Here is a 230686-nt window from a genome sequence, read left to right as displayed (position 1 = left end):
AGCTCCTACTTTTGGAATACGAATTTCAGGAACAGTGAACACTTCACGGAAGCGTTTGTTGAAACGCTCTGCTAGGTCGCGTGTTAATTCCATATGTTGTTTTTGATCATCACCAACAGGTACGATTTCAGTGTTGTAAAGTAAAATATCAGCAGCCATTAATGGTGGATACGTTAGTAATCCAGCTGGAACTGAATCTCTACCAGAAGATTTATCTTTATATTGCGTCATACGCTCTAATTCTCCAACGTAAGCAACTGATTGCATAATCCATCCTAGTTGAGCGTGTGCTGGTACTTCTGATTGTACAAATAAAGTAGCTTTTTCAGGATCGATGCCGCATGCTACATAAAGTGCAGCAAGACTGCGAATGTTTTTACGAAGTTGTACGGGATCTTGAGGTACTGTAATCGCATGTTGGTTTACAATACAGAAATAACAGTCGTGTTCATTTTGAAGCTCTGTAAATTGCTTCATAGCTCCTAAATAGTTTCCAAGTGTAATCGTTCCACTCGGCTGAATACCAGAAAAGATAACTGACATAAGTAATTCCTCCTAAATTTGAATGCGTGATGGGGAAGAGAAGGCAAACAAAAAAGCCCATTCATCCCAAAAAACTATAGGGACGAATGGACCGCGGTACCACCCTAATTATTTCACTACTGTGAAATCTCTCTAATCCATAATAACGTTTGGATATAACGCCAAAGCCTACTACTTTCGGTTCGGTTTGGTGCTCAAAAGCCCATTCCATACTGCGCAATTACTTGTTCACACCAGCCACAAGCTCTCTGAAATTGCCTCAATATGTACTCTTCTTTATCATCGCATACATGTAAAATTATTTATTGTTACCTAAGCTCTTTTAATATGAAAGAACTAAAGTTTTATAACAAAATGTTTTGCTGATTATTATATCATATGGGATAGTGTTTGCAAACTACATCAAAATAGTAAAGCTAATGAGGATCGAGAACAACCCAAGTACGATACCGGTAATACAAATCGGATACGTCCATTTGAATGAATATGTTTTATAAATACGTTCTTTCTTATCGATAGGTTCCTCTGCTTCTTCAATTAAAGAGTCAATTTTTTTATTCGTACCAAATACTCTTTGGAATGCGTAAATTGTTACGTTAAAAAATCCGTTTTGAAATATGAATAAAAAACCACCTATAAGAATAAAAAACAATGCAATATAGAATGAGATGTTGACAAAATTCAACAAAAAATGAGATGAAACGAGGAATGCGCCCACACTAGAAGCGATTATCGCAACCAAAAATAGTATACAAGTATGAAAAAAAACTTTATTCAAAATATTCCCCTCCGTCAAAATATTACTAGAATTATTATACTATAAAAGTTATAATAAGTAATATAAATAATTTTTTGAAAATTATACGCAATTGAGGTTCTAATTTCAAGATGATGGTAGCAATGTTAATGTATCCCTTTACAAAAAATTAAAAATATAAACATTTTATTAAAAATTTTAACAAAAAAACAAAAAACTATATTCACAATCGTCATATTATATGTATAATGAAAATTGTAGAAACTTGGAGATTATTCTTTCAATTCTGTTTTTCTACAAGTGAGGGTACAGGAAGTGCAATTAGGGGAGGCAACACAGCATGAAGAAAAAGATACCGCTATTGCTTGCATCGACGTTGACAGTAAGTGTGCTAGGAGCCTGTAGTTATCAAAAAGATGATAATAAGGCAAGCGTGAAAGGATCCAGTACTTCAAATAAGCAAGTATTGAATCTAACAGAAACTGCTGAAATACCAACAATGGATACGACGCTATCAACGGATGCAGCATCTTCTAACATCATGAATAACACAATGGAAGGATTGTATCGTCTGGGGAAAGACGATAACCTCGTTCCAGGAGTCGCTAAATCTTATGAGAAATCAGAAGATGGTAAAAAGTATGTATTTAAATTACGTGAAGATGCGAAATGGTCGAATGGTGAACCTGTAACAGCGAAAGACTTCGTTTATTCTTGGAGAAGAGCTGTTGATTCAAATACGGGTGCCAAATTTGCTTACATACTATTTGATGTGAAAAATGCAGAGAAAATTAATAAAAAAGAATTACCAGTTGAGGAACTTGGTGTAAAAGCAATTGATGATCACACACTTGAAGTGGAATTAGATAATCCTGTTCCTTATTTTGTAAGTCTAACAGTCTATCCAACATTTTATCCTTTGAATGAGAAGTTTGTAAAAGAACAAGGAACAAAATTTGGATTAGAATCCAATACGACACTTTATAATGGGCCATTCGTTTTAAATGAATGGAAACATGAACAAAGTTTCCACCTTAAGAAAAATCCAACGTATTGGGAAAATAAAGAAGTGAAGCTTGAGGAGATAAACTTCAATATTGTTAAGGATCGTTCAACTGCTATAAACTTATATGAAACGAAAGCGATTGATCGTGTAGTATTAACATCAGAATTTGTAGATAAATACAAATCAGATGCTGATTTTAAAACAATTAAGAGACCATCTACACAATTCATTCGTTTAAATGAAAAAAATAAATTTTTAGCAAATAAAAATATCCGAAAAGCAATTGCGATGTCCTTTGAACGTGAAAATATCGGGAAAGTTATCTTAAACGATGGTTCAGAAGGAATGTATGGTTTTGTTCCGAAAGGTTTGGCAAAAGGACCTAACGGAAAAGACTTCCGTGAAGAGAACGGAAAGCTTATAAAAGAGGATGTTAAAGAAGCTCAAAAATATTGGGAAGCTGGTAAAAGAGAACTTGGTGTAGACAAAGTAGAGTTAGAGTTATTAAACTTTGATACTGATGATGCCAAAAAAATCGGAGAGTATTTAAAGGGACAATTCGAAAAGAACTTACCAGGCTTAACAGTTTCAACAAAAATGCAGCCATTTGCACAAAAGTTAAAACTTGAAGCAAGTGGAGATTATGCGATGTCATATGCGGGATGGAGTCCAGATTATATGGATCCAATGTCATTCCTTGAAATGTATACAACAGGTAATTCGCAAAATAAAGTGAATTACGCAAACCCAGCTTATGATGAACTAATTAAGAAAGCCAAAACAGAAGTAGATGTACAAGCTCGTTGGGATGCTCTATTAAAAGCAGAACAACAACTGCTTGAAGATGCAGCGATTGCTCCAGTATATCAACCTGGAAAGGCATATTTACAACGTAGTTCAATTACAGGCCTATTAGAACATAAATATGGCGGAGAATTTAGCTATAAGTGGGTTGAACTCAAAAACTAAAAATGGTTTCCATCATGAATAAGGGTATATGCCTATGATGGGCATGTGCTCTTATTTTAAAAAAATAAAAGTAAGAATATTTCAAACTATCTTATTGCTTTTGAGAAAAACGGGGAGGTGCTTGACTATGGGACGTTATGTATTAAAACGTTTCGTGTACATGGCTTTGACATTATTTTTAATTACTACACTGACTTTCTTCTTGATGAAATTACTACCGGGTTCTCCGCTTAAAAACCAGGAGAAGCTATCACCGGCACAAAAAGAAATCATTCTTGAAAAATATGGATTAAATGATCCAGTACCAGTTCAATATGCACGTTACTTAGGTAACTTAGCAAAAGGTGATTTAGGGGTATCATTCCAATATGATAACCGCCCAGTAACAGATATGATTGTGGATCGTATTGGACCATCAGCACAACTTGGTTTACAAGCGATTATATTAGGAACATTTATCGGTTTAATTTTAGGAATCGTTGCGGCGCTTCGTAACAATACGTGGGTCGATTATGGGGCGACAATTATTTCCGTACTCGGGATGTCGGTACCCTCATTCGTATTCGCCGCATTACTACAATATTTCGTAGGGGTAAAACTTGGTTGGTTCCCAGTAGCATTCTGGAAAGGACCGGAGTTTACAGTAATGCCTACAATTGCCTTATCGATGGCAGTTATCGCAACAATCGCACGTTTCGCTCGTGCAGAGTTAATTGAGGTTATGCAAGCAGACTACATTTTAACAGCGAAAGCGAAAGGAATTAGCCAAGGCGTTATCATTATCAAGCACGCACTGCGTAACGCATTAATTCCAGTTGTAACAATTTTAGGACCAATGGTTGCAGGATTAATTACAGGGACACTAGTTATTGAGCAAATTTACGCTGTACCTGGACTTGGGGAACAATTCGTTAAATCGATTACAGTAAATGACTATACAGTTATTATGGGAACTACAATTTTCTATAGTGCGATCTTCATCTTAGTTATTTTCATTGTCGATATTTTATACGGAATTATTGATCCTCGTATTCGTTTAGCGGGAGGGAAAAAATGATGAAAGATGTACAAAAATTATCTCCAGATTTATTTCAACCAGCCAATCAGAGTAATGTTGATAATGAAGTCATTGCCCGTCCAAGCTTAACGTTTTGGCAAGATGTAAGAAGACGTTTGTTCCAACATAAAGGTGCAATGTTTGGTTTCGTATTATTAATGCTTATTGTACTATTAGCAATTTTAGGACCGATGGTAAGTAAGCATTCTTATAAAGAGCAGGATTTAGGTCGTGCGAAAATGCCACCGAAAATTCCAGTGATTGAAAATGTTCATTGGCTACCATTTGACGGTACAGATCAATATGGTGTTGACCAATATGAAAAACGTGATATTAAAGAGTACTTCTGGTTTGGTACAGATGATCTTGGCCGTGATTTATGGACAAGAACATGGGAAGGTACACGAGTATCATTATATATCGCTCTTTTAGCAGCAGCGATTGACTTAGTAATTGGGGTTGCATACGGAGGTATTTCAGCCTTCTATGGCGGCAGAGTAGATAATATTATGCAACGTATTATGGAGATCATTAACGGTATTCCATACTTAATCATCGTTATTTTAATGGTAATCATTATGGGATCAGGTATTTGGTCAATTACACTTGCGATGGCAATTACAGGTTGGATAGGGATGTCGCGTATCGTTCGTGGACAGATCCTAAAATTAAAAAACCAAGAATATGTATTAGCATCTCGTACATTAGGGGCAACGAATACACAGTTAATTGTGAAGCACTTAATTCCGAACGTAATGGGACCAATTATCGTAATGACAATGTTTACAATTCCAACAGCGGTATTTGGTGAAGCATTCTTAAGCTTCATCGGACTAGGTATTCAGCCACCATTCGCATCACTTGGTTCTCTTGTAAATGATGGTTATAAATCAATTCAAACGTATCCACATATGATGTTCATCCCAGCGGTTGTCATCAGTATGTTAATCTTAGCATTCAACTTAATTGCAGACGGATTACGCGACGCGTTAGATCCAAAAATGCGTAAGTAAAAGAGGGGAGAAGTAAAAATGAAAACATTGCTAGAGGTAAAAGATTTGCAAGTCTCCTTTGATACACATGCAGGTGAAGTACAAGCTGTACGCGGTGTTACTTTTGATTTGAAAAAAGGAGAAACATTAGCGATTGTAGGAGAATCTGGTTCTGGTAAATCAGTTACTTCTAAAGCGTTAATGGGATTAATTCCGAATCCTCCAGGACGTATTAAAAACGGTGAAATCGTATTTGAAGGTCGTGACTTAACGAAACTAACAGAAAAAGAAATGCAGCAAGTACGCGGTAAAGATATTGCGATGATTTTCCAAGATCCAATGACATCATTAAATCCAACGATGACTATTGGTAATCAGATTATGGAAGGTCTTATTAAGCACCAAGGGATGAGTAAAGCAGATGCACGTAAAGTTGCGTTAGAATTAATCGACCTTGTAGGTATTCCGAATCCAGAAGCGCGCTTAAAACAATATCCTCACCAATTCTCAGGTGGTATGAGACAGCGTGTAGTTATTGCGATGGCGTTAGCTTGTAACCCGAAATTATTAATTGCCGATGAGCCGACAACAGCGCTAGACGTTACAATTCAGGCGCAAATTTTAGAACTTATGAAGGACATTCAGCAAAAAACAGAAGCAGCAATCATTTTCATTACGCATGACTTAGGTGTAGTGGCAAACGTTGCAGACCGAGTTGCGGTTATGTACGCTGGTAAAGTTGTTGAAATTGGAACTGTTGATGAAATTTTCTACAATCCAAAACATCCATACACATGGGGCTTAATCGCATCTATGCCAAGCTTAGATGGTGCAGAGGACGAGCTATATGCGATTCCAGGAACGCCTCCAGACTTATTAAAACCGCCAAAGGGTGATGCTTTTGCACCACGTAACCCGCAGGCATTGAAAATTGATTTTGAAATGGACCCACCTTTATTTAAAGTAAGTGATACACACTATGCGGCAACTTGGTTACTTCACGAGCAAGCTCCAGAAGTCAAACCACCGGCAGTCGTTGAAAAACGCATTCTTCAAATGAAAGCAGGTGAACAACATGACTAAACAACGTGAGAAATTAATTGAAGTAAAAAATGTAAAGCAGCACTTCGACGTGAGTGGTGGTGTTGTCAAAGCGGTTAATGATATTTCATTTGATATTTACCGCGGAGAAACATTTGGTCTTGTAGGAGAATCAGGTTGTGGTAAATCGACAACTGGAAGAACGATTATTCGTTTATATGATGCAACTGCTGGTGAAGTGTTGTTCGATGGTGAAAATGTACATGGTAAAAAATCACGTGCAGAGCTGAAGAAGTTCAACCGTAAAATGCAAATGATTTTCCAAGATCCATATGCATCATTAAATCCTCGTATGACAGTAGGGGATATTATCGCAGAAGGTATTGATATTCACGGACTAGCAAAAGGCAAAAAAGAGCGTATGGACCGTGTTCATGAATTATTAAATACAGTTGGTTTAAATAAAGAGCATGCAAACCGTTTCCCGCATGAATTCTCAGGCGGACAACGTCAACGTATCGGTATCGCTCGTGCACTAGCTGTAGAACCTGAATTTATCATTGCTGATGAACCAATCTCAGCACTTGACGTATCGATTCAGGCGCAAGTTGTAAACCTACTGAAACAGTTACAAAGAGAAAAAGGTTTAACATACTTATTCATCGCCCATGATTTATCAATGGTAAAATACATTAGTGATCGCATTGGTGTAATGTACCGTGGTCAAATCGTTGAGTTGACAACAAGTGAAGAGTTATATGCGAATCCAATGCATCCATATACAAAATCACTACTATCTGCAATTCCGCTTCCAGATCCAGATTATGAGCGCAATCGTAAACGTATCGTATACGATCCAACTCAGCATGATTATGGTAGCGAAGCACCAACAATGCGTGAAATTCGCCCAGGACATTTTGTATTATGTTCTGAAGCAGAGTATAAGAAATATAAAGAAATCTATCAATAATAAAGTAGAGCCATTCTTCTATTACAGAAGGATGGCTCTATTTTTTTATACTAATTAAACTTAATTTAGTATAAAGAGATTTTATCCAAGTTCTTTTTCTGTTTAAAGACAGCAAATTAAGAGTTTCCAAGAATGAAGAAAAGGCGACTGAAATCCAGCCGCCTTTTTCTTCATTTAGAAACACTTTTATTTTACTGCGCTTGAACAGAAACACTCTCATCTTGCTCATTTGGTTTAACAAGTGCATAATTTTCCCACGATCTACTTCTCCAGCGGAAGAACATAATAATTGCTCGTGTCCATTCGTCGATAGCAATCGCTAGCCAAATACCAACGAGCCCCATGTCTAAATGGAAGGCGAAAAAGTAACCGAGTGGTAAGCTCATTAACACCATGGAGAATGCGCCGATTAAAACAGGATATTTTGCATCGCCAGCTGCACGAAGTGAATTAATGATGACGATGTTCATCTTCCGTCCTGTTTCAAGTAGTACACTTAGTAAAAGAACGCTTGCCCCTAGAGCGATAATATGAGGATTATCCGTAAATAGTCCCATTAATTGTGTGCGGAATGTAACAACGAGCATGACCATAAATAGAGTTACACCAATCGCCCATTGTACACTTTTCCATACGCGTGTGTAAGCTTCATCCTTTTCATTTCCGCCAACTAGGCGTCCAACGATAATAGCTGTTCCCATACCGATAGCAATGGCGAATAAATAAGTGAACATGGAAATGTTAGTAGCGTATTGTCTTGCAGCTAACGATTCCGTACCTAAGTATGTTGCGTAATATAAGAAGACAATTTGACAAGCTTGATACATGACTTGCTCGAATGCCGATGGAATGCCGATCTTTAAAATTTTGCCAACGTATTCTTTTGATAAAGCGAAGTAATATTGTAATTTCACACGGTATTCCATAACGCGGTACAGTAACCAGAAGAAAACGATAAGTGCGATTAACCGGCTGACAGCAGAAGAAATAGCAGCCCCTTGCACACCAAGTTCAGGAAAACCGAATTTCCCGAAAATAAGTACGTAGTTTCCGGCGATATGAATGATATTCATTCCAAGCGAAACAAACATTGCTTGCTTTGTAAAGCCGTGAACGCGGATAATTGCGGCTAATGAGTTAATAATAGCTTGAAGGAAAATAGCTCCTCCGACGATGGATAGATAGCTTTGTGCATACGTTAGTACATCGCCTTGTAAATTCATTGCCATCATCATATGTTTTGAAAATAAAAGAAAACCAGCGCTTATAATGAGTCCGACCACTAAATTTAATGTGACGGCTAATGCTGATATTTTTGATGCTTCCATAAAGCGTTTAGAACCGAGGTATTGGGATACAACGATAGCTGCACCATTCCCGATGACTTCTAGTACTAAAATCGCGATATGAAGGTATTGATTTGCTGCACCAACCCCAGATACAGCATCGTCTGATAATGCACTTAACATGAAAGTATCAGCGATCCCCATCAGCATAAAAAGAAAAACTTCTAGAAAAATAGGCCATGTTAATAAGAATAAACTTAATTTCTCTGTTGGCCCGTTTTTTGAGCGAATTGCTGTCATGTCCGTCCCCTCTTTACCGATATCTATTTTTAGCAAAGTGTATCGTAACACACTTTCATATCCTTTGCACTTATTTTAGTCTACATATTTTCAATATGAATAAACCTTCATTTTATGACGGAAAAGGAGGAATAATTATGCGTAAGATATTATAGAATATAAAATTTGTTTTTCTCTGATAGTTTAGAAGAGTGTAAAAATCGTCATTTTTAACACTTTAATTCAATAAAAACGCAGTATGAAACGTTTACAAATACACAAAGTGTTAACAGGAAATTTTAATAAAATAGAAATATAAATATACAAAGAATATATTTGTGTGTATAATATGAATTATTAGAACATATATATATTTCTTTCTGTTTGAAAATGAAAGGGCTAACATTTTTTTGGAGGGTGGAAGTATGAAAAAAAAGATACCAGTTTTTGTAGCATCAACAGTAGCAATGAGCATGATTTTAGGGGCATGTGGCTACCAAAAAGATGAACCGCAAGCGAACGCAAAAGGGGATAGCGGGAAAAGCGGTGCGAAGCAAGTTATAAACTTAATTGAAACGCAAGAAATTCCAACGATGGACCCAGCGTTATCAGCTGATGCAGTTTCTTCAAAAGTAATGAACAATACGATGGAAGGTCTATACCGCCTTGGGAAAGATGATAAATTAGTTCCAGGTGTAGCGAAAGAATTCCAAAAGTCAGAAGACGGTAAAAAGTATACATTTAAATTACGTGAAGATGCAAAATGGTCAAATGGTGAACCTGTAACGGCGAAAGATTTCGTGTATGCATGGCAAAGAGCAATTAATCCAGATACAGCTGCGAAATCGGCGTACATTATGTACGATATAAAAAATGCTGAGAAAATTAATAAAAAAGAGATGAGTCCAGACCAATTAGGCGTGAAAGCGATTGATGATCATACATTAGAAGTAGAATTAGATAATTCTATCCCATATCTTATTGATTTAATGGTCTATCCGATCTTCTATCCTGTTAATGAAAAGTATGTGAAAGAGCAAGGGACGAAGTTTGGTTTAGAAGCAAATACAACACTTTACAACGGTCCATTTACATTAAGTGATTGGCAACATGAACGTAGTTTCAAAATGACAAAGAGCCCATCGTATTGGGACAATAAAGAAGTGAAACTTGAGGAAGTAAACTTTAATATTGTAAAAGATACGTCTACGCCAATTAATTTATATGAAACAAACGCAGTCGATCGAGCGACGTTATTAGCAGAGTTCATCGATAAATATAAAGGAAAACCAGATTTCAAAACAGTAGAAGAGACATCTGTATTCTTCCTTCGTTTAAATCAAAAAGACCCATCTTTAGCAAATAAAAATATTCGTAAAGCAATTTCACTTGGCTTTGATCGTAAACCATTCGTTGATACATTATTAAATAACGGTTCTAGGCCAGCGACAGGATTAATTCCTGATAATTTCATTAAAGGTCCGGATAAAAAAGATTTCCGTGCTGAAAATGGAGATATTATAAAACCAAATGTAAAAGAAGCGAAAAAGTATTGGGAAGCTGGTAAAAAAGAGCTTGGTAAAAATGAAATTGAATTAGAGATGTTAAATGAAGACGTTGAATTATCGAAGAAAACTGGTGAATATTTAAAAGGTGAGTTAGAAAAGAATTTACCAGGCTTAACAGTGAAAATTAAACAACAACCATTCGCACAAAAACTAAAATTAGAAGATGCAGGCGATTATGTAATGTCATTCTCTGGATGGGGGGCAGACTTCCCAGATCCAGTTACATATCTTGATATGTTCGTAACTGACGGAGCGCAAAACAAAATGAAGTATTCTAATCCGAAGTACGATGAGATTATTATGAAAGCGAAAAAAGATGGAAGCGATGTAAATGCTCGCTGGAAAAACTTACTTGAAGCAGAAAAAATGCTACTTGATGACGCTGCGATTGTTCCGGTATATCAACGTGGTAGAGCATATTTACAAAGAGAAACAATTAAAGATATGTACAACCATAAATATGGCCCCGATGTAAGCTTTAAATGGGCATCAGTAGGAAAATAAGAAAAAAGCAGGTGATTACCTGCTTTTTTTAGTACGTACGTTTTTTATAAATGCCTTTTCCGCCAACTTGGTTCCAGCCAGATTGTACATCTAAACTTTTGTTAACAAACTTCATTTTTTCTTTCCCACCAAAGAGTTTTTCACCGATGCTATTTGTAATGACACCAATCAATGCTGTTATTCCGATGATGAGGGTAGCAACAATGATAAAATCAGTAAAAAAAGCGATCATATGCAAATTCCCCCTTTGTCTGTCTGTATTTTTATTGTATGAGATAAATGGTAAAAAAGAAAGAAATGTCAGAAAAATATTCGATTTACTTTAGAAAGCATATAGACATGAGCGGAGAGATTTGTTAAAATGAGAACAAATGTTCCTTTTGTTTCTAACCTTTAGAGTCTTACATTTCTCAATTGTTTTGTCGGGAAAAGGTAAGAAAACGCTCTCTTTTTAATGGGGAAGATTATGAAACTGTAATTGTATATCAAGTGAAGATTATTGTAGAAAGTAAGTATCAAAAGGGTTGAAGACCGTTGTTAAAGGACAGTTTTACTCAGTATAATCATGTTGCATAGCAGTGGAGTACACGGAGAAATTTTCTCAACTAGCAGTAAATTCACTGTATATTTCTTGCAAAAACTATTGTATAATGATTATAGAAGTTACTTATTAAAAGTAATTATTGTTGCTTACATGAATTGCGATTTTTTACTTTGCTATAAGACAAGTTATCGCGAAAAATTGCGGAAGTTAGAAATTTAAACTGTAATTAGTACAGAATTTGTACTCTTTAAGGAGAGTGAGCTTTGTATGGTAACATTATATAGTTCTCCAAGCTGTACGTCTTGTAGAAAGGCGAAATTATGGCTAGAGGAAAATCATATTCCTTATACAGAACGTAATATTTTCTCAGATCCATTAACGATTGATGAGATTAAAGAGATTTTACGTATGACAGAAAGCGGAACGGATGAGATTATTTCTACTCGTTCAAAAGTTTTCCAAGAATTGAATGTGAACTTAGAGTCTTTACCACTTCAAGATTTATATAAGATGATTCGTGATTATCCAGGTATTTTACGTCGTCCAATTATGATTGACGAAAAACGCCTTCAAGTAGGTTACAACGAAGATGAAATCCGTCGTTTCTTACCACGTACAGTAAGAACGTTCCAATTACGTGAAGCACAGCGTCTTGTAAATTAATTATAATAATATGAAAACCTTCTACCTATTATAGAGTAGAAGGTTTTTTTTTACTGTTTAACATTACGTAATCGCACTTGTTGAACGATAAAGCCTATGCATAAAATGGTGAAAATGAACAAATAAGGGATACTTGTGGCAAAACTAGGATTATGATGAAAAAACGTTGCAAGTCTGTCTTCGTGTGTAATCATTTTTCCTGCTGTATAGGCGAGAACTGCTGCTCCGCAATAAATGAGAAATGGAAAGCGTTCCATGAGTATTAAAATAAGTTTGCTTCCCCAAATGATAATCGGGATAGAAATGAATAAACCGATAATTACGAGTGAAAGTCTTCCGTGAGCTGCTCCTGCAATGGCAATAACATTGTCAAACCCCATAACGAGATCCGCGAATACAATTGTACGCACAGCTTGGAATAAAGTCGTTTTTCCTTTGATAGAAGAAAGGTCGTTGTTATTATCAGTGAGTAAATTGACCGCAATTAATGTGAGTAAAATTCCGCCGGTGAGTTGTAAAAATGGGATATCAAGTAAATAGACAGCTAGTATCGTGAGGAGAATTCGTAGCACAATTGCTAACATAGTACCAATCAAAATGGCTTTATTTCGTTTTGCTTCAGGTAAATTTCGGCTAGCTAGTGCGATGACAATTGCGTTATCGCCACCTAGTACAACATCGATACCGACAATCATTAGTACAGATGTTAAAAACTCTAAGTCCATTCGTCTGCCTCCATTTATGATGTTTTAATAAGCGAAATATATGTATGTGGTGAAGAAAGTTTGTCTAGTTTTGATCCCGCGCGCCTGGGGAAAAAATAATCACCTCTAATAGAAGTTTCACTTTATTACAGTGTACGAGGGAATATGGGAATGTATGTCCAAATTTTTTGCGAGCAGTGAATTGGTATAATGGTATATTTATTCCGATTGGTGCGAGCTAATAATCAGTGGAGGATGAAAAAAATACTGATTATTGTTTCACTTTATGTAAAAAGTCGAATACAGATAGGTATATAACTATTTTTGTAAAATAAATCGATTTTATTTCCCTTCTGGAGAATCTTATCATAAAATGAGAGTACAAGAATCTATTGTTTTGTCATATGAGTGGGGAATCCCTTCATAACAATTCTAAGCAGGAAGGGAGCGTTGTATTTTGGATATTGAAAGAATTAATGACCATACGATGAAATTTTTTATTACGTACATTGATATAGAGGACAGAGGGTTTAATCGTGAAGAAATTTGGTATGATCGCGAACGAAGTGAAGAGCTCTTTTGGGAGATGATGGACGAAGCTCGTGATCATGATGATTTCTTTATCGATGGGCCGTTATGGATCCAAGTGCAAGCAGTCGATAAAGGGATTGAAGTACTTGTAACGAAAGCGGAGCTTTCAAAGGATGGACAAAAGCTGGAATTACCAATAGGTGTAGACAAAATTATAGACATTCCTCTAGATGAAGGCATCGAATCATTATTCCAGCAAGAATTAGTGGAAGAGGTAGAAGAACAAGTAGGAACAAACTTTAATGAAGATGGTACGTTTGGCTTTTTAATTAAGTTTAATGATTTTGAAGATGTTATTTCATTAAGTCATCGTCTTATCTTTGAAGATATAAAAGATGAATTACATTCATTTGAGGACCGCTATTATGTATATGTGGAATTCGATGAAGTGCTACATGATGAAGAAGAGATTGATCGTATTTTAAGTATTGTTTTAGAATATGGAGAAGAATCTACTTTAACGATTCACCGTGTAAGTGAGTATGGGAAACAGGTTGTGAAAGAGCGTGCGCTTGAGACAATTCGCAACAATTTCCCTCCTAAAACGTAGGCCGATTTCTATAGTATGAAATCGGCTTTTTTTATGAAGAATAGGAAGGCTTTCTTATTAGGGGGGAAGAGATGAAAAATACACTAAAACTACTTTTCTTTTTTCTACTACTGTTCGCATTATTTGTTTCATTACGCATGTTTATTGATGTAGCATTTTATTCGGATGTCATGGGGATAAAGGATGTTTCGATTTTAGGTATTATTAGTATTTTATTTACGGTTTCCGCATTTTTAATTGGATGTGTTATTTTCTTAGAAAATCGCCATCCGTCAAAAACACTTACGTGGTTAATCGTACTAGGTATTTTTCCAGTGTTCGGTTTCTTTGCTTATCTTTTATTTGGACAAAACTTTCGCAGAAAAAGAATGTTCCAAAAGAAGGCATTACTCGATGAACAGGCGTTTTTACAATATAAGGGACACGAAGATTACGAAGAACGGATTTTACGAAATCATAAGCATCAAGAATTGTTATTTCGTTTAGCAGATCGATTGGGTGCTTTAAATATTTCATTTCAAACTGAAACGAGGACATTAACAAATGGAGACGAAACGTTTCAGGCAATTTTAGATGGGTTAAATCGAGCGAAACACCACATTCATATGGAGTATTACATTGTACGTGATGACAAGCTCGGTACAGAAATTAAAGATATTTTAATAAAAAAATCAAAAGAAGGCGTTGTCGTTCGTTTTTTATACGACGCGGTTGGAAGCTTTAAATTATCAAATTCGTATATTGCAGAATTGAATGATGCAGGAGTAGAAATGATTCCATTTTTCCCTGTGCGCTTTCCAATTTTAAACGATAAAATTAATTATCGAAACCACCGAAAAATCGTTATTATAGATGGAAATGAGGGGTTTGTAGGTGGATTAAATATTGGTGATGAGTATTTAGGGAAGGATAAATATTTCGGTTTTTGGCGAGACACGCATTTATATTTACGCGGTGAAGCAGTTCAAAGTTTACAGCTAATTTTCCTTCAAGACTGGTTTTATATGACTGGTGAGGCGGTATTAGCACCTGAATATTTACAAGCGGAAGCAGTTGAGGGTGATCATTGGGGCGGAGTCCAACTTGTTGGAGGTGGACCGGATAATAAATGGGAAACAATTAAACATTTATATTTTGCAATGATTGCTTCAGCTAGGAAATCGATTTGGATTGCAACACCATACTTTATTCCAGATGATGATATTTTATCTGCATTAAAAGTAGCTGCACTTGCTGGTATCGATGTTCGTTTGTTAATGCCAAGTAAGCCAGATAAGCGGACTGTCTTTTATGCATCAAGATCGTACTTTCCGGAGTTATTAGATGCAGGAGTAAAAATATATGAATATGAAAAAGGGTTTCTTCATAGTAAAGTTGTCATCGTGGATTCTGATCTCGCATCAATTGGGACAGCTAATATGGATATGAGAAGTTTTCATTTAAACTTTGAAGTAAATGCCTTTTTATATGATACAGGTAGCATTAGAAAGCTCGTTCAAGATTTTAAAGACGATTTAGAAGAATCCAGTGAAATTCATGTTGACCGATTTCATAAGAGACGTCTTCATAGGCGGATTGTTGAATCGACGTACCGGTTATTATCACCTTTATTATAGAAAGAGATGTCCTAATTTAGGACATCTCTTTTTTTGAGAGGAATTTGTAGTAAATTGTAGAATACAAGAAGTTGAAAGGGTGTGATGGTGATGTTTATTGCAAGGAGAGAAAACGGAGAGAAAATTCATCTATTATATAACCGGAATGAAGAACGTTTACGCGAAATGCGTAAACGAGAAAAATTCTTTTGTACAGCTTGCGGAAAAGAAGTGCAAATGAAATTAGGAAAACAAAAGAGCTGGCATTTTGCTCATAAGAAAGTGGATTCATGTCTTACCTTTTATGAAGCAGAATCTATGTATCATATGCACGGTAAAGAATTGTTATATAGATGGTTGAAACGTCAAAATTTTCATGTGGATATAGAGCATTACCTTCCAAAAATCCAGCAAAGACCAGATGTTTTCGTAGAGAGAGCAGGTAGGGAAATTGCGATTGAATATCAATGCGCCAATCTCTCCATAGAACAGCTTTCTAAACGAACATACTCGTATTGGCAAGCTGGTATACAGGTCATCTGGATCATTGGTGGAAATCAATTAAAAAAGCAATCTGCATATTGGATGAAATTTTCCTCACTTCTGGCTTTCTCCTTACAATCTTATCCTCAGCCATTTCTTATTTTCTTCTGTCCGAAACAAAAATCATTTATGAAATGCGCCTTTATCACTCCGTTTTCTACAAACGTCTCTTTCTCACATACTATTTATTTACCAACTGATACGACTACTGTTGACATGCTCTTTTCCCCCGTTCCTTTCCAAAAAGAGGTATTAGGACAAGAATGGAAGAGAAAAAAGAACCATTTTCGGCAAAACGCTCTATCTATCTGGAATTATAATCATAAGTCACTACTCCGCCTCTTATATCAATATAAATGTACCCCAGCGAGTTTTCCTTCTGAAATCGGTGTTCCGCTCCCATCCGCGTTTGCTTTTCAAACAAATCCATTTATATGGCAAGCTTCTCTTTATATGAAGTGTATAGGTATGCTTAAGGTAGGGGAGTATATTTCTCTGCAATACGCATGTAACTATGTAGCAAAATATACGAAGAGGCGTCTACTTCCGTATTTTGCACAACATATATGGAAGGTAGCAGTTGCGGAGTATATGGCATTTTTATGTTATGCAGGTGTATTAATAAAAATAGGTATTAATAAGTATCGAAAAATAAGAGATGTTGTGTTGGTAAAAACAGAGGGAGAAATTATGAAATATGATGAAATTGGCTTAGCGCACGCACTATCTCTATTTGAGACAAAGTTCAACATGAGAGAAGAAAAAGGGGATATAATAAAGAATGAACGTGAAGGAATTACATAAGAAAAACAGAATTGTACTTAAGTAGAGATATTTAAAGGAGGGCTTACAGAATGTCTGAACAAAATAAAGCAAAAACATTACCAGATCGCAATGAGATTGAAGAAGCAAGCACATGGCGATTAGAAGATATTTTCCAAACAGATGCAGAATGGGAAAAAGAATTCCAAGCTATTAAAGAGCTATTGCCAAAGTTAACTGAATTTAAAGGGAAGCTTGGCGACTCTGCAGACAATTTGCTTGAGGCATTGCAATATGAAGATGAAATTTCAATGCGATTAGGTAAGCTATATACATATGCGCATATGCGTTACGATCAAGATACAACAAACTCTGTGTATCAAGCACTGAATGATCGCGCAACAAATTTATACTCACAAGTATCTAGTAGTACAGCGTATATCGTACCTGAAATTTTATCTATTTCAGAAGATACATTGCGAACATTCTTACAAGAAAATCGAGAACTAAGTGTATATGAGCATGCATTAGAAGAAATTACCCGTCAACGCCCGCACGTATTATCTGAGGCAGAGGAAGCGTTATTAGCAGAAGCATCTGAAGTGATGAGTGCATCAAGTAATACATTCGGTATGTTGAATAATGCGGATTTGAAATTCCCATCTATTAAAGGTGAGGATGGAGAAGAGGTAGAAATAACACATGGCCGTTACATTCAGTTTTTAGAAAGTGATGATCGTCGTGTTCGCGAAGATGCATTCAAAGCTGTATTTGAAACGTATGGGAAATTTAAGAACACATTTGCAAGTACGTTAAGCGGGGCAGTGAAACGTAATAATTTCAATGCACGTATTCGTAAATATGACTCTGCTCGCCAAGCAGCATTAAGTAATAATAATATTCCTGAAGCAGTATACGATCAACTCGTTGAAACGGTAAATGACAACTTACATTTATTACACCGTTACATTGATATTCGTAAGCGTGCACTAGGACTTGATGAGCTTCATATGTACGATTTATATACACCACTTGTACAAGAAGTGAAAATGAATGTGAAGTATGAAGAAGCGCAAGACCTGTTATTAAAATCTTTAAACGTACTTGGTGATGAATATGTTGAAATTTTAAAAGAAGCATATGAAAATCGCTGGGTAGATGTGTACGAGAATAAAGGCAAACGAAGCGGAGCGTATTCATCTGGTGCATACGGAACAAATCCGTATATTTTAATGAACTGGCATGATAATGTAAATAATTTATATACACTTGCTCATGAGTTTGGTCATTCGGTGCATAGTTATTACACAAGAAAGACACAGCCACACGTATACGGTGATTATTCAATCTTCGTTGCAGAGGTAGCATCAACTTGTAATGAAGCGCTTCTAAATGATTATTTATTAAAAACGACAGAAGATAAAAAAGAGCGTCTATATTTATTAAATCATTATTTAGAAGGATTCCGTGGTACTGTATTCCGTCAAACAATGTTTGCAGAGTTCGAGCATATCATTCATAAGAAAGTACAAGAAGGACATGCTGTTACGCCAGATATGTTAACGGAGATCTACTACGATTTAAATAAGAAATATTTCGGGGACGCTTTAGTAATCGATAAAGAAATCGGTTTAGAATGGTCTCGTATTCCGCACTTCTATTACAACTATTACGTATATCAATACGCAACAGGATTTAGTGCAGCGACAGCTTTGTCAAAACAAATTTTAGAAGAGGGACAACCAGCAGTAGAACGTTACATTAACGAATTCTTAAAAGCTGGAAGCTCTGATTACCCAATTGAAGTGTTGAAAAAAGCAGGAGTAGATATGGCATCACCAGAACCTGTAAAAGAAGCATTACAAGTATTTGAAGAGAAGTTAAATGAATTAGAAGCGCTATTGTTTGAAGAGAAGTAATGAGAAAAGACGAGGGATTTTATCCTCGTCTTTTTTGTTTGAAAATGTATTTTGTCGATATTTGTCGATAAAATAAGGAGGATTTCCTTACTTTTTCTAAATTAGAAGGCAGTTTTACAGTTGATTTTTGTAATTAAAATCCTTTAAATCGTTTTCTATAGTTGAAATAAGAGACAGCGATGACGATAACTCCGAATAAAAGAGGGAAGGCAATAATTTTAGGAAAAGCTTGTAGTAGAGAAAGGATGTACAAGAAAAAAGAAACAATGAAAGCTAGAAAAATTAGAGCGATATGAGACTTTTTCATTAATAAAACCTCCTAAATGTTCTTTTTTATAGCTTATTCAAAAATGAAAACGTTTAGAATGTGACAAAAATGTGAAATTCGACAAAAGGGGTTGTCATCTGACGTCGAATCTTGTAATATAATAAGCGTGAACGAATTCACATACAAACATATACCCCTTTGTTTGAACGTGAAAATTTCTCCCATCCCCTTTAATATTTTTATAAGCCGTAAAGAAAAAGACCTGGTGTTTACACCGGGTCTTTTTCTTTTGCTATCCATTTCCAATAACGCTCGCACTTCACTTCAATCATTTGTACTTTTCGTTTTAGTTGTAATTTCTTTAGTTCACGCTCTATTTCTTGTTGAGGGCAGTCATATATAAATGAGATTTCCTTTGAAGAAATAAATTGTGTTGCTTCTAGTAATACTTCTAAAGGAGGTAATGGTTCTGGCTCAATCTCGCACTTTATAAGTTCTTTTAATAACTGTACGTATACATCATAGGAATAAATTCCCGCGATTTTAATACCTTCCTCATCTGAATTTGCATGAAAAAATAGGAGGGAAGGTATTTCTGTAATATGCATCTCATTTGTGAATTTTAGGTCGCATTGGAAAGCTTTTTTTGCGCTAACTGAGTGTAGGTCTTTTTTAAATTCCTCTACATCAATGCCACTATCTTTAGCGCATGTAAGCAATAATTCACAGTCAGGGTTTGATACATTTTCAAGAAGAATGTATTCTTGGAGTTTTCGCAAAAATTTCGAACCTGCTTTTCGGCCTTGCAATTCCGCCGCCTTAATTGCCATCGAAACTAAATATGGTGTTGACGATGCCTCTTGCATATGTACTTTTCCATCACATGAAAAACCTTGTAAACTTGTTGTTTTTTCCCACACAAATCGAATATTAGCAGGTTTATTCCATTTGTGTGAGGAAGCGTTTGCTCCGTCCACTTTTCCTGTTACGATATGACGAATAGAGAAGTATTTCCCATACTCAAGCCATAGTTTAATAATAAATGGCTCGATATCCCAGCAATCTTTACAAAGTGGATCAATAAATAAATATGCTTCTACAGATTTATGCTCGCATGTGGAAGGAGAAGGCATATTTATATGCTTTGCTTCCTGCTTATCCATTACACTTCACCTGTTTCATTTGGAGTATTGACCATATGTTGAGCAGTTAATGCTAAACGTTCAAAAACAAACTCTCTTATATGACCGTGCACTCCTGTATCATCCATTGCTTGCTCCATACATGACAGCCAAGCTTCTGCGCGTTTTGGAGTAATCTCAAACGGAAGATGGCGTGCTCTTAGCATAGGATGCCCATGTTCTTCAGTGTATAAATTAGGACCACCTAAATATTGCGTTAAAAATTGTTTCTGCTTCCTAGCAGTTTCTGTTAAATCATCCGGGAAGATCGGAGATAAGTCAGGGTGTTCACTGACATAGGAATAAAATGTATCCACTAATGTTGCAATGCATTGTTCACCGCCAATTGCTTCAAATGGTGTCATCGGTTGCTTGCTCATCCTTTATAAACTCCTTTTTCCATGAAATGTATATCTATTGTAGCAATGGAATGTTATGAAGAGCAACTAAACAGCCTTCATAACATTCTTTGCTTATTCTATATGTTGCTAATAAATCTTTTGCTTTTCAAAAAGGTGAAATGTAGCCGTAAGTACAGCTCTTCTTCACTGATGGAAATTTTACTTTAGCGCTCTTCGTTTTGTTTGGCAAGGAAAAAGCGTTTTACTTTGTTGTTTGTATGACGAACTGGTACGTTATGTTGCTTTAATAACCTTATAAATGCTGCTTTACCGATCTTTTCATCTTGCACTTCGTATTCAATTTCATAATCATCGTGATTGTAATAGAAACTATGATCAAAGACAAGCGTTCCGCCTTCAAATAATATTTCAGCTCTTTCTGTTGTTAAACTACCCATATAAGTTAAAGAGGAAACGGGAATTTGTAATTTGTGTAGCTGATCCATTACAGTTCCTTGAATGATTGTGTTTGTTTCCATCATAAGTTGTGCTTCTTTTTCTGTTACAGACTGATGAGTTTCTAATAAACCAATTTCAGCAGGTTGTTTTAATGTTAATGTATAAGTTCCATCTTTATGACGAATACGAAGTGCAGATCCCGTATCTTTTAAAGAGAAGTGAGGCGTTTCAAAGTAGTGATTTACTTGTTTTGTAAATGCTTCAATAGAAAAAGATTTGCATAATGTTTGGAATTCTTCCTCTGTAACCATATTTTTAAATTCAATTTCAATTTCTTGTGTCATTGTATGCGCTCCTTTTGAAAAATAATTCTTTCCACATTATCGCTTTTTCGCAAATTTGGTTCAATGTTTTATTTGTTTGCGTCCATGTTATGATACAATAATACTGTTAAGTAAGACAGGAAGTTGAGATGGAGGAGTTCGAGTATGCAAAATAAAATTCAAGTTAAGAGCGTAGAAACGAGAGAGAATGCGCTTATTTTTTGTGCGGAAAATACTGAAATAGAGGTAAAGGAGTTAAGTGCGCGTAATCACGTACTTGTAGACTCAGACAATTTATCATTTTTATATATCTTAGAAAATGAATCATCTTTCATTTATGTAAGTATTCCGCATACATGCTGGGAAGCAATGCATGAAGCGATGAATAAAGATACAGCGATGTTTATTCGCGTGAATGATGTTGAAATAGAATTAGAAGGATTAAAAGAAGAAGTAGAATATTTAGTTGAAAATATTGAAGGTAATGCAAATTACGGAGAAGAACTAGTAACTGCTGTAGAAAAAGTGTTTCTATAAGCAAATGGATTGATTTTGGTGGTGGTTGAAATGAATCGTAATTGGGAAGAATTTTTAGCACCGTATCACCAAGCGGTGGCGGAGCTGAAAGTGAAACTAAAAGGAATGCGTACTCAATTTGCAATGTTAACGGAGCATTCTCCAATTGAGTTTGTAACAGGAAGGGTAAAGTCGGTTGCAAGTATTATTGATAAAGCGGAGAAGAGAAATGTACCGCTAGACCGAATTAGAGAAGATATGCAGGACATCGCGGGCCTTCGAATGATGTGTCAATTCGTAGATGAGATTAAGCCTGTTGTAGAATATCTTCGAAAACGAAATGATTTTGACATTGTAGAAGAACGCGATTATGTAACGCAAAAGAAAGATAGCGGCTATCGCTCTTACCACGTTGTCATTAGTTATCCTGTTCAAACGATACAGGGGGAGAAAAAAGTGTTAGTTGAAATTCAAATTCGCACGTTAGCAATGAATTTTTGGGCAACGATTGAGCATTCTTTAAATTACAAATATAGTGGACGTTTTCCTGAAGATATTAAAATACGCTTACAACGTGCAGCGGAAGCGGCGTTTTTATTAGATGAAGAAATGTCTTCCATTCGTCTTGAAATTCAAGAAGCGCAAAAGGTCTTTTCACGAAAGCAGGAAACGAAAGATTCTGAATCATAAACTAAAGGGTGTTGGGCGATGAAATTTACAATTATGTCAAAGGGAGATCAATCATCAGATACACTAGCAAGTACGATGAAAGAATACTTGTTAGATTTTGGGTTTACAATGGATGAAAAGGAACCTGATATTGTAATTTCTGTTGGGGGAGATGGAACGCTTTTATATGCATTCCATCGTTACTATAATCGATTAGATGAAACCGCATTTGTTGGTGTACATACAGGGCATTTAGGTTTCTATGCAGATTGGTTACCCACGGAAGTAGAGAAGTTGGTGATTGCAATCGCTAAAACACCGTTCCAAGTGGTTGAATATCCACTTTTAGAAGTGATTATTCGCTATGTGAATGGTAGTAAAGAGTCGCAGTATTTGGCGATGAATGAAGCGACTGTAAAAAGTGCAGAAGGTACATTAGTAACAGAAGTGGAAATACGCGGAGAGTATTTCGAAACGTTTCGCGGAGATGGTCTTTGTATTTCTACTCCTTCAGGAAGTACCGCTTATAATAAGGCGCTTGGCGGAGCAATTATTCACCCTTCTATTGAAGCGATTCAAATTGCAGAAATGGCATCTATCAACAATCGTGTATTTCGTACGGTAGGTTCACCGCTCGTACTGCCGAAGCATCATACATGCGTTTTAAAGCCGGCTGCAGGAATGAACATGCAAATTACCGTGGATCATTTGACGATGGTTCATCAAGATGTGAAATCAATTCAGTATCGCGTTGCAAACGAGAAAGTACGATTTGTTCGTTTCCGTCCGTTCCCATTCTGGAAACGTGTTCGTGACTCGTTTGTTGCAGATAAATAGAGAGGGTTTATATATTTGAACAGATTTACATTGAAATGGGATATAGGGCTGGCTGAAGAGGGAACTTTAGTTAGAGAATTTTTGAAAACAAAAGGGATTTCGAAAGCTGCTTTAACGGATATAAAGTTCCGCGGGGGAGCAATTGAAGTAAACGGTCAACACACAAGTGTTCGTCACAAGTTACAAGCTGGTGAAGAGTTACAAATCTTTTTTCCAGTGGAGGAAAGAAGTGAAGGGATGGAAGTGGAAGAGATCCCTTTATGTATCGTATATGAAGATGATGCGGTTCTTGTTATAAATAAAGAAGCAAATATGTCGACGATTCCGTCTAGGGAGCACCCGTCAGGAAGTATTGCAAACGCTCTTTTATATCATTATGATAAACAAAATCTTGCAAGTACGGTGCACATTGTGACGAGGTTAGACCGTGATACTTCAGGGCTTATGTTAATTGCGAAAAATAGATTCGTTCACCACCTTTTATCGAAGCAGCATCAACAAAAAGGGGTGAAACGAACGTATGAGGCAATCGTTCATGGGACTATTTTAGAAGAAGTAGGAACGATTGACGCGCCAATCGGACGAAAATCGGATAGTATTATCGAGCGAACTGTCTGTGAAGATGGTCAAAGAGCTGTTACTCATTTTAGAGTGATGGAGAGTTCTTCCGATAAGACGCATGTAGCGCTTGAGCTCGAGACGGGAAGAACACATCAAATTCGTGTACATATGGCATATATAGGACATCCGCTACTTGGGGATGATCTATACGGTGGCCGAAGAGATGTGATAAAACGTCAAGCGCTGCATAGTACATCTTTGACGTTTTATCATCCTATTTTAGAAAAGGGAATGACTTTTACCGTAAGTATCCCAGAGGATATGCAATACGCTTTACATAACAATTAAAAGGGAACAAAATTCTTATCATAAAAAGAATTTTGTTCCCTTTTTTTAGCGAAATAATATTAAAATTTGATTTTCACCAGTACGTTTTATAACGAAAAAGCCACTTTCAGCTTTTGTGGCAATGCCGTCATCATTTGGACGACAATATCCGTGTGTTTCGCAAGTGCCGTCATCACGTACTAACATTTGTCCAATTAATCCGACAGGAAGCCACTCAGTACGGTCTCTTCTTGATATATACTTACAAGCTGGATCCCATTCTGTATTTAAAAGGGGTTGTATTTCTTGTTTGTTAGTACGTGTATATTGACGTTTTCCGAAGCTGTCTGTTTCATAGCGTTTTTGCCAACTTAAAGCACCGCTATTTCCTATGAGAGCAGGAGTAGCGCTGGATATGCCTAATATGAATGTATCATTTGAAGTAGCTTTTCGAATTTTTTCTTCGCTACTAAATGTAATGAAATAGCCGATATCAATAGGGCTATGATCTGCTGCCTCAAACATTTGTGCAAAATCAGTACCACCTGCATTGTAAGAAGCACCATCGATATACATTTCTCCGTTATGGGCAAGCCATTTGGCACCTATATTATAATCAGTGTCATTTGTCCCATTTGCGATAAACCAGGAATAAGCTTCTTCTGCTGTACCAAATTTCCCCATAATATGGCTGCCTGCAAAATTAGCTGTTGATGTATGATTTCCTTCCGCATGAGATGAGAATCCGTTAGCGATAGTTGCGGTTCCTTCTGCATGTGCTGCTTCTCCCAAAGCAATTGCATGTTTTCCTTCTGCATGAGAATAAGAGCCGCCTGCTGTCGTTTCACTTCCTTCGCTATGCGAACTATGTCCAGTTGCCTTTGTTTTTGTCCCTTCTGCATGAGAAAAGGGACCCGTTGCATGTGTAAGAAGCCCTTCTGCATGTGAAGCGATTCCATCAGCTTTAGAGTGAAGTCCTTCTTTATATGCGTGACGAGCTCCTTTGTTATTTTCTTTTTTTATAGGTGTAGGTACAGGAGCCTGAATAGGGGCGGATCCTTCTATTTGTACATCGTTGCCCGAGATTAATGCTTCTTTTATTTTTTTTACTTGATTTATAATAGTAGCTGGAATTTCTGGTTGTACTTTTTCCTTTATTGCTGCAGGAATGTTTTCTTCTATATTTTCTTGTATCTTTTCCGAATTAAGCACAGGTTCATCATTATTAGAAGCGAGCTTCTTTTTTTGTTTTGCTTTTATTTTCCTGCTATCTATAATTCGCCTCATAACAGCATTTTCTAAAGAGATATATTTTTCTCTCGGTTTGCTTTTTTTTGATGACTCTTGTTCTTCTATTTCTTCTATAGCTGCAGCTCGAATACTGCACCAGTTGTTAATTCCATACATGGGATGGTATAAAGGGTGGAATTTTCTTTTTTGTTTAGAAGATTTTTTCTTCATTCCGTCACCTCCTGCGACAGTATATGCCGTGCAATTAAAAAAAGATGCACTTTATTGCATCTTTTTTTAATTGCTTTATCTAGTTTTAGTGTGGAATATGTCTAGAAAACACCATGATCCTCTGCAAATTGTGAATTGTATTAAGTAGAGGTATTTATCCCGATTGGTGCGGGCTCATAATCAGTGGGGGATGAACAGAACCCCCACTGATTAAAGTTTCACTTTATGAAATTGGGCGGAACTTTTCAGGGACAAAAGGTAGGGAAGAAGGGACAGAAACGGTCTCCAACTCAGGGTAACGTAGTCCAGTTAGTTTACCACCAAATACAGCACCAGTATCAATATTGACTGTATGATTCACAAAGCGAGGTTCATTGACAGGTGTATGTCCATAAACAATCCATGTTTCACCCTTATACTCTTTCGCCCAATCTCGGCGGACAGGTGAGCCATCAGGGTGTTTTTCGCCTGTAATATCACCATATAGTACAAAGGTTTGTACTTTTTTATCTTGTCTTCCTATGTAATCTTGCCGAATACCAGCGTGACAGACGGTTAATTTTTTTTCATCCAGTATGTGATATAGCGGTGATTGTTCGTAAAGAGTAATGAATTTTTCTTTTATTATTTGTTGCTTATTAGAAGGCAATGCTTCATATTCTGCAACAGTTGTTTCGAGCCCATGAGCGATTGTAACATTACGTCCAAGGAAGAAACGATACAGTTTATTACAGTGATTCCCTGGAGCATAATAAGCATCTTTTCTATTTATTACGAGCTCCCATACAATTTCAATCATCCGTAATGAATGAGGACCTCGGTCTGTAATATCACCAACGAATGCAAGCCTTCGTTTTGCGTTATGAATTGGGATACCACTATCCCAGCTATACCCGAGTTTCGTTGTTAAATCTTGAAACTCTTGGAAGCATCCGTGAATATCACCTATAATGTCATATTTCATATTTAAACCTCCAGCTCATTTTTTCATTAGTATATCTAAAATGGACATAGAAAAAAACCATACCGTTTTTCGATATGGTTCATTTAAACATAAAGATTTTAGTTCTTGAGCGTACGTTTAAAATAAATCCAATAGCAACCATATATGTGAGCAGTGAACTCCCGCCGTAGCTCATAAGCGGTAACGTTATTCCTGTAATAGGGAGTAAACCAATTGTCATCCCAATATTTTGGAATACTTGGAACGTAAACATTCCAATTGTACCAGCACAAATATAACTACCGAAAGGTTCATTGCTTTCTAAAGCGATATGGATCATTCGGTAAATGAGTAAGAAAAAAAATGAAATAATAACACTTGCTCCTAAAAAACCGAATTGTTCAGCGATATTTGTAAAAATAAAATCTGTATGTGGCTCTGGAAAATATACTTGTCTATTTTCCCATCCTTTTCCTTGCATCTCTCCTGATCCAGTAGCTAAAAATGCTTGTCTTAATTGGTATCCTTGTGCGTCATATTCATAAGGTGCAAGCCAACCATAGAAGCGATTTAATTGATATTCTTTTAGAATGTGCTCTTTAAAGAACTCTGTATGCGTGAAATAAATATATGTTAAGGTAGAGCCTATGGCGAAAATACCGGAGGTTAATCCGAGGATAAAGCGCCAACGTATACCAGAAACTAAAACCATTGTTGCAAGCATCGCTGAAATGACCATTGTGTTTCCTAAATCAGGTTCTTTTGCGATTAGAAGTAGTGGAGGTAAACTAGCTGCAAATATTTTTAAAAGTAAAATGAAATCTTCACGAGTTGTCCGAAAAAGGTATTTTTCATTATGATTCGCTATAATTCGTCCAACGACGATAATCAAAAATAATTTCATAATTTCAGAAGGCTGAAAGTTTCCGATGCCTGGAAGTCTGTACCACGCGGTAGCCCCTTTAATTGTAACGGCGCCAGGAACTTGAAGTTCTAGGCCAATTAGAAGTATGAGTGCAAAGCTATATAAATACCAAGCAATTTGTTTATAGCGATCGAAATCAATAACCATAATAACACCAATGGCGATAAATCCAATGGCATACCATTGGATTTGTTTTAATACAAAATTTACGTTTTGTAAAAATGGTGGTAAAGAAGCTTGTGCACTTGCGATAGCAAAGCAGCTAACAATCCCAATGGCAAATAAAATGAATATTAATATGTAGTCTATTTGATATTGAGTGTTCGGATCTTTCACTGTATGAATTCCTTTCTACTGCTCTCTATATTAGTGGGTTTTAGTTGGTGCATCACATAGTTTAAAAAGAATGTATGAACTATACGCATTATTCACGTAAAGCTCACACATTTTATTTTCGCAGAATAGACTAATGATGTAGCTCTTTTATAATTATGTCCAAACAATGGGAAAGACGTACATGTGTATCTGGAATGAGGTTTGGTAGCTGGCTATAATATTCTAAGGAATTTTTACACCATTTATAAGCGCTAATTAGACCTAGTCTATAATCTGTATTATCTTGTAAAAATCCGTATTCTTTTGAAGTTATAACGAGGTGCGTAAAATCCTCAGATCCTTCAAGGAGCTTGCTGTGTATTTGTTGCCCAGTATGGTAGCGAAATTGGCTTAAAGGTTCGGATATGTATACTGCGTTTCCTTTAGAAAGTAAGGAAATCCATGATGCCATATCGACACTACAAGAATAGTGCCTTCCTTTTAGCGTGCCGAAAGGTTCAGTGAGTAACTGTTTTCTAAACAGAATAGTTGTAGGCTCACCGATAATGTTATGTCCACCTTTTAACATCCAGTCGCCTAAAAATATTCCGTTTAATTGAATGTCTTCGCTATATAATCTTTGTGTTGGATGAGCATCTCCAATTAAATTCCCGTGATCATCAATACGTACTCGATAAGAAGTTATAAGAGCGAGATTTTTATTTGTGTCTTGCTCAAAATAAGCCATCATTTTTTGTATTTTATGATTATAAAACACATCATCGTCCATTAAAAAATTTATATACTCCCCATTAGATTTCTCTAAGAGCATAAGATCGTTATGAAATTGTCCTAAAGTAGTGGTATTTCGAATGTATGTTATGTTTTTATAATTAGGTAAATACTGTTCATTTATTAAGATTTCTGTTTCATCATTTGTACTATCGTCTCCTATAATAATTTCAATGTTTGGATAAGTTTGTGCTAATGCACTTTCTAGAGCGATTTTGAAATAATGTGGTCGATTATAAGTGGGAATAAGGATGGAAACGAGAGGTGGCTTTTTTTCATTATTCATACGAAACTACCTTTCAGAAGCTTTTTTTGTAAGAACGATATCTTGATAACTTGTATACTCATTTCTGCCGCACCATAAACCATAATGCGGTTTATTAATTACCTCTAAGCCATATTTATTTAATAAGATGCGGATATCTTCTTCAGGATAGGCAACTGCAAAATTAGGAATATCTTTATTCACAACATAACAATTTTCAATTTGATGATAAAAACCTAATGTACTTAGCCCTGAATTTAAGTAATAGGATGATTCAGGGTTAATGAGAAAGAAGGTAATAAAACATCTCCCATCTTTTTTTAGAACACGTACAATCTCAGATACGTAATGTTCTAATTCTTTCGGAAGGAGATGGGTAAATACAGAAGTTAAAAAAACAAAATCGAATGAATCGTCTTCATATGGAAATTTGTATTGAGAAGCATCTTCTTTTCCTTCTGGGTTGTAGAATTGATTATATATATCAACGTGTTCAAAATGAAAATTGCTACGGGCAGCTGAAATATTATTTTTGCACCATGTAATGCCATCTTTAAATAAATCAAATCCATAATAAGCTCCATCATCACCTAAGTAATTCATTAATGGAACCGCCATTCGACCGACACCACAACCTACATCTAACACTGTTTCATTGGATTTTAAAATACCAATTTGAATAAAATGCTTTATGAATTCTTTTCCAACCTTTTGAAAGTCGCCACCTACATATTGGACGAGTTCGGGAGGTGGGATTAATGCGATTTTTTTTTCAAGCTCGCTCATAATTTCACTCCTTCCTTGTAGTAAATAGGGAACCAACATTTTTAATATGCAGCTAACATTTTATAGTGGGAGGGGAAACGATATTAGAACTGTTGTGATATGTAAAAAGCTCCCTAGAACAACTGGAAATAGTAATGGGAGCTTTTGTTTTTATTTATCATGCTATTGGCGAAGGCTAATAATTAGTGTGAGATGGAGAAACCCTAACTGAATAAAGTTTCGCCCTATTCTTTTCGCCAATAAACCCCGAATACATCAATTTTAGTAATAGGAGCTTTTAAGTTTCTTTGATTTCTAAAGTCTGTCACAGCCTCAGCACATGGTGGTAGCCCATAGTCATCGATAATTATATAGCCGCCCTTAGAAACTTTATCGTATAAGTTTACGAGACCATCCATCGTTGATTCATACATATCACCGTCAAGGCGAGCAATCGCAATTTTTTCTATCGGTGCTGACGGTAAAGTATCTTTAAACCAACCTTTTAAAAACTTTACCTGGTCATTTAATAAATCGTATTTTCTAAAGTTTTCTTGTACTTGTTCTAAAGAAACACGTAAATAATCAAAGCTGTGTAAGTAATCGTCGAAATCTCTCGGGTATTGTTCTATATTTGGTGTTGGGAGGCCCTCAAATGAATCGGCAACCCATACATTGCGATCAGTAATGTTGTTTGCTTGTAAAAAACCATTCATAAAAATGCACGATCCCCCGCGCCACACACCTGTTTCAATAAAATCACCTTCTATATTTTCACGGACAACTGTTTCTAATGCTTCATGTAATTGATTCATGCGTTCCCGGCCAATCATACTGTGTGCTGCTCTTGGCCAATCCATTCCATCTTGACGTTCACTTTTTGAAACGTTAGGTTTAACAATTTTTAAATTATGATTTTCTGCATATTGTTTAATAAATAAAGGGAGTGGAACTGTAACTGGTTCATAGGGAAGTTCCTTAGATATGTGTAACGAAGCGGGTAAATATGGCTCATACTCTAGCCATATTTCAAACAAAATTGTTTTCTTTAACAACTCGAGATAAAGCTGGACAGCAGATTTGTTTTCCATATAGGTGCCTCCTGCGAAATGTCATACAACAATATGATTATGTAGACAGTGAAAGCTTCATGATTGAATTCATAATTGAAAAAGCAGTAAAACTAATATCAGTTTTACTGCTAAGGAAAAAATTAAGCGATTTTTTCAATGATAATTGATGCACTCGTACCAAGAGCTAACGATAATCCAAGCCCTGTAACAACCGCTTCAACCATTGATGGAGTTATTGTAATTTGTGTAATTGCTTGGATAACGATAGGTGCTCCAAGTGAGATTAAACTTGTTCCAGATCCAGGAATATTAACACCATTCACTTGAATTGAAAGGCCACCTAATACACTTACTAATGCAGTATATGCGATAACAGTAATCTTATAGAATCCAGTTTCACTTATGATGAAAGTATCAGCATCTAATTGAGAAATTGCTGTACCAAACTGAGATCCAACAGTGTTAAATGGTACTGGGTCATTAAATCCAAGAGATATGCTAATTGCAGCAGAGTTAAATGCGTACAATCCTGCCGGAAGTCCTAATCCAGATGGTCCAGTCGGCCCGGTTGGTCCAGTAGCACCAGTCGGCCCAGTAGCACCAGTGGATCCAGTAGCACCAGTCGGCCCAGTAGCACCAGCTGATCCAGTGGCACCAGTCGGCCCAGTGGCACCACCTGTACCACCTGTACCAGCTGGCCCAGTCGGTCCAGTCGGCCCAGTCGGTCCAGTCGGCCCAGTGGCACCACCTGTACCACCTGTACCAGCTGGCCCAGTCGGTCCGGTCGGTCCAGTCGGCCCAGTGGCACCACCTGTACCAGTCGGTCCGGTCGGCCCGGTAGGAAGGGTAAACGGCGGTATTGGCGGTAAAGTCGGTCCTACAAGATTAGGATCAAATGCACTAGCTGATAAGGATTCATCGGGATTTAAGCCATCTGAATAATTATTATTTGACATAAATTCACCTCCATAAAGCTTTCATTATATAGTAGATGCAAAACCGTAAGAAAATGACACGGACATTTGAATTATTGAAAAGAAATCTTAAATAGCTTGAACAAGTTAAAAAAATGGAAAGTTTATTGTATGTATAACATATGATTGAGTTGGAAGAGGGTGATTATGTTGAACAAGCAAGGAATTACAATTAGTCTATGTATGATTGTTCGAGATGAGGAAAATACAATAGATCGATGTTTGGACGCGGTAGAAAAAATTGTTGATGAAATTATTGTAGTTGATACAGGATCCACTGATCGAACGAAGGAAATTGTAGCAAAATACACTTCTAACATACACGATTTTCCGTGGGTTGATGATTTTGCGGCAGCTAGAAATTTTGCTTTTTCAAAAGCAACGCAAGAATATATATTATGGCTAGATGCGGATGATGTTTTATTAGAGGATGCTCAAGAATTACTGAAAACATTAAAACGAGAGTTAGATGGTAAAGTTGACGCTGTTTCTATGCCTTATTATCTTGTAATGGATTCTAATGGGAAACCTTTATATTGCACAAGAAGATATCGACTTGTAAAGCGTGAAAAACAATTTCAATGGTTTGGAAAGGTACATGAGTATTTAGCTGTTTCTGGTGAGATTTACAATAGTAATGTCGCTATTACACATAAAAAGGAAAAAGAAGTAACGAATCGTAATTTAAAAATTTTTCAAAATGCTGTAGCAGCTGGAGAAGAATTAAGCCCGAGAGATTTATTTTATTACGGTAATGAATCTATGGATAATCAAAAATATGACGATGCGATTCTTCTGTATGAAACATTTCTTAATCAAGAGGAAGGCTGGCATGAAGAGAAAATTTATGCATGTGGTAAGTTAGGGGATTGTTATGCGAAGTTAGGAGACTGGGAGAAGGCAGTTGAATCTTGTACGAAGTCGTTTCGTTATGGTATTCCTAGAGGAGAGAATTGTACAAGAATAGGATATGTATATATGGAACAACAAAAGTATAATGAAGCGATATTTTGGTTTAAGCTAGCAACTGAAGTGCCGCTAGCAGAGGATAGTCCTTTTCACAGTCCGGCTAGTTATACGTGGATTCCATATTTGCAAATGTGTATTTGTTATAGCAGATTAGGAGATCAAGATAAAGCTTATTATTATAATGAATTAGCAGCTTCTTATGTTCCGAATAATGCTGCGATTGAATATAACCGTAAATATTTTAGAGGCGTCTATGATAAACAATATAAAATGTGATTTGTTCTATTTTTAGGAAATGACTTGTCGCTATTCTAACGATAGTAGATTGGCTATATATTAGAGTATCGGTAATGCAACCAATAGAGATGGCATCCTTTGTAGAATGTATTTTATTTATATTTCAAATTCAATTTGCATAAGGAGTGTGTGAAATGAATCGGGAGAAAAGTTCTTTATACGAAGAAAAAGCTGAACATTATTATAATGCGATAAATCCTAATTTATTAAAGCATATAAAAAAGGAATGGCAAGAAGTTCTTGATATTGGCTGCTCGAGCGGTGCATTAGGAGCTGCTATAAAAGAAAATGGAGCACGTGTATCAGGAATTGAGGCGTTCCCAGAGGCTGCCGAAAAAGCGAAAGAAAAACTAGATCATGTTATCTTAGGTGATATAGAAACAATGGATCTTCCTTATGAGAAGGAACAATTTGATTGTGTCATATTCGGGGATGTATTAGAGCATTTATTTGATCCGTGGGCTGTCATAGAAAAAGTAAAACCTTATATTAAACAAAATGGAGTTATTTTAGCTAGCATACCGAACGTTGCTCACATTTCAGTGTTAGCTCCTTTATTAGCTGGAAATTGGACGTATACAGAATATGGTTTGTTAGATAAAACACATATTCGTTTCTTTACATTTAATGAAATGCTAAGAATGTTTTTAAAAGCAGGATATTCTATTAGTAAAGTAGATCGTGTATATGTTGATCATAAAATATATGAGCCACTTATTGAAGAGTTATATGGAATTTGTAAAAAGTATCGTCTTGGAAGTGGCTTCATGGCTGAGACAGTTGTATTTCAATATATTATTGAAGCAGAAAAATCACAACTATGAATAATCCTGATAGAACGATTTTGATGGTGACATGTGTAAATGATTCGAAATTGTATGCACAATGCGTGAGACATATATTGAAATTGGCAGTACCTCCAGGATATAGTGTACAATTCATGCCGATTCGCGGTGCAAAAAGTATGACGAGCGGATACAATCAAGCACTTTCGAATCCAGCGAAATATAAAGTGTATTTACACCAAGATGTTTTTATTGTAAATGGGGCTTTTTTATTTGGATTAATTCAATTATTTACGGAACACGAGCATCTTGGGATGATTGGGATGGTTGGAGCCCAGTATGTTCCCCCGCACGGTGTATGGAACGAAGGAAGAGGGATAGTTGGGAAAGTAATTGGTTACATGAACGAGTTATTTTATATGGCTAGTTTAGAGCAACCATTTCATGAATCAAAAACGTTTATTCCTGTGGAATGTATTGACGGTTTATTGATGGCGACACAATATGATATTCCGTGGCGAGAGGACTTATTTGATGGGTTTGATTTTTATGATGTATCCCAATCTTTTGAATTTAAAAAAGCTGGGTATACAGTCGGTGTCCCTGTGCAGCGTGATGCTTGGTGTATTCATTATCATTTTGATGTGAATATGACGAACTATGAAAAGTATAGAAAAGTATTTGTAGAGAACTATATGTCAGATGTGAATAAGGAAGAATAGAGGGCTAGAAAATGAAAGATCATACAATATTAGTCGTTGTTTGTGTAAATAATGAAGAGCTTTTCGAGCAATGTGAGAGACAAATAAGAAACATTTTTGTTCCCCCTGGCTATGTAGTGCAAATTTTTCCGATACGAGATGCGAAAAGTATGGCAAGTGCGTACAATCGAGCACTTTCATATCCGGTGAAATATAAAGTATATATACATCAAGATACTTACCTTATTAATCGTGATATGTTTCATACACTTATTTCTCTTTTTAAAGAAAATGAAAAGCTTGGTTTAATTGGAGTAGCTGGTGCTCAGTTTTTACCGAGTAACGGGATATGGTGGGAAGGGAAAAATTTAGTAGGGAAAGTGATTGAATACAGAAGACAGAATTATCAATTATTAAATTTGGATCAGGGGTTTTATGGAAATCAATCTTTTATGTCAATGCAAGCAATCGATGGTTTATTCATGGCAACGCAGTATGATATTCCGTGGCGAGAGGATTTGTTTCAAGGATTCCATTTCTATGATGTGTCACAGTCTTTAGAATTTCAAAAGGCTGGATATTTAATTGGTATCCCTAATCAAGCAAATCTATGGTGTATTCATTACAACGGAGATGAGTTTGATGCGGATACATATGAGAAATACCGGGAAATTTTTGTGGAACATTATAAAGATGTGCTATCTCCATCATAAGGGAGAGATGAAGGATGAAAGGGATTATTTTAGCAGGCGGGACAGGGTCGAGATTGTATCCAATAACGAAAGTAACAAATAAACATTTACTTCCCGTTGGGCGGTATCCGATGATTTATCATGCGGTATATAAGCTGAAGCGATGTGAAATTACAGATATTATGATTATTACCGGTAAAGAGCATATGGGAGATGTTGTGAGCTTCCTAGGAAGTGGTCAAGAATTTGGTGTGTCCTTTACGTATCGTGTGCAAGACAAGGCGGGCGGGATTGCGCAGGCGCTAGGACTTTGTGAAGATTTCGTAGGAAATGATCGGATGGTAGTTATATTAGGAGATAATATCTTTTCAGATGATATTCGCCCGTATGTTAAAGAGTTTGCAAGTCAAAAAGAAGGGGCTAAAGTGCTACTTCAATCTGTAGAAGATCCCGAGCGATTTGGTGTAGCGCATATTCAAGGCGGAAAAATAATTGAAATTGAAGAAAAGCCGAATGAGCCGAAAAGTTCTTATGCTGTTACGGGAATTTATTTGTATGATTCGAAAGTCTTTTCTTATATAAAAGAATTAAAACCTTCCGCAAGAGGGGAACTTGAAATTACAGATATAAATAATTGGTATTTAAAACGAGGAGTACTTACTTATAATGAAATGAGCGGCTGGTGGACTGATGCGGGAACGCATGCTTCTCTTCAAAGAGCGAATACGTTAGCGCGGGATATAAACTTTGGGAAACAGTTTAATGGAGAATAGGTGAAAATATGAAAGTTGTAGAAACAAATTTTACCAATGCGAAATTGTTAGAACCGAGATTGTTTGAAGACGAGCGAGGTTTTTTTACTGAAAGTTATAATAAGAAGATGCTAGAAACGTTAGGAATTACGCATTCATTTGTGCAAGATAACGTATCTTATTCAGCGCATTCGGGGACGATTCGAGGGCTACACTTTCAAAAAAATCCGAAAGCACAAACGAAACTCATTCAAGTTATGCAAGGTGCAATATATGATGTTATCGTTGATTTGCGAAAAGATTCACCTACATTTAAAAAGTGGAGAGGTTATATTTTAAGCGCAGATAATCATAGGCAATTATTAGTGCCGAAAGGATTTGCTCATGGTTTTTGTACAATTGTACCTCATACAATTGTTATGTATAAAGTAGATGAGTATTATAGTGCTGATCACGATTCCGGTTTGCTTTGGGAAGATAAAGAATTATCAATTCCATGGCCGGTAACAAATCCTATCTTGTCCGATAAGGATCGAATATTACCATTACTTCAGGAATATGAAGATAGTTTTTAAGTAGGAGAGTTGTTTATGAAAATATTAGTTACAGGTGGAGCTGGATTTATTGGAAGTAATTTCATTCACTATATGTTAAAAAACTATGAAACATATAAAATCATTAATTACGATGCATTAACATATAGCGGGAATTTAAATAATGTAAAGTCTATTCAAGAAAATCCTAACTACTCATTTGTAAAAGGGAAAATCCAAAATGGAGAGCTGCTGGAACATGTTGTTAAGGAACGTGACGTGCAAGTAATTGTAAATTTCGCAGCTGAATCACATGTGGATCGTAGTATTGAAAACCCAATTCCTTTTTATGATACGAATGTAATAGGTACAGTCACGCTGTTGGAGTTAGTGAAAAAATATTCACATATTAAACTCGTGCAAGTATCAACAGATGAAGTATACGGTTCTTTAGGGAAAACCGGGAAATTTATAGAGGAAACCCCGCTAGCTCCTAATAGTCCATATTCTTCAAGTAAAGCGAGTAGCGACATGATAGCCTTATCTTATTATGAAACGTATCAATTACCAGTTATTATAACGCGTTGTTCTAATAACTACGGACCGTACCAATATCCTGAGAAATTAATTCCGTTAATGGTTACGAATGCGCTTGAAGGAAAGAAACTACCATTATATGGTGATGGATTGAATGTAAGGGATTGGCTGCATGTAACGGATCATTGTAGTGCAATTGACACCGTTTTGCATAAGGGATGTGTAGGAGAGGTGTATAATATCGGCGGAAATAACGAAAAAACAAATGTAGATGTTGTGGAACAAATTATAAAACTTTTAGGGAAAACGAAAACAGATATTGAATTTGTAACAGACCGTTTAGGTCACGACCGTCGTTATGCGATTGATGCACAAAAAATGAAGAATGAGTTTGAATGGGAACCGAAGTATACGTTCGAACAAGGATTAAAAGAAACGGTGGAATGGTATAAAAACAATGTGGACTGGTGGAAACCATTAAAAGAAAAGTAAGGGGCATGTAGATGAAAGAACGGATTATCATAACGGGAGCGAACGGTCAGCTAGGGAAGCAACTACAAGAAGAGTTGAATTCTGAGGAATATGACATATATCCATTTGATAAAAAGTTATTAGATGTAACAAATATATCCCGAATTAAGCAAGTGGTACAAGAAATAAAGCCACATACAATTGTTCATTGTGCAGCGTATACGAAGGTAGATGGTGCTGAGAAAGAACAGGATCTTGCTTACTTAATAAATGCGATTGGAGCTCGAAATATAGCGGTTGCTTCACAATTAGTAGGGGCTAAGTTAGTGTATGTCAGTACCGATTATGTATTTCCAGGTGACAAACCGGATGGCTATCATGAATTTCATAATCCAGCACCGATAAATATATATGGAGCTTCTAAATTTGCAGGAGAGCAGTTCGTAAAAGAGTTACATAATAAATATTTTATAGTTCGTACATCGTGGTTGTATGGTAAGTATGGAAATAATTTTGTGAAAACGATGCTACGATTAGGAAAAGAGAGAGAAAACATATCTGTTGTAGCGGATCAAATTGGCTCTCCTACGTACGTGGCAGATTTAAATATGATGATTAATAAGCTCATTCACACTTCTTTATACGGTACGTATCACGTATCCAATAGAGGATCATGTTCTTGGTTTGAATTTGCCCAAAAAATATTTTCGTATGCAAATATGAAAGTGAATGTATTACCTGTTTCAACTGAAGAATTCGGATCGGCGGCTGCGAGACCAAAATATTCTATCTTTCAACATAACATGCTACGATTAAATGGTTTTTTACAAATGCCTACTTGGGAAGAAGGATTAGAAAGGTTTTTTATAGAAACAAAAAGTCATTAACAAAAATTTATGTTAGTGACTTTTTTGTTTGCCTTTAAGAGGTTTTATGGTACTATAATTATAGTATCAGGTACTAATAACAAGTATAAGTATTTCTGGGAGGATATATCATGGAACTATTACAAGGGAAAACATTTGTTGTTATGGGCGTTGCGAACCAAAGAAGTATTGCATGGGGAATTGCTCGCTCTTTGCATAATGCAGGTGCAAAATTAATATTCACATATGCAGGAGAGCGTTTAGAAAGAAACGTTCGTGAACTAGCGGAAACATTAGAAGGACAAGAATCACTTGTATTACCTTGTGATGTAACGAATGATGAGGAACTTACAGCTTGCTTTGAAACTATTAAGCAAGAAGTTGGTACAATTCACGGTGTTGCACACTGTATTGCTTTTGCAAATCGTGATGATTTAAAAGGCGAATTTGTAGATACTTCTCGCGATGGATTTTTACTTGCACAAAATATTAGTGCATTCTCTTTAACAGCTGTAGCAAGAGAAGCGAAGAAAGTGATGACAGAAGGCGGAAATATTTTAACTTTAACATACCTTGGCGGCGAGCGCGTTGTGAAAAACTATAACGTTATGGGTGTTGCGAAAGCTTCATTAGAAGCTAGCGTGAAATATTTAGCGAACGATTTAGGACAACATGGCATTCGCGTTAATGCTATTTCTGCAGGACCAATTCGTACGTTATCTGCGAAAGGTGTAGGCGACTTTAACTCAATCTTAAAAGAAATTGAGGAGCGCGCACCACTTCGTCGTGCGACGACTCCAGAAGAAGTTGGAGATACAGCAGTATTCTTATTCAGTGATTTAGCACGCGGAGTAACAGGTGAAAACATTCATGTTGATTCAGGATATCATATTTTAGGATAAATATAATAGGAATTAAAGTTTAAAAAGGACAGTCTCTAAACGTTGAGACTGTCCTTTTTAATTGTTCCCAGAAAGAACGATTTTTAACGAAAGTTCTAGCCACGTTATGAATATAACTATAATAGTACACGATTTATCCAGCTACGTATGGAAGTGGGAGGGACGAGTGTGAAGAATAAAAATAAAAGTTCAACAGTTGGAAAACCGTTGTTATATATTGCACAAGTAAATTTAGAACTCGCTGCACCGAAAATAAAAAGAATTATTTTAACGAATTTTGAAGATGAGGATCAAAAAGAGCAAAGTAATAGAAATGAAAGTATTGTAAGTAGTGCTGTGGAAGAAGTGGTAGAACAAGAGAAACAAGAACCACGAGAGGAGCCTCAAGTGGAGGTGGAAGAAAAAGTAGAGGAAGAGCAAGTGAGAACGGTCCCTTACAATAAATCCTTTAAGGATATGAATAATGAAGAAAAAATTCATTTTTTATTAAATCGTCCTCATTACATTCCGAAAGTAAGATGTAGGATAAGAACGACTACCGTCTCATATATAGGATCGATTATATCTTATCGTAATGGCATTGTATCCATTATGCCACCAAATAGTATGAGAGATGTTCGGTTATCTATAGAAGACATCAAAACGATTGATATGGCCGGTTTTTAAATATGTAAAGGTGGTAGAAAGCTTCTACCACCCCAATAGTTTTTTAGTTTACTTAACTATAGAAACGTCGCGTAAGCACTGAATAGCACAGAAGCAGCTTAAATCAACAGTAATGCAAGTAGATGTCGAGATTAATCTTGCATTTGGTACAGCTAAAAACGTACAAATTGGATCGTCGCCAGGTGGTACAGGAGAACCATCACCTAATACTACAGTTAACACACGTAGGACAGCACAGCTATCGTCATCTACGCTTTCTACACGGAAAATTGGAGATTGGCAGCTAGTAAGGCTTGAAGATGGTGCAAATGCTTCAAATGGCGTTCCAGCTTTTGTGTATAAAATAAAAGGGCGTGTATTTGCTACTGCTGCAGTATTGTGTGCTCCTAAAAATGGAATTTCACAACCAGAACCACATGTTGAACTAGAGCAATCTTGTAATTCATTGATGAATTTTACGACGTCAACTACGCAGTGAGAAGAGCTATGGTGTTTATTTTCGTTACAACTCATTAATGTCACTCCTTATCTTCTTGTTTGTATTTACATTAATAAGATATTGGAGTGGGGGAGATTTGGTCACAATCTTAAGACCTTTTTTTTTAAATAGGCTAAAGAGGATAGGGAAGGTGGAATTATGTTATTTACAAGCTGGCTTTTATTTTTTATTTTTGCGCTAGCTGCATTTAGGTTAACTCGTCTTATTGTTTATGATAAAATTACAGCTTTTTTGCGAAGACCGTTTATTGATGAGTTAGAGATTACAGAGCCTGATGGAAGTGTATCGACTTTTACAAAGGTGAAAGGGAAAGGATTAAGAAAGTGGATTGGAGAATTATTAAGCTGCTATTGGTGTACAGGTGTGTGGGTTAGTGCTTTTTTATTAGTTTTATATAAATGGATTCCTATTGTTGCAGAGCCTGTACTAGCATTATTAGCCATTGCAGGTGCAGCAGCGATCATTGAAACAATTACAGGATATTTTATGGGAGAATAATAAAGTGAAACTTTAATCAGTGGGGGCATTGCCCGCTTGTTATTAGCCCGCACCAATCGTGATAAATCTTCATGATGTTAGAAAAAGCGGAGTTTAAGAGGATGCGGGAACGGAAATAAGGAGTTGTTCATATAGTAAATAGACAGAATTGACAGTAGAGGAGATGTTTGCTGTGAGCAATAATCCAAGGCAAAATTCATATGATCTACAGCAGTGGTATAACATACAGCAACAGCAACAAGCACACCAACAGGCATATCAAGAACAGTTACAGCAACAAGGGTTTGTGAAAAAAAAGGGGTGCAACTGTGGGAAAAAGAAAAATAAAATAAAACAATATGAAGAATGAAACACTCATGTTACTGTGAGTGTTTTTTATTGTAAAAATAAAAAGCGGTATTTCAATTAAGAAATACCGCTTTTTACTAGCTAATTTGTGCAACTGTTAATGCTGCAGCACGAATGTCTACAGTTCCAAGCAGTTCAACTGGTACAATTTGAATTAAGTCACCAGGGTTTAAGTTAATAAGAATAACACCACTGGATACGTCTACTTCACCAGTACCAATAACGTTAGAGCGAACCGCTGTACCTGATCCAGGAATAATGTTAGCTGGTGTACCTAATGATAAGAAGAAACGACCAGCTTCTGGTGCAGTAGGAACGTTATCAAGACTGATCGTTAATGTATAACTGATTTGATAAATACCAGCTACTTGAATTCGAATACCGTCTCCGACACTTACTGTATTATTTATTACAGGAACAGTAATATTTGGGTTTGGACTTACGCTAGGTAATAGTAATGGTGTGAATAGTGAAGCGAACTGAGGTGCAGAAGCGTTGAAAGCAAAACCGAAGGCAGGTAGTGTACTAGCTGGTTTCGCCTCACAATCAATGTTATTAAATTCGCAATCAGAAGAGAACATGTTTTTCACTCCTTTATCTGTTTCTACTTTTAGTTAATGAAAAGGACAGGTTCTATGTTCTAGACAAGTTCCCAATTTTATAAAAAATACATAATAATACCTTTTAAGCATGGATTGGGTGGCAGAATCATCTGCCACCCAATCCATGCTTAAATTAGTATTCAGTTTTATATAGAAACATCGCGTAAGCATTGAATAGCGCAGAAGCAACTTAAATCAACAGTAATACAAGAGGAGGTTGATACTAATCTTGCATTTGGTACAGCTAAAAATGTACAGATTGGATCGTCACCAGGTGGTACAGAGGTACCATCACCTAAAACTACAGTTAATACACGCAATACAGCACAGTCATCATCATCTATACTCTCTACACGGAAAATTGGAGATTGGCAGCTAGTAAGGCTTGAAGATGGTGCAAATGCTTCAAAAGGTGTTCCAGCTTTTGTGTATAAAATAAAAGGACGTGTATTCGCTACTGATGCAGTGTTATGTGCTCCTAAAAATGGAACTTCGCAACCAGATCCGCAGGTTGTGGTTGCACATTCTTGTAGTTCATGTATAAAACGAACGACATTTGATACACAGTTGAAATCACAATCATGGTGATGATGATCTTCATTACAATTGCAGCTCATTATGTTCACTCCTTATCGTGAGTTCTGACATACACTATTACAATATGAACGGGATATGGTTGATATTACGTTAATTCTCAGGATAGAAACAGGGAATTTATATAGAGGGGATGTACATATCGTGATATGGAAAAAAGACACCCATTATTTAATGGATGTCTTTTCAGGTAAATCTTTTTGCGTAGTATATAGAAAACGAGATATATCTAGTTTCTTTCCTCTGAAAAATTGCGGGGAGGAAATGTAAAGTTCTTCTTTTGCGCGTGTAATGGCGACATAGAGTAATCGTCGTTCTTCTTCTAATGCTTCAGAAGTCTCCGTCACACGGTCATTTGCATCTTTTAAAGAAGAAGTATGCGGCAATATACCATCGCTTGCTCCGAGTAAAAAGACGCATGGAAACTCAAGGCCTTTCGCGTTATGAATTGACATAAGCGATACAGCATCTTTTTGAGGCATTGTTTTTAATGCTTCCATTTCTTTTTGACCTTGAATGGCCTCGTTAATAAATTGTAAGTAAGCTGGAATATCCGTAAAGCGAGTTGCTGATTCCATTAATTCTTCTAACATTTCTTCTTGTATGTCCTTATGCATCGTAAAGGAAGAACGATCATTACTTTGTAAGTACTCTAAATACTTTCCTTTACCATGAATAATTTCTTTCAATGCTTTTTTCGGTTCAAGTTCTTTTATAAACTTAATAAAATCGATTCGCTCATTTACTTTTTTAACTTGAAAAGGTTTCAAGCTTGGGTTTAGTAATAGAAAATGAAGAAGAGAAGGGAAACGGCCCTCACCATATTTCCATTGTTCACGTTCAATAAATGAAATGCACTCATCACGGCCAATATACATTGTTGGTAATATATTTGAAAGTGATTCGAGGCGGAACGGTTCAAGCACGAGTCGTAAGTGATCTAATACGGGCCTAATTAAAGAATGTTCGTAGAACGATTGGCTCGCTCCATGTTTAATAAATGGAATCTTATGAATTGTAAGCTGATCAAGTAAAGAACGGCTTACAGAATGTGTACGATATAATAAACAAAAATCTTTATAATTTCGTTCACCACTATCTACTTTTTCCTGAATGAGTTGCAAAATTTGATTTGCTTCATCAAGAGTTGTAGCTGGTCGTGCGTAAAATGGTTGTACACCTTCTTCACGAACAGAATATAGCTCTTTATCAAAACGTTCTTGATTTAGCTTAATAACTTCATTTCCAAGTCCGACGATAAATGGATTAGATCGATAATTCGTATTAAGTGCGATAATCGTTGTATTATCAAATTCCTTTGGAAAAGATAAAATAATTTGGTGACTTGCCCCTCGCCAGCCGTAAATCGCTTGATCGTCATCACCTGCGATAAATAAATTATTTCTCGGCGTGGCTAACAATTTTACGATTTCATATTGTGCATACGACGTATCTTGAAACTCATCTACTTCAATGTAATGAAAACGCTCTTGTAATTGAGTAAGCAGGGGAGCGTTATTTTCTAACATATAATACATTTCTAATAAGATGTCGTCAAAATCGATATAATTGTGTCGTTGTTTTACCTCTTCGAAACGTTCGTATACTTCTTTGAACTCTTGTTCAACCGGTGTTTTCGCTTTTACATCTTTCGGACGATTCAATTTGTTTTTCTCAAGTGAAATCATAGCGAGTATCGTTTCGGCATCATAATCGTCTTTTAAGCGCAATTCTTTCAAAATTTTCTTTATCATAATTTGTTTATGTTTTTCATTTGCTAAAATTTGCTGATTATATCCTTGACTACGAAGCAATTTTAAAAAGACAGAGTGGAATGTACCAGCAACGACATAGCTACTTGCGGCATGATTCATACCAGGTAAATTCGCTACACGGCTTCGAATTTCTTCAGCTGCTTTTTGTGTAAACGTCAGCAGCAAAATATTTCGCGGATGGACATGTTTTACATTAACTAAATAACCAACGCGAGTTGTTAAAACAGATGTTTTACCACTTCCAGCACCAGCTAGTGTAAGGACAGGTCCTTCTGTCGTTTGCACTGCTTCTAACTGTTTTTCATTTAAATAAACACCTTGCTGTTCTAAAGCGCGGAAATACGCCGCATCTGCATCTTCTTCCATAATTAAATGGGTAGATGTTTTCGGAATATGATACGTCGCTTGCGGAATACCAGCGTGTGTTAACGATTTTTGTGAAAATTTTTCTTGTGTCATATATTCACCTTCAAAACTATAGCATCAACATTTAACTTTAGCGGAAGAAAAAGAAAATAGCAATGTAAAAAACAGGAGGGGCTACCTCCTGCTACAAAATTATAATTCTTTTATCATTACGACGTGCGGGATATTTGCTTCCATAAACACATCAGAAGCCGTCACGTATCCTAGCTTTTTATAGAAAAATTCAGCATGTGTTTGAGCATGGAGTTTCAATTTCGGTAGAGACTCTTCCTTCGCATACGCTTCAAGTGCATCCATAATGATTTTACCAATGCCTTTTTTACGATGTGAAGCTAGTACGCAAATGCGCTCCATTTTTCCTATTCCATCAACGATGCGGAAGCGACCAGCACCAACTGGAACATCATTATCATATATAACAACGTGTGTTGAAATCTCTTCAAACTCATCATACTCTTCTTCTGCAGAAACACGTTGCTCATTCACAAATACTTGCTTACGTACAGAGAATGCATCTCTTAGTTGTTCGTCCGTTTGTACGATTTGTGCGTGCAAATTAGTTGTTCTCCTTTCCAAGGTGGAATGTTTCATGTACAGTCCACGTTCCATTTTCTAATTGGTATAGAAGGTGGAAACGATCGATTGGTTGCTCATAATAGAAATCTTTCATACGTAATCGACCTAATACATCAGCGTGCTCTGCGTCTGATAAGTCTTGACCGATTGTTAAATGAGGTACGAAAGAGTACTCGCGCTCTTGTGTAAAGAAACCATTATGCATTTCTTCATTTAAGAAAGTAAGTTCAGGTGTTTTTTCTACTTTAAAATAAAGAACATTATTAACAGGTGCGAATGAACCGACTTTCCCAACATGAAGGGTGAAAGGGCTCGTTTTATTTGCGATTGTATGTAACTCATTCACAATCGATTCTAATTGTTCATCTTGCGTCTCAAAGGGTGTTTTCAATGTAATATGTGGCGGAACTAATGCGTAATGCGGATCATAACGTTTACGTAATCCGTTCGCTTTATCTTGAATCATTTTTGATGGGAAAATTACAATTCCTAATTTCATGTTCCAATTCCTCCCTTTGCAAGTCTAGTTAGATTTTGAGAATAAATCTCTTTATCTATTATATCAAATTATTCTGAATACCGCTCTCTATTATTTCATTGATAGAATATGAGAAAATGCTTTTGGTAAATCTGCTTGCCAATATTTCCATGTGTGATTCCCTTCAAACTCTTCATAATGCGTGATGAAATTTCTATCTGTAAGTAGTTTATTTAACTCGCGATTTGGTTCTACGAAATCAGATACTTGTCCGTCTGTACGCTTGACAGCTGTTTCTTCGGTCCCAATTACGTGATAAAGATCTAGCGCCCCCGGATTTTTGAAATCTTTTGCTAAGTTCATGACTGTTTCATCAACAAATGGTGATTGCATAACGACCTTACCAAATGTATGCGGATACATAAGTGCGGTCATGAGGGAAACTGTACCGCCGAGAGAATCTCCAATTAAAACGCGTCCTTTACCCATTTGATATGTTGGATAATTTGCATCAATATATGGAGCAAGCTCATGAGCAAGGAAACGAATGTAAGCAGCATTCTTTACATCATTTGGGAAATATTTTTCCTTACGATCGTGTACATTTTTATATGGAATACCGACAATAATTGTGCGGTCGATTTCTTCAGTTTCACGAAGACGCTCAATTACACGGTGCGCTTTACCAAGCTGAAAATAATCTCTACCATCTTGTGCAATAACAACGGTATGCTTATGGAGTGGTGTGTAATTTACTGGTAAATAAACAAGAAGTGTAAGCTCCTCTTGAAGTGATGTACTAAAAAATGAAATTTCTTCAATTCTCCCTATTGTTTGATTCATGTATATCCCCCTAAATAAAAATTTACTGTAATGATTGTAAGAGCGACGCTTGTAGTGAAAAGGAAAGAAATAATCACTAATAGGTGCCTTAATTTCTATTTTACCATAATGGTACGAAGAATCTAAAAAATTAGTATTTAAGTTGTGAAAGAAAACGGATATAATGAAGTGGGATTTTTTACAGGTGAGAGGGGAGACAGGATTTGAAACAAGAAAGATCAATCGCACTACCACTAGCAATTTCCATTATAGCAATTTCATTCGCAGCTGTTTTTGCAAAGATGTCCTCAGCACCATCTTCCATTTTAAGTATGTATCGATTATGGATTATCGTACTTATTATGCTGCCGATCGTTTGGAAAAAACGGGAAGAGTTTAGTTGGATTCAAATAAAAGATTGGGGATTTTTAATTGGATCTGGTTTCTTTTTAGCTCTTCATTTTCTTCTATGGTTTGAATCCTTAAAGCATACGACAGTTGCTAGTTCGACGATTATTTTAGCACTTCAACCGATCGTATCTTTAGTGGGAGGTTTTTTCTTATTTAAAGAAAGAACAACCTATTCAGCAATTGCGACGATGGGAATTGCGATACTAGGCGTAATGTGTATTGGCTGGGGAGATTTAGGGCTAAGTGAGCAAGCAATTTATGGGGATATATTATCCTTTTTAAGTGTAATAGCAGTTGTCGGTTATTTATTTATCGGACAAACGACAGTAAAGAAAGTATCTCATTGGATTTATAGTTTCACTGTATTTGCCTTCGCTGGTATATTTATAGCGATTTATAACGTTATACTTCAAGTGCCATTTACAGGCTATACGAAGTGGGATTGGAGTATTTTTCTTTTACTTGCGATTGTACCGACAGTGTCACACGTCATTAATAATTGGTTATTAAATTACGTAAATGCAACAACGATTTCAATGAGTATTTTAGGAGAACCAGTTGGGGCATCTATACTAGCGTTCTTCTTACTTGGAGAAAAATTAAATGCAATGCAAATTATCGGTAGCATGCTCGTATTGTTTGGTGTATCTGTTTTCTTACTACAGCAACAAAAGCGAACAGCAAAAAATGTGGTGAACGAACCGGCTTATACACAGGAATTATAACGAGTTTATTCTAATATACGAAAAGAGAAGTTATTGGTAACTTCTCTTTTTTTTGTTCCATGCAGAAAATAAAACAGATTAATAGGGGGAATTCCCGCCATGTAGCATGAAAAAAGATAATATATAGTGGAGTTACATCATACGTTTCGCATACAAATATAGAGGGGGAAGGAGAGACTAAATGAAAGAGATTTTAATGAAATACATGACAAATCTTACAACATTAAGTGAAGAACAGCAGCGCATGATCGTAGAAGAATTACAAATTGAAGAGTATAAAAAAGGAACAGTGCTCTTAAGACAAGGAGATGTTCCATCTAAATGTTATTTTGTATTAAAAGGATGCGTGAGGCAGCATTGTATAGATGAATCTGGAAAAGAAGTTACATCAAATTTTTATACAGAAGAACAAGCAATCGCGAATTTCAACCATCATAAACAAGATAAATTATCCCCACATACGTTAACGTGCCTAGAAGATTGTCTAGTTGTAGTTGGCGATCTGTATAGTGCAAAGGACATGTATAAGAAATATTCACAGTTAGAAGAAATGACGCGCCAAATGATTGAATACAATTTTGGTGAAGTACAAGAAGAACTTACATTATTTATTACATCGACACCAGAAGAGCGCTACAAATCATTATTACAAAAACGACCTCATTTAATCGATCGTGTTCCTCAATATCAATTGGCAAGTTATCTAGGTATTACGCCAGAATCATTAAGCAGAATTAAGAAACGACTCAAACAGTAGAGTTTTTTCCACCTCTAAGCAATAGCCATATACTAAATCCTAGTTCACCTGCGATCATCGGTAGTTGAAAGACAACGTTAAGAATGGAAATAATCGCATCATATTGTGAAAACATCGTATGCATTACGTTAATGATGATATAGCCGATTGCAGCAATGAGCAGTAATATACTAATAGCCTTCGGTATGTTTTTAGATTGAAAGGTTACGTACCCTAAGGTGAGAAGATGTAAGCCGAAAATGATTAATCCTACAGACCAAATATATTCAAAAGCTTCTAGAAATAACATTGTATATGCTTCTGAATTAGCAACTGTGTTTTTTGAAAGAAGTAATACAAATATTAAATTGAATATAGCAATCCCAAGTATAGCTGTATACATAAGACGAAGACAGGCAGCTAGTAATGAGAGGCTAGTATGGATAGGTTTTAGAAAGAAATAAAGAGCCCACGAGGCGATAATATCCATAATGAAAATGATAATCCATCCGAAAATTTCTGCTTTGAAAAGTGAACTTGAAGTTTGAATATTATGGAGTGTCGTGCTCGCATCTCCTTGTACAACGAGATTTCCGTGAACAAAACCGTAAGAAAAAAATGCAGTAAATGCCATAATAAGAAGAGAAGCACCAGTAAATAAGGCAAACTTTCGTTCATTCATATGTCGTCCTCCTATTTCAATATTACTTTTATTTTAATAAGGGAAGGAGGAGAAGTCATTGACTTAAATCAAGAGAGGAGAGAGCGTAATGGAATTTCCATCAAAAAAAGATGTATGGTTATATCCAATCTTTTTCATTGTTTTAGGCGCCTGTTTCGCTCCAATATTTGCAGGGAGAGAATATTTTCTCTTATTTTTTACAATTCCATTAGCTATACTGTTTAGTTGGAGTTGGTTTTTAACAAAATATATCGTTAAGGAAGAAATAATTATAATTACATCAGGTCCCGTTAAAAAACGTATATTTATACGAGACATAAAACGAATTTCCAATACAAAAAATCCAATCGCAGCTCATGCACTATCATTCGATCGATTAGAAATTGTTTACGGATCATATGAAACAGAACTTATTTCTCCAAGAAATAAAGAAGAATTTATTTTGTTGTTAAAAAGAAAAAATCCTGGGATTGAAATAAAGTAAGAGAGTGGATTCATATCTACTCTCTTTATGTCACTTTGGATTTATCATATAAGGTTGCACGTGAACGACACATAAGTCGCGGAATTTTCCTTCAGCAGTTGTGACAATTACGACTGCTCTTCCTGCACTTTTTCCAGTAATCGTTACTGTCTCACCTTTCGGATAGATGGTGATGACGTCGGAGTTCATATTTGTCCAAATAAGCTCTTGATTCTTTGCCTGCATTGGCAAAACGGAAGCTGATAAATCGGCACTTTGTCCGGTTTTTATTTTAAGCTTATTTTTCTGTATATGAATACCAATTACAGATATAACAGAAGGAGCAATTGAAATTTTGGATGGATTAGGTTGAATGTTTAAACGAGAAGCAGAAGTATTTGTAATAGGTGAAAATTTTCTTATGTGTTGTTGCTGGAAAGCTGCTAACATGTTGGAGTCCCCTTTCTGTATAAGTGCTGATACTAATACTATAAAGGAGCAGTGTTATATTAAATTTAACGAAACATAAAGAATTTGTTAAATTTGAGAAGAAGATTGTCGAACTGTAAAAAGAAAGCTCTGCTGTTGCGATAACAGCAGAGCTTTCTTTTTATAGATTATTACGGTGTTGTTTTTCAAAATCCTCAAATTTCTCTTCAACTTCTTTTGAAGGCTGTGTTAGTAAACTAACAATTACGATTACTAGTAAACTAATAGCGAAACCAGGAATCATTTCATATAAGAAATCTTTTAAGAATTTAAACTGTGTCCAAATAATTACTGTGGCTGCACCTGAAATCATGCCAGCAAGTGCGCCCCATTTCGTCATACGTTTCCAATATAAGCTTAATAAAATAGCGGGTCCAAATGAAGAACCAAATCCAGCCCAAGCATATCCAACAAGAGCTAAAATCGTATCATTTTGTTTAAACGCTAATGCGCACCCGACTAAGGCGATAACAAGTACAGCCATACGACCGACAAATACAAGCTCTTTATCAGAAGCAGAACGTTTAAAGAATGTACGATATAAATCTTCTGTTATAGCACTAGAAGTAACAAGAAGCTGAGATGAGATTGTACTCATAATCGCTGCTAAAATCGCTGCTAATAAAAATCCAGTAATAAGTGGATGGAATAAAATTTTTCCAAGTTCAAGGAAAATTGTCTCTGGATTAGATAATGTCAACCCTTGTTGTGAATAGTAAGCAATACCGATAAGACCAGTAAACATAGCTCCGACAACAGAGAAAATCATCCAGCTCATACCAATTCTTCGTGCGCTTTTAATTTCTTTTACAGACGAAATTGCCATAAAGCGTACGATAATATGAGGTTGTCCAACATAACCAAGGCCCCATGCGAATAAAGAAATCATTCCTAAAGTAGAGGCACCTTTAAAAATATCTAAACGTGTTGGATCTACAGATCGAATTGTGTCAAACGCAGGTCCAAGTCCGTTCGAATTCATAATTGTTACGATAGGAACAAGAATAAGAGCAATTACCATAATGATTCCTTGCACGAAGTCTGTCCAACTTACCGCTAAGAAACCACCAAATAATGTGTAAGCCACGACAACTGCTGCGACAATGAATAATCCAACATGATAGTTCATACCAAATGAATTTTCAAATAATACAGCACCTGAAACTAGTCCTGAAGCTACATAAAAAGTAAAGAAAATCATAATAACAAGTCCGGATACTAAGCGTAGCATATGAGATTTGTCGTGGAAACGGTGTTCCAAAAATTCTGGGATAGTAATAGAGTTGTTTGCCATTTCAGAGTAGGTACGTAAGCGAGGAGCGACATAAAGCCAGTTTGCGTATGCGCCTAGTGTTAGGCCGAGCGCAATCCAACTACTACTTAATCCAACGCTAAACATTGCACCGGGTAATCCCATTAAAAGCCAACCACTCATATCGGATGCTCCAGCACTTAATGCTGTTACTGCGGGGCCTAGTGTACGCCCGCCAAGCATATAATCTGTTAAGTTGGACGTTCGTTTGTAGGCGAAATAGCCGATTACTAACATCCCGAGCATGTAAATAGAGATAGAAGTTAAAGTTAACATCTGCGTACTCATGTAGTTCCCCTTCCTTTTGTCATGTCTTTTGATGCGTTATGCATATTTATAATCTATCATGATTATTCTGAAAAATCCATTCGAAAATACGAATTTTCTGAAATGTAAGCGTTTTTCGACAGTGTTTTTCTTTTGTAATATATAATTTTCTGACAAAAAACCTTAATTTTAATAGAGTATTTATTATATTTACATAAAAACAGGTTGTTTTGTCAATATAATATCGGATGAAGAAAAAATATTTTTTTTGGAAAAAGTATTGACTTATTAGAAACGTGAGGAATATAATGAGTGCAACTTAAAAAAATGCAAGCGTTGATGAAGAAGAGTACACATGATGAACATGTCAGAGAGCTGATGGTTGGTGCGAATCAGTATGGAATTGATGTGGAATGGGCTTCGGAGCTTCCAAACCGAAACGAAAGAAGTAGGCTTTGGCGACATGATCTCATCGATATAAGAGACACGTATTATTTTTGATACGGCAAAGTGCGTTACATTCGTAACGAATTAAGGTGGCACCACGGGAGTACCCGTCCTTTCTATAGGATGAGTACTCCCTTTTTGTGTATAAAAAATTAAATAAGCTAAATCGTTTAAGTAAGAAGAGTACGTATATTTGGAGACGTTACAGAGAGCCGGGAGCAGGTGGGAGCCCGGTACGGTGCCATATACCGAATGGGCTTACGAGAGGTATGCTGAACAATTTCTATTCAGTAGGCAACCCGGGTTCCGCCGTTAAAAGGATAAGGTATATATTTTGTACCTGAATAAAGCGGGATGCTTTTGCGTCCAACCTGAGGTGGTACCACGGTAAATTTATCGTCCTCTACATATTTCGATATGTAGGGGACTTTTTTATTTTTCAGAGTGAGGTGAAAGGCATGATGACAAAAGAGGAATTTATGAAGCAAAAAGAACAAAGAAACACATTTTTAGTAATCGCTGAAGAAGAAGGAGATAGCATTACGCCAATTTCTTTATATAGACGTATGAAGGGAAAGAAAAAGTTTTTATTAGAAAGTTCGCAGCTTCATCAAGATAAAGGGCGCTATTCTTACTTAGGATGTAATCCGTATGGTGAAGTGAAAAGCGTTGGTACGGAAGTGGAACGAACGATTTACGGCCAAACAGAAAAGTTGCAAGGTAACGTACTACAAGTGTTAGAGGAAGTAATCGCGTCAGCACAAGTAGACAGTCCATTTCCGTTTTGCGGGGGAGCAGTTGGATATATTGGCTATGAAGTCATTCGGCAGTATGAAAACATTGGAGCAGATTTACACGATCCATTAAATATTCCAGAAGTACACCTTTTACTATATCGTGAGTTTACCGTTTATGATCATTTACGCCAAAAGTTGTCATTTGTATATGTATGCAGGGAAGACGATTCAGCTTCTTATGAAGAAGTATACGAAAGATTGCAAGTATACAAAGAGGAAGTGCTAAAGGGAGAAAAAGCGGAAGTAAATGAAATACAATCAATATTATCATTCACTTCTTCAATAACTGAAAAAGAATTTTGTGAAATGGTAGAAACAGCGAAAGAATACATTCGGGCCGGAGATGTTTTTCAAGTTGTATTATCCCAGCGTTTGCAAAGTGAATGTATTGGAGATCCATTTGCATTATACCGGAAACTTCGAATTGCAAATCCATCGCCATATATGTTCTATATCGATTTTCAAGATTATGTTGTACTTGGCTCTTCGCCGGAAAGTTTGTTATCAGTAAGAGAGGATAAAGTGATGACAAATCCAATTGCTGGTACGAGGCCGAGAGGGAAAACGAAGCAGGAAGATGAGGAAATCGAAAAAGAACTGTTAGGAAATGAGAAAGAGCGAGCAGAGCATATGATGCTTGTGGACCTAGGACGAAATGATATTGGCAGAGTAAGTGAAATTGGCTCTGTGACGATAGATAAATATATGAAAGTAGAAAAATACTCTCACGTTATGCACATTGTATCTGAAGTTTACGGAACATTGCGAAAACAAACGAGTGGATTTGATGCATTAGCGTATTGTTTACCAGCTGGTACAGTATCAGGTGCTCCGAAAATTAGAGCGATGGAAATTATTAATACGTTAGAGCATGAAAAAAGAAATGTATACGCCGGAGCAGTTGGATATATTTCATTCTCAGGAAATCTTGATATGGCGCTAGCAATTCGAACGATGGTTGTGAAAGATGAGAAAGCGTACGTTCAGGCAGGAGCGGGTATCGTCTACGATTCAGACCCGGTTGCTGAATATGAAGAAACATTAAATAAAGCGAGAGCGCTTTTGGAGGTTATGAAATGATTGTACTTATCGATAATTATGATTCATTCACATATAACTTGTATCAACTGTTAGGCGAGTACGAGGCAGAAATTGTTGTCGTAAGAAATGATCAAATAACAATTGAACAATTAGAGGAGATGAAGCCGAAAGGAATTGTGCTATCACCAGGACCTGGGAAACCAGAAGATGCTGGAATTTGTATCGATGTTATTCGTCACTTTTATAAGAACGTTCCCATCTTAGGAATTTGCCTTGGCCATCAAGCAATCATATCCGCATTTGGAGGAGAAATTGTTAGAGCAGAGCGCATTAAACACGGAAAAACATCGCGTGTGAAACATAACGGAACGTCAATCTTTTCGTACGTAACGCAGCCGCTAACGGCAATGCGTTACCATTCACTCGTCGCAGCGCAAAATAGTTTACCACAATGCTTTGACATACTCGCGACGGCGATGGATGACGGAGAAATCATGGCAGTTCGTCACAACTATTATCCGCTCTTCGGATTACAGTTTCACCCAGAATCAATTGCAACAGAAGAAGGCGGAAAGTTAATACGTGCCTTTTTAGCACAAGTGAAAGAGGAGGAGAGAGTATGAACAGTTATCTTCGAAAATTAGTCGAGGGACAACATTTAACAGAAGAAGAAATGTATGAAGCGGGACTTCTTTTATTAAGTGACAACATATTGGAAAGTGAAGTTGCAGCTTTCTTAGTATTGCTGAAAGCGAAAGGCGAAACAGCAGAAGAAATATACGGTCTTGTGCGTGCTCTTCGAGAAAAGGCATTACCGTTTTCAAATCATATAAAAGGCGCGATGGACAATTGCGGAACGGGTGGTGACGGTGCACAAACATTCAATATTAGTACAACATCGGCATTTGTACTTGCCGGAGCTGGTGTAAAGGTTGCGAAACATGGAAACCGCGCTGTTTCTAGTAAAACAGGAAGTGCTGATTTATTAGAAGAACTTGGTGTAAACATAAGCTGTACGCCGGGTGAGATTGACTATTTATTAGAGAATGTAGGTATTGCCTTCTTATTCGCACCAGCGATGCATCCAGCATTAAGACGTATTATGAAAATAAGAAAAGAATTAAACGTTCCGACGATCTTTAACTTAATTGGCCCTTTAACGAATCCTGTTAACTTAGAAACACAATTTGTCGGTATTTATAAGCGAGATATGTTATTGCCAGTAGCGGAAGTGTTGCAGAAACTTGGCAGAAAACAAGCGCTCGTCGTAAACGGAAGTGGCTTTTTAGATGAAGCATCATTACAGGGAGAAAATCATGTCGTCGTTTTAAAAGATAATGAAATAGTAGAAATGAGTATTGATCCAGAAAAGTATGGTTTTTCAAGAGTGAAAAATGAAGAAATTAGAGGCGGGAATTCGAAAGAAAATGCAAAGATTACGCTCGGAGTATTAAGCGGAGAAAAAAGTGTCTATCGCGATACTGTTTTATTAAATGCAGGTCTAGCCCTTTTCGCAAATGGAAGAGCAGAAACGATTGAAGAAGGAATTACACTAGCGGCACATAGCATTGACTCTGGAAAAGCATTAGCCAAACTAAACTTATTAATTGCAGCAAGCCATGAAAAATTAGAAAGGGTGAATTAAAATGGGGACGATTTTAGACAAAATTGTAGAGCAAAAGAAAGTAGAAGTTGCGGAGTTATATGAAACATATTCACCAGTGAAAGAAAAAAGGAAAACACACTCACTTGTAAAAGTTTTAGAGCAGTTTACTGTAATAGCAGAGGTAAAGCGAGCGTCTCCATCAAAAGGCGATATTAATTTACACGTTGATGTGCCAAAACAAGTGAAAACATATGAAGAATGCGGTGCTGGAGCAGTTTCGGTTTTAACAGACGGTCAATTTTTTAAAGGGTCGTTTCACGACTTACAAACGGCAAGAGCAGAAAGTAACATTCCGCTTTTATGTAAAGATTTTATAATCGATAAAATCCAAATTGATAGAGCGTATGAAGCTGGTGCAGATCTTATTTTATTAATTGTTGCAGCATTGTCAAAAGAGAAATTAAACGAGCTTTATAACTACGTGCTAGAAAAAGGATTAGAAGCGATTGTTGAAGTTCATGATGAACAGGAATTAGAAATTGCAATCCGATTAAATCCGCACGTTATCGGTATTAACAACCGTAATTTAAAAACATTTGAAGTAGATTTAAGCCAAACTGAAAAGCTCGGAAAACGACTGAATGAGGAAAACCTACTTTGGATTAGTGAAAGTGGTATTCATTCAAAAGAAGATATCATCAGAGTCAAACGAGCTGGTGCAAAAGGCGTATTAGTCGGAGAAGCGCTTATGACATCATCTTCTATCAGTACCTTTTTTGAAGACTGTAAGGTGAGCATATGAAAGTGAAGATTTGCGGCATCACTGATATGGAAACAGCGAAAAGTGCGTGTGAATATGGCGCAGATGCAATCGGATTTGTTTTTGCAGAAAGTAAACGCCAAATTACTCCAGGGCAAGCGAAAGAAATTATTGGGGAAATTCCAGCCCACGTTTTCAAGGTCGGTGTTTTCGTAAATGAATCAGTAGAAGTGATCCAGAAAATTGCAGAGGAGTGCGGGTTAACGCATGTGCAACTACATGGGGATGAAGACAATGATCAAATCATAAGATTGAATATTCCGTCTATAAAAGCGGTAGGAGTAGCTTTAGAGAAAGATATTGAATGTGCGAAAAAATACGATACAGATTATCTGTTATTTGATAGCCCGAAAGAAAAGTTCCACGGAGGAAACGGAAAGACATTCTCATGGGAGTTACTTGCACATATGCCAAAAGCATTGCGAGAGAAAACGATATTAGCTGGCGGATTAAACATCCTTAATATAGAAGAAGCAATTCGAACTGTTCGGCCATATATGATCGATGTGAGCAGCGGAGTAGAGACAGAAGGAAAGAAAGATTTGGAGAAAATAAAACAATTTATTAAAAAAGCGAAGGAGTGTTCCAAATGAATTATGCATATCCAGATGAAAAAGGGCATTACGGTATATACGGAGGACGATACGTTCCAGAAACGTTAATGCAATCCGTATTAGAACTAGAAGAAGCATATAAAGAAGCGATGCAAGATGAAGCGTTTCAAAAGGAATTAGATCATTATTTACAAACGTACGTTGGAAGAGAAACACCGCTTTATTTCGCTGAAAATATGACGAAGTATTGCGGCGGAGCAAAGATTTATTTGAAACGTGAAGATTTGAACCATACGGGAGCTCATAAAATTAACAATACAATCGGTCAAGCACTTCTTGCGGTAAGAATGGGTAAGAAGAAAGTTGTCGCTGAAACAGGAGCAGGACAACACGGAGTTGCAACAGCTACTGTATGTGCACTTTTCGGTTTAGAATGCGTCATCTTCATGGGAGAAGAAGATGTGAGACGACAAAAATTAAACGTGTTTCGAATGGAATTACTCGGAGCAAAAGTAGAAAGCGTTGCGGCAGGTAGCGGCACGTTGAAAGATGCGGTAAACGAGGCGCTTCGTTACTGGGTTTCACATGTACACGATACGCACTACATTATGGGATCAGTTCTCGGGCCACATCCATTCCCGCAAATTGTTCGTGATTTCCAAAGTGTAATTGGGAAAGAAACGAAAAAGCAATACGAAGCGTTAGAAGGAAAATTACCAGAAGCAGTCGTTGCTTGTATTGGCGGTGGTAGTAATGCAATGGGAATGTTTTATCCGTTCGTACACGATGAAGAAGTTGCTCTTTACGGTGTTGAAGCAGCTGGAAAAGGTGTTCACACAGAAAAGCACGCAGCCACTTTAACGAAAGGAAGTGTCGGTGTTTTACACGGATCGATGATGTACCTTCTGCAAAATGAAGAAGGGCAAATTCAAGAAGCACACTCTATTTCGGCAGGGCTGGATTACCCAGGTGTTGGGCCAGAACATAGCTTGCTAAAAGATATTGGCCGCGTTTCTTATCATTCCATTACAGATGAAGAAGCGTTAGAAGCATTTCAATTATTAACGAAAAAAGAAGGGATTATCCCGGCATTAGAAAGTTCACATGCTGTTGCATACGCTTTAAAACTAGCGCCGCAAATGAAGAAAGACGAAGGACTTGTCATTTGTTTATCCGGCCGCGGTGATAAAGATGTAGAGAGTATAAAACGTTATATGGAAGAGGTGTAAAAAATGGGAGTAGAAAAAATTATAGCAGCGTTTGAAAATGGCAAGAAAGCATTTATTCCGTATGTAATGGGCGGAGATGGTGGACTTGAAAAGTTAAAAGAAAGAATTCGTTTTCTTGATGAAGCAGGAGCAAGCATCGTTGAAATTGGTATCCCATTTTCAGATCCAGTCGCAGACGGTCCAACTATTCAAAGGGCAGGAAAAAGAGCATTAGATAGCGGTGTAACATTGAAAGGTATTTTTCAAGCATTAATAGAGGTGAGGCAAGAAGTTCAAATTCCATTTGTACTTATGACATATTTAAATCCAGTACTCGCATTCGGAAAGGAACGTTTCATTGAGAGCTGTCTTGAAGCAGGGGTGGACGGTATTATCGTTCCAGACTTACCGTATGAAGAACAAGACATTATTGCACCGCTCCTTCGCGTGGCGAATATCGCTTTAATTCCACTCGTTACCGTAACGAGCCCTATTGAACGAATCGAAAAAATTACGAGTGAATCACAAGGATTCGTCTACGCCGTTACAGTAGCGGGTGTAACGGGAGTACGTCAAAATTTTAAAGATGAGATTCGTAGTTACTTAGAAAAAGTAAAAGCACACGTCCACTTACCAGTAGTCGCAGGATTCGGTATTTCAACACGAGAGCAAATTGAAGAAATGATTACAATATGTGACGGCGTTGTCGTTGGAAGTAAAGTCATTGAGCTGTTAGAAAATGAAAAGCGAGAAGAAATTTGTGAGTTAATACATGCAGTAAAAGAAACAGAAGAGGCTTAAGTCTCTTCTGTTTCTTTTGTGTAATAAATGTTAAAATATACAGAAAATACTTATAACTTAGAGGGTGAGAGGGCATGCTAAGACGTAAACTATTATATCTTTTTTTAACTGTACCATTATACGCTTGGCTCATTAGCATGACGAAAATAGAGTTGATGGCTCTGTTTTTAGGATATGTATTCATCTTTTCCCAATTAAATCGAATACAAGAGCAATCTATTTTAGAAGTATGTATATTTTCGGTTAGTATAGAACTATTTAGTATCGTTTCGATTGTATTATTAAGTGAATTATTCCAATGGATCCATTCATTTGAATTAATAAAACTTGGGAATATTGTATTGCAAGTAATATGTGCTTATATTGTGTTTGTTGTACTAGAAAAAATGATTGGACAGCAGACGGTTTTTCAGGATAAAAGATAAAATATTAGTTATTCAAAAAAGGAGCCAAGCGGCTCCTTTTTTAAATCTGTTATAAAAATAATTGAAAATCATAACATCTGTTATATAATAGTTAAAAATTGCACTTTTTACGAAAAGAGATGATAGCATGGCCATATTGTTGGCACTTATCCCGATTATGATGATTTTTATTTGTTTGTTTTTGTTTAAACAAACGTCATTAAGAGCCTCATTAATCTCTTATGCCGTTTCTGTCGGAATCGTTTTACTCTCGCCAACGTTTCAATTAGGGATAAGTGAAACTGTGCACGCAACAATTAAAGGGTGGTTAATTTGTTTCATTGTCGGATACGTTTTATTTTTCGGTATTTTTTTATTTCACCTCATGAACAAAATGGGATACATTGATCAAGTAGCACGGTTTCTAGAACAAGTCACGCGCGATCGATTATTGCAAATGCTTCTTATGTGTTTTGGTATTTGTCCACTTATTGAATCAGTGAGTGGATTCGGAATTGGTTTTATGGTTGCAACACCTATTTTTCTTTCGCTCGGTTATAAACCGTTTCAAGCTGTGCTACTATCGTTTATCGGTTTACTTGCAAGTTCATGGGGCGCGATGGCAACGGGTACGATTATCGGTTCTCAGCTTATTAACATGCCGCTCACAACTCTTGGTACAAATACAGCATTATTAAGCATCCCGATTTTCGCATACTTTATCTTCCTTTCTTTATACGTTGTCGGTGGCTGGCAGGCAGTTATAGAAAAGTGGAAGGAAGGAGTAGGATTCTTTCTATTATTTTCTCTCGGAATCTATCTTTCTAACGCATACGTAAGTGTTGAACTAGCAGGGATATTAAGTTCTATCGTTACCATTTCATTTGGTTTTTTAATCATTAAGTTAAAAGGAAAAGATGAGCAAAACCTTTTAACAGAACATGCGGCGGCTACGGAGAGAGAAGTATCCATTATAAAAATTATTAGCCCTTATATATTCTTAACAGTTTGTATTTTACTTTCTCGCCTCGTTCCAGCATTACATGATTTTCTTAGGTCATATGCAGTTCTCGATTTAAAATCATATTCTTACAAACTAGAGCTACTATATTCGCCAGGATTTTGGCTCGCCATGACTTGTTTATTTACAATTATTTTCTTCCGCATTCCATCTAATGTTATTAAACAATCACTCTCGCAAACGATAAAACAATGGATTCCTTTCGCTATTACAACGACGATGTTCATTGCAATTTCAGAACTAATGGGCGCATCTGGTATGCATTCATTACTCGCAAAAACAGCTGGTGAAACCTTTGGTACCTTTTTCGTTTTCGTTGCTCCATTCATAGGCGGAATTGGCGGTTTTTTAACTGGTAGTAACGCAGGATCAAATGCGATGTTTATAAAGCTACAAATGCAAACAGCCCAAAACGTAGCACTCCCGTGGCAATACGTCACGACGCTCCAAAACACCGCATCATCAGTAGCGACAATCGCTTGTCCATCACGGATTACACTAGGCGCGTATTTATGCAATATCCCGTATCGTGAAAATGAACTATTAAAGAAGACGACGTTAATGATTTTTGGTGCGGTGTTACTTGTAGTAGTGGAAGTTTTCTTTTGGTATATATTGAGAAATTAAAAATCCTCCTAACATAGGAGGATTTTCTTTATGACTGGATAATGTTTTAAATATGAAAAGCTTCTACTAAATGAATAGGAGATGAAAGGTATGCCCTTAAAAAACTACGGTGTATTAAAAGGTACAGTTATACAATCTAAGATTGGAAAAGGCAAAACACCTCATTATCAAGTTCATTTACAAGGTGAAGCAGGAGTAGATTATCGCATTGCAATTAACGTGAAATCGCAAAGTTATCCATCGGAAGTTTTATATTTTGCGAGCGACGATATTCGATCAGAGGCGATTCATATTTTACCGACATTACCGTTCGGTTTTACAGAAATAAAAAATAATGAACCGAAAGTAGCTTTAGATTATGTAAGAGGTAATTTATTTGATTCAAAGCAAATGATTCCTTTACCTGCTGAAAAAGCAGGAGTTGATAATGATTTAAATGAAAAGATAGAGCGTTATATAAAGCGAGCAATAGAAGAAAAGGCGATTATTTATGCGTTTGGTGAAAGGTGGGGACCAGAAGAAAAGGTTCCGGATTCGTATTTCCACTTTACACCTGGAAACGGTATACACGATATTCACATGAATCAAGGGAATGTAGAGAAATGGCAAGGGGATAATGGTATATGGCAAGATGGTGGTTTGCTCATTCATTTTGAAAAGAAAGAAGAGTGGGTAGGTATTTTCCTTGCTTTTCAGTCGCAATCATGGTGTACGGATGAAGAAGGGCATGCTCGTGTTCCGGTTGAGCATTGTGATTATAAGAGAAATAATTGATGGGAAGAGGGCGTTCACAATGAACGCCCTCCTCTTATTTTATAAAACACAAAACTCACAAGTGTAGAAATACAAGAGAAAAGAAGCGCCACACTAGAAAACGCAATGAGATACATATTATACTTCATCATTTTTCCGATGAGTTGGTTACTATCGTACTGAAAAAGTCCTGCAATTATATTGAATAAAAATAACATGATAAACATGACGATAACACCGTCTATTGATCCTTTAATGTCTGGTTTACTTAAAGCGATATGTGCAGAAATACAAATGGCGATAAATAAAAATAACCAAAATGAAGGATTCAATAAATTGTTAAATGTAAATAAGCTTTTCAATAATACAAACGTCGATAGTAGCATGTTTTGGATCATGTCTAAGTTAATAGAAGTCGATGTAACAGTTTTTTCCAGATTCGTATTAAATAAATAATATGACTCTGGTACGAAATAGCGCATTAAAAGTATTAAGGCAGTAATACCAGAAATAATAGGACCGATGCCGATAAAGAAATTACCGATCCGTTGATATACGCTTTTTTGATTGTATTGATGTTGGACGTAACCTAAAGCTCCTTGACTTGTATCTGTCGGGAAGAACTGAGTTGCTACAATTTTATGGCGGAATAATAGACACATAATTGCATGCCCAAGCTCATGAACGGGAACACCGATCCATGCAGTTAAAAGAAATCCCTTCCTACCAAAAGCTCTCGACCAATACGTTCGTGTGAGAGATTCTAAATAACCTAATATAAATCCAATTACAATGATGACACCAATTAAAGAAAATAATTGGATCACGCTTGTAAGGAGTGTTTGAAAAATCGAGTTTACAAATTCCACTGTCTTCATCCAATCTGTTTAAAGTTTCACTTTATTTGCTCTGTTTCATAATACCATTATTTTTCTATAATACTAGCACACATAGTTTCGTTTAAAAGAAGGATTTCATATTCTTTTTCTTGTAGTCATGTTTTATGTACAAAGTCATATATTGAATTTGTAACACCCTATAAGGTATATGCTTAAGGAGGGATGAGAGAATGAAATGTCCGGCATGTCATACTGAAAATGCAGCGGAAGCAAGGTTTTGCGGGAATTGTGGACATTCGTTAACGGAAGAAGTGGTAGCGAGTGGTGGGCAGGAAGAAGGGCAGCTATCGCGCCCGGCACGAGTAAAGGAAACTCGTCCGAATGAAACGGTAGAGCAAGCGAAACAATTTGCAAGTGGCTATTTTCAGTTCTTTAAAAATGCTTTTAAATCACCATCGGCCATTATGGAAAGTGGAAATATTGAAGTGCGAAATGGAATTGTAAGTCTTGTGCTTATTTGTTTTTTAGGAGCGTGTATTTTTTATAGAATGATGAGCGCAGCGGCGACTGTTACGAGGACATTAGTGCCAGATATAGCTACTCCTACTTTCTTTGGAGAATCTGTAATGGTCTTTTTCTTTTTATTAATTTTAACTTTATTTGTCGGATTTATTATTTTTGTAAGTGGTAAGATGATGAAATCATCTTTTTCTTTTCTTGAAGCATTCGGTATATGGGGGACAATAGCGACGCCAGCTATTGCTATATTAGTGCTTTCTTTTCTTTTTAGTTTTTTATTAATCTTCTTCTTACCAATCTTATTAGGGCTGGCTACAACGTATATGGGAATTAGTATAATTGTAGCTATATTAAAACTAGACAACGGCGGATTAGATCCTGTTTACACACTTATGATTGCAAGTGTTTTAATCGGAATTGCAACGTTTCTTGTATTTTGGTCTTACATTAACACGATAATTCAAACCTTTACTGGGGGATTAACAGGCTTCTAATGAAAAGGTGGTTGAATGGATGAATGTATGTACTAAGTGCGGAGTTCAGTATGAAGATGGAGTGCAATTTTGCCAAAACTGCGGGATGAAGAGGGAAAGTCTTGTAGTAAAGAAGAAAATGAGCGGTGGTACAAAAGTTGGCATTACACTCTTAACATTACTTGTTATAGTAATTGTTGGATTGTATTTGTATGGATCATCGTATTATAAGCAGACGGCACAAGTAGACCGAATGATTACTATTTTACAAGAGAGGGACGGGGAGAAATTAGCTGAGATCACCACGACAGATGATCCAGCCGTTATTGTAACGAGAGAGAGTTTAACGCCTCTATTTTCATATATAAAAGAAAATCCATCTTACGTGAATGAATTGAAAGAATATTTGAGGCAAGGTGAAAAACAAGGGGATGGAATAGAAAGAGCAGATTTTTCTTTAACGAAAGATGGGAAACATTTCTTTTTATTTGATCGGTATAAATTGAAAGCGAAGACGTATTATACGACTCTGCTTACAAATGAAAAAGGTACATCTTTAAAATTGAACGGAAAAGAAATTGATAAGACAAATGACAAAAAGCTTGAGAAGCAATATGGACCGTTTCTTCCTGGAACTCAAGTATTTCAATCTGAATATAAAAATGACTATGTAAAACTATCACGTGAGGAAAAGGTTGTACTTATGAAACAAATTCAAAATAATGTAACGATAGATTTAACGTTACAAGGGCAATATATTACAGTTCAAACGAATGCGCCTGGTGCAACATTATACGTGAATCAAAAGCCAGTTACAGCATTGACCGGAGAAGAAATTACGTGGGGACCGATAGCGACTGATGGAAGTGCGGCGATTTATTTAGAACGAAATGGAGAAAACGGAAGGGAAACGACAAAGGTAGAAACGGTAACGGCACTGTCGGCTTATAATCTTCCATTTCAAAAGAAAAGTGTAGAAAAAACAGTTGTTTACAATGTTACTCCGCCTACGACTGGGTATGTATATAATGGTTTCATCTTCCCTGATAGTGATATTCGAAAATTAACGAGTGCGGACTTAACATATTTATCGAAAGAACAGTTGAAAATTGCTAGAAATGAAATATACGCAAGGCATGGACATATGTTTCAAACGAAAGATATGCAAGCGTATTTTTTAAAACAGTCTTGGTACAGAGAAAATCCGTATTTTACAGGAACGTTAACGAGTGTGGAATCTTATAATGTTGAACTGATTAAATCAAGAGAATAGAGTGCATGAAAAAGGTACAGTGTATATTACTGTACCTTTTCTATGGTTGTTTAGCTGGACCAGGATCCCTTGAGAAAAAGATGTGAAAGAGGAATGTGACTTTACTTGCTCCTCCTGATGTACTTGCTTGCACATCAGATAAAGAACTAGACGTTAAAGCAGCTTCAGAACGAGGGGGAACGACTATTTTGAGTGCATCATCTGATTCTGATGATATAGTAACCGTTATTGTATCCTCAGAAAAGTTCACAATTTTAACAGTACCAACTGGGAAGATGGATTTGCGAGCGTGTGAGGCAGAAGCAAAGCGAGTCGATTTCCAAATAGTTTGTGAGAAAGTGTCATTATCAGATAACCAAGCACGTGCACTGTATAAAGTTACACTAACGGTAAACTCTTGTTCAAGCGGGAGGGCGGGTCTCGGTTCTATCGGTTCCTCTGGAAGCTGGACGAGAAGGCCGGCGCACATGTATATTTCACCTACTTTCAATAGTTGCTGTTATAGCATATTAAACATCTTGTTTATAAGACACGACGGATACCTATTCATGCATAGGTTTGTGCACCAAATTTGTAGATAGAATTCTCTTTCTTTACAATGGAAGTAGGTGTTATTTCTATAAAATATGGAAATCGTAAAGAGTATGTAAAAAAGAAGGAGTGGTAAAGTGAACTATGTCATTATTGGCGGAGATGCAGCAGGTATGAGTGCAGCAATGCAAATTGTTAGAAACGATGAAACGGCAAATGTTGTAACGTTAGAAAAAGGTGAAATCTATTCATACGCTCAGTGCGGATTACCGTATGTGATTAGTGGTGTTATTGCTTCTACTGAAAAGTTAATTGCACGCGATGTAAAGACGTTTCGTGATAAATATGGAATTGATGCGAAAGTACGTCATGAAGTAACGAAAATAGATACGGAAAAGAAAATGGTGTACGCAGAGCATACGGAGACGAAAGATGTTTTTGAATTTCCGTATGACCGTTTATTAATTGCGACTGGAGTGCGTCCTGTTATGCCAGAATGGGAAGGGCGAGAGCTACAAGGCGTTCATCTTTTAAAAACAATTCCGGATGCTGAGCGCATATTAAAAACGCTAGAAACGAATAAAGTTGAGGCTGTAACTATTATTGGCGGCGGTGCAATTGGACTAGAGATGGCAGAAACATTCGTCGAACTTGGTAAGAAAGTAAGAATGATTGAGCGAAACGATCATATTGGCACAATTTATGATGCCGATATGGCGGAACATATACATAAAGAAGCAGATAAACATAATATTGAAATTTTAACAAATGAAAATGTAAAAGCGTTTAAAGGAAAAGAGAGAGTGGAACAAATTGAAACAGATAAAGGTACGTATAAAACAGATCTCGTTTTAGTATCTGTCGGTGTACAGTCAAATACTGATTTTCTTGAGGGGACAAATATACGTAAAAACCATAAAGGTGCAATTGAAGTAAATGCTTATATGCAAACGAATGTGAAAGACGTATACGCTGCTGGTGATTGTGCAACGCATTACCATGTTATAAAGGAAATGCATGATCATATCCCGCTTGGAACGACTGCGAATAAACAAGGGCGACTTGCCGGACTCAATATGGTTGATAAACGAAGGGCATTTAAAGGTACGTTAGGTACGGGCATTATTAAATTTATGGATCTGACGCTCGCAAGAACAGGCTTAAATGAAAAAGAAGCGAAAGGGCTAAACATCCCGTATAAGACGGTCAATGTAGATTCAACAAATATGGCGGGCTATTACCCGAGTGCTTCGCCACTTCACTTGAAATTACTATATCACGCCGATACGAAACAATTGTTAGGCGGACAAGTAATTGGAGAAGAGGGCGTAGATAAACGTATTGATGTTATCGCAATGGCACTTTTCAATAAAATGAGTATTCACGATTTAGAAGATGTCGACTTAAGTTACGCACCACCATATAACAGCGTTTGGGATCCAATTCAACAAGCAGCAAGGAGAGCGGAATAGCACTTTTTAAGTGCTATTTTTTTGTTAAAGGGGAATAAATAAAGTTTCACTTTATTGTGAATATACCGTTCACCCTTGAAAACATAGTACGTATCGCTTATATTGTCATATAGTATTTATTTTTTAATAAAGCAATGAACGAACCAGGGGGCACAGTATGGCAATTAACATGAATACAATCGAAGAATGGATTGCTGAATCAAATGCAAGAAACGAAGAAGACTTAGGAAACGTTTTTGAAGAGATGAAAGAAGTATGTGTCGGACTTGATAACGCGACATTAATTTATACGAAAAACGTATTTTGTTTCGGTAAGAAAGTAGAAGTATTCTTCTTCTTCCAAGATCACGTCGTTATCGGAGAAGAGAAGGAAGAGTATATTGAGATTGAAAAATTAAAGTATGATGACATTACAAATAGCAACTTAAAAACAAATGACAAAAATACAACGTTAGAACTAAAGTTTTCTAACGGGAAAGCTATTAATTTAGATAGTCTAAATGATAACTACGGTACGAAAAACTGGTTATTTGCAAGACAAATTAAGAGTATTTTTAAAGTAATCTAGTAAAAAAGGCAGACCTTGAAAGGTCTGCTTTTTTACTTATTTCCTATTAAACAAAGGCATCCTCTTTCTTCGTAACATTTTACGTTTGTAAATCCCGTCTTATAAAAAAGGTTTACTAATTCTTCGGTCGTCTTAAATTTATCCATATGATATTGGATTTTGAAAGTTTCAGCAACTAGTAAAAAGGATCCATTCGGTTTTAAGACGCGAAATACTTCTTTCATATCGTGTTCAAAATCGGGCCAAAAGTAGTGGGTTTGAAAAGCGGTAATGAGATCAAAGAAGTCCGGATGATATGGAATAGAGGAGACGCTTGCTTGATGAATAATTACTTTCGCTGCTTTGACATCCTTCATATTTGCTTTCTTTGAGTTTTCAACAGCTTGATTGGAGTAGTCGATCCCGTATATTTTCCCAAGCGGAGTTCGTTTTGAAAGAGTCTGTATGGTTTTACCACCCCCACAACCAATATCTAAAATAACTGCATTTTCACGTATATGTATTTTTTGTAAAGCCCAATTTGTTAGTCCCGTATGCGCAGCATTCATAATGCAAAGCATAGAGGAACCAATTGTCCCGCGAGGATTTTTCGCTTGCTCGATTAATCTTTGTAAAATACTCAATTCAAACTCTCCTTTTATATAAGAATATGTATTTATTTCGCTTTTAATAATTTAACTCCTTTAAAAAAAGCACGCCATTAATCGGCGTGCTTCTAATTATGCAAGGACCCTTTTAGCCAATTTCGCGCTCGATACGCCCCAACCGGAATTTGAATGAGTGAAGTTTCATTTCCGGCATCAATCCCGTACAATTGATCGCATGAATTTGTATCAAAACTTAGTAACGGATGCCCGCCCATCCCCATAGCGGTCGCAGCTAAAACGAGTTTATGAACGAGCATGCCAGCTTCCATTTGATGAATGCGATATCCTCTATAACCTAATTTATTTTTATAGTAATCTTTATTTCCGATTACATGTAGACAAAGTGGTACTTGAAAAAGGTTTACGTTATCCATCGTCATACTAGATTGCAGAGAATAACGAAGGTCTCCGTACCGAAGTGGCTGTATGGAATGTGTCCTACTGTTATAAGCGTAAGCGCCGTTTTCTATGTCTTTTACGTTATAAAAACATCCATATAGTGAGACTCGTGCGTTTTCATTTACATACTTGCCATCAAGGTCGTTGTAATAAGGGAAGGAGAGGCTCGCTTCTTGTAGTAAAGTAGCGAGCTCGGCTGCATCCCATTTCGTTAAAATGAAGTCAGAATCAGGTGAATATCGTTTTTTACAAAGTTGTAAAAAATCATATGATAAACGTTCCACTTTAGGTAGCTGCATAGCGTGTGCACTATATTGTTGTCGTTCTTCACAGGTAAATGTTTGGAAGTGTTCTGTTGATTCAATCATAGATGCCGCGTTTATTTTTTTTATCATCGGATATTCATCTACATATTTTGAGCGAACGAAATGCTCATGTGTTAACGGCGGGATTTGTTGCAACAAGTCATGAGAAGTAATAGTTTTATTTTCGTGATGATTATCGTGAAACCAATCTGTATTCGGTTCTGTACTTAAAGGAATAACAGCATACACACTTTCTTCACCTTCTGACAGTCCAAGTAAATGATTCATTGCCCGGTCTAGAAATTGAAAATATACACCATTTGTATAACCGAATTGTTTTGCGCATTCAAGTAATTGACCGATTAGAACACCACTATCTAATCCTTGCAGACGATACGAAAAGTTATTGTATTTAAAGAAGTTTTTCCAAAACATAGTGGATACAAATGCAGCACCAAAACAAGAATGTATGTTACAACGATTGCCGAGTGCTTCTGTAAGATAAGAATCAAAATTTCCTTCACGAAGTAAGATAAGACGGTGGTGCGCGGCGTCGTAATGGTAAATGCCGTCTGGATAATGATCAATTTTTAAATACATATATAATTCATTTGGATATAAAGCACCCCCAGAAGGGATGAATCTTCGAAATAGAGTCGTTGTTTTATTATTTTCTAGGTTAGTAGTAGGCTGACATAATTGTGTTAAACCAAATGAGTACCAAAGATAATGACCGATTTCCTCTAAGGTAGGTTCAGTAGAAGAATTCCGCAAAGTTAATGGGATTTCTAAAGAGAGAGGGATTACTGGTAAATTTCGATATAATTTATAAGGAAGTGGTGCGTCTTCCCAGTCAATCTCTTTATCGGACGACATAATTTCATTAATAGAAAAATGGAGATGATGTAAAAAAGTATCAGGTTGCATCAAATTTCCCCCTCACTATGAATTATGGAAACGGATGCGGATGTGGATTTAAACTTTCATTCGTTAAAGGCTCAGCCCAATATCCAAGTGTCATCGGTACGGTATACACTCTATCCAGTCCTGTAACCCGAGTGAGATGGTGACCGAACGTCATCGGTAACATGCCTGGAATAATTACTTTTACACAATGTAAGCCGTTCTTTTCTATAAGGGGGACCGTTTGATCTACAACAATTACTTCAAGTCCAGATTGATGTAACCTGTTTAAAAGTTGATGAAGATCAGATGTTAAATCCATATCAAATGATTGTAATGCATTCATTTCTTGGAACGTTTGCACCGGAGCATCATCACGTAAAAGGAAGTGAAGACGTTCTTCCGCTTCTTTCAATCCATACAGCATACTATGGTCTTCCATTTGCGAAACAAGATATGGATCTTGTAAACAGTTTTCATATTTCTCTCTTTTTTGTTCAAGCTCTTCATCTGTTATAAGTAACATGCCCGCTATTTCATGAATTGCATTTTTTACAGCTCGAATTGGTTCCATATGTGCGCCGCCAGCACAGACGAGATTCATACCATCTTGCCTTGTATTTTTCGCAATGACCCATATGCTCGGAATACCATGTTCCATCGTCGCGTTGAAAACGTATAATTCATATCCAGTAATTGTGCGTAAGCGTTCAATCATTAATTGCAATTCAGTATCATTGGCTGAACTAAGATCGAGACGGGGAAGAGGTAATTCGGCATACCAAGTGAGCAAAAAGGCGTCACGCTCTACAATTTCTAAAATGCCGTGAAAAATTGCTTCTTCTAAACTACCACCAATGGCACATCCATTTGATGTTTCATACACGAAAGCATCTCTATGACCAAGGCTATAATAAGCGATTGATTCTGGAACTAGGAGGGGCCTGCTTTGTAATAAAGAATATCCCCATACCCAGTTTTGCTCATAATCAGGATCAAACGGCTTAAATGGAAAACTATCACGATTGTAATGTTCATTTGTATGTACACCAAGTGTGAGGGGATTCAGTGCAACATCTTCTAGCTCACGAAAACTGCCATGTACATTTGTTTTTTTTCCACGAGGCGACATACCGCAATAGCGTTCTAATCCTTCTAAAATAGCGGTTGCTTCACTAAGTGAAAATGAATGAGTCCGGCCCGCGACACCTTCATTTCCAAACAGTAACGGCATGTTTATAATGACATCAGCAAACGGTAATAAAGAATGTTGCATTTGGCCGTTTAAAATACCAGTCCGGTAATCTAAATAGTCTCTCGTTAAAAATGTGTTTAGCTCATGAATGGAACGACAGCGATACGTTGCAGTACTCGTTTTCAAACTTGGTTGTAAAGAAATTTGCGCTGCATCTGCTGTATCGTCAGACAAATTGCTGCATACCGGACAGAGAGGGTCTGGAAGAAACGAATTCCGGGTACATTGTAACGTTTGTAAGTCCAGTAAAATGAGTTCGTTTTCTAAAGAAGAATATCCATGAGCTAATATTTTCTCTGTTTCAGCATGAATGAGCTGGCACATTTGTAACATTCCATTTTGGGTGGCGCGTACATCACGCCTCGTCACGTTCTCTGCTTTTAATGCATATTTTCGTTGTAGTTCCCACATTTCTTTTTGATCAAAGCCAGCTATAAACCGGCGTCCATCAGCGCAGTGGGAACATCCAGTTGTAAGAGGCTTCACGTAAGGACCGATAATACCTTCACCAAACGAAGTAAACGCGCGAAGCCACGGAATATTATTTGAGCGAAAGATAAGCTCAGCATCGCGATGTACGGAAGAAGGAGACCCGTCATGTAAAACGAGAGCAAGATGAATGTTTTCAGGAAGAGCTTCTGTAATTGTATGCTGGCGGATGAGTGAATATTGCTTACACAATTGTTCATGTACATAGTCTGTGAGTAGGCCATCTCCTATAAGTAGTATGTTTTGAGTCATTGGTCATCCTCCTTTGCAATTAATACTCCATATACACCGTCTAAGCTGTCTCTTAAAAATGACTCAATAGCTAAATCAAAAACGAATGGATACAAGTTGTTTTCCGCTAAATTTTGCAAAGCAACTTGTAAAGACTGTACGCCTGGAATTTCTTCCTCTTCTTGTATTGCTACTCTAACAGAATCCGTGCTATATAAAACAATGGATGATTCCGGTAACATATTAGCTTTATAAGGAATCTCTTCATTTTGAATATGAAGGAGTGCTTGTTGCAGAGCATTTCTTAATGCGAGTGTTATATTAATATTTGCCGCACCATACCATCTATCATTAATACCGATCCAAACGACAGGAAAACCAAGTAACTCCTCACTCATGCCTACTTTAGGTATTTCATGAATTGTAGAGAGAGCATCGTAGTAAAACCTACAATGTTTATCATGAATTTCGGTTAAATCAAGCTCTATAATCTCTTCTAGCATATGTGATTGGCGTTCGTATAACTTATTATTTAAATGTTTTTGGAGTGCTCGGTATACACCTTCTGTCATCGTTTCCCCAGCACCAATACCGATATCAGTATGTTCGGGGATAAGACGATGAATCATTTCAGCTACATATGTTTCAACTCCTGTTAAACCAGCTTCGCGGCGTGCTTCATTATGAGTTAATCCACCGCAAGTTATAGTAGGAAGGGGAGAGGTAGGTCCGTCTGATAATGGATTTGCAACTTGAATATTGCACTGTGATAAAGGCAATTGGTGTAAATCTTGTTCATCCCACATGTGGAATATGCCAGCTTCTTTAGAAGTTAACGTATCAAAAAAACGAAAAAGTTCAGTTGAAGTATATTGTCCGGAACGTTGGGCAAGGTTTTCTTGAAGATTTTGCACCGTATCAATTGTAAAGATTTCATCGGTTGCGAGAAGATGTTTTATGAAAGGGTGCCACTTTCCTTCAAGTGTTTCCAAGTTTAATAAAAAGAATTGAGGATTATGCTGCCTATGTGAATCTTCAGCGACATGTTTAAATAACTCAAAAACGATAACATTTGCTAACAGTGCAGATGCAATTGGTGAGAAAGGTTCAGGTGGATTTTCACTTTGTAAAGTAGTTTCGTGTAGACGATGCCAAGCTGATTCCCAGCATTCTTCAAGGTCTGTGGTTACGACGGGTCCAGCTAAACCAATTCTTAATAAGCAAATAGCTGGTATGAAATTTTTCTTAAACTCTCTACAAATAGTATGGATTGCTCTTAAACTTTCAATATCTCCATTTTGGGAAACGTATAAAATCCAGTCGAAAGGCTCGAATACTTCATGTAAAGGGCGATCAATTGTAATATCTATTTCTTGAATAAGTACATTGTCATCATTTGCATATGCACGTTCGCTTAGTTCATGAATTCGATCGTAGTTTGTTTCAGCACGATCTGTAACAAGATAATGGAATGTAGGTAAACCAGATTCTAATAAAGAAGAAACTAGGGAAGTAAGCATATCGCCAGAACCAATTATAAGCACATTTGCTGCGCGGTACCTTTCGAATTTTAAAGCGCCTGAATGGGAATCAGCTTCTAAAAACTCAATTTGCGAAGCATATCTGTCGAGTAATGCACTGTTTAATTCGTGGGGAGCATCTTGGCTTACATCACGAATGAAACCATTTTCATATAAAATCTCTCCAATTTCAAATACACGATTTTGATAGGGGAGAGGGAGACCATCGGTTATTTCTGTCAAAGAATGATTACCGTTAAACATAGGCATTAATTTCTCAATCCAGTCATAAATTCCATCACCATCCATACGGAATGAACTGGAGTTATTTCGAAAGTAAACACCCCCGTTTGAATCGGGGAGGAAGAAAGTATCCTTATTTGCTTTAAGTTTTGCATGAACTGGAAGGTTATTCATGTTTATCCCCCTTACGTTTTAGGCATACATTGTTAGTCTATGTAGTGTGATTTGTCCCATATGAACATAATGAAAAAAGGCTGTAGAATGATTCATTCTACAGCCTTTAATAGATTAATAATCTATCAACCTTCTAATAATAATGATTTTGGATCTTCAAGCATATCTTTAACAGCAACAAGGAAGCTAACTGCTTCTTTACCATCAACAATACGGTGATCGTAAGATAGTGCAAGGTACATCATTGGACGGTTTTCCATACGCTCGTTATCGATCGCAACTGGACGTACTTGGATTTTATGCATCCCTAGAATACCTACTTGTGGACTATTTAGGATTGGTGTTGACATTAGAGAACCGAACACGCCACCATTTGTAATTGTAAATGTACCACCTTGTAGCTCTTTTAATGAAAGTTTATTATCGCGTGCTTTCAGACCTAAATTACGAATCTCGCTTTCAATTTCAGCGAAGTTCAATTGGTTAGCATCGCGTACAACTGGAACAACTAATCCATCTGGAGCTGCTACTGCAATACCGATATCATAGAATTTTTTAATGATAAGCTCATCGCCTTGAATTTCAGCATTTAATAATGGGAACTGTTTTAATGCTGCAACAACTGCTTTTGTGAAGAATGACATAAAGCCAAGACGTACATCATGTTTTTTCTCGAAAGCATCTTTGCGTTCTTTACGTAATTCCATGATTGCACTCATATCAACTTCGTTAAATGTAGTTAACATTGCAGATGTTTGTTGAACTTCTACAAGACGTTTTGCAATTGTTTGACGGCGGCGGGACATTTTCACACGCTCAACTGGTTTTTCGAATTCAGTTTTTGCAACTGGAGCAGGAGCTGGACTTTTTGGAGCAGCTGGTGCTTCTTTTGGCGCTGCAGCGTGAGCTTGTACGTCATGTGGTCTCACACGTCCAAGTGGATCTGTGCTGCGTACGTCGTTTAAGTCGATTCCTAATTCACGAGCCATTTTGCGAGCAGCTGGTGATGCGATAGGACGATTTGTATTTGGTAAACCTTGTAACGCTTTATTTTGTTCAGCACTTGGAGCTGCTGCTTTAGGTGCTTCAGTAGTTTCTTGTTTTGGTTGCTCAGCAGGTGGTGCTGGTGTACTTACTGCAACTCCTGCGCCGTTTGCATCTAAAATTGCGATAGTAGCGCCAACTTCAACTGTATCCCCAGGTTCGCCTAGTAACTTCGATACAATACCTGAATCCTCTGCAATGATTTCTACATTGACTTTGTCAGTCTCAAGCTCAACAACGCTGCCACCTTTCTCAACTTTGTCGCCTACGTTGATAAGCCATTGTGAAATAGTTCCTTCTGAAATAGATTCTGCAAGCTCAGGTACTTTAATTTCGATCATTTTAAATGTCCTCCCCTTATTTGCCTAACGGTGTGTTTTGTCTTCTTTAATCTTCGGTAATCTCCATTTGTTAGCCTGGCTGTGGCAGACTATCTGCCACAGCCAAGCCTGAAAAACTCATTGTTACTTTCAGTTGCTGAAAACTTCAATTTCTTGTTTATCTTGACGGAAGTTGTACTTCACATCTAAAGCGTGTGCAACGATTAATTCTTGCTCAGCTTTGTGAGCGAATGGATCGCCACCAGATGGGCTAGAACGATCCGGGCGTCCAATGTAACCTGTTTTCACTTTATCCCCAGCTAGTTCGAACAGAATTGGAGCCATGTAATGCCATGCGCCCATATTACGAGGTTCTTCTTGAACCCAAATGATTTCTTCTAAGTTTTTAAAGCGTTTAATCATAGATTGAACTTTTTCAGCAGGGAATGGGTACAACTGCTCGATACGAACCATATGAACTTCATCTAGGCTGTACTCATGCTTACCACTTTCGATTTCTGCTGCTAAGTCAATTGCCATTTTACCTGTACTTAAAACAAGACGTTTTACTTTATTTGGCTTTGTACCAAGGTTTTCTTGTTCTAAAGCAGGTTGGAAACGTCCTTCGCTTAACTGACTAGCAGTTGAAAGCGTAAGTGGATGACGTAATAAACTCTTTGGCGTCATAAGCACTAACGGTCGAACAGCTTCTGTTCCTAAGATAGATGCTTGACGACGTAAAATATGGAAGTATTGTGCCGCGCTCGTTAAGTTTGCAACTGTCCAGTTGTTCTCAGCAGCTAATTGTAAGAAACGCTCTGGACGTGCACTAGAGTGTTCTGGCCCTTGACCTTCATAACCGTGTGGTAATAGAAGAACTAAACCAGATTTTTGACCCCATTTTGCTCTTCCTGCTGAAACATATTGATCAAATAATGCTTGCGCAGTATTTGAGAAGTCACCGTATTGAGCTTCCCACATCACAAGAGTTTCTGGAGCAAATACGTTGTAACCATATTCGTAACCAACAACAGCAGCTTCTGATAACGGACTGTTATGAACAGAGAATGATGCGTTAATGTTCGGTAAACGGTGTAATGGTGAATATGTTTCGTTTGTATCAGTATCGTGTAATACGATATGACGGTGCGCGAATGTACCACGCTGTGAATCTTGACCAGTTAAACGAATTGGCGTACCTTCTTGCAAAATAGAAGCGAATGCTAACGATTCAGCAAGTGCCCATTCAATTTTACCGTTCTCTTCAAGAGCATCTTTACGGCGCTCAAGAATTTTCTTCACTTTTGGATATACGTTAAAGCCTTCAGGCCAAGATAATAGTCCTTCATTAATTGCACGAAGTGATTCAATTGAAACACCAGTGTCAATCGGCTGGATTCCTTTTGCAACAACCTCTGGAACTTTAACGTGAATTGTTGCAGCACTCGTATCAGCTGGTGGCACTTGTGCGTATTCAGCCTTTAATTCCTCTTGTATAAACTGAGTAATTGTTTCAACCTCATCTGCATTCAGAACGCCAGCAGATTGTAATTGATCTGCATAAATTGCTCTTACAGTTGGGTGATTTTTAATTTTTTTGTACACTTGTGGTTGTGTAACTGCTGGATCATCCATTTCGTTATGACCATATCGGCGGTAACCGATTAAATCGATTAAGAAGTCCTTTTTGAATAGCGTACGATATTGGATCGCAAGGTTTGCAGCAGCAAGACAAGCTTCCGGATCATCAGCATTTACGTGAACAATCGGAATATCGAAACCTTTTGCAAGGTCGCTTGAATATTTAGTAGAACGAGAATCATAGCTATCAGTCGTAAAGCCGACTGCATTATTTGCGATAACATGAATAGTTCCGCCAGTTTGGTACGCATTCAATCTACTTAAGTTGAGTGTCTCAGACACAACACCTTGACCAGGGAATGCAGCATCACCATGAACTAAAATTACGAATGATTTTGTAGTATCTTGTTCTGGAAGACCAGATTTTTTACGATTCTCTTGAGCTGCGCGTGCGAAACCTTCAACAACAGGGTTAACGAACTCAAGATGACTCGGATTATTTGCTAATGTAACACGAGTGCTAACTTCTTCATTACCAACGACTTGTTCTCTACCTAAATGGTATTTCACGTCGCCAGTCCAGCCAGCATTTGCCACTGCACCTTCTATTTTTGCATGTTTGAATTCTGCAAACATGTGATTATATGGCTTTTCTAATACGTGAGCGAGTACGCTTAGACGACCACGGTGAGCCATACCAATCATGACATCTTCAACGCCGCCTTTAGCACCTTCTGAAACAATTTCATCTAGTACAGGTACAAGCATATCAACGCCCTCTATTGAGAAACGTTTTTGACCAACGAATGTTTTATGCAAGAATTGCTCGAAACCTTCAACAGCAGTTAAACGTTTTAAAAGAGCAGTTCGTTTTTTATTTGATAATGGTTGACGCAATGAATTTGATTCCACCATTTGATGCAACCACGCGCGTTCTTCACTATCTTGTATATGTGAGAATTCATAAGCTAAAGATTTTGTATAAACGTCTTTTAATCTATGAATTACATCAAGTGCAGTGTGAATACCCTCTGGTGCATCTTGCCATACTGTTTTTGCTGGAATCGCTTTCAAGTCAGCATCGCTCAGTTCGTTCATTGTTTTCTCGATAAGAGATTGTCCGTTTGCAGCATCTTCCATCGGATTAATGTGAGCCAATGTATGCCCGAAAGAACGAATCTGTTCAACAAGTTGAACGACTTTAAGAATCTTTTCAATGTTCCCTGTGTTTTGAGGAGAAAAATGTGTTGCTGTGTTGTCCCCTGTTACGACATCATCTTGAAACGAAGGAGCTCCAAAAATTTCAAAAAGCTCTTGTAATTCCGGATCAACAGAACCTGCTCCAGTTACGTAAAGATCATACTGTTCAATAACATAACCAAGGTTCGGACCATGGAACTTGGCCCAAGGGTTTGTCGTTGTATTCTTCCTCGTCATTTGTTTAAACCTCCCAATGCATATAATCCTTTTTCCATACAAAAAGGTGCATTTTGCTCTTTTCAATAATTGATGAACCAATAATCAATGTAAATGTTTTTCTTTACTCTTATGTTATTACAATAATTTACATAATACCAAACACTATTACTTATCTGTTTTGTAAAAAAACATTCACAATAACTTATCACCCAAGTTAATCTTTCATGTTATAAAGTAATTTCACGGGAAAATGGGGTGGATATATTTGGTATACCTACATTAATAACTATAATTGTTGCATTTAAATATAAGTATAACTATCAGAATGTTTCGATAAAGTTTAGTTCGAATTATGTATATTGGAATAATAAGCGCTTTCATTGATATTATACAACAATACAACGGAATATAGTATAAAAAATAAAAAATTATGAATTTACCATAAACTTTATCTCGATAGTGTTAAATATCGAAAGGAAAATGAAGGATTTCTACAAAAAAAGTGGCTATACATAAAAAATGCTTCATAAACCGTTAGTTTCTATAAATATGGCGAAAAACAACGTAAAAACAATAGCGCATTTCACCCGATAAAGAGCAGAATGAAACATTTTAAAAGGATAAAACAAATATGGAGATATTAAATTTTCATAAAAACGGAGAGGAGATATAGTAACGGCTATATACATTGTTCCATGTTTCATTTCAAAATAGACGTGCTGAATTTGAAAAAGTTTCTTCTATATAAATAGAATGAAAAATAAACGAAATGAATGTAAAGGAACCTTGACGTAAAGTTTCCTTGACGTATATACTCGGTATAAGGAAGGAGGGAGAAATTTCCTTGGAAAATAAAATGGTCGAATATCGAAAAAAACTTGGACTATCTCAAGAAAAATTGGCTGAGAAACTTGGAGTTTCCAGACAAACCATTATCTCAATTGAAAAAGGGAAATACGATCCGTCACTTCCGTTAGCATTTGAAATTGCAAAAACATTTCAGACAACGATAGAACATGTATTTATTTATGAGGGAAAAGAAGAGGAGGAGAAAGGATGAATTATTCACAAAAGTACTTTGTAATTATGGGGATTATTTTTCTATTTATGAGTGGATTTATGATATTAACAGGTATAATGACGCATTCTGCACCGCCAGCTATAACTTATCCATTGCTTGGGATGATGATTATGAGTTTCTGCCTAAGTTACTTGCACCCACAATTTAAAGAAAAAGACGAGCGAATGAAGCTTATTCGTTATAAAGGGATGTTCGTGACCTTTTTTGCACTAACCGCATATTATCTTCTTTTCTCTATCGGCTTAAACTTAAAAATACTTACACTATCTGCTACTGAACTATTGAACATACTTATGGCACTCACGATGAGTACAGTTTTTATATCGTTTGTTGTTTTATCGAAAAGATATTAAGATGTAAAAGAGAAAGGAAGATTAACATATGCAAATGATGTACGCTTTTGGCATGGGGCTTGTATTATTTTTAGCGGTATTCTTATTTATTCGTAAAGACGTTCAAGGCGGAACGTTAACGAAACGAGGATTTTATAAAATGATCGGCTGCTTAGTTGTTATGTTTATAGCGATTATCGTAATGATCGTTTTAATAAATCAGTCACTATAGAATTTAAAAATGGAACCTTACTTTTGTAAGGTTTTTCTTTTTGAAAATAAAACTAAAAATCACCATAAAATCCATTTGCTATCTATATCTTGTATTATATAATCCAATAAAATGATAGATAAGGAGAATAGTATATGAATAAAAAAGCTATCTTCTTTTTATTAACATGTCTACTACTTATAGCTAGTATTACTTATATAATATGTAACAAATGAGAACAAGTTCCACCTATATTAGTATGGGAGGGCCAGGAATGCTACGTTACGAATGAACCTGCTAAAGTAGAAGAAATCGGGCAAAAACTTGGCGAAGTAACAAAGAAAATTGAAACAAGCAAAAAGCCTACTAAAGATAGTGAAGCCAACATATTACAAGAAAAAACAGAAGTATTTGAGATGATTTTAGAAGAAGAGGATGAAAGGCCACCTATACTCGTAAAAGAACCTAAGAGTGAAGAATATAGAGTAGCGAGGCCGATGTTAAAGTAAGTACTATAATAATGAAGAAACAAATTTTTAATAGAGAGTAGTGAGCGTTATGAGATGGAAAGCAGGAACTTTTGAAAAAATAGAAACGAATGATTTATCTATTGAGCAGCTTATAAATACATTTAAGAAACAAAACTTAAATGGTGGAGCAGTAATAAGCTGCTTTAAAGTACATAACGAAAATTTTTTCAAAGAAATACCTTATGAAATAGACAGATACGAGCACTTTTTCAAAAAAGTCTTCAACTCTTTAGATATAATCAATAACTTAGAGGAATTAAAAATACATACATCAGAAAAATATAAGTTTCAATTTGAATATAATAGCGCGGTAATGCTTGATGGGAGTATCGCATTTCAAATTATAAGAGGAGGAGCATATAAAGGCTTTTCGGAGAGACCAGTAATGGCGAAGCAATTAGCGAACAATGTATGCCAATACATGTTCCAAGATCGATATGAAGATATTACAGTGTTCGAAAACCACAGCCCTTGGACAGAATGGTTTTACGATGTTGCATGGGATAATACTTGGATGGTATTGGATAGTAAGGAGCATAAAATGTGGTTAATTTGTGCTACGGATACGGATTGAAAGATAAAGAGCTTTGTAGAAATACTACAAGGCTCTTTATCTTTTGGGAAAGAATAGAAAACAAATCATATAAATGCTATACTAAAAAATGTTTGTAATGTCAGTTTCATACTATTGTATAATGCTGACTTACTAGAAAAGATAAGAGGAGAATGAACGTGAAAAAGATACAGAAATTATTGCTGTTAATGATGGTAGTAGGATTAACAGTAGGTGTTTTAGCAGGGTGTGCAAATCCGAAAGATACTACAGAAGAATTTTTAACAGCGATACAAAAAGGTGATGTAGAAAAGGCTCGTACATTTGTTGAGAGTGACAAGGAATTTAATAAACTAAATGAAAAAACAGATGATGCTGAGGCAAAAGCAATGCTGAGTGCAATTACGAAAAACTTTAAATTTGAAAAGCCAGAAGAAGTATCGAAAAAGGATGACAAAGCAGAAGTGAAAGTGAAAATTACATCTGCTGATCTATCCGTTGCTGTAACAAAAGCAGTGGGAGAAGTTATGCCAATGGCCTTCGCTAGTGCTTTTAGCGAAGACAAAGAACAATCTGAAAAAGCAATCGAAAAAACAATGACATCAACTATCGTCAAAAACTTAGCGGATAAAGATGCAGCAATGGCAACTCGCGAAGTTACATTGAACTTAAAGAAAAACAAAGATGGCGACTATAAAATCGTTGCTGATGATAACTTGAAAGAAGTATTATTTGCCAATGCGAAGTCTTTGGAGAAGATGTTTGGTGGGAAGTAATTAACTGGTAAGATTTTTAGTTTTTATAAGAAGTGCCTTGGATAAAAAAAGACACGATATCACCTAGTAGGTTGATATCGTGTCTTTTTTTATGACCCCGGAGAGGCTCGAACTCACGACCTCCACCCTGTCAAGGTGGCGCTCTCCCTGCTGAGCTACGGGATCTTCAAAAATGCTTATCTAATAGCATCTTTAATAATTATGCTAAAGCAATTATATATAATTAACTGAAATTTTACAATATTTTTGTGGTAATCTTTTAAAGGTAAAGTATTTGGAATCAGGCTAGTAGTGTATTAAGGAATATATAAGAAGAGCATTTAATTGAAAGTGGATTTTGAATAAACCGGTTATATTATGATTTCCGATACCAATCCAAAGGACCTTTATCGCTTAAATCAACAAGAAAAGGGAATAAGAAGTGTAAAGGTAAGCTTATAAGTTCTGGCATAGCGTTCAATGTTTTCTTTGATAGATATTGTCTTCCGAAACAATACGGACAATCTTTTTCAAATGTCACGAGTATTGACCATACATCTTTTATTTTCCACTTCGTTTTACAATACGTACAACGCGCCATGGAGTTCCTCCTCATTTTAAGGTATTTTCTAATATATTCGATTTCATTGTACTAAAGTCAAGTGTGTTTGGTGTGATATAATGTAAGTTGGTTTGTTTTTTTATATGGATGTATTCCGTAATTTATGACTAAATGAATGTAGTGTGAGGGTTATATAATAAGAGATTTTCATTTTTAATATGCAAATTGGCCAATATATCCTTTTTACAATTTTCAAGAAATCATGTATAAAAGAAGTACAAGATATTTATAACTATTCAGGAGTAGAGGGAGAATAATTGTAATGGTAAGAAAAACGTTCAAGATGCGTGTGTCTAGAAATAGAACGATTTCGATTGATGGTTCGATTCTTGATGTGGATGTGACGCATGATGAGTTTTTGCAAGAGTTCGTTGAGTGGGTCGATTCTAAAGGGTGGTCATTTATGGGGATGACGGATGAGATTACGGCCGAGGAAGCTGGACAAAAGTTAATAGATTCGTTGATTGATGAGAAGGATAAGAAAGAGTAATTCCTTCTTATTTTTTATTGTATATTTATGTTATTCATCGTAAAAATATGATATAGTGAAAAACAGTGAATATTCTTCCAATTTAATACAAATTACATATAGATTGGTAGAGTCATTTTATAGAGTGTGAAAGTAAAGTGAAAAGGGAGAGTCATATGGTTAATTTTAAGGAAATTCCGGCTTTTATTATGGTTATTTGTTTATTTTTTTTGACACCTATGACGTTATATGCTGAGACGAATGTTGGAGTGAATCCGGAGCAAGTGGCACCACCACCAGCGGAAGGGCCGAATGTTTTTAGTCAGTTTGCAGCTACGATTGATGCGAAAACAGGGGATGTGTTGTATGACAAAAATGCACATCATCGTGCGTTTCCGGCTAGTATAACGAAAGTGTTAACGGCAATTTTACTTATGGAGCATACGAAGCCAGAGGATCAATTTACATTTTCGCAATTAGCATTAGATCAGGAGAAGAGTAATTATCAAATTGAGTTTCAACCTGGTGAGACGGTGAATAGAAATACTGCGCTTATGATTTTAATGGTGCTAAGTGCGAATGATGTGTCGTATGCGATTGCGGAGCGTATTGGAGGAAGTGTTGAAAATTTCGCTAATATGATGAATGAAAAGGCGAAGCAATTAGGGGCTAAAGATAGCCATTTTGTAACGCCAAATGGATTGCATGATCCAAATCATTATACGACGCCATATGATATGGCCATGATTACGAGAGGTGTGCAAAAGTATCCTGAAATTTTACAAGCGATGAATACGAAAAGAACGACGGTTATGACATCTTCGCAAACAGTTTCTATTTTTAATAAGTCTACTTATTTTGAAAATCCATATAGCATTGGTGGTAAGACAGGATTTACGAATGAAGCGCGCAATACGCTCGTTTTATTAAATGAGAAAGATGGAAATCGTATTATAAATGTAGTAATGGCTTCTCAAAGACCTGAAATCTATGAGGATTTAAAGCAGATGGCGGAATATTCTTTTGGGCAATTTACGAAACAAACGGTGCTAGATAAACATAGTTGGCATCAAAAGACAACATATTTAAATAAAGATGTTGATTCTGAGTTAGAAAAAAGTGCTGAGCTTATGCTTAAGAAAGATGAAGGGAAAAATGTGAAAACTATTTTTCGAGCCGCTTCATTAGATAAAGACTCTTTGTATCATAAGGGAATCCATCGTGGTGAGATAGTTGGTGCAGTTGATATTACGAAGAATAATCAAACAATTGCGACGATAAATGTTCTTTCAAAAGAAGATGTTACTTTTGCGATGCCTAAAAAAGATACAGTTGCACCTGAAGTAAAGGTATCGAATGTGAAAGTGATAAGTGTTGGGATCGGTGCGATTGTATTATTTGGAGCGATTTTATATGTAGTGCTGCGCCGAAATAACCAAGGGATGAAATCAGAAGAAAAATAAATTGCTAGTAGACCGTGATGAGATTTTGTCACGGTCTTTTTTGCATGCATTTCAAAAGTGATTTAACTAATAATTGTAAATTTTCACCTTGCATTTCTTATTTGTTCGTTATATTATTTGTTTATGTTCTTGTTAAAGAACAATTAGAGCGTTATTAATTTCAAAATGATATAAAACAACAGAGAGGGAGAGAGATGATGAAATTCGTTTGGAAGATTATTAGCAACGTTATCTCATTTGTTTTATTTGCATTGATGGTTTTTTTAGCTTTTGTGGTTATTTCGTCAAAAGCGAGTGGCGGGGATCCGACTGTTATGGGATATCAATTTAAGAGCGTTCTTTCAGGGTCGATGGAACCAACATTTTTAACAGGATCCATCATTGCGATAGAGCCTACGAAAGATGGATCTAAATATAAAAAAGGTGACGTTATTACGTTTAAAGAGAAAGATAACAAAATTATCACTCACCGTATTATCGGTGTGAAAGATACAAATGGAAAAGTAATGTATGAAACAAAAGGTGATAACAACAACGGACCAGATTTAGCACCAGTACTTGCAGAGAATGTAATCGGAAAATATGCAGATATTACAGTTCCATACCTTGGTTATGGACTGAATTATGCGAGTTCAAAAGCGGGAGCAGCATTACTTCTTATTATTCCAGGAGTCTTTTTACTTGGTTATTCCGCGATTTCTATTTTTGGCGCTATTCGTAGCATCGACGGAGAAAAGAAAGATAAAAAAGTAGAACAATCCGTATAGTTAGTTTGGTTATATCTTCCTATTAGGAAGTTAACAAATATATATTATGGGGGATTTGGACATGACTTTAAAGAAAAAATTAGGAATGGGTATCGCATCAGCAGTACTAGGAGCAGCATTAGTTGGTGGAGGAACATTTGCATTTTTTAGCGACAAAGAAGTGTCAAACAATACATTTGCGGCTGGTACACTTGATTTAGCGGCAAACCCATCGACAGTTGTTGATGTATCGAATTTAAAGCCTGGCGATACAATTAAAAGAGATTTTAAACTAGAAAATAAAGGCTCTTTAGACATTAAAAAAGTTTTACTAAAAACAGATTACAAAGTAAGCGATGCGAAGGGCGACAATAAAGATGATTTTGGTAAACATATTAAAGTAACATTCTTAAAGAATGTAGATAAGCATGAAACAATTGTAAAAGAAACAACGCTAGATAAATTGAAGGGTGACACACTTACAGCGGTAGACAATGATTTATCTGCTTGGTTCTGGGATGAAAAAGGTATTTCTGCAGGTAAGTCAGATAAATTTACAGTGAAATTCGAGTTTGTTGATAATAAAAAAGACCAAAATGAATTCCAAGGCGATAAACTAAATTTAACTTGGACGTTTGATGCACAACAAACAGATGGTACAGAAAGATAATATAATGTAAAAGGGGCTATCACCTTGATAGCCCCTTTTACATTTAAATAGCGTGGATTGGAATGTATTTTCTAGGATATGGCTATCATTTTGTACAGGTCTTTATTATAATGAAAGTAACGTTCTGTATAAAGAACACATTGTTCGATGGGAGAGATTAAGATGCTGAAAACACCTCGCAAATTAAAAAGGATGCTTATATTGCCGTGTATGTGCTCTATTACGTTTTATTTAGGCTCTCAAATGATGACGTATACAGAAGCTTCATTTATTCACGAAACGAAAGTAGAAGCCACTCTTTCTACAGCGATTATATTTCCGAAAACAGTTGATACGTTAAAAGAGCAAGCTGAGCAACATAAACAGCTTATTGGACATGAGTATGGAGAAATGAAAGCGAAATTGAAAGTTACTTCTATTGAAGAAATAGAACAAGCAATTGTTGTATGGCAGCAAGGGCGTGAGAAAATTGCTTCTGAGAAGGAGTCTTTACAAAAAGTATATACTTTAATAGAAACGCCTTACAATCAAATACAAGAAGAATTGAAAGTGAATAAAAGTGAATCAATTCAGCAAGTATCCTTGTATGTGAACGAAGGTTTTCATAGCATTAAAGAGAAGCGTGATTATGTTGATAAAGAGGCTAGTTTGCAAGCCATTGATGAACAAATTCAGGCGTTACAACAACTATTAAAAGATGAAACAGTAAAGAAGCAGAATGAAACAGAAGCACAGAAGAAGCTAGAAGAGCAGAAAAAAGTAGAAGAACAGAAGAAGCTAGAAGAGCAGAAAAAAGTAGAAGAACAGAAGAAGCTAGAAGAGCAGAAAAAAGTAGAAGAACAGAAGAAGCTAGAAGAACAAAAGAAAACAGAAGAGCAGAAGAAAGTAGAAGAACAGAAGAAAGCAGAAGAACAGAAGAAAGCAGAAGAACAAAAGAAAGTAGAAGAACAGAAGAAAGCAGAAGAACAAAAGAAAGTAGAAGAACAGAAGAAAGCAGAAGAACAAAAAAAGCTAGAAGAGTAGAAAAAATATAAATAGAAAAACAGTCTGATCAAATGGATCATGAAACGGCTGGAAAATAATAATGTGGTGCAAGAGAATGCGAATACATTAGCTGTAAATAGTTATAAAAAAATATTAATGTTTATATGAGTGTGAGGGAACGCCAGCCCTCACCTCTTTGTTTTACTTTCTTTTTCTTATAGTATTAAAAATGAATAATTGTTAAATTATTAAAGTATCTCTTTTGGATTTCTGAAAAGTCAAAATAATATTGAGAAATAAAAATAATCAAAAATATATTGTACTTATATAGATTTGTTCGTTATAATGAACTTAAGGTTTTTAAAAAAGAACAAATATTAGCTAAGCTAATATAGTTTTAGTTACACCTCTTATTTTGAAATAAGAGATAAAAATACAAAAAACAGCTAGGGGGAATTGATTGTGAGTCTGAAAAAGAAATTAGGTATGGGAGTTGCATCAGCAGCATTGGGGTTATCTTTAATTGGTGGAGGAACATTCGCTTACTTTAGCGATAAAGAAGTATCAAACAATACATTTGCAGCTGGGACGTTAGATCTTACATTAAACCCTAAAACGCTTGTAGATATTAAAGATTTAAAACCAGGGGATTCTGTTAAGAAAGAGTTCTTATTAAAGAACGACGGTACGTTAGCGATTAAAGACGTTAAATTAGCGACAAAGTATACTGTGAAAGATGCAAAAGGTGATAATGCTGGTGAAGACTTCGGTAAGCATATTAAAGTGAAATTCCTTTGGAACTGGGATAAACAAAGTGAGCCTGTATATGAAACAACTTTAGCAGATTTACAAAATGTGGATCCAGATGTTTTAGCTAAAGACATCTTTGCTCCAGAGTGGGCAGAGAATGGTGGTCTAGCACCAAATTCAGAAGACTATCTATGGGTACAATTTGTATTCGAAGATGATGGTAAAGATCAAAACAAATTCCAAGGCGATTCATTGAACTTAGAATGGACATTCAATGCTAACCAAACAGATGGAGAAGAAAAATAATAAATAAAAAAAGCGGGGGATTCCCCGCTTTTTTTTATAAAGAAAAAAAGAAGTGCCCGTTTTAAGCACTCTTTTATATGTATTATTGTTGATTTTTCTTCCATTGTGTAAATTCGAGAAATTCACGAAACTGTTCTTTTGAGACACCAGAGCTCATCGCATCTTTAACGAGCTGTGTCCATTCGGAGTCTAGATGACTTTCCGTTGTTGTTTCATCGTGAAGTAAAGTATCAACTGGAATTTGTAGAACAGCTGCAATTTTTTCAAGAAACTGAATAGAAGGGTTTTTTTGTAAATTCCGTTCTATAGAACTAATGTAAGATTTAGCGACACCAGCTTTTTCGGCGAGTTCTGTTAATGAAATGCCTTTTTGTAAACGAAGGCGTTTTATACGTTCTCCTATCATATTTGCGCACCTTTCTATCAATATGTAGTCGTCTTATGATGTGATTATTATAACATAAACTTCGTTAAAAAGAACGAGGCTATTGAGCCTGGCTCGTATGCTTCATACGTTGGAAAAAGTGTTCAATATCTTGCAGGGCAATGCCAGCATCTAGAGCCTCAAGTATTAAATCAATCCATTCTTGATCTAGTGAGTCAGCCTTATCTTTGTACAAATGTAATTCCTCCCTAATTATTGGTCATAATTGCTGCTACATAGTAGACGATAATTAACCGAATTTTATATTTTATGTGTCAAATTATCGAATATTGTGTAGATGAGACAAAGATAAAATCCCCATTAAATTCCCTCTATGGCGATTATAAAGTTTCTGACAAATATTTTCAATATTTTCTGAAAACATTGTTGAATTGTGATATATTCATATACTAACTATGAAATTTTTACAAATATATTAAAAAAATTACATAATATAACTAAATATTGAAAATATATCGAATTTTTAATAATATAAAATATGTAATACATATTTTATATTAGGGGAGGAAATAAGGGATGAAAAAGAAACCATTTAAAGTGTTATCATCAATTGCTTTGACAGCTGTTCTAGGCTTGTCACTTGGTGCTGGAAGTCAGCCTACATATGCTGAAACGCCGGAGAACAAGACAGCTACAAGTCCAGTTGATGATCATTTAATCCCAGAAGAGAGATTAGCAGATGCACTGAAAAAACGTGGGGTAATTGATTCATCTGCTTCAGGGACAGAAACAAAGAAAGCTGTCGAAAAGTATGTAGAGAAGAAGAAGGGTGAAAACCCTGGGAAAGAAGCGGCAAGTGGGGACCAACTTACGAAAGATGCATCTGACTTTTTAAAGAAAGTGAAAGATGCGAAAGCAGACACGAAAGAAAAAGCAGAGCAACCAGCAAACGGGACTGCAGCAGGAACAGGTCCAGTTAAAGGGGGCTTAAATGGTAAAGTACCAACTTCACCAGCAAAACAAAAAGAGTATAACGGTGAAGTTCGTAAAGACAAAGTACTCGTTTTACTTGTAGAGTACGCTGACTTTAAACATAACAATATTGATAAAGAGCCTGGTTACATGTATTCCAACGATTTTAATAAAGAGCACTATGAAAAAATGTTATTCGGTAATGAGCCGTTTACATTGGATGATGGAAGCAAAATTGAAACGTTTAAACAATACTATGAAGAGCAATCTGGTGGTAGCTACACAGTAGATGGAACGGTTACAAAATGGTTAACAGTTCCTGGTAAAGCTGCTGATTACGGTGCAGATGCTGCTACAGGTCATGATAATAAAGGACCAAAAGGACCACGTGATCTAGTGAAAGATGCATTAAAAGCAGCTGTAGATAGCGGTATTGATTTATCAGAGTTTGATCAATTTGATCAATATGATGTAAATGAAGATGGAAATAAAAATCAACCTGATGGTTTAATTGACCACTTAATGATTATTCATGCGGGTGTTGGACAAGAAGCTGGCGGTGGTAAATTAGGTGATGATGCAATTTGGTCACATCGTTGGACAGTTGGACCAAAGCCATTCCCGATTGAAGGAACAAAGTCTAAAGTTCCATATTGGGGCGGAAAGATGGCTGCGTATGACTACACAATTGAACCAGAAGATGGCGCAGTTGGTGTATTCGCACATGAATATGGTCATGATTTAGGTCTTCCGGATGAGTATGATACACAATATAGCGGTCAGGGTGAGCCGATTGAAGCTTGGTCTATTATGAGTGGAGGAAGCTGGGCTGGTAAAATCGCAGGCACAACGCCAACAAGTTTTTCACCGCAAAATAAAGAGTTTTTCCAAAAAACAATCGGTGGTAGCTGGGCGAATATCGCAGAAGTAGATTACGATAAGTTAAACAAAGGTATCGGTTTTGCAACGTATTTAGATCAAAGTGTTACGAAGTCGGATCGTCCAGGCTTGATTCGTGTTAACTTACCGGATAAAGATGTAAAAACGATTGCACCAGCATTCGGTAAACAATATTATTACAGCACAAAAGGTGATGACCTTCACACAAAAATGGAGACACCGCTGTTCGATTTAACGAATGCAACGACTGCGAAATTCGATTACAAATCATTGTATGAGATTGAAGCAGAGTATGATTTTCTTGAAGTACACGCTGTAACAGAAGATGGTCAACAAACGTTAATTGAAAGAATTGGTGAGAAAGCAAATAGTGGAAATGCAGCTACGACAAATGGAAAATGGATTGATAAATCATATGATTTAAGTCAGTTCAAAGGTAAGAAAGTGAAATTAACATTTGATTACATTACTGATGGTGGTTTAGCGTTAAACGGATTCGCTCTTGATAATGCGTCATTAACAGTAGACGGTAAAGTTGCATTCTCTGATGATGCAGAAGGTACACCACAATTTAAATTAAATGGTTTTGTTGTATCTAATGGAACGGAGAAGAAAAAACATAACTACTATGTAGAGTGGAGAAACTATGCTGGTGCAGATAAAGCATTGAAATTTGCGCGTGGTCCAGAATATAACACTGGTATGGTTGTATGGTATGCGGATTCAGCTTACACAGATAACTGGGTGGGTGTACATCCAGGACAAGGTTTCCTTGGTGTAGTTGATTCTCACCCAGAAGCAATTGTAGGAACTTTAAATGGTAAACCAACAGTTAAGAGTAGTACACGATTCCAAATCGCTGATGCGGCGTTCTCATTCGATAAAACGCCAGCTTGGAAAGTTGTATCTCCAACGCGTGGAACGTTTACGTACAATGGTTTAGCGGGCGTACCGAAGTTTGATGATTCTAAAGCGTATATTAATCAGCAGATTCCAGATGCAGGACGTATTTTACCGAATCTTGGCCTGAAGTTTGAAGTAGTAGGACAAGCTGATGATAATTCTGCAGGTGCTGTTCGTTTATATCGTTAATACAGTAAAACTACCGAAAGATTTTCTTTCGGTAGTTTTTTTGTGAGCAATGAATTTTATATAAAGGGAAAAGTTATATATAATGTAACTTTAAGAATAGAAATTTGTTACATATAAAGTCTATATAGATAATGAAAGAATTGTATAAAGTGAAACTTTAATCAGTGGGGGGGTTGTCCATCCCACTGATTATTAGCACGACCTCGCCTAACTTCCTTGAATTCGCTGGATTTTGAGGTGAGAGTCTTACTGCTCGTTAATAGCGGGATAAACATGGCGGGAGAAGGTGAGTGAATGAGTATTTCCTCTATTGTAAATAAACAAAAGGAATATTTTTATAAAGGACATACGAGAAGTGTAGAGACGAGAAAGAATAATTTGCAGAAGCTTTATGAAGGAATTCAGCGTTTTGAAGGTGAGATTTTTCAAGCGTTGAAATTAGATTTGAATAAATCAGTTCACGAATCATTTACAACAGAAATTGGATATGTACTAAAAGAGATTTCTTTTCAAATGAAGCATATTTCATCTTGGAGTAAACCAAAGCGTGTTCGCACAGCTCTTACTCATTTTGGATCGAAGGGGAAAGTAGTGCCAGAACCGTATGGTGTGACGCTTATTATCGCACCGTGGAACTATCCGTTCCAATTAGCAATTGCACCACTCGTAGGAGCATTGGCAGCTGGCAATACAGTCGTTTTAAAGCCGTCAGAGTTAACGCCAAACGTTTCAAAAGTGCTTACGAGAATGTTAGGTGAATTATTCCCAGAAGAGCTTGTATCGGTAGTAGAAGGCGGCGCTCAGGAAAGTACTGCACTTTTAAAGGAACCGTTTGACTATATTTTCTTTACAGGTAGTGTTGGTGTTGGAAAAGTTGTGATGGAAGCAGCGGCGAAAAAATTAACGCCTCTTACGTTAGAGCTTGGCGGGAAAAGCCCATGTATTGTACATAAAGATGCAAAGCTAGATGTAACCGCAAGACGTATCGTTTGGGGTAAGTTTTTGAATGCTGGGCAGACGTGTGTAGCGCCTGATTATATGTATGTTCATTCTTCAGTGAAAGAGCAGTTAATCGAGGCATTAAGACATGAAATCGCAGAGCAATATGGAAAAGATGCTTTGCAAAATGACAATTATGTGCGAATTGTAAGTGAGCGTCATTTTGAACGTCTATGTACATTTTTACAAGACGGTAAACCTGTGATTGGCGGGAATTATACGAAAGAAACATTACACATCGAGCCGACAGTGTTAACGAATGTTACATGGCAAAGTGCTGTTATGGAAGATGAAATTTTTGGGCCGATTTTACCAATTATAGAATATGACAAAGTAGAAGAGGTAATTGAAACGATTCAGCACCATCCAAAGCCGTTAGCACTATATGTATTTTCTGAAGATAGAAAAGTGCAAAAGAAAGTGACGAGTAATATTTCATATGGCGGAGGATGTATAAATGATGTCGTATATCATCTTGCAACGCCATATTTACCTTTTGGGGGCGTTGGAAGTAGTGGATTAGGCAGCTATCATGGTGAACAAAGTTTTCGGACTTTTTCCCATTATAAAAGCATTTTGTCCCAATCTACAGCATTCGACATGAAAATTCGTTACTCTTCTACAAAAAGTGCTTTAAAATTCATACGAAAGTTGTTAAAATGATGATGGTGTTTATCAGTAGGCGTAGCCGTATGATAAAAACCCCTTCGCAACTGAAGGGGTTTTTCTGTTCGACATATGTATCATGCGAAAATGAATCAAACATACTACATAAAGAATAGAAGAGAACGCTGCTAAACAACCATTTTTGTTTGGATCGAAACAAAAAATAGTCTATAGAACATAAATATTTATTCATGAATATAAAAATTAAAATTTAAGGTAGATAGGACGGGAAAATGAAAAAGATTATTAAAGTTGAAGCAGTAGAAAAACATTTTGGAAATCAAGTGATTATCCCCCCTCTTTCTTTAGATATTAAAGAAGGAGAATTTTTAACAATTTTAGGACCGAGTGGTTGCGGGAAAACGACTTTACTTCGTATGATCGCAGGATTTGAAACCCCAACTAAAGGGAATCTTTTATTAGATGATGAAAAGATTAACGATTTGCCGCCATACAAGCGTCATATGAATTTAGTGTTCCAACATTACGCACTATTCCCACATATGAATGTTGAAAAAAATATTTGTTTCGGTATGAAAATGCAAAAAGTATCAGCAGCAGAACAGAAAGAACGTGCGGAAGAGGCAATGCGTTTAACGCAGTTACTTGAGTTCCGTAATCGTAAACCTTCGAAGCTTTCTGGTGGACAGCAGCAGCGTGTAGCAATTGCAAGAGCAATTGTAAACAACCCACGTGTATTACTATTAGATGAGCCACTTGGAGCGCTTGACTTTAAGTTAAGAAAAGATTTGCAACGTGAATTGAAAAACTTACAACGTAATTTAGGAATTACATTCATATATGTAACGCACGATCAAGAAGAAGCGATGAGTATGAGTGATCGTATTGTCGTTATGAATAAAGGGCATATCGAACAAGTCGGCACGCCTAAAGAAATTTACAATAAGCCGAAAACATTGTTTGTTGCGACGTTCATCGGTGAAAATAATATCGTGAAAAATGGGGAAAACTACGTAGCAGTTCGCCCTGAACATGTAAAAGTTCGCTCGGTTGAAGAGCCAATTTTAAAAGAATACCATCTTGGACATATTGAAGATATTGAATTTGTTGGAAATATGGAAAAGCTATATGTACGTGAGGAGAAAACAGCGGAATTACTAATGGCATACCAAACTGCTGAAGAAGCAACGCAGTGGAGCATTGGAGATAATGTATATGTAGGCTGGGAGCAAGAGGACGAGGTGACCTTAAATTGAAGAAAGGGAAATTACTCGCATTACCTACAGTCGTATGGCTGTTACTCTTCTTCCTAATTCCACTTCTGTTCGTATTAGCATTTGCCTTCATGCAGCGCGGAGCATACGGGACAGTGGAAATGAAATTTACATTAGATAACATAGCACGTGTGTTTGATCCATTATATATGGGGACATTATGGGAAACAGTGAAGATAGCTGTTATTACGACAGTACTATGTTTATTAATCGGTTATCCATTCGCCTATACAATTACAATTGTTGATCGTAAATATCGTTCTATCCTTCTATTATTGGCAACGATTCCGTTCTGGATTAACTTTCTTGTTCGTTCATACGCATGGATTGTTATTTTACGTTCACAAGGACTTGTAAACACATTGCTATTGAAACTAGGTATTATTAGTGAACCTTTAAATCTGTTATACAATACACCTTCTGTAATACTCGGAATGGTATATTCTTTATTACCATTTATGATTTTACCAGTGTATGCAGCAATTGAGCAGCTTGATAAGCGTAAGCTAGAGGCAGCTTATGATTTAGGAGCAACACCAGTAAAGGCATTTTGGAATGTAACAGTACCGATGACGATGTCAGGGATTACTACGGGTTCTATTTTAGTATTCGTTTCGTCTATCGGAATGTTTGTTGTATCAGACGTTATGGGTGGATCGAAAGTAGCATTAATCGGAAACGTAATTCAAAACCAATTCTTAGGTTCACGTGACTGGCCGTTTGGTTCCGCGTTATCTATGATTGTTGTTCTATTCTCTGTTCTGTTAATTTACTTATATTATCGTGCAACGAAAGTATATAAATATGATGGAAACGGAGGGGAATAGGCAAAAATGAAGAAGTTTTTAGTTTCTTATTCTTGGTTAATCTTATTGTTTTTGTATTTTCCAATGATGGTTTTAATGGTATATTCCTTCAATGATTCTCGCATTAATGCGGAATGGGAGGGCTTTACACTCCATTGGTATACAGATTTATTTCAAAAACAAGATGTTATTGATGCGTTTGTAAATAGTATTACGATTGCTCTTATAACGACAATTGTGACGACAGTTTTGGGTGTGATTTTTGCTATTGCAATACACCGTTACAAATATCGTTTTGAAGGGGCCATTAACGGTCTTGTATATTTACCAATTTTAATTCCTGATATTTTAATGGGATTATCTTTACTTATCCTATTTAGTCAATTAGGTATAGAACTTGGAAAAACAACAATTATTATTGCACACATTACATTCAGTATTTCATTTGTTGTTGTTATTTTAGCGGCACGTCTTTCTGGTATGGGACGTGATTTAGAAGAGGCTGCAAACGATTTAGGAGCAACGCCGTGGCAAACGTTTCGTTATGTAACGTTTCCAGCAATTGCACCAGGAGTTATTTCAGCCGCATTATTAACATTCACATTATCGATTGATGATTTTGTAATTAGTTTCTTCGTATCAGGACCAGGATCAACAACATTGCCATTATACATTTATAGTATGGTTAAGCGCGGAGTATCACCTGAAATTAATGCTCTTTCTACAATATTAATTGTTGTAATTGTAGGATTAATGGTGCTATCGGAAATCTTCCGTAATAAAGGTGCAGACGGTGAAGAAAACTCTGGAGGACACCTTCCTTTATAATACGAATGATATAGAAAGAACGAGGAGGTAATAAACCGATGAAATTAGTGAAGAGATTAGCTGGTATAGCAATTAGCTTCAGTCTTGCTGCAGGTGTACTTGCTGGTTGTGGTGAGAAAAAAGAAGAATTAAACATTTATAGCTGGGCTGACAATTTTGATGAGCAAGTTTTAAAAGATTTTGAAAAGAAATATAACGTGAAAATTAACTATGATAAATATGCAAGTAATGAAGAAATGCTTGCGAAATTACAAGCTGGTGGCGCGACATATGATTTAATTCAGCCATCTGATTACATGGTGAAAACGATGGCGAAGATGGACTTATTAGCGCCTTTAGATAAGAAGAACATCCCGAATATCGAGAACCTTGTTTCTAACTTTAAAACACCTGCGTTTGATCCAGAGAATAAGTATTCTCTAGTATATACTTGGGGTGTAACAGGCATTGCATACAATAAAAAGTATGTGAAAGAAGCACCTACAAGCTGGAATGATTTATGGAACGATAAATATAAAGGACATGTTACTTTATTAAATGATTCTCGTGAAGTATTAGGAATGGGACTTAAGAAAAATGGTTTCTCTAATAGTACAAAAGAGGATGCACAGTTAAAGACAGCGTCTAATGATTTACAGAAGCTACTTCCAAACTTATTAGCATTTGATACAGATAATATTAAACAAAAATTCATTACAGAAGATGCGTGGATCGGGACTGTATGGTCTGGAGACGCAGCATTTATCGCGAAAGATAACAAAGATGTAGGATACGTTGTACCAAAAGAAGGCGGCACAATTTGGGCTGACACGTTAGCGATTCCAAAAGGTGCGAAACATAAAGAACTTGCAGAGAAGTTTATGAATTACTTATTAGATGAAAAAGTAAGTGTGAAAAACTATGAGTCAATTGGTTACAGTAATCCAAATGAAAAAGCTCGTCCTCTTCATAGTAAAGAATATCGTGAAAACCACATGATTTTCTTAACGAAAGAAGAATTAGATCGTACAGAATGGCTTGTTGATGTAGACGATAAGTTAAAAGATTACGATCGTTACTGGACAGAGCTGAAAACAAAAGGTAAATAAGTAAGAAAATGCGGTTTCTAAAGTAGAAATCGCATTTTTTCATAAGTAGGAGGAAATCGTTTGAAGAAAAAGTTACATCGATATGAGTTCATTTGTATGATTTTATTACTTGCTTTATTCGGCATTATCGCTTGGAGAGTACAAGCAAGCGGAGTTACAGCAGTGGATACATATGCCCGAGAGATGGTAAAAGGATTACAAACAGAAAGCTCAATTACATTCTTCACATATTTTACAAAGTTAGGATCTGCAATTGGAGTTATAACGACACTAATTATAAGTTTGCTCGTTTTTTGGAAAAAACGTTATTATGCTGCTATGATCGTGTATCCAATGGCTATATTAACGACACATCTTGTTAATAAAGGGATAAAAGAAATTGTAAAAAGAGACCGTCCATCATTAAACGAGGCACTTGATGCACTTGGATATAGCTTCCCAAGTGGACATGCAATGCTATCTATTATGACATTTGGTTTTCTTGCCTATATCATTGCTGCGAATTTGAAGAGTGTAGCTGGAAAATGTGGTATTACGATTTCAATGGGCATATTAATTATATTGATTGGATTAAGTAGAGTCATTTTAAATGTTCATTATCCGACTGATATTTTAGCTGGTTACTGCGCAAGTGGTATTTTGTTAATTATAGCAATTTATTGTCATCGTTTACTTACCGAGAGATTGGGACTTAATAACGAGAGATAGAAAAACGTCTAGAAAAACTAGTATTATAGTTTTTCTAGACGTTTTTTGTTTACGGGGAGATGTGATACAGTATAAATGACAAGTGAATTATATAAAGTAGGTGAAAATGTGTGAAGACAAATGTACATAAAATTGATAAGTGGGGGAAGTTAGGAACTTTTTTGTATCAATTTCGTTATACAGTAATTGTAGCATTACTACTACTTGCGATAGTGCTCGGTATTTTTGCTCCAAAACTTCCAGGAGTATTGGGCGGTGATGGTTTCCAAACAGAAGGGGATTATCAAAAGACGAAGGAAATTTTAGATAAAGATTTTAAGCAGTCTCAGGATACACTTTTACTCATTTTTGAGAAGAACAAGAATGCTTCACATGAGGAGTTTCAAAAAGGTATAGAGGGAATTATAAAACATATTCAAGAGAAAGAAACGTATGAGTCTTTCCATCATCCGATAGAAAATAAAGTGATGCTACAAGATGATATCGGTTATGCGACGATTTTATTTTCCGGGAAAACAAATAAAGAACGAATGGAAAAGACATTACAATTTGCCGGAAAAATCGAGAAGGAAAGTAATAGCGTATTAAAAGTAACACCGACAGGATATCCGAAAATTAATCAAGAGATTAATGAAAGAACGCAAAATGATTTAAAAGTAGCAGAGATGATTGGATTACCTATTGCTTTTCTCGTACTATTATTCTCATTTGGTAGTCTGATTGCTTCTATTTTACCGATTGTAAATGGTGCGCTTAGTGTAATTAGTACGATGGGGATTTTATATTTTATAGGTAGTGATAAAGAGCTATCTATTTTCGTGTTAAATGTTGCGCCGATGATTGGGCTCGCATTATCAATTGATTTTGCACTGTTATTTGTAAATCGTTTTCGAGAGGAAGTTGCGAGGAGAACAGTGAAAGAAGCGATAGCGATTACGTATCAAACGGCAGGGCGTGCTATCGTATTTTCAGGGTTATGTGTATTCGTCGGTTTATCAGGCTTATTTTTCTTTAAGATAGATTATATTCAGTCTGTTGCTATTAGCGGGATGATTGTCGTTATTATGAGCATTTTGTTTTCGCTCACACTTCTTCCAGCGTTATTATCTTTAATTGGTAAAAGGATATTAAAAAAGAATCAGGCGGCGCCTACCCCATCAAATGTATGGCGTAAATTTGCACAGTTTGTAATGAAACATCCAATCGTCATGATTATTGTTGTTACAACATTTATTGTTATTTGTTTATTACCGCTACGTACAGCTAACTTGCAGTTTCCTGGTGTTGAAGCGTTACCTGAAAAGAGTGATACGAGAGTTGCATTTGAGAAGTATGAAGAAGCCTTTAATAAAACTGTCCAAACACACGCTGATGTTACATTAGTAGTAGAGACGAAGAAAAACATAACAGAAAAAGAAAGTTTACAAAAGATAGAAGCTGTTGTTCAAAAGTTAAAAGATGATAAGCAAGTATATAAGGTGAAAAGTGTATATGACGGGCTAAATGGAATGAAAGCAGATCAAGTTGCTGGAATATTGCAGTCGCCAGAAGCTGCGAAAATAGCTCCTGTATTTGAAGCGTATACGAAAGGAAATAAAACAACAATGGAAGTCTTTTTGGATACGAAGCCAAGTACAGAAACTGCAAAACAATGGGTTCGTGATTTCAAAAAGAATTATAAAGAAAATGATGTTACTTATTATTTGGGCGGTATGACAACGTTCCAGCAAGAGTTAGAAGATGAAATTAAAGATAAAGTTGCAATTGGTATGTCTGTTATATTTGGATCAACCTTTGTCATTTTATTATTCGCATTCCGCTCTATACTCATTCCAATTAAAGCTATTATTATGAACGTACTTAGTTTAAGTGCAACAATTGGAATTGTTATTTGGTTATTTGAAGGTGGCCATTTCGGATTAGAAGAGAGTTCAGTTTTATTTGTATTACCAATCTTTATTTTCGGCCTCGTATTTGGGCTTAGCATGGATTATGAAGTATTTCTTATTTCACGTATTCATGAGCTTTATGAAGAAACAGGAGATAACGATCAAGCAACGTTAGAAGGGCTTGTATCGACAAGTAGAATTATTACGTCCGCTGCTTTAATTATGATTGTTGTTACCGGTGCGTTCGCCTTTACTGATATTTTACCAGTAAAGCAGATGGGGCTTGGGGTTGCATTAGCAATATTTCTTGATGCAACAATTATCCGTCTTATGCTCGTACCAAGTTTAATGAAATTGTTTGGGGATTGGAACTGGTGGCTACCATTTCGAAAGAAAAGAGAAAAATCATCATAAAAAAACTCATCTATAAGATGAGTTTTTTTATGAATAGCAAGGCCTATATTTTGCGCATAGTATGTGATAAGAAGATTACATACAAGTAGGTGAAGGCAATGTTTCGTTATTTTAAGTTTAAGCTAAATGATACAGTACAGTTTGCTGAAAACGATGGGCATATGTATCGCATTGTCGGTTATCGGTTAGAAAAAGGGTTTTACCCAAAAGATGAATGGACTCATATTATTTATGAACTACTTAGAGAATTTGACGGGTATACGATGGATGCGGAAGAAGAGGAAATTGTAAAAGTTATTCAAGTAGAGGATGAGTATTATAAAATACAAGAAGTATCGGGGTATCGTTATCCAGTAAAAATGAAGCAAAAGCAGCAAGTTATGAAAGGAGAGAAAATAGACGACTTATTAGATACGTACAACGACTATAAACGATTGGCGGATTTCTTTAAAGATTTGTTGTATGAACAAAAAGCTGAAGAAGTGTTGCAGGAGATGAAAAGGCTTAGAGCGTGAGGGGACAGTCGATTATAAGACTGTCCTCTATTTTTGACGGTGCATCAAAGTATGTTTTCCGTTACAATGAGAGAATCAATAGAAATAAGGTGATTATAGTATGGAAACAAAGAAAAAGGGCGAATGGTGCGAAATTACGGTTCCAGCGACGTGGAATGGTATAAGTATTGAGTCGTTGTTAAAAATGGAATGGGAAGTACCAAAAAAGTTATTACATCAACTTCGTATGGAAAAAGGTGTTACGGTTAACGGAGAACAAAGGAGATGGAATGAACTTTTAAAAGAAGGAGATAAGTTACAAGTTCATATGTTTATGGAGGAGGAGTACGGCGTAGAGCCGGAATATGGTGAATTAAATGTAGTGTTTGAAGACGATCACGTACTCATTGTAAATAAGCAGGGGCAAATGGATACACATCCTTCTGAAAAAAATGGGACGGGAACACTTGCCAATCTTGTTGCTTTTCATTTTCAAATGCAAGGTTTAGAGACGAAGGTTCGGCATATCCATAGATTAGATAAAGATACGACAGGTGGTGTTGTATTCGCAAAACATAGAATTGCGGGTGCAATTATGGATCGTTTATTAATGGAACGGAAAATCAAAAGAACGTATATGGCACTTGTTGAAGGAAAAGTAAAAAAGAAGCAGGGGACAATTGATGCAGCTATCGGAAGAGATCGACATCATGCTACAAGGCGTCGTGTTTCTCCAAAGGGAGACCAAGCTATAACGTATTATAAAGTAGAGAAATATTTTAAAAAACAAAATGCGACGCTCGTAACGTTACAGTTAGAAACCGGTAGAACGCATCAAATTCGCGTTCATATGAGCTATAATGGAAATCCATTAGTTGGGGATGTATTATATGGTGGGCAAACAACATATATGTCCGGGCAAGCGTTACATGCGATGAAGATTAATTTTTTGCATCCGATTACGAAAGAAGAGATCGTTGTTGACGTACCTTTCCCTACAAATTTAAACGATACAATGAAAAAATTTGAAAGAGAAAATGGGTAAAGTGTAAATTTAAAGTTGAAAAAGGTAGATTTTTGCAGGGATTTCTCTAAAAGAGGCGAAGCCGTTAAGAGAAAAGAGAGGTGAGAATTACTTGATCAAATATAAATATATGCTAGGGATATTTTTCGCTTGTCTTTTACTTACTCTATGTATTTATCCATATTTACCAACTCGTATGGCAGTGCATTGGAACGAGAATGGTGGAGCTAACGAGTTTATGAGTAAACAAGTTGTCGTATTATTTATCCCTGTCCTTATTATTATTTTACATGGATTAGTATATGTTATTTTACATAATATATATAAGTTTAATGAAGGGGAGTACTTCATTATAAATGGATTTATAAAGAGTATTACTTTATTTATGATGTTTGTCCATATACTAATTCTCTTTATTAATTTGGGAAGTATTATATCCTTTCAGACAGGACTAACGATAGGAATTAGTATGTTTCTTTTTATGTTTAGTAAAGTGTTTAAAAAGGTGAAGGATAGAGAGAAAGAACCGATCAAATTACAAAAAATCCGTTTAGTTAGTAGGCGAATCTTTCAAGTGATGGCATGTAGCATATTATTTTCGTTGCTTTTGAGCCTGAAGTGGGGATTTTACTTGTTAATTAGTGTAATAATTTGCGGGGCTATTTTGTTTATGTTCTATATTTTATACGCATACATATTAGAAAGCTATGAAACATAAAAAAAGAGTCTTCTAGGAGAAGACTCTTTTTCTATTTATTTCGTAATAAATTGTTGTGTCCAGTAGTTTCCGCTTTCTACATAGCCAACACCGATATGAGTGAAGCCACTATTTAAGATGTTTGCACGGTGTCCAGCACTGTTCATCCAAGCTTGTACAACTTCTTCTGGTGTACGTTGACCTTGGGCGATGTTTTCACCTGCAGATTTATAAGAAATACCAAATTTCTTCATCATGTCAAACGGAGACCCGTATGTAGGGCTGTTATGATCAAAGTAGTTGTTTTTTTGCATATCTTCAGACTTAATGCGTGCTACTTTGCTTAATTCAGTATCGATTTGTAATGCTGATAAGCCTTGTTTTGTACGCTCTGCGTTTGTTAATTCAACAACACGTTGTTCGAATTCGCTTAAAGATTTTGCTTCTTCAGCAGGCTTTTGTGTTTCAGTTTGAGTATTGTTATTTTCAGCAGGTTTTTGAGCTTCTGGTTTTTGAACTTCTTCAGCAGGCTTTTGTTCAGCTGGTTTTTGAGTTTCCTCAGCAGGCTTTTGAGCTTCTGGCTTAGCTGTTGGTTGTTCAGTAACAACATTTTCAGTAGGCTGTTGACCAGGAATGAAGCAATCTTGTTGGAATTGACCTTGATTCCATTGTGCTAATGATTCAACTCCCATAGATTGTAAGAATGCTTGTAATTCTTGTTGGCTCATTTGCTTCATCATCATTTTTGAATGCTGAATATTTTGAACCTTTATGTTAGATGGTTGTACTGTTGCAGCTTGTGCATCTAAAGAAGATACTCCTAAAGTAAGAGCTGTTGCAGCAGCTACAGATAATAAAACACGCTTTTTCATGATGTGTGTCCCCCTATATAAAGTTTTAATTTGTTTTCACACGATTTGTTTTTGACAGCCTGTCTGACTGACCAATTCATCGTAGCATACAATTTGCGAGAAAAAAGATGGAAAAAAATTCATAGACTTAAAATTTTCCTAATTTATCCTAAGAGGAGGAAAGGGATGAAATAAGAGAAACATAGAGTATAAAAGGAATTTTTAGCATTTTTATACTTGATTTTAAGAGGGGGTTTTTGGATAAATGTACCTATATTAAAAATGAAGAATCCTATTGTATCAATGATTTTAGCATTTTTTTGAGGAATATACTGGATGTATTTTTACAAAACTGTAATGTTTCTGTTGTTCTTTTTTATAATAAAGTAACATATTTTTAATGTTGTAGCAGACAAAAAAGCGGCTATCTCTTTACATAGACGAAGGAGATAGCTGTTTTCCTATTATTACGTATGTTACGAGTTGGTTTCAATTGCTTCTAATAATAGATCTACAATGTGAATTCCTCTCATTTTATGAGAAAGATCTTCTCGTTCAATACCTAGTTTCATTTGTAATAGACATCCAGGATTTGCAGTAACAATTGTCGCTGCCTCTGTTTCATGCACACGGTCCATTTTGTAATCTAGAAATTCCATTGATAACTCTGAATGAACAATATTGTAAATACCAGCAGAACCACAGCAACGGTCCGCATCTTTCATTTCGCGGTATGTTGCGCCTTGAATGGCTTCTAGTAATGTACGAGGTTCCGAAGATGTTCGCATAACATTGCGTAAATGACAAGAGTCTTGATACGTAATGATTTGCGGCGTGAGTCGTAAGTCATTACGTTTATGGAAATCTAGTTCTACTAGTATGGCAGTAATATCTTTAATTTTAGAAACAAATTGCTTTGCACGTTCAGCCCATTTGGGATCATCTTTTAACAGATAATCATAGTCTACGAGGTAAGCTCCGCAACCACCTGCATTCGTAATAATATAGTCGATGTTTAAATCTTCGAATGCTTCTATATTTCGCTTCGCTAATTCTTTTGCTCCACTTTTTTCACCAGCATGTCCGTGTAATGCTCCGCAACAACTTTGTGTTTTCGGAATAACGATATCACAACCAGCAAGTTGAAGAAGTTTCATCGTTGCGTTATTTGTTTCTAAAAACATCGTATCCATTAAACAGCCTGTGAAGAATGCAACTTGTTTCTTCTTTGCCACCTCAGCAGGTAAAAATTCAGGACGATCTTTCATTGCTTTCATTTTAGGGACTTTTGGCAAAACGAGGTCCATCGTTGCAAGTGTTTCAGGGAATAACTTCATAATACCTGTTTTATGTGTTAGCGTTTGTAAACCAGAACGCTGGTAAAATCCGATTAGTCCTGTTAATGTTCGCATTCGGTTTTGATGCGGGAATAGTCCTTCAAAAACAACTTTACGAACAGCTCTCACGGGCATGGAGAACTTTTTATTTTGATTAATAATATCACGAGCTTCTTCTAATAAATGTCCATAATTCACACCAGATGGACAAACAGGTTCACAAGCGCGGCAGCCAAGGCAAACATTTAATGTATCTTCAACATCTTCATCCGGCTCAATTAAACCATCAGCGACGGCTTTCATTAAGGCGATACGTCCGCGTGGGGAATGTGATTCTTTATACCCAGATTGAATGTAAGTAGGGCAAGTTGGTAAACAAAAGCCGCATCGCATACAGTTTAGTAGTTCATCTTCACTTAATCGTTCTTTAAATTCCTTTTGAATGTTTTCTTTATTTAATGTGGTCATCGCTCAACCACCACTCTTTTACGAGAGTCTTTCGCGAACATCTTTCCAGGATTCATAATGTTGTTTGGGTCGAAGGCTTGTTTAATCCCTTGCATAGCAGCAATACCTTCTTTACCTAATTTCATTTCTAAATACGGAGCTTTCATTGCGCCAACACCATGTTCACCAGTAATCGTACCACCAAGCTCAATCGCTTTCGCAAATATTTCAGCAAAAGCTTGTTCGGCACGATGCATTTCTTCTTCATTACGGGCATCTGTCATACAAGTTGGATGCAAATTGCCATCACCAGCATGACCAAAAGTACAAATAGGAATATTATATTTCTTTGCAATTGCATTAATTGCTTCAACCATTGGAGCGATTTGTGAACGTGGTACAGTTGCATCTTCTAATATTGTTGTCGGTTTTAGTCTTGCAAGTGCTGATAGTGCACTACGGCGTGCTGTACGAAGCGCATCTGCTTCGGCTTCATCTTTTGCAATGCGAACATCGACCGCATTCATAGCACGGCAAACGTTAGCCATTTTTTCAATATCTCGATTGACAACCTCGGGCGGGCCATCTTGTTCAATTAATAAAATTGCTTTGACATCAGTTGGTAAACCGATTTGTGCAAACTCTTCTACAACTTCAATTGTCGGTTGATCTAAAAACTCAAGTGTCGCAGGAATGATTTTATTTGCAATAATAGCAGAAACAGCTCGAGCAGCTTCGTTAATATCTTCATATAGCGCAAGCATCGTTTTCTTCGTTTCAGGCATAGGGACAAGTTTTAATATAGCTTCCGTAACAACACCAAGTGTTCCTTCAGAACCAATAAATAAACGAGTTAAATCATAACCAGCTACATCTTTTGCTAATTTACCGCCAGTGCGAATGATATCGCCGTTCGGTAAAACAATTTTAAGCCCCATTACATAATCACGTGTTACGCCATATTTTAAACCACGTAATCCGCCGGAGTTTTCATTAATGTTACCGCCGATTGTAGAAATTTTCATAGAGCTTGGATCTGGTGGATAAAATAAACCTTTTTCTTCTACTGCTTTAATAATATCAAGTGTAATGACACCAGCTTGTACGGTAATTGTTAAATTCTCTTCATCAATTTCTAAAATATTGTTCATATGGCGGAAAATAAGGACGATACCGCCTTCTAGTGGACAAGTTCCTGCACAAAGGTTTGTTCCAGAACCACGAACATACACAGGGATTTTGTGAGCGTTACATACTTTTAACACTTCAGCTACTTCATTTGTATTACGAGGAGCAATGACTGCATCAGGCATCGCTTGGAAGTTTGGAGTGGCATCATAACTATAAGTTAAACGCCCCATATTGGATGTATCTACATTATCTTCGCCAACAATAGATACGAATGAATCAATAATTTGCTTTTCTAACATTGGAATCCCCCTCAAACTGTTAACGTATTTCGTCATAATAAAAAACGTTGTAACAGTGCTTTCATTATAATGATAAAAAAGTTGGGAGATTCTTTCTATGTACAATCATCTAAAGATTAATCTATTTTATCGTTATTTTTTGTGTGATTATCTAATAAGAGGAGTGCGAAGTATAAAACATTTAAATCTTTGAATTGTTTCGGGTCAAGTCCTGTATGTTCTTCAATCTTTTTTAGCCTGTAATGCAATGTGTTAATGTGTATATGTAATTGCTCAGCTGTCTGCTTATAAGATTGGTTATAATCGATAAATAAACGTAAAGTGTGCATAAGCTCAGGAGATGATACTAAGTTTTCAATGGTACGCTCTAGAAACTGTTCTCGAGTTTCAGTAGAAATATCTTGTAAGCACATTTCTAAACGTAAATCTTCATTAAATACAATTTTTTTCGTTTCAAGTGATACTGAAAGGGCGCGTAATGCTTGTTCGTACGATAAGTTCATATTGCTTGGCGTAACTGTTTGTCCAATCCCGATATATAAAGTAATAGAAAATAAAGTTTCACAGTCTTGTTTTAACCGTTTTAAAAATTGAAAGGTTTGCTCTTTGGATTGGATTGTTGTAAACAAAATAAACCGATCATTTCCCCAGCGAACAAATAAATTTTCTTTTGCTAAAATGTTGCGCATATGTTGCCAAATTTTACGCTGGAGCATCGTATTATCTTGGGCGATTGATAATAAAATAAGTTGTTTCTTCTTATATAAATCAATGCCAAGCGTTTTTGCACGATCGAGAAAACTTGGAGACCAGTCTGTATTTTGAAGCCAATCAAAGACAAATGCTTCATAAGAACGGTGCTCAAGTTCTAGTTGTTCTAAAAAGTAGTTTTCATGAATTAATAATTCGGTCATCTTACGTAATATTTCTCCGTATTGTGAAATATTTTCAGGTTCTCCTGTAATTCCAATCACGCCGATTACTTCGTCATGGAATAGTAAAGGAAGATTCATCCCAGCTTTTACACCTTGTAGTCGTCGTTCATCATCTTTTGTAATAATGACAGTTTTTTTTTGTTTCGCACAGCGGAGTGCACCTTCATGAAATTGACCGATTCTTTCCGCATCTGTACTTGCGATAATAACGCCTTGTATATTAATAATAATAATGTTTTCAGTAATTAATCTGCGTACTTCACGTACAATTTTATTCGCTAAATCAGGAAAAAGCATAATTTGCACACCTCAAATTCTATTTGTTGTACATTATATATGTAAGTTTATTAATAAAGGAAGATTTCACATTTTCCACACATTTATTTGTTACTTTACAATTATAACGAAATCATCCGAAGATGGAGGGAATCTTTTGAGAAAGTATGTTTTTCTTCTCTGTTTTTTATTTCTATTAGTAGGGTGTCAAGGAAGTTCGTATACACCGATTGCTAAAGATAAAAGTGTTATTATAACAATGAATATAAAGGAAGGTAGTATTAGTTTTATTGATAAAAAAACAAAGAAGCTATTAACAACATGGGAATTAAATGAGCCGATTGCGGGGGGGACGCTACTTCCAAATGGCGAAGAAATACTTGTTTATGGTAAGCAATTAGAATATATGTATGTATATTCACTAGCAGAAGGAAGACAAGTGGACAAATATAAGACTGGAAAAGGAATTGCTAATGTTATCGCATCAGATGATGGAAAACAATTATTTGCTGCCGATCAAAATGAACAAAAGGTAAGGTTCTTTACGATAAAAGGAAAAGAGACAGGGAGTGTTTCAACAGGAAAAGGGCCGATAACGATGGTAGAGCATCATAACCAGTTATCAGTACTCAACTTTTATGATACGAAACTAACGACCATTGATACAAAGAAAAAAGAAGTGATACAGTCCTTTATGATTCCACCAGCATCAACAGGAGCAACGGTTAGCGCTGATGGGAAAGAAATATGGATTGGTGGACATGGTGATGGAAGTCAAGTGAATGAGAAAGTATTAGTGTATTCTTTACAAAGCGGAGAGATGATGCGTTCTTTACATGCTCCGTTTATGCCTGTGAATATAACAAAGGATGATAAGTATGTATATGCGCTAAGTCACGGTTCAAATACGCTTAGAAAGTTTGATGCAAGTACGTATCAAGAGGTAGGATTTGCAGAAGTAGGATCTAATCCATTTGCATTTTTGAAAAGCGGGGCAGAAGGATATGTAGCTAGTTATGATAGCGATGAAGTATGCGTAATGGATATGAAGAATATGAAAATAAAACAAACAATTAAAGTCGGAAAAGGACCGTTTCAACTCATAGAGAGAGAAGGGGAAGGACAATGAGTAAATATAACGTGCTAGTCGTAGATGACGAAAGTGATATGAGGCAACTTGTCGGAATGTACTTAGATAACTTCGGATACGAGTGGGGAGAAGCTGAAAATGGAAAAGAGGCACTTCGAAAATTAGAGACGGATCATTACGATTTCGTTGTACTAGATATTATGATGCCTGAGATGGATGGGCTTTCAGTTTGTAAAGAGATTCGAAAAACGTCGGATGTACCTATTATATTTTTAACAGCAAAAGGTGAAGAGTGGAATAGGGTGAACGGCTTACGTATGGGAGCAGATGATTATATTGTAAAGCCATTTAGTCCCGGGGAACTAATTGCTCGTATGGAAGCTGTTTTAAGACGATATACAAAGCAAGAACAGCAAGAAGAGATTCAATTTGGACCGATTCTTATTAATGAAAAAAGTAGGAGGGTCGAGACGAATGGTGAGACGATTCCTCTTACGGTAAAAGAGTTCGATTTACTATATTTTCTTTGCCAACATAATGGACAAGTATTTAGCCGGGAACAATTGCTTGAAAAGGTGTGGGGATATGATTATGCAGGAAGTACAAGAACGGTAGATACGCATGTGAAAACGATGCGTCTAAAGCTAGGAGAAAGTGGAAACTACATTCAAACCGTTTGGGGTGTAGGTTATAAATTTGAGGTGTAACGTATGTTTACGATGGTACAAAAGCTTTGGCTTACAGTAGTATGTGCAGTATGTGTAACAGTTTCCTTTCTTTATTTTGTATCTTTATACTCATATGAAAAGTTATACGTTGATAATTTAAAAGATTCATTAGTAATGGAAGGGAAACGTCTTGCCACGCAATATGATAAGAGCGAAGGAGTATCCACTTTTGAAGAGAAAGTAAGGGCATATGATCAAATATCTAGTTCAGATGTCCTTTTCGTATACAATCCGCGTGATTTAAGCGCATGTTTGCCTTTTGATGTTCACCATCATTCTCTTATAAGTGAAGGGGATAGACAGGCACTATTAGATGGGAAAACTGTGACAAAGATAGGGTATGAAGAACATTTTGATCGTAATATTATGGGTGTTGTCATCCCTGTTTTAGATAATAAAAAATTAGTTGGTATTGTATACTCTTATATTCCTTTAAAAAGTATAAAAGACTTAATATTTGATATGGGTCTTATTTTAGCGCCGTTAGCACTTGCAATGATTTTAATTACAATATGGATTGGTAGAAAAATTATTATCGCCATTACGAGACCGCTTTCGCAAATGGAACGAGTTGCAAATCATTTGGCTACTGGAGATTTCTCAGAGCGGATTACAATTTCTTCAGAAGATGAAATTGGACGATTGGGAAAAGCCTTTAATAAAATGGCAAATTCCTTAGAAACAGAAGATGTAAAGCGTAAGGAATTTTTAGCTAATGTTTCGCATGAACTTAGAACACCGCTTAGTTATATTAAAGGATATAGTGAAGCTATTTTAGACGGTGTAGCGAAGGGGCCGCAGCAGGAAAAAGTAACGCAACTTATTCATAAAGAAGCAGGTCGCATGCAGCGCCTCGTTCATGATTTATTAGATCTAGCGCAGCTAGAAGGTGAACACTTTCCCCTAAAGAAACAACCTATCGTTTTTTCACAGCTTATTGAAGATGTACTAAATACGTACGAGTTACAGTTTGTAGAAAAAACCCTTCGTATTTCAACGAATTTAAATCCTGAAATTATCGTAATGATTGATGAGGATCGTATGCAACAAGTACTTCATAATGTATTAGATAATGCGATACGTTATACAAATCAAAGCGGGGATATCATAATAACATTAAAGCAAATCGATGATTATTGTGAATTGCACATAAAAGATACAGGAATAGGTATTGATAGAGAGCATTTAGAAAATCTGGGGGAACGCTTTTACCGAGTAGATAAAGCGAGAAGTCGTCAACACGGTGGAACAGGTTTAGGTCTTGCAATTGTAAGGCAAATTGTTCATATACATGACGGTGAGTGGAGAATAGAAAGTGAAAAAGGTAAGGGCACGACAGTTAGTATTAAATTAAAAGCACAAGATGAGGAGAGCATATTCTAACTTTTGGAATATGCTCTTCATATTGAAGCTAAATAGTTACGCGTAAATGTATTAATTAATATCAAACAAATATCAAAAATTTGACTATTTTATGAACAAAACATTTGTACTTCTTACTAATTCGTTCTAAAATAGTTATGGATGCTAAGTTCTTATAAAACGTTACAATTGTTGTTTGGAAGATACTGAGGTGATTTAACTGGAGTACAAATCTATTAAACCGAAAAAAATTTACGAAGAAGTATCTGAAGCTATTTTAACAATGATTAAAAATGGTACGTTAAAACCTGGTGACAAACTACTTCCTGTTCATCAATTAGCTGAGCAGTTTCAAGTTGGCAGATCTGCTGTTCGTGAAGCGCTAAGTGCGCTAAGAGCAATGGGCTTAATTGAAATGAAACAAGGGGAAGGTACATATGTAAGGAATTTCGATCCTTCTTCATTAACAAAATCACTAAATAACAAGTTATTAATGAAGAAAGAGGATATTTTGAATTTATTAGAAGTACGGAAGGTGCTCGAAGTGGGGGCAGTTCGAGCGGCAGCAGCAAAACGTACGGAAGCTAATTTGCAAAATATGAAGCAGTGGTTAGATGAAATGGCAAAGAGCATTGGAGATGAGAAGGCTGGCGAAAAAGCAGACTTTCATTTTCATATGGGAATTGCAGAATCTTCGCATAATAACATCTTGCTTGAGCTCATGAATCATGTTTCAGAGATGATTGCTGAAACGATTGGTGAATCAAGACGCATTATTTTATATGGTGAACAAACAACATCAGAACGACTTTTAGAAGAGCATCAATCTATATATGATGCGGTGTTAAAGCAAGATGTGGAATTAGCGCAGCAAGCGATGCTAGATCATTTAACAAATGTAGAACATATTGTCACAGGTAAAAGCGATATAAATTCGTAATTTAATCTTTTAAAAATCTAATTTTCTGATAAAATAGAGAGATTAAGTAAGCGTTTTCTTTAGAAGGGGGAGAGGATAGGCCATGGTTGAGCCTACTTCTTCTAATCTTAGTCATCTGATGACCATATGATTTTTGGCGGAGTTGTAATGAGGGGGAATTATAGTTATGAGAGTTACTTTATTTGTTACTTGTTTAGTCGATATGTTTGAAACAAACGTCGGTAAAGCAACAGTTGAAGTATTGGAGCGTTTAGGTTGTGAAATTGAATTTCCAGAAGCACAAGTTTGTTGTGGTCAGCCTGCTTATAATAGCGGCCATGTAGAAGCAGCAAAAGAAGCGATGAAACATATGATTGAAACTTTCGAAGATGCAGAATATATCGTTACGCCATCTGGATCTTGTGCGACAATGTTTCATGAGTATCCGCATGTTTTTAAAGATGATCCGAAGTGGGCTAAACGTGCACAAAAGGTTGCTGATAAAACATATGAATTTACACAATTTATTGTAGATGTTTTAAAAGTTACAGATGTTGGTGCAAGTTTACCAGGGATAGCTACTATTCATAAATCTTGTCATATGACACGCCTGCTTGGAGTAAAAGAGGCACCAGGAATTTTATTATCAAGCGTAAAAGGATTAATTGTGAGAGAACTGCCGAACGTGCAAAATTGTTGTGGGTTTGGGGGAACGTTTTCAGTTAAGATGAYTCCAATTTCTGAGCAAATGGTAGATGAAAAAGTAGATAGTGTAATGGAAACAGGTGCTGATTATTTAATCGGTGCAGATTGTGGGTGTTTGTTAAACATTGGCGGACGTATTGAGCGTTTAGGAAAAGAAGTAAAAGTAATGCATATTGCTGAGGTCTTGAATAGTCGCTCATGAAGGGGGAACATAAGCTATGTCTATGAAAATCAGTGAGAAAAAATTTAATGATCGCGTTGGCGATGGAATTCAAGATTCGTTTATGCGCGGAGCGGTATCTTCTGCACAAACGCGTTTATATACAAATCGATTAAAAGCAGCTGACGAGTTGGGAAACTGGGAAGAGTGGCGTGAACTAGGTGAACAAATTCGTCAACATACGTTAGAAAATCTTGATTATTATTTAATGCAGCTAAGTGAAAATGTATCAAAAAGAGGCGGTCACGTTTACTTTGCGAAAACGAAAGAGGATGCAGCAAAGTATATTCAAGACGTTGCAAAAAAGAAACAAGCGAAGAAAGTTGTAAAATCAAAATCAATGGTAACTGAAGAAATTAGTATGAATCATGCCCTTGAAGAGATTGGTTGTGAAGTGTTAGAGAGTGACTTAGGAGAGTATATCTTGCAAGTAGATAACGATCCACCATCACATATTATTGCGCCTGCACTTCATAAAAACAGAACGCAAATTCGTGATGTATTTAAAGAAAAACTTGGATATGAAAATTCTGATGATCCATACGAAATGACAAAGTTTGTTCGTAAACAACTTCGTGAGAAATTTATGGATGCAGAAATTGGTGTGACAGGTTGTAACTTCGCTGTTGCAAATACTGGCTCTCTTTGTTTAGTGACGAACGAAGGTAATGCCGATCTTGTCATGTCGATTCCGAAAACACAAATTGCAGTAATGGGTATGGAACGTATGGTTCCGACAATGGAAGAATTAGATGTTTTAGTTGGTTTACTATGTCGTAGTGCGGTAGGTCAAAAATTAACAAGTTATGTAACAGTAGCAGGACCAATTCAAGAGGAAGAGGTAGATGGACCAGAAGAGTTTCATTTAGTCGTTGTTGATAATGGCCGCTCTCAAATTCTTGGATCGGAATTCCGTTCAATATTGCAATGTATTCGTTGTGCCGCTTGTGTTAACGTATGTCCCGTATATCGTCACGTTGGTGGACATTCGTATGGATCTATTTATTCAGGACCAATCGGTGCGGTATTAACACCACTTTTAGGTGGTTATGACGATTACAAAGAGCTTCCTTATGCATCTAGTTTATGCGGAGCATGTACAGAAGCTTGTCCAGTAAAAATTCCATTACATGATTTATTATTAAAACATCGTCAAGTCATCGTTGAGCAAGAAGGTCGTGCCCCACTTGCAGAAAAATTAGCAATGAAAATGTTTAGTATGGGTGCTTCTTCAGCAGCTTTATATAAAATGGGATCGAAAATGGCACCGGCAGCAATGAGTCCATTTACATCTGGTAACCGTGTATCAAAAGGTGTTGGACCACTTAAAAACTGGACGGATATTCGTGAATTCCCAGCTCCAAGTAAAGAACGATTCCGTGATTGGTATAAAGATCATAAGAAAGGCGGGGACAAATAATGACAGGATTAATTCAAAACCGTGAGTCCTTTCTAGATAATATCGCAAAAGAACTTGGGCGCGCGCGTAAAACAGAAGGCGTAGAACGTCCAGCATGGAAAAGTAATGTGAATGTAGAAACGTTAAAAGATTATTCACAAGAAGAATTGTTAGAAGTATTTAAAAAGCAATGTACAAACATTCATACAACTGTTGTGGAAACGACAAACGACCGCTTACGTGAAGATATTCAAAAAGTAATCGTTGAAAACGGCGGAGGACCTATTATATTATCAGCAGATGAACGTTTTGATTCCTATGGATTGACTTCTTTATTTAAAGAAGAGCTTCCAAAGCAAAATGTTGAGGTAAATGTATGGGATCCTGAGAAAAAAGAAGAGAATATGCGTATAGCGGAAAAAGCGAATATCGGTATTGCATTTAGTGATTATACTTTAGCTGAATCTGGTACGATTGTTGTACAAAGTCATAAAGGACAAGGGCGTTCTTTACACTTTTTACCGACTGTATACTTTGCTATTATTCCACGTGAAACACTTGTACCGCGTATTACACAAGCAGTTCAACATATGAACTCACGTGTGGAAAAAGGTGAAGCAGTCGCATCTTGTATTAACTTTATTACAGGACCAAGTAACTCTGCGGATATTGAAATGAATCTTGTTGTCGGAGTACACGGGCCATTAAAAGCAGTATATTTCATCGTATAAAATAGGGGAAAGCAGGCCGGAAAACGGCCTGCTTTTTTAATAGAATAAAGATAATATGAAGTAGAAGTTCTCTCCTTTTTTTGTTATGTTCTTTTGGAAAGGAGAGGAAGGGATGTTCACTTATTTATATGCATTGTTAATAGGTATGGTGTTTGGTTCTTTTTTTATGGTGATTGCGATGAGAGTCCCAGTAGGGGAATCTATTATTACACCGCGTTCGTACTGTCATTACTGCAAGTATACGTTACAGCCGAAAGAACTTATTCCAATCATTTCATTTTGTATACAAAAAGGGCGTTGTACGAATTGTAAAAGGAAAATCTCAAGTTTGTACATAGTATTTGAATTTGTTACAGGCAGTTTATTTTTTCTTACTGTATATGTAATTGGAATGGAACGAGAGCTCATCATCATTTTATCGCTTTTTTCGTTACTTCTAATTATTTCAGTTACAGATTTAGTATATATGCTAATACCTAATCGTATTTTAATTTGGTTTGCGCTTTTGCTTATTTTAGAATGTATTTTTGTACCGTTAGTTACTTGGATAGATAGTTTAGCTGGCAGTGGAACTATATTCATTTTGTTATATTGCATGCAAAAGATTTATCCAGATGGTCTTGGCGGAGGTGATGTAAAATTACTTTCGTTACTCGGATGTATAGTCGGAGTGAAAGGGGTTTTTATAACTTTATTTTTAGCATCCTGCTTTAGTCTTTGTTTTTTCGGAATAGGTATAGCGCTAAAGCGTATAAAAATAAGAACTCCAATTCCGTTTGGACCTTTTATTAGCCTTGGAGCAATATGTTATGTGTTGGTCACATATGCAAAATAGAGAGGAGATAGAAAATGAATGTATATATGGATGATCAAAGAAGTTGCCCATACGGATATGTTTTGGCAACTACAGTAGAATCTGCCTTGCAAATTGTTAGGGACAATGAGGTGAATATTATTTCCCTCGATTATAATATGGGATGGCGACAAAAAAGTGGGTTAGATTTCGTAGAAGCTTTCTGCAACGAAGGTTTATATGCTAATGAAATTCACCTTCATACAAATGATGTTATCGGTATGCATCAGATGAAAAAGAGCATAGAGAGAGGGAAGGAAAACGGGGAAATCAATCCTTATATTGCCTTGAAATATGTAGGGAGCTAAAAACTCCAAAGTGAAACTTTGGAGTTTTTAATGTTTCATATGTGCTTGTAAAGGAATAATTTCCTCTGTTTGAGCTCCAACTAATTGAGTTTTCTCTTGTTCAACAACAGGTGCTTTCTTTGTTAAGTAATGATATACCATACCGACAAATACGGATCCGCCAATAATGTTACCGATTGTAACTGGAATTAAGTTATGAATAGCGCCCGCAAAAGAAATTGTCTCAGGATGTGGTGATACTAAAGATAAAGCAAACAGTGATAAGTTAGCAATGCTATGCTCATAACCAGATAAAAAGAAAGTGAAAACGAGCATCATCATCATTAATATTTTGGCTGTGTCACCTTTCACTTGAGAAGGTAAGAAGCAGGCAAGACATACGAGCCAGTTACATAAAATCGCTTTAAAGAATAATTGCATTGTAGGTGTATTCATCTTTCCTTCAACAACTTTATTCATTAAATGACTGTGATCAATTGCTTCGAAAATTCCAGTTGCGTAAAATAGTAAGGCAAAGAATAAAGCGCCAGCTAAGTTACCTGCATAACAAGCAACCCAGTTGCGAAGTGTATCAGAAATCGTTGTTTCTTTTCTTAAAGTTGCCACTGTGAAGTACATCGTATTGCCAGTAAATAATTCAGCGCCGCCATATATAATAAGTACGAGAGCAATTCCGAAAAACATGGAGGAAGCTAAATATGTTGCTGGTGAATCTGCAATATGAAAAAAGTTACCTAATTTAAAACATAGTACAATAATAAAACCGATATAAATGCCCGCAAGTGCAGCACGAATGAAATATTGCATTGGATTTATATCTAGCATTTGTTTTTTGCTCTTAGCCAGTTTTACAACGTAATCTAATCCTTGTTCTAGCATGAGTAATACGCTCCTTTAATACATCGTCTATAAATACTCCTTATATGAATAAGGTACATGGATTTGCTCATAGTTTCAATAAGTTTGTGCAATGTTTCACAAAAAGGACATACATCTAGAAGGGAAGCGCTTACAAAAAGTAGTATAATGGAATTTTTTCTAAAAATAGAGAGGGGGATTGAAACGAGAAAAAAGAAAAAGCGCTGTAATTACAGCGCTTTTTCGTCTAAATTCTTTTCTACTTTTACTTCTACTTCTTTCGAGAAGAACCAACCGCCAACTGCGATTCCAACTAATACAATCCAGAAAGTAAGTTTCCACGGAGTAGATGTTGGGAATGAATGCGGAATTACATTTAATGCAGGGTGTGCTAATGTATAAACTGCTAATTTCACACCAACCCAACCTACAATTAAGAATGCTGCAGTTTCAAGTCCTGGTTTACGTTTTAAAATTTGTACGAAAGCAGTTGCTGCAAATCGCATAATGATTAATCCGATAAGTCCACCTACAAAGATAACAATGAATTGTCCAGTATCAAGACTACCGATTGTACCTAATCCTGTTTTCGGTAAAGTCATTGCTAATGCAACAGCAGCTAAAATTGAATCAACTGCGAAGGCGATATCAGCAACCTCGACTTTAAATACAGTCCACCAAAAGTTCTCTTGTTTTTTCTTTGCTTCTTTTTCTTCTGTTTCTTCATCTGAATTCTTTTTAACATACGTTTTAAATAAGTGATTACCAGCGATAAACATAAGGTAAATTGCACCGATTGCTTGCACTTGCCATACATCGACTAGGAACGAAATCATAAATAGTGATCCGAATCGGAAAACGAACGCTCCTGCTAATCCATAAAATAGTGCTTTCTTTCGTTTTTCTTCTGGTAAATGTTTTACCATAATTGCGAGAACGAGAGCGTTATCAGCCGCTAAAATCCCCTCTAGTGCAATTAGGATGAGTAATACCCAACCATACTCCAATAATAATGATACATCCATGTAAATTCTCCTCTCATTTCTATAAAGTCTAAACAAGTGAAGAAGTTCCCACTGTTTAGTTTCCCCATACTCCTGCGCATCAACGGTGGAGGAAATTTGAAAACAAAAAAGACCTCTGCCGTTGATAGGCAAAGGTCTTGCTAGACATATGTAATGAAAATGCCAACAAAGCCGGAAGAACTAAGTTCTACGTAATGACGACTTTGTTTCCAAGAAATAGTTCTTGGACGCTACTCCCCTTTGGAGATATGCTATTGTACTCTCATTATATGGATAATTTATACGGTTGTCAACCTGTTAAAATATCTTCGTTTGGATATTTTATTTTTCTTTGTTTTTTACGTGCAAATGAAAAGGCTAATGTTAAAGGCCCCATCTTTCCAAAAAACATCATAAAGATAATAATTGTTTTGCCGATGATTGTTAAGTGTGGTGTCAAATTCATGCTAAGGCCGACAGTTCCAAATGCTGAAAATACTTCAAAAGCACTCATTAATAAAGGAACCTTCTCAGTGATGCTTAAAATTAAAATGGAAAGAAAAATAAACGAAATTGAAATAATAGTAATCGTTAATGATTTGACAATGAGCGTATCTTTAATGGATTTTTTAAACACGACAATATCATCTTGTTCTTGCAAAAATTTAAATACGCCGAAAAACATAATTAAAAAAGTTGTTAATTTAATCCCACCACCAGTAGAAGCACTGCCAGCACCAATAAACATAAGAAGCATCATTAATAAAAGTGATGGTTTAGATAGAGCGGCAATATCCACTGTATTAAACCCAGCTGTACGAGTCGAGATTGCTTGAAAATAAGCAGCCATACCTTCTTCAAATGGTGTAAATCCTCTCATAGAAAGAGAATTATGGAACTCGAATATAAAAATAAAAGCTGTAGCAATAATATTGATGATTAGAGTAGAAGAGAGCATAAGCTTTGAGTGTAAAGTAAGGTTTTTAAAGTTTTTCTTTCTTTTTATATCTACGATAACCGTAAAACCAATCCCACCTAAAATAATGAGGGAAGAAATAACGAGATTGACGAGAATGCTATGGGAGTGCGGCATTAAATTATCGCTCCACACAGAAAACCCAGCATTGTTAAAGGCTGAGATAGAATGAAAAAAGCTATAATATATACCTTTGGCAACCCCGTATTTTGGTACCCATTCAAAAGAGAGAAGTAAAGTAGCGATACATTCTACAGTAAAAGAAAATAAAAATAACGCTTTTGCAAGACGAATGATTCCGCCGACATTTGTTTGGTTTAATGCTTGTTGTAATAAAATCCGGTTTTGAAGGCCGATTTTTCTGCCGAGCATAATTGCAATTAAAACAGCAAAGCTCATAATGCCAAGTCCGCCAACTTGTATAAGTGTTAAAATGACACATTGGCCAAATAAGGTAAATACTTTACCAGTGTCCACAACACCAAGCCCTGTAACCGTACAAGCAGAAACCGTTGTAAATAAAGCATCGAGCCATGAAATAGACGTTGTTGTAGCAATTGGCAATTTCAATAGGCATGTACCGATAATTGATAGCATAATAAAAGATACAGTAAGAACACGGGGAGGACTCATGCTAATGTTAATCCGTTTCATTTCACATATCGTTCCTTTCGATTTGCTCTTACTAGTATGTGAAGAAGCACTATTATGTATGTTAAAAAAGAAAGAGGCAGAGAATATCTGCCTCTAAGCCATAGGTTATATAGTTATCCGCGTAATTGTTGTTGAGCTAAAGCAACAAGACGTTTCGTTACTTCACCGCCAACTGATCCGTTAGAACGAGATGCTGTATTAGATCCTAAGCTTACACCGAATTCTTGTGCGATTTCATATTTGAATTGTTCAAGTGCTTGCTCTGCACCCGGAACTAGTAATTTGTTTGTTTTCACCATGTTGATACACATCCTTAAAGAGTAATCCAGTTTAGCTAAGTGCTATCTGGTAATGTTATTTTATGTGTAAACGACGTACTCATACACGGAAGTAAACGGTGTGATTAGAAGTTCTTGGATAGAAAAAAGAGTAGCAAATTTGCTACTCTTTTTTCAGTATTGTCGCTGTACCTTCTACGACAATATCATCAGATTGATTATATATGTTTGTTTGCAATGTGATAATTTTTTTATCGTCCCGTTTTTTAATAACTTCTGCCACAACGCGAAGTGTATCACCGATTTTGACAGGAGCACGGAATGAAACGTTTTGTGATAAATAAATCGTATTTTTGCCAGGAAGTTTCGTTCCAAGAATGGTAGAAATAAAACTTGAAACGAGCATGCCATGGGCAATACGTTCTTTAAACATTGTCGTTTTTGCAAAAGAGTCTAGAATGTGAATAGGATTTACATCTCCAGTCAATTTTGCAAAATTGATGACGTCCTCATCCGTAATTTTTTTTGTAAGTGATGCTTGATCACCGACTTGAATCTCATCGTAACGAAGCTCCGGAACAGTTTGTGCTTCTTGAAATGGATTCATTTTGTCCTCCTTCTTTTCCATATCGAAAAATGTAAGCCATCTTGATGTAGTAGGAGGAAGAAAGAGTTTTGTTTGTGCTGCAGTTAGTTGCCACATTTTTCTTACTTGATGGAAGTAAATAGATTTTTTGAGTTTTCCTCGAACTGCTTTGCGAGTTCTAGTTGTTTGGACTTGAACTCTCCCAAAAAAACTTCTAACTGTTTTTGAACCTCTTCACGTTGCGACTGTTGTTGTTCGATAAAGTGTTTTGTTGTTTCTTCAAATTGGCCGCTAGTTTGAGTAAGAATAGACAAAGATGTTTTCGTAGGCGAAACAGTAAGTTGGTGCATTTGATTAGAAAGCTCATTCCACTTTTCTTGCCACTCGTTAATTTGATCATTTAAGGAGTTTCCAGTTAATTGCTTCACATAGTCTGTATATTGGTTATTGAACTGAGCAGTGAATTGGTGTAGTTCTTTTTCTAGTTCATCTACTCCTGATGTTAATTTATGCAAAGCGTCTTGTTGTTGTTTTAACGTTTCTAAAGTAAGTTGCTCTAATTGTTTCCCAGCTGAAGAGAAGAGGGAAAGAGATTGAGACCAGTTTTTCCAAAATGCATCGACTAATTCGTATGGCTTAGTTTCCATTGTTTGACCTCCAAATGTTTTTTTGCATATTGTGAACGCAGATTACTCTGCTGTACCACCAGGTGAAGATGAAGAATCCTTTTCATCCTTTTCTGGAGAAGTAGAAAATGGAAAGAATGCATTGGTGTATAACGTGAAAAACGTCCGCAACATATTTTGATAATGTTCAAAAGAAGTCGCACATGTTGTTAAATATTGCTCTCCATATTCTGTTAAAGAATAAATTCGTTTCGCTGGCCCGCCTTCGCTTGTATCCCAAGTAGAAGAAATAAGATTTTCTTTTTCTAATTTGCGTAGTGTCCTATACACATTACCTTGGTCAACAGAAGAAAAGCCGATGTCCATTAGCATTTGAATAAGTTTGTAACCATGAAGACTCCAGTCTTTTAGACAGAGAAGTAAGAAAGGAACTAAGAAGTTTTTTGGCATGGAGTTTGGTTGTTTCGCTTGGTTTTTTTCCAAACTTTCTGGGTGTTCTGGTTCATTATGTAGCATGATTGTGCATCACCTCATGAATCAGTTAGATGGAATTTTTTGCTTATAAGTGCAATTTACACCTATCTGTTTTTAATGTCAATACATTTGTTAGAAAATAAAGAAAAATAAAATATATACTTGAAGTTTTATTCGGAATATTAGAAAATAGTGAATAGGTTGAATTGTTTCAAAAACGAAAAAGGGAGTGTAGTCGAAGTGATTGATCAAAAATTCGATCCATTGCAAGCATGGAAAAATGCTTATGAACAAACCGAAACATTTTGGGGAAAAGCGCTCAATGAAACAATTAAAACAGAAGAATATTCTGCTTGGATGGGCAGCGTTCTAGATTTGAATTTGTTTTATCAAAAAGCATTAAATGATACGACAAAAAATTATTTAGAACAGGTGAATGTGCCGACGAGAGAGGATATCGCTAGAGTAGCTACGCTTGTTATTAACTTAGAAAATAAAGTTGATAATATCGAGGAAATTCTAGAAGAGAAAGTGGATTCATTAGGACAAGCTCCTACATTAAAGCGTGATGTTACGAAAGTAAAACAAGATATGCGCACGTTAGAAACGAAAGTTGATCAAATTTTAGAATTGCTAGAAAAGCAAAATGCAGTACTAGCTAAACTACAAGTACCTGTAAAAGAAGAAGTAAAGCCTGTAGTAAATAAGCCAGAAAATAAAAAATGATAATCGCGTTTGTTTATAACGTGTAAAAGAGAGAGGGAGAATCTCTTTTCATGTATAAACAACGAAACATAATTAATATATGGACTCAATTAGTATGAGTACCAAAATGATTCATAACAATCGTTCACAAATTCATTTAAGGGGGAAAAGAAATGGTTCAATTAAATGGCAAAGTAGCAATCGTAACAGGTGGGGCAAAAGGAATTGGAAAAGCAATTACAGTAGCCTTAGCAGAAGAGGGAGCAAAAGTAGTTATTAACTATAACAGCAGTAAAGAAGCAGCTGAAAACTTAGTAAATGAATTAGGAAAAGAAGGACATGACGTTTATGCAGTTCAAGCGGATGTTTCTAAAGTAGAAGATGCAAACAGACTTGTAGAAGAAGCTGTGAATCATTTTGGTAAAGTTGATATTCTTGTTAATAATGCTGGTATTACAAGAGATCGTACATTCAAAAAATTAAATCGTGAAGATTGGGAGCGCGTAATTGACGTGAACTTAAGCAGTGTATTTAATACGACAAGTGCGGTACTTCCATACATATCGGAAGCAGAAGAAGGAAGAATCATTAGTATTTCTTCTATTATTGGCCAAGCTGGTGGATTTGGACAAACAAACTACTCAGCAGCAAAAGCAGGTATGCTAGGATTTACAAAATCATTAGCGTTAGAACTTGCAAGAACAAATGTAACTGTAAACGCAATTTGCCCAGGATTTATTGATACTGAAATGGTAGCAGAAGTACCAGAAGAAGTGCGTCAAAAAATCGTTGCGAAAATCCCGAAAAAACGTTTTGGTCAAGCTGATGAAATTGCAAAAGGTGTAGTATATCTATGCCGTGACGGTGCGTATATCACAGGTCAGCAATTAAACATTAACGGCGGATTATACATGTAATGAAGTAAGAAAAAAGTGCATATCCATAGCAGGAATGCACTTCTTTTTTTAGAAAGAAATTGACCAAAAAGGAGATAGAAAAAATGACTACATTCGTAACAGAATGGGAAAAGCAATTGGAGTTGTACCCAGAAGAATATCGTAAAGCATATCGCCGTGTGAAAAGAGCGAGCGAAGTTTTATTACGCGAACCAGAACCACAAGTTGGTTTAACACCGAAAGAGGTTATTTGGACGAAGAATAAAACGAAGCTTTATCGTTACATTCCAAAACAAGAAAAAACACAGAGAGTTCCAATCTTATTAATATACGCTCTTATTAATAAACCGTATATTATGGATTTAACTCCAGGTAATAGTTTAGTGGAATATTTAGTAGATCGTGGTTTTGATGTGTATATGCTTGATTGGGGCACATTTGGTTTAGAAGATAGTCATTTGAAATTTGATGATTTCGTGTTCGATTATATTGCAAAAGCAGTGAAAAAAGTAATGAGAACTGCAAAATCGGACGAGATTTCTTTACTTGGTTATTGCATGGGTGGAACGTTAACATCTATTTATGCAGCGCTTCATCCGGACATGCCAATTCGAAACTTGATTTTTATGACAAGTCCTTTTGATTTCTCTGAAACAGGGTTATACGGTCCTTTATTAGATGAGAAATATTTCAATTTAGATAAAGCAGTTGATACATTTGGAAATATTCCACCAGAAATGATTGATTTCGGAAATAAGATGTTAAAACCAATTACAAACTTTGTCGGTCCATATGTTGCTTTAGTCGATCGTTCAGAAAATGAGCGCTTCGTCGAAAGTTGGAAATTAGTTCAAAAGTGGGTAGGCGATGGTATTCCGTTCCCAGGTGAATCGTATAGACAATGGATTCGTGATTTTTATCAAAATAATAAATTAGTGAAGGGTGAACTCGTTATTCGCGGACAAAAGGTAGACCTTGCAAATATTAAGGCGAATGTCTTAAATATTTCTGCGAAGCGTGATCATATCGCTCTGCCATGTCAAGTAGAAGCTTTACTTGATCATATTTCTAGCACAGATAAAGAGTATGTATGTTTACCGACAGGACATATGTCTATTGTGTATGGTGGAACGGCTGTAAAGCAAACATATCCGACGGTTGGAAATTGGCTTGAAGAGCGTTCTAATTAAAGAGAAAAAATCCAACTAGCGTATGTTAGTTGGATTTTTTTATGGAAAATGACGAAACATAGAAAGGAGAAAATTACATGGTAGGAGTATAATTATGAAGCTTATGACTGGTAAGTTGTTTTGGAATTCTGGAGTTTCTGTACCTTGTTATCCAACGTTAGAAAATGATATGATATGTGATGTGCTCGTAATTGGAAGTGGAGAAGCGGGTGCTCATATAGCGTATTCGTTAGCTAAAATTGGAATGCGTGTTATGCTCATTGAAAAAAGAGCAATTGCATGTGGTAGCACAGCTGCAAATACAGGATTATTACAATTTGTTCATGATAAATCGTTAACCTCTCTTATTCATACATTTGGTGAAGAGAAAGGGGTACGAGCATATAGACTTTGTTATGAAGCGCTGCAAACAATGGAGAAGGTTGTGCCAACTCTCGATATTGATCCCCATTTTATTCCGCGAAATAGTTTGTATTATGCAAGTAGAGATGAGGATGTTTCATTTTTACAAGAAGAATATAATACGTTACGCCATTATGGATTTCCGGTTGAATATTTTACAGAGTCTGATATTAAGAAACGTTATTCATTTGCAAAACAAGCAGCGTTATATACAAGCGGTGATGCAGAAGTGAATCCGTATTTATTAGCGCATAGTCTTTTGCATAAAGCGAAACAAATGGGCGCTACTATATACGAACATACAGAGGCATTACATATTAAACAAATCCAAAATGATTTAATTTGTTACACGAATACAGGAAATAAAATAGTAGCAAAGAATATTATTATGGCGACAGGTTATGAAGCAATTTTTGGAAAGAAAGAAAAAAATACAACTGTAGAAACGTCTTATGCCGTTGTGACAAATAAGATAGATTATTTTGAAGGCTGGCATGAGCAATCGTTAATTTGGGAAACAGCACGTCCGTATTTGTATAGTCGAACGTATCAAAACCGCATTGTTATAGGCGGATTAGATGAGGCGCTGAAAATTCAAAAAATCGGCGATACGAAATTATTGCATAAGCGTGATCTTCTTATTAACATTGTAAAAGAAATGTTCCCGCAGTATAAAAATATACGGGCAGAGTACTATTGGGCAGCAGCATTTGGTGGCAGTCATGACGGTCTTCCTATTTTAAAAGAAGATAAAAAAATACATAATTTATATTACGCACTGCCGTATGGGGGAAATGGAACTGTATACGGAATGGTATTTGCGAAACTATTTCAGCAGTTATTTACAAATGAAGAAAGTGATGATTTTTCTTTATTTAATCGATAGAAAAAAGGTAGCGAAGTGATGGAATGAGAGATATAAAAAAGTTTTTACAAAAGTTACGTCCCGTACAACTTATCGTTGTATTTTATTTACTAGCAGTAGTCGTATCGGTAATTTTGCTTAGTTTACCATTTGTTACGAAGCCTGAAGTGAAATGGACATTTATCGATGCACTATTTACATCTGTTAGTGCGGTAAGTGTTACGGGACTGTCAGTTGTTACGATTTCAGATACGTTTACAACGGCAGGAATTATTTTTTTAGCCCTTATTTTACAATTAGGCGGATTAGGAATTATGGCGCTTGGTACATTCGTCTGGATTATAACGGGGAAAAAGATTGGTTTGCAAAGAAGAAGATTAATTATGGCAGACCATAACCAAGGGAATTTATCGGGCCTTGTAGAATTGATGCGTTCTATTTTAATTGTAATTATTTCGATAGAACTCATTGGAGCAATACTGTTAGGTACAAGATTCTTACTATATTTCCCGACTTGGCAAGAAGCTTATTTTCACGGTTTCTTTGCCGCTGTGAGCGCAACAACGAACGGAGGATTTGATTTAACAGGACAATCACTTATTCCGTACAAAAAAGATTATATTGTTCAAATGATTCATATGTTGCTTATTATTTTAGGAGCTATCGGTTTCCCAGTGTTAATGGAAGTAAAACAATTCCTTAGTAAAAGGCGACAACAACTATTTCGCTTTTCGTTATTTACAAAATTGACGACAACGACATTTTTTGTACTCGTTATTGTTGGAACAATTATGATTTTTCTATTAGAACGAAATCATTTTTTAGTAGGAAAGTCATGGCATGAAACTGTATTTTATACATTATTCCAATCCGTGACGACGCGAAGTGGAGGACTCGCTACAATGGACATACGTGAATTATCACAACCAACGCTTTTATTTATGAGTATATTAATGTTCATTGGGGCATCTCCAAGTTCAGTTGGGGGCGGAATACGTACAACAACATTTGCAGTTAGTATATTATCGTTATATACATTTGCAAGAGGCGGGAGAACAGTCCGAGTTTTCAAACGTCAGCTACATGAAGAGGACGTGTTGAAAGCATCTGTCGTTATGACGATGGGGATTTTATTATGTGCCTCAGCGCTATTCATTTTATCTATTACGGAAAATGTACCGCTTATGAGCTTAATCATTGAAGTTTGTTCTGCTTTCGGAACGACGGGACTATCAACAGGTGTTACTCCTGATTTAACAACTGTTGGTAAACTTGTACTTATTGTACTTATGTTTATCGGACGCGTCGGTATTTTGACATTTATTTTAGCTAGTGGTGGAAGAGAGCAACCAGCTCGCTATAAGTACCCGAAAGAGCGAATTATTATTGGATAGTATGAAACCATTCTACCTGCGTTAGGTAGAATGGTTTTTTTAGTCGTTAATTCCGAATTGGGGATGCATAAAAGCATCATTTTTATTATCAACTTCGTTTTTAAGTAATTCTTGATTTTCTTCTGCAATCCATCCGATATCATTTGTAGGATGGATCCATTCTTCCCCAGCCATAATGGCAGGATCTACCTCATCACTCCAATTATTAAGAGGACTGTTAGTGGAATCGTATTTACTGTCTCCAATTACAACATCATATTGATTTATAAAAGGTTGTTGCATCTTTTTGCCTGTGCCTTTAAAAGAAGGAAAGTTCATTTGATGAGGGAGCGTCTCGTCTAAAATTGGCGATTGTATCGTTTCTTTTTCTTTCAAAGTAATCGCTCCTTTTTGTAATGGCTTGTTCGTATGTAGTATTTCCATCTATAAGCTCTTATGTACTTGTTAACACTTCCCAGTAATAATTACTGTAAGTTGTTTCAAACTAGAATAGAAAGTTATTTCGTGAGAGCAGGTGAATATGTTGGTAAAAAGAAAAGTAAAACAAAATGCAGCAATTAATAATAATAAAACTCCGAAAGAAAGCTTACCAGATGCAGAATTTGCATTAGAGTATGAAGGAGAAAATAGTGCGAAGTATGCAAATCGTAATTCAAAAAAAGGTAAACAAAAATGAGGCGTTTTTTACAAACGCCTCATTTTTTTGTGGGATTATAAAGGTTTTTTTAATTATTTGTAAATTTCACGTTTGATATTAGCAGAAAAATGCGAAAAAACATAGAAGTAGCAACGTATTACACAAAAACAAACAACAAACAAAAGATTAATGTTGGTTTAATACTGCTTTTACACTAGTTGTTTATATTAGAGTTGTACATAAGATTTGTAAAAGGAGAGAGAGACAGTGAAAAAAACAATCTTTAAAGCTGTAGCAACTGGAATGGTATTTTCGTTATTAATGGGGTGTGGTGCAAAGAAAGAAGAAAGTGCTGGAGCAAAAGTAAAAGATGATAAATTATCTGGATCATTAACTGTCTACACAGCGATTGAAGAAGAGCTTGTACCGATTTATCTTGATTCTTTTAAACAGAAGTACCCAGACGTGAAGTTGAACATTGTTCGTGATTCAACAGGAGTTATTACAGCGAAATTGCTAGCTGAAGGAAAAAATACACAAGCAGATGTTGTATGGGGAACTGCAGCGTCTAGTCTATTAGCTTTAGAGAAAAAAGATATGTTAAAAGGATACTCTCCAAAAGGAGCAGATCGTGTCCTTCCGCAATTTAAAGACGATAAGAAACCAGAAAAATGGGTAGGAAATACTGCATTTATGACGGGGATTGCTGTAAATAAAGAAGAATTGAAGAAGAAAAATTTACCGATGCCAGAATCATATGAAGATTTAACGAAACCAGAATATAAAGGAACGCTAGTTATGCCGCATCCGGCTTCTTCTGGAACAGGATTTTTAACAGTTTCTGCATGGCTACAAATTATGGGAGAAGATAAGGGCTGGGATTACATGAAGAAACTTCATGATAATATGGCAACTTATACTCATTCAGGTTCAAAACCAGCGAAATTAGCAGGCGCAGGTGAATATCCAGTTGGTGTATCAATGGTTTATAGTGCTTTGAAAGAGAAACAAAAAGGTGCACCAGTTGAAGTTGTACTACCGAAAGAAGGATTAGGCTGGGAAGTAGAAGCGAACGCACTTATTAAAAAAGATAATGCTAAAAATGATAAATTAGCGCAAGCATTTTTAGATTGGGCAATTACAGATGATGTAATGAAGTTATACTTCGAGAAAAATGGATTTGCGACAATTAAAAATGATTATAAACTTCCAGATGGGTTCCCTAAAGATGTGACAGAAAAGTTATATAAAAAGAATGACTTTAAATGGGCAGCAGAAAATCGTGACAAAATTTTAGAAAAATGGGAAAAAGAGTTTGGCCAAAAAGCAGAACCGAAAAAGTAAGTGAGTGGGAGAGAGAAAAATGAGCGAATATTTATCAATTCAACACATTCAAAAACAGTTTGATGCATTTACAGCGTTAAAGGATATTTCTTTTACTGTGAAAAAAAATGAGTTTGTTTGTTTATTAGGCCCAAGTGGTTGTGGGAAAACGACATTGCTCCGAATTTTAGCGGGGCTAGAAGAGGCAACAACAGGTAGTATTGCTGTGAATGGAAAAGATATTACAGCATTACCACCTGGAAAGAGGAACTTCGGAATGGTTTTTCAATCGTATGCATTATTTCCGAATTTAACTGCACTTGAAAACATTGAATACGGCTTAAAAACAAAAAAATATGGAAAAGCAGAAGTAAAAGAAAAAGCGCTATCGGCGTTAGAACTTGTTGATTTGCTGAATGTAAAAGATAAATATCCTGCTCAAATGTCTGGTGGACAACAGCAGCGAGTAGCACTTGCACGTGCGCTCGCTCTGTCTCCCGATATTTTGTTACTTGATGAGCCATTATCTGCTTTAGATGCAAAAGTGCGTGAAAAGTTGCGCAGAGAAATGCGTGATTTGCAAGAAAAAGTGGGAGTAACAACTATTATGGTAACGCATGATCAAGAAGAGGCATTAACGATGGCTGATAAAATTGTTGTAATGAATCATGCGGAAATTATGCAGATTGGAACACCAGAGGAGATTTATCAAAGACCAGCCAATCCGTTTGTGGCAGATTTTATTGGTTCTATTAATTTCTTTTCGAAAAATAACGAAGAACATGCAATTCGTCCTGAACATGTAACAGTTGTACAAAATAATGGTATTAAAACAGTTGTAGAAAGCATGGAATTTCGCGGTTCTGTATACCGGACGGAAGTGCGGGTCATAGAAGAGAAAACACACCTTTATAATGAGAAAATTGTAGTGGATATATTGGCATCAGAAGTAGAGGAAACTGCTATTAGAAAAGGAAAGCCAATTCAAATCTCTTTCTCAGAAAATCATATGTTGTCATATGGAAAGAAGGTCATTGTATAGATGGAGATGTTAGAAAACTTTAAGGTAGAAAGTACAAAAAAAAAGATTAAGAGACGTATCGGTAAAGAAGAGTGGATACAAAGACTATTAATTATTGGTATGCTTCTTTCATTTTTTATCATGCTTGTATTGCCTTTATTACAACTGTTTACACAAGCCTTTTATGATAAAGATGGAGCTTTTGTTGGTGTTGCGAATTTCAGTAAATATTTCACAACACCAACGCTAGTTCAATCATTACAAAATACGATATGGATTTCGGGCGCTACAACAATTATTTCGGTTACACTCGCTTTCGCTTACGCATATGCGATCGCTCGTACAAATGTTTTTGGAAAGCGCGTATTTCAATACATAGCATTATTACCATTATTCGCACCAACGATGATGCACGGTATTGCGCTTACATATTTATTTGGTAATCAAGGGTTAATAACAAAAGGGATGTTTGGTTTATCTGAAGGAATACAAATACCGTTATACGGACCAGTAGGAATTGTAATGGCTGAAGTTATGTATACATTTCCGCAAGCATTCCTTATTTTATTAATTGCTCTCCAAGGTTCTGATTATCGTTTATATGAAGCTTCTAATATGTTGGGTGCAAGTAAAGTGAAACAGTTTCTTACGGTTACTTTACCTAGTGTGAAATACGGATTAATTAGTGCGATGTTCGTTGTATTTACACTTAGTTTCACTGATTTTGGGGCACCTAAAATTGTTGGAGGACAATATAACGTACTTGCTACTGACGTATATAAGCAAGTAATTGGACAGCAAAATATGTCCATGGGCGCAACTGTCGGAATGATTTTATTGATCCCAGCTATTTTCGCATTTGCAGTTGATCGTATTACGCAAAGAAAACAGGCGAATCTTTTATCTTCAAAAGCAGTACCTTACAGAATAATAAATAATAAGAAAAGAGATGTTATTTCATTCGTATATTGTAGCGTAGTCACGTCTATGATCATTCTTTTATTTGTGGCAGTTGGTATTGCTGCAAGTGTGAAAGTATGGCCCTATAATATGAGCTTTACACTTGAGCATTTTAATTTTTCAAGTTTGACAGGAGACGGACTTGAAGCGTTTAAAAATAGTGTAATTGTCTCAGCCGTTACGGCAGTTATCGGTGCGATTTTAACATTTGTGTTCGCTTATGCGATTGAAAAAATAGAACAGCTACATTTTTTCAGAAAAGTAGGCTACTTTTTTTCTATTGTACCGTTAGCGATTCCTGGATTAGTACTTGGATTAGGATATGTCTTTTTCTTCAGTCAACCAACAATTCAAATTCTAGGACTTTCAGTAACAAATCCGTTTCATTCCTTATATGGCACAATTGCTGTTTTAGTATTAGTAAATATCATACATTTTTACTCTGTAACGTTTGTTACCGCAACGACTGCTTTAAAGAAACTGGATCGAGAGTTTGAACTTGTTTCACAGTCGATGAGTGTACCATTCTATAAAACTTTCTTTCGAGTAACAGTACCGATGTGTTTACCAGCTATTTTAGAAATGGTTATGTACTATTTCGTAAATTCAATGGTAACTGTATCGGCAGTAGTGTTCTTATACGCAGCTGATTTTAAACTAGCTGCTGTATCAATTGTAAATATGGATGATGCAGGAAATGTAGCACCAGCAGCTGCAATGAGTGTACTTATTGTTGTTACAAATATTGTAGTGAGGGTTGTATATGAATGGGGAACGAAAGCACTTCGTAACCGAACGTCACAATGGCAAAAAAGATAAGTAAGAAGGGTGATGGATAGAATGAAAATTGAAGCAGTTATTTTTGATTGGGCAGGTACGACAGTTGATTACGGATGTTTTGCACCATTAGAAGTATTCATGAAGATTTTTCATAAACGCGGTGTTGAAATTACAGCAGAAGAAGCTCGTAAACCAATGGGGTTATTGAAGATTGATCATGTTAGGGTATTAACGGAAATGCCCCGTATTTCGAATGAGTGGAAGCGTGTCTTCGGACAATTACCAACAGAAGAAGACATTCATGAGATGTATGAAGAGTTTGAAGAAATTCTCTTTGCTATTTTACCGTACTATGCCACGCCAATTGATGGGGTAAAAGAAGTGGTTTCTTCACTACGTGAAAGAGGTATTAAAATTGGATCAACAACTGGTTATACGAGAGAAATGATGGACATTGTTGCAAAAGAAGCAGAAATACAAGGGTATAAACCTGATTTTCTTGTGACGCCAAATGATGTTCCAGCAGGTCGTCCATATCCGTGGATGTGTTATAAAAATGCGATGGAACTCTGTGTATACCCAATGAATCATATGATAAAAATTGGAGACACCGTGTCAGATATGAAAGAGGGCAGAAATGCTGGAATGTGGACAGTTGGTGTAATCCTCGGTAGTAGTGAGCTCGGTTTAACGGAAGAGGAAGTTGAGAATATGGATCCGTTAGAGCTTCGTGAAAAAATAGAAGTAGTTCGTAATCGTTTCATTGAAAATGGGGCTCATTTTACAATTGAAGCGATGCAGGAGCTCGAAAACGTAATTGAACATATCGAGAAACAAGAACTTATTATTTCATAAAGGGGGGCACACGATCATGAATGAAAATCACTATTTATTATTAACACCAGGACCATTAACGACAACAAAAACTGTAAAAGAAGTTATGTTATACGATTGGTGTACGTGGGATGTTGAATATAACACGATGGTGCAAGATGTAAGAAATAGGCTTGTATCATTAGCGACAAAGGAGGAAGAAAAGTACACAACAGTTTTAATGCAAGGAAGCGGTACGTTTTCGGTTGAAGCAGTAATTGGTTCTGTTATTCCTAGAAACGGAAAGCTGCTAGTTTGTACAAATGGTGCGTATGGTAAGCGGATTGTACAAATGGCAGAGATGTTACATATAGATGTGGTGGTCAGTCAAACAGAAGAGTGGGAGCCTACTAATATTGCAGAAGTAGAACAGTTATTACAACAAGATAAAGAGATTACGCATATTGTAGTTGTTCATTGTGAAACAACTACAGGTATTATTAATCCAATTGTAGACGTATGTAAATTGGGAAAACAATATGGAAAAGTTACACTGGTTGACGCAATGAGTAGTTTCGGTGGTATTGAAATAGATATCGCTGAGTTGCAAATTGACTTTCTAATTAGTAGTGCGAATAAATGTATTCAAGGTGTTCCCGGATTCGGTTTTGTCATCGCAAATCGTGATGAACTATTGAAATGTAAAGGACAAGCTCGTTCTTTATCATTAGATTTATATGATCAGTGGGAAACGATGGAAGAGCAAAATGGGAAATGGCGCTTTACTTCACCTACACATGTTGTACATGCATTTTATCAGGCATTGCTTGAATTAGAAGAAGAAGGCGGAGTAAGAGCCCGTTACAATCGATATTATAGCAATCAAAAACTACTAGTGCACAAAATGAAAGAAATAGGCTTTAAGCCATTAGTAGATGAAAAATATCAATCTCCTATTATTACATCTTTCATTTATCCAGAAGCAGGATTTGAATTTTTGCAGCTATATAATGAATTAAAGCGATATGGATTTGTTATTTATCCAGGTAAAATTTCGAAAGTAGATACGTTCCGCATTGGAAATATCGGTGATGTACATGAAGACGATATTAATCGCTTAGTTGATAGTATTGCTAAAGGGGTTGTTATAGGGTGAAAGTATTTTGCTTAGGTGGAGCAGGTAAAATTTGTCGTGAAGCAATTTTAGATTTAGTTCAATTTTCATCTTTTGAGACGATTACGGTAGCCGATTTTAATGAAGAGGAAGGCCGAAAAGTAGTAGAGTGGTTAAATGATCCTCGTGTTGATTTTGTGAAAGTCGATGTGACAAATCATGAGGATACGGTCGCAAAAATGAAGGGCTATAACATTGTAATGGATGGTACGACGATAAAGTTAAATGGATTGTCTACTCGCTGTATCGCAGAGGCCGGTTGTCACGGTGTGAACTTAAATGGATTCGGTGAAGAAAATGAATCCCATTCTAAATTTGTTCAACATGGAACAACATGTTTACCTGGGTTTGGTATGACACCAGGTGTAACGCAAATGATGGCCATGTATGCAGCAAATCAGCTAGATACTGTAGAGTCAGTTCGAGTAAGTCATGGCTCGTATCGTCCAATTGCTTTTTCTGCATCAATTACAGAGACAACGACATATGAATATGATCCACATTTGCCGACGCGTACAGTGTATGAGGAAGGTGAATTCAAGCAAGTACCTCCGTTTGCGTGCCCGAGAGAAATTGAATTACCAGCGCCTTACGGAAAAACAATGCAGTATATAATCCCGCATTCAGAAACGATTACGTTAGCGAAGGCACTGGAAGATAAAGGTGTACAGCTTATTGAAACAAGAGGAACTTGGCCAGAGCAAAATATGCAGCTCGTTCGTGCTTTATATGATTATGGTATATTGCGTAATGATCAAATTGAAATAAACGGTAAAGAAATTGGTATTATGGATTGTATTTCGAAGTATCTATTAAAATCGAAAGAAGGACAAGAAACAGAGCTTTATGGTTATGCACTTCATGTAGAAGTAGTAGGTATGAAAAATAATCAAAAACAAAGGCATGTGTTATACCATACACATCCGCTATCTGACGGTTCTGTAGTAGGTTGGGAGAAATTAAGGGCCTATACAAGAAATGTTGGTATCCCATTTGGAATCGCTACAGAGTTAATTGCAAAAGGAGTAGTTAATAAAGTCGGTGTTATTACTCCTGAAGAAGCTTTCGAAAATCCACAAATTATTTTTGACGAACTAGAAAAGCGCGGTATTTATATTCATGAAGAGATTTTCACTGAAAAAGAAAATTATAACTTTGTATAAGTAAGACAGTTTATGAGGTAGATATAAATGGGGTGAGGCTATGTCTGTAGTAGGTGAAGAGAGAAAGAGGACAATTCTTGAGAAGGTAGAGTTTAAAGGAAAAGTAAAAGTTTCAGAATTAGCGAGAGAGTTCGCAGTATCAACAGAGACGATTCGTCGGTATTTAGAAGAATTAGATCGTGAAAAAAAATTGAAGAAAGTGTACGGTGGAGCCGTTCAACTTCCGGGAGCTGGGATAGAGGCACCGATGTTAGAACGAGAGATGCTGCATATAGAAGAGAAGAAAAGAATTGGGTATAAAGCAGCAACGTTTGTGGAAGATGGAGATGTTATTGCGATTGATGATGGAAGTACACCACTTCAAATGGTGCCATATCTTGTTCATCGTAAAAATTTAACGATTGTAACAAGTTCATTTCCAGTAGCAACACAATTAATTTCTTCTATTAATAAAAAGATGTTTCACGGTGAAGTTTTATTTATAGGCGGGAAAGTATCCCCAAAACATTCACGTGTGTCGGGGTCTATTTCACAGCAAGTAATTCATCAATTTCATTTTCATAAAGCATTCGTTTCGATTGATGGGTTGTTGCAAGGTTTTGGGGTTTCTAGCTTTGAATTAGAAAAGGCGAAACTGTCAGAAGCGATGATGAAATTAGCTGAGAAAACGTATATTTTATGCGATCATACAAAGGTAGGCGTAAAAGGGAACTACCGAATAGCAGGATTTTCTCGTATTCAACATATTATTTGTGATAAGAAAATGCCCTATAGTTTTGAAGAAGAAGTCAAAAAGCATAATATTCAATGGACAGTTTGCTAAATGAATTGAATACGTTTAGACTCCCACCTAATTTTTAGGTGGGAGTTTTACTAGCAGCAAGTAAAAAAATAAAAGCTTTGTATTTATGCAAAAAGTGGACACATTTTCTCATCTCGTTCATATAATTTACCAATACAAAAAAAGTTGGTCGAAGGAAAGAAGGGAAAGTATGTCGGAACGGATATATAATAAACTTGTATTGTATGCAAACATTTTGCAAAAAATTGGTGTTATTAATGAAAAAGAAAAAAGTGAAATCCTTCATACGATAGGCAAAAAAGCCCTTTGAGTAAAGGGTTTTTTATTTTTTATCTATGGAAATATAAACTTAATGTAATATTCTTGTTGACAATGATAATGAGATTCATTATCATTTATTATGTTAGTAATTGATAGTAATTATCAATTGAAATATATATAAGATAAGGGGATATTATTTTGAAAAAAAGTTATATTAAAGCTCTAGTAGTAGCAACAACATTAGCTATTCCATTTGCTGCGTATTCTACTCCAGCGTTAGCAGCAATAAAAATTGAAGCAAACCAGTCGGTAGCAGCAGCCAGTGATCGCACGTATGATACTGAGATTAAAATATATAAGGATCAAAAAGATGAGCCATCTATGGTTTCTCAGTACATAAAAAATCCTAAAGTAGCAATTAAAGACGGGAAAAAAATCGTTACTGTAACAATACAAGATAGCGATTATTTTCAATATCTTAGAATAGAGGATAAAAACCAACCTGGTGTATTTCAAGATGTGAAAGTTTTATCAGAAGATAAGAGGAAAAATGGAACGAAAGTAGTCCAATTTGAAATTGGCGAATTTGAGAAGAAGCATAATATGCAAATGCATATACTTATTCCGGCCATCGGATATGATCACAAATATCAAGTTCAATTTGAAATTAAAGATCCAACTGTAGGTGACAAAGAAACAGAGAAACCAGATGATAACTCTAATTCAGGCAATACGGAAACGGATCATCCAGTTGATAGTCAAAATATGATAACAGATAACAAATTAAGAGAACTTGTTAATAAAAAAGTATTTAATCGAAAAGATTTAAATACACCAATTACGAAAGAGGAGTTATTACAAGTAAAGGACTTGTTTTTAAACACGAATGAGATTCTGGATTATAGTGCATTAAAATATATGCCAAATTTAAAATCTTTAACAGTTGCGAATGCGAAGATAACAGATCCGTCGTTCTTTGCGAATTTAAAGCAATTAAATCATTTAGCTTTGCGTGGTAATGAATTTTCAGATGTAACACCACTTGTTAAGATGGATAATTTAGAATCTCTTGATTTGAGTAATAATAAAATTACAAATATTGCACCACTAATTGAAATGAAAAATGTAAAAAGTTTATATCTATCAGGCAACCAAATAGAAGATGTAACAGCATTAGCGAAAATGGAACAACTAGATTACTTGAATTTAGCAAATAATAAAATTACGAATGTTGCTCCATTAAGCGCGTTGAAAAATGTAACATACTTAACTTTAGCAGGTAATCAAATTGAAGATATTAAACCGTTATATTCATTACCTTTAAAGGATTTAGTATTAACGCGTAATAAAGTTAAAGATTTATCGGGTATTGATCAAATGAATCAATTAAATAAATTATTTATCGGGAAAAATCAAATTGAAGATGTGACACCACTTGCTAAAATGACTCAGCTTACAGAATTAGATTTACCTAATAATGAGTTAAAGGATATTACTCCATTATCAAGTCTAGTAAACTTACAAAAGCTTGATTTAGAGGCAAATTATATTTCAGACTTAACACCAGTTAGCAATTTGAAAAAGTTAGTATTTCTAAGTTTTGTTGCAAATGAAATCCGCGATGTGAGACCAGTTGTGGAACTAAGTAAGACAGCTTACATTAATGTTCAAAATCAAAAAGTCTTTTTAGCGGACACAGAAGTAAATAAAGAAGTGAAAGTACCTGTATACGAAAAAGATGGTAAAATCTCTACAAAAATTCGTTTGAAGAGTGAAGATGGTACGTATAGTAACGATGTAGTTAAGTGGAGTACACCAGGTGAGAAAGTATATGAATTTGGTGTGAAAGACCCATTTGCAGATACAGGAATCTTCTTCACAGGATCTGTTATTCAAAATGTAGTAGAAAGTAAAGAGGACAATACTTCTAAAGAAGACGAGAAAATAGAAGCAGTAATAGAATTTAATGATGTGCCGAAAGGACATTGGTCAGAGACAGCAATTAACTATTTAGCGAAAGAAGATATTTTTAAAGGATATGGAAATGGTAAATTTGGATTTGGGGATAATATTACTCGTGGACAAGTTGCGTCTTTAGTACAAAGGTACTTGAAATTAGAAAGTAAAGTAGAGCAGAAAGAGATGTTTACTGATACGAAAGGGCATATGTTTGAGCAAGATATTGCTACAGTTGCACAAGCTGGAATTATGCAAGGAGATGGTACAGGTAAGTTTCGTCCAGAAGGAGTATTAACTAGGTACGAGATGTCAGTAGTATTACAAAAAGTATTTCAGTTAAATGAAAATAATTTGGAGAACTTTACAGACGTACCAACAGGTCATTGGGCAGAAGGATATGTGAAAGCATTAGTGGATAATAATATATCAAAAGGTGACGGGAATGGGAACTTTTTAGGGGATGATTTCGTAACACGTGAGCAATATGCGCAATTTCTGTATAAGGCAATAAAAAAATAATAAATGAGAAAAATACGTTATTCTTTAATAAGAAGAATAACGTATTTTTTATATGTACAAAATCAAGTGCTAAATAGACAGGAGTGTTTACATGTGATAGGCCTATTTTTCCGATAGGTGCTGAAACGATATTGACAAAAAGGCATTCTCGTGTGATAATTCAATTAAATTTTTAGAATAATCAAAAAACATTCCTTTTATATAGAAAGGATTTGAACATTATATTAATATTACGCCGGGGGTGACGAAATGTTATTTTTTCTGAAAAAATGGAACGAATTAAAAGATGTGAAAGCAGAATTGGCACTTCGCGATTGGTTTTATGGTACGAAAATTAGTTTATCGATGTGTACGTCAAAAGAGCCATTAACATTTTTAGTGAATGTAGAGGGAAGAGATAAAGGGGTATTTTCTGAAGAAGATTTTATTGTCGTAAATTGCATGTGTGAGCCAGTATTTGAAAACGAAGAAAAACCAGCTATAGAGTCATTTATGCATGCGGATATTTATAAAAAAAGTAGTGCAGAATGCATTTTACAAGTACAGACTGTAGATAGTCATTTAATGTCAGAGCTATATGGGAAAGAAGGAGAAGTAACATTCGAAAAACGTAGTGTGGAACGTGTTTTTGGAAAAGATGGTATTACAGAAATGACAATTCCAATTGTAGAAGATGAAAAGAAATTCGCTAATTTATTAGAAAATAATGTTCCGAATTTTATTGAAGGTGGAGGAGTAGTCCTTGTTCATAATTACGGAATGATCGTGTGGGGGAAAACTCCAGAAGAAGCGAAAAAATGGTTGGAAGGTATAGAGTATTTAATGAACTATCACGTAAAGCTTTTAATGATAAAAGGGGCAAAAAGTTCTGTTATATAAAGATGTATTCACAGAGATTACCATTCCATAAAAATGAAAGCGTTTTAAAAAGAAATTTCACTCATAAAATATAGGTCTCCTTATTATATATAGATTACATGTTGACATGTAAGGAGGAACATATTTTGCGAGTTAAATATCATTTTCTGCCAAAACAGCAGGTGACATTTTGTAAAACGAATGATTCTGGTGAAAAGGCGTTACAAATTATGAATGAAACGGGATTTCGCGCAATCCCTGTATTAGCAGAAAATGAGAAGGAATTCACGGGGATTATTTATAAAGTAGATCTTTTAGAAAAGAAGTGTAATAGCAGATTAGAGGATGTAAGTACAGAAGATGTACTGGAAAATCCAAATTCGTTTATTTTTGAAAAGGATTCTTTTTTTAGAGCTTTTTACGTTATTCGTCGTCTCCCGTTTTTAGCGGTTTTAAATGAGTATAATGAATTTGTCGGCATTTTAACACATTCTAATGTATTTGATGTTATTGAGGATTCGTTCGGTATGCGGACGGGTGGTTATATATTAACAATTGCAACACAAGATTGTAAGGGAACAATTAAAGAGCTTGGGACATTATTAAAAGCATATAATATCGGTGGGCTGTTTACGCTTGATAATGGTGATCAATATATTCGCCGTGTTATCGTAAATATATCGGATGAGTTAAATGAAAAAAAATTAAAGCAATTAATTGAAAAGATAGAGAAAAAGGGATTCAGGGTGAGTCATGTAGATTATATTTAAGTTGAAAAGGAAAGGTACCTATCTGCTATATGTAGATAGGTACCTTTTTTAGTGCGAGAAATGAATCTTATTTTGAAACAGAAGGTGGAGATAACGCTAAATCAGATAAAAAAATAAAGTCTGCATGCTCACGAATTTTAGGAATAGAAGTTTCGATAATACGTGATGTAATTTCACCTGGAGCCCCAACGTGTCCGATAGCTACCATAATGGGTTTGTCTTGGATTTTTTTTATGAGTAATTGTGCTTGTTTTGAAATGTGACTTACCGTATATACATCATCAAAAAATAATTGGTTTTCAATAATAGGCACGCCTAATTCTTTACCGATTTTTGGGACAACACTATTAGGGTTTGTTTTACTATCTAAATAAAATAAACCGTGTTTTTTACAGGCAGAAAGTATAAGACGTACAATCCTTTCATCAGCGGTTACTTTTGATCCCATATGATTGTTCATTCCTATTGCATGAGGTATTTCTTGAATTGCTTGTTCGAGTCGGTTGTTTATTTCTTCATCGCTTAAATCTGTTGTAATCGCTTTTGGTCCAAGCCACTCTTTTTTTCCTCTAATTGGTTCCATTGGCATATGTATAATAACTTCATGCCCTTTTTTATGGGCAGCTATTGCGTCTTGTTTAGTAGAAGGAAGAAATGGCATAACAGCAACAGTGAGTGGAATTGGAAGTGATAACATCTTATCTGTGCCTTTCATATTATTGCCGAAATCATCGATGACAATAGCAACCTTATTCGTATGAGCGTTTGCTTGAATAGGAAAGAAGAAGAAGGGTATGAACAGGGTGAAGACGAGAAATGCAATGGTATATTTGCGCATATAAATATTTCCTTTCTATTTTATCCCGCTATTTGCGGGCAGTAAGACTCCCACCTCAAAATTCGGCTGGAGCAAAGAAGTTAGGTGGGAGATCCACTGCCCGTAAGCGCTCGATTGGTGAAGGCTAATAATTAGTGGGGGATGAACAAAATCCCCACTAATTCAAGTTTCACTTTATCAATCATCATTATGTTTTGCGTTTTTACATAAATTAAACAAAAAATGTCGAAGAAAAGTACATTGAAAATAGAGAATCCACTGTTTACTGAGTATTTACAAAAAAGAAGATGAAAAAAATGTCTATTATTGCGAATGTATTTACAAAGATAGAATAATTTGTAATAATTCTCAAAGTGAGGGTAAAGATTTGTAAATTACAGGGGAAAAATGTTAAATTTTCTGATTCTTCAATTTTAAATAGGATTAAGTGTTTAAAGGGCTAAAGTAGAAGAGGCGTTGAGAGTATTGAAGAAAAATAAGGGGGATATGGATGTTTACTGTAAAAAGGAAGTACACATTAGAAAAGCTTTCGCATGATATTCATATGAAACGTGAAGAAATGATTCATTTAGGATTAACAAGTGGGTTAAATAGTATGGAGACAATTCAAGTTAGTCAAGAATTGGACAAGCTTATCGTACAGTATCAGCGTTACAAAGAAAAACAAACACCGAAATGGTTTTCAATTATAAAGGTTCCTATTTTTCAAATTGGGTATGAAGGGAAATCAAACAATTTTTGGAGAATGTTTGTAGCTGGTTTTATGAAATAAGTATAATTACCCTTTTAAGATAAGGATAATTATACTATGTGTAATGGAATCTCTATATGAACTGTCGTTCCTTTGTTTTCTTTACTATCAATAAATATATGCCCATTGTACATCTCTACAATTCGTTTACATATAACAAGCCCAAGACCTGTTCCAGTATCTTTATTAGTAAAGAACGGATGAAAGAGGTGTTTTTGAATATGTTTAGGAATCCCTTTTCCAGTATCAATAATTTGCAAGTGTGCGTGTTTTTCGTTGTTTGTTACTACAATGGTTAATGTATCACCAGAAGCCATGGCTTCAATTGCATTTTTTGTAATGTTTAAAACCACTTGTTTCATATGGTCTTTTGAGCAACGTATATGAACAGGGTGGTCTGGCAAATGTAAATGAAATACAATGTTATGTAGATTCGCTTCAGATTGGATAATTAATGATACCTCATTAAGAATCGTTCTTACATCAGATGTTTGTTCAATGATGGCAGTTGGTTTTCCAAGAATAAGAAATTCGCTTACAATTTCATTAATCCGTTCTATTTCTTGTTCGATTACGGAAAAGTAGAACTGATCCTGTTCATCTTTATATTTCTCTTTTAACAGAGCAACGAGTCCTTTAATTCCAGTAAGAGGGTTACGGATTTCATGAGCTGTACTAGCTGCAAAAGTTCCAACCAATTCAATTTTTTGTAGTTCATTTTGTTGTCTTTCTAGTTTTGTTTGACGTTTTAATAACATATATTGAGCAAGTAAAAATAAAATAGACATTAAAAATAAAGTAGCTATACACTCTATTGCAACTAACTGGTATAAAGTTTGTTGATGAATAGGTAACGGAGAAACAGAAACTTTCCAATTTAATCTTTGGAGTGGGGTAGTAAGCATGTTAGAATGTCCGTCGCTTGTTTCGTTATTATCATCGGTTAGAAAAACTACATCATGTTTATCAGTTACTTCGAAATGATATTGTGGTTTAATAGCATTTAAAGAGGCTGAAATGTAGTCAAAGCGTAAACTTGCTAATAATAAGCCTGAGAGTTCCTTTTGTCTATTAAATATTGGAGACGCAATCATAATAGCTTGATGTCCAAGAACGCGATCTGTAATAACTGATGATACAGTTGTTTTCTTAGATTGCAATGCATCTTGGATGTATTGGCGGTCAGAAACGTCAATAGGCGGCGAATCGCCTTGGGATGCGAGTGTAATCATCCCATCTGTCGTAGCGTAATATAGACCGGAAAAACGTTCATCATTTCCATCGGTATCATGTACAATCTGTTTAATCCCATTGATGTTTCCAGTTTCGGTCCCTACGACTTTTGCGAGCATTTCTAAGGCAGATATAGCTTCACCAAGGTGATGGTCTAAATAGTCTCTATATAAAAAGAGAACAGTGTGAGCAGATAGTTTGTTTGCCTGTTTCATTTGATAAGTGTGATATGAAAAAAATGTGGCACCAATCCCTATCGTTGGCAGTATAACAAGCAGTATGTAAAAAACTATGCTTTGTAATTTGACTTTCAAATTTGGTACTCCTTCTTTTTTTATTATCATTATATATAAACTATGTTAAAATTGTCATGTTTTTATTCAAGAATCATTTGCATTACATTAGGGAAAGGAAAAGGAATGAGTGAATATTCATTCGGAAGTTGTAATGAAGTGCTACGTTGCTTTTCTTTTTGTTGCGGAGAATTTAAGTGAAGGGTTGAAATGGTATGACATCAAATAATGAGCGAGAAGACATTTCTCAATCTTTAAAAGTATTTATTGCATTATCCCGTGTACATCGTTCTGTTATGGATACTACAAATAAATCCATACAAAGTAACGGATTAAATCCAACTGAGTTTGCTGTATTAGAATTACTATATCATAAAGGAGGCCAACCACTTCAGCAAATCGGTGAGCGTATTTTAATAGCTAGTGGCAGCATTACATACGTTGTAGATAAGCTAGAGAAAAAAGGGCTTGTAAAACGAATTCCATGTCCAAATGACAGGCGTGTTATTTATGCACAATTAACGGAGTCTGGAGAGAGCTTTATTGCTTCTATTTTTCCAGGCCATGAGCAAGTTATATATCAGTCTTTTGAAATGTTAACRAAAGATGAAAAGGATGAATTACTTGATCTATTAAAAAAGATTGGAAAGTATGAAAAATAATGATATGTTCCAAAGGAGCTTTGGATAAAGAAATCCAAGGCTTTTTTGCATATAAGCAAGATGGAAGCTGCCGAATTTTGTTGAAAACTAAGAGGGGATTTGGGAATAAGTATTGAATTATAGTAAAGGTATACATAACGGAGAGGGGGCTCGTTCATGTCATTTAAAGACTATGAATATAAACGGCCAAATATTGAAGGATTAAAAGGGGAATTTACTGTTGCTTTAGAGAAGTTTGATAATGCAAAAACTGTAGAAGAACAAAAACAAGTTATCAATTCAATTAACGAAATTCGTAATGACTTTGGTACAATGGGGAACCTTTGTTACATTCGTCATTCTGTTGATACGACAGATGCCTTTTATAAGGATGAGCAGGATTTCTTTGATGAATTCTCTCCAGTTGTACAAGGGTATGGTACAAAGTATTATAATGCGTTAATTCATTCTCCATTCCGCGAAGAATTAGAGGCGTATTATGGAAAGCAATTATTTGCTCTTGCGGAGTGTGATTTGAAAACATATTCTGATGAAGTCGTGAAAGATTTACAATTAGAGAATAAACTGTCTTCACAATATACACAGTTATTAGCATCTGCAAAAATTGACTTTGCAGGAGAAGAAAGAACGTTATCGCAACTTATTCCATTTATGCAAGGAAAAGAAAGAAGTGAACGTAAAGCAGCAAGTGAAGCATACTACGGATTTTTAGCTGATAAAGAGGAAGAGTTAGATCGTATTTATGATGAGCTTGTTAAAGTGAGAACGAAAATCGCAAAAACACTTGGTTTTAAAAACTTTGTTGAATTAGGATATGCAAGAATGTATCGTACAGATTATAATGCTGAAATGGTAGCGAACTATCGTCAGCAAGTATTAGATTATATCGTTCCGGTTGCAACCGAGTTAAGAAATAGACAAAAAGCACGCATTGGTGTAGAAAAGCTCGCTTATTATGATGAAAACTTTGAGTTTGCTACAGGTAATCCAACTCCAAAAGGCGATGCCGATTGGATTATTAATCACGGGAAAACGATGTATAAAGAATTATCAGCTGAAACAGATGAATTTTTTAATTTCATGCTCGATAATGATTTATTAGATTTAGTTGCGAAAAAAGGAAAAGCTGGTGGTGGATATTGTACATATATCGAGAATTATAAAGCACCATTCATCTTCTCAAACTTTAATGGAACGTCTGGTGACATTGATGTGCTAACACATGAAGCGGGCCATGCTTTCCAAGTATATGAAAGTCGTAAGTATGAAATTCCAGAATATAATTGGCCAACATATGAAGCGTGTGAAATCCATTCAATGAGTATGGAATTCTTTACATGGCCATGGATGAAGTTATTCTTTGAAGAAGATGCGGATAAATATTATTTCTCACACTTAAGTTCAGCACTTCTATTTTTACCGTACGGTGTATCTGTAGATGAATATCAACATTATGTATATGAAAATCCAGAAGCATCGCCAGCAGAACGTAAGTCAGCATGGCGTAACATAGAGAAGAAGTATTTACCACATCGTGATTATGAAGATAATGATTATTTAGAGCGTGGTGGTTTCTGGCAACGTCAAGGTCATATTTATAGCTCACCTTTCTATTATATTGACTACACGTTAGCTCAAATTTGTGCACTGCAATTTTGGAAACGTGCAAGAGATAATAGACAAGAGGCTTGGGAAGATTATGTGAATCTTTGTCAACAAGGTGGAAGTAAATCATTCTTAGAATTAGTAGAAGTTGCAAATTTAACATCACCATTCGCTGAAGGGTGTGTAAAAAGTGTAATTACAGAAATTGAAGCGTGGTTACGTGCTGTTGACGACACAAAATTGTAAAAAAACATGCACTTTTTTCCTATGTTTAACATCGACATAATAGAAAAATGATGAGATAATAAAAGAAAATTCAGAATTATTTTAGGGGTGTTTCTAATGGGGAGCGCCCCTTTTCACCAACAAAAGGGGGGAAAGCACTATGCTTCAATCTAATATGGATGTTAGTTTAGAAACTTTAGTCCACTCATTACAGTCTACACGAAGCACGCTGTTATCAGAAATTGAAATGTTAAATGATACGGAGGTGAATGTAAAGCCACGCCGTGATAAATGGAGTATTATTCAAATTTTGCATCATTTGCATTTAGTTGAACAGTCTGTCACATCTGCCCTTGTATATGCTTTGCAAAAAAAAGAAAGAAAACTTGCTCCATTTAAAGACCTCCAACTTACGCTTGATCGTACACATAAAAGGGAAGCTCCTCAACAAATGAAACCAACAGAAACATTAATGAAAAAACGGCAAGGAATTCAATTACTTGAACATTCACGACAAGAATTATTACATGCCCTTCATAGTGTAATAGATGAAAAAGAATTATTTGAAAATGGATTAAAACATCCTATTTTTAATGATTTGAATTTATATCAATGGGTTCAATTTCTAGATTTACACGAACAAAGACATCTTACACAGCTAAAAGAAGCGAAACATGCAATTTTACAGCGTTAAAATGAAAGAAGTGGGGAACCGCTTCTTTTCTTTTTTACTCATGCATAGTTTTCTTTCTCATTTTGGAATACTACATGGAGAAAAGAAAAGAAGGAGTTGAAAAGCATGTCAAAGAAAAAGAGAGAAGAAGAGCGCGCCTGGAAAGCTCGGAAAGAAAATCAAAAGCCACATGGGAAAGTGAAAGCTTTTGCAGAATTAGTTGAAGGAACAGAAAAAACGTGATGAAGTTCATCACGTTTTTTGTATGAGTGGGAAAGTTAATAAGAAAGTTGTACCTGTACCTTTTTCGCTTATAATATCAATCTTTCCATCCATTGCTTGAATGACGCTGAAGACGACCATCATTCCGAGTCCGGTCCCTTTTTCTTTCGTTGAGTAGAAAGGTGATCCAAGGCGTTTTATTTGTTCTTGATCCATACCAACTCCTGTATCTTTTATATATAATTGTATATGTTTATGGTCTGGAACTAATGTAAGAATAAGGTCGCCACCTGTAGGCATAGCCTCAATACAATTTTTAAAAATATTTAATAAACATTGGTTCAGTTTTTGCTTTTCGCCAGCGATAAAGAAAGATGTACTTTGTTTTATATAATTTATACGAACATTTGCTAAATTAGCGAGAGGTGTGATCAAAGACAACGCATGAAGTAATTCTTCCTCTACTTGTAATTGTTGTTCTTTTTCAATACTCGGTTTTGCAAAAGTTAAGTAGTCTGTAAGAACGTGATTTGCTTGTTCGATACCATTAATGGCTATGTCGATATATAATTTTCGTTCTTTCTCAGAACATGTATCTGACTGTAAAAGTTGTAAAAAACCTTTCGTTGCAGTTAAAGGATTACGAATTTCATGAGAGATAGAAGCTGCCATTTCGCCGATTAAATGAAATTTCTCAGCGTTCATAAGTTCATTTTGGAGACGAACTTGCATTTGTAATATGTGTAGTAAATATAAAATAAGGATCGTGCCAATCATCGTACATAGTTCGTACACAATGATATGTGGTATATAATCTGCATCATTTGTAACACTTGCAAGGAAAAATGGTATCCAACCAAATCCATAAGTAAGACTGTAAAAAATAGCGAGTGTTATTTTTATATGATTAGAACTTCGATTAAAAAATTTGTATGTTAATAGTAGAACAATAAATAGGAGAATAGAAGCGATAAAGGATGGAAACGCACCTATTCCTCCCAATAAAAAGCGATAAATGTTTAATACAGCTAAAATAGAACCACCAGCAATAGGCCCTCCCGTTAACGTGCCGACAATTAATACGATATGTCGCATGTCGAACTGAAAACCATTATTTGTTTTTGCTGCGAAAGTGATACATAGTATGGTAGCGAGGCAACACAATACAATAAATATGGCTGAATTTAATTTAGGAGATCGTTTCCCTTTCTGATTCCAAAATAAATGATATACGAGCATTGTAACGAGAATAGATAATATATTTAAAAAGAGGTAAATAATAAAGAGTTCCAGTGGGATGCCTCCTCTCTTCTAACATTAAATTAATCATACTATAAAATGAAAGAAATGAAATGTGAAATAGCGGAAAAAATCAGAAATTTTTTCTGGTAGTATACAATATGTTACAATAATCTTTGTCAATGAAAGAAGAAATTCCGTGCACTGCATGGGAGAGGTTCGCGAACTCCCTCTATAAAAAACTATGGAAACAACAATATCATTAGGTATTGTTTTGTTTTTTTATTGTGACAGTTCAAGAACGTTCTTTCTTCTTATTCGTAGTAGAGAAGGAGAATGAGTGAAATGAAAAAAGAAAAAGCAGTTGTTGTTTTTAGTGGTGGACAAGATAGTACAACATGTTTATTTTGGGCGATACAGCAGTTTGAAGAAGTGGAAGCTGTAACATTTAACTACAATCAACGTCATAAATTAGAAATTGATTGTGCAGCGGAAATTGCGAAAGAGCTAGGAATTAAACATACGATACTAGATATGAGCCTATTAAATCAACTTGCTCCAAATGCGTTAACGAGAACGGATATGGAGATTACACATGAAGAAGGTGAATTGCCATCAACATTTGTAGATGGACGAAATTTACTATTTTTATCATTTGCGGCTGTATTAGCAAAACAAGTTGGAGCACGTCATATTGTAACGGGTGTATGTGAAACTGATTTCAGTGGTTATCCAGATTGTCGTGACGTGTTTGTGAAATCATTAAACGTTACATTAAATTTATCTATGGATTATCCGTTTGTTATTCATACACCACTTATGTGGATTGATAAAGCAGAGACATGGAAATTATCTGATGAACTTGGAGCATTTGAGTTTGTTAGAGAAAAAACATTAACATGTTATAACGGAATCATTGGTGATGGTTGCGGTGAATGTCCAGCATGTCAACTTCGTAAAGCGGGATTAGATACGTATCTACAAGAACGCGAAGGAGCGAGCAACTAATGGATAACTTTTTTGGATTTCGCATCGTAGAAAATTTGCAAAAAATGGACAAGGATATTCAGCGTGAACAACTCAAATATCATAATAAAAGAGTAATGGTCAGCAAGGAATTTACATTTGACGCAGCGCACCATTTACACTGCTATGAAGGGAAATGTAAAAATTTACATGGACACACATATAAAGTCGTATTTGGAATTAGCGGATATGTAAATGAAATAGGCCTTGCAATTGACTTTGGAGATATAAAAGAGATTTGGAAAAATGAAATAGAAATTTATTTAGATCATCGTTATTTAAACGAAACATTGCCAGAAATGAATACGACTGCTGAAAATATGGTCGTTTGGATTTATGAAAAGATGGCAGAAGCATTAACGAAAGATAATCGTGCGAACGAATATAAGGGAGCTCGTGTTGAATTTGTTCGTCTTTTTGAGACGCCGACTAGTTATGCGGAAGTAAGACGGGAGTGGATGCTCGATGAGTAAAATCCCCGTCTTAGAAATATTTGGTCCGACCATTCAAGGAGAAGGGATGGTTGTAGGACAAAAGACAATGTTTATTCGTACAGCGGGCTGTGATTATAGCTGTGCTTGGTGTGATTCTGCTTTTACATGGGATGGATCGGCCAAAGATCAAATTAAACAAATGACACCGGAAGACATTTGGAATGAGCTTGTAGAAATTGGTGGAGAAAATTTTTCTCATGTTACGATTTCGGGTGGAAATCCTGTTTTGCTGAAAAATATGCAATTTCTTCTTTCTATATTAAAGGAGAATGGAATGCGAACAGCGGTAGAAACGCAAGGGAGTAAATGGCAAGATTGGTTGCTTCAAATTGATGAGGTAACGATTTCTCCAAAACCACCAAGTTCAACTATGAAAACAGATTTTCAGATGTTAGATTCTGTTATTCATAAACTAGCAGGGAAAGATTTTAGTTTAAAAGTAGTAGTATTCGATGATCAAGATTTTGAATATGCAGTTAAGATGCACGAGCGTTATCCGAATGTACCATTTTTCTTACAAGTAGGGAATGATGATACGAAAACAGTGGATGATGCGGTGCTTATAAAAAAACTATTAGAAAAATATGAGTGGCTTATTGAAAAAGCTGTGAATTGTAAAGAAATGAATGATGCGAAAGTACTGCCTCAGCTTCATGCGTTAGTATGGGGAAATAAACGAGGGGTATAATGAGAAGGGATGTTTAAAATGGCAGGAAGATTAGATGAAGATTTAAAAGATGTAACATTATTAGGAAATCAAAATACAAAATATTTATTTGAATATAGCCCGGAAATTTTAGAGGTATTTGATAATAACCATCCAAACCGTGATTACTTTGTAAAATTCAATTGTCCTGAATTTACAAGTTTATGTCCGAAAACAGGACAACCAGATTTTGCAACAATTTATATTAGCTACATTCCAGAACAAAGAATGGTAGAGAGTAAATCCTTAAAGCTATATTTATTTAGCTTCCGAAATCATGGTGACTTCCACGAAGATTGCATGAACGTTATTATGAATGATTTAATTAATTTAATGGATCCACGCTATATTGAGGTATGGGGGAAATTTACACCACGTGGTGGTATTTCAATCGATCCTTACTGTAACTACGGCCGCCCAGGAACTAAGTATGAGAAAATGGCAGACTACCGCATGATGAATCACGATTTATATCCAGAAAAGATCGATAATCGTTAATATAGAAAGAAAGGATCTGTATGATATACAGATCCTTTCTTTCTATTATATTATGCATGTTGATTAATGACAGTATAGTTTTTATGGCTTACAACTGTAAGAGGTTCCATATCTAGTTCTCTAAAATTCTCCATAATTGTTATATCAACAATAACGGAGTTTTGATTTACCTTTTGAACACGGCCTTGCATTCCACCTTTAAATTCAATGATATCTCCAGTTTCTGCGATCTGCATAAGCAACTCTCCTTGTTCCAGTTTTCCCAAAAAAAGAATAATTTGGGCTTTTTTATTTCTTCTTATTTTGAACTATATTTACTACTTTGTAAATGTTTCCAAAGTAAAAATTCGAAAAATATTCACTTTTTGTAAGGAAATATGTAAAAAATATTGTTTAGGAGAGGAATGATAAAAATGCATACATCTTTATACGGGAGTATAATAAAAGATACAATGACCTACTAAAGTGGGAGAAATTAGGGGCTGGAAAATGATGTTTGAAATTGTGGGGAGCTTTATAGCGATTTTATTATTTTTATTTTCTTATATACAGTTGAAGAAAGTGCGTCATCATGAAACAACTACATATTTTGATGGACTGGATGGTGTGCACACATCGATAACACATGATAGTGGTGGGGATATATAACTTTCTTTTTATGCATGGTATGATGGCAATAAGAAATAGTACGTGTAATATAGTTCGTAAGTGATGAATGGGGAGTGGAAAGAATGCGAATTTCTTTTATTCGTCATGGTCGTTTGGACAGTACTATAGAGCCAATGACAATTATTTCATTTCGTGAATGGATGAAGCAATATGGTTTAGGGACTACAGTAAAAGAAACTCCTATACCAATTGAAACAATTGAGGCGATTGAATCAGCGAAACTGGTTATAACGAGTGATGAAAGGCGCGCTGTACAGTCAGCGGCTGAGTTATTGGATTCCCTATCTTTTGTGCAAAATCCTCTTTTTAGGGAAGCTGAAGTTCCAACGAGTTTTTATGCTCCAAAATGGTTGAAATGTAAACCGAATGTATGGATGTTTATTGGACGTACACGATGGATAGTTGGTTATAGTAAAGAGGTTGAGTCTTATAAGGAAGTACGAGAAAGAGCAAGGCAAGCCGCTAATATGTTGCACCGCTATGCGCTCGTACATGGACATATTGCCCTTGTAGGTCATAGTTATTTTAATGCGATGATTGGGACTGAACTGAGGGCAATGGGGTGGTCTGGTTCGCCTATTTTCCATAAGAAGCCATGGGGATGTACAACGTATACATTTCATGAGGCGATGGATGGAAATGTATTAAATACAAAATTAATTTAAAAGAGGCTGTCCCTTTGGCAGCCTCTTTCTCTACATAACAAGTAAAAAAGAATTGTCCTTTTAAGATATAGAAACCAATGACCGTAATGGTTTTATTAGATGGGCATACGGTTCACCGACGAGCATAACGGTTTTATCTTCTTTGTAACCAAGTTTTTCATATAGTGAAAAAGCGCGTTTGTTTTCTAAATTAACAAGTAAGGCGATTTTTTCATGTCCTTTTTCAGTTGCATGAAGTTCAGCTGCATCGATTAATTTAGAGCCAATACCACGTCCACTGTACATATTTGAAACTGACAACGTGTCAATATAATACTCATCAAGTTCAGCTTCTTTTTCTAACGTAATGGATTCGTCTTCATGTAGTTCTCTTAAGTAGTGTATGATTGGTGCATCAAGTTGTTCAGCGTCACTACCGTGATAAACGACAATAACCCCAACTACCTTTCCACCTTGTTCAGCCACTAAACAGTTTTCATAGCTCAATCGATTATTTTCTTTTTCGAACCATGTTTCAAGTCCTAGTATTACTTTTGCTTCAACTGTGCTACCTGTGATTTTTTCAGCAATTTCGTGCAGAGCGTTATACAATAAAGGTGCTACTTCTACCGCATCTGTCTTTTTTGCTTTCCGAATCATAGTATCCCTCCTAGTTCTAAATGTATATTGTAGCATAAAATAAAATATCAAACAGTGATTTGGAACTTTGTTATACAGGGCATCAAAAAGTTTGATATAGAGAAGTAGCTATGTTAGTATATGATATTTAGTGCGAATATAATAAAGTGATATAGATATAAAAATAATGAAAGTGAATTACATAATAGTAACGGGATAATTTTACCGTTGTCGACCTATAGAAGATGCGATAAAATAAACTATTGCAGAGAGGTGAAATACATGGATGAACAATTAGCAAATACAATTTTGGATCAGCTGAAAAATGATGAAATAAAGGAGTATGTTGCGACGAAAGATGTATTTTATACGTTCAGAGAAGTTGTTGTAAATCGAGAAGATTTTAAACATATTATCGGGAACGCACAGCGCGGTGGACAGGTCATTTATACATATTCAGAAACACCACGTTCATAAATAGAAGATAAAGGAGAGGAGAATTATGGGGGATTTTAAACAAGGCATATTGCCACATTGGGATTACATGTGGAAAGATAGAGCTGGGAATAGGTTTATGGGAATGGTTATGTATCCAGAGAAACGAAAATGTTCAGCAAAAATGCTTCAGAAAATAAAAAGAGCATATGAGCAAGCAATAGAAATTAAAGTAACTGTACAAGTTCAACATACATATCAGTACGTAGAAGGAATGATCGTATACTTTGATGAAGAAGCTCCTGTATGTACAATGCTCGATAAAGATGAGAATCCACATCATATATTTGTAAAAGATATTTTGCGTATTGAGCAGCCTGAATGATTTTTTTCATAAATAAATTGAAGTTCCATAATAATAATCTTTTTCTATAATAGTTATCTTTTAGTATGTAACGAGGAACGAAAGAGTATGTATAAATATTTAATAAAGTAAAATTGATAAATGTAATCGTTTTTTGGAACAGATTATCGTTTAAGGTCTGTTCTTTTTTGCGTGATGCTGGAGAAATATATTACTCCAGCATTTACTGTTTTATGACAAAAAATATTGTTAACTTTTTTTAAAATAAGGTTAAATTCGTTGACAAGTTTTTTGAAAAGCACTTTATTGACATGAGTTTTAGAATGTTGTTTCATAGTCTTTGTATTGAAAAAAATCGACGGTCATGTCGAAAAGTAAAAGTTAAAAAAAGAAAGAATTTATACATATATCTTGTGTCTTATTTTGAAACGTAATACAATATATAGAGAAATCAAGAAACGACATACAGAGAATATAGATTGGAAAGGGAGGGTCGGAAATGTTAGTTGCATATGATTCTATGACAGGAAACGTGAAGCGTTTCATCCACAAATTAAATATGCCGGCCGTTCAAATTGAAGAAGCTCTAGTATTAGATGAAGACTTTATTCTTATTACGTATACAACAGGTTTTGGCAATGTACCGGAACGTGTTTTAGACTTTTTAGAACGCAATAATGAAAAATTAAAAGGCGTATCTGCAAGTGGCAATCGTAATTGGGGAGACATGTTTGGTGCAAGTGCTGACAAAATTTCTACTAAATATGAAGTGCCTATTGTATCAAAATTTGAGTTATCTGGAACAAATAATGATGTAGAATATTTTAAAGAAAGGGTGCGGGAGATTGCGACACATTGAACTGAATAATGAAATCACGCAAATGCAGGACGGTTTTTATCAGCTTCATAAAGATAAAGAGGCGTTAGAAGTCTTTATGGAAGAAGCTAGAGAGAATACCGTTCATTTTAATAGCGTGGCAGAGCGAATGGAGTATATGAAAGAACATGATTACTATTACAACGTTCTGGACGAGTATAGCTTGGAGGAAGTAGAAGGAGTTTATAACATCGCTTATGGTGAAAACTTCGAGTTCCAATCTTATATGGCAGCATCTAAGTTCTATAAAGATTATGCGTTAAAAACGAATGATCAAAAACAATACTTAGAAAGCTATGAAGATCGTGTAGCAATTGTGTCATTATACTTAGGACGCGGTGATGTTGCGAAGGCAAAACACTTCGCAAGCATGATTGTAAAACAAAACTACCAACCAGCGACACCAACCTTTTTAAATGCGGGAAGAAGCAGAAGAGGAGAAATGGTGTCTTGTTTCTTGTTAGAGATGGATGATAGCTTAAATTCAATTGGCTTTAACATTAATACTGCAATGCAATTATCGAAAATCGGTGGTGGAGTAGCTTTAAACTTATCTAAGCTACGCGCACGTGGTGAGCAAATTAAAGGTATTGATAACGCCGCAAGTGGTGTAGTGCCTGTTATGAAATTGCTTGAAGATTCGTTTTCATATGCGAATCAGTTGGGTTAACTTTATGGCTCAACTATAAAACCGGGTCAATTGCTGGAACGCCTGAGTATATCGAGGTAGGATACTACGAAGAAATTACGTAGCGACCCCTGAAAATCCAAGATTGCAGGAAATCAGCAGCCAAGCTCCTAAATCTATTAGATAAGGAGAAGGTTCAACGACCAAGTGGCTATGTAGGTGACTAAGTAGCTCGAACCTGGCTTCTCAAAACAACCAAATTCAAAGGGTGTATACAGTTATTATAGTTTATGCCATATTCATGTGCATCAAACATATGATAAATGGTTAAATGAAGAATTTGGCGAGAAGAAGATATGGTCTGAACTCTATAGCGATATAGAGAGGGTAGCAGAAATGACTATCCCCCATACGTTTTGACGATATGGAGTAACAATATGCAACGAAAAGGTGCAGGTGCAGTATACTTAAACATTTTCCATTGGGATATTATTGAATTCCTTGATACCAAAAAAATAAATGCCGATGAGAAGAGCCGTATTCAATCTCTATCAATCGGAATTATCGTTCCAAGTAAGTTCTTTGAGCTTGCTGAGAAAAACGAACCTTTCCATGTTTTCGCGCCTTATACAGTATTTAAAGAGTACGGAAAACATTTAGATGATATAGATATCGACGAAATGTACGATGAATTAATGAGCAATCCGGAAGTGAAGAAGAAGCCACTAGATATTAGTGCGCGTGATATGCTTATTAAAATTGCTATGATTCAGCTGGAGTCTGGTTACCCATACTTAATGTTTAAATCAAATGCAAATAACCAGCATCCACTGAAGGATATTGGAACTGTGAAGATGTCGAACTTATGTACAGAAATCTTCCAGCTACAAGAAACTTCTGAAATAAATGATTACGGTACAGAAGACATTATCCGCCGCGATATTAACTGTAACTTAGGATCGTTAAATATCGTAAACGTAATGGAAAATAAAGAAATCCGTGAAGCAGTTCATGCGGGAATGGAAGCTTTAACAGCTGTTTCTGATATGACGATCATTCCGAATGCCCCAACTGTGAAAAAAGCAAATGATGAGCTTCATTCAGTTGGACTTGGAGCAATGAACTTACATGGATATTTAGCAAAAAATAAAATGGCTTATGAAAGTGCTGAAGCGAAAGAATTCGCTCGTACATTCTTTATGATGTTAAATTACTACTCGATTGAGAAAAGTATGGAGATCGCTAAAGAAAAAGGCGAAACATTTAAAGACTTCGATAAGTCTGATTATGCAAACGGCACATACTTTGAAAAGTATGAAACGACAGATTACAGCCCAGTAACTGAAACAGTTCAGCAATTATTTGAAGGAATTCATATTCCAACAAAAGAAGATTGGACAAGTTTAAAAGAGCAAGTACAGAAGAATGGTTTATACAACTCATATCGTCTTGCAATCGCTCCGACACAATCGATCAGTTACGTTCAAAATGCAACTTCAAGCGTAATGCCAATCGTAAGTCAAATTGAATCAAGAACGTATGCGAATGCGACAACATATTATCCAATGCCATATTTATCAAAAGATACGTTCTGGTACTATAAATCTTCTTACGATATGAATCAGTTTAAATTAATTGATTTAATCGCAGAAGTTCAAGAACATATTGACCAAGGAATTAGTACTATTCTTTATGTTAATAGTGATATTTCAACACGTGAGTTAGCACGTTACTACATTTATGCACATAAAAAAGGCTTGAAGAGTCTTTATTATACGAGAACACGTAAATTAAGCGTGGAAGAGTGCGTGGCTTGTACCGTTTAATATAAAAAGTGAGACATTATGAGCAGGGTTTTTCTGAACCCTGCTCATGCTTAGTTATCAATTTTTTATGTTTATTTAGAGAAGGGGCGATTTAATGCGTGCGGTAAACTGGAACAAAAAAGAAGATGATTTTAGTTTAATGTTTTGGAAGCAAAACATCGCTCAGTTTTGGACAGAAGAAGAAATCGCAGTGTCTTCTGACAAAAATACTTGGGCACAATTATCAAAAGAAGAGCAAATTGCTTATAAGCGTGTATTAGGTGGTTTAACACTTTTAGATACGAAACAAGGTGGCGAAGGGATGCCGCTTGTACTTGTTCATCTTGAAAATTTACAAGCGAAAAGTGTATTAGCTTTCATGGGCGCTATGGAAGAAGTACATGCGAAGAGTTACAGCCATATTTTCACAACGTTAGCTACTGAAGAAGAAATTGATGATATTTTTGAATGGGTAGATAACCATCCATTACTTGAGAAAAAAGCTGGTATTGTTACTAGTTACTATCGTCGCTTATTAAAGCCTGAAGTAACGAAAAAAGAGTTATACATGGCAATGGTAGCAAGTGTGTTCTTAGAAAGTTACTTATTCTATAGTGGATTCTTCTATCCACTTTACTTAGCGGGTCAAGGTAAATTGACGGCAAGTGGTGAGATTATTAACCTAATAATTCGTGACGAGTCAATTCACGGCGTATTCGTTGGTATTTTAGCACAACAAATCTTCACAGAACTTTCTGCAGAAGAGCAACAAGAAGTACAAACGGAAACGCAAGAGTTATTAATGGAACTGTATGAAATTGAATTGGCATATACAGAAGAAATTTACACTTCTATCGGTCTTGTAGAGGATGTAAATCGTTTCGTTCGTTACAATGCGAATAAAGGACTTATGAACTTAGGACTTGAGCCGAAGTTTGAGGAAGAAGAAATTAACCCAATCGTTTTAAATGGTTTACGTACAGATACGAAAAACCATGACTTCTTCTCTGTAAAAGGAAATGGTTACGTAAAAGCAACGAATGTTGAAAAGTTAGCAGATGATGACTTCGTATTCAATTTTTAATATAGTGTTATAGAAAAAGCTGTCTTTATAGAAAAGACAGCTTTTTTGCTATGAATAGTTTACATAATGTTATTATTTCATGGAAATATTTTAATCTTGTAAAAGCCCAATTTGTGAGGAAGTGGGAATCAAGAAAAAACACGGATTAAGGTTTTATTTTCATATTTAGTCGTATGAGAGATTGAATAACTTATGTCAAAATGAATAAAAAATGAGAAGAAATGAGGACCAACTCCACCTATACGTTCTTTTTAGTATTGAATTTTTAAACTCTAGAAATTTTGGCTTGAAAATTGCATGAATATTTAAAAAGCAACAAAAAGGGAGGTAATACTCGGTGTGATATATAGTTATTTGAAAACGCTTCCTTTTGATTGTCGATTTTTAAATGGAAATTAGATAGAGAACGTAGGAGGAATGATAGGTGGGGAAAGTAGTTGGTTTAAAACGTTCATTAGGGCTTTGGTCAATTGTTATGCTAGGGGTCGGGTATATGACACCGATGGTTGGGTTTGATACATTTGGAATCGTTTCTGAAAAAACGGGTGGTCATGTTCCAGGAGCTTATCTTATTGCATTAGCGGGGATGTTGTTTACCGCTGCAAGCTACGGCAAAATGGTAAAGGCTTTTCCTACCGCAGGATCTGCTTATACGTATACACAGAAGACAATTAGTGCAAGGCTTGGGTTTCTTGTTGGATGGTCCGCGTTATTGGATTATTTGTTTCTACCAATGGTGAACGCACTATTAACGAGAATTTATATGTCAGCATTTTTCCCAAGTGTTCCTAGTTGGGTATGGGTCATTGGCTTTGTTCTCCTGGTTACATTAATAAATATGATTAGCGTAAATGTTACTGCTAATTTCAATACGTTCTTAGTAATATTTCAAGTGTTAGTAATGGCCGTATTTGTTTTTCTAGTTATAAAAGGCTTATTAGCGGGAGAGGGAACAGGAGAAGTTTTTTCCATTCAGCCGTTTTTTCAATCAGATATACAAATATCACCGTTAGTTGCAGGTGCAACAATTCTTTGCTTCTCATTTTTAGGTTTTGATGCAGTAACTACATTTTCAGAAGAGACACCAAACGCCAAAAAAACAATTCCTCGAGCTATTTTTCTTACTGCTTTAATCGGCGGAGTTTTATTCATTACTACAACGTATTTTACACAATCTATGTTTCCAGATACATCTGTATTTAAAAATCAAGAATCAGCATCCCCAGAAATTGCGCTATATGTTGGCGGGAAATTATTTCAAGCTTTCTTTTTAGTAGGAACCCTTATGGGGACACTTGCGTCTGGTTTAGCTTCTCAAACAAGTGTATCCAGGTTATTATACGTAATGGGGCGAGATAATGTAATTCCGAAGAAAATATTCGGATACATTCATCCTCGCTGGAGAACCCCAGTATATAATATTATTTTTGTAGGAATTATTTCGCTCTTCGCTATATTCATTGATTTAGAAACAGCAGCATCTCTTATTAACTTTGGAGCGCTTATTGCATTTACATTTGTTAATTTGTCTGTAATTTCTTACTATATAATCAAGAAAAAAAGATATAAGACGATAAAAGATTTCTTAAATTACTTAGTTATGCCTATTTTGGGTGCTGCTACTGTAGCCGTACTATGGTTTAATCTCAATATCCATTCACTTATTTTGGGACTTTGCTGGGCTGCTATTGGAATTGGGTACCTTCTATATGTTACAAATATGTTCCGTTCAGCTCCTCCGCAAATGCATTTTGAAGAAGCACAGGAAATATAAAAAGAAAAAGGCATCGGATAAGTTCCGATGTCTTTTTTTTATATTTGATAATCATGCAGCATTGCATAAGTCATTCAAAGATTCATAAGTAAAGGGGATGACACGGTATGATTAACGTAGTATTTTCACTTGGCACGATTATTGCTTTGTACAATTAGTAAAAGTATAAAGAGGGGTGTTATCGTGCCGATTCAATCAGAAAAACATACAAATACAGTTGAAGTTGAAAATCCTTTAGAGGAATTTCAAGCTATATTAAAAGAGGCGCTTCATTTTTTAAGTTATCCAGACGAAGTATTCGAATTTCTGAAAAAACCGATGCGTTTTTTAGAAGTAAGCATTCCTGTTCGAATGGATGATGGAACAACAAAGGTATTTCAAGGGTATCGCGCTCAGCATAACGACGCAGCAGGGCCAACAAAAGGTGGTATTAGATTTCATCCAGATGTTACGGCAGAAGAAGTAAAAGCACTTGCTGGCTGGATGAGCTTGAAATGTGGAGTGACAGGACTGCCATATGGAGGCGCAAAGGGCGGGATTATTTGTAATCCACAGGAGTTGAGTTTTAGAGAACTAGAGTTACTGAGTCGTGGGTATGTAAGAGCAGTAAGTCAAATTGTGGGGCCGACGAAAGATATTCCAGCACCTGATATGTATACAAATGCGCAAATTATGGCTTGGATGCTAGATGAATATGACCATATCAGGGAGTTTGACTCTCCAGGCTTTATAACCGGGAAGCCATTAATGCTAGGAGGATCACAAGGGCGGGAAACAGCAACTTCTAAAGGTGTATTGTATACACTTCAGTTAGTAAGTGAGCTAAAACAAATTCCGCTACAAAATATGCGAGTTATTATTCAAGGGTTTGGGAATGTTGGAGGTTATTTGGCAAAATATTTATATGATATTGGTGTGAAAGTAGTCGGGGTATCAGATGCTATAGGAGGAATTTATAATCCAGACGGTCTAGATGTTCCTTATTTACTAGAAAACAGAGATTCTTTCGGTGTAGTATCGAATCTCTTTAGTAAAACAATTTCTAATCAGGAGTTGTTAGAAAAAGAATGTGATGTACTCATTCCGGCGGCAATTGGAGGAGTCATTACAAAACATAATGCAGGAAAGCTTGGATGTAAGATTATCATTGAGGCTGCAAATGGACCAACAACAAAAGAGGCGATAACCATGTTAGAAGAAAAGGGAATTTTGGTTGTTCCAGATATTTTAGCAAACTCTGGTGGCGTGATTGTTTCATATTTTGAATGGTGTCAAAATAACCAAGGATATTACTGGACAGAGCAATATGTTGATCAATGTTTAAAGGAGAAAATTACATCTAGTTTTTCTAACGTACTTGATACTTCTAAACGCTTTGGAGTAAATATGAAAATTGCTGCTTATATGGAAGGGGTTCGCAAGATTGTAGAAGCATCGCGCCTAAGAGGTTGGTTGCATTTTTAACCTAAAGGGAGGGCTAAAATGAAACTGGATATTTTATTAGAAGAAGTGGAGAGACAACAAATCGGTTATTACTGTATTGTGTCGAATAGTCATCGTTATGATATAGCTGTTACGTATTCGCAACAGTTTCTTGGAAAAGCAATGGTTACCTCAATTCAAAATGGGAGAATGGTTTTATTAAGCCAAGAAGATATTGGAGAGGAACAATATTGGGCAACAAGGTTAGGCATTGAGGTAGAGGACATAGAAGAGTTTCAAAGCTTTTTCTATATGATTCTTCAGTCACAAAGGTTAGAAGAACAATATTAATAGAATAAAAGAAAGGGATGATTGAGTATGTATTATGATATTATTACGAGTCCGTGTTATGGAATAATTGAAAAAGTGTCTATCGATAAGGATTCTCGAATTTATGAATGGGAGCCATTATTCGCTATTAAAGATATGAATGGTAAACTGGAAGTAATTAAGATGGGATGTAGTGGAGAAGTTCAATCTTTAGAAGTAGAAGCGGGAGATAAAGTAATTCCAGGTATGGTATTAGCTTATATTCAAGAAGATCTTTTCGTTAGTGGTAGTGATTAATGATAGAACTATGAGGAAGATGGAGGCACTCATCTTCCTTTTTTTATTAAATAAAGAAAGAAATGTTTTATTTTCAGATTAATTAAAAAAATCTGTTTTTAATGATACAATACAAATTAAATAGTTCAAAGGAGGAATAGCAGAATGTTTTCCATCGCTCATACAAAAATTAGACCCATAGTTTCTCTACCTATCGATCAATCTGAAAAGGAATGGAATATAGATGTTAAAAATATAAAAGAATCGTTTCTATTTTTAAAAAGAGGAGAGAAATTATTTGCATACGTTCATGTGAAGGATCTGCTATCAAATAGTAAGGAATTAACTTCTAAGCTATTACTTTCAAATGCTGTTTCACTAGATACAATATGTCATCTTAGTAAAGATATTTCTTTAACAGCTCTTTTTCAAATTATTGGAGCGCCGATTGCCATAGTAAAAAATGAAGTGGATGAGCTAACAGGATATATAAGAAGAGAGGATGTTTTTGCAGAACTATTTAAACAAGAAAATCAGAGTGTTGATATATTAAAAATTATTTTAACGTCTATTCCAATGGGGATTTTTGTAGTAGATCGTGAAAAGAAAATTGTAAATTGCAATGAGTCTGGTTTGAAGATGATTAAATCGACTCCTGAAAAAGTTATGAATGTACCAGCAAAACTGATTTTTAACGAAGAGCACATTAATAACGTATTTACAACGGGAAAAACGATCTTGAATCAATTACAAATCACAAATGAGATGGGTGTATTAGTTGACTATAGTCCAATTCCAAACTTTGATCAAAGTATTGAAGGAATGGTTATTATTGTGCAAGATTTGCCGATGGTCGAGGACATGGCGATGGAAATTGAATATATAAAGGATTTAAATAAAGATTTACATGCAATTTTGTCTAGCATTTATGATGAAATATTAGTTGTTAATCATAAAGGGGAATTAATTCGTTATAGTGAAACTGTTATCAATGATTTTTGGGGGAGTAATTTGAAGGACTTGTTAGGGAAAAATCTTTTAGACCTAGAAAAGAAAGGATTATTTAGTCCATCGGTTACGCGATTAGTGTTGGAAAAACAAAAAAAGGTATCAGTTGTACAAGAAACAAAAAGTGGAAGAAAAATATTAGCAGTTGGAAACCCTGTATTTAATGAAAACGGAGAGCTTCATCGTATTATTATTGCCTCCAGGGATATTACCGAAGCAACGAGATTGAAGACGGAATTACATGAAATAAAGAAGATATCAGAGCAATATAAGAAGGAGTTAGATGACTTTAAAAATAAAGATCGTTTTCTTAAGAAGCTTATCTACTGTAGTCCGAAAATGGAGCAAATTATTAACCAAGCTAAAAAAATAGCAGATTTTTCTTCCAATGTTCTTATTTCTGGAGAATCTGGCGTCGGAAAAGAAGTAATTGCTCAGGCAATTCATCAACTTGGAAACCGATCTTCAAAGCCATTTTTAAAATTAAATTGTGGTGCAATTCCAGAAACTTTGCTAGAAAGTGAACTATTTGGTTATACGAAAGGTGCTTTTACAGGAGCCAATAAAAATGGAAAAGAAGGATATTTTAAGCGGGCGGATCAAGGTATTTTATTTTTAGATGAAATTGGAGAAATGCCTTTACATTTGCAAGTAAAATTGCTTAGAGTCCTGCAGGAACAAGAAGTAATTCCTATTGGAAGTACAACACCTATGAAAATAAATGTACAAATTATTGCTGCTACAAATAAGAGCCTTGAAAAGATGGTCGAATCTGGAACATTCCGTGAAGATTTATTTTATCGCCTCAATGTAATTCCGTTGCGAGTGCCTCCTCTACGAGAGCGAATGGAAGATGTTCCGGTACTTGCCTTTCATTTCTTACAACAGTTAAATGAAAAATATAATAAAAATTATCATTTAACTCCAGATGCGCTTAGCTTACTAGAGTTTTACTCATGGCCAGGAAATGTACGTGAATTACAAAATATGATTGAACGTTTAGTAGTATCAGCAGACGATCCAGTAATTGAAGCGGAGTTTGTTAGTAAGTTTTTAACAACTGGTTATGACTTTAAAAAATCAAAACCAGTTATTACAAGAGTATTACCATTACAAGAAGCACTACATTCTGTAGAAGAACAATTGATTTTACTTGCAATGAAGCAGTACAAAACAACGACTAAGGCTGCAAAAGCTCTTGGAATCAGCCAATCTTCAGTGAGTCGTAAATATCAAAAGATTGTTAGTGAAAAAGAGATAGCGGCTGATATCATCTCATATTCCTAAAAAAGGAGAAGGTCACATAGACTTCTCCTTTTTGTGTGTGCTCAGCATGTACATATTCTCTGGGATTCAAGTCCCGAGTGGTGAAGGCGGTAGCGGAAATGATTAAAGTTTCACTTTATGCAAAATGGAATAGTGTATGCGGAAATGCATAAAATGTTTGTTGCTTTTAAGAAAATAGTCAGTTTATCCCGCTATTTGTGGGCAGTAAAACTCCCACCTCAAAATTCAGGTGGAGCAAAGAAGTTAGGTGGAAGCCCTGCTGTCCGTAAACACCCGATTGGTGAGGGCTAATTAAAGTTTCACTTTATGTATGATTCTTTTGAATTTTAAATATTGGCATGGAAATTGCTTATAAATATATAAACGATCGATGAAGGGGGATTCAATATAGTGCTAGATTTAAAAATGTATGTAAACGGTGAATGGAGAGACTCTAGTGATCAAGAAAAAAGAACGATTATTAACCCTGCGAATGGCAAGGGTATAGCATATGCACCTGAGGGAACGATTGAGGATGCAAAATACGCGATAGAAGTGGCAAGAACGGCTTTCGATAGCGGAATTTGGTCAGCAACATCCACTGCTGAAAGAGCATCATATTTATTTAAAATAGCAGATGAAATTGATAAAAATATGGAAGAATTAGTGTACCTTGAAACAATGGATAATGGAAAAACATACCGTGAGGCAGAAGGAGATATTGGAGATGCAGCGGCTTGTTTTCGCTATTATGCCGGATTGATTACAAAGCCAGATGGTCAAACATATCATGTAGCCGATCAGATGCAAGCGATGGTTGTAAGAGAGCCAGTTGGTGTTTGTGGATTAATTGTTCCATGGAATTATCCGCTATTGATGAGTGTATGGAAAATTGCACCTGCTTTAGCAGCTGGAAATACCATTGTGTTTAAACCTTCTGAAGTGACACCAATCACTGCAACAAAACTATTCGAAATCCTTGAAAAAGTAGGGCTACCAAAAGGTGTTGCCAATATGGTAATGGGGGCCGGTCCAATAGTAGGAAATGAAATTGCAGCGAGTAATAAAGTGGACATGATTTCCTTTACAGGTGGAACAAAAACAGGTAAGCATATTATGAGAACAGCGGCAGATAATATGAAAAAGATTTCGTTAGAACTTGGAGGGAAATCTCCAAATATTATTTTTGCAGATGCAGATTTTGAGACCGCTATTGATTATGCTCTATTCGGTATTTATGCAGGTAGCGGACAAGTATGTTCAGCAGGATCAAGAATCCTTGTAGAAGAAAAGATTTATGATAAATTTGTTAATAGTTTTGTAGAGCGAGCACAGCAAATTAACGTTGGGCCTGGTGATAATCCAGAATCAGAAATGGGGCCACTTGTAAGTCAAGAACATATGGAAAAAGTACTACGTTATATTGAAATTGGGAAAGACGAAGGTGCAAACGTTGCTTGCGGAGGTAGACGAATAATGGAGGATGGAAAAGGTGATGGTTTCTTTATTGAACCAACAGTCTTTGTCAATGTAAAACCTGATATGCGTATTGTCCAGGAAGAAATCTTCGGTCCTGTTGTAGTAATTCAAAAGTTTAAAGACGAACAGGAAGCAATTGAGTTGGCAAACGGTACAGACTATGGTTTGGCTGGAGGAGTATTTACAGTTGATGGTGCAAAAGCAATGCGTGTGATTCGCAAACTTCGCGCAGGAATTACGTGGATTAATAGTTATCATCCAACATACAATGAGGCACCTTGGGGCGGATATAAGCAAAGTGGTATAGGTCGTAGTCTAGGGACGTTTGGGTTAGAAGAATTTCAAGAAATTAAGCAGATTAATATAAATCTAGAAGTAGAGCCAATAGGTTGGTTTGCAAATAAAAAAAATGTAGGAGTGAATTAGATGGAAACGAACGTGAAAAATAAATTGAATGAGAAAGAATCAAATGTAAATGAGTATATTACGAAAGTACTACAGTTAATTGAAAAAGAAAAGGTTACTGAAGAAGAGGCAAACTGGATTCAAAAAGAAACAGTAGCCGGATTTAGAGAGCATGTAAACCCTGGTTTTCTTGCTTATAGAAAAACAGTAACAAAAGATGGACAATTTGCAGCAGTAGAGTGGTCAGATGAAGGATCTTGTTTCATGGATATTAACGGTAAAAGATATATTGACTGTTTAGGTGGATTTGGAATTTATAATGTTGGTCACCGTAATCCGAAAGTGGTAAAAGCTGTGACAGATCAATTAAAACGTCAAGCATTGCACAGTCAGGATTTACTGGATCCACTTCGAGCAATGCTTGCAAAGATTTTAGCGGATATTACACCTGGTGATTTGAAATACGCCTTCTTTACAAACAGTGGTACAGAAAGTGTGGAGGCAGCACTAAAACTAGCAAAAATGTATAGTGAGCGAACAACGTTCATTGCTACAACGCGTGCTTTCCATGGTAAGAGCCTTGGTGCTTTATCTGGGACGGCAAAAGGAATGTTCCGTAAGCCATTTTTACCATTAATTCCGGGTTTCCGTCATGTTCCGTTTGGCGATATTGAAATGATGAGAAAAACATTTGAGACATGTGCATTAGTAGGAGAAGATGTTGCAGCAGTTATTTTAGAACCAATTCAAGGAGAGGGCGGTATTATTTTACCTCCAGAAAATTATTTGAAACAAGTACGAGAGCTTTGTGATGAGTTTGGATCACTCCTTATTTTTGATGAAGTACAAACTGGAATGGGACGTACAGGAAAAATGTTTGCTGCAGAATTATATGATGTAGTGCCGGATATTATTTGTCTTGCGAAGGCGTTTGGTGGAGGTGTAATGCCGGCGGGAGCTATTGTTGCGAAAGAAACAGTCTTCAAAAGTTGGTTTGAAAATCCATTTATGCATACAACGACATTTGGAGGAAATCCTCTTGCATGTGCTGCTGCAATTGCAACAATCCATGTTTTATTGGAAGAGAAATTACCGGAACGAGCTATGGAAGTTGGGGAGTATTTTTTAAAAGGATTGAAACAAGCAGCAGAAGGACATGAAGATAAAATCTTTGAAATCCGTGGTCAAGGTTTAATGATTGGGATTGAATTCCATAAAGACGAGATTGGTTATGAAGTGTCAAAGGCGATGTTTGATCAAGGTATTCTTGTTGCGGGAACATTAATTAATTCAAAAACAATTCGTATTGAACCATCCCTTACAATTAGCTATGAAGAAGTAGATACAGTTATTAATACGTTTAAATCTGTGCTAACTCAAGTAAAAGTAAAATAAATTTCGCATAAGATTATATGTGAATTCAAACGATTGAAACTATAATTAGAATAGATTTACTTATATTGTATTACAGGAAGGCAGTGTAACGAAAAGTTACACTGCCTTTTTATTACATTTTTTGTTTTAAGTATTTACATGTAATTTGTCTTAGTGTACTATTTAACTAACACACTAAGACAGGAGGGGAGAAATGAAAATCAAGTTTTCTCCAAATACACCAATTTACATTCAAGTAATGGAATACATAAAGAAAGAAATTGTAACGGGTCATTTATCGCCTGGTGATAAAATTCCCTCTGTACGTGAATTAGCGAGTGAATTACAAGTAAATCCAAATACGATTCAACGTACATTTCAAGAGTTAGAGCGGGATGGAGTTGTAGTAACACGTAGAGGAATGGGACGATATGTAACGAATGAAGGGGAGAAGATTATGGAGCTGCGAAAAGATATGGCGAAAGAATTACTTCATTCTTTTATAGATGGAATGGGCAATTTAGGTTTTTCAGAAGAAGAAATTCTTACAATCCTTCGTTCTTCATTACATGAGAAAAGGGAGGAGAGCGAATGACAGAGTTATTAAAAATAGAAAACGTATGGAAGCGGTACGGATTAAAAGCAGTGATCCGTGAGTTAAACATAGAGATTACAGAAGGAAAAATCGTTGGGCTTGTTGGAGATAACGGAAGCGGGAAAACGACGTTATTAAAAATGATTGCAGGATTGCAGCATCCTTCTGAAGGCAGCATAGTAATTAACGGTAAAAAAGTAGGGTTAGGGACGAAAGAAATCGTTTCATTTATGTCTGATAAGCCAGGCTTTGATGATTGGATGACTGTAAAAGATGCCCTATTTTTCTATCGAGATTTTTATAAAGACTTCGATATTCAAAAAGCAGTAGATACGATTGCAGAATTTAAAATACCATTAGAAGAAAAGATTACAGCATTATCAAAAGGGATGATTGAAAAGCTTCAAATTATTTTAACGTTTTCTCGAAAAGCGAAGTTATATGTACTAGATGAACCACTTGGCGGGATTGATCTTGTTTCTAGAGAACACGTATTAGATCTCATTCTACAATTTTATAGAGAAGATTGTACGATACTAATCTCGACTCACCTAATAAATGAAGTTGAAAATATTTTTGATGAAGTAATCTTTTTAAAAGATGGGGAAATTGTATTGTATGAAAATGTAGAAGAGTTACGTTTTCAGAGAGGGAAAGCTGTCACGGAGGTGTTTAAGGAGGTGTTTAGTAGATGAAGTCGAGCTTAATATATATGTACAATGTAAATAAAAAGCAAATTATTATTTCATTGTTATCATTTATATTCGTTGTAGCTGTAGCTTTCGTAAGTTTGGGAAATTATATTAAGCAAGAATCAGGAGAGATAAGGCAAATAATTATAGTTTCCTTAGTTATCTTAGTATATATAATTTTTATAGCATTGCTATTTATTCAGGCGATGTCTGCATTTGGAAAAATGACTGAAAGTACATTATTTCGATTAACGCCGACATCAGGTAAAAAGATTGTTTTAGCAATATTGTTATATACTGCAATTAGTTTACTTATTTTTGAAGTAATAGGTTCTATTTTTTTATATAGTATTTCTATGAAAATAATAAAGGGTACAGAGCTCTATGAAGTGCTATTTACCCAAAGTGGATTAAATCCATTAGGGCACTTATTTAGTACTATTGTATATGTATTTAATTTATCTAGTATATTACTTGTATTGCTTTTTGTAGTAGCTAGCGTTAAAGTGTTTTCTTTGAAAAAGAAGAAGTTAAAATATCCAATTGTATTTTTCTTATTTTTACTAGTAACAAAATTATTAGGTACTATATATGGAATGTTGGGCGGTCTTGCACCTACTGCGCCTTTAATAACAAAGTTAGTATATATAGATGAATCATCAGAAGCAAATGTGTTGCTTTATCAAGAAAAACTTATGAATTTATATAGTATTGCTTTTTCAATCGGTATATTTGTTTTACTTGTTTATATAACAGGTCGCATAATCGACAAAAAGTTAGAAGTCTAGAGGAGGAATCAGCATTGGGAAACGTAGTAGTGAAATTAGAAAATGTTCGAAAAAAGATTGGTAAGGCAGAAATCATTCGCGGCCTATCGTTTGAGGTTCGAGAAGGAGAAGTATACGGGTTCCTTGGACCGAACGGTAGTGGTAAGACGACGACAATTCGTATGATGACAGGTCTTATTTCGATGACAGAAGGCGATATTACAATTTGTGGTCATAGCATTCGTACGGAGCGTGAAAAGGCGTTAGAGCAAATTGGAGCAATTGTAGAAAATCCTGAACTATATGATTATATGACTGGAATGCAAAACTTGAAGCATTTTGCGAACATGGCAATTACACCAATTAGTAAAGAGCGCATTGCTGAAATTGTAAAGCTTGTTGACTTAGAGCATGCGATTCATAAAAAGGTGAAAACATATTCACTTGGTATGAAACAACGTTTAGGAATTGCACAGGCATTACTTCATCAGCCGAAAATCTTAATTTTAGATGAGCCGACAAATGGATTAGATCCAGCTGGTATTCGTCAAATTCGTGATTATTTACAACGTTTAGCGAAAGAAGAGAATATTGCCGTAATCGTATCAAGTCACTTATTAAGTGAAATTGAACTAATGTGTGATCGCGTCGTTATTATAAAGCAAGGTGAGTTTGTACAAGAGTACAACTTACATGAACAAGCGAAACATGATGAGAAAGTAGTTGTAGCGTTTGAAGTAGATCAAGTACAGAAAGCAAATGAAATCATTAAAGGTAAGGCGCAAGGAAATGTAATTGCAGTATCTGTAACGAAAGAAGAAATTCCACAACTTGTAAAGAAACTTGTGAATGACGATGTGCTTGTATACGGAGTTACCGTTCAAAATAAAACGTTAGAGGATGAGTTCTTAGCAATTACAGGGGGAGTGAAAGCGTAATGTTTAAATTAATTCAAAATGAATTTTTAAAGTTGCATGCGAAAAAAGGTATGTATATTTTAATTGGTGTTATTGCAGTATTGGAGATTTTGGGAGTTTTAGCGATGATGAAGTGGGGCGACGGAAGTGAATTTAAAGGATCATATTTAGATTTTGCAAGTTCAGAGATTGGTTTAATTACTTTATTTGCAACAATTTTTGGAATCACGATTGCTTCACGTATGATTACTGATGAGTTCCAAAAAGGTACAATTAAGCAGTTATTAATCCGTCCAAGAAAAAGAATTACCGTTTTATTCTCTAAATATATTACAGTGTTACTTACTATAGTATTTATCATATTTGCTAGCACGTTAATTGCAATGATTATTGGCGGAATTGTAAAGGATGGTAGTAAAACAGAATTAACGTTAGGAATCGTAATGAAATCTACTTTATATCAAGTACTTTCACCGTTCTTCTTTGCGACGCTTGCATTTTTCTTAGCAAACGTATTTAGAAAGTCTGTATTACCATTGATTATTACGATGTTCCTCTTCTTTTTACAAGGACCAATTAATATGGTACTGATGATGTTTGCAAAAGGTGTAGCGAAATTTGTGGTATTTTTCCATTTGAATTTAAGTGCTTACGATAGTAATAAATTAGTAAGTGGCGGAGCAGAACCACCATTTACAGAATTTACGTTTACAACCTCATTATTACTTGTAGTTGCATACTTTGCTGTATTACTTGTAGCATCAAGTGTATTATTCCAAAAACGTGACGTATTATAATAAAAGAAATCCCCGCTTGTAAAAACGGGGATTTTTATTACATAACGTTCCCCTAGATTTCAACTGGAAGAACAGTAATACGGTATTTTAAATAAAACGTACTATATATTTTAAGAGATATGTTGTTTGAAATTATTTGAGAAAAATAGGCAGATTTTCAACTATGTTCATATTATAATTTAGTTGTTCGGCCATTTGTGGGGGATGAACAAAACCCCCACTGATTAAATTTTCACTTTATATCATCTCTGGAGGTGTTCCATATGCAACATGCATTTTCACGTATAAGGCTACGTAGTTTTTTTGGATGGATGATTATAGGGATGTTCCTGACGATGATTCCATTAAGGTTATCAGGTGCTTCTGACAATACGATAGAGTTACTGTCACAAATATCAATATTTTTTGCATTTCCACTATTGTGGCTATATTTAAAAACAAGTAAAAATAATGTTGTTTTTAAAAGCTTTTTTGATAAGCCTGGGCGTTTACATTGGGGGTTAATTGTATTAGCAACGATCATGGGAATGATTTTTGCAGTCGGTATATCCCAAATTCAATTTTATATTTTAGCACATACTTTACCTAATTTCTTAGTTACCATGTTAGAAGATGGAAATGTAATTAATACGAGTAACATATACATGACGATATTTACTTTCATTTCAGCATGTGTATTAGCCCCAATAATGGAAGAGGTTATTTTTAGAGGTTTTTTCTTGCAGCGAATGGCTTACAAATGGGGGATTAAACGAGCGGTTATTATATCCTCTCTTATTTTTGGACTAGGACACTTTGATGTTATCGGTGCTTTCATGTTCGGTGTTATTATGTGCCTTCTATACATAAAGACAAAAAATATATGGACGAATATTGCTGTGCATGCTCTAAATAATTTGATTGCAACGAGTATGCAATTTGTAGGTGGAGATGGAAGTGACGCAATCTCGATTACTGAATTACAAGCACAAAGTAATTTATGGATCGGCTTTGGTCTTGTGATTATCGGTTTATTATGGTTCATTCCTTTTACTTGGAACCAATGGCGTACAGTAAAAGAAGTTGGTGTGCCACCGATTCGTTTCATAAATGAAGAAAAGGTAGTGAATACATCAGAAGAAAATGAAATATATAGCCAAGTGATAGTAACAGATAGATTGATGGCTGTAGAACTACCTGATGAAGCTGTAAATAAGCTTCGGTTAGAAGAAAATGATTATGTAACAGTTTCTGTAGAAGAAGATAAAATTGTTATAAAGAAAGCGCATAATAGATAATTAAAAAGTAGCTCCTAAAGAGCTACTTTTTAATTTGTAATAATCTCTACACGAAAATTATTACCGTTCTTTACATATTTAATATCTGTAACGATTCGAACGGTTTTTAGAAGTTCAACTTTTTCACCAATTCGAGGGATGGTCGGAACATTGTCCCAAATACCAAGCAAGTCATCTAATTGTGCCGTTTTTTCATAAAACCAGATTTTCAATGTAAAGCCCCTTTCTCGAACTTTATGTATTTTAATACATGATATATCATTTTTATTCTTAATGTAAGGGGTTTTTACTCTTTTTATGAATAAAGATGAATTAATCTTCTGGGAATATATGTTCAATGTCCGGAGTAAGAGCTACTTCTGATAATACGATATGAGAAACTGTCGTTGCATATGAAGAAACATCATTTATAAATTCTTCAAGTTCAACGAGTGAAGGAACAGAGATTTTTACAATGTAGCATAAGCTTCCTGTTACTCGGTAACAAAAACTTGCAGATGGATAAGATTGAATAAACTGTTGCATACGTGTTGTATCACCATTTTTTAAAGTGATTTCTAAAATACAATCTAAAACAAGTCCTGCTTTTTTATAATTGATATCGATTGTGTATTTTTGAATAATCCCTTCACTTTCAAGTTTACGTACACGTTCTGTAGTAGACGGAGCCGATAAGTTTACTCGTTTTGCTAATTCACGCATCGAAAGGCGGCTATCATTATATAATTCATTTAAAATTTTTCGATCAACACGGTCTAATTGCATTTGTAAATATACCTCCAGTAAAATGATAATTTTTGTAAAGAAAAATTTAAAATTAAGATTCATATGAAATGTAAAGTGAACTTTATTTATTTTACAATAAAAAAGAAGGGAATAGGAGGGGAAATGATGGAGAGAATTACATTATCAAATGTAGGAGATACAAAGTTTCAAAAATTATTAGGTCATAATCCAGATATATTAAATTCGTGGAGTACGTTAGAGAATACACTGTATAGTACAGGGGCCCTTTCCGTAGAGTTAAAGGAGCAAGTAAGAAGAACATTAGCGTTTGGGAATGAATGTCCGTACTGTATGGCGAAGGGAAAGCCGGATGATATACAAAAAATAGAAGAAATTAGCGTAGCCGTTACTTTTGCACATGCATTTGTTCATGACCAAAAGGCGATAGATGATAATATGTTTCATATATTAAAACAATATTGGACTGAAAAAGAAATTGTAGAGCTTTGTGCCTATATTTGTTTTATTACTGCTTCGCAGCAACTTGGTTTTCTGTTTCAATTACAGCCCAATTAATTAGGAGGATATTATGCTTAATCAAGCAGCACTTATAATCATTGATGTACAGGAAGCATTCAACTTACCATACTGGGGTGTGAGGAATAACCTTTTGGCGGAAGAAAATATGAAAAGTTTGTTAGAAGAATGGAGAAAAAGAAAACTACCAGTTTTTCATATTCAACATGTAAATAAAGAAAATGTTCAATCGATGTTTTATCAACATGCGGAAACAGTAAACTTTAAAGAAGAAGTGCAACCAATGCCAGATGGAATAATTATCCAGAAATCCGTTAATAGCGCGTTCATTGGGACAAATTTGGAAGAACAATTAAGAGAACAAAAATGTAATACAGTAGTGATTGTAGGATTAACAACAAATCATTGTGTGGAGACTACAACACGGATGGCAGGTAATTTAGAGTTTACAACGTATTTAGTGAGCGATGCAACGGCTACATTCAATCGTAAAGGTTTGGACGGGACAGAGTATAGTGCAGAGGACATTCACAATATGACACTTGTAAACTTACATGATGAATTTGCTAAAATCGTTACGACTGAAGGTGTTTTAAAATTATTTTAAGAAAATAATTGTGGAATTATGTAGAAAAAAATAAGAATATTTCGTATAATCTAAGTATAATCATTTTGAAAATAGGGGTGGCATCATATGGAGCAAATTTCAGTAAAGAAAATAGAAAAAGTACTCGTTTTAGCAGGAGAGGATAAACAAAAGCAAAAGGAATTTTATGAATTGCTCTTATCAACGGAGTTTTATGTTGCTGGTTCACTTGAAGCAGAAGACGGGGCAACGGAAGGAACACTTCGTTTGCGTCATTTCCAAGGAGAGGGTAGATGGATCGTTCCGTTCTTTACACAATTGAAATTTGTAAAAGATGTGTTGCCAGAAGGTACGCCCCTTATTACGATACGTGGAAAAGAATTATTTGGTGGCATTGAGAAGGATGCAACAGCTGTATTAAATGTTGGTACTGATATAAGTAAAACATTTATTCCAGAAGAGATTTCAGATATCTCATCTGGACGGATTTTTAATTATTATAAGTAAAAGGAAAAGCTTAGCAGCTTTTCCTTTTTAATTTGAACATGGAGTGGCTATACCAGAAGAAATAGAAACAGTTTTGTTAGTTGTATTTATTGTTGCTGTAGCTCCGAGGGGAATACCGATATTTGGACTTATATGTCCAATCGGTAGGCCGAATAATACAGGTATATTATATGGCGTGAAATATTCATATAATATTGTTTGCAATGATTGAGATGGCTTAGAAGGGTTGCAGTCGTGACAACTTGTAAAAATAACGCCACTGCATTCATTAAACTGTCCAGATAAAAGTAGTTGATTTAACATCCGGTCAATGCGGTACGGTTCTTCACCAATATCTTCAAGCAATAAAAGTTTATTTGACGTATTTATCTCATAGGGCGAGCCAATTATACTTGTTAACACAGTTAAATTCCCTCCAACTAATGTGCCTGTAACTGTACATGGGGAGGTAGGTACGATACATTCTGATGCATATAAGATAGATGAATACGGATGGAATAGTTGATTGAAAGAAGATAAGGAGAGAGAATCTATACCTTTTCCTAATTCTTCAATCATTGGACCATGAAAAGTAACCAGCTCCGCATAACGTGAAAAGGCAGTATGTAAAGCCGTAATATCGCTATATCCCCAAAAAATCTTTGGATTCCGTTGAATGATTTCATATTGAATGTAAGGGAGGAGACGAGCGCTGCCGTAACCACCTCGTGCACAAAAGACTGCTTTGACCTCAGTATTTGTAAATGCTTCATGTATATCATCAAGACGAACTTGATCACTTCCAGCTAAATATCCATATTTTTCATAAACACTCTTTCCAATTATTACGGATAATCCCATCTCTTGTAATACGTTCACACCTTTTAATATATTCTCAAGTGTTGGTGGGCCAGACGGTGCAATAACCATTACTGTATCACCTTTTTGCAACGCATTTGGATAAATCATTGTTCTCAGCCTCCTTCTCTTTCAATATATTCGCTTGAGCGAAAGTTCAATCCTTGTAAAAGAAGGGGAAAGCATGTCATATAAAGAAGGTATAGGGAAAGTAGGAGGGAAAATGATGTTTACAAGTCGAGTAATAGATATATTACAAATTAAGTATCCGATCATTCAAGCAGGTATGGCAGGAGCGATTACAACGTCAGAACTTGTTGCAGCTGTGAGTAATAGCGGAGGATTAGGTACGCTTGGAGCAGGGTATATGAGCCCAGAACAAATCCGTGAAGCGATTTATAAAATAAGGGAACTAACAAATAAGCCTTTCGGTGTTAATTTACTTTTAACGAAAGAGATACAGATAGAAGAAGAGAAGGTAAACGAGGCGAAAGTATTACTTAGTGGAGTGAATAGAGAATTAGGTATAGAGGAAGAAAAGACTTTAAAGCTTCCAAAAAGCTATAAAGAACAATTACAAGTATTATTAGAGGAAAAGGTACCAGTCGTTAGTTTTGCATTTCAAACATTAGAAAAAGAAGAAATAGATGATTTGAAAAAGGAAGGGATAAAAGTTATCGGAACAGCTACCCATGTAGCGGAAGCGAAAGCACTTGCTAAGTTAGGGGTAGATATTATTGTCGGGCAAGGTAGCGAGGCAGGAGGGCATAGAGGAACGTTTATTGGGAAAGAACAAGATGCGATGATTGGTACATTTGCATTAATCCCGCAATTAGTAGCGGAAGTACCTCATATCCCGATTGTTGCAGCAGGTGGTGTAATGAATGGGCAAGGGCTTGTTGCGGCATGTGCGTTAGGGGCAGAAGCTGTTCAAATGGGATCAGCCTTTTTAACGAGTGAAGAAAGTATTACGCATGACGTGTATAAAGAGGCGATTTTACATAGTACAGATACGAGTACAACGGTAACCCGTGCGTTTTCCGGGAAATATGCACGGGGTATTCGTAATGAATTTATAGAGAAACATGAAGGAAGAGAAGAGAATTTACCGATGTATCCAGTGCAAAACGTATTAACTTCAAAAATACGTCAAGAAGCAGCGAAGCAAAATAAGGAAGAGTATATGTCGCTTTGGGCGGGACAAGCATCATCATTAGCACGAACGGAATCAGCTCAGCACGTAGTGAAACGTGTCATGAAAGAAGCAGAGAACGTAATTGAACAATTACAAGATGTATATAAAAAAAGACCACTTGAATAATTCAAGCGGTCTTTTCGTTAGTTTGCTTTATAAAATTGTTGAATAGCTTCGTCGATGTAAACCCAGCCTTTCCAACCTAAGTGCATATGATCTTTTAAGAAGTACTTATCATATTCATGATTTGAGAAATCAGCAATTGGATAGCCAGCTTGCTTAATTTGCTCATGAACTTTATTGTAGTATAATTCGCGTTTTTCTTTCGGGAAGCCAGCGTAATCATACCAAGGACCTTTTACAGGAACAGAAATGAAGAGCGGTTTTGCGCCAGATTGTTTTAATAAATCAAGTACAATTTGTAAATCTTCATATTCTGGTGATTGGTCATAAGCATCATTTTTTAAGTAACCTTCACGTTGTTTTAATTTCTTCTTAATTTTGCTATTGAAGTAATCATCTTCGATGCCATATTCGTTAGAGCTTGATTCTACTGCACCTGTTTGATCAGCATGCTTACGAGCTTCTTCCCAGTTCATTTGTTTCAATGATGGATCAAGCTGTTCTTTATGCGGCTTAATATTAAACATAACTGTAAATAAATCTTTACGATCTAGAATGTTACGATAAATATAAGCGAAAGGTTTAGCAGCAAGTGCTTTTACTTTATACTTTGTATCATCGTAGGCGATACCTTCAAGCGAAATTTTTAATAAAGTTTCTTTTTTAACAATCTCAAAGTTTAATAAGCGTTTTGCAATTTGTTTTTTCATTTCAGGTTTTAAATCATCGTTGAAAATGAAGTGGTAACCTTGTTGTTTTGAAAAGTTAGGTGCAAAGTGTGTCTCATCAATACCTTGTGGTACAAACCATTGCGGAGAAAGAACGAATATCATTTTCTTATCTTTCAATTGATCCATTGTAGATGCGAAGTTTAATACATGTACAAGGTCTTGTGTTCCACCGCGCCCAAGTAGGAATGGTGTGAATCCTTCAGGCTTTACTTTGAAATAATTCGATGGATGGAAAGCATCCATACGTGCGAATTCCGATGAACCGTACATCGGAAGATATTTCGGGTCTGCTAACATCTTTTGCTGTAAAATCATACTTTGAATCTTTTCTTCTTTTAAAGAAGTCGCAGCTTGTTCTACTTTCTCATCACTTAAAAGTGGAAGTAGGAAGCGCGTTGGAATAAGTAAGAATACAGCAAAAAGGGCCAATGCTAAAAGCATCGGACCAAATTTTACTTTGTTCATCGGATTTCTTCCAACTTTTTAATAACCATATTTGGTGTAGCCCACTCATCGCGGTCAAAATCAGAAATAGAAACTTCAATCTCTAAACGCTCTTGGAATTCTACTAATAAAGATACTACAGCGAAAGAATCAAGAATACCTTCTTCAAATAATTGAACATCTAAGTTTTCTTTCACAATATCGTTTTCACATACTTCTTCTAAAATATCTAATACTTGCTCTTTGAATTCTGCCATTTTTAAAATCTCCTTTATATCCGAAATATATTATATGTGCAACTTCTTAATGGGATAAGAAGGGTGCATTAAAAGTATCTGTTAAGGTGTCCAGAGAAGATCAGGAAACCGAAACATACAACGTGGAACGTAATTACAATCGCAAGGACGTGTGTAAATTTATTGTTTGGCCAAAACTTATGCTTCTTGTTTTTTCGTTCGAAAATATCGAATAAGATAAACAAGGCAGCGTGATAAAGACCATAAATAATGTATTGATACACATGCTCACCAGTAATATGCCATATTCCCATGATGAAAAAGTTTAAAAATGCACCGATATACGAAATTGTGTAACGGTTTTTAATTAACTTTTTCTTCGTTGCAAAAAAGACGAAACGCATGTAAATAAAGTCACGGAACCAGAATGATAAGGTCATGTGCCAGCGATTCCAAAAGTCTTTAATGTTACGACTAATGAATGGTTTATTAAAGTTTTCTGGAATTTTAATTCCCATCATATAACTTACACCAATTACAAATGAGCTATAACCAGCGAAGTCAAAGAATAAATATAAGCTATAGCTATACATGTAAATCATATTTGATAGGATTGTATCTTGCTGAGCGAATGCCGGATCCATAAAATATTGCTTTATTAAGTAAGCAATAATAAATTTATACAAGAAACCTTGGAAAATACGGTTTAGCCCTGTATATAGTAAATTTTGATATTCTTCTGCACTAGGTGGCTTTTGAATATCTTTTTGGAATCTGCGGTAACGATCGATAGGTCCCGTTGAGATAGCCGGGAAGAATAAAATGAATTCCCAAAAATTAAAGAAGGAAAGTTCTTTAATTAAATTATCACGAACTTCAAATACCATTTGTACTGCTCTAAATGTTACATAGGACATTCCTAAAAATACAACAAACTTTAGCTCAGGTACAAACGGTGCAATTTTTGCTAAAACAAGCGGTAAAATCGATAAAATAACAGCTATACAAAACGTGAATGTACTATTATTTTGTTTTCTTAAAATTAAATAGCCTTTAATAAGGGCATATTGCCAAATAATAAATGCGGCTAACATGATTGCTTGCTTCGGTTTATCAGAGAAGATAATAACGAGCATTACTAATGTTAAAACGGCATTATATTTACGCAACATTTTACCTTTTAATCCAGCTATGATAGTAGGTATTAATAAAATGCCTACTATAGCGAAAAAATAAAATGATCCATATGCGGTCATGCTGTAACCTCACTCAATAATTTTTTGCGATCTACCTTTCCATTTGGTGTCATTGGAATAGAAGATTGATACATGAATTTACGTGGAATCATGTAATTTGGTAATCGCTCATTGAGTTCTTTTTTGAGTGCAGATGTTAATTTGAATTCTTTTTCAAACGAATGCTCTCCAGGAACAACAACCGCTAATAAGTAATCATATTTTTCACCTTTTTTAATTGGAACAACAACTGCACCTTCTACGTAAGAACACGCGCGAAGATGATGTTCGATTTCTTCTAATTCCATTCGATAACCATGAAGCTTAATTTGGAAATCAAGACGACCATTATAGAATAGAAGACCATTTTCTACATAGCCAGCATCACCTGTTTTATAGGCGCGCTCACCATCAATCATGGTAAATACTTTTTCTGTTAATTCAGGGCTTCCTAAATAGCCAACGCTTACGCTTGGACCGACAATTACGATTTCACCTTTTTCACCGTCAGGTGCAATTGTACCATCTTCTTTCATAATAAGAAGGCGACAGTCTGATTTACAGTAGCCAACTGGAAGTGATTTGTATTGATTAAGCACTTCTTCTGTAACGTGAATGCCTGTTACAGCAACAGTAGCTTCTGTTGGACCGTACGTATTCATAATTGCTGCTTTCGGGAAACGCTCAATTAATTTTCTAGCTACTTCATTTGGTAACACTTCACCGCAGAATAAGAATGTTTTCATGTTTGGTAGCATACTTTCAGAGAAAGAGGCTTCCATTAAACACATTTCTGCGAAAGATGGTGTCGAAGTCCATACTTGTATATCCGATTGCTCTAAAGAAGCAAACAAGTCTTTTGGACGTGCAATCATGTCTTTATCGATTGCCCAAAGTGTACCACCTGTTACTAATGATGGGTAAATATCCATTACAGATAAATCGAATGAGAAAGGTGCTTGGTTTAAGAATACTTGCCCTGTTTGTAAGTTGAAATCTTCAACAGCCCACTTCGTAAAGCTAACAAGACAGTTATAAGTAATCTGAACCCCTTTCGGATTACCTGTACTTCCTGATGTGTAAATAATGTAGAAGTTCTCATCACCTTTTACCGCATGTTCAGGATTTGGAGTATTCCCTTTATGAGTAAAGAAAATATCTTTTAAGTTATCTTCACTTGTAATGCGAACTGGTAAGTCCGTTACCGTTACTTCTGCCCCTGATAACAGTAATTTCGCACCAGAACTTTCAGCAATACGTTGTACACGATCAGCTGGAATAGATAAATCTACAGGAATGTAAGCATGTCCAGCTTTTACACAACCTAAAAAGTTAATAATCATTTCAGGTTGCATATGGCCATAAACCATAATTGGTGAACGATCATCTGGATACTCAGAAGAAATCCAATGTGCTAACGCATCAGAATCTTCCTTTAATTGTTTGTACGTAATTTTCGCATCTCGCCAAACAAAAGCGGTTTGATCAGGCGTTTCTACAGCCCACTTTTCAATTTGTTCTAATAACTTCATAACGTTCCCACCCTAGAATTCATTGTAAATAAATGTACTTGTGTTTGTATCATGGAATCCATACAACCAAAGTAATGCAAATAAAATTGCAAGGTAATAAACCGTCTTTGCAACCCATTGTGTGAGTGGTTGAGACCATATCTCTTTTAATCTTTCCATGTCTTTCCCTCGCTTAATGAAATAATAGCTCTTTGTAGGTATCATGTCCTACATGATTGTGAAAAAAACAAAATCCCACATTTTAGGTAAAAATAAGTCAAAAGGCTCTTTTCTGATATTAGCACTAAATACTAAAAAAGAAAATCCCTAACTTAGCAATTATATTACATTCAGCATGAATTTGTAATGGGTTTGACATGTAAATAGGAAGTGGATTGTATGAATGTATAAAAGTGGATTGTGAGAAGGCGGGAAAATATAATATTTGTTTTGTTATTCCTGAATTGGAGTGGGTTAATAATCACTGGGTACTTAGTACATTTTCAAGGTATAGAGCCTTTTAAAAGGAGGTAATTATTATGAAAAGAGAGTGGAGGAGTTTTATTTCAGAGGAAAATATCATTAAATGGAGACGGCATTTCCATAAGTATCCGGAATTATCGTTTCATGAAAAAGAAACTTCGCAATTTATATATGAAACATTATGCTCATTTTCTTCTTTTGAAGTAACGAGACCAACGGAGTACAGTGTGCTAGCAATTAAAAGAGGAAGGCAACAAGGGAAAGTAGTTGCGATTCGAGCTGATATAGATGCTTTACCAATCCAAGAGGAGACAAGGAAACCTTATACGTCTGTGCATAAAGGAATAATGCATGCATGCGGGCATGATGCTCACGCAGCTATTTTATTAAGTACAGCAGAGACGATAGCAAATATGAAGGAAGATTTTGCAGGCGAAATCCGTCTGTTCTTTCAGCACGCAGAGGAAGTGTATCCCGGTGGTGGACAAGAAATGGTGGAGGCCGGTGTTATGGACGGCGTCGATTATGTAGTAGGTTTGCACGTTATGTCTGGATTAGAAAGTGGAAAGATAGGAATTGTATATGGCCCTATGATGGCAGCACCAGACGTATTTACAATTGAAATTTTAGGAAAGGGTGGTCACGCGGCACGACCAGAAGAAACGATAGATCCTATTGCTATCGGAGCACAAATTATTACAAATTTACAACATATCGTATCAAGAAATACAAGTGCTTTTATGCATAGAGTAGTGTCAGTTACACAATTTCATGGGGGGATGGCCGATAATATCATTCCTAGTGCAGCAGCTTTAATGGGAACTGTTCGATCTTTTAATCAAACATTAAGAGAGGAAGCAAAAGAGAAAATTGAGCAAATTGTAAAAGGAATTACAGAAGCACATGGGGGAGATTATACATATACGTATCGTTACGGATATGATCCAGTTGTTAATAATGAGTACATTACGAAAATAGTAGAAAAAAGTGCGATAAAATTGTTTGGAAATCAGCGTATTGTGCATCTTGAACCTTCTATGGGAGGGGAAGATTTTTCAGCGTATTTAAGAAAAGCACCTGGTTGTTTCATTAAATTAGGAACAGGGAATAAAAATATTGATACTTGTTATCCACATCATCATCCGAAATTTGATGTGGATGAATCGGCTTTAATTAATGGAGTGGAACTATTTTTAGAGACAACTATAAGACTACTAGAAATTGATAAAGCATAAAAAAAGGCAACTGCACTCTATTGCAGTTGCTTTTATTTCTTCCGTCAGAGAGGGCTGAGAAAGAACTATGCTCATTTATAGTATATGAATAGCTAACGGACAAGCTTGTACATTTTAACTATTTTTAAAAAAAAAGTTATTGACTTTGATAATCAATTTCAATTAATCTAATGGTATAATTGAAATTGATAATTATTATCAATAAAATAGATGAGGAACCTTAATGAGAAAAACATTTCACCTTTTACGAAGGGAATTAAAAAATAAAGATGTTGATAAGCATATTGAATGGCAACGAAATATAATTCGTTCTGAATATGTAGGTGAGAAGAGTACACTTCAAACAGAAAAAGAGATACAAGGTAAAAGGAGAGGTTCAGTTGAGTAAGTTAGTAATGATTTTTGCAAGTATGAGTGGAAATACAGAGGAAATGGCTGACCATATTGCGGGTGCGATTCGTGAAACAGAAAATGAGATTGAAGTAATTGATATTATGGATACACCAGAAGCTTCTATATTAGAGCAATACGACGGTATTATTTTAGGTGCTTATACTTGGGGAGATGGTGATCTTCCTGATGATTTTTTAGATTTTTATGATGCAATGGATTCTATTAACTTAACTGGTAAAAAAGCAGCTGCATTCGGTTCTTGTGATTCGGCTTATCCGAAATACGGGTTAGCGGTTGATATTTTAATAGAAAAGCTGCAGGAGCGCGGGGCAGCAGTTGTGTTAGAAGGATTGAAAGTAGAATTAACGCCAGAAGATGAAGATGTAGAAAAATGTTTACAGTTTGGAGCTGAATTCGTAAAACACCTTTCTTAATGGCAGAAGGGAGATGAATAGCAATTGCATGAAAAAATCTCAATCAAAACGATGACAGATTACCATTTGTATGATTTTATGCGTTGTCCACACAAATTTTATTTCCGTCATATAAAAAGAAGAGAACCTTCTTCATTTGAATGGCAACAAATAGCGCAAATGATTGTGAATCAAATTATTAATGAATATTACACGCTACCTGCGGGCCAACAAACGAAAATTGTACTTTTAATATTAATAGAAAAGTATTGGAAAAAAGTAAGGATTAATATGTTTGCTTCAAAGGCGGAGTACTATATTGTTTTAGCGAAGCTAACTGATCACTTATTACAGTTTGTTGAAAGGGATGATAGTCAGGCACCGCCGTTATTTTTATATGAGAAGTTTCAAACATATATGGAAGAGCTAGGTGTCCACATGTCATTGACATTTGAAGTTGGTGAGTGGAGTACTGAATCGTTTGTAATTAAAAAGTATGTTGTCGATGCGGATGAGGAAATGCTTGCTCTTTGTCAGAAGCTAATGACAGTATTCAGTTATAAAGCTTTCGGTATTCTTCCAGGGAAAATTGAAGTTATTAATTTAATAGAAGGAACTAAGTATGAGTACATTCCAAAGCAGGAAGATATTATAACTGGAATGGATGATTTATTTAGAATGAAAGAAATGTTGCAGCAACCTGAGCACTATACAGAGCGTCATTTTCGTTATGAGTGTATGAGTTGTGCGTTTCGTAGTGAATGCCAAAGGGAAGAAGTAAAGAAAGAAGCGAAGCAGAAGAAAAATATAGTACATTAAAGGATGCAAATTTGCATCCTTTTTTGTTATTGACATGAAAAGCTTTTCATCATTTACCGTATATTTGTAGCAGATTAATAAAGGGAGGAATAATCAATGAAAGATGAAATGAAAGTATTTCAATGGTTAAAAGAACAGAATGCTCCTTTTGGAATTCAACTGCAAATTTTACAGGCGTTTCAATTGTATAAAGTTATTGTTGAAATGGATAAAAAATTAATGATGTATGAGGAGAGAGAGTATAGGGAGAGAATTTAATCTCGTCCCTGTAGTATTGCTTTAAGCTGTTCTTCATTCTTCTTTAATGTTATTTCATTGTTTGTTTCAATGTTATAAATAAGGTTATGTAGTAAAGGGCTGTATTGATAAAAGGTAGTGATGCGGTGAATGAGTAATGGATCGCGGTGAGAAATAACTGCACTGTATTGTTCATATACAGATGTAGTAAACTCATGACCGAAATCATAATATAGCCCAGCGAAATCAAAAGCGGGATCGCCAATTTGAGCATCTCCAAAATCGATAACACCTGAAATGTTTTTGTGCAGGTTGTTAAATAAAATGTGATGATGTGTAAAGTCAGCATGAATGATTGCATTTTGAAAGGTAGATTTAGTTATACAGGTAAAGAAACTTTCGAATAAACGATTTAAGGCTAATTTCTGTAATGAAGTAAGATTGTTAGTAAGATATTGATTTAATTTTGTTTGTAGTTCTTTCCAGTAGGTAAGTGTTTTTTCGATAGGGAACCCTAGCGTTTCAGTACGTTTTAAAGGAATACTATGTAAAGCCGCAAGGAAAGTGGCTAATTGTGTAATGATTGCTTTCAATTCTTTTTTCTCTAGCTCGGTAACTATTTCAGTTGTTAACGGTTCACCGTGAATGAGAGGATAATAGCTACAAAATGGAACGGTATTACAATTATTCTTATACAATAGTTTATACTTAGGGACTGCAATTTCTTGTAATGAATGAGAAAGAATAGTGCACAGTTCTTTTTCTAACGGAATTCGCTGTGCATATTCAAGTTTTCGCGGGAAACGAAATAGTAGTTCGTCATTTATAATAACCGCTATATTATCCCAACCTTCTTCATTTTGTTTATATGAATGTATAGAAAGACCGGGCAGAGCTTCTTTTATATATTGTTTGTAAGAGTCCATAATTGTTCCTCGTTTCTAAGTTAAAGGTAGGTTATTCCACTTTATGATATCAGAATTTTCTTTCTATATGTTAAGATATAACTATCATTATGGAGGAGGGTGGGGTGCATTACGAAGAAAAGAATATTAATCATTTCTCTATGTATCGCTTTTGGATTGTTTTGGTCATATAAAGAGGAGGTTTTTGCCACTTTTAAACCGATAGATCGCTACGAGTTAAATAAGGAATTAAAGAACAAAAGTATAGAAACTTTAACTCATAAAGAAAAGAAAAATGTAGGAGAACACTTTGTGACAGCGCAACTAGCAGTGTTTGAGTTTAATAATAAAGAAGATGTGAAACGAAAAGGTGAAGAAATATTTGTAAATAGAGGGTATGAACAGCTAATAGAAAATTATTACCCAAACCGTTTTCGGGATTTAGAGTATAAATTTACAAACGAAGAGATACGTGAAGAGACAGATGAGAGTTTTCGCTATCATGCTGTAGCGTACGTTACTGGTATTGAAAATGGCAAGAGAAGTGAAATGAAATTAAATTATGACATGAAAATTGTAAAGGTTAATAGTATATTTATGGTGTTAGATCAAAAGCAGTATGTACAATAAAAAATCCCTCAAGGAGAAGAGGGATTTTAAAGATTTTCATTTTGTTGCCCAAGTTCTTTTTGAGCAATGTATAAGTTTCCTTGCTCAACTTGTTTCAGTGTATGAACAGAATCTCCTGCATATCCTTTTTCTGTTTTAACAGTTCTTTTTGAACGATTTGAATCTTGTTTCTTCATATAATAGACCACCCTTCTTTAAAAATAGACGAAAATGATGAGCACGAGTAATACAGCTGCGAAAATGGTAATGCCCATTAAAAAAGAAGTGTTTTTATATTTAGGTGGCTTATGTACATCTTGCCGATATCCAGGTGAAATTTCAGGGGCGAATTCTTCATCGAATGATTGTTTCTTTTGTTTTTCGTCCATATGTATCCACCTTTCTTTTTCATTATGTTACACGTTACAAGAAAAAATATGCATGAAGAAAACAGCCGCTATATCATTAGCGGCTGCTTTGCGTTGTATATTTTCTTTGTACTTGAAAGAGACGGATAAGCAGGAAGATTGCTCCAAATGCTAGACCGATAATAAGACCGATCCAATAACCTTTTGCTGCCCAGTCAGTATAAGTTGCTAACATGTAGCCAAGAGGTAGACCTATTACCCAATAAGCTATTAATGTCATAATTAAGGCAACATTTACGTCTTTATAACCACGAAGTGCTCCTTGTACTGGAGTTGCAATCGCATCTGAAATTTGAAATAAAATCGCGAATATAAGAAATTCTTTAGCTAAATGATGGACATTTGCATTTGTCGTATAAATAGAAGCAATTTCATCATCAAAGAAATAAAGAAGGATTGAATATAAAAGAGCGAAAGCAAGGGCTAACCCAATTCCGATAAATCCATATTGTTTCGCATTATTGTATCGTTTTGCTCCAACTTCAAATCCAACGGCTATCGTCATTGCCATTGCTAAACTTAAAGGAGTCATATATAACAAGGAAGCAAAGTTCATAGCTGCTTGATGTGCTGCTATTGTTGTCGTACTAAAATTACTCATCATAAGTGTTACCGCAGCGAAAATACTCGTCTCAAAAAAGATAGCAAATCCGATAGGGACGCCAAGTTTCAGGAATTCCTTCCAAATTGTAAAGGAAGGACGGTATAACTGTTTAAAGATATTGAAAGAAGCGAAAGGCTCTTTCGTACGAATAATAATAACCGTAATAATTAAAATACACCAATATGTTGCTGCAGAAGCGATTGCCGCACCAACACCACCGAGTTTTGGAAAGCCAAAGTGACCAAAAATTAATAAGTAATTTAATACTACATTAATTGGTAATGATAGTAATGTAATAATCATCGTTGTTCGAGTTTTTCCTAATGCATCAATAAATCCACGTAAGACGGTGTAAGTAAATAAAGGGATAATTCCAATCGCGATAATAATTAAAAATTGTGCTGCAATACGTTCCACGGGTTCTTCTAATTGCATGCCATTTAAAATAGGTGAAACAGCGAAGAATCCGATAAGGATAACAACGAAACTAGCACAAATTGCTAAATATACTGCTTGTATGACAATGTGGGGAACGTCCTCCTTTTTCTTTGATCCAACGAGCTGTGCAACAATAGGAGTAGTAGCCATTAAAATTCCTGTTAAGCCGGTACTAACGGGAAGCCATATACTTGTTCCGATAGCAACACCCGCTAAATCAATAGGACTCGCATGTCCTGACATTGTCGTATCAAAAAAGCTCATCGCAAATAATGACATTTGCGTTACAAAAATCGGGAAAAAGAGTAATAAAAATTGCTTTAACTTTTGTGAGAATGAAGTAGTTTCTTTCATAAAATCCCCTTTCAACGTAAAAAACAAACTCTTATTATCATACAATTTAATCAAAAAATAGAAAAGAAATAAGCGTATACAACAAATAAAATCAATAAAAAAAGGATGCACTTTGAAAAGGGATAAGGTATTATGATAAGGTGTGAAAAAATTACATATTCGTTATTAAGGAGGCACTACTTGTGGCTGATTGGCTAATTGGATTAATCATGGGTGCTGTTGAAGGTTTAACAGAGTTTTTACCAGTATCATCAACAGGACATATGATTTTAACAGGACACTTAATTGGATTTGAAGACGATAGAGCGAAAGTTTTTGAAGTTGTAATCCAATTGGGATCGATTTTAGCAGTTGTTGTTATATTTTGGAAACGTCTATGGTCATTAGTTGGAATAGGGAAAGTAACTGATGGACCATCGTTAAATTTATTACATATTATTATCGGGATGATTCCTGCCGGCATACTCGGCGTATTATTCCATAGTGCAATTAAAGAAGTTTTATTCGGTCCAGGACCGGTTGTTATTAGCTTAGTAGCTGGTGGTATTTTAATGATTGTTGCTGAGAAGTTTTCAAAACCAAGTACAGCAAGAACGTTAGATGAAATCACATATAAGCAAGCATTTACAATCGGAATGTTCCAATGTTTAGCACTTTGGCCAGGATTTTCTCGTTCTGGATCAACAATAAGTGGTGGTTTATTAGCACGTGTTTCGCATACAGCGGCAGCGGAATATACATTTATTCTAGCGGTGCCAATGATGGTAGCTGCAAGTGCCTTAGATTTAATTAAAAGCTGGGATATATTAAGCGCGGCTGATATACCGTTATTTGCAACTGGATTTATTACAGCATTCGTTGTTGCGATGCTTGCAATTGTTTCATTCTTAAAATTATTAGGTCGTGTAAAACTAACACCGTTCGCTTACTACCGTTTCATTTTAGCTGCGGTATTCTATTTCTTCATTATGTAATAAAAAAACCTGCCGAAATCGGCAGGTTTTTTATTTTACTACTCTCTCAATCATGCTTTCCATTACATGTTCCCAAAGAGAAGTATCATCAGCTAATGTAGCACGGAAATTAGCATACATTTCTTTTTGTTTCTCTTCGAATGTTGGATCTTCTTTTTCAGGTAATGTAGCGCGCATTGAAGTTACTAATTCTTGTATTTTTGGAGCTCGTGGTCCAAAGACGGCTTGTTCATTTCCGTCTTTATCAATGAAAATAAAGATTGGAATGGCACGTGCTGTTCCGTTTGTTAAGTATTGATCCATTAATTCTAAGTTTTCATCGCGAATTAATAACCGCATATCAATATTTGCAACTTCAGAAATTCGTTTCATAACAGGTACACATAAAAGAGCATCGCCGCACCAATCAGCTGTTAATACGATAACACGCCAGCCATCATTTTGGCGTTCTTCTAATATAGGAAGTAATTCATTTGGAATTAAAAAATTATTGTAAATGTGTAGTAGCTCGTATTGGTTTACTTTCATTTCATTCACATATGTATCAAAGGACATGCCTTTATCAGCCCATTGTAGTAAGTTCATAAGTAACACCTCTTTAGTATGATTTATTTTTATTGTACCAATTTTTATATAGAAAAGCTTGTATTCTTACTCTTTCTTATCACTAAATAATTTATTTAGTGTGTAAAGGAATAGTGCGACACATAATTCAGCTATGTTGGACATTTGTACACTCTCTATCCAGTCATCGGCGGTATGTATGACAAACCAATCTAACGTAATTTCAATTATAGAGAGCAGAGCAATTGAGAGCCAATTGGGCATACTTGTCATCAATGGATGTAGGAGCACTTTAAAGAAAATGAATATAAAATATGTAATACCATCTAATAAAAGAATGAGTAAAAAAAAGAGTAGTAGAGCTGTTCTTGATGAATATTCTATACCTGTAATATGAAAGATTCCTACATATACAAAAAATATAAATGCAAAGAATATAATGAGAATAAGAATAACAACACTAATAATAATAGTCTTATCTTTTAGACTGAGATTAGAAAGTTTGTCTTCTTCACTCATTACCCCAACTCCTTTTTCTGGAAAATCAATTTCATTGTACCATGAAATATCTATTAAAAAACTACGAATTATGGGGAAATAAGGTGACAAAAAGTAAGATTTCGTGTAAAATTATTAATAAGGTTTTTATTTAACTAAATTAAATAAAGGGGCTGTCAAAGTTGTCTCAAAATCGAGAACAATTAATGGAAGAACTATCGACAAATGTTTTTGCAATGTTTCGCACGTTGCGTAATGATATTGGAAAAATATTTGGTGGTTACATACCGTGGAATGAGTTCATCGTCCTTAGAATATTGAATCGTACGAATAAAGAAATGGTATCACGTGTAGCTAATGAGTTAAATGTGTCGAATAGTCATATTACAGCCGTTACAGAAAAATTAATTAATAAAGGCTTTGTAACTCGTTCACGTTCTACGTCAGATCGCAGAGTTGTATATTTAGAGATTACAGAACAAGGGAAAGATTTAGTGGCGAAAATGGAAGGTGAGAAAAAGAAATATTTACAAGAAAGATTTTCCGCACTTTCAGAAGATGAAATGGATATAATGATATCTATTTCTAAAAAACTTATTTAAATAATTACAAATAAGAAAACGCTTACCTAATGAAAAAGAAGACCTTCCTCATATATGGAAGGTCTTCTTCTGTGTGTAATAGATGATAAAAAATAAAATGTGTATGAAAAAAGATAGAGCGCCATACTACTAATAAAGGAAGGAGGCGGAAATATGACGAATCGTAATGGTAGTCAAGGAAGTGGAAATCAAGGTTCACCAAAATCAGGGCAATTCCAGCAGGAGTTTAGTACTGAATTTGAAACGGGAAATGATAATAAAGGAAAAGAATATCGTTCGAAAAAAGGAAGTAAATCAAAAAAGGAGTGAAATGATTCACTCCTTTTTTGATTTAAGATGCTGCAGATTGATCCGTATTATATTTTTCTTCTGATTTTGCAACAATCATTGCACAAATTGCATCACCGGAAATGTTTACAGCAGTTCTAGACATATCTAGAATGCGGTCAATACCGATAATTAAAGCAATGCCTTCTACTGGTAGATTTACTTGATTTAAAACCATCGTAAGCATCACTAGTCCAACACCTGGTACACCTGCAGTACCGATACTAGCTAGTACAGCAGTTAATACGACCATAGCTAATTGTGGTAATGTAAGTTCAACGCCGTATACTTGAGCGATAAATACAGTTGCTACCCCTTGCATAATAGCGGTACCATCCATATTAATCGTTGCACCTAGTGGTTGTACAAAAGAGCTTATCGCTTTTGGAACTCCAAGTTTTTCTTGGGCGGTTTTCATGGCAAATGGAAGGGACGCATTAGAGCTAGATGTACTAAACCCAATTGCCATTACCGGACCGAAATGTTTAAAGAAACGAATAATACTTTCTTTGGCTAGTACCTTTAATAAGCCGCCGTATACGAAGACACCGTGAATAATGAGTACCAACATAACGACAATCATATACTTGAACATCGCAGCGACGCCTGCAAGCCCCATTTTACCAACGGATGAAGCGAGCAACCCGAATGTTCCGATTGGAGCTAATTTCATGACGAGATTAACAAGATACATCATTAATTCGTTGCCCTGTTCAAGTAATGAATGGACACCTTGAACTCGTTTTCCTAAAATAGCTAAACCGAGTCCGATCAATGCGGCAAAGGCAATAATTTGTAGCATGTTCCCATCAGCCATCGCTTTTGCTGGATTATCTGGCACAATATTCAGCAATGTATCAACGAAAGATGTTTCAGTTTTTGCACCTTCATACTTAAGCCCTTCTGTTTTAAAATTACCGCCAGCCCCTGGTTTTATAATAAGTGCAAATGTAACTGCAATAGAGATAGCGACAGCTGTTGTTACGAGAAAGAATGAAATTGATTTTAAACCAATTCTTCCAAGTTGTTTCGGATCTCCAAGACCAGCAGCCCCAAGTACGATAGAAATGAATACAACAGGAACAACTAGCATTTTAATGAGTCGAATAAACAATTGACCAAGTGGATTGAACACATATTGATTTAATGGCTCGAAAATGGATGGAGCAGCTAAATTTAAAGTGAGTCCAACGACTAGACCGAGAAATAATGCAATTAAGATTGCTTTTGTTTGTTTCAATAAAATCCCTCCTTGTTTTTGTAAAATTGCTTTCTAAATTAATTGTACCGAAAAAATACCTATTTTGACAATATTTTCTGAATATTTTGTATAAAAATATCTATTTGCATATAGATAGACCAATTTTGTTGAAATAAGCGAAGAGAGTTAAGTTATGTGTTTGGAAAAAAAATAGACCATCACATGATGGCCTAGGGAAGGGGACAATTTATGTCAATTTAATTAGGGATGGAAGCTATTCAAAGACACTGGGGAATGTCTTATAAATTAGGGAGGAACAGCTCCGATACATATACTATAAAAGGTGGATGTGGTCTAGATGTGAACATAGAGTGAAAGAGAGAGGGAGTTTTAAGTAAGAAGAAAGAGAGAATAAAAAAATAAGACCATCACATATAGGATGGTCAAGGGAAGGGGACAATTTATGTCAATTTAATTAGGGATGGAAAGCTGTTCAAAGACACTGGGGAATGTCTTATAAATTAGGGAGGAACAGCTCCGATACATACAATATAAAAGATAGATGTGAACATAGAGTGAAAGAGAGAGGGAGTTTTAAGTAAGAAGAAAGAGAGAATAAAAAAATAAGACCATCACATATAGGATGGTCAAGGGAAGGGGACAATTTATGTCAATTTAATTAGGGATGGAAGCTATTCAAAGACACTGGGGAATGTCTTATAAATTAGGGAGGAACAGCTTCGATACATATACTATAAAAGGTGGATGTGATCCTCGTGTGAACATGGAGTGAAAGAGAGAGGGAGTTTCAAATAAAAGATAGAAAGAATAAAAAAATAAGACCATCACATATAGGATGGCCTAGGGAAGGGGACAATTTATGTCAATTTAATTAGGGATGGAAAGCTGTTCAAGACACTGGGGAATGTCTTATAAATTAGGGAGGAACAGCTCCGATACATATACTATAAAAGGTAGGTGTGACCCTCGTGTGAACTTGGAGTGAAAGATATGGGAATTTGAAAAGGGATAAAATAGTTGTTGTAAGAGTTATAGTATAAGTGGAGATATAATAGAAAATATTCTTTTGTAAAACCATAGGAGTCTGAATATAAATAAAAGTTGAAATCTATGAAAAAAAGGATTATGCTCAACTATATTATGAGAATATAAGGTTTATCCCGCTACTTGTAGGCTCTTAAAGAGTCTTTATTTATGAGGGGATAAAAGCTTCACTTGATAAAGGGAGTTAGTGATATGGAAGTAGCAAAAAAACAAGGGTTGTATAATCGTTTTATACGATTGAATCCACCACAAATTTTAGCATTAGGCTTTTTTTGTTTAATTGTGGTCGGAGGATTGTTATTAAAGTTACCGTTTGCAACGAAAGTACATATTAGTTGGGTAGATGCTTTCTTTACAGCTACGTCGGCGGCGACTGTAACTGGTTTAGGTGTTGTAGATACTGCGAGTACGTTTACGATGTTTGGTGAAATTGTTATTATGTTTTTAATTCAAACGGGTGGTCTCGGTCTTATGACGATAGCCATTTTAATTGTTTGGGTATTAGGGAAAAAAATTGGTTTACGCCACCGATTATTAATTGGAGAAGCATTTAATCAAACAAATATTGGTGGTCTTGTGAAATTAGTAAAACGTGTTTTTATTTTTTCTATTTGTATTGAGCTAATTGGAGTTATCTTTTTATCGATTCGCTTTATTCCAGAGTTTGGTTTTGGAAAAGGTTTATACTATAGTATTTTTCACGTTATTGCGTCATATAATAATGCCGGCTTTGCGCTTTGGCCAGATAATTTAACAAGATATGTAGGAGATCCTATTATTAATATTGGGATTTGTTCTTTAATTATAATAGGAGGGTTAGGTTTTACGGTATTAATTGATATATGGTATAGCCGTAGTTTCCGAAAATTATCACTGCACTCCAAAATTATGATTGTTGGAACGATAGCACTTAATGTTATTGCGATGATTGTGATTTTTGTATTGGAATATAATAATGTGAAGACTTTGGGGCACTTATCTTTAAATGAAAAATTATGGGCTTCGTTCTTCCAAGGAATTACACCTCGTACAGCTGGTTTTAACACGGTAGATTATGGGGGGATGGAAGAGTCATCGATACTATTTACAATGGTATTAATGTTTATTGGTGCGGGAAGTGTATCGACAGGCGGTGGAATTAAGTTAACGACATTCGTTATTTTAATTACATCAGTTCTTTCTTTCTTTAGAAAGAAAGAGGATTTTGTTTTATTTCAGCGTACGATTAAAATGTCGACAGTAACGAGAGCGTTAGCAATTGTCGTTGCTAGTCAAATACTTATTTTTACAGCGGTATTTGTATTAATGCTTACAGAAGACTTTAGTTTTATTCAGTTATTATTTGAGACAATTTCAGCGTTTGGTACAGTAGGGTTAACAATGGGGATTACTGCGAAGCTATCGGCGTTTGGAAAATGTATTATTATGTTTGTTATGTTTTGTGGATTAATCGGACCGTTAACACTTGTTTTCTCTTTGGCACGACCAGCAAAACAAAAAATTAAATATCCATCAGAAGATGTATTTACAGGATAAGGTATCCCGCATAAAGCGAGATACCTTTTTCTTTTTAAAAAAGAGAGAACAATAAACCAATAAGCGCCACTCGGAATAAAATCGCAATGAGTGCAGCGATACCACCCACAATGGCAGCGGTACCACCAGTTACAGTAGCCCCGCGATTATAAGCGTAAATACCAAGTAGAACAGACACAAGACCAAATAGTGTTGGGAATGTGAATAATGATAATATTGCTAAGGCAAGAGCAATGAAACCAGCAGTCGATCCAGCTGCAGACGATCTTACATCATCGTTATCTTTATCATCATAATCGATACGTTGTGGTGCAACTTCAGCTGCGTATTCTTCTTTATAATCACTATCTATTCGATCTCTTTTTTTATATTCATCAAATTTCTCAGTCAAAGTAAGGACTCCTTTCATAACAAGGTTCAATAGTAGTATGTTTCTCTTTACTGTTTTTATCCCGCTATTTGCGAGCAGTAAGACTCCCACCTCAAAATTTGGCTGGAGCCCTGCGGCTCGTAAACGCCCGATTGGTGTGGGCTAATAATCAGTGGGGGATGAACAAAACCTCCACTGATTAAAGTTTCACTTTATCCGAACTTGTACAGGGAGTAATATCCAATTGGAAAGTGGAAAATGTTTTTTCAAAATAGGAAAACTTAGTATGACTTCCTCTATTTTGGAAAGTATAAAAAAGAATAATGAGGAAAGGGTGTAGTACATAATGGAACATCCAATTGAAAATTTAATGAAAACAGCAATGACAAATTTAAAAGAGATGGTAGATGTAAATACGATTGTTGGAAGTCCGGTTTCAACAGCTGACGGAAATGTAGTATTAACAGTATCTCAAGTGGCTTTTGGTTTTGGAGCTGGTGGAAGTGACTTTAAAGGTGATTTTATTTCCGAAAAACATAACGGCGGACAAGGGCAGTATAAAGAGAACAAGCAAAGTCATCCATTCGGAGGCGGAAGCGGGGCTGGGGTTTCTATTAGCCCAGTTGCTTTTTTAGTAGTTGGTTCTAACGGTGTGCAAGTGTTGCATCTCAATAGTAGTACACATTTAATTGAAAAAGCGTTAAATACTGTGCCAAGCACTGTGGATAAATTTGTGAATGGTCGCCAAAAGTGAACTTGCATTTTTTAGGAATTATGATATATTAGAAAAAGTGCGCTTTATGACGATCGGAATAATTGAACTGTAAATATATATGATGTGTGGAATAAGGGAGAGGAATTTATGATTAATATCAAAAACTTAGTAGTTGGCTTATGTATGTTAGTAAGCGGTTTTGTTGTATATGTAATAAAAGAAAAAGCTCCATTCTAAAACAGACAAACCGTTAATGTCTGTTTTTAATTTGTAAAAAATGTTGACAAGTTATTGTGTTGGTGTTAAAATTTTAATTCGTGTCTCGGTTAAAGCTAGTGTAAAGTAAATAAATCTTATGAATATAATACGAAAAGTTTGCGAAAGATCGGGTAGTCTTACCAACAACTTTTGTGAACAAACCCTATAAATTGTATATGTAAGCTTTATATGTATACTAGTGAATCAAGGAGCGGTCAGTGGAACCGTAATGATGAGAGAGAGGTAGGGCTTTCATCCAGTATATGTTACTTTCCCGTTAGGTGAATATAAAAAAGAGGGCTCCTTTTGAAAAGGAGCCCTCTTTCTATAAATAAATTGAAACTATAATCAGTGGGACCATTCTATTCCCTTTACATGTTAGCTCACAAATAATGTGATAAAAATGATTAAGTGCGGTTTTCAACTTGCTGACAAATTTCATCTGTTGTTAAACCATGTGCTTTAATTACAGATCCTTTTATCGATGTATCTGCAATGCCCATCATATTAGAATCTTGTCCGGTTACAACGCAACAATCACACCCATGTGCATCATTTTCAGAGTTAAGTGAAACGACTTCATGTCCTTGTTGCTGAAGAGCTTGTTGAACATCTGTTAAAGAGTTCTCAACACCAATTCTAGCCATAATTTTCACCTCCTACCATCTAGTTGCTAGTATGCCCAAGTCCATAGCATATATTTATGAAAAGATGGTAGGAAGAGAATATTTGTTTAGTCGTTATATACACCAGTAAGCATTTGACTAACGAATTGATCATTTAATGTATCTTGTGCTGAACTGTTATTAGACTGAATATCGATTGAAGCTGTGTAGTTGTTATGTTTCCTACTATTTGGTTCTACTTCAACGTAATTATCGAATTTACAAAATCCTTTCGTATCCATTAGATCAAATAGTTGTAGCATTTCTACTACCTCTTGTCTCGTTCCTTTAATTTGTACACACGCCATTGTTATTTCCTCCTTCAATTTGACAAATTGTTTTTTAAAAATAGGATTATGATTACTAAATGAAAAATATGAATGTTATTTTTAGACAGCGTTATTTTTGTTATTTTCCCCCTTTTTCACCAAAAGTCGTTGTATATTCCCGGATTTATAAAATCGGACGTCCGTTTATTGAATACAATAGATTCGTATCAATTGGCGAAAACCCTTCTTTTAAACAAATATTTTTTTAGTAGAATTTGACGAAAAAATTTTTTTGACTTTTTGTAAACGTTAACAATGTTATTAAATCAATATAAACGAAGATGTACGTACGATTAAAAATTAAAAATTTTCTAAAAATTCACTTGATTTATTTGAAAAGGAGAGTAGACTAGGAAACAATAAAAAACTCATAGAACATAGGGGGCGCTTTCAAGTGAACGAGCAGTGGATTTTCTTAAATGGAGAATTTGTTCCAAAAGACGAAGCAAAGGTTTCAGTATATGATCATGGCTATTTATATGGCGATGGAGTGTTCGAAGGAATTAGGGTATATAGCGGTAATGTTTTCCGTTTGAGAGAGCATCTTGTCCGGTTATATGAATCAGCGAAATCCATCATGTTAGAGATTCCATATACGTTAGAAGAAGCAACGAAAATCGTTGTTGAAACGATTCGACAAAACAAACTATCTAATGGATATATCCGCCTCGTTGTATCAAGAGGACCTGGGAACTTGGGATTAGATCCCGATTCTTGTACGAAACCAAATGTAGTAGTAATTGCAGAGCAATTATCTTTATTTCCACAAGAATATTATGAAAAAGGGATTCCGATTATAACAGTTGCAACGCGTCGCAATCGCCCGGATATTTTATCGCCTCAAGTAAAATCTTTAAATTACTTAAATAATATTTTAGTTCGCATTGAGGCGAAATTAGCTGGAGTACAAGAAGCACTTATGTTAAATGACCAAGGATATGTAGCTGAAGGCTCTGGAGATAATGTATTTATTGTGAAGGGAAATAAATTAATTACACCACCAAGTTCTGCTGGAGCGTTAGAAGGTATTACACGAAACGCGATTTTAGAAATCGGCGAAAAACTTGGATATGACGTAAGAGAAGAATTATTTACAAGGCATGATGTATATGTAGCTGATGAAGTGTTTTTAACAGGAACAGCTGCTGAAGTAATTGCTGTTACGACAGTAGATGGAAGAACGATTGGTTTAGGTAGAACAGGGCCACATACGAATCGTTTATTAGAAGAATTCCGTAAATTAGTTGTAGAAGATGGAGAGAAAATTTACGAAGAAAATAAAGTTGGATAATAGCTCTTATGACATGATAAAGCGTTGATAGGGAGGAGTAGTTGACTGTGAAGCCTCACAGAGAGTCGGTGGTTGCTGGAAACCGATGGTTCACGTCGACGAACATCACCCTTGAGTGCTAAGCTGAAACGTTTGTTTAGGCTTAGACGGTAGCTCCGTTATTAGCTAGACTCATATCCCGAGTCACTGAGGCAAGAGTAATCTTGCAAAGAAGGGTGGTACCGCGAAATCTTTCGTCCCTTCAGCACATAGCTGGAGTGTGGACGTAGGATTTTTTTATTTTATAAATGTTTTAAAAAAGGGGGCTTATAAGAAAAATGTCTTCAAAAACGGAAGAGAAACTGGCAACTGGTGCACAGCTATTGTTAGAAGCGCTAGAAAAGGAAGGAGTAGAGGTGATTTTTGGTTATCCAGGTGGTGCGGTTTTACCTCTATATGATGCGCTTTATGATTGTGAAATTCCGCATATTTTAACGAGGCATGAGCAAGGTGCAATTCATGCTGCTGAAGGATATGCAAGAATTACAGGAAATCCAGGAGTGGTAATTGCAACAAGTGGACCGGGTGCTACAAATGTTATTACTGGTCTAGCTGACGCGATGATTGATTCATTGCCACTTGTTGTATTTACAGGGCAAGTAGCAACAACGTTAATCGGAAGTGATGCTTTTCAAGAAGCAGATATTATGGGACTTACGATGCCGGTGACAAAACATAATTATCAAGTGCGAAAAGCATCGGATTTACCCCGAATTATTAAAGAAGCATTTCATATCGCTAGAACAGGAAGACCGGGCCCAGTCGTAATTGACCTTCCGAAAGATATGGTAGTAGAGCAAGGTGAGCGATGTAGCGACGTACAAATGGATTTACCAGGATACCAGCCTAATTATGAACCGAATCTACTACAAATAAACAAATTATTACAAGCGATTGAGGTCTCAAAAAAGCCATTAATTTTAGCTGGAGCAGGTGTATTGCATGCGAAAGCATCGAAAGAATTAACAAGTTTTGCTCGCAAATATCATATTCCAGTTGTTCATACATTACTTGGTCTTGGTGGGTTTCCACCAGATGATGAACTATTTCTAGGGATGGGAGGAATGCACGGTTCATACACCGCAAATATGGCGTTATATGAATGTGACTTACTTATTAATATAGGTGCAAGGTTTGATGATCGTCTTACTGGGAATTTAGCTTATTTTGCTAAAGAAGCGATTGTCGCACATATAGATATTGATCCAGCGGAAATTGGGAAAAATGTGCCGACTGAAATCCCTATTGTTGCGAGTGCAAAGCAAGCATTAGAGGCTCTACTTACTTTTAAAGAAGGGGAAGTACATCACAATGATTGGCTTTCGTTATTGAATAGTAGAAAAGAAAAATACCCTCTTTCTTACAAAGAACATGCAGAGCGTATTAAACCTCAATATGCAATTGATATGCTATACGAAATTACGAAAGGAGAAGCGATTGTAACGACAGATGTTGGGCAACATCAAATGTGGGCAGCTCAATATTATCCGCTGAAAAACCCAGATAGATGGGTAACCTCTGGGGGGTTGGGAACAATGGGCTTCGGGTTTCCAGCAGCAATAGGTGCACAAATCGCAAAGCCTGAAGAACTAGTTATTGCAATTGTCGGTGATGCTGGATTTCAAATGACCTTGCAAGAACTAAGTGTGTTAAAAGAGCATTCTTTACCAGTTAAAGTTTTTATTTTAAATAATGAAGCTTTAGGGATGGTAAGACAATGGCAAGAGGAATTTTATAATGGGCGATATTCGCACTCCTTACTTTCATGCCAACCAGATTTTGTTGCGCTTGCCAATGCTTATGGCATAAAAGGTGTTCGTATTGAAGACCCACTTCTTGCAAAGCAACAATTACAGTATGCAATTGAGTTAAGAGAGCCTGTTGTAATTGATTGCCGCGTACTTCAATCCGAAAAGGTAATGCCGATGGTTGCCCCAGGAAAAGGCGTTCATCAAATGGAGGGAGTGGAGAAAAGGTGAAGAGAATTGTAACAGCGACAGTTCGAAATCAAAGCGGTGTGTTAAATCGAATTACAGGTGTTATGACACGTAGACATTTTAATATTGAAAGTATTTCAGTAGGTCATACGGAATCATCGAATATTTCGAGAATGACGATTGTTGTACACGTTGAAAATGAACAGCAAGTTGAGCAGTTAATTAAACAACTTCATAAGCAAATCGATGTACTGAAAGTATCAGATATTACAGAAGAAGCGATGATTGCTAGAGAACTTGCACTTATTAAAGTAGCAACGTCTGTAGCAAGAGCAGAATTATATAGTTTAATTGAACCGTTCCGAGCCGCTGTAATAGACGTTGGGAAGGATTCCATAGTGGTGCAAGTAACAGGTACCCAGGAGAAAGTAGAAGCGTTAATTGAATTACTTCGTCCATATGGTTTGAAAGAAATTGCTAGAACAGGTGTAACAGCATTTACACGTAGTATGAAAAAACAAGATAAACAAGTTATGTTAATTCAATAATTATTTAAAAAATAGGAGGAAATGAAAATGGCGAAAGTTTATTATGAAAAAGACGTAACGGTAAATGTATTAAAGGAAAAGAAAGTAGCAATCATCGGATATGGATCGCAAGGCCATGCGCATGCGCAAAACTTACGTGATAACGGATTTGATGTGGTAGTAGGACTGAGGAAAGGGAAGTCATGGGATAAGGCGAAAGAAGACGGTTTTTCTGTATATACAGTAGCGGAAGCAGCAGAAAAAGCAGATGTAGTAATGATTCTACTACCTGATGAATTACAGCCGGAAGTATATGAAGCTGAAATTGCACCAAACTTACAAGGCGGCAATTCTCTCGTTTTCGCGCATGGATTTAATGTTCACTTTGATCAAGTAAAACCGCCAGCTAATGTAGATGTATTTCTAGTAGCACCGAAAGGTCCAGGACATCTAGTACGTCGTACGTTTGCGGAAGGGGGAGCTGTTCCTGCATTATTTGCAGTATATCAAGATGCAACAGGAGTTGCGACTGAAAAGGCACTTTCATATGCAGATGGAATTGGGGCGACGAGAGCAGGTGTATTAGAAACAACGTTTAAAGAAGAAACAGAAACAGATTTATTTGGAGAGCAAGCTGTACTTTGCGGCGGAGTGACTGCACTAGTAAAAGCTGGGTTTGAAACGTTAGTTGATGCTGGTTATCAACCGGAAGTTGCATATTTTGAATGTTTACATGAACTAAAACTAATCGTTGACCTTATGTATGAAGGCGGACTTGAAAATATGAGATATTCAGTTTCAGATACAGCGCAGTGGGGCGACTTCGTATCAGGACCACGCGTTGTAACGGAAGATACGAAGAAAGCGATGGGTGCAGTGCTAGCAGAAATTCAAGATGGTACATTTGCAAGAGGCTGGATTGCAGAGCATAAAGCAGGAAAACCAAATTTCCAGGCGACAAATGAGAAAGAAAATGAACACGAAATTGAAGTAGTTGGACGTAAATTACGTGAAATGATGCCGTTTGTACAGCCGCGAGTAAAGGCAGGGATTAAATAATATGAAGCAAATTTTGTTCATGGATACGACGCTTCGTGATGGCGAACAATCACCAGGAGTTAATTTAAATGAACAAGAGAAATTACAGATTGCGAGGCAACTAGAGAGACTTGGTATTAATGTAATGGAAGCTGGATTCGCAGCAGCTTCTGAAGGTGATTTTCAATCGGTAAAACGTATCGCAAATACCATTCAAAATGCTACGGTTATGAGTTTAGCTAGAGCAAAGGAAAGCGATATTCGAAGAGCATATGACGCAGTGAAAGGTGCTGTCTCTCCTCGATTACACGTATTTTTAGCTACGAGTGACATTCATATGAAATATAAGCTTTGTATGTCAAAAGAAGATGTATTAGATAGCATTCATCGCTCGGTTACGCTCGGGAAATCACTATTTCCAACAGTTCAATTTTCAGCAGAAGATGCAACAAGAACATCGAGAGCATTTTTAGCTGAAGCAGTAGAAGTCGCGATTCGCGCAGGAGCGAATGTAATCAATATTCCTGATACAGTTGGATATACGAATCCTGAAGAATACTATTCTCTTTTTAAATACTTACAAGAATCCGTTCCTTCTTATGAAAAAGCAATTTTCTCTTGTCATTGTCACGATGATCTTGGGATGGCAGTAGCGAATTCGTTAGCTGCGGTTGAAGGCGGAGCGTTACAAGTAGAAGGAACGATTAATGGAATTGGAGAAAGAGCGGGGAATGCGGCGCTAGAAGAAGTCGCGGTTGCTCTCCATATTAGAAAAGATTTCTATGAAGCAGAATCCTCTATGATATTAAAAGAAATTAAAGCGACGAGTACGTTAGTAAGTCGGTTAACGGGTATGGTTGTACCGAAAAATAAGGCGATTGTTGGAGCAAATGCTTTTGCTCACGAATCAGGGATTCATCAAGACGGTGTATTAAAAGAAGTAACGACGTATGAAATTATTGAACCATCACTGATTGGAGAGTCACAAAATTTATTTGTATTAGGAAAGCATTCCGGGCGCCATGCGTTTACTGAAAAAATGAAAGAACTTGGTTATGAGTTTACAAAAGAAGAACGAGATGTGGTGTTTGAAGCATTTAAAAACTTGGCTGACCGTAAAAAAGAAATTACAGAAGAAGATTTACGTGCGCTTATGCTTGGTGAAGCAGCATTTGCGGCCCAGCAATATAGCATTACTCAATTGCAAGTACATTTCGTATCAAATAGTACACAGTGTGCAACGGTTGTACTAAAAGATGAGGAAGGAAATATGTACGAAGATGCAGCAACTGGTTCTGGAAGTATTGAAGCGATCTATAATGCAATTCAAAGAATTTTAGGATTAGAATGTGACTTAGCGGATTATCGCATACAATCTATAACGCAAGGTCAAGATGCACTTGCACATGTTCATGTTGAATTAAAAGAAGGAACTCATCAAGTATCAGGTTTTGGTGTTGCGCAAGACGTATTAGAAGCATCGGCGAGAGCGTATGTTCATGCGGCCGGAAAATTAAAATCTTTTATTACTCTTGTGAAGTAACTGTTTGATAAGTGAGGGGATCGTCCCTTACTTATCAAAGTGTATTTCTGAAAATTCAGACAAAAGGAGTGTTTTAATTGGAAAAACGTATCGTTTGTTTAGCGGGTGATGGTGTTGGTCCGGAAATTATGGAAAGCGCGAAGGAAGTATTGCATATGGTAGAGAGGCTATATGGACATCACTTTCATTTACAAGATGAGTACTTTGGCGGAGCGGCTATCGATTTAAATGGGCAACCATTACCACAGCGAACACTTGCCGCTTGTTTAGCGAGTGATGCGGTTTTACTTGGAGCGGTTGGTGGACCGCGGTGGGATGATGCGAAAGAAAGGCCAGAGAAAGGATTATTAGCTTTAAGAAAAGGACTTGGTGTATTTGCGAACGTTCGTCCTGTAACAGTAGAAAGCGCAACTGCACATTTATCGCCATTAAAAAACGCAGATGAAATTGACTTCGTTGTCGTTCGTGAACTAACAGGCGGTATTTATTTCTCTTATCCGAAAGAAAGAACGGAAGAATCGGCAACTGATACACTTACGTACCATCGTCATGAAATTGAACGTATCGTGTCGTATGCTTTTCAATTAGCGAGTAAGAGAGAGAAAAAAGTAACCTCTATTGATAAAGCGAATGTTTTAGAATCTAGTAAATTGTGGAGAGCTGTTACGGAAGAAGTAGCTCTTCGTTATCCTAATGTTGAATTAGAGCACATTTTAGTAGATGCAGCTGCTATGGAGTTAATTCGAAACCCAAGGAGATTTGACGTTATCGTAACAGAAAATTTATTTGGTGATATTTTGAGCGACGAGGCTTCTGTATTAGCAGGGTCATTAGGAATGCTTCCATCAGCGAGCCATGCGGAAAACGGGCCGTCTTTATATGAGCCTATTCATGGATCAGCGCCAGATATTGCAGGTAAAAATAAAGCGAATCCAATTGCGATGATGCGTTCAGTAGCGATGATGCTTGGGCAATCATTTGGATTAACGAGAGAAGGGTATGCGATTGAAGAGGCAATTTCTGCAGTTCTTCAATCTGGGAAATGTACAGCTGATATTGGGGGGAATGAGACGACAACTTCATTTACGAGGGCAGTTATTCAAGAAATGGAAGAGCAGGCACTAGTAGGGAGAGGAAGATAATGGGGAAAAGGTTACTAGATAAGCTTTGGGAAAGACATGTAGTTGTAACGAATGAAAATGGATTGGATTTATTATATATCGATCTTCATCTCGTTCATGAAGTAACGTCACCGCAAGCCTTTGAAGGCTTGCGGCTTGCAAATCGAACTGTTCGGAGACCGGAATTAACGTTTGCAACGATGGATCATAATATTCCAACGAAAGATGTTTGGAATATTACCGATCGCATTGCGAAGCAGCAATTGGATACACTTCGTGACAATTGTAAACAATTTAAGGTGCGATTAGCCGATATTGGTGATGAAGAGCAAGGAATCGTTCACGTTATAGGACCAGAGCTTGGGCTCACACAACCGGGGAAAACGATTGTATGTGGTGATAGCCATACAGCAACCCACGGTGCTTTCGGTGCTTTAGCGTTTGGTATTGGTACGAGTGAAGTAGAACATGTATTAGCAACTCAAACGTTGTGGCAACGAAAACCGAAAGCGATGGGGATTGAATTAAAAGGAAAGTTACCGAAAGGCGTTTATGCAAAGGATATTATTTTGCATCTTCTCTCAAGGTACGGTGTAGCGGTTGGAACGGGGCATGTAATGGAATTCTACGGAGAGACGATTCGTGATATGGGTATGGAAGAGAGAATGACACTTTGCAATATGGCAATTGAAGGGGGAGCGAAAGCTGGCATCATTGCACCAGATGAGAAAACATTTTCTTATGTAAAAGGGCGTGAATATGCACCGAAAGACTATGAAACGTTTACGGGAAAATGGTCGGAGCTTTATACAGATTCAGATGCAATTTATGATTTACATATTTCGGTAGATGTTACGGATTTAGCACCGTATGTCACTTGGGGAACAAATCCTAGTATGGGTGTTCCTATTGATGAAAAATTACCAGAGAAGCATAACGAAAATGATGAAAGAGCATTTTCATATATGGGATTGAGCCCTGGGCAAAGTACGTTTGAAATTCCTGTTAAGCATGTCTTCATTGGTTCTTGTACAAATTCACGTTTATCTGACTTAGAAATTGCTGCATCTGTTGTAAAAGGGAAAAAGGTAAGAGAAGGTGTGCGAGCACTCGTTGTACCAGGATCAAAAAGTGTGAGAGAGCGGGCGATGCAAAAAGGCTTACATCGCATATTTGAAGAAGCGGGATTTGAATGGAGAGAGCCTGGATGTTCAATGTGTCTTGGGATGAATCCAGATCAAGTACCTGAAGGAGAACATTGTGCTTCTACGTCAAATCGTAATTTTGAAGGAAGGCAAGGGAAAGGAGCACGAACACATTTGGTAAGTCCAGCTATGGCTGCAGCAGCTGCGTTATATGGTCATTTTGTTGATATTAGAAAGGAGAGTTACGATGGAACCATTTCATATTCATAAAGGTACTGCCGCAGTACTTATGAATGATAACATTGATACAGATCAAATTATCCCGAAGCAATATTTGAAGAGAATTGAAAGGACGGGATTTGGAAAATATTTATTTGATGAGTGGCGTTACGATAATGAGCGCCATGAAAATCCTAATTTCCCCCTTAATGCACAAGAACGAAAAGGAGCAAGTATATTAATTACAGGTGATAATTTTGGATGTGGTTCTTCAAGAGAACATGCTCCGTGGGCGCTTGCGGATTATGGTTTCCGCGTTATTATCGCCGGAGGATTTGCAGATATTTTTTATATGAATTGTATGAAGAATGGTATGTTACCGATTGTAATGGATAAAGAGATGCGTGAACAACTTGCCAAAACGAATGCGAGAGATCAAATGGAAGTTGATTTAGAGAATGAAGTAATTATTACGAATACGCACAGGTTTCATTTTACAATCGAGAAAATGTGGAAAGAAAAATTATTAAATGGTCTAGATGAAATCAGCATTACGATGCAATACGAACGAGAAATTGGAGAGTATGAAAGAGAGATAGCCTTATATTAAGAAATAACGGAATATTAAAAATGTATTTACATTCAGAATTAACTGTTATATACTATGTGAAAATCAGAGGAGAAAGGGAGTAAGTATTATGAATATCGTGCAATCTATAAAAATGCTTACACAACTACATCATCATACATGAAACCCTTGAACCTAACGTGAAAACGTGTAGGCACAAGGGTTATTCCCGTTGTACCTACACTCTACTAAAGAGCCTTGTAGGTATTTTGTCTACAAGGCTCTTTTTATTTTCGGTTTGGGTGGATCGAATGGGCATAAATTAAAGAGGGAAAGGTGTGTGAAATGAGATGACAAAGTGGAAACGGGCAAATCCGAATGGAACGAGAGATTACTTATTCGAAGAATGTACGTTAATTGAAGAAGTGGAACAAAAATTAAGACGGACCTTTTTAGAGAGAGGTTATGAAGAAATAAGGACACCTACAATTGAATTTTATGATGTTTTTGCATTTCAAAACAGGCCGATAGATGAAGAAAAGATGTATAAATTTTTCGATGAAAAAGGACGGATTATCGTTTTACGCCCAGATATGACAATTCCTTTAGCAAGAGTAATTGGAACACAGAGAGGGGATATTCCTCTTAAAGTAACTTATAGCGGGAATGTATTTCGGGCGAATGAGTCCCTTACTGGGAAATATAATGAAATAGTGCAAAGTGGTATTGAAATTATCGGGATTGAAAATGTAAGGGCTGAAATTGAATGTGTGATAAGCGTAATTCAAGCACTTCAAAAATTAAAGGTGCAATCTTTCACAATTGAGATTGGGCAAGTGCAGTTATATAAATATATCGTAAAAAAGCTCCCCATTAATGATGAAGAAGAGAAGTTACTTAGAACGTATATTGAAAGTAAAAATTATGCCGCACTCTCACACTTTATAGAAGAAAAGAAATTAAATCGGTGTGATGAAACAGTAAGGTTACTTGAGAAACTACCAAGGTTATTCGGGAGTTTAGATGTTGTTGAGGAAGCAGAAAAACTCGCCTCAAGTAATGAAATGAAAATGGCCATTGCGAGAGTGAAAGAAATATATGAAACAATTGAACAGTTAGGATATGGCTCTTACATATCAATTGATTTAGGTATGGTTCAACATTTGGATTATTATACGGGTGTTATTTTCAAAGGGTATATATATGAAATTGGAGAAGAGATCGTTAGTGGCGGAAGGTATGATGAGTTAATTGGAAATTTTGGCGAGATGATGCCAGCAGTTGGGCTCGCGGTGCAAGTAAATCAAATAGTTAAGGCACTTCAAGAGCAGCAAGAACCATATAAACGAAAGAGAATAGATATTATGATTCATTATGAGTTAAATAGATTAGCAGAAGCGGAAAGGTTACGAAATTTACTTAAAAAGGACGGGAAGAATGCCCAGTTATCTTTATTCTCTAATTTAAACGATACTTTTCAATTTGCAAACAAGAATAAAATAATGACAGTCGTTGAGGCGAAGAGTGAGTCACTAGTGGAATATGTATGGAGAGAGAAATGGATCATCCAGAAAGAAGGGGAGGTTTCATGCGTAACATTCAAATTGCGTTAACGAAAGGAAGATTAGAAAAGCATGTTATTCCACTGTTTGAAAAAATTGGAATTGATTGTTCGGAGCTCAAAGATAAAGGAAGAAAACTTGTGTTTAAAAGTAAAAACACAAACATTTCATTTATTTTAGTGAAAGCGGTAGATGTTGCTACTTATGTAGAACATGGCGTAGCTGATATTGGAGTCGTTGGAAAAGATATATTAATGGAATTTGAGAAAGATATATATGAGATGGTCGATTTAGGAGTGGGCGTGTGTAAATTTTGTGTCGCTTCTATTCCTACGTATAATCCGAAGAGTTATCGAAAAAAACGAATTGCTACGAAATATCCGCACATTACTTCTACATATTTTCATGATAAAGGGGAGGATGTAGAAATTATTAAAATAGAAGGATCTGTAGAGATTGCTCCACTTCTAGGTTTGGCAGATGCAATTGTTGATATTGTTGAAACAGGAAAAACATTACAAGAAAACGGGTTAATTGTATTTGAGGAAATGTGCTCTATATCAACTCGAATGATTGTGAATAAGGCTGCATTGAAAACTAAAAAAGACGAAATATTCTGCATTATAAATATGATGGAACAAGAAATTTTGTCAGGGAAATAGGGGGGACTTTAAATGGAGATAGTTTTTGAAGATTTCCAAGAGGCTTTATCGAAAATAAAATCGCTACGAGAAAGCGCTAATATAATAGAAGAAACTGTTCAAAGAAGTGTAAGTGAAATTGTTCAAAACGTAAGGGAGAGTAAAGATGAGGCTTTATCGTTCTATACAAAAAAGTTTGATGGTGTAGAGACAAAAGATTTTCGTGTAAGTGAGGAAGAAATAAAACAAGCAAGTAAGTTTGTAGAACAAGCTTTTTTAGAAGCGTTAAAAGAGGCGAAGAAAAATATTATCTCGTATCACGAAAAGCAAAAAAGACAATCTATGTTTGATTGCGTGAGTGAAGGGGTAATTAGAGGGCAGCTTATTCGTCCGTTAGAAAATGTAGGTGTATATGTGCCGGGCGGGACTGCTTCGTATCCTTCATCAGTATTAATGAATGTATTGCCAGCAAAACTCGCAGGAGTGAAAAAAATTGTAATGGTAACACCGCCGAAGCAAGGAGGAATTGATCCGCATATTTTAGCTGCTGCAAGTCTTGCAGGTGTAGATGAAATATATATGGCCGGTGGTGCTCAAGTAATTGCTGCTCTAGCATATGGAACGGAATCGATTCCTAAAGTAGATAAAATAGTTGGACCAGGGAATTTATATGTCGCGCTAGCGAAGCGAGAAGTATATGGGATAGTCAATATCGATATGATTGCTGGACCATCAGAAATTGTAGTTATCGCAGATGAAACAGGAAATGCCGAATATATTGCTGCTGATTTATTATCACAGGCAGAACATGACGAGAGGGCAACAGCTATTTGTATTACAACAAATATAAAGCTTGCTAAAGAAGTAGAAAGAGAAATAGAAAGGCAGCTAGAGACGTTGCCTAGAAGTGAAATCGCTCGTGAATCCATAAAAAGAAATGGAGCAATTTTTATTGTCCCTTCTTTAGAAGAGGCGTTTCATTTATCAAATGAAATCGCTCCAGAACATTTAGAGTTACACATAAAAGAGCCAATGAATGCTCTAGCTTATGTAAAGCATGCTGGATCAATTTTTCTTGGTCCATATGCACCTGAACCGCTCGGAGATTATTTGGCGGGGCCGAATCACGTATTACCGACAAGTGGAACGGCAAGATTTTTTTCTCCGTTATCCGTCGATGATTTCGTAAAAAAATCAAGCTTCGTTTCGTATACGGAAGAAGCGTTAAGAAGTGTACAGCATCATATTGTAGAACTTGCAAATAAAGAAGGTTTACATGCACACGCAAGAGCAATCCAAATTAGGTTTAAGGAGGAAGAATAATGCGCGAGTCTAGTCAAGTACGTGAGACGACGGAAACAAAAATTAAATTAAGTTTGCAACTTGATGAAAGTACGAATGTTTCTGTGCAAACAGGAGTTGGATTTTTTGATCATATACTAACTTTATTTGCTAGACACGGAAGATTTGGTTTGCAAATTGAAGCTGAAGGTGATGTATTCGTTGATGCTCATCATACGGTTGAAGATGTTGGAATTGTACTCGGAACTTGCTTGAAAGAATCATTGCAAAATAAAGAGGGGATTAACCGTTACGGCTCAGCGTATGTACCGATGGATGAATCTTTAGGATTTGTAGCGATTGATATAAGCGGGCGCTCATATATTGTATTTCAAGGTGAATTAACAAATCCAAAGCTAGGGGATTTTGACACAGAATTAACGGAAGAATTTTTTAGAGCAGTTGCTCATGCTGCAAATATTACGTTACATGCTCGCATTTTATACGGAAGCAATACACATCACAAAATTGAAGCTTTATTTAAAGCGTTCGGTCGAGCGCTTAGAGAGGCAGTCGATAAAAATGCCAATATTAATGGTGTAAATTCAACGAAAGGGATGTTGTAATTGATTGCAATTATAGATTATGGAATGGGAAATATTCGTAGTGTGGAACAAGCATTAAAATATATTGGAACAGAGTACATCATAACGGATGATAAAAAAGAAATATTGAGAAGTGATGGAGTTATTTTACCAGGAGTAGGCACATTTCCGAAAGCGATGGGCGTTTTAGAAGAAAAAGATTTAGTATGTGTGCTAAAAGAAGTTGGGAGTTTAGGAAAACCGCTTCTGGGTATTTGCTTAGGAATGCAGCTTTTATTTGAAAAAAGTGAGGAATTACAAAATTGTAACGGATTAAATTTATTGCCAGGTGTTATTCGAAAGTTAAAAGTTCCTTATAAAATTCCACATATGGGGTGGAATGAATTAAAAAAAGAAGGAGAAATATCGCTTTGGAATGGAGTAGAGGACGGTTCTTTCGTATATTATGTCCACTCTTATTATGCAGATTGTCCGAATGAAATTGTGTATGGGGCAAGTGAATATGGAGTGAAAGTACCTGGTTTTGTAGCAAAAGGAAATATATTTGGCGCACAGTTTCATCCTGAAAAAAGTGGGGAAATTGGGATGCGAATGTTAAAAAATTTCAAAGGGGTGGTAGAAGCATGGAAATCTTCCCAGCTATCGATATAAAAGAAGGACGATGCGTCAGGCTTTATCAAGGAGAGTTTAGTAAAGAAACGGTGATGAATGAAGATCCAGTCGCACAAGCAATCATATTTGAAAAACTTGGAGCGAAAATACTACACGTTGTTGATTTAGATGGAGCGATTGTTGGGGAGTCAGTAAATTTACCTGTCATTGAAAAAATATGCAAGGCGGTACGTATTCCGGTGCAAATTGGAGGAGGAGTTCGGTCACTCGCGGCAGTGGAGAAGTTGTTGTCAGTAGGTGTAGAAAAAGTAATATTAGGAACGGCTGCCCTTTACGATAAATCATTTTTAGAAGAAGCGGTTCGTCTATATAAGGAGCAAATCATAGTTGGAATTGATGCGAAAAATGGTTTCGTAGCAACGAGGGGCTGGTTAGATGTGTCTGAAATTTCGTACATCGATTTAGCGAAGCAAATGGAAAGTGTAGGTGTTCAAACGATTGTGTTTACGGACATTTCAAAAGATGGGACACTTGCAGGACCAAATTTTGAGCAATTAGAGTTACTGCAAAAAAGCGTGGGTATTCGTGTGATTGCATCTGGAGGTGTCGCATCTATTCAAGATGTGAAAAGATTAAATGATATGGACATATATGGCGTCATTATTGGGAAGGCGCTTTACGAGAAAACGATTGATTTAGAAAAAGTGTTACAGGTAACAAAACTATGTTAGCAAAACGAATTATTCCATGTCTAGATGTGAAAGAAGGGCGGGTAGTAAAGGGTGTGAATTTTATAGGATTACAAGACGTCGGTGATCCTGTTGAAATAGCCGCATTATATAATGATGCGGGAGCAGATGAAATCGTATTTTTAGACATTACTGCGACGCATGAAGGGCGAAAAACGATTATAGATGTTGTAGAAAAAACTGCTTCAAAAGTATTCATACCTCTCACAGTTGGCGGGGGGATTTCAAGTGTTAAAGATATGTACAATTTACTAAGAGCTGGAGCAGATAAAGTTTCAATAAACTCAGCGGCAGTGAGAAATCCGAAGTTAATCCAGGAAGGTGCGGAGCATTTTGGCTCACAATGTATTGTCGTAGCAATCGATGCTAGAAAAGTAGCAGAAGATAAATGGAATGTATACGTAAATGGCGGAAGACTTAATACGGGAATGGATGCAATCGAATGGGCGAAGCACGTTGTTAAGCTCGGGGCAGGAGAAATTTTGTTGACGAGTATGGATGCAGATGGAACGAAAAACGGATATGATCTTCGTTTAACAGGAGCAATTTCAAACAGCGTTTCTGTTCCAGTAATCGCATCAGGGGGATGTGGTCATGTGAATCACATTATAGAAGTATTTCAAAAGACAACAGTTGATGCAGCATTAGCAGCATCAATCTTTCATTATGGTGAAGCGACTGTACAAGATGTAAAGAGAAAATTAAGAGAAGCAAACGTTGAGGTGCGGTTATGAAACCTAATTTTGCAAAAGGATTGATACCAGCTGTTGTTATCGAGGAAGATACGAAAGAAGTTTTAATGTTAGCTTATATGAATGAAGAAGCGTATGACAAGACGCTGGAAACGAAAAGAACATGGTTTTATTCCCGTTCGAGACAATCGTTATGGAATAAAGGAGGTACATCGGGAAATGTCCAATATGTGCAATCACTTTATTTAGACTGTGATCAAGATGCAATCGTTGTTGTCGTAAAGCAAGTAGGGCCTGCTTGCCATACGGGAGAAAAAACGTGTTTTCACTACAAAATTATATAGGGGGATACATATGGAAGATATCCTTAAGTTATTATTTGAAACAATTGAAGAACGAAAGAAAACTCCACTCTCTGAATCATATACGAATTATTTATTTTCAAAAGGTGAAGATAAAATTTTAAAGAAAATTGGTGAGGAGTGCACCGAAGTAATTATTGCGTCTAAAAATAATGATAAAGAAGAAATAGTAAAAGAAATGGTTGATGTGTTCTATCACTGTTTTGTTCTATTAGCCGAAAAAAATATTCCATTAGAAGATGTCATGCAAGAAATGAAAGAAAGAAATGGAAAGCTTTCGCGAGTAGGGGACAGAAGAGAAATAGATACATTATAAGGGGGAATATGGATGAAAGTGGACTATCACATTCATTTAGAAGAAGGGCCATATTCAATAGGGTGGCTAGCTAAAATAAATGATGCGCTACAATATTTTGAACCGCTTAAAGAAGAAAAACATTCTATGGAATGGCTTATGAAAACACAAGAACGCCTGCAAAGACGTGTGAAGGAAGGTCCATTTACAGCGAAATGGATTGATTTATATTTAGAAGAAGCTGTGCGAAAAGGTATAAAAGAAGTTGGTATTGTCGATCATTTATATCGTTTTCATGAAGCGAAAGGATATTATGAAAAGTATGTAGATATTAGTGATTCTAAGCTTGGTCGCCTGCAAAAAGAATGGTTAGATCAAGTAAGAGTAACGTCTATTTATGATTTTACAAAGGCGATTGAAGAGGCAAAAGAGCGATGGAGTAAACGAGGGATAACGCTCAAACTTGGAATTGAAGCGGATTATTTTATCGGGGGTGAACAAGAGTTAAAAGGTTTACTAGCATTAGGAGACTTTGATTATGTAATCGGTTCGGTCCATTTTATAGATGGATGGGGATTTGATAATCCAGATACGAAAGAGTATTTTGGTACGCATGAGTTACATACTTTATATCACACGTTTTTCGCTACAGTTGAAAGTGCTGTTCGTTCCGAGCTTTTTGATATTATAGCTCACCTCGATAACATAAAAGTATTTAATTATCGATTGGATGAGAATGAACAGCTTTCTTATTATAAGGAAATTGCTCGTGCGTTAGTGGAAACAAATACAGCAACAGAAATAAATGCGGGATTGTACTATCGATATCCTGTGCGCGAAATGTGCCCAAGTCCGCTTTATTTACAAGTATTAGCTAAGCATGGAGTTCCGATTACTCTATCCTCAGATGCCCATTATCCGAATGATTTAGGAAAGTATGTGGAAGAGAATATAAAGACATTACGCAATCATGATATTTCTCACATAGCTACATTTACGAAACGAGTAAGAACGATGAGATTGCTTGAAGAAGAAGGAATAATTTCAAAATGAAACACGATTTTTTGATGAAAATCACCCTTTTTGTTCAAAATAAGAAAGAATGAAAAGGAGGATAAAAAATGGCGAAACAACAAAATAAACAAAACGTACAAGCGGCAGATCAAGCCTATACTTCTGAAACAAATAATACTGCTAACTCAGTTATTGAGGAACAAATTAGCGATACAGTTGCAGAAGGAACAATCGATGCGAAGCTTGGGAAAGAATCGCAAGAAAAAGCGTAAAAAGAGGGGAGAGTTGCATCTCCTCTTTTTTTATGGAAAAGTGTCGATTTTCAAAACTATAATCAAATTCCTTGGTTTTTATATGTAGATTTCTTACAATGAAATATAAGAGATATCATATTTTGTATAGAAGAGGTGTTAGTAGTGGCGAAAATATTAGTAGCAGGGAAAATTCCAGAAATCGGATTAGAATTATTGGAAAATCATGATGTAGAAATGTACAATAAAGAAGAATTAATTAGTGTAGAAGAGTTAGCAGAACGTGTAAAAGATAAAGATGCACTTTTAAGCTTACTTTCTACGAAGGTATCGAAAGAGGTTATTGACGCAGCACCAAACTTGAAAATTATCGCAAACTATGGTGCTGGTTACGATAATATTGATTACACATATGCTGGAGAAAAGGGTATTGCTGTTACAAATACGCCGAAAGTATCTACAGAGGCAACAGCAGAATTAACGTTTGCACTTCTTTTAGCAGCTGCACGTAGAATTCCTGAAGGTGATACGTTATGTCGTACAACTGGATTTAACGGATGGGCACCGTTATTCTTCTTGGGCCGCGAAGTGCACGGTAAGACAATCGGAATTATTGGCCTCGGAGAAATCGGGAAGGCAGTTGCAAAGCGTGCGAGAGCATTTGGAATGAATGTTTTATATACAGGACCAAATCGAAAGCCTGAAGCTGAAAGTGAACTGGAAGCGACATACGTAACGTTGGAAGAATTATTACAAACAGCGGACTTTATTACAATTAACTGTGCTTATAATCCGAAATTACATCATATGATTGATGAAGAACAGTTTAAAATGATGAAGAAAACAGCATATATTATAAATGCTTCACGTGGACCAATTATGAATGAATCAGCACTTGCTCATGCACTAAAAACGAATGAAATTGAAGGTGCAGCTCTTGACGTATTTGAATTTGAACCGAAAATTACAGAAGAGCTAAAAGGATTAAAGAATGTAGTACTTGCTCCTCACGTAGGAAATGCAACATTCGAAACACGTGATGCAATGGCTGAAATGGCAGTAAGAAATATTTTAGCTGTATTAAATGGTGAAGAACCTGTAACACCTGTAAATCAAAAAGTATTAGTTACAAAATAAAAAAGAAACCTTCCGAAATACGGAAGGTTTTTTTATTTTTCTTTATTCGCTTTTTTAGAAGGTCTTTGTCTAATAAATTGAGATAACATATACAAAATGTATAGTGGAATGGCAATGAATAAGAAAACAGAAATGTTGCCAAAACTTGTTTGGTACATTGTGATAATAATTCCAACTAAAAATAGTGTAATAATTATGCTATATCGTGGAATTGGTACATCTTTTAAACTTGGGATACGAACACGGCTCACCATTAAAAATGCGAACGTTACGAATACGGTAATGAGAACGATTTTTGGAATGGTATGTGAAAATAATGTTAAGAAAGCAACAAGCCCTCCTGCTGCAGTAATCGGAACTCCAGTGAAATATTTCATAGAAGTAGAAGATGGTGTTACATTAAATCGTGCTAAGCGATATGCTCCGAACAGAGGGAATAATCCCGCTATGTATAGTCCAATGATTCCGTAGTTGGAAAAAGATGTGTAATACATTAAAACAGCAGGTGCTGCGCCAAATGTTACAACATCCGCGAGTGAATCAAGCTCTTTTCCCATTTGTGAATCAACGCGTAATAAACGAGCGACACGACCATCAAGACTATCTAACATCATCCCGATCAGTACTAAAATAGCAGCTGATTTATAATATCCTAAAGATGCATAGCCGATTGACAAAAATCCGCTATATAAATTCCCGAGCGTAAATAAGTTTGGAATAGCTGCTCTATACAAAATCTGATCCCTTGCTTTCTGTTATAAATTCTTAATTAGTGTATGAAAGTTTACTTATTTTATCATACCATAAATTTCTTTCTCATACGAAAAAAATTCCCAATTTGTGAAAGATTGTATAGAAGAGAAATTTGAAAAATAAGTAAAAAAAGGAAGCAACTTTTGCAAAGTTGCTTCCTACACTATTCAAATTTCGTTGTCATCGTTCCGGTTTTATATCGATTGTTAGGATCAAATCGTAATAAATCTCCATAAATGAGTTTGTCGGATAATTTTAATTCTGTTTTTGCTTTTTCAATATAAGGCTGACATAGTGTTAAATCAGCTTCTTCACCTGTGCTTCTTTTATAGCACATATTTTTTGTATAAACATAATCTTCCGAAACAAAACTGCCGTCCCGCATTACCATAAGAGGGTCTTTTTCTTTCGTAAATAAGTCTGTTCCAAATTCTACGGATTGATTTGTTTTAATACCAAGTAAATGAAGTAACGTTGGTTTAATATCAATTTGACCAGATACTTTAGAGATGACCTTTCCTTCTTGGCCAGGCACATGAATAATGAGAGGGACGCGTTGTAATTGCATAGAATCAAACGGTGTAATAGCGTCTTTCCCAAGGAACTGAGCCATAGCTGCATTATGGTTTTCAGAAATGCCGTAATGATCACCATAAATGACAATAACGGAATTATCATATAGTCCTTCGTCTTTCAATTGTTTAATAAATAATTTAAGAGCTTCATCCGTGTAACGAACGGTTGGGAAGTAGCGATTTAAAACACCACTTTCGGAATTAAATTCATCAACATATTGATCTTCTGGATTTAGAAGAAATGGAAAATGATTTGTTAAAGTAATAAATTTCGTATAGAACGGTTGTGGTAAAGATTTTAACTTTGGAATAGATTGCTCAAAGAACTCTTTATCTTTTAATCCCCAACCGACAGACATTTGTTCCGTTCCTACGTAATCATTTAAATTAAAGTAACGATCATATCCAAGCGCAGGATACATTACGTCACGATTCCAAAACGTTTTATCGTTTGAATGGAAGACAGCAGAAGAATATCCGTATTTCTTTAATTGTTCTGGTGTGGCAGTGTATTCATTTGTTGCATGAGTAAAGAATACAGAACCACGGTCTAACGGATAAAGGGAATTTTCAACGATAAATTCAGCATCAGAAGTTTTACCTTGTCCCGTTTGATGATAGAAGTTATCGAAGTAAAAACTATCTTTTATAAACTCATTTAAAAATGGAGTAATCTCTTTTCCATTTATTTTTTTATTAATAACAAAACTTTGTGTAGATTCCATTGAAATTAAAATTACATTTTTACCTTTTGCAGCTCCAAATAAGTTTTTATCAACTTGCTTATCTTTTGAGTCTGTATAGTTTTTAATTTCAGAGAATCCATCGCCACTTGCAAATACACGTTCAGCCGAAGATTTAGATTGAAGTGTAATATCAAATAGATGATATGTGTATAAACCTAGATTTTTCACGACAGTTTGACGATCAAACGAGCGTGAGAACATTTGTGGTTTATATATAACTGAAACAACAATTTGTAGTGCTAATAATACTGTTACACCGCTAAAGAAAGTTCGCTTCTCAGAGCGAGAAAGGGGTGTTTTATCACCAAATGATGGGAATTTACGCGAAATAAACATTAAAATAATTGCGTCTGCAAATAAAAGTAATGTTTTATACGTAAAGAGTTCTTTTATACTCGTCCCTAAGTCAGCCATATTATTTGTTTGGAATAAAACAGGGAAAGTAACAAAATCGTTATAGAACCCGTAAAACATTGCATTTCCAAATAAAATAAATGACAGTATAAAACTAATTACAATAATAATTCGGTTTCGGTACTTAGATGCAAGTAAAGCGAAACCAAAAAATAAAAGTAACGAAGCTAGTGGGTTAATAAAAAGCATAAACTCTTCAAAGAAGTTATCAATTCTAATATCAAATGCTAGCTTGTACACAATATATGTTTTTATCCATAATAAAACGACTGCAACTAGTGCAAATCGCAGTTTTGGAAACAGATTTTGTAGCATAATATACTCCTCTCCTAAAAGCATGACGGTTCTTGTGAGCCGGTTTGATTAGCGCCTCATTTTATATATACGAACAGTCCTTTGTTATTATGTTTATTATACTATGAGTATCATTATACGAAAATAAAAGAGAGTTGTGGGCTTTTTTATAATAATTGAGTAGAAAAAGGGCAGTGGGAGACAATAAAACGGAGTTTCTATGTATGATAATTATCGTGCGCAAAAAGAATCGAGTAATAAAACGGAGGTTATAATGCGAAAATTATTATATTTTATAGTATGCAGTAGTGTTATACTTTTTGCTTCACCGAGTGTGTCGGTAGCACAATATGATGCACCCCTTATGGAAGATGCCCTTTATTCTGTTTTATTTCCAAAAATAAATAAGGCAATTGAAAAACAATATGGGAGCTTGAAGCCTTATCAATGTCCTAAAATTATTAGTTTAAAAAAAGTGTATAGTGGTACATATTTATTTCAAGCGAGTATTGAAGTAACGAAGTATGAACAGGTTGGTGGGAAAATTGTTCCACCATTTGAGAAGGTAACGATTACATTTAATAACGAAGAGGGCGAATGGGAAGTGACAAAGGTTTCAGTAAAGCGCTTACCAAATGATACAAAATTAAACTGTAAAAAAACAATATAAAAAATTGTTTGACAAATAAAATGGTCCTTTGGTATTGTTAATAGCAACAATTAGATGTTTGAAAATTAAATAGACTTACCTCATCTACTCTCAAAGGTAGAGGCCGCGATAGGAAAGAGTAAGCTATGGGAGATTTAGTGGAATCTGTGATCATAGGTTGAAAGGGACTATTGCCGAAATATAAGAATAACCATCTTATTCATATATTGGGACTGCATTGAATAAATGTAGTACTGTCATAAGATTTATTTTATGAAGAGCTATTTGGAGATGTTGATGCGGTTTCTTATTTTGAGAAGATAACAACTCGTTTATTTTTTCAATATATATTTTTCCTAATAAGAAACGCGTGTGAACATTGTTCCGCGCGTTTTTTGTCTATCTAAAAGCGTGCTGCAATGAATAGAAGATTGGGGTTATGAGTTTTAGAGGAAATAAGGGAGGAATTTAAATGTATTTACACGGCACAAGCCGAATCAATGGGCAAGGACACTTAGAAATTGGTGGGTGCGATACGACGCAGCTAGCAAAACAATACGGAACACCACTTTATGTATACGATGAAGAGTCTATTCGAGGAAAGTGCCGCGCGTTTCATCGTGCTTTTAAAGAAAGTGGTTTCTCTTATCAAGTAGCATATGCAAGCAAGGCGTTCTTGTGCATGGAGATGTGCCGAGTAGCTCGTGAAGAGAATATGTCTTTAGATGTTGTTTCTGGAGGAGAATTATATACTGCGCTCCAAGCTGGTTTTCCGGCATCGCGTATTCATTTTCACGGAAATAATAAAACAGAAGAAGAAATGATTATGGCTCTTCAGGCGAATATCGGTTGTTTTGTAGTAGATAATTTCTTAGAATTAGAAATCTTGCACGATTTAGCAATGCAACATGGGAAATTTGTGAACATATTAATCCGTGTAACGCCTGGAGTAGAGGCACATACACACGAATATATAACAACAGGTCAAGAGGATTCGAAATTTGGATTTGGTGTTTCAAATGGTCAAGCGATGCAAGCAATTGAGCTTGCCTTGCAAAAATCAAATTATAATGTGCTAGGAATTCACTCGCACATCGGATCACAAATATTTGAAACGGCTGGATTTGTTCGAGCAATTGAAGTACTCCGCCAATTTTTAGAAGAAGTGAGAGAGCGAACACATTATGTGATGAAAGTATTAAATGTGGGCGGAGGTTTCGGTATACGTTATACGGATTCAGATACACCGTTAACACTTGAAACGTATGTGCACGCTGTAACAAGTACGATAAGAGAACAATTTACATTATGTGAATATCCGCTTCCAGAAGTATGGATTGAACCAGGTCGTAGTATCGTAGGTGATGCGGGAACAACACTTTATACAGTCGGAGCGGTGAAAGAGATTCCTGGCATTCGGAAATATGTTTCAGTCGATGGTGGAATGACAGATAATTTAAGACCAGCTCTATACGGAGCCCGTTATGAGGCGATGTTGGCGAATCGAGGGAATGATGAGAATGAGGAACTCGTTTCGATTGCTGGGAAATGCTGTGAAAGTGGAGATATGCTGATTTGGGATATTAACTTACCGCAAGTTGCTTCTTCTGATTTACTAGCAATTTCTTGTACGGGGGCATATGGGTACTCGATGGCGAATAATTATAATCGTATTCGTAGACCAGCTGTCGTCTTTGCAAAAGGCGGGACGTCACAAATTGTCGTAGAACGTGAAACATATGAAAATATCATTGGGAACGATCGCATACGTATTAAAGAGCTGGTGTGAATGAGAAAGAAGGAGTTGTCTAGTAAAGGCAACTCCTTTTAAAAAAAGAAAAATAATTAAATATATCGGAAAACTAGGATTGAAAAAAATCAGAATTGTGATAAAATACAAATACAAAGCTTATCAAGAGAAGCTGAGGGAACTGGCCCTACGAAGCTCGGCAACCTGCTTATAGAAAGCAAGGTGCTAAATCCAGCAAAATGGAATCCATTTTGAAAGATAAGGTAAAATATATTACCGAACAGTCTTTTCGAAATGGGAAAGATTTTTTTTTGAATAAAAAGGGGGGCTGTTTGCGTGAGCGTACGGGAGCATTTTGATGAAGTATCTGAGAAAATTCAAGCGATGCTTGCTGATATGAAATATGGTTCCATTACAATTGTTGTGCAAGATGGAAAAGTGATTCAATTAGAAAAAAGTGAAAAGGTTCGTTTAAAGTAAAAAGCGCTGACTAGAAAAACTAGAGGCGGTTTTAATCTATTTTTAATAGGTTAAAGCCGTCTTTTTGCTTTTACAGGGGGAAAAAACATGTTGACGTACGAAACGTGGAAAGAAAATAGTGTTTCATTTTCTAAAGAAGATGAAACGAAAGGCGCGCTATCAGTATTAAGTTGGGCTTATAACGAATATAAAGATGAAATTGTATATGCATGTAGCTTTGGGGTGGAGGGAATGGCTTTATTGCATCTTATAAACCAAGTAAATCCATCTGCTAAAGTTGTATTTTTGGATACAAATGTTCATTTTCAAGAAACGTACGAATTAATTAAGAAGGTACGCGAGAGATTTCCTTCATTAAATATTATAGAAAAACAGCCAGAACTTACACTCGATGAACAAGCGAAGCTTCATGGAGAGAAGTTATGGGAAAGTAATCCGAATCTTTGCTGTAGTATTAGAAAAATTTTACCGTTAGAAAAATCATTAGCAGCGGAAAAAGCGTGGATATCAGGCTTAAGAAGGGAACAATCAGAAACGCGTAAGCATACACAGTTTATAAATCAAGATCGTCGTTTTCAATCTATTAAAGTTTGTCCGCTCATTCATTGGACTTGGAAAGAAGTTTGGCGATATGTATATAAACATAGTTTGCCGTATAACCCATTGCATGATGTTGGCTATCCGAGTATTGGGTGTGAGAAATGTACATTACCTGTAGGTGATGGTGGCAACTCAAGAGATGGAAGATGGGCTGGGAAAATGAAGACGGAATGTGGCCTTCACTTTCAATGAGATAGATTTTGAAATAAAGCTAAGAAGGGATATAAGAAGATGAGTACAACAAATGAATTAGTAAACCGCATTGATGAAACATATGAAATATCGAACATTGTAAAGGAAATCGAGATAGACAAAATTGCACTTAGTGATTTAGAACTTTTGGCGACAGGAGGATATAGCCCTCTTACAGGATTTTTAGGGGAGAGAGATTATGATTCAGTAGTAGAAACGCTTCGTTTAGCAAATGGTAGCGTATGGAGTATACCGATTACACTACCGGTAACAGAAGAAGTAGCCGAGAAACTGCAGGTTGGAGAGGAAGTAAAACTTGTCAACGCCGGAAATGTATATGGTGTTATTCAAATAGAAGATATTTTTGTACCAGATAAAGAAAAAGAAGCGTTACTTGTATATAAAACGACGGATGAAGCACATCCAGGGGTGAAAAAATTATATGAACGACCAAACGTTTACGTTGGAGGAGCTATTATTCTTACAAAACGCTTTGGAAATAATCCGTTTCCTTCTTATCATTTAGATCCAATTGAAACGAGAGAAGAATTTAAAAAACGCGCTTGGAAAACAGTAGTTGGATTTCAAACGAGAAACCCAGTACATCGTGCCCATGAGTATATTCAAAAATCTGCCCTTGAAATTGTAGATGGTCTCTTTTTAAATCCGCTCGTTGGGGAAACGAAGTCAGATGATATTCCTGCTGATGTAAGGATGGAAAGCTATGAAGTATTACTTCAAAACTATTATCCGAAAGATCGTGTCTTTTTAGGTGTATTTCCTGCAGCAATGCGTTACGCAGGACCAAGGGAAGCGATATTTCATGCACTAGTAAGAAAGAACTTTGGTTGTACCCACTTTATTGTAGGGCGTGATCATGCTGGGGTAGGGGACTATTACGGAACATATGAAGCGCAGGAAATCTTTACGAATTTTACAGTAGAAGAGTTAGGGATTACGCCGTTATTTTTTGAACATAGTTTTTACTGCACGAAATGTGAAGCAATGGCTTCAACGAAAACATGTCCGCATGGAAAAGAAGACCGTGTCATCTTATCGGGTACGAAAGTACGAGAAATGTTAAGGAATGGTGAGATTCCGCCAAGTACATTTAGTCGTAAAGAAGTAGTGGAAGTGCTAATTAAAGGTTTGAAAAAAGAAGTAGTAACAGAATAGGGAGAGAATGAGATGGATACGAATATTACTTGGCATACAGCTTCTGTTTCAAAAGATGAGAGAAGAGTGAAGAATGGGCATCACAGTTTTGTAGTTTGGTTTACTGGTTTATCAGCTTCGGGTAAATCTACAGTAGCGAATGCGGTTGCTCGCAAACTGTTTGAAAAGAATATCGGAAATTATGTGCTAGATGGGGATAATATTCGCCAAGGTTTAAATAAAGATTTAGGTTTTTCTGAAAGTGATCGCATGGAAAATATAAGACGTATTGGTGAAGTGGCGAAGTTATTTGTAGATCAAGGAACTGTTGTCCTTACAGCGTTTATTTCACCATTTCGAGTAGACCGAAAACAAGTTAGGGAACTATTAGCTGCAGATGAGTTTATAGAAGTGTTTGTAAAATGTCCAATTGAAGAGTGTGAGAAACGTGATCCGAAAGGACTTTATAAAAAGGCGAGAAAAGGTGATATTAAAGAGTTTACAGGTATCGATTCACCGTATGAGGAACCAAAACAAGCAGAATTAATTGTAGAAACGCACAAGTATTCTATTGAAGAATGTGCAGAGCAAATTGTGAAGTACTTACAAGAGCGTAGTTTCATATAGGGGGATAAAAGATGAGTTATGAAAAAGTGTGGGCTAATAATGAAAAATTAAATCAAACAGAGAAAAAGAAATTAGAGAAAGACGGATTAGAAATCTTTAATGATATTCCTTACTATGCGGAGAATGGATTTGAATCTATTCCGAAAGAAGAGTGGGACGCTTTTAAATGGGCGGGATTGTATTTGCAAAGACCGAAAGAAGCGGGCTATTTTATGATGCGTGTCAACATTCCTTCTGGAATTATTACAAATGCGCAGGCAGAGGTGCTGGCTTCCATTGCTGAAGATTATGGGCGTGATGTGTTAGATATTACGACAAGACAGGCGATTCAGTTTCATTGGTTAGAAATTGGGCAAATTCCGGATATTTTTAAGAGGTTAGCTAGAGTTGGTTTATCTTCAGCAGGGGCATGCGGTGATATTACGCGTAATATTACAGGAAATCCACTTGCTGGAATTGATGCGAATGAACTATTTGATACAACATCGATTGTTAAAGAAATATACGATTACTTCCAACATAATGAAGAGTTTTCTAATCTACCACGTAAATTCAAAATGTCTATTAGTTCTAACATTTATAATTCAGCAAATGCAGAGATTAACTGTGTGGCGTTTACACCTGCTACGAAAGAAATAAATGGTGAAGAAAAGGTTGGGTTTCATATAAAAATAGGCGGAGGATTATCAGCTCGTCCATACTTAGCGGAAGAATTAGATGTATTCGTTTTACCAGAAGAAGTGAAGGCAGTGTCGATTGCGATTGCTACTATATTCCGTGATTTTGGATATCGTGAAAAACGCCACTTAGCACGTTTGAAATTTCTTGTCGCTGACTGGGGCGCTGAGAAATTTAAAGAGAAACTAGTAGAATACACAGGCCCATTGCAAAGTAAAGGGGAAAGTGCTCTCAAAGGATGGAATGCAGGATACTTTTATGGCGTTCAAGATCAAAAACAAGCAGGATTAAAGTATGTCGGCTTTAATGTACCAGTAGGGCGTTTACACGCAGAGGAAATGTTTGAGATTGCAAGAATTGCAAAGAAATATGGAAACGGGCAAATTCGAACTTGTAACTCACAAAACTTCATTATTCCGAATGTTCCGCCAGAAAATGTTGCAGGATTATTAAGTGAACCGTTGTTTGAAGCAATTTCAGCAAATCCGAAATCGTTTATCGGTCATGCGGTTTCATGTACTGGCATTGAGTATTGTAATCTTGCGCTAGTAGAAACGAAAGAAAGATTACGCAAAATCGCAGAGTACTTAGATACACAAATTGCACTCGATGTTCCAGTTCGAATTCATATGGTAGGATGCCCGAACTCATGTGGTCAACGTCAAATTGCTGATATTGGTTTGCAAGGGATAAAACTGAAAACGAAGGAAAAGGGAATCGTTGAGGCGTTTGAAATATATGTGGGCGGAACACTATTAGACGGAGGAGCATATAACGAAAAGTTAAAAGGGAAAATAGATGGAGAAGATTTGCCGGATGTTCTCGTGTCCTTTTTAAGTTATTTCCAAAAGAATAAATTACTAGCCGAAACGTTTTATGATTTCGTAGGACGTGTTGGAGTGGAAGAATTACAAATTGTACTAAATCGTGTATTAGAAGAAGTAATAGCATCTTAGGAGGGGCAATATGGACTTATATCGATTTGAAGCTGTATTAGTAAATAGTATTGTTCCAATTGTTGTCGTTGCTCAGAGTGAAGAACAGGCATTTAAGCTTGCGGAAATTGAGCTTGAAAAACATTTTTTACCGTTACCAGAAGTGAAAGAGATTTCTTTGTTTGAAAAAAAGAAGATTCGAAAAGGGGCGGCATTTGTTATTCATGAGTAGAGAACATGTAATACGAAATAATAGTAACTTCCATTCGTGATGAAGAGTGGAAGTTTCATTTTATAGTAGAAATGAGGAGAGATTATGGGGAAGGTTTATATCGTCGGGGCGGGTCCTGGTGATCCGGATTTAATTACTGTCAAAGGGTTGAGATGCATCGAGAAGGCTGATGTTATATTGTACGACCGTCTCGTAAATAAAGAATTGCTTTCTCATGCAAAGCCTGAAGCGGATTTAATTTATTGCGGGAAACTCCCAAATTATCACACGATGAAGCAAGAGACAATTAACACATTTCTTATTAAATATGCGAAAAAAGGAAAAGTTGTAACGAGACTTAAGGGCGGAGATCCATTTGTATTTGGAAGAGGTGGAGAAGAAGCTGAAGCGTTAGCGAAGCAAAGTATCCCATTTGAAATTATTCCTGGTATTTCAGCTGGTATAGCTGCTCCTGCTTATGCTGGAATTCCAGTAACGCATCGCGATGCAAGTGCAAGTTTTGCTGTTGTGACAGGGCACCGGAAAGAAGGGGCTGAAGAGGAAGTGAAGTGGGAAAGTTTAGCGAAAGGTGTAGATACATTAGCGGTCTATATGGGGGTTAGTAATTTACCTTACATATGTGAACAACTAATAAAACATGGAAAAGATCAAAGTACACCTGCCGCTATCATTGAGTGGGGAACGACATCTATGCAACGTACTGTTACAGCGACGTTAGGAACAATTGTAGATGTTGCCAAAAAAGAACGAATTCAAAATCCAAGTATGATTGTTATTGGAGAAGTTGTCCGTTTTAGAGAAAAGATACATTGGTTTGAGAAACAAACGGAAAATGCATATCAAGTAAGCGGAGTATTGTAAAATGAAGGCTGTTATATATATATGTCATGGAAGCCGTTTGAAAGCAGCAAAAGAAGAAGCGGTTGCATTTATTACGTCATGTATGAACCGTGTAGAGGCAAATATTCAAGAAATTTGTTTTTTAGAGCTAGCGAATCCTTCTATTGAAGAAGGATTTCGTACATGTGTGAAGCGTGGTGCTACAGAGATTGTCGCTATTCCTGTTTTTTTATTAGCGGCAGGACATGTAAAGAAAGATATTCCGTTTGAATTACGAAAGTTAAACGAGGAATATCCGGATATCAAAATAGTGTATGGTAATCCATTTGGTGTATCAGAAGTGCTTGTAAAAGCGGTATATAACGGAAGTGGTATTAAAGACTATAAAGAAGAAGTAACACTTTTGCTCGTTGCAAGAGGGAGTAGTGATCCGGAAACTTTACAAGACATAAAGTGGATTTCTTCTTTATTTCAAAAAGAAGAGAACATTAAAGAGGTGGAAGTTTGTTATTTAGCAGCCGCGGAGCCGAAGTTTGATGAGAGGTTGAAAGAAATTGTAGAACAAAAAGAACGGAACATTGTTGTGTTACCTTACTTATTATTTACAGGCTTACTCATGAAACATGTTGAGAAAGAAGTGCGTCAATATGAGTCGGAAGAGATAAAAATAAGTCCCTATTTAGGAAAGAATGTAGCGTTTCGAGAGATGTTAATTCAGAAAACAGAGGAAATATTGAAGGGAGATCAATATGTATCCACTTACAGTGCGAGTTGATAAGAAACGTGTTGTTGTCATTGGTGGAGGGAAAGTAGCGGGGTTTAAAATTATTCCTTTACTAAAACAAGGTGCGGATATTGTTGTAGTAAGTACAGAATTAGATGCAAATTTAGTGAAACTTGTAGAAGAAAAGCAAATTCGTTGGTATCAAAGAGAGTATGAGAAAAGTGATATTAAAGATGCTTTTTTAGTAGTTGCAGCGACTAGTGATTCGGTACTAAATGAACAAATTGCTGAAGATGCCGCAGTGAATCAATTGGTAAATGTTATTACGAATCCGGAAAGTGGAAATGTTCATTTTCCGGCGGCAATTCATCGTGGATTGCTTAATGTAGCTGTTTCTACTGGAGGGGCAAGTCCGAAACTTGCAAAAAAAATTCGTGATGATATCGCAAATAAATATGATGAGAAGTATGAATCGTATCTTGATTTTTTATATGAAGTTAGACTAAAAGTGAAAGAATTACAAGTAGAGAAAAGGCAAAAAAATATATTGTTACAAGAAGTATTAAAGTCGATATATGTTCAAAGTGAACAAAAAAGAGAGCTTTTTTTACAAGAATTAGAGAGGGGAATTTATATAGGATAGTGAGTGAATTGTGCTTTACAAATATAAAAATATAATTTATAATCACAAGTAACTTCAAAAGATGAAATCGATGAGCAAGAAGAGTACGTATATTTGATGCGTTCAGAGAGCTGGGGTAAGGTGTGAGCCCGGTACGATAAAATATACAGAATGGGCTTGCGAGAGGTATGCTGAACATTGCAGTAGGCAACCCGGGTTCCGCCGTTAAAAGGATAGGGTATCGGAATTTTCCTGTACCTGAACAAGTGGGATTTATTGATCCAATTGAGGTGGTACCACGGTATTCTATTACATATATCGTCCTCTACATGCATATTTGCGTGTAGGGGACTTTTTTATTTTCTAAAGGAGGTGTGCGAGTATGAAATGAAAGTGTATAATTGATAAAAGTTATAATATTCAGAAAAGGAGAATTTATGATGAAAGAAACACAGCAATGGACGTCGAAAATTGGCTTTGTACTCGCAGCAGCCGGAGCCGCAGTAGGTCTTGGTGCAATATGGAAGTTTCCATATGTTGCAGGTAATGGTGGGGGAGGCGCATTCTTCCTTGTATTCTTACTATTAACTTTATTTATTGGTATGCCTCTTCTTTTAGCTGAATTTGTTATTGGCCGTAGTACTCAAAAAGAGGCCGTTACAGCTTATAAAGTATTAGTACCGAATAGCAAGTTATATCCTTGGATTGGTCGTATGGGGGTTGTTACTTGTTTTAGCGTACTATCTTTTTATAGTGTTGTAGGTGGATGGATTTTACTTTATTTATACTATAGTGTCACAGGTAGTTTCTGGAACGGAGTAGTCGATTATGGACAATTGTTTGCTGAAACAATTTCAAATCCAGTAAGTGCGATTGGGGCGCAATTCATCTTTATGCTTTGTACGATTTTTGTTGTTAGTAAAGGTGTGGAAAAAGGCATAGAAAAAGCAAGTAAGTACATGATGCCGTTATTATTCATTTTATTTATTGCTATCATTATTCGTGCGTTAACACTTGATGGTGCTATGGCTGGGGTAGAGTTCTTCTTAAAACCAGATTTTTCAAAGCTTACAGCAGATACGATTTTATATGCGATGGGACAATCTTTCTTCTCACTAACGGTAGGTGCCTCGGTAATGGTAACGTATAGTTCGTATTTAAAGAAAGAAGAGCATTTAGCTAAATCAGCAACATCTATTGTAAGTTTAACTGTATTTATTACAGTACTTGCAGGATTAGCGATTTTTCCGGCGATTTTCGCATTAGGAGTTAAACCGACAGAAGGACCAGGGCTACTGTTTATCGTTCTTCCTGCTGTCTTTGCAAAAATCCCATTTGGACAATTTTTCTTCATTATGTTTTTAGTGTTATTCTTCTTTGCGACTTTAACATCTGCGATTTCAATGCTTGAAATTGTAGTAGCATCTGTTGCGAAAGATAATGAGAAGAAGCGTCCGTCAGCTTCGTTATTAATTGGTATTCTTATTTTTGCAGTTGGAATTCCATCAGCGTTATCGTTTGGAATTATGAGTGATGTAAAAATATTTGGTAAGACATTCTTTGATTTCGTCGATTTCTCGGTAAGTAATGTATTACTGCCACTCGGAGTACTAGCCATTTCGCTATTCGTACCAAATAAAATGAGTAAAGAGTTATTAATGAAAGAATTAGAAGTTACGGAAACGAAAGGGAAAACATTATTTAACATTTGGTTCTTCTTACTTCGTTATGTTATTCCGGTAACTGTAATTATCGTATTTTTAAATGCGGTAGGCGTATTTAAAATATTTGCATAATAAAAAGACGGAGAAATCTCCGTCTTTTTATTATGTTGTAGAAGTATTTAATAAGCGATTATATGCTTTATAAGCTGTGACAACTGCGATAAATGACCCAATTAAAAATAACGCTGAGCCGCCGAATGTAAATAACCGGCCGATGTATGTTTCTCTAGCTTCTTCTATTTCTTCTTGTAATTGTGTATTCATATTTATCACCCCGCAAAATATAGGCATTTAGTTGTAGTTTATGTAAAACGCCTAAAAAGTGTGAAGTAGTAAAAAAAAACTCGGTATGCACCGAGTTTTTTATAATCCGATATAAGGAGACGGGTCAACTGCGTTTGTCTTACCAACATTCCATTCCCCAATATGAAGTTCGAAGTGTAAATGTTGTCCGTAAGATTGACCGGTATTTCCCATAAAGCCAAGTTGATCGCCTTGTTTCACAGTTTGTCCATTGGATACAGAGCGGCTATTCATATGTGCATACACTGTCGTATATGTTTTTCCGTTAACACGGTGAGATAAGTAAACAACGTTTCCGTAACTAGAGGATAATTCTGAACGGATAACAACGCCATCTGCAGCGGCAATAATTGGAACTGTTCCCGAAGCTGCGATATCGATTCCTTTATGGTTATCTAAAGAACGTGCGCCGAATCCAGAAGTTTTTGATCCAGCGGCTGGCTTAATAAATCCACCTTTGTTCGTATCTTGCGGTGTTGGTGCGGATTGTGTGCTTTCTTTAGCATTTGCGGCGGCTTGTTTTTTTGCTTCCTCAGCCTTGCGTGCCTCTTCAGCTTTCCGAGCTTCTTCTGCACGTTTTTCTTCTTCAATTGCTTTTTGAACAGCTTGACGCTGGTTTTCTAAAATACCTTGTGACTCTTCTAATCCTTCAATCTCGGAATCTACTTTTGATACTTTCGTATGTAGATCTTTAATAAGAGTTTGTTGCTGTTGTTGATTACTTTGTAACTCTTGTTGTTTTTGTACTAATTTTTGCTCGGATTCTTTCAATTGTTGCTCTTTTTTCTCAACAGCTTCTTTTTCTGTCGTCACAGCATTCTGATCACTTGTTTGCTTTTTCACAATATCTGTATCGTTATTTAAAATTAAGCTTACAGAATACATATTATCAACAAGATCGGCAATATTTGCAGAACTTGTTATTACTTCTGTAATGATACTCGTACGAGGCTTTTCTTGCATAGATTGTAGTCGTTGTTTAATAACTTCCTGCCGTGTATCTATGTTCGTTTGTAATTGCTCTATATGTTTCTTTTTTTCAGTAATAACTTGCTGTGTGTTGCTAATTTCTTTTTTTGTATCGTTTAATTCAGCTTCGTTTTTATTAATAGAAGTAGTTAATTCGTCGATTTTCTTTTGTAATTCCTGGATTTCTTTTTCTATTTGTTCTTTCTCAGCTGATTTATTTTGTAAGTCATTTTGTTTGCCTTCTAATTCGGATTGAATATTAGATAATTTATTCTCATTCGTTTCAGCGTATACGGGTGAAAGTAACGGGGAAACGAAAATCGTTCCAGCTGCTAAAACACTAAATGCTGCAAATTTCTTTTTCATGGTTGTCTTGCTCCTTTCCCTATGAATGTTATATATCATAAGAAGAAGAGTGTCTATCGTTGTAATCATAATGTAAAGAAAATTTTATAATTTTGCTAAGTTTTGTCGGAATTTAGTATCTTTTCGTAGTGTTTGTCATAAATTTAAAATTCTTGAATGTATAGAAAAAGATATCAATTTCTATATTTTTTTGAAAAACATGGGAAATGATGGAATTTCCTATAATGAAACAGTATTTTAAAAACCTATCAATCACTAGTAAGGAATCGATTTCATGTAAGGTTTTCTGACATGAAGTTTGTTTTTGTCAAGAAAATTATTTGCATTCGTGCAAACTTATTTTGTTGTCAGATTTTAAATTTTGATTTATGATTTTCAACAGGGACAAAATGTAGTGAATTGTCGAATAATATGTAATACTCTTAATTTCAAGTTTTATAGAGATAGAATGAGAGATAGAGTGACACATCGAAGAGGGGGTTACCACAAGTATGAAAAGAATAGGACTTGCATGGCAAATTTTAATAGGACTTGCGCTTGGTATTG

244 protein-coding genes, 1 tRNA gene, 3 pseudogenes, 4 riboswitches and 5 other annotated features (2 of these 257 cut by a window edge) are annotated in these 230686 nt (G+C 35.9%); of the genes and pseudogenes, 171 read left to right on the top strand and 77 right to left on the bottom strand.

Going from position 1 to position 230686, the window contains the following annotated elements; all coding sequences use genetic code 11:
- Together trpS and AC1DKZ_RS07320 are read right to left on the bottom strand one after the other, a co-directional pair.
- A protein-coding gene (trpS, locus tag AC1DKZ_RS07325; RefSeq protein ID WP_000110999.1) for a tryptophan--tRNA ligase crosses the window boundary here: on the bottom strand, positions 1-543 show its 5' portion. 447 nt of this gene lie to the left of the window's left edge; the window shows 543 of its 990 coding nt (coding positions 1-543); the start codon lies at positions 541-543; the stop codon falls past the left edge of the window.
- Positions 544-618: 75 nt separating this feature from the next.
- Positions 619-835 (bottom strand) — a binding site (T-box leader).
- Positions 836-940: 105 nt separating this feature from the next.
- Positions 941-1321, bottom strand: coding sequence for a DUF3899 domain-containing protein (locus AC1DKZ_RS07320; protein ID WP_002125921.1), 381 nt, complete (start codon positions 1319-1321; stop codon positions 941-943).
- A gap of 319 nt (positions 1322-1640) precedes the next feature.
- Between AC1DKZ_RS07320 and AC1DKZ_RS07315 the strand changes: the two genes are divergently transcribed.
- The 5 genes from AC1DKZ_RS07315 to AC1DKZ_RS07295 all read left to right on the top strand — a co-directional run bounded on the left by AC1DKZ_RS07315 (position 1641) and on the right by AC1DKZ_RS07295 (position 7335).
- On the top strand, positions 1641-3275 hold the full coding sequence (locus tag AC1DKZ_RS07315) for a peptide ABC transporter substrate-binding protein (protein WP_404455915.1): 1635 nt from the start codon (positions 1641-1643) through the stop codon (positions 3273-3275).
- Between the two features lie 127 nt (positions 3276-3402).
- Positions 3403-4332 (top strand): oligopeptide ABC transporter permease, encoded by a 930-nt coding sequence (opp3b, locus tag AC1DKZ_RS07310; protein ID WP_000534165.1) that lies wholly within the window; start codon positions 3403-3405, stop codon positions 4330-4332.
- Positions 4329-5345, top strand: a complete 1017-nt coding sequence (gene opp3C, locus AC1DKZ_RS07305) for an oligopeptide ABC transporter permease (RefSeq protein WP_002086981.1) — start codon at positions 4329-4331, stop codon at positions 5343-5345. Before opp3b ends, opp3C begins: the two co-directional genes overlap by 4 nt.
- Before the next feature lie 18 nt (positions 5346-5363).
- Positions 5364-6407 (top strand): ABC transporter ATP-binding protein, encoded by a 1044-nt coding sequence (locus AC1DKZ_RS07300; protein ID WP_002011337.1) that lies wholly within the window; start codon positions 5364-5366, stop codon positions 6405-6407.
- On the top strand, positions 6400-7335 hold the full coding sequence (locus tag AC1DKZ_RS07295) for an ABC transporter ATP-binding protein (protein ID WP_002134960.1): 936 nt from the start codon (positions 6400-6402) through the stop codon (positions 7333-7335). The genes AC1DKZ_RS07300 and AC1DKZ_RS07295 overlap by 8 nt, the downstream gene beginning before the upstream one ends.
- A gap of 191 nt (positions 7336-7526) precedes the next feature.
- Here the strand turns inward: AC1DKZ_RS07295 and AC1DKZ_RS07290 are convergent, their stop codons facing one another.
- Positions 7527-8972, bottom strand: a complete 1446-nt coding sequence (locus AC1DKZ_RS07290; RefSeq protein WP_476995869.1) for an MATE family efflux transporter — start codon at positions 8970-8972, stop codon at positions 7527-7529.
- A gap of 353 nt (positions 8973-9325) precedes the next feature.
- Between AC1DKZ_RS07290 and AC1DKZ_RS07285 the strand changes: the two genes are divergently transcribed.
- Positions 9326-10972, top strand: coding sequence for a peptide ABC transporter substrate-binding protein (locus AC1DKZ_RS07285; RefSeq protein ID WP_113937680.1), 1647 nt, complete (start codon positions 9326-9328; stop codon positions 10970-10972).
- 28 nt (positions 10973-11000) lie between these two features.
- Here AC1DKZ_RS07285 and AC1DKZ_RS07280 read toward each other — a convergent pair whose 3' ends face one another.
- Positions 11001-11204: a hypothetical protein gene (locus AC1DKZ_RS07280; protein WP_000559981.1), complete on the bottom strand. Its 204-nt coding sequence runs from the start codon at positions 11202-11204 to the stop codon at positions 11001-11003.
- Between the two features lie 579 nt (positions 11205-11783).
- Here AC1DKZ_RS07280 and spx point away from each other — a divergent pair.
- Positions 11784-12179: a transcriptional regulator Spx gene (spx, locus tag AC1DKZ_RS07275; protein ID WP_002011348.1), complete on the top strand. Its 396-nt coding sequence runs from the start codon at positions 11784-11786 to the stop codon at positions 12177-12179.
- A gap of 50 nt (positions 12180-12229) precedes the next feature.
- Here the strand turns inward: spx and AC1DKZ_RS07270 are convergent, their stop codons facing one another.
- Positions 12230-12904, bottom strand: coding sequence for a TerC family protein (locus AC1DKZ_RS07270; protein WP_002011349.1), 675 nt, complete (start codon positions 12902-12904; stop codon positions 12230-12232).
- Positions 12905-13340: 436 nt separating this feature from the next.
- Here AC1DKZ_RS07270 and mecA point away from each other — a divergent pair, with 436 nt between their 5' ends.
- The 4 genes from mecA to pepF all read left to right on the top strand — a co-directional run bounded on the left by mecA (position 13341) and on the right by pepF (position 18843).
- Complete coding sequence (mecA, locus tag AC1DKZ_RS07265; protein WP_002149820.1) at positions 13341-14024, top strand: adaptor protein MecA; 684 nt, start codon at positions 13341-13343, stop codon at positions 14022-14024.
- A gap of 71 nt (positions 14025-14095) precedes the next feature.
- Positions 14096-15640 carry a cardiolipin synthase gene (locus tag AC1DKZ_RS07260; RefSeq protein ID WP_113937681.1) on the top strand — a complete coding sequence of 515 codons (1545 nt, stop codon included), beginning with the start codon at positions 14096-14098 and terminating at the stop codon, positions 15638-15640.
- Between the two features lie 90 nt (positions 15641-15730).
- Positions 15731-16966, top strand: coding sequence for a competence protein CoiA (locus tag AC1DKZ_RS07255; protein ID WP_476995868.1), 1236 nt, complete (start codon positions 15731-15733; stop codon positions 16964-16966).
- 50 nt (positions 16967-17016) lie between these two features.
- A complete protein-coding gene (gene pepF / locus AC1DKZ_RS07250; RefSeq protein WP_476995867.1) occupies positions 17017-18843 on the top strand; it encodes an oligoendopeptidase F in 1827 nt (608 codons plus the stop codon).
- Positions 18844-18976: 133 nt separating this feature from the next.
- Here pepF and AC1DKZ_RS07245 read toward each other — a convergent pair whose 3' ends face one another.
- From AC1DKZ_RS07245 to AC1DKZ_RS07230, 4 genes are all read right to left on the bottom strand, one after another.
- Entirely contained in the window at positions 18977-19150 is a 174-nt protein-coding gene (locus tag AC1DKZ_RS07245) for a hypothetical protein (RefSeq protein WP_002086970.1), read from the bottom strand.
- A gap of 230 nt (positions 19151-19380) precedes the next feature.
- On the bottom strand, positions 19381-20274 hold the full coding sequence (locus AC1DKZ_RS07240; protein WP_113937683.1) for a ClpXP adapter SpxH family protein: 894 nt from the start codon (positions 20272-20274) through the stop codon (positions 19381-19383).
- Positions 20274-20672: a globin domain-containing protein gene (locus tag AC1DKZ_RS07235; protein WP_000043388.1), complete on the bottom strand. Its 399-nt coding sequence runs from the start codon at positions 20670-20672 to the stop codon at positions 20274-20276. The genes AC1DKZ_RS07240 and AC1DKZ_RS07235 overlap by 1 nt, the downstream gene beginning before the upstream one ends.
- Positions 20673-20857: 185 nt before the next feature.
- Positions 20858-21436 carry a CYTH domain-containing protein gene (locus tag AC1DKZ_RS07230; protein ID WP_404491187.1) on the bottom strand — a complete coding sequence of 193 codons (579 nt, stop codon included), beginning with the start codon at positions 21434-21436 and terminating at the stop codon, positions 20858-20860.
- Between the two features lie 144 nt (positions 21437-21580).
- Here AC1DKZ_RS07230 and AC1DKZ_RS07225 point away from each other — a divergent pair, with 144 nt between their 5' ends.
- From AC1DKZ_RS07225 to AC1DKZ_RS07210, 4 genes are read left to right on the top strand one after another with little or no spacing between them, the layout of a single operon-like run.
- A complete protein-coding gene (locus AC1DKZ_RS07225) occupies positions 21581-21952 on the top strand; it encodes a UPF0738 family protein (protein ID WP_002011362.1) in 372 nt (123 codons plus the stop codon).
- A gap of 30 nt (positions 21953-21982) precedes the next feature.
- Positions 21983-22621 carry a GTP diphosphokinase gene (yjbM, locus tag AC1DKZ_RS07220; RefSeq protein ID WP_002125951.1) on the top strand — a complete coding sequence of 213 codons (639 nt, stop codon included), beginning with the start codon at positions 21983-21985 and terminating at the stop codon, positions 22619-22621.
- 18 nt (positions 22622-22639) lie between these two features.
- Positions 22640-23437: an NAD kinase gene (locus tag AC1DKZ_RS07215; protein WP_002011365.1), complete on the top strand. Its 798-nt coding sequence runs from the start codon at positions 22640-22642 to the stop codon at positions 23435-23437.
- A 15-nt stretch (positions 23438-23452) separates the two neighbouring features.
- Positions 23453-24346, top strand: a complete 894-nt coding sequence (locus AC1DKZ_RS07210; protein ID WP_219301718.1) for an RluA family pseudouridine synthase — start codon at positions 23453-23455, stop codon at positions 24344-24346.
- A gap of 45 nt (positions 24347-24391) precedes the next feature.
- Here the strand turns inward: AC1DKZ_RS07210 and AC1DKZ_RS07205 are convergent, their stop codons facing one another.
- The 7 genes from AC1DKZ_RS07205 to AC1DKZ_RS07175 form a co-directional block, all read right to left on the bottom strand.
- Positions 24392-25786: a peptidase G2 autoproteolytic cleavage domain-containing protein gene (locus AC1DKZ_RS07205; RefSeq protein WP_404455932.1), complete on the bottom strand. Its 1395-nt coding sequence runs from the start codon at positions 25784-25786 to the stop codon at positions 24392-24394.
- A 223-nt stretch (positions 25787-26009) separates the two neighbouring features.
- Positions 26010-26750 (bottom strand): bis(5'-nucleosyl)-tetraphosphatase PrpE, encoded by a 741-nt coding sequence (gene prpE, locus AC1DKZ_RS07200; protein WP_016093071.1) that lies wholly within the window; start codon positions 26748-26750, stop codon positions 26010-26012.
- Between the two features lie 79 nt (positions 26751-26829).
- Complete coding sequence (locus tag AC1DKZ_RS07195; protein WP_002030401.1) at positions 26830-27990, bottom strand: FtsW/RodA/SpoVE family cell cycle protein; 1161 nt, start codon at positions 27988-27990, stop codon at positions 26830-26832.
- A gap of 130 nt (positions 27991-28120) precedes the next feature.
- A complete protein-coding gene (locus tag AC1DKZ_RS07190) occupies positions 28121-29047 on the bottom strand; it encodes a glycosyltransferase family 2 protein (RefSeq protein WP_002134977.1) in 927 nt (308 codons plus the stop codon).
- Positions 29048-29053: 6 nt separating this feature from the next.
- Positions 29054-29812 (bottom strand): class I SAM-dependent methyltransferase, encoded by a 759-nt coding sequence (locus AC1DKZ_RS07185; RefSeq protein ID WP_476995866.1) that lies wholly within the window; start codon positions 29810-29812, stop codon positions 29054-29056.
- Positions 29813-30036: 224 nt separating this feature from the next.
- Positions 30037-30882, bottom strand: coding sequence for a TylF/MycF family methyltransferase (locus tag AC1DKZ_RS07180; RefSeq protein ID WP_427327235.1), 846 nt, complete (start codon positions 30880-30882; stop codon positions 30037-30039).
- 122 nt (positions 30883-31004) lie between these two features.
- Positions 31005-31820 carry a BclA C-terminal domain-containing protein gene (locus AC1DKZ_RS07175; RefSeq protein ID WP_476995865.1) on the bottom strand — a complete coding sequence of 272 codons (816 nt, stop codon included), beginning with the start codon at positions 31818-31820 and terminating at the stop codon, positions 31005-31007.
- A gap of 165 nt (positions 31821-31985) precedes the next feature.
- On the opposite strand from AC1DKZ_RS07175, the gene AC1DKZ_RS07170 reads away from it, so the two are divergent.
- The 10 genes from AC1DKZ_RS07170 (at position 31986) to AC1DKZ_RS07125 (ending at position 40009) form a co-directional block, all read left to right on the top strand.
- On the top strand, positions 31986-33083 hold the full coding sequence (locus tag AC1DKZ_RS07170) for a glycosyltransferase (RefSeq protein WP_219301722.1): 1098 nt from the start codon (positions 31986-31988) through the stop codon (positions 33081-33083).
- Between the two features lie 155 nt (positions 33084-33238).
- Entirely contained in the window at positions 33239-33928 is a 690-nt protein-coding gene (locus AC1DKZ_RS07165) for a class I SAM-dependent methyltransferase (protein WP_219301723.1), read from the top strand.
- The gene (locus AC1DKZ_RS07160; protein WP_219301724.1) at positions 33925-34611 is read left to right on the top strand and encodes a glycosyltransferase family protein; all 687 of its coding nucleotides are present in this window, start codon (positions 33925-33927) and stop codon (positions 34609-34611) included. Before AC1DKZ_RS07165 ends, AC1DKZ_RS07160 begins: the two co-directional genes overlap by 4 nt.
- A gap of 11 nt (positions 34612-34622) precedes the next feature.
- A complete protein-coding gene (locus AC1DKZ_RS07155) occupies positions 34623-35303 on the top strand; it encodes a glycosyltransferase family protein (protein WP_476995864.1) in 681 nt (226 codons plus the stop codon).
- 14 nt (positions 35304-35317) lie between these two features.
- Positions 35318-36055, top strand: a complete 738-nt coding sequence (locus tag AC1DKZ_RS07150; RefSeq protein ID WP_476995863.1) for a sugar phosphate nucleotidyltransferase — start codon at positions 35318-35320, stop codon at positions 36053-36055.
- 8 nt (positions 36056-36063) lie between these two features.
- On the top strand, positions 36064-36609 hold the full coding sequence (gene rfbC / locus AC1DKZ_RS07145) for a dTDP-4-dehydrorhamnose 3,5-epimerase (protein WP_016093063.1): 546 nt from the start codon (positions 36064-36066) through the stop codon (positions 36607-36609).
- Between the two features lie 15 nt (positions 36610-36624).
- On the top strand, positions 36625-37596 hold the full coding sequence (rfbB, locus tag AC1DKZ_RS07140) for a dTDP-glucose 4,6-dehydratase (RefSeq protein ID WP_476995862.1): 972 nt from the start codon (positions 36625-36627) through the stop codon (positions 37594-37596).
- Positions 37597-37607: 11 nt separating this feature from the next.
- Positions 37608-38462 (top strand): dTDP-4-dehydrorhamnose reductase, encoded by an 855-nt coding sequence (gene rfbD / locus AC1DKZ_RS07135; RefSeq protein ID WP_002134996.1) that lies wholly within the window; start codon positions 37608-37610, stop codon positions 38460-38462.
- 110 nt (positions 38463-38572) lie between these two features.
- On the top strand, positions 38573-39343 hold the full coding sequence (gene fabI / locus AC1DKZ_RS07130) for an enoyl-ACP reductase FabI (RefSeq protein WP_002011384.1): 771 nt from the start codon (positions 38573-38575) through the stop codon (positions 39341-39343).
- A 147-nt stretch (positions 39344-39490) separates the two neighbouring features.
- Positions 39491-40009 (top strand): CotO family spore coat protein, encoded by a 519-nt coding sequence (locus tag AC1DKZ_RS07125; RefSeq protein ID WP_195743243.1) that lies wholly within the window; start codon positions 39491-39493, stop codon positions 40007-40009.
- A 48-nt stretch (positions 40010-40057) separates the two neighbouring features.
- Here the strand turns inward: AC1DKZ_RS07125 and exsY are convergent, their stop codons facing one another.
- Positions 40058-40522: an exosporium assembly protein ExsY gene (exsY, locus tag AC1DKZ_RS07120; protein ID WP_199674944.1), complete on the bottom strand. Its 465-nt coding sequence runs from the start codon at positions 40520-40522 to the stop codon at positions 40058-40060.
- Positions 40523-40646: 124 nt separating this feature from the next.
- On the opposite strand from exsY, the gene AC1DKZ_RS07115 reads away from it, so the two are divergent.
- Together AC1DKZ_RS07115 and AC1DKZ_RS07110 are read left to right on the top strand one after the other, a co-directional pair.
- On the top strand, positions 40647-41006 hold the full coding sequence (locus AC1DKZ_RS07115; protein ID WP_000899658.1) for a DUF1360 domain-containing protein: 360 nt from the start codon (positions 40647-40649) through the stop codon (positions 41004-41006).
- Positions 41007-41169: 163 nt separating this feature from the next.
- Positions 41170-41355 carry a hypothetical protein gene (locus tag AC1DKZ_RS07110; RefSeq protein WP_002064286.1) on the top strand — a complete coding sequence of 62 codons (186 nt, stop codon included), beginning with the start codon at positions 41170-41172 and terminating at the stop codon, positions 41353-41355.
- Between the two features lie 76 nt (positions 41356-41431).
- Here the strand turns inward: AC1DKZ_RS07110 and exsF are convergent, their stop codons facing one another.
- From exsF to AC1DKZ_RS07080, 6 genes are all read right to left on the bottom strand, one after another.
- Complete coding sequence (gene exsF, locus AC1DKZ_RS07105) at positions 41432-41935, bottom strand: exosporium protein ExsF (RefSeq protein WP_002011391.1); 504 nt, start codon at positions 41933-41935, stop codon at positions 41432-41434.
- Positions 41936-42102: 167 nt separating this feature from the next.
- Positions 42103-42573, bottom strand: a complete 471-nt coding sequence (gene cotY / locus AC1DKZ_RS07100; protein ID WP_002135002.1) for a spore coat protein CotY — start codon at positions 42571-42573, stop codon at positions 42103-42105.
- 144 nt (positions 42574-42717) lie between these two features.
- Positions 42718-44784, bottom strand: a complete 2067-nt coding sequence (locus AC1DKZ_RS07095; protein ID WP_476995861.1) for an ATP-dependent helicase — start codon at positions 44782-44784, stop codon at positions 42718-42720.
- Positions 44785-44883: 99 nt separating this feature from the next.
- The gene (locus AC1DKZ_RS07090; protein ID WP_002064289.1) at positions 44884-45306 is read right to left on the bottom strand and encodes a GNAT family N-acetyltransferase; all 423 of its coding nucleotides are present in this window, start codon (positions 45304-45306) and stop codon (positions 44884-44886) included.
- Position 45307: 1 nt separating this feature from the next.
- Entirely contained in the window at positions 45308-45826 is a 519-nt protein-coding gene (locus AC1DKZ_RS07085; RefSeq protein ID WP_476995860.1) for a YjcG family protein, read from the bottom strand.
- 90 nt (positions 45827-45916) lie between these two features.
- Positions 45917-46648 carry an alpha/beta hydrolase gene (locus AC1DKZ_RS07080; protein WP_002086936.1) on the bottom strand — a complete coding sequence of 244 codons (732 nt, stop codon included), beginning with the start codon at positions 46646-46648 and terminating at the stop codon, positions 45917-45919.
- 203 nt (positions 46649-46851) lie between these two features.
- Between AC1DKZ_RS07080 and AC1DKZ_RS07075 the strand changes: the two genes are divergently transcribed.
- Entirely contained in the window at positions 46852-47763 is a 912-nt protein-coding gene (locus tag AC1DKZ_RS07075) for a DMT family transporter (protein WP_476995859.1), read from the top strand.
- A gap of 181 nt (positions 47764-47944) precedes the next feature.
- Positions 47945-48520 (top strand): Crp/Fnr family transcriptional regulator, encoded by a 576-nt coding sequence (locus tag AC1DKZ_RS07070; RefSeq protein ID WP_002135010.1) that lies wholly within the window; start codon positions 47945-47947, stop codon positions 48518-48520.
- Here AC1DKZ_RS07070 and AC1DKZ_RS07065 read toward each other — a convergent pair.
- Complete coding sequence (locus AC1DKZ_RS07065) at positions 48510-49181, bottom strand: DUF4386 domain-containing protein (protein ID WP_476995858.1); 672 nt, start codon at positions 49179-49181, stop codon at positions 48510-48512. The genes AC1DKZ_RS07070 and AC1DKZ_RS07065 overlap by 11 nt on opposite strands.
- An 88-nt stretch (positions 49182-49269) precedes the next feature.
- Between AC1DKZ_RS07065 and AC1DKZ_RS07060 the strand changes: the two genes are divergently transcribed.
- Positions 49270-49665, top strand: a complete 396-nt coding sequence (locus tag AC1DKZ_RS07060) for a PH domain-containing protein (RefSeq protein WP_016093056.1) — start codon at positions 49270-49272, stop codon at positions 49663-49665.
- A gap of 30 nt (positions 49666-49695) precedes the next feature.
- Here the strand turns inward: AC1DKZ_RS07060 and AC1DKZ_RS07055 are convergent, their stop codons facing one another.
- Together AC1DKZ_RS07055 and putP are read right to left on the bottom strand one after the other, a co-directional pair.
- Positions 49696-50094: an Ig-like domain-containing protein gene (locus AC1DKZ_RS07055; RefSeq protein ID WP_476995857.1), complete on the bottom strand. Its 399-nt coding sequence runs from the start codon at positions 50092-50094 to the stop codon at positions 49696-49698.
- Between the two features lie 160 nt (positions 50095-50254).
- Complete coding sequence (gene putP / locus AC1DKZ_RS07050) at positions 50255-51733, bottom strand: sodium/proline symporter PutP (RefSeq protein WP_201038541.1); 1479 nt, start codon at positions 51731-51733, stop codon at positions 50255-50257.
- Between the two features lie 306 nt (positions 51734-52039).
- Positions 52040-52277 (top strand) — a binding site (T-box leader).
- 42 nt (positions 52278-52319) lie between these two features.
- Positions 52320-52566: a binding site (T-box leader), on the top strand.
- Between the two features lie 51 nt (positions 52567-52617).
- Between putP and trpE the strand changes: the two genes are divergently transcribed.
- The 10 genes from trpE to AC1DKZ_RS07000 all read left to right on the top strand — a co-directional run bounded on the left by trpE (position 52618) and on the right by AC1DKZ_RS07000 (position 61812).
- Entirely contained in the window at positions 52618-54036 is a 1419-nt protein-coding gene (trpE, locus tag AC1DKZ_RS07045) for an anthranilate synthase component I (RefSeq protein WP_476995856.1), read from the top strand.
- The gene (locus AC1DKZ_RS07040; protein ID WP_476995855.1) at positions 54033-54620 is read left to right on the top strand and encodes an anthranilate synthase component II; all 588 of its coding nucleotides are present in this window, start codon (positions 54033-54035) and stop codon (positions 54618-54620) included. Before trpE ends, AC1DKZ_RS07040 begins: the two co-directional genes overlap by 4 nt.
- The gene (gene trpD, locus AC1DKZ_RS07035; protein ID WP_044437821.1) at positions 54617-55642 is read left to right on the top strand and encodes an anthranilate phosphoribosyltransferase; all 1026 of its coding nucleotides are present in this window, start codon (positions 54617-54619) and stop codon (positions 55640-55642) included. The genes AC1DKZ_RS07040 and trpD overlap by 4 nt, the downstream gene beginning before the upstream one ends.
- A 1-nt stretch (position 55643) precedes the next feature.
- A complete protein-coding gene (trpC, locus tag AC1DKZ_RS07030) occupies positions 55644-56405 on the top strand; it encodes an indole-3-glycerol phosphate synthase TrpC (protein WP_476995854.1) in 762 nt (253 codons plus the stop codon).
- Positions 56402-57016, top strand: coding sequence for a phosphoribosylanthranilate isomerase (locus AC1DKZ_RS07025; protein WP_429685548.1), 615 nt, complete (start codon positions 56402-56404; stop codon positions 57014-57016). Before trpC ends, AC1DKZ_RS07025 begins: the two co-directional genes overlap by 4 nt.
- Complete coding sequence (gene trpB, locus AC1DKZ_RS07020; RefSeq protein ID WP_002086917.1) at positions 57013-58206, top strand: tryptophan synthase subunit beta; 1194 nt, start codon at positions 57013-57015, stop codon at positions 58204-58206. Before AC1DKZ_RS07025 ends, trpB begins: the two co-directional genes overlap by 4 nt.
- A gap of 3 nt (positions 58207-58209) precedes the next feature.
- Complete coding sequence (gene trpA / locus AC1DKZ_RS07015; RefSeq protein ID WP_002011422.1) at positions 58210-58986, top strand: tryptophan synthase subunit alpha; 777 nt, start codon at positions 58210-58212, stop codon at positions 58984-58986.
- A 74-nt stretch (positions 58987-59060) separates the two neighbouring features.
- The gene (locus AC1DKZ_RS07010) at positions 59061-59411 is read left to right on the top strand and encodes a DUF4029 domain-containing protein (RefSeq protein ID WP_002126003.1); all 351 of its coding nucleotides are present in this window, start codon (positions 59061-59063) and stop codon (positions 59409-59411) included.
- A gap of 127 nt (positions 59412-59538) precedes the next feature.
- Complete coding sequence (locus AC1DKZ_RS07005; RefSeq protein WP_476995853.1) at positions 59539-61038, top strand: L-lactate permease; 1500 nt, start codon at positions 59539-59541, stop codon at positions 61036-61038.
- 90 nt (positions 61039-61128) lie between these two features.
- Positions 61129-61812, top strand: coding sequence for a DUF2278 family protein (locus AC1DKZ_RS07000; RefSeq protein WP_242246190.1), 684 nt, complete (start codon positions 61129-61131; stop codon positions 61810-61812).
- A 14-nt stretch (positions 61813-61826) separates the two neighbouring features.
- Here the strand turns inward: AC1DKZ_RS07000 and AC1DKZ_RS06995 are convergent, their stop codons facing one another.
- The gene (locus AC1DKZ_RS06995) at positions 61827-62660 is read right to left on the bottom strand and encodes a hypothetical protein (protein WP_242246191.1); all 834 of its coding nucleotides are present in this window, start codon (positions 62658-62660) and stop codon (positions 61827-61829) included.
- 200 nt (positions 62661-62860) lie between these two features.
- Here AC1DKZ_RS06995 and AC1DKZ_RS06990 point away from each other — a divergent pair, with 200 nt between their 5' ends.
- The gene (locus tag AC1DKZ_RS06990) at positions 62861-63643 is read left to right on the top strand and encodes a zinc ribbon domain-containing protein (RefSeq protein ID WP_476995852.1); all 783 of its coding nucleotides are present in this window, start codon (positions 62861-62863) and stop codon (positions 63641-63643) included.
- Between the two features lie 19 nt (positions 63644-63662).
- Positions 63663-64895 carry a TcaA 3rd/4th domain-containing protein gene (locus AC1DKZ_RS06985; protein WP_476995851.1) on the top strand — a complete coding sequence of 411 codons (1233 nt, stop codon included), beginning with the start codon at positions 63663-63665 and terminating at the stop codon, positions 64893-64895.
- Positions 64896-64935: 40 nt separating this feature from the next.
- Here the strand turns inward: AC1DKZ_RS06985 and AC1DKZ_RS06980 are convergent, their stop codons facing one another.
- Complete coding sequence (locus tag AC1DKZ_RS06980) at positions 64936-65364, bottom strand: hypothetical protein (RefSeq protein WP_215587471.1); 429 nt, start codon at positions 65362-65364, stop codon at positions 64936-64938.
- A 199-nt stretch (positions 65365-65563) separates the two neighbouring features.
- Here AC1DKZ_RS06980 and AC1DKZ_RS06975 point away from each other — a divergent pair, with 199 nt between their 5' ends.
- Positions 65564-66898, top strand: coding sequence for an FAD-dependent oxidoreductase (locus tag AC1DKZ_RS06975; protein WP_476995850.1), 1335 nt, complete (start codon positions 65564-65566; stop codon positions 66896-66898).
- A 157-nt stretch (positions 66899-67055) separates the two neighbouring features.
- On the top strand, positions 67056-67466 hold the full coding sequence (locus tag AC1DKZ_RS06970; protein WP_476995849.1) for a DUF3908 family protein: 411 nt from the start codon (positions 67056-67058) through the stop codon (positions 67464-67466).
- Positions 67467-67498: 32 nt separating this feature from the next.
- Here the strand turns inward: AC1DKZ_RS06970 and AC1DKZ_RS06965 are convergent, their stop codons facing one another.
- The 6 genes from AC1DKZ_RS06965 to odhA all read right to left on the bottom strand — a co-directional run bounded on the left by AC1DKZ_RS06965 (position 67499) and on the right by odhA (position 78014).
- On the bottom strand, positions 67499-68089 hold the full coding sequence (locus AC1DKZ_RS06965; RefSeq protein ID WP_476995848.1) for a class I SAM-dependent methyltransferase: 591 nt from the start codon (positions 68087-68089) through the stop codon (positions 67499-67501).
- A 92-nt stretch (positions 68090-68181) separates the two neighbouring features.
- The gene (locus AC1DKZ_RS06960) at positions 68182-69744 is read right to left on the bottom strand and encodes a SagB family peptide dehydrogenase (protein ID WP_476995847.1); all 1563 of its coding nucleotides are present in this window, start codon (positions 69742-69744) and stop codon (positions 68182-68184) included.
- 22 nt (positions 69745-69766) lie between these two features.
- A complete protein-coding gene (locus tag AC1DKZ_RS06955) occupies positions 69767-71716 on the bottom strand; it encodes a TOMM precursor leader peptide-binding protein (protein ID WP_476995846.1) in 1950 nt (649 codons plus the stop codon).
- Positions 71713-73632 carry a putative thiazole-containing bacteriocin maturation protein gene (locus AC1DKZ_RS06950; protein WP_476995845.1) on the bottom strand — a complete coding sequence of 640 codons (1920 nt, stop codon included), beginning with the start codon at positions 73630-73632 and terminating at the stop codon, positions 71713-71715. The genes AC1DKZ_RS06955 and AC1DKZ_RS06950 overlap by 4 nt, the downstream gene beginning before the upstream one ends.
- 125 nt (positions 73633-73757) lie before the next feature.
- Entirely contained in the window at positions 73758-75017 is a 1260-nt protein-coding gene (odhB, locus tag AC1DKZ_RS06945; RefSeq protein ID WP_404457249.1) for a 2-oxoglutarate dehydrogenase complex dihydrolipoyllysine-residue succinyltransferase, read from the bottom strand.
- A gap of 129 nt (positions 75018-75146) precedes the next feature.
- Positions 75147-78014 carry a 2-oxoglutarate dehydrogenase E1 component gene (odhA, locus tag AC1DKZ_RS06940; protein WP_476995844.1) on the bottom strand — a complete coding sequence of 956 codons (2868 nt, stop codon included), beginning with the start codon at positions 78012-78014 and terminating at the stop codon, positions 75147-75149.
- Between the two features lie 826 nt (positions 78015-78840).
- Between odhA and AC1DKZ_RS06935 the strand changes: the two genes are divergently transcribed.
- The 6 genes and pseudogenes from AC1DKZ_RS06935 to AC1DKZ_RS06910 all read left to right on the top strand — a co-directional run bounded on the left by AC1DKZ_RS06935 (position 78841) and on the right by AC1DKZ_RS06910 (position 81479).
- Positions 78841-79056, top strand: a complete 216-nt coding sequence (locus tag AC1DKZ_RS06935; protein WP_002135046.1) for a helix-turn-helix transcriptional regulator — start codon at positions 78841-78843, stop codon at positions 79054-79056.
- Positions 79053-79430, top strand: a complete 378-nt coding sequence (locus tag AC1DKZ_RS06930; protein ID WP_001109902.1) for a hypothetical protein — start codon at positions 79053-79055, stop codon at positions 79428-79430. Before AC1DKZ_RS06935 ends, AC1DKZ_RS06930 begins: the two co-directional genes overlap by 4 nt.
- Before the next feature lie 28 nt (positions 79431-79458).
- Positions 79459-79641 (top strand): DUF3976 domain-containing protein, encoded by a 183-nt coding sequence (locus AC1DKZ_RS06925; RefSeq protein WP_002086895.1) that lies wholly within the window; start codon positions 79459-79461, stop codon positions 79639-79641.
- Positions 79642-79775: 134 nt separating this feature from the next.
- Positions 79776-80129 (top strand): annotated as a pseudogene (locus AC1DKZ_RS06920) (hypothetical protein).
- Between the two features lie 49 nt (positions 80130-80178).
- Positions 80179-80724 carry a hypothetical protein gene (locus AC1DKZ_RS06915; RefSeq protein WP_427279004.1) on the top strand — a complete coding sequence of 182 codons (546 nt, stop codon included), beginning with the start codon at positions 80179-80181 and terminating at the stop codon, positions 80722-80724.
- A 158-nt stretch (positions 80725-80882) separates the two neighbouring features.
- Entirely contained in the window at positions 80883-81479 is a 597-nt protein-coding gene (locus AC1DKZ_RS06910; RefSeq protein ID WP_002126039.1) for a hypothetical protein, read from the top strand.
- 92 nt (positions 81480-81571) lie between these two features.
- Here AC1DKZ_RS06910 and AC1DKZ_RS06905 read toward each other — a convergent pair.
- Positions 81572-81644, bottom strand: a tRNA-Val gene (locus AC1DKZ_RS06905).
- A gap of 190 nt (positions 81645-81834) precedes the next feature.
- Positions 81835-82059: a hypothetical protein gene (locus AC1DKZ_RS06900; protein WP_113937739.1), complete on the bottom strand. Its 225-nt coding sequence runs from the start codon at positions 82057-82059 to the stop codon at positions 81835-81837.
- A gap of 283 nt (positions 82060-82342) precedes the next feature.
- Between AC1DKZ_RS06900 and AC1DKZ_RS06895 the strand changes: the two genes are divergently transcribed.
- The 6 genes from AC1DKZ_RS06895 to calY all read left to right on the top strand — a co-directional run bounded on the left by AC1DKZ_RS06895 (position 82343) and on the right by calY (position 87468).
- Entirely contained in the window at positions 82343-82570 is a 228-nt protein-coding gene (locus tag AC1DKZ_RS06895; protein ID WP_002064332.1) for a hypothetical protein, read from the top strand.
- Positions 82571-82725: 155 nt separating this feature from the next.
- Positions 82726-84012, top strand: a complete 1287-nt coding sequence (locus AC1DKZ_RS06890) for a D-alanyl-D-alanine carboxypeptidase family protein (RefSeq protein WP_476995843.1) — start codon at positions 82726-82728, stop codon at positions 84010-84012.
- Between the two features lie 197 nt (positions 84013-84209).
- Positions 84210-84779: a signal peptidase I SipW gene (gene sipW / locus AC1DKZ_RS06885; protein WP_113937741.1), complete on the top strand. Its 570-nt coding sequence runs from the start codon at positions 84210-84212 to the stop codon at positions 84777-84779.
- A 61-nt stretch (positions 84780-84840) separates the two neighbouring features.
- Positions 84841-85428 (top strand): CalY family protein, encoded by a 588-nt coding sequence (locus tag AC1DKZ_RS06880; RefSeq protein ID WP_002064335.1) that lies wholly within the window; start codon positions 84841-84843, stop codon positions 85426-85428.
- A gap of 162 nt (positions 85429-85590) precedes the next feature.
- Positions 85591-86451 (top strand): DUF4047 domain-containing protein, encoded by an 861-nt coding sequence (locus AC1DKZ_RS06875; protein WP_476995842.1) that lies wholly within the window; start codon positions 85591-85593, stop codon positions 86449-86451.
- A gap of 423 nt (positions 86452-86874) precedes the next feature.
- Positions 86875-87468 (top strand): biofilm matrix protein CalY, encoded by a 594-nt coding sequence (gene calY, locus AC1DKZ_RS06870; RefSeq protein WP_215555630.1) that lies wholly within the window; start codon positions 86875-86877, stop codon positions 87466-87468.
- Between the two features lie 82 nt (positions 87469-87550).
- On the opposite strand, the gene AC1DKZ_RS06865 is transcribed toward calY, so the two are convergent.
- Positions 87551-87874, bottom strand: a complete 324-nt coding sequence (locus AC1DKZ_RS06865) for a helix-turn-helix domain-containing protein (RefSeq protein WP_002011473.1) — start codon at positions 87872-87874, stop codon at positions 87551-87553.
- 79 nt (positions 87875-87953) lie between these two features.
- Entirely contained in the window at positions 87954-88088 is a 135-nt protein-coding gene (locus tag AC1DKZ_RS06860; protein WP_002011474.1) for an anti-repressor SinI family protein, read from the bottom strand.
- A 341-nt stretch (positions 88089-88429) separates the two neighbouring features.
- On the opposite strand from AC1DKZ_RS06860, the gene inhA1 reads away from it, so the two are divergent.
- The 11 genes from inhA1 (at position 88430) to AC1DKZ_RS06805 (ending at position 101686) form a co-directional block, all read left to right on the top strand.
- A complete protein-coding gene (inhA1, locus tag AC1DKZ_RS06855; RefSeq protein WP_427283441.1) occupies positions 88430-90817 on the top strand; it encodes a M6 family metalloprotease immune inhibitor InhA1 in 2388 nt (795 codons plus the stop codon).
- A 294-nt stretch (positions 90818-91111) separates the two neighbouring features.
- A complete protein-coding gene (locus AC1DKZ_RS06850) occupies positions 91112-92479 on the top strand; it encodes an aldehyde dehydrogenase (RefSeq protein WP_476995841.1) in 1368 nt (455 codons plus the stop codon).
- 236 nt (positions 92480-92715) lie between these two features.
- Positions 92716-93699, top strand: a complete 984-nt coding sequence (potA, locus tag AC1DKZ_RS06845; protein WP_113937745.1) for a spermidine/putrescine ABC transporter ATP-binding protein PotA — start codon at positions 92716-92718, stop codon at positions 93697-93699.
- Entirely contained in the window at positions 93696-94544 is an 849-nt protein-coding gene (gene potB / locus AC1DKZ_RS06840; protein ID WP_002126118.1) for a spermidine/putrescine ABC transporter permease PotB, read from the top strand. The genes potA and potB overlap by 4 nt, the downstream gene beginning before the upstream one ends.
- A gap of 6 nt (positions 94545-94550) precedes the next feature.
- Positions 94551-95351: a spermidine/putrescine ABC transporter permease PotC gene (gene potC / locus AC1DKZ_RS06835; protein ID WP_002135065.1), complete on the top strand. Its 801-nt coding sequence runs from the start codon at positions 94551-94553 to the stop codon at positions 95349-95351.
- Positions 95352-95389: 38 nt separating this feature from the next.
- The gene (gene potD / locus AC1DKZ_RS06830; RefSeq protein ID WP_016093032.1) at positions 95390-96439 is read left to right on the top strand and encodes a spermidine/putrescine ABC transporter substrate-binding protein PotD; all 1050 of its coding nucleotides are present in this window, start codon (positions 95390-95392) and stop codon (positions 96437-96439) included.
- A 60-nt stretch (positions 96440-96499) separates the two neighbouring features.
- The gene (locus AC1DKZ_RS06825; protein WP_476995840.1) at positions 96500-97147 is read left to right on the top strand and encodes a phosphatase PAP2 family protein; all 648 of its coding nucleotides are present in this window, start codon (positions 96500-96502) and stop codon (positions 97145-97147) included.
- Positions 97148-97257: 110 nt separating this feature from the next.
- On the top strand, positions 97258-99450 hold the full coding sequence (locus tag AC1DKZ_RS06820; protein ID WP_242309965.1) for an MMPL family transporter: 2193 nt from the start codon (positions 97258-97260) through the stop codon (positions 99448-99450).
- Positions 99451-99548: 98 nt separating this feature from the next.
- Positions 99549-99965 carry a hypothetical protein gene (locus AC1DKZ_RS06815; RefSeq protein WP_002011605.1) on the top strand — a complete coding sequence of 139 codons (417 nt, stop codon included), beginning with the start codon at positions 99549-99551 and terminating at the stop codon, positions 99963-99965.
- A 100-nt stretch (positions 99966-100065) separates the two neighbouring features.
- Positions 100066-100989 carry an RluA family pseudouridine synthase gene (locus AC1DKZ_RS06810; protein ID WP_201038524.1) on the top strand — a complete coding sequence of 308 codons (924 nt, stop codon included), beginning with the start codon at positions 100066-100068 and terminating at the stop codon, positions 100987-100989.
- Between the two features lie 91 nt (positions 100990-101080).
- A complete protein-coding gene (locus AC1DKZ_RS06805; RefSeq protein WP_098167305.1) occupies positions 101081-101686 on the top strand; it encodes a DUF1648 domain-containing protein in 606 nt (201 codons plus the stop codon).
- Between the two features lie 35 nt (positions 101687-101721).
- Here AC1DKZ_RS06805 and AC1DKZ_RS06800 read toward each other — a convergent pair whose 3' ends face one another.
- The 4 genes from AC1DKZ_RS06800 to AC1DKZ_RS06785 form a co-directional block, all read right to left on the bottom strand.
- Positions 101722-102537 carry a CAP domain-containing protein gene (locus AC1DKZ_RS06800; protein WP_476995839.1) on the bottom strand — a complete coding sequence of 272 codons (816 nt, stop codon included), beginning with the start codon at positions 102535-102537 and terminating at the stop codon, positions 101722-101724.
- A gap of 455 nt (positions 102538-102992) precedes the next feature.
- The gene (locus tag AC1DKZ_RS06795) at positions 102993-104321 is read right to left on the bottom strand and encodes a (Fe-S)-binding protein (RefSeq protein ID WP_476995838.1); all 1329 of its coding nucleotides are present in this window, start codon (positions 104319-104321) and stop codon (positions 102993-102995) included.
- Positions 104318-105730, bottom strand: coding sequence for a glycolate oxidase subunit GlcD (gene glcD, locus AC1DKZ_RS06790; RefSeq protein ID WP_404445718.1), 1413 nt, complete (start codon positions 105728-105730; stop codon positions 104318-104320). The genes AC1DKZ_RS06795 and glcD overlap by 4 nt, the downstream gene beginning before the upstream one ends.
- 116 nt (positions 105731-105846) lie before the next feature.
- Positions 105847-106962 (bottom strand): CdaR family transcriptional regulator, encoded by a 1116-nt coding sequence (locus AC1DKZ_RS06785; protein WP_002140915.1) that lies wholly within the window; start codon positions 106960-106962, stop codon positions 105847-105849.
- 136 nt (positions 106963-107098) lie between these two features.
- On the opposite strand from AC1DKZ_RS06785, the gene AC1DKZ_RS06780 reads away from it, so the two are divergent.
- The 9 genes from AC1DKZ_RS06780 to AC1DKZ_RS06740 all read left to right on the top strand — a co-directional run bounded on the left by AC1DKZ_RS06780 (position 107099) and on the right by AC1DKZ_RS06740 (position 115256).
- On the top strand, positions 107099-108070 hold the full coding sequence (locus tag AC1DKZ_RS06780; protein ID WP_476995837.1) for a YncE family protein: 972 nt from the start codon (positions 107099-107101) through the stop codon (positions 108068-108070).
- Entirely contained in the window at positions 108067-108738 is a 672-nt protein-coding gene (locus AC1DKZ_RS06775; RefSeq protein WP_002126137.1) for a response regulator transcription factor, read from the top strand. Before AC1DKZ_RS06780 ends, AC1DKZ_RS06775 begins: the two co-directional genes overlap by 4 nt.
- 3 nt (positions 108739-108741) lie before the next feature.
- Positions 108742-110142: a sensor histidine kinase gene (locus AC1DKZ_RS06770; protein WP_476995836.1), complete on the top strand. Its 1401-nt coding sequence runs from the start codon at positions 108742-108744 to the stop codon at positions 110140-110142.
- Between the two features lie 229 nt (positions 110143-110371).
- Positions 110372-111061, top strand: coding sequence for a FadR/GntR family transcriptional regulator (locus AC1DKZ_RS06765; RefSeq protein ID WP_201053587.1), 690 nt, complete (start codon positions 110372-110374; stop codon positions 111059-111061).
- Between the two features lie 166 nt (positions 111062-111227).
- Positions 111228-111947 (top strand): (Fe-S)-binding protein, encoded by a 720-nt coding sequence (locus AC1DKZ_RS06760; RefSeq protein WP_476995835.1) that lies wholly within the window; start codon positions 111228-111230, stop codon positions 111945-111947.
- 16 nt (positions 111948-111963) lie between these two features.
- Complete coding sequence (locus tag AC1DKZ_RS06755; protein ID WP_002011586.1) at positions 111964-113385, top strand: LutB/LldF family L-lactate oxidation iron-sulfur protein; 1422 nt, start codon at positions 111964-111966, stop codon at positions 113383-113385.
- Positions 113385-114095, top strand: a complete 711-nt coding sequence (locus AC1DKZ_RS06750) for a LutC/YkgG family protein (protein ID WP_002126142.1) — start codon at positions 113385-113387, stop codon at positions 114093-114095. Before AC1DKZ_RS06755 ends, AC1DKZ_RS06750 begins: the two co-directional genes overlap by 1 nt.
- Before the next feature lie 112 nt (positions 114096-114207).
- A complete protein-coding gene (locus tag AC1DKZ_RS06745; protein ID WP_242309976.1) occupies positions 114208-114930 on the top strand; it encodes a prepilin peptidase in 723 nt (240 codons plus the stop codon).
- A 14-nt stretch (positions 114931-114944) separates the two neighbouring features.
- Positions 114945-115256: a cyclic-phosphate processing receiver domain-containing protein gene (locus tag AC1DKZ_RS06740; protein ID WP_476995834.1), complete on the top strand. Its 312-nt coding sequence runs from the start codon at positions 114945-114947 to the stop codon at positions 115254-115256.
- A 27-nt stretch (positions 115257-115283) separates the two neighbouring features.
- Here AC1DKZ_RS06740 and AC1DKZ_RS06735 read toward each other — a convergent pair whose 3' ends face one another.
- From AC1DKZ_RS06735 to phaQ, 7 genes are all read right to left on the bottom strand, one after another.
- Positions 115284-116135: a formate/nitrite transporter family protein gene (locus AC1DKZ_RS06735; RefSeq protein ID WP_002011581.1), complete on the bottom strand. Its 852-nt coding sequence runs from the start codon at positions 116133-116135 to the stop codon at positions 115284-115286.
- 209 nt (positions 116136-116344) lie between these two features.
- Positions 116345-117139, bottom strand: coding sequence for a TerC family protein (locus AC1DKZ_RS06730; RefSeq protein WP_113936968.1), 795 nt, complete (start codon positions 117137-117139; stop codon positions 116345-116347).
- Between the two features lie 76 nt (positions 117140-117215).
- Positions 117216-117390: riboswitch (yybP-ykoY riboswitch) on the bottom strand.
- A 38-nt stretch (positions 117391-117428) separates the two neighbouring features.
- Positions 117429-118748 (bottom strand): TrkH family potassium uptake protein, encoded by a 1320-nt coding sequence (locus AC1DKZ_RS06725; RefSeq protein WP_113936969.1) that lies wholly within the window; start codon positions 118746-118748, stop codon positions 117429-117431.
- 113 nt (positions 118749-118861) lie between these two features.
- On the bottom strand, positions 118862-119047 hold the full coding sequence (locus tag AC1DKZ_RS06720; protein WP_000241212.1) for an alpha/beta-type small acid-soluble spore protein: 186 nt from the start codon (positions 119045-119047) through the stop codon (positions 118862-118864).
- A gap of 142 nt (positions 119048-119189) precedes the next feature.
- Complete coding sequence (locus tag AC1DKZ_RS06715) at positions 119190-119633, bottom strand: MaoC family dehydratase (RefSeq protein WP_001067911.1); 444 nt, start codon at positions 119631-119633, stop codon at positions 119190-119192.
- 101 nt (positions 119634-119734) lie between these two features.
- Positions 119735-120259 (bottom strand): polyhydroxyalkanoic acid inclusion protein PhaP, encoded by a 525-nt coding sequence (gene phaP, locus AC1DKZ_RS06710; RefSeq protein ID WP_002011575.1) that lies wholly within the window; start codon positions 120257-120259, stop codon positions 119735-119737.
- Positions 120260-120301: 42 nt separating this feature from the next.
- Positions 120302-120754, bottom strand: a complete 453-nt coding sequence (gene phaQ / locus AC1DKZ_RS06705; RefSeq protein WP_000903018.1) for a poly-beta-hydroxybutyrate-responsive repressor — start codon at positions 120752-120754, stop codon at positions 120302-120304.
- Between the two features lie 198 nt (positions 120755-120952).
- On the opposite strand from phaQ, the gene phaR reads away from it, so the two are divergent.
- The 5 genes from phaR (at position 120953) to AC1DKZ_RS06680 (ending at position 126164) form a co-directional block, all read left to right on the top strand.
- The gene (gene phaR / locus AC1DKZ_RS06700; protein WP_113936970.1) at positions 120953-121438 is read left to right on the top strand and encodes a polyhydroxyalkanoic acid synthase subunit PhaR; all 486 of its coding nucleotides are present in this window, start codon (positions 120953-120955) and stop codon (positions 121436-121438) included.
- 152 nt (positions 121439-121590) lie between these two features.
- Positions 121591-122334: an acetoacetyl-CoA reductase gene (locus AC1DKZ_RS06695; protein WP_000250406.1), complete on the top strand. Its 744-nt coding sequence runs from the start codon at positions 121591-121593 to the stop codon at positions 122332-122334.
- Positions 122335-122417: 83 nt separating this feature from the next.
- Positions 122418-123503, top strand: coding sequence for a class III poly(R)-hydroxyalkanoic acid synthase subunit PhaC (gene phaC / locus AC1DKZ_RS06690; protein ID WP_002011573.1), 1086 nt, complete (start codon positions 122418-122420; stop codon positions 123501-123503).
- A 94-nt stretch (positions 123504-123597) separates the two neighbouring features.
- Positions 123598-124791, top strand: a complete 1194-nt coding sequence (locus AC1DKZ_RS06685; protein WP_002011571.1) for an NAD(P)/FAD-dependent oxidoreductase — start codon at positions 123598-123600, stop codon at positions 124789-124791.
- 23 nt (positions 124792-124814) lie between these two features.
- Entirely contained in the window at positions 124815-126164 is a 1350-nt protein-coding gene (locus AC1DKZ_RS06680; protein WP_476995833.1) for a TrkH family potassium uptake protein, read from the top strand.
- A gap of 39 nt (positions 126165-126203) precedes the next feature.
- Here the strand turns inward: AC1DKZ_RS06680 and AC1DKZ_RS06675 are convergent, their stop codons facing one another.
- Positions 126204-126587: a DUF3905 domain-containing protein gene (locus AC1DKZ_RS06675; RefSeq protein ID WP_002011568.1), complete on the bottom strand. Its 384-nt coding sequence runs from the start codon at positions 126585-126587 to the stop codon at positions 126204-126206.
- Positions 126588-126684: 97 nt separating this feature from the next.
- Between AC1DKZ_RS06675 and AC1DKZ_RS06670 the strand changes: the two genes are divergently transcribed.
- The 11 genes from AC1DKZ_RS06670 (at position 126685) to cbpA (ending at position 139204) form a co-directional block, all read left to right on the top strand.
- The gene (locus AC1DKZ_RS06670) at positions 126685-126840 is read left to right on the top strand and encodes a hypothetical protein (RefSeq protein WP_002011566.1); all 156 of its coding nucleotides are present in this window, start codon (positions 126685-126687) and stop codon (positions 126838-126840) included.
- Positions 126841-127068: 228 nt separating this feature from the next.
- Positions 127069-128145 carry a putative 2-aminoethylphosphonate ABC transporter substrate-binding protein gene (locus AC1DKZ_RS06665; RefSeq protein ID WP_113936972.1) on the top strand — a complete coding sequence of 359 codons (1077 nt, stop codon included), beginning with the start codon at positions 127069-127071 and terminating at the stop codon, positions 128143-128145.
- A 19-nt stretch (positions 128146-128164) separates the two neighbouring features.
- Positions 128165-129166, top strand: a complete 1002-nt coding sequence (locus AC1DKZ_RS06660) for a putative 2-aminoethylphosphonate ABC transporter ATP-binding protein (protein ID WP_002086828.1) — start codon at positions 128165-128167, stop codon at positions 129164-129166.
- Positions 129167-130924 (top strand): putative 2-aminoethylphosphonate ABC transporter permease subunit, encoded by a 1758-nt coding sequence (locus tag AC1DKZ_RS06655; RefSeq protein ID WP_476995832.1) that lies wholly within the window; start codon positions 129167-129169, stop codon positions 130922-130924.
- A gap of 21 nt (positions 130925-130945) precedes the next feature.
- Positions 130946-131740 (top strand): phosphonoacetaldehyde hydrolase, encoded by a 795-nt coding sequence (gene phnX, locus AC1DKZ_RS06650; protein ID WP_476995831.1) that lies wholly within the window; start codon positions 130946-130948, stop codon positions 131738-131740.
- 16 nt (positions 131741-131756) lie between these two features.
- Positions 131757-132854: a 2-aminoethylphosphonate--pyruvate transaminase gene (gene phnW, locus AC1DKZ_RS06645; RefSeq protein WP_113733582.1), complete on the top strand. Its 1098-nt coding sequence runs from the start codon at positions 131757-131759 to the stop codon at positions 132852-132854.
- The gene (locus AC1DKZ_RS06640; protein ID WP_476995830.1) at positions 132851-134035 is read left to right on the top strand and encodes a saccharopine dehydrogenase family protein; all 1185 of its coding nucleotides are present in this window, start codon (positions 132851-132853) and stop codon (positions 134033-134035) included. Before phnW ends, AC1DKZ_RS06640 begins: the two co-directional genes overlap by 4 nt.
- A 40-nt stretch (positions 134036-134075) precedes the next feature.
- Positions 134076-134858, top strand: coding sequence for a DeoR/GlpR family DNA-binding transcription regulator (locus AC1DKZ_RS06635; protein WP_002030497.1), 783 nt, complete (start codon positions 134076-134078; stop codon positions 134856-134858).
- A gap of 438 nt (positions 134859-135296) precedes the next feature.
- Complete coding sequence (locus AC1DKZ_RS06630; RefSeq protein WP_476995829.1) at positions 135297-137576, top strand: NEAT domain-containing leucine-rich repeat protein; 2280 nt, start codon at positions 135297-135299, stop codon at positions 137574-137576.
- A 249-nt stretch (positions 137577-137825) separates the two neighbouring features.
- On the top strand, positions 137826-138455 hold the full coding sequence (locus AC1DKZ_RS06625) for a class II aldolase/adducin family protein (protein WP_002011549.1): 630 nt from the start codon (positions 137826-137828) through the stop codon (positions 138453-138455).
- 125 nt (positions 138456-138580) lie between these two features.
- Entirely contained in the window at positions 138581-139204 is a 624-nt protein-coding gene (gene cbpA, locus AC1DKZ_RS06620) for a cyclic di-AMP binding protein CbpA (RefSeq protein ID WP_002140932.1), read from the top strand.
- A gap of 67 nt (positions 139205-139271) precedes the next feature.
- Here the strand turns inward: cbpA and AC1DKZ_RS06615 are convergent, their stop codons facing one another.
- Positions 139272-140042: a divergent polysaccharide deacetylase family protein gene (locus AC1DKZ_RS06615; protein WP_002086817.1), complete on the bottom strand. Its 771-nt coding sequence runs from the start codon at positions 140040-140042 to the stop codon at positions 139272-139274.
- Positions 140043-140532: 490 nt separating this feature from the next.
- Between AC1DKZ_RS06615 and AC1DKZ_RS06610 the strand changes: the two genes are divergently transcribed.
- A complete protein-coding gene (locus tag AC1DKZ_RS06610) occupies positions 140533-140814 on the top strand; it encodes an aspartyl-phosphate phosphatase Spo0E family protein (RefSeq protein ID WP_002011543.1) in 282 nt (93 codons plus the stop codon).
- Positions 140815-140843: 29 nt separating this feature from the next.
- On the opposite strand, the gene AC1DKZ_RS06605 is transcribed toward AC1DKZ_RS06610, so the two are convergent.
- The gene (locus AC1DKZ_RS06605) at positions 140844-142340 is read right to left on the bottom strand and encodes a DUF3149 domain-containing protein (RefSeq protein ID WP_476995828.1); all 1497 of its coding nucleotides are present in this window, start codon (positions 142338-142340) and stop codon (positions 140844-140846) included.
- Between the two features lie 194 nt (positions 142341-142534).
- Here AC1DKZ_RS06605 and AC1DKZ_RS06600 point away from each other — a divergent pair, with 194 nt between their 5' ends.
- From AC1DKZ_RS06600 to AC1DKZ_RS06585, 4 genes are all read left to right on the top strand, one after another.
- The gene (locus tag AC1DKZ_RS06600) at positions 142535-142981 is read left to right on the top strand and encodes a MarR family winged helix-turn-helix transcriptional regulator (protein WP_002064378.1); all 447 of its coding nucleotides are present in this window, start codon (positions 142535-142537) and stop codon (positions 142979-142981) included.
- A 156-nt stretch (positions 142982-143137) separates the two neighbouring features.
- Positions 143138-144832, top strand: a complete 1695-nt coding sequence (locus AC1DKZ_RS06595; protein ID WP_476995827.1) for a M3 family oligoendopeptidase — start codon at positions 143138-143140, stop codon at positions 144830-144832.
- A gap of 139 nt (positions 144833-144971) precedes the next feature.
- Complete coding sequence (locus AC1DKZ_RS06590) at positions 144972-145505, top strand: DinB family protein (protein WP_476995826.1); 534 nt, start codon at positions 144972-144974, stop codon at positions 145503-145505.
- Positions 145506-145610: 105 nt separating this feature from the next.
- A complete protein-coding gene (locus AC1DKZ_RS06585) occupies positions 145611-145727 on the top strand; it encodes a DUF6254 family protein (RefSeq protein ID WP_000038354.1) in 117 nt (38 codons plus the stop codon).
- A 9-nt stretch (positions 145728-145736) separates the two neighbouring features.
- On the opposite strand, the gene AC1DKZ_RS06580 is transcribed toward AC1DKZ_RS06585, so the two are convergent.
- Positions 145737-146945 (bottom strand): ATP-binding protein, encoded by a 1209-nt coding sequence (locus AC1DKZ_RS06580; protein ID WP_219303696.1) that lies wholly within the window; start codon positions 146943-146945, stop codon positions 145737-145739.
- A gap of 208 nt (positions 146946-147153) precedes the next feature.
- A riboswitch (PreQ1 riboswitch) is annotated at positions 147154-147197 on the top strand.
- Between the two features lie 93 nt (positions 147198-147290).
- On the opposite strand from AC1DKZ_RS06580, the gene queC reads away from it, so the two are divergent.
- From queC to queF, 4 genes are read left to right on the top strand one after another with little or no spacing between them, the layout of a single operon-like run.
- Positions 147291-147953: a 7-cyano-7-deazaguanine synthase QueC gene (queC, locus tag AC1DKZ_RS06575; protein ID WP_002086813.1), complete on the top strand. Its 663-nt coding sequence runs from the start codon at positions 147291-147293 to the stop codon at positions 147951-147953.
- Positions 147953-148444: a 6-carboxytetrahydropterin synthase QueD gene (gene queD, locus AC1DKZ_RS06570; protein WP_002011526.1), complete on the top strand. Its 492-nt coding sequence runs from the start codon at positions 147953-147955 to the stop codon at positions 148442-148444. Before queC ends, queD begins: the two co-directional genes overlap by 1 nt.
- On the top strand, positions 148437-149153 hold the full coding sequence (gene queE, locus AC1DKZ_RS06565; RefSeq protein ID WP_002086811.1) for a 7-carboxy-7-deazaguanine synthase QueE: 717 nt from the start codon (positions 148437-148439) through the stop codon (positions 149151-149153). The genes queD and queE overlap by 8 nt, the downstream gene beginning before the upstream one ends.
- 18 nt (positions 149154-149171) lie before the next feature.
- Positions 149172-149669: a preQ(1) synthase gene (queF, locus tag AC1DKZ_RS06560; protein ID WP_476995825.1), complete on the top strand. Its 498-nt coding sequence runs from the start codon at positions 149172-149174 to the stop codon at positions 149667-149669.
- A gap of 50 nt (positions 149670-149719) precedes the next feature.
- Here the strand turns inward: queF and AC1DKZ_RS06555 are convergent, their stop codons facing one another.
- The gene (locus AC1DKZ_RS06555) at positions 149720-149905 is read right to left on the bottom strand and encodes a YkvS family protein (RefSeq protein ID WP_002064385.1); all 186 of its coding nucleotides are present in this window, start codon (positions 149903-149905) and stop codon (positions 149720-149722) included.
- Between the two features lie 253 nt (positions 149906-150158).
- On the opposite strand from AC1DKZ_RS06555, the gene AC1DKZ_RS06550 reads away from it, so the two are divergent.
- Both AC1DKZ_RS06550 and AC1DKZ_RS06545 read left to right on the top strand, forming a co-directional pair.
- Entirely contained in the window at positions 150159-150317 is a 159-nt protein-coding gene (locus AC1DKZ_RS06550; protein ID WP_002086806.1) for a hypothetical protein, read from the top strand.
- A gap of 83 nt (positions 150318-150400) precedes the next feature.
- The gene (locus AC1DKZ_RS06545; RefSeq protein ID WP_476995824.1) at positions 150401-151003 is read left to right on the top strand and encodes a histidine phosphatase family protein; all 603 of its coding nucleotides are present in this window, start codon (positions 150401-150403) and stop codon (positions 151001-151003) included.
- 60 nt (positions 151004-151063) lie between these two features.
- On the opposite strand, the gene AC1DKZ_RS06540 is transcribed toward AC1DKZ_RS06545, so the two are convergent.
- Positions 151064-151642, bottom strand: coding sequence for a GNAT family N-acetyltransferase (locus AC1DKZ_RS06540; RefSeq protein ID WP_476995823.1), 579 nt, complete (start codon positions 151640-151642; stop codon positions 151064-151066).
- A gap of 261 nt (positions 151643-151903) precedes the next feature.
- Here AC1DKZ_RS06540 and AC1DKZ_RS06535 point away from each other — a divergent pair, with 261 nt between their 5' ends.
- The 19 genes and pseudogenes from AC1DKZ_RS06535 to AC1DKZ_RS06445 all read left to right on the top strand — a co-directional run bounded on the left by AC1DKZ_RS06535 (position 151904) and on the right by AC1DKZ_RS06445 (position 171193).
- Positions 151904-152098: an abortive phage infection protein gene (locus AC1DKZ_RS06535; protein WP_476995822.1), complete on the top strand. Its 195-nt coding sequence runs from the start codon at positions 151904-151906 to the stop codon at positions 152096-152098.
- A gap of 25 nt (positions 152099-152123) precedes the next feature.
- Positions 152124-152441: a hypothetical protein gene (locus AC1DKZ_RS06530; protein WP_060750618.1), complete on the top strand. Its 318-nt coding sequence runs from the start codon at positions 152124-152126 to the stop codon at positions 152439-152441.
- A 478-nt stretch (positions 152442-152919) separates the two neighbouring features.
- A complete protein-coding gene (nrdI, locus tag AC1DKZ_RS06525; RefSeq protein ID WP_105584136.1) occupies positions 152920-153279 on the top strand; it encodes a class Ib ribonucleoside-diphosphate reductase assembly flavoprotein NrdI in 360 nt (119 codons plus the stop codon).
- A pseudogene (locus AC1DKZ_RS06520) lies at positions 153266-153964 on the top strand (ribonucleotide reductase N-terminal alpha domain-containing protein); the annotation flags it as partial. The gene nrdI and the pseudogene AC1DKZ_RS06520, both read left to right, overlap by 14 nt.
- A 401-nt stretch (positions 153965-154365) precedes the next feature.
- Positions 154366-155751, top strand: a pseudogene (locus AC1DKZ_RS06515) (ribonucleoside-diphosphate reductase subunit alpha); the annotation flags it as partial.
- Positions 155752-155845: 94 nt separating this feature from the next.
- Positions 155846-156814 (top strand): class 1b ribonucleoside-diphosphate reductase subunit beta, encoded by a 969-nt coding sequence (gene nrdF, locus AC1DKZ_RS06510; protein ID WP_002011508.1) that lies wholly within the window; start codon positions 155846-155848, stop codon positions 156812-156814.
- A 424-nt stretch (positions 156815-157238) separates the two neighbouring features.
- Positions 157239-158588 (top strand): APC family permease, encoded by a 1350-nt coding sequence (locus AC1DKZ_RS06505; RefSeq protein WP_016093021.1) that lies wholly within the window; start codon positions 157239-157241, stop codon positions 158586-158588.
- Between the two features lie 183 nt (positions 158589-158771).
- On the top strand, positions 158772-160052 hold the full coding sequence (locus AC1DKZ_RS06500) for a Glu/Leu/Phe/Val family dehydrogenase (RefSeq protein ID WP_002126199.1): 1281 nt from the start codon (positions 158772-158774) through the stop codon (positions 160050-160052).
- A gap of 18 nt (positions 160053-160070) precedes the next feature.
- Complete coding sequence (locus AC1DKZ_RS06495; RefSeq protein ID WP_000762559.1) at positions 160071-160361, top strand: SAV0927 family protein; 291 nt, start codon at positions 160071-160073, stop codon at positions 160359-160361.
- A gap of 27 nt (positions 160362-160388) precedes the next feature.
- Positions 160389-160637 (top strand): biotin/lipoyl attachment domain-containing protein, encoded by a 249-nt coding sequence (locus tag AC1DKZ_RS06490; RefSeq protein ID WP_002011502.1) that lies wholly within the window; start codon positions 160389-160391, stop codon positions 160635-160637.
- Positions 160638-160781: 144 nt separating this feature from the next.
- On the top strand, positions 160782-162911 hold the full coding sequence (locus AC1DKZ_RS06485; protein WP_476995821.1) for a sigma 54-interacting transcriptional regulator: 2130 nt from the start codon (positions 160782-160784) through the stop codon (positions 162909-162911).
- 390 nt (positions 162912-163301) lie between these two features.
- Positions 163302-164795 (top strand): aldehyde dehydrogenase family protein, encoded by a 1494-nt coding sequence (locus AC1DKZ_RS06480; protein WP_476995820.1) that lies wholly within the window; start codon positions 163302-163304, stop codon positions 164793-164795.
- The gene (locus AC1DKZ_RS06475; RefSeq protein ID WP_476995819.1) at positions 164796-166169 is read left to right on the top strand and encodes a putrescine aminotransferase; all 1374 of its coding nucleotides are present in this window, start codon (positions 164796-164798) and stop codon (positions 166167-166169) included. It begins immediately after the preceding gene.
- Between the two features lie 193 nt (positions 166170-166362).
- The gene (locus tag AC1DKZ_RS06470; protein ID WP_476995818.1) at positions 166363-166743 is read left to right on the top strand and encodes a GntR family transcriptional regulator; all 381 of its coding nucleotides are present in this window, start codon (positions 166363-166365) and stop codon (positions 166741-166743) included.
- Complete coding sequence (locus AC1DKZ_RS06465) at positions 166740-167438, top strand: ABC transporter ATP-binding protein (RefSeq protein ID WP_476995817.1); 699 nt, start codon at positions 166740-166742, stop codon at positions 167436-167438. Before AC1DKZ_RS06470 ends, AC1DKZ_RS06465 begins: the two co-directional genes overlap by 4 nt.
- Positions 167435-168223, top strand: a complete 789-nt coding sequence (locus AC1DKZ_RS06460) for an ABC transporter permease (protein WP_340850989.1) — start codon at positions 167435-167437, stop codon at positions 168221-168223. The genes AC1DKZ_RS06465 and AC1DKZ_RS06460 overlap by 4 nt, the downstream gene beginning before the upstream one ends.
- A 14-nt stretch (positions 168224-168237) precedes the next feature.
- Positions 168238-169140 (top strand): ABC transporter ATP-binding protein, encoded by a 903-nt coding sequence (locus AC1DKZ_RS06455; RefSeq protein WP_000528806.1) that lies wholly within the window; start codon positions 168238-168240, stop codon positions 169138-169140.
- The gene (locus tag AC1DKZ_RS06450) at positions 169140-169916 is read left to right on the top strand and encodes an ABC transporter permease (RefSeq protein WP_201055849.1); all 777 of its coding nucleotides are present in this window, start codon (positions 169140-169142) and stop codon (positions 169914-169916) included. The genes AC1DKZ_RS06455 and AC1DKZ_RS06450 overlap by 1 nt, the downstream gene beginning before the upstream one ends.
- Before the next feature lie 263 nt (positions 169917-170179).
- Entirely contained in the window at positions 170180-171193 is a 1014-nt protein-coding gene (locus tag AC1DKZ_RS06445; RefSeq protein WP_113936991.1) for a CPBP family intramembrane glutamic endopeptidase, read from the top strand.
- Positions 171194-171222: 29 nt separating this feature from the next.
- Here AC1DKZ_RS06445 and AC1DKZ_RS06440 read toward each other — a convergent pair whose 3' ends face one another.
- On the bottom strand, positions 171223-171405 hold the full coding sequence (locus AC1DKZ_RS06440; RefSeq protein ID WP_000707108.1) for a DUF3913 family protein: 183 nt from the start codon (positions 171403-171405) through the stop codon (positions 171223-171225).
- 100 nt (positions 171406-171505) lie between these two features.
- The gene (locus tag AC1DKZ_RS06435; protein ID WP_002011610.1) at positions 171506-171958 is read right to left on the bottom strand and encodes an Lrp/AsnC family transcriptional regulator; all 453 of its coding nucleotides are present in this window, start codon (positions 171956-171958) and stop codon (positions 171506-171508) included.
- 123 nt (positions 171959-172081) lie between these two features.
- Between AC1DKZ_RS06435 and AC1DKZ_RS06430 the strand changes: the two genes are divergently transcribed.
- The 3 genes from AC1DKZ_RS06430 (at position 172082) to AC1DKZ_RS06420 (ending at position 173549) form a co-directional block, all read left to right on the top strand.
- Positions 172082-172495, top strand: a complete 414-nt coding sequence (locus AC1DKZ_RS06430; protein ID WP_170935223.1) for a carboxymuconolactone decarboxylase family protein — start codon at positions 172082-172084, stop codon at positions 172493-172495.
- Positions 172496-172508: 13 nt separating this feature from the next.
- Entirely contained in the window at positions 172509-173063 is a 555-nt protein-coding gene (locus tag AC1DKZ_RS06425) for a cysteine hydrolase family protein (protein WP_476995816.1), read from the top strand.
- Positions 173064-173150: 87 nt separating this feature from the next.
- Complete coding sequence (locus AC1DKZ_RS06420) at positions 173151-173549, top strand: SseB family protein (protein ID WP_002135134.1); 399 nt, start codon at positions 173151-173153, stop codon at positions 173547-173549.
- A gap of 27 nt (positions 173550-173576) precedes the next feature.
- Here AC1DKZ_RS06420 and AC1DKZ_RS06415 read toward each other — a convergent pair whose 3' ends face one another.
- Complete coding sequence (locus AC1DKZ_RS06415) at positions 173577-174497, bottom strand: S66 peptidase family protein (RefSeq protein WP_002011617.1); 921 nt, start codon at positions 174495-174497, stop codon at positions 173577-173579.
- A 73-nt stretch (positions 174498-174570) separates the two neighbouring features.
- Here AC1DKZ_RS06415 and AC1DKZ_RS06410 point away from each other — a divergent pair, with 73 nt between their 5' ends.
- Complete coding sequence (locus AC1DKZ_RS06410) at positions 174571-175707, top strand: NAD(P)H-dependent flavin oxidoreductase (RefSeq protein ID WP_002135136.1); 1137 nt, start codon at positions 174571-174573, stop codon at positions 175705-175707.
- Between the two features lie 17 nt (positions 175708-175724).
- Here AC1DKZ_RS06410 and dltD read toward each other — a convergent pair whose 3' ends face one another.
- The 5 genes from dltD to AC1DKZ_RS06385 all read right to left on the bottom strand — a co-directional run bounded on the left by dltD (position 175725) and on the right by AC1DKZ_RS06385 (position 180041).
- Complete coding sequence (gene dltD, locus AC1DKZ_RS06405) at positions 175725-176900, bottom strand: D-alanyl-lipoteichoic acid biosynthesis protein DltD (protein ID WP_002086769.1); 1176 nt, start codon at positions 176898-176900, stop codon at positions 175725-175727.
- Positions 176897-177136, bottom strand: coding sequence for a D-alanine--poly(phosphoribitol) ligase subunit DltC (gene dltC / locus AC1DKZ_RS06400; protein ID WP_002011622.1), 240 nt, complete (start codon positions 177134-177136; stop codon positions 176897-176899). The genes dltD and dltC overlap by 4 nt, the downstream gene beginning before the upstream one ends.
- A 68-nt stretch (positions 177137-177204) precedes the next feature.
- Positions 177205-178371, bottom strand: a complete 1167-nt coding sequence (gene dltB, locus AC1DKZ_RS06395; RefSeq protein ID WP_242310028.1) for a D-alanyl-lipoteichoic acid biosynthesis protein DltB — start codon at positions 178369-178371, stop codon at positions 177205-177207.
- Positions 178368-179882, bottom strand: coding sequence for a D-alanine--poly(phosphoribitol) ligase subunit DltA (dltA, locus tag AC1DKZ_RS06390; RefSeq protein ID WP_476995815.1), 1515 nt, complete (start codon positions 179880-179882; stop codon positions 178368-178370). The genes dltB and dltA overlap by 4 nt, the downstream gene beginning before the upstream one ends.
- Before the next feature lie 12 nt (positions 179883-179894).
- A complete protein-coding gene (locus AC1DKZ_RS06385) occupies positions 179895-180041 on the bottom strand; it encodes a teichoic acid D-Ala incorporation-associated protein DltX (RefSeq protein WP_002011626.1) in 147 nt (48 codons plus the stop codon).
- A 359-nt stretch (positions 180042-180400) separates the two neighbouring features.
- Between AC1DKZ_RS06385 and AC1DKZ_RS06380 the strand changes: the two genes are divergently transcribed.
- The 5 genes from AC1DKZ_RS06380 (at position 180401) to AC1DKZ_RS06360 (ending at position 183462) form a co-directional block, all read left to right on the top strand.
- Positions 180401-181579, top strand: a complete 1179-nt coding sequence (locus AC1DKZ_RS06380; protein WP_201066549.1) for an amidohydrolase — start codon at positions 180401-180403, stop codon at positions 181577-181579.
- A gap of 223 nt (positions 181580-181802) precedes the next feature.
- Complete coding sequence (locus AC1DKZ_RS06375; RefSeq protein ID WP_181777915.1) at positions 181803-181967, top strand: hypothetical protein; 165 nt, start codon at positions 181803-181805, stop codon at positions 181965-181967.
- Positions 181960-182406, top strand: a complete 447-nt coding sequence (locus tag AC1DKZ_RS06370; RefSeq protein WP_201066551.1) for a flavodoxin — start codon at positions 181960-181962, stop codon at positions 182404-182406. The genes AC1DKZ_RS06375 and AC1DKZ_RS06370 overlap by 8 nt, the downstream gene beginning before the upstream one ends.
- Positions 182407-182430: 24 nt before the next feature.
- Positions 182431-183204, top strand: a complete 774-nt coding sequence (locus AC1DKZ_RS06365) for a hypothetical protein (protein ID WP_113936997.1) — start codon at positions 182431-182433, stop codon at positions 183202-183204.
- Positions 183205-183300: 96 nt separating this feature from the next.
- Positions 183301-183462, top strand: a complete 162-nt coding sequence (locus AC1DKZ_RS06360; RefSeq protein ID WP_000651005.1) for a hypothetical protein — start codon at positions 183301-183303, stop codon at positions 183460-183462.
- Here the strand turns inward: AC1DKZ_RS06360 and AC1DKZ_RS06355 are convergent.
- Positions 183459-184367, bottom strand: a complete 909-nt coding sequence (locus tag AC1DKZ_RS06355; RefSeq protein WP_476995814.1) for an aminoglycoside phosphotransferase family protein — start codon at positions 184365-184367, stop codon at positions 183459-183461. The two genes, AC1DKZ_RS06360 and AC1DKZ_RS06355, sit on opposite strands and share 4 nt — an antisense overlap.
- Positions 184368-184466: 99 nt before the next feature.
- Between AC1DKZ_RS06355 and AC1DKZ_RS06350 the strand changes: the two genes are divergently transcribed.
- Positions 184467-184976, top strand: a complete 510-nt coding sequence (locus tag AC1DKZ_RS06350) for a biotin transporter BioY (RefSeq protein WP_219301793.1) — start codon at positions 184467-184469, stop codon at positions 184974-184976.
- A 26-nt stretch (positions 184977-185002) separates the two neighbouring features.
- Here AC1DKZ_RS06350 and AC1DKZ_RS06345 read toward each other — a convergent pair whose 3' ends face one another.
- From AC1DKZ_RS06345 to AC1DKZ_RS06335, 3 genes are all read right to left on the bottom strand, one after another.
- Complete coding sequence (locus AC1DKZ_RS06345; RefSeq protein WP_000743737.1) at positions 185003-185152, bottom strand: hypothetical protein; 150 nt, start codon at positions 185150-185152, stop codon at positions 185003-185005.
- A gap of 18 nt (positions 185153-185170) precedes the next feature.
- On the bottom strand, positions 185171-185344 hold the full coding sequence (locus AC1DKZ_RS06340) for a hypothetical protein (protein ID WP_000343684.1): 174 nt from the start codon (positions 185342-185344) through the stop codon (positions 185171-185173).
- Between the two features lie 76 nt (positions 185345-185420).
- Positions 185421-186779, bottom strand: a complete 1359-nt coding sequence (locus AC1DKZ_RS06335) for an MATE family efflux transporter (protein ID WP_002140955.1) — start codon at positions 186777-186779, stop codon at positions 185421-185423.
- Between the two features lie 182 nt (positions 186780-186961).
- Between AC1DKZ_RS06335 and uppP the strand changes: the two genes are divergently transcribed.
- Positions 186962-187753, top strand: coding sequence for a bacitracin resistance undecaprenyl-diphosphatase (gene uppP / locus AC1DKZ_RS06330; protein WP_002086752.1), 792 nt, complete (start codon positions 186962-186964; stop codon positions 187751-187753).
- Positions 187754-187783: 30 nt separating this feature from the next.
- Here uppP and AC1DKZ_RS06325 read toward each other — a convergent pair whose 3' ends face one another.
- The gene (locus AC1DKZ_RS06325; RefSeq protein ID WP_113937001.1) at positions 187784-188371 is read right to left on the bottom strand and encodes a thioredoxin family protein; all 588 of its coding nucleotides are present in this window, start codon (positions 188369-188371) and stop codon (positions 187784-187786) included.
- Between the two features lie 33 nt (positions 188372-188404).
- A complete protein-coding gene (locus tag AC1DKZ_RS06320; protein ID WP_476995813.1) occupies positions 188405-188836 on the bottom strand; it encodes a regulatory YrvL family protein in 432 nt (143 codons plus the stop codon).
- A gap of 161 nt (positions 188837-188997) precedes the next feature.
- On the opposite strand from AC1DKZ_RS06320, the gene AC1DKZ_RS06315 reads away from it, so the two are divergent.
- On the top strand, positions 188998-189417 hold the full coding sequence (locus AC1DKZ_RS06315) for a MarR family winged helix-turn-helix transcriptional regulator (RefSeq protein WP_002166098.1): 420 nt from the start codon (positions 188998-189000) through the stop codon (positions 189415-189417).
- A 153-nt stretch (positions 189418-189570) separates the two neighbouring features.
- Entirely contained in the window at positions 189571-189726 is a 156-nt protein-coding gene (locus tag AC1DKZ_RS06310) for a hypothetical protein (protein WP_002011733.1), read from the top strand.
- A 22-nt stretch (positions 189727-189748) separates the two neighbouring features.
- On the opposite strand, the gene AC1DKZ_RS06305 is transcribed toward AC1DKZ_RS06310, so the two are convergent.
- Positions 189749-190984 carry a dicarboxylate/amino acid:cation symporter gene (locus AC1DKZ_RS06305; protein WP_476995812.1) on the bottom strand — a complete coding sequence of 412 codons (1236 nt, stop codon included), beginning with the start codon at positions 190982-190984 and terminating at the stop codon, positions 189749-189751.
- Between the two features lie 1218 nt (positions 190985-192202).
- On the opposite strand from AC1DKZ_RS06305, the gene AC1DKZ_RS06300 reads away from it, so the two are divergent.
- Positions 192203-193546 (top strand): TrkH family potassium uptake protein, encoded by a 1344-nt coding sequence (locus tag AC1DKZ_RS06300; protein WP_002011730.1) that lies wholly within the window; start codon positions 192203-192205, stop codon positions 193544-193546.
- Positions 193547-193580: 34 nt separating this feature from the next.
- Here the strand turns inward: AC1DKZ_RS06300 and AC1DKZ_RS06295 are convergent, their stop codons facing one another.
- On the bottom strand, positions 193581-193955 hold the full coding sequence (locus AC1DKZ_RS06295; RefSeq protein ID WP_002011728.1) for a hypothetical protein: 375 nt from the start codon (positions 193953-193955) through the stop codon (positions 193581-193583).
- A 307-nt stretch (positions 193956-194262) separates the two neighbouring features.
- Here AC1DKZ_RS06295 and ytfJ point away from each other — a divergent pair, with 307 nt between their 5' ends.
- The gene (ytfJ, locus tag AC1DKZ_RS06290) at positions 194263-194670 is read left to right on the top strand and encodes a GerW family sporulation protein (RefSeq protein ID WP_476995811.1); all 408 of its coding nucleotides are present in this window, start codon (positions 194263-194265) and stop codon (positions 194668-194670) included.
- Between the two features lie 108 nt (positions 194671-194778).
- A complete protein-coding gene (locus tag AC1DKZ_RS06285) occupies positions 194779-194868 on the top strand; it encodes a hypothetical protein (RefSeq protein WP_000608225.1) in 90 nt (29 codons plus the stop codon).
- A gap of 428 nt (positions 194869-195296) precedes the next feature.
- Here the strand turns inward: AC1DKZ_RS06285 and AC1DKZ_RS06280 are convergent, their stop codons facing one another.
- The gene (locus AC1DKZ_RS06280; RefSeq protein ID WP_002011725.1) at positions 195297-195536 is read right to left on the bottom strand and encodes a YkuS family protein; all 240 of its coding nucleotides are present in this window, start codon (positions 195534-195536) and stop codon (positions 195297-195299) included.
- An 86-nt stretch (positions 195537-195622) separates the two neighbouring features.
- The gene (locus AC1DKZ_RS06275; protein WP_002011724.1) at positions 195623-195862 is read right to left on the bottom strand and encodes a DUF3911 family protein; all 240 of its coding nucleotides are present in this window, start codon (positions 195860-195862) and stop codon (positions 195623-195625) included.
- A 415-nt stretch (positions 195863-196277) separates the two neighbouring features.
- Here AC1DKZ_RS06275 and ilvE point away from each other — a divergent pair, with 415 nt between their 5' ends.
- The 20 genes from ilvE (at position 196278) to AC1DKZ_RS06175 (ending at position 214512) form a co-directional block, all read left to right on the top strand.
- Positions 196278-197174 carry a branched-chain-amino-acid transaminase gene (gene ilvE / locus AC1DKZ_RS06270; RefSeq protein WP_476995810.1) on the top strand — a complete coding sequence of 299 codons (897 nt, stop codon included), beginning with the start codon at positions 196278-196280 and terminating at the stop codon, positions 197172-197174.
- 15 nt (positions 197175-197189) lie between these two features.
- Positions 197190-197418: a binding site (T-box leader), on the top strand.
- Between the two features lie 73 nt (positions 197419-197491).
- Positions 197492-199192 (top strand): acetolactate synthase large subunit, encoded by a 1701-nt coding sequence (ilvB, locus tag AC1DKZ_RS06265; RefSeq protein WP_016093002.1) that lies wholly within the window; start codon positions 197492-197494, stop codon positions 199190-199192.
- On the top strand, positions 199189-199698 hold the full coding sequence (gene ilvN, locus AC1DKZ_RS06260; protein ID WP_269481053.1) for an acetolactate synthase small subunit: 510 nt from the start codon (positions 199189-199191) through the stop codon (positions 199696-199698). The genes ilvB and ilvN overlap by 4 nt, the downstream gene beginning before the upstream one ends.
- A gap of 21 nt (positions 199699-199719) precedes the next feature.
- Positions 199720-200736, top strand: coding sequence for a ketol-acid reductoisomerase (ilvC, locus tag AC1DKZ_RS06255; protein WP_476995809.1), 1017 nt, complete (start codon positions 199720-199722; stop codon positions 200734-200736).
- A 1-nt stretch (position 200737) separates the two neighbouring features.
- Positions 200738-202258, top strand: coding sequence for a 2-isopropylmalate synthase (gene leuA, locus AC1DKZ_RS06250; RefSeq protein ID WP_476995808.1), 1521 nt, complete (start codon positions 200738-200740; stop codon positions 202256-202258).
- 77 nt (positions 202259-202335) lie between these two features.
- Entirely contained in the window at positions 202336-203400 is a 1065-nt protein-coding gene (leuB, locus tag AC1DKZ_RS06245; RefSeq protein WP_002011718.1) for a 3-isopropylmalate dehydrogenase, read from the top strand.
- Positions 203400-204794 (top strand): 3-isopropylmalate dehydratase large subunit, encoded by a 1395-nt coding sequence (gene leuC / locus AC1DKZ_RS06240; protein WP_476995807.1) that lies wholly within the window; start codon positions 203400-203402, stop codon positions 204792-204794. Before leuB ends, leuC begins: the two co-directional genes overlap by 1 nt.
- Entirely contained in the window at positions 204772-205353 is a 582-nt protein-coding gene (leuD, locus tag AC1DKZ_RS06235) for a 3-isopropylmalate dehydratase small subunit (protein ID WP_113937007.1), read from the top strand. Before leuC ends, leuD begins: the two co-directional genes overlap by 23 nt.
- Positions 205354-205661: 308 nt before the next feature.
- A complete protein-coding gene (locus AC1DKZ_RS06230) occupies positions 205662-206924 on the top strand; it encodes an ATP phosphoribosyltransferase regulatory subunit (protein WP_476995806.1) in 1263 nt (420 codons plus the stop codon).
- On the top strand, positions 206900-207535 hold the full coding sequence (hisG, locus tag AC1DKZ_RS06225; protein ID WP_476995805.1) for an ATP phosphoribosyltransferase: 636 nt from the start codon (positions 206900-206902) through the stop codon (positions 207533-207535). Before AC1DKZ_RS06230 ends, hisG begins: the two co-directional genes overlap by 25 nt.
- A 12-nt stretch (positions 207536-207547) precedes the next feature.
- Entirely contained in the window at positions 207548-208837 is a 1290-nt protein-coding gene (gene hisD, locus AC1DKZ_RS06220) for a histidinol dehydrogenase (protein WP_002126285.1), read from the top strand.
- On the top strand, positions 208837-209421 hold the full coding sequence (hisB, locus tag AC1DKZ_RS06215) for an imidazoleglycerol-phosphate dehydratase HisB (RefSeq protein WP_476995804.1): 585 nt from the start codon (positions 208837-208839) through the stop codon (positions 209419-209421). The genes hisD and hisB overlap by 1 nt, the downstream gene beginning before the upstream one ends.
- The gene (gene hisH, locus AC1DKZ_RS06210; protein ID WP_002011707.1) at positions 209422-210051 is read left to right on the top strand and encodes an imidazole glycerol phosphate synthase subunit HisH; all 630 of its coding nucleotides are present in this window, start codon (positions 209422-209424) and stop codon (positions 210049-210051) included.
- Complete coding sequence (hisA, locus tag AC1DKZ_RS06205) at positions 210024-210743, top strand: 1-(5-phosphoribosyl)-5-[(5-phosphoribosylamino)methylideneamino]imidazole-4-carboxamide isomerase (protein WP_476995803.1); 720 nt, start codon at positions 210024-210026, stop codon at positions 210741-210743. Before hisH ends, hisA begins: the two co-directional genes overlap by 28 nt.
- On the top strand, positions 210737-211495 hold the full coding sequence (gene hisF / locus AC1DKZ_RS06200) for an imidazole glycerol phosphate synthase subunit HisF (RefSeq protein WP_476995802.1): 759 nt from the start codon (positions 210737-210739) through the stop codon (positions 211493-211495). Before hisA ends, hisF begins: the two co-directional genes overlap by 7 nt.
- Positions 211492-211797: a phosphoribosyl-AMP cyclohydrolase gene (hisI, locus tag AC1DKZ_RS06195; protein ID WP_002086731.1), complete on the top strand. Its 306-nt coding sequence runs from the start codon at positions 211492-211494 to the stop codon at positions 211795-211797. Before hisF ends, hisI begins: the two co-directional genes overlap by 4 nt.
- 10 nt (positions 211798-211807) lie before the next feature.
- Positions 211808-212131, top strand: a complete 324-nt coding sequence (gene hisE / locus AC1DKZ_RS06190) for a phosphoribosyl-ATP diphosphatase (protein ID WP_476995801.1) — start codon at positions 211808-211810, stop codon at positions 212129-212131.
- Between the two features lie 12 nt (positions 212132-212143).
- Positions 212144-213163, top strand: a complete 1020-nt coding sequence (locus tag AC1DKZ_RS06185; protein ID WP_002030669.1) for a histidinol phosphate phosphatase domain-containing protein — start codon at positions 212144-212146, stop codon at positions 213161-213163.
- A 68-nt stretch (positions 213164-213231) separates the two neighbouring features.
- Positions 213232-213396, top strand: a complete 165-nt coding sequence (locus AC1DKZ_RS06180) for a YozQ family protein (protein ID WP_002030670.1) — start codon at positions 213232-213234, stop codon at positions 213394-213396.
- A gap of 135 nt (positions 213397-213531) precedes the next feature.
- Complete coding sequence (locus AC1DKZ_RS06175) at positions 213532-214512, top strand: 2-hydroxyacid dehydrogenase family protein (protein WP_476995800.1); 981 nt, start codon at positions 213532-213534, stop codon at positions 214510-214512.
- Positions 214513-214544: 32 nt separating this feature from the next.
- On the opposite strand, the gene pssA is transcribed toward AC1DKZ_RS06175, so the two are convergent.
- Both pssA and AC1DKZ_RS06165 read right to left on the bottom strand, forming a co-directional pair.
- Positions 214545-215246 (bottom strand): CDP-diacylglycerol--serine O-phosphatidyltransferase, encoded by a 702-nt coding sequence (pssA, locus tag AC1DKZ_RS06170; protein ID WP_002011698.1) that lies wholly within the window; start codon positions 215244-215246, stop codon positions 214545-214547.
- A 182-nt stretch (positions 215247-215428) separates the two neighbouring features.
- Positions 215429-217315: an LTA synthase family protein gene (locus tag AC1DKZ_RS06165; RefSeq protein ID WP_002086724.1), complete on the bottom strand. Its 1887-nt coding sequence runs from the start codon at positions 217313-217315 to the stop codon at positions 215429-215431.
- Positions 217316-217568: 253 nt separating this feature from the next.
- Between AC1DKZ_RS06165 and AC1DKZ_RS06160 the strand changes: the two genes are divergently transcribed.
- The 12 genes from AC1DKZ_RS06160 to AC1DKZ_RS06105 all read left to right on the top strand — a co-directional run bounded on the left by AC1DKZ_RS06160 (position 217569) and on the right by AC1DKZ_RS06105 (position 228574).
- Complete coding sequence (locus AC1DKZ_RS06160; protein WP_016092994.1) at positions 217569-217964, top strand: DUF3888 domain-containing protein; 396 nt, start codon at positions 217569-217571, stop codon at positions 217962-217964.
- Between the two features lie 89 nt (positions 217965-218053).
- Positions 218054-218235, top strand: a riboswitch (Lysine riboswitch).
- Positions 218236-218415: 180 nt separating this feature from the next.
- Positions 218416-219732, top strand: coding sequence for a diaminopimelate decarboxylase (gene lysA, locus AC1DKZ_RS06155; protein WP_219301800.1), 1317 nt, complete (start codon positions 218416-218418; stop codon positions 219730-219732).
- A gap of 117 nt (positions 219733-219849) precedes the next feature.
- A riboswitch (SAM riboswitch) is annotated at positions 219850-219958 on the top strand.
- Positions 219959-220029: 71 nt separating this feature from the next.
- Positions 220030-220173 (top strand): YezD family protein, encoded by a 144-nt coding sequence (locus AC1DKZ_RS06150; RefSeq protein ID WP_000116159.1) that lies wholly within the window; start codon positions 220030-220032, stop codon positions 220171-220173.
- An 87-nt stretch (positions 220174-220260) separates the two neighbouring features.
- The gene (locus AC1DKZ_RS06145) at positions 220261-220965 is read left to right on the top strand and encodes a phosphoadenylyl-sulfate reductase (RefSeq protein WP_476995799.1); all 705 of its coding nucleotides are present in this window, start codon (positions 220261-220263) and stop codon (positions 220963-220965) included.
- 39 nt (positions 220966-221004) lie between these two features.
- The gene (gene sat / locus AC1DKZ_RS06140) at positions 221005-222141 is read left to right on the top strand and encodes a sulfate adenylyltransferase (protein WP_113937016.1); all 1137 of its coding nucleotides are present in this window, start codon (positions 221005-221007) and stop codon (positions 222139-222141) included.
- A gap of 12 nt (positions 222142-222153) precedes the next feature.
- Positions 222154-222747 carry an adenylyl-sulfate kinase gene (gene cysC / locus AC1DKZ_RS06135; protein WP_002011691.1) on the top strand — a complete coding sequence of 198 codons (594 nt, stop codon included), beginning with the start codon at positions 222154-222156 and terminating at the stop codon, positions 222745-222747.
- Between the two features lie 11 nt (positions 222748-222758).
- Positions 222759-224381: a nitrite/sulfite reductase gene (locus AC1DKZ_RS06130; protein ID WP_002193231.1), complete on the top strand. Its 1623-nt coding sequence runs from the start codon at positions 222759-222761 to the stop codon at positions 224379-224381.
- A gap of 10 nt (positions 224382-224391) precedes the next feature.
- The gene (locus AC1DKZ_RS06125; protein ID WP_000366913.1) at positions 224392-224592 is read left to right on the top strand and encodes a DUF3906 family protein; all 201 of its coding nucleotides are present in this window, start codon (positions 224392-224394) and stop codon (positions 224590-224592) included.
- 84 nt (positions 224593-224676) lie between these two features.
- Complete coding sequence (gene cobA, locus AC1DKZ_RS06120) at positions 224677-225453, top strand: uroporphyrinogen-III C-methyltransferase (RefSeq protein WP_002030683.1); 777 nt, start codon at positions 224677-224679, stop codon at positions 225451-225453.
- Between the two features lies 1 nt (position 225454).
- Complete coding sequence (locus AC1DKZ_RS06115; RefSeq protein WP_002030685.1) at positions 225455-226207, top strand: sirohydrochlorin chelatase; 753 nt, start codon at positions 225455-225457, stop codon at positions 226205-226207.
- Positions 226182-226799: an NAD(P)-binding protein gene (locus tag AC1DKZ_RS06110; RefSeq protein ID WP_002166092.1), complete on the top strand. Its 618-nt coding sequence runs from the start codon at positions 226182-226184 to the stop codon at positions 226797-226799. Before AC1DKZ_RS06115 ends, AC1DKZ_RS06110 begins: the two co-directional genes overlap by 26 nt.
- Before the next feature lie 61 nt (positions 226800-226860).
- Positions 226861-227107: a binding site (T-box leader), on the top strand.
- Between the two features lie 111 nt (positions 227108-227218).
- Positions 227219-228574 (top strand): sodium-dependent transporter, encoded by a 1356-nt coding sequence (locus AC1DKZ_RS06105; RefSeq protein ID WP_002086712.1) that lies wholly within the window; start codon positions 227219-227221, stop codon positions 228572-228574.
- 30 nt (positions 228575-228604) lie between these two features.
- Here the strand turns inward: AC1DKZ_RS06105 and AC1DKZ_RS06100 are convergent, their stop codons facing one another.
- Positions 228605-228766, bottom strand: coding sequence for a hypothetical protein (locus tag AC1DKZ_RS06100; protein WP_002158647.1), 162 nt, complete (start codon positions 228764-228766; stop codon positions 228605-228607).
- Positions 228767-228865: 99 nt separating this feature from the next.
- Complete coding sequence (locus AC1DKZ_RS06095; RefSeq protein WP_476995798.1) at positions 228866-230140, bottom strand: murein hydrolase activator EnvC family protein; 1275 nt, start codon at positions 230138-230140, stop codon at positions 228866-228868.
- Positions 230141-230631: 491 nt separating this feature from the next.
- Between AC1DKZ_RS06095 and gltP the strand changes: the two genes are divergently transcribed.
- Positions 230632-230686 carry the 5' portion of a glutamate/aspartate:proton symporter GltP gene (gene gltP, locus AC1DKZ_RS06090; RefSeq protein WP_002086711.1) on the top strand. Its footprint extends 1220 nt past the window's final position, so only the first 55 of its 1275 coding nucleotides appear in the window; its start codon is at positions 230632-230634; the stop codon falls past the right edge of the window.

Source organism: Bacillus sp. 05T21 (assembly GCF_056396785.1).
This window is presented reverse-complemented; position numbering and strand designations above follow the sequence as displayed.

Coding starts and splice junctions, on each gene's coding strand:
- AC1DKZ_RS07280 (WP_000559981.1), bottom strand. CDS start 11,204: ATGATCGCTTTTTTTACTGATTTTATCATTGTTGCTACCCTCATCATC.
- AC1DKZ_RS07190 (WP_002134977.1), bottom strand. CDS start 29,047: ATGAATAATGAAAAAAAGCCACCTCTCGTTTCCATCCTTATTCCCACT.
- AC1DKZ_RS06115 (WP_002030685.1), top strand. CDS start 225,455: ATGAAGGCTGTTATATATATATGTCATGGAAGCCGTTTGAAAGCAGCA.
- AC1DKZ_RS06740 (WP_476995834.1), top strand. CDS start 114,945: ATGAATGTATATATGGATGATCAAAGAAGTTGCCCATACGGATATGTT.
- AC1DKZ_RS06345 (WP_000743737.1), bottom strand. CDS start 185,152: ATGAAGAAACAAGATTCAAATCGTTCAAAAAGAACTGTTAAAACAGAA.
- AC1DKZ_RS06800 (WP_476995839.1), bottom strand. CDS start 102,537: ATGAAAAAGCGTGTTTTATTATCTGTAGCTGCTGCAACAGCTCTTACT.
- AC1DKZ_RS06425 (WP_476995816.1), top strand. CDS start 172,509: ATGCTTAATCAAGCAGCACTTATAATCATTGATGTACAGGAAGCATTC.
- AC1DKZ_RS06450 (WP_201055849.1), top strand. CDS start 169,140: ATGTTTAAATTAATTCAAAATGAATTTTTAAAGTTGCATGCGAAAAAA.
- AC1DKZ_RS06275 (WP_002011724.1), bottom strand. CDS start 195,862: ATGGCGTGTGTACAAATTAAAGGAACGAGACAAGAGGTAGTAGAAATG.
- AC1DKZ_RS06495 (WP_000762559.1), top strand. CDS start 160,071: ATGAAACTGGATATTTTATTAGAAGAAGTGGAGAGACAACAAATCGGT.
- AC1DKZ_RS06555 (WP_002064385.1), bottom strand. CDS start 149,905: ATGCAGATCGCAGAAACTGGAGATATCATTGAATTTAAAGGTGGAATG.
- AC1DKZ_RS06955 (WP_476995846.1), bottom strand. CDS start 71,716: ATGACTCAAAACATACTACTTATAGGAGATGGCCTACTCACAGACTAT.
- AC1DKZ_RS07125 (WP_195743243.1), top strand. CDS start 39,491: ATGGAAGTGGGAGGGACGAGTGTGAAGAATAAAAATAAAAGTTCAACA.
- AC1DKZ_RS06880 (WP_002064335.1), top strand. CDS start 84,841: ATGACTTTAAAGAAAAAATTAGGAATGGGTATCGCATCAGCAGTACTA.
- AC1DKZ_RS07085 (WP_476995860.1), bottom strand. CDS start 45,826: ATGAAATTAGGAATTGTAATTTTCCCATCAAAAATGATTCAAGATAAA.
- AC1DKZ_RS06625 (WP_002011549.1), top strand. CDS start 137,826: ATGTTATTTTTTCTGAAAAAATGGAACGAATTAAAAGATGTGAAAGCA.
- cysC (WP_002011691.1), top strand. CDS start 222,154: ATGGATACGAATATTACTTGGCATACAGCTTCTGTTTCAAAAGATGAG.
- AC1DKZ_RS06725 (WP_113936969.1), bottom strand. CDS start 118,748: ATGAAACGGATTAACATTAGCATGAGTCCTCCCCGTGTTCTTACTGTA.
- AC1DKZ_RS06865 (WP_002011473.1), bottom strand. CDS start 87,874: ATGATAGGAGAACGTATAAAACGCCTTCGTTTACAAAAAGGCATTTCA.
- AC1DKZ_RS06980 (WP_215587471.1), bottom strand. CDS start 65,364: ATGTGCGCCGGCCTTCTCGTCCAGCTTCCAGAGGAACCGATAGAACCG.
- AC1DKZ_RS06125 (WP_000366913.1), top strand. CDS start 224,392: ATGGACTTATATCGATTTGAAGCTGTATTAGTAAATAGTATTGTTCCA.
- AC1DKZ_RS06310 (WP_002011733.1), top strand. CDS start 189,571: ATGACGAATCGTAATGGTAGTCAAGGAAGTGGAAATCAAGGTTCACCA.
- AC1DKZ_RS06960 (WP_476995847.1), bottom strand. CDS start 69,744: ATGCAACCTGATACTTTTTTACATCATCTCCATTTTTCTATTAATGAA.
- AC1DKZ_RS06285 (WP_000608225.1), top strand. CDS start 194,779: ATGATTAATATCAAAAACTTAGTAGTTGGCTTATGTATGTTAGTAAGC.
- AC1DKZ_RS06130 (WP_002193231.1), top strand. CDS start 222,759: ATGAGTTATGAAAAAGTGTGGGCTAATAATGAAAAATTAAATCAAACA.
- leuD (WP_113937007.1), top strand. CDS start 204,772: ATGGAACCATTTCATATTCATAAAGGTACTGCCGCAGTACTTATGAAT.
- AC1DKZ_RS06105 (WP_002086712.1), top strand. CDS start 227,219: ATGAAAGAAACACAGCAATGGACGTCGAAAATTGGCTTTGTACTCGCA.
- AC1DKZ_RS06785 (WP_002140915.1), bottom strand. CDS start 106,962: ATGCTTTTTCCTGATTTAGCGAATAAAATTGTACGTGAAGTACGCAGA.
- AC1DKZ_RS06280 (WP_002011725.1), bottom strand. CDS start 195,536: ATGGCTAGAATTGGTGTTGAGAACTCTTTAACAGATGTTCAACAAGCT.
- AC1DKZ_RS06695 (WP_000250406.1), top strand. CDS start 121,591: ATGGTTCAATTAAATGGCAAAGTAGCAATCGTAACAGGTGGGGCAAAA.
- AC1DKZ_RS06490 (WP_002011502.1), top strand. CDS start 160,389: ATGTATTATGATATTATTACGAGTCCGTGTTATGGAATAATTGAAAAA.
- AC1DKZ_RS06110 (WP_002166092.1), top strand. CDS start 226,182: ATGTATCCACTTACAGTGCGAGTTGATAAGAAACGTGTTGTTGTCATT.
- phaQ (WP_000903018.1), bottom strand. CDS start 120,754: ATGCTACATAATGAACCAGAACACCCAGAAAGTTTGGAAAAAAACCAA.
- pepF (WP_476995867.1), top strand. CDS start 17,017: ATGTCTGAACAAAATAAAGCAAAAACATTACCAGATCGCAATGAGATT.
- rfbB (WP_476995862.1), top strand. CDS start 36,625: ATGAAAATATTAGTTACAGGTGGAGCTGGATTTATTGGAAGTAATTTC.
- AC1DKZ_RS06415 (WP_002011617.1), bottom strand. CDS start 174,497: ATGATTTATCCAAATGCGTTGCAAAAAGGTGATACAGTAATGGTTATT.
- AC1DKZ_RS06550 (WP_002086806.1), top strand. CDS start 150,159: ATGATGTTTGAAATTGTGGGGAGCTTTATAGCGATTTTATTATTTTTA.
- hisG (WP_476995805.1), top strand. CDS start 206,900: ATGCGTAACATTCAAATTGCGTTAACGAAAGGAAGATTAGAAAAGCAT.
- AC1DKZ_RS06590 (WP_476995826.1), top strand. CDS start 144,972: ATGCTTCAATCTAATATGGATGTTAGTTTAGAAACTTTAGTCCACTCA.
- AC1DKZ_RS06295 (WP_002011728.1), bottom strand. CDS start 193,955: ATGAAAGGAGTCCTTACTTTGACTGAGAAATTTGATGAATATAAAAAA.
- AC1DKZ_RS06585 (WP_000038354.1), top strand. CDS start 145,611: ATGTCAAAGAAAAAGAGAGAAGAAGAGCGCGCCTGGAAAGCTCGGAAA.
- hisB (WP_476995804.1), top strand. CDS start 208,837: ATGCGCGAGTCTAGTCAAGTACGTGAGACGACGGAAACAAAAATTAAA.
- ilvC (WP_476995809.1), top strand. CDS start 199,720: ATGAAAATGGCGAAAGTTTATTATGAAAAAGACGTAACGGTAAATGTA.
- nrdI (WP_105584136.1), top strand. CDS start 152,920: ATGTTAGTTGCATATGATTCTATGACAGGAAACGTGAAGCGTTTCATC.
- AC1DKZ_RS07170 (WP_219301722.1), top strand. CDS start 31,986: ATGTTGAACAAGCAAGGAATTACAATTAGTCTATGTATGATTGTTCGA.
- AC1DKZ_RS06230 (WP_476995806.1), top strand. CDS start 205,662: ATGACAAAGTGGAAACGGGCAAATCCGAATGGAACGAGAGATTACTTA.
- AC1DKZ_RS07270 (WP_002011349.1), bottom strand. CDS start 12,904: ATGGACTTAGAGTTTTTAACATCTGTACTAATGATTGTCGGTATCGAT.
- AC1DKZ_RS06385 (WP_002011626.1), bottom strand. CDS start 180,041: ATGGAAAGATTAAAAGAGATATGGTCTCAACCACTCACACAATGGGTT.
- nrdF (WP_002011508.1), top strand. CDS start 155,846: ATGCGTGCGGTAAACTGGAACAAAAAAGAAGATGATTTTAGTTTAATG.
- phnX (WP_476995831.1), top strand. CDS start 130,946: ATGAAAATTGAAGCAGTTATTTTTGATTGGGCAGGTACGACAGTTGAT.
- lysA (WP_219301800.1), top strand. CDS start 218,416: ATGTATTTACACGGCACAAGCCGAATCAATGGGCAAGGACACTTAGAA.
- AC1DKZ_RS06720 (WP_000241212.1), bottom strand. CDS start 119,047: ATGGTGAAAACAAACAAATTACTAGTTCCGGGTGCAGAGCAAGCACTT.
- potA (WP_113937745.1), top strand. CDS start 92,716: ATGAAAAAGATTATTAAAGTTGAAGCAGTAGAAAAACATTTTGGAAAT.
- AC1DKZ_RS07180 (WP_427327235.1), bottom strand. CDS start 30,882: ATGGAAAACAAATCTGCTGTCCAGCTTTATCTCGAGTTGTTAAAGAAA.
- AC1DKZ_RS06145 (WP_476995799.1), top strand. CDS start 220,261: ATGTTGACGTACGAAACGTGGAAAGAAAATAGTGTTTCATTTTCTAAA.
- AC1DKZ_RS07080 (WP_002086936.1), bottom strand. CDS start 46,648: ATGAATCAAACAATAGGGAGAATTGAAGAAATTTCATTTTTTAGTACA.
- AC1DKZ_RS07010 (WP_002126003.1), top strand. CDS start 59,061: ATGCTAAGACGTAAACTATTATATCTTTTTTTAACTGTACCATTATAC.
- trpB (WP_002086917.1), top strand. CDS start 57,013: ATGAATTATGCATATCCAGATGAAAAAGGGCATTACGGTATATACGGA.
- ytfJ (WP_476995811.1), top strand. CDS start 194,263: ATGGAACATCCAATTGAAAATTTAATGAAAACAGCAATGACAAATTTA.
- spx (WP_002011348.1), top strand. CDS start 11,784: ATGGTAACATTATATAGTTCTCCAAGCTGTACGTCTTGTAGAAAGGCG.
- AC1DKZ_RS06580 (WP_219303696.1), bottom strand. CDS start 146,945: ATGCTCGTATATCATTTATTTTGGAATCAGAAAGGGAAACGATCTCCT.
- AC1DKZ_RS06355 (WP_476995814.1), bottom strand. CDS start 184,367: ATGGACTCTTACAAACAATATATAAAAGAAGCTCTGCCCGGTCTTTCT.
- AC1DKZ_RS06180 (WP_002030670.1), top strand. CDS start 213,232: ATGGCGAAACAACAAAATAAACAAAACGTACAAGCGGCAGATCAAGCC.
- sat (WP_113937016.1), top strand. CDS start 221,005: ATGAGTACAACAAATGAATTAGTAAACCGCATTGATGAAACATATGAA.
- AC1DKZ_RS06420 (WP_002135134.1), top strand. CDS start 173,151: ATGGAGCAAATTTCAGTAAAGAAAATAGAAAAAGTACTCGTTTTAGCA.
- AC1DKZ_RS06460 (WP_340850989.1), top strand. CDS start 167,435: ATGAAGTCGAGCTTAATATATATGTACAATGTAAATAAAAAGCAAATT.
- AC1DKZ_RS07115 (WP_000899658.1), top strand. CDS start 40,647: ATGTTATTTACAAGCTGGCTTTTATTTTTTATTTTTGCGCTAGCTGCA.
- opp3b (WP_000534165.1), top strand. CDS start 3,403: ATGGGACGTTATGTATTAAAACGTTTCGTGTACATGGCTTTGACATTA.
- exsY (WP_199674944.1), bottom strand. CDS start 40,522: ATGAGTTGTAACGAAAATAAACACCATAGCTCTTCTCACTGCGTAGTT.
- AC1DKZ_RS06635 (WP_002030497.1), top strand. CDS start 134,076: ATGTCTGTAGTAGGTGAAGAGAGAAAGAGGACAATTCTTGAGAAGGTA.
- AC1DKZ_RS07205 (WP_404455932.1), bottom strand. CDS start 25,786: ATGAAGAAAAAATCTTCTAAACAAAAAAGAAAATTCCACCCTTTATAC.
- AC1DKZ_RS06770 (WP_476995836.1), top strand. CDS start 108,742: ATGTTTACGATGGTACAAAAGCTTTGGCTTACAGTAGTATGTGCAGTA.
- AC1DKZ_RS06815 (WP_002011605.1), top strand. CDS start 99,549: ATGTTTCGTTATTTTAAGTTTAAGCTAAATGATACAGTACAGTTTGCT.
- AC1DKZ_RS06660 (WP_002086828.1), top strand. CDS start 128,165: ATGAGCGAATATTTATCAATTCAACACATTCAAAAACAGTTTGATGCA.
- prpE (WP_016093071.1), bottom strand. CDS start 26,750: ATGAAATATGACATTATAGGTGATATTCACGGATGCTTCCAAGAGTTT.
- AC1DKZ_RS06095 (WP_476995798.1), bottom strand. CDS start 230,140: ATGAAAAAGAAATTTGCAGCATTTAGTGTTTTAGCAGCTGGAACGATT.
- AC1DKZ_RS07260 (WP_113937681.1), top strand. CDS start 14,096: ATGAAAAATACACTAAAACTACTTTTCTTTTTTCTACTACTGTTCGCA.
- queD (WP_002011526.1), top strand. CDS start 147,953: ATGGATAACTTTTTTGGATTTCGCATCGTAGAAAATTTGCAAAAAATG.
- AC1DKZ_RS07315 (WP_404455915.1), top strand. CDS start 1,641: ATGAAGAAAAAGATACCGCTATTGCTTGCATCGACGTTGACAGTAAGT.
- AC1DKZ_RS06675 (WP_002011568.1), bottom strand. CDS start 126,587: ATGGAAATACTACATACGAACAAGCCATTACAAAAAGGAGCGATTACT.
- AC1DKZ_RS07255 (WP_476995868.1), top strand. CDS start 15,731: ATGTTTATTGCAAGGAGAGAAAACGGAGAGAAAATTCATCTATTATAT.
- AC1DKZ_RS06990 (WP_476995852.1), top strand. CDS start 62,861: ATGAAATGTCCGGCATGTCATACTGAAAATGCAGCGGAAGCAAGGTTT.
- AC1DKZ_RS07230 (WP_404491187.1), bottom strand. CDS start 21,436: ATGACACAAGAAATTGAAATTGAATTTAAAAATATGGTTACAGAGGAA.
- AC1DKZ_RS07025 (WP_429685548.1), top strand. CDS start 56,402: ATGAAAGTGAAGATTTGCGGCATCACTGATATGGAAACAGCGAAAAGT.
- AC1DKZ_RS06530 (WP_060750618.1), top strand. CDS start 152,124: ATGGGGGATTTTAAACAAGGCATATTGCCACATTGGGATTACATGTGG.
- AC1DKZ_RS06545 (WP_476995824.1), top strand. CDS start 150,401: ATGCGAATTTCTTTTATTCGTCATGGTCGTTTGGACAGTACTATAGAG.
- potD (WP_016093032.1), top strand. CDS start 95,390: ATGAAATTAGTGAAGAGATTAGCTGGTATAGCAATTAGCTTCAGTCTT.
- AC1DKZ_RS07225 (WP_002011362.1), top strand. CDS start 21,581: ATGCAAAATAAAATTCAAGTTAAGAGCGTAGAAACGAGAGAGAATGCG.
- AC1DKZ_RS07150 (WP_476995863.1), top strand. CDS start 35,318: ATGAAAGGGATTATTTTAGCAGGCGGGACAGGGTCGAGATTGTATCCA.
- sipW (WP_113937741.1), top strand. CDS start 84,210: ATGAAATTCGTTTGGAAGATTATTAGCAACGTTATCTCATTTGTTTTA.
- AC1DKZ_RS06380 (WP_201066549.1), top strand. CDS start 180,401: ATGAAAAGAGAGTGGAGGAGTTTTATTTCAGAGGAAAATATCATTAAA.
- AC1DKZ_RS07070 (WP_002135010.1), top strand. CDS start 47,945: ATGAAAGAGATTTTAATGAAATACATGACAAATCTTACAACATTAAGT.
- queC (WP_002086813.1), top strand. CDS start 147,291: ATGAAAAAAGAAAAAGCAGTTGTTGTTTTTAGTGGTGGACAAGATAGT.
- phaP (WP_002011575.1), bottom strand. CDS start 120,259: ATGGAAACTAAGCCATACGAATTAGTCGATGCATTTTGGAAAAACTGG.
- AC1DKZ_RS07165 (WP_219301723.1), top strand. CDS start 33,239: ATGAATCGGGAGAAAAGTTCTTTATACGAAGAAAAAGCTGAACATTAT.
- trpA (WP_002011422.1), top strand. CDS start 58,210: ATGGGAGTAGAAAAAATTATAGCAGCGTTTGAAAATGGCAAGAAAGCA.
- AC1DKZ_RS06900 (WP_113937739.1), bottom strand. CDS start 82,059: ATGGCGCGTTGTACGTATTGTAAAACGAAGTGGAAAATAAAAGATGTA.
- AC1DKZ_RS06540 (WP_476995823.1), bottom strand. CDS start 151,642: ATGATTCGGAAAGCAAAAAAGACAGATGCGGTAGAAGTAGCACCTTTA.
- AC1DKZ_RS06755 (WP_002011586.1), top strand. CDS start 111,964: ATGTCTATGAAAATCAGTGAGAAAAAATTTAATGATCGCGTTGGCGAT.
- glcD (WP_404445718.1), bottom strand. CDS start 105,730: ATGTTAGAAAAGCAAATTATTGATTCATTCGTATCTATTGTTGGCGAA.
- AC1DKZ_RS06775 (WP_002126137.1), top strand. CDS start 108,067: ATGAGTAAATATAACGTGCTAGTCGTAGATGACGAAAGTGATATGAGG.
- AC1DKZ_RS07000 (WP_242246190.1), top strand. CDS start 61,129: ATGCCCTTAAAAAACTACGGTGTATTAAAAGGTACAGTTATACAATCT.
- AC1DKZ_RS07065 (WP_476995858.1), bottom strand. CDS start 49,181: ATGAATGAACGAAAGTTTGCCTTATTTACTGGTGCTTCTCTTCTTATT.
- leuC (WP_476995807.1), top strand. CDS start 203,400: ATGGGGAAAAGGTTACTAGATAAGCTTTGGGAAAGACATGTAGTTGTA.
- AC1DKZ_RS07215 (WP_002011365.1), top strand. CDS start 22,640: ATGAAATTTACAATTATGTCAAAGGGAGATCAATCATCAGATACACTA.
- trpE (WP_476995856.1), top strand. CDS start 52,618: ATGATGACAAAAGAGGAATTTATGAAGCAAAAAGAACAAAGAAACACA.
- AC1DKZ_RS06930 (WP_001109902.1), top strand. CDS start 79,053: ATGAATTATTCACAAAAGTACTTTGTAATTATGGGGATTATTTTTCTA.
- AC1DKZ_RS06465 (WP_476995817.1), top strand. CDS start 166,740: ATGACAGAGTTATTAAAAATAGAAAACGTATGGAAGCGGTACGGATTA.
- dltC (WP_002011622.1), bottom strand. CDS start 177,136: ATGGCAGAATTCAAAGAGCAAGTATTAGATATTTTAGAAGAAGTATGT.
- AC1DKZ_RS06320 (WP_476995813.1), bottom strand. CDS start 188,836: ATGAGTGAAGAAGACAAACTTTCTAATCTCAGTCTAAAAGATAAGACT.
- potC (WP_002135065.1), top strand. CDS start 94,551: ATGAAGAAGTTTTTAGTTTCTTATTCTTGGTTAATCTTATTGTTTTTG.
- dltB (WP_242310028.1), bottom strand. CDS start 178,371: ATGACCGCATATGGATCATTTTATTTTTTCGCTATAGTAGGCATTTTA.
- AC1DKZ_RS07095 (WP_476995861.1), bottom strand. CDS start 44,784: ATGACACAAGAAAAATTTTCACAAAAATCGTTAACACACGCTGGTATT.
- AC1DKZ_RS07245 (WP_002086970.1), bottom strand. CDS start 19,150: ATGAAAAAGTCTCATATCGCTCTAATTTTTCTAGCTTTCATTGTTTCT.
- inhA1 (WP_427283441.1), top strand. CDS start 88,430: ATGAAAAAGAAACCATTTAAAGTGTTATCATCAATTGCTTTGACAGCT.
- hisD (WP_002126285.1), top strand. CDS start 207,548: ATGGAGATAGTTTTTGAAGATTTCCAAGAGGCTTTATCGAAAATAAAA.
- AC1DKZ_RS06655 (WP_476995832.1), top strand. CDS start 129,167: ATGGAGATGTTAGAAAACTTTAAGGTAGAAAGTACAAAAAAAAAGATT.
- AC1DKZ_RS07235 (WP_000043388.1), bottom strand. CDS start 20,672: ATGAGCAAGCAACCGATGACACCATTTGAAGCAATTGGCGGTGAACAA.
- trpC (WP_476995854.1), top strand. CDS start 55,644: ATGGGGACGATTTTAGACAAAATTGTAGAGCAAAAGAAAGTAGAAGTT.
- AC1DKZ_RS06680 (WP_476995833.1), top strand. CDS start 124,815: ATGAGAGATATAAAAAAGTTTTTACAAAAGTTACGTCCCGTACAACTT.
- AC1DKZ_RS06875 (WP_476995842.1), top strand. CDS start 85,591: ATGCTGAAAACACCTCGCAAATTAAAAAGGATGCTTATATTGCCGTGT.
- AC1DKZ_RS06430 (WP_170935223.1), top strand. CDS start 172,082: ATGATGGAGAGAATTACATTATCAAATGTAGGAGATACAAAGTTTCAA.
- AC1DKZ_RS07060 (WP_016093056.1), top strand. CDS start 49,270: ATGGAATTTCCATCAAAAAAAGATGTATGGTTATATCCAATCTTTTTC.
- AC1DKZ_RS06470 (WP_476995818.1), top strand. CDS start 166,363: ATGAAAATCAAGTTTTCTCCAAATACACCAATTTACATTCAAGTAATG.
- AC1DKZ_RS06750 (WP_002126142.1), top strand. CDS start 113,385: ATGACAGGATTAATTCAAAACCGTGAGTCCTTTCTAGATAATATCGCA.
- AC1DKZ_RS06100 (WP_002158647.1), bottom strand. CDS start 228,766: ATGAATACACAATTACAAGAAGAAATAGAAGAAGCTAGAGAAACATAC.
- AC1DKZ_RS07185 (WP_476995866.1), bottom strand. CDS start 29,812: ATGAGCGAGCTTGAAAAAAAAATCGCATTAATCCCACCTCCCGAACTC.
- AC1DKZ_RS06730 (WP_113936968.1), bottom strand. CDS start 117,139: ATGGATGTATCATTATTATTGGAGTATGGTTGGGTATTACTCATCCTA.
- AC1DKZ_RS06985 (WP_476995851.1), top strand. CDS start 63,663: ATGAATGTATGTACTAAGTGCGGAGTTCAGTATGAAGATGGAGTGCAA.
- leuA (WP_476995808.1), top strand. CDS start 200,738: ATGAAGCAAATTTTGTTCATGGATACGACGCTTCGTGATGGCGAACAA.
- cobA (WP_002030683.1), top strand. CDS start 224,677: ATGGGGAAGGTTTATATCGTCGGGGCGGGTCCTGGTGATCCGGATTTA.
- opp3C (WP_002086981.1), top strand. CDS start 4,329: ATGATGAAAGATGTACAAAAATTATCTCCAGATTTATTTCAACCAGCC.
- AC1DKZ_RS06335 (WP_002140955.1), bottom strand. CDS start 186,779: ATGAAAGAAACTACTTCATTCTCACAAAAGTTAAAGCAATTTTTATTA.
- AC1DKZ_RS06950 (WP_476995845.1), bottom strand. CDS start 73,632: ATGAATAACCTTCCAGTTCATGCAAAACTTAAAGCAAATAAGGATACT.
- AC1DKZ_RS06685 (WP_002011571.1), top strand. CDS start 123,598: ATGAAGCTTATGACTGGTAAGTTGTTTTGGAATTCTGGAGTTTCTGTA.
- AC1DKZ_RS06435 (WP_002011610.1), bottom strand. CDS start 171,958: ATGCAATTAGACCGTGTTGATCGAAAAATTTTAAATGAATTATATAAT.
- fabI (WP_002011384.1), top strand. CDS start 38,573: ATGGAACTATTACAAGGGAAAACATTTGTTGTTATGGGCGTTGCGAAC.
- AC1DKZ_RS06185 (WP_002030669.1), top strand. CDS start 212,144: ATGAAAGTGGACTATCACATTCATTTAGAAGAAGGGCCATATTCAATA.
- AC1DKZ_RS07110 (WP_002064286.1), top strand. CDS start 41,170: ATGTTTGCTGTGAGCAATAATCCAAGGCAAAATTCATATGATCTACAG.
- AC1DKZ_RS06360 (WP_000651005.1), top strand. CDS start 183,301: ATGAAAGATGAAATGAAAGTATTTCAATGGTTAAAAGAACAGAATGCT.
- ilvB (WP_016093002.1), top strand. CDS start 197,492: ATGTCTTCAAAAACGGAAGAGAAACTGGCAACTGGTGCACAGCTATTG.
- AC1DKZ_RS07005 (WP_476995853.1), top strand. CDS start 59,539: ATGGCCATATTGTTGGCACTTATCCCGATTATGATGATTTTTATTTGT.
- dltD (WP_002086769.1), bottom strand. CDS start 176,900: ATGAACAAAGTAAAATTTGGTCCGATGCTTTTAGCATTGGCCCTTTTT.
- hisA (WP_476995803.1), top strand. CDS start 210,024: ATGGAAATCTTCCCAGCTATCGATATAAAAGAAGGACGATGCGTCAGG.
- AC1DKZ_RS06340 (WP_000343684.1), bottom strand. CDS start 185,344: ATGGACGAAAAACAAAAGAAACAATCATTCGATGAAGAATTCGCCCCT.
- AC1DKZ_RS06970 (WP_476995849.1), top strand. CDS start 67,056: ATGGCAATTAACATGAATACAATCGAAGAATGGATTGCTGAATCAAAT.
- AC1DKZ_RS06445 (WP_113936991.1), top strand. CDS start 170,180: ATGCAACATGCATTTTCACGTATAAGGCTACGTAGTTTTTTTGGATGG.
- putP (WP_201038541.1), bottom strand. CDS start 51,733: ATGAGTACGCAGATGTTAACTTTAACTTCTATCTCTATTTACATGCTC.
- AC1DKZ_RS07285 (WP_113937680.1), top strand. CDS start 9,326: ATGAAAAAAAAGATACCAGTTTTTGTAGCATCAACAGTAGCAATGAGC.
- AC1DKZ_RS06735 (WP_002011581.1), bottom strand. CDS start 116,135: ATGCTAGAACAAGGATTAGATTACGTTGTAAAACTGGCTAAGAGCAAA.
- AC1DKZ_RS06535 (WP_476995822.1), top strand. CDS start 151,904: ATGGATGAACAATTAGCAAATACAATTTTGGATCAGCTGAAAAATGAT.
- AC1DKZ_RS06810 (WP_201038524.1), top strand. CDS start 100,066: ATGGAAACAAAGAAAAAGGGCGAATGGTGCGAAATTACGGTTCCAGCG.
- AC1DKZ_RS07295 (WP_002134960.1), top strand. CDS start 6,400: ATGACTAAACAACGTGAGAAATTAATTGAAGTAAAAAATGTAAAGCAG.
- rfbC (WP_016093063.1), top strand. CDS start 36,064: ATGAAAGTTGTAGAAACAAATTTTACCAATGCGAAATTGTTAGAACCG.
- AC1DKZ_RS06745 (WP_242309976.1), top strand. CDS start 114,208: ATGTTCACTTATTTATATGCATTGTTAATAGGTATGGTGTTTGGTTCT.
- AC1DKZ_RS06850 (WP_476995841.1), top strand. CDS start 91,112: ATGAGTATTTCCTCTATTGTAAATAAACAAAAGGAATATTTTTATAAA.
- AC1DKZ_RS06795 (WP_476995838.1), bottom strand. CDS start 104,321: ATGACCACATTAAATAAAGAAAACATTCAAAAGGAATTTAAAGAACGA.
- AC1DKZ_RS07175 (WP_476995865.1), bottom strand. CDS start 31,820: ATGTCAAATAATAATTATTCAGATGGCTTAAATCCCGATGAATCCTTA.
- AC1DKZ_RS06300 (WP_002011730.1), top strand. CDS start 192,203: ATGGAAGTAGCAAAAAAACAAGGGTTGTATAATCGTTTTATACGATTG.
- queE (WP_002086811.1), top strand. CDS start 148,437: ATGAGTAAAATCCCCGTCTTAGAAATATTTGGTCCGACCATTCAAGGA.
- trpD (WP_044437821.1), top strand. CDS start 54,617: ATGAACAGTTATCTTCGAAAATTAGTCGAGGGACAACATTTAACAGAA.
- exsF (WP_002011391.1), bottom strand. CDS start 41,935: ATGTTCTCTTCTGATTGCGAATTTAATAACATTGATTGTGAGGCGAAA.
- AC1DKZ_RS07300 (WP_002011337.1), top strand. CDS start 5,364: ATGAAAACATTGCTAGAGGTAAAAGATTTGCAAGTCTCCTTTGATACA.
- AC1DKZ_RS06895 (WP_002064332.1), top strand. CDS start 82,343: ATGGTAAGAAAAACGTTCAAGATGCGTGTGTCTAGAAATAGAACGATT.
- AC1DKZ_RS06160 (WP_016092994.1), top strand. CDS start 217,569: ATGCGAAAATTATTATATTTTATAGTATGCAGTAGTGTTATACTTTTT.
- phaC (WP_002011573.1), top strand. CDS start 122,418: ATGACTACATTCGTAACAGAATGGGAAAAGCAATTGGAGTTGTACCCA.
- AC1DKZ_RS06670 (WP_002011566.1), top strand. CDS start 126,685: ATGTTGGTAAAAAGAAAAGTAAAACAAAATGCAGCAATTAATAATAAT.
- phnW (WP_113733582.1), top strand. CDS start 131,757: ATGAATGAAAATCACTATTTATTATTAACACCAGGACCATTAACGACA.
- odhB (WP_404457249.1), bottom strand. CDS start 75,017: ATGATCGAAATTAAAGTACCTGAGCTTGCAGAATCTATTTCAGAAGGA.
- AC1DKZ_RS06715 (WP_001067911.1), bottom strand. CDS start 119,633: ATGAATCCATTTCAAGAAGCACAAACTGTTCCGGAGCTTCGTTACGAT.
- cotY (WP_002135002.1), bottom strand. CDS start 42,573: ATGAGCTGCAATTGTAATGAAGATCATCATCACCATGATTGTGATTTC.
- AC1DKZ_RS06890 (WP_476995843.1), top strand. CDS start 82,726: ATGGTTAATTTTAAGGAAATTCCGGCTTTTATTATGGTTATTTGTTTA.
- hisE (WP_476995801.1), top strand. CDS start 211,808: ATGGAAGATATCCTTAAGTTATTATTTGAAACAATTGAAGAACGAAAG.
- AC1DKZ_RS07155 (WP_476995864.1), top strand. CDS start 34,623: ATGAAAGATCATACAATATTAGTCGTTGTTTGTGTAAATAATGAAGAG.
- queF (WP_476995825.1), top strand. CDS start 149,172: ATGGCAGGAAGATTAGATGAAGATTTAAAAGATGTAACATTATTAGGA.
- AC1DKZ_RS06165 (WP_002086724.1), bottom strand. CDS start 217,315: ATGCTACAAAATCTGTTTCCAAAACTGCGATTTGCACTAGTTGCAGTC.
- rfbD (WP_002134996.1), top strand. CDS start 37,608: ATGAAAGAACGGATTATCATAACGGGAGCGAACGGTCAGCTAGGGAAG.
- AC1DKZ_RS06375 (WP_181777915.1), top strand. CDS start 181,803: ATGAGAAAAACATTTCACCTTTTACGAAGGGAATTAAAAAATAAAGAT.
- AC1DKZ_RS06595 (WP_476995827.1), top strand. CDS start 143,138: ATGTCATTTAAAGACTATGAATATAAACGGCCAAATATTGAAGGATTA.
- odhA (WP_476995844.1), bottom strand. CDS start 78,014: ATGACGAGGAAGAATACAACGACAAACCCTTGGGCCAAGTTCCATGGT.
- AC1DKZ_RS06925 (WP_002086895.1), top strand. CDS start 79,459: ATGCAAATGATGTACGCTTTTGGCATGGGGCTTGTATTATTTTTAGCG.
- AC1DKZ_RS07240 (WP_113937683.1), bottom strand. CDS start 20,274: ATGGATAAGCAGGAAGCAAAGCATATAAATATGCCTTCTCCTTCCACA.
- hisF (WP_476995802.1), top strand. CDS start 210,737: ATGTTAGCAAAACGAATTATTCCATGTCTAGATGTGAAAGAAGGGCGG.
- dltA (WP_476995815.1), bottom strand. CDS start 179,882: ATGAAGTTATTAGAACAAATTGAAAAGTGGGCTGTAGAAACGCCTGAT.
- AC1DKZ_RS06475 (WP_476995819.1), top strand. CDS start 164,796: ATGGAAACGAACGTGAAAAATAAATTGAATGAGAAAGAATCAAATGTA.
- AC1DKZ_RS06485 (WP_476995821.1), top strand. CDS start 160,782: ATGTTTTCCATCGCTCATACAAAAATTAGACCCATAGTTTCTCTACCT.
- AC1DKZ_RS06915 (WP_427279004.1), top strand. CDS start 80,179: ATGAGATGGAAAGCAGGAACTTTTGAAAAAATAGAAACGAATGATTTA.
- AC1DKZ_RS07040 (WP_476995855.1), top strand. CDS start 54,033: ATGATTGTACTTATCGATAATTATGATTCATTCACATATAACTTGTAT.
- AC1DKZ_RS06615 (WP_002086817.1), bottom strand. CDS start 140,042: ATGCGCAAATATACCATTGCATTTCTCGTCTTCACCCTGTTCATACCC.
- yjbM (WP_002125951.1), top strand. CDS start 21,983: ATGAATCGTAATTGGGAAGAATTTTTAGCACCGTATCACCAAGCGGTG.
- AC1DKZ_RS06610 (WP_002011543.1), top strand. CDS start 140,533: ATGTTTACTGTAAAAAGGAAGTACACATTAGAAAAGCTTTCGCATGAT.
- hisI (WP_002086731.1), top strand. CDS start 211,492: ATGAAACCTAATTTTGCAAAAGGATTGATACCAGCTGTTGTTATCGAG.
- AC1DKZ_RS06410 (WP_002135136.1), top strand. CDS start 174,571: ATGTCATATAAAGAAGGTATAGGGAAAGTAGGAGGGAAAATGATGTTT.
- AC1DKZ_RS07160 (WP_219301724.1), top strand. CDS start 33,925: ATGAATAATCCTGATAGAACGATTTTGATGGTGACATGTGTAAATGAT.
- AC1DKZ_RS07055 (WP_476995857.1), bottom strand. CDS start 50,094: ATGTTAGCAGCTTTCCAGCAACAACACATAAGAAAATTTTCACCTATT.